Source organism: Streptomyces sp. NPDC101160 (assembly GCF_044768205.1).
Classification (GTDB): Bacteria; Actinomycetota; Actinomycetes; order Streptomycetales; family Streptomycetaceae; genus Streptomyces.
Genome location: NZ_JBIWPJ010000001.1, coordinates 151,247 through 381,308, shown reverse-complemented (window position 1 = coordinate 381,308; position 230,062 = coordinate 151,247). Strand labels below are relative to the sequence as shown.

General features: G+C 71.7%; 193 protein-coding genes and 1 pseudogene (1 of these 194 only partly in view). 104 read left to right on the top strand and 90 right to left on the bottom strand.

The annotated features are described in order from the left end of the window. The 3 genes from ACIRSU_RS01740 to ACIRSU_RS01730 all read left to right on the top strand — a co-directional run. Positions 1-2,244: the 3' portion of an AAA family ATPase gene (locus tag ACIRSU_RS01740; protein WP_403788097.1), read on the top strand. The gene continues 591 nt to the left of window position 1, outside the view; only the last 2,244 of its 2,835 coding nucleotides appear in the window; its start codon lies beyond the left edge, outside the window; its stop codon occupies positions 2,242-2,244. Positions 2,245-2,380: 136 nt separating this feature from the next. After that, positions 2,381-2,530, top strand: coding sequence for a hypothetical protein (locus ACIRSU_RS01735; RefSeq protein ID WP_403788095.1), 150 nt, complete (start codon positions 2,381-2,383; stop codon positions 2,528-2,530). Between the two features lie 121 nt (positions 2,531-2,651). Further along, complete coding sequence (locus tag ACIRSU_RS01730) at positions 2,652-4,907, top strand: NB-ARC domain-containing protein (RefSeq protein WP_403788093.1); 2,256 nt, start codon at positions 2,652-2,654, stop codon at positions 4,905-4,907. A gap of 33 nt (positions 4,908-4,940) precedes the next feature. On the opposite strand, the gene ACIRSU_RS01725 is transcribed toward ACIRSU_RS01730, so the two are convergent. Together ACIRSU_RS01725 and ACIRSU_RS01720 are read right to left on the bottom strand one after the other, a co-directional pair. Continuing rightward, positions 4,941-5,873 carry an alpha/beta hydrolase gene (locus ACIRSU_RS01725; protein WP_403788091.1) on the bottom strand — a complete coding sequence of 311 codons (933 nt, stop codon included), beginning with the start codon at positions 5,871-5,873 and terminating at the stop codon, positions 4,941-4,943. Between the two features lie 204 nt (positions 5,874-6,077). Further along, complete coding sequence (locus tag ACIRSU_RS01720; RefSeq protein ID WP_403788089.1) at positions 6,078-7,148, bottom strand: helix-turn-helix domain-containing protein; 1,071 nt, start codon at positions 7,146-7,148, stop codon at positions 6,078-6,080. 405 nt (positions 7,149-7,553) lie between these two features. Between ACIRSU_RS01720 and ACIRSU_RS01715 the strand changes: the two genes are divergently transcribed. The 10 genes from ACIRSU_RS01715 to araD all read left to right on the top strand — a co-directional run bounded on the left by ACIRSU_RS01715 (position 7,554) and on the right by araD (position 20,440). Continuing rightward, the gene (locus ACIRSU_RS01715; protein ID WP_403788087.1) at positions 7,554-8,522 is read left to right on the top strand and encodes an acetylxylan esterase; all 969 of its coding nucleotides are present in this window, start codon (positions 7,554-7,556) and stop codon (positions 8,520-8,522) included. 459 nt (positions 8,523-8,981) lie between these two features. Beyond that, complete coding sequence (locus ACIRSU_RS01710) at positions 8,982-9,983, top strand: ABC transporter substrate-binding protein (RefSeq protein ID WP_403788085.1); 1,002 nt, start codon at positions 8,982-8,984, stop codon at positions 9,981-9,983. A 68-nt stretch (positions 9,984-10,051) separates the two neighbouring features. Next, positions 10,052-11,611, top strand: a complete 1,560-nt coding sequence (locus tag ACIRSU_RS01705; RefSeq protein WP_403788083.1) for a sugar ABC transporter ATP-binding protein — start codon at positions 10,052-10,054, stop codon at positions 11,609-11,611. After that, a complete protein-coding gene (locus ACIRSU_RS01700) occupies positions 11,608-12,723 on the top strand; it encodes an ABC transporter permease (RefSeq protein ID WP_403788081.1) in 1,116 nt (371 codons plus the stop codon). Before ACIRSU_RS01705 ends, ACIRSU_RS01700 begins: the two co-directional genes overlap by 4 nt. Beyond that, the gene (yjfF, locus tag ACIRSU_RS01695; protein ID WP_403788079.1) at positions 12,720-13,727 is read left to right on the top strand and encodes a galactofuranose ABC transporter, permease protein YjfF; all 1,008 of its coding nucleotides are present in this window, start codon (positions 12,720-12,722) and stop codon (positions 13,725-13,727) included. The genes ACIRSU_RS01700 and yjfF overlap by 4 nt, the downstream gene beginning before the upstream one ends. Positions 13,728-13,866: 139 nt before the next feature. Beyond that, entirely contained in the window at positions 13,867-14,937 is a 1,071-nt protein-coding gene (locus tag ACIRSU_RS01690; protein ID WP_403788077.1) for an aldose epimerase family protein, read from the top strand. 167 nt (positions 14,938-15,104) lie between these two features. Further along, positions 15,105-16,115, top strand: a complete 1,011-nt coding sequence (locus tag ACIRSU_RS01685; protein WP_403789370.1) for a LacI family DNA-binding transcriptional regulator — start codon at positions 15,105-15,107, stop codon at positions 16,113-16,115. 269 nt (positions 16,116-16,384) lie between these two features. Beyond that, a complete protein-coding gene (gene araB, locus ACIRSU_RS01680; RefSeq protein WP_403788075.1) occupies positions 16,385-18,091 on the top strand; it encodes a ribulokinase in 1,707 nt (568 codons plus the stop codon). A gap of 79 nt (positions 18,092-18,170) precedes the next feature. Next, complete coding sequence (gene araA, locus ACIRSU_RS01675; protein ID WP_403788073.1) at positions 18,171-19,679, top strand: L-arabinose isomerase; 1,509 nt, start codon at positions 18,171-18,173, stop codon at positions 19,677-19,679. A 47-nt stretch (positions 19,680-19,726) separates the two neighbouring features. Then, positions 19,727-20,440, top strand: coding sequence for an L-ribulose-5-phosphate 4-epimerase AraD (gene araD, locus ACIRSU_RS01670; RefSeq protein ID WP_403788071.1), 714 nt, complete (start codon positions 19,727-19,729; stop codon positions 20,438-20,440). A 67-nt stretch (positions 20,441-20,507) separates the two neighbouring features. On the opposite strand, the gene ACIRSU_RS01665 is transcribed toward araD, so the two are convergent. The 4 genes from ACIRSU_RS01665 to ACIRSU_RS01650 form a co-directional block, all read right to left on the bottom strand. Next, positions 20,508-21,950: an endo-1,4-beta-xylanase gene (locus tag ACIRSU_RS01665; protein ID WP_403788069.1), complete on the bottom strand. Its 1,443-nt coding sequence runs from the start codon at positions 21,948-21,950 to the stop codon at positions 20,508-20,510. A gap of 310 nt (positions 21,951-22,260) precedes the next feature. Next, on the bottom strand, positions 22,261-23,748 hold the full coding sequence (locus ACIRSU_RS01660; RefSeq protein ID WP_403788067.1) for a glycoside hydrolase family 43 protein: 1,488 nt from the start codon (positions 23,746-23,748) through the stop codon (positions 22,261-22,263). Continuing rightward, the gene (locus ACIRSU_RS01655) at positions 23,745-25,964 is read right to left on the bottom strand and encodes a glycoside hydrolase family 3 N-terminal domain-containing protein (protein ID WP_403788065.1); all 2,220 of its coding nucleotides are present in this window, start codon (positions 25,962-25,964) and stop codon (positions 23,745-23,747) included. Before ACIRSU_RS01655 ends, ACIRSU_RS01660 begins: the two co-directional genes overlap by 4 nt. A gap of 9 nt (positions 25,965-25,973) precedes the next feature. Next, positions 25,974-26,987: a LacI family DNA-binding transcriptional regulator gene (locus ACIRSU_RS01650; protein WP_403788063.1), complete on the bottom strand. Its 1,014-nt coding sequence runs from the start codon at positions 26,985-26,987 to the stop codon at positions 25,974-25,976. 253 nt (positions 26,988-27,240) lie between these two features. Here ACIRSU_RS01650 and ACIRSU_RS01645 point away from each other — a divergent pair, with 253 nt between their 5' ends. From ACIRSU_RS01645 to ACIRSU_RS01605, 9 genes are all read left to right on the top strand, one after another. Then, on the top strand, positions 27,241-28,533 hold the full coding sequence (locus ACIRSU_RS01645; RefSeq protein ID WP_403788061.1) for an extracellular solute-binding protein: 1,293 nt from the start codon (positions 27,241-27,243) through the stop codon (positions 28,531-28,533). A gap of 4 nt (positions 28,534-28,537) precedes the next feature. After that, the gene (locus ACIRSU_RS01640) at positions 28,538-29,515 is read left to right on the top strand and encodes a carbohydrate ABC transporter permease (protein ID WP_403788059.1); all 978 of its coding nucleotides are present in this window, start codon (positions 28,538-28,540) and stop codon (positions 29,513-29,515) included. Next, the gene (locus tag ACIRSU_RS01635; RefSeq protein WP_403788057.1) at positions 29,512-30,342 is read left to right on the top strand and encodes a carbohydrate ABC transporter permease; all 831 of its coding nucleotides are present in this window, start codon (positions 29,512-29,514) and stop codon (positions 30,340-30,342) included. The genes ACIRSU_RS01640 and ACIRSU_RS01635 overlap by 4 nt, the downstream gene beginning before the upstream one ends. Before the next feature lie 68 nt (positions 30,343-30,410). Continuing rightward, positions 30,411-31,775, top strand: coding sequence for a glycoside hydrolase (locus ACIRSU_RS01630; RefSeq protein WP_403788055.1), 1,365 nt, complete (start codon positions 30,411-30,413; stop codon positions 31,773-31,775). Between the two features lie 26 nt (positions 31,776-31,801). After that, complete coding sequence (locus tag ACIRSU_RS01625) at positions 31,802-32,842, top strand: endo-1,4-beta-xylanase (RefSeq protein WP_403788053.1); 1,041 nt, start codon at positions 31,802-31,804, stop codon at positions 32,840-32,842. Further along, entirely contained in the window at positions 32,839-33,885 is a 1,047-nt protein-coding gene (locus ACIRSU_RS01620; protein ID WP_403788051.1) for a Gfo/Idh/MocA family protein, read from the top strand. Before ACIRSU_RS01625 ends, ACIRSU_RS01620 begins: the two co-directional genes overlap by 4 nt. After that, on the top strand, positions 33,882-34,742 hold the full coding sequence (locus ACIRSU_RS01615; protein ID WP_403788049.1) for a PmoA family protein: 861 nt from the start codon (positions 33,882-33,884) through the stop codon (positions 34,740-34,742). The genes ACIRSU_RS01620 and ACIRSU_RS01615 overlap by 4 nt, the downstream gene beginning before the upstream one ends. Next, positions 34,739-35,467, top strand: a complete 729-nt coding sequence (locus ACIRSU_RS01610) for a cupin domain-containing protein (protein WP_403789369.1) — start codon at positions 34,739-34,741, stop codon at positions 35,465-35,467. Before ACIRSU_RS01615 ends, ACIRSU_RS01610 begins: the two co-directional genes overlap by 4 nt. After that, on the top strand, positions 35,467-36,942 hold the full coding sequence (locus ACIRSU_RS01605) for a non-reducing end alpha-L-arabinofuranosidase family hydrolase (RefSeq protein WP_403788047.1): 1,476 nt from the start codon (positions 35,467-35,469) through the stop codon (positions 36,940-36,942). Before ACIRSU_RS01610 ends, ACIRSU_RS01605 begins: the two co-directional genes overlap by 1 nt. 195 nt (positions 36,943-37,137) lie before the next feature. Here the strand turns inward: ACIRSU_RS01605 and ACIRSU_RS01600 are convergent, their stop codons facing one another. Continuing rightward, entirely contained in the window at positions 37,138-38,583 is a 1,446-nt protein-coding gene (locus ACIRSU_RS01600; RefSeq protein ID WP_403788045.1) for a PepSY-associated TM helix domain-containing protein, read from the bottom strand. Between the two features lie 106 nt (positions 38,584-38,689). After that, entirely contained in the window at positions 38,690-39,349 is a 660-nt protein-coding gene (locus tag ACIRSU_RS01595) for a hypothetical protein (protein WP_403788043.1), read from the bottom strand. Positions 39,350-39,753: 404 nt separating this feature from the next. Here ACIRSU_RS01595 and ACIRSU_RS01590 point away from each other — a divergent pair, with 404 nt between their 5' ends. Further along, complete coding sequence (locus tag ACIRSU_RS01590) at positions 39,754-39,972, top strand: hypothetical protein (RefSeq protein WP_403788041.1); 219 nt, start codon at positions 39,754-39,756, stop codon at positions 39,970-39,972. Positions 39,973-40,056: 84 nt separating this feature from the next. Here the strand turns inward: ACIRSU_RS01590 and ACIRSU_RS01585 are convergent, their stop codons facing one another. From ACIRSU_RS01585 to ACIRSU_RS01575, 3 genes are all read right to left on the bottom strand, one after another. After that, positions 40,057-42,345 (bottom strand): heavy metal translocating P-type ATPase, encoded by a 2,289-nt coding sequence (locus tag ACIRSU_RS01585; RefSeq protein WP_403788039.1) that lies wholly within the window; start codon positions 42,343-42,345, stop codon positions 40,057-40,059. A 390-nt stretch (positions 42,346-42,735) separates the two neighbouring features. After that, a complete protein-coding gene (locus ACIRSU_RS01580; protein WP_403788037.1) occupies positions 42,736-43,434 on the bottom strand; it encodes a sigma-70 family RNA polymerase sigma factor in 699 nt (232 codons plus the stop codon). Positions 43,435-43,585: 151 nt separating this feature from the next. Next, on the bottom strand, positions 43,586-44,320 hold the full coding sequence (locus ACIRSU_RS01575) for a hypothetical protein (protein WP_403788035.1): 735 nt from the start codon (positions 44,318-44,320) through the stop codon (positions 43,586-43,588). Between the two features lie 231 nt (positions 44,321-44,551). On the opposite strand from ACIRSU_RS01575, the gene ACIRSU_RS01570 reads away from it, so the two are divergent. Next, on the top strand, positions 44,552-44,752 hold the full coding sequence (locus tag ACIRSU_RS01570; RefSeq protein ID WP_403788033.1) for a hypothetical protein: 201 nt from the start codon (positions 44,552-44,554) through the stop codon (positions 44,750-44,752). Between the two features lie 84 nt (positions 44,753-44,836). After that, entirely contained in the window at positions 44,837-45,562 is a 726-nt protein-coding gene (locus ACIRSU_RS01565; RefSeq protein ID WP_403788031.1) for a DJ-1/PfpI family protein, read from the top strand. Positions 45,563-45,619: 57 nt separating this feature from the next. Here ACIRSU_RS01565 and ACIRSU_RS01560 read toward each other — a convergent pair whose 3' ends face one another. Then, positions 45,620-46,483: an NAD(P)-dependent oxidoreductase gene (locus ACIRSU_RS01560; protein WP_403788029.1), complete on the bottom strand. Its 864-nt coding sequence runs from the start codon at positions 46,481-46,483 to the stop codon at positions 45,620-45,622. Between the two features lie 120 nt (positions 46,484-46,603). On the opposite strand from ACIRSU_RS01560, the gene ACIRSU_RS01555 reads away from it, so the two are divergent. Then, on the top strand, positions 46,604-47,158 hold the full coding sequence (locus tag ACIRSU_RS01555; RefSeq protein WP_403788027.1) for a CGNR zinc finger domain-containing protein: 555 nt from the start codon (positions 46,604-46,606) through the stop codon (positions 47,156-47,158). A 113-nt stretch (positions 47,159-47,271) separates the two neighbouring features. On the opposite strand, the gene ACIRSU_RS01550 is transcribed toward ACIRSU_RS01555, so the two are convergent. Further along, entirely contained in the window at positions 47,272-48,072 is an 801-nt protein-coding gene (locus tag ACIRSU_RS01550; protein WP_403788025.1) for a TIGR01458 family HAD-type hydrolase, read from the bottom strand. 211 nt (positions 48,073-48,283) lie between these two features. Here ACIRSU_RS01550 and ACIRSU_RS01545 point away from each other — a divergent pair, with 211 nt between their 5' ends. After that, a complete protein-coding gene (locus ACIRSU_RS01545; protein ID WP_403788023.1) occupies positions 48,284-49,372 on the top strand; it encodes an S-(hydroxymethyl)mycothiol dehydrogenase in 1,089 nt (362 codons plus the stop codon). Beyond that, complete coding sequence (locus ACIRSU_RS01540; RefSeq protein WP_403788021.1) at positions 49,372-50,001, top strand: MBL fold metallo-hydrolase; 630 nt, start codon at positions 49,372-49,374, stop codon at positions 49,999-50,001. The genes ACIRSU_RS01545 and ACIRSU_RS01540 overlap by 1 nt, the downstream gene beginning before the upstream one ends. Positions 50,002-50,061: 60 nt before the next feature. On the opposite strand, the gene ACIRSU_RS01535 is transcribed toward ACIRSU_RS01540, so the two are convergent. Continuing rightward, a complete protein-coding gene (locus ACIRSU_RS01535; protein WP_403788019.1) occupies positions 50,062-51,159 on the bottom strand; it encodes a haloacid dehalogenase-like hydrolase in 1,098 nt (365 codons plus the stop codon). A gap of 265 nt (positions 51,160-51,424) precedes the next feature. On the opposite strand from ACIRSU_RS01535, the gene ACIRSU_RS01530 reads away from it, so the two are divergent. The 3 genes from ACIRSU_RS01530 to ACIRSU_RS01520 are packed head-to-tail and all read left to right on the top strand — an operon-like array spanning position 51,425 to position 54,107. Next, positions 51,425-51,790 (top strand): bifunctional 3-phenylpropionate/cinnamic acid dioxygenase ferredoxin subunit, encoded by a 366-nt coding sequence (locus ACIRSU_RS01530; RefSeq protein WP_403788017.1) that lies wholly within the window; start codon positions 51,425-51,427, stop codon positions 51,788-51,790. Continuing rightward, positions 51,787-52,941 (top strand): NAD(P)/FAD-dependent oxidoreductase, encoded by a 1,155-nt coding sequence (locus ACIRSU_RS01525; RefSeq protein ID WP_403788015.1) that lies wholly within the window; start codon positions 51,787-51,789, stop codon positions 52,939-52,941. Before ACIRSU_RS01530 ends, ACIRSU_RS01525 begins: the two co-directional genes overlap by 4 nt. A gap of 35 nt (positions 52,942-52,976) precedes the next feature. Further along, complete coding sequence (locus tag ACIRSU_RS01520) at positions 52,977-54,107, top strand: aromatic ring-hydroxylating dioxygenase subunit alpha (RefSeq protein WP_403788013.1); 1,131 nt, start codon at positions 52,977-52,979, stop codon at positions 54,105-54,107. A gap of 1 nt (position 54,108) precedes the next feature. Here the strand turns inward: ACIRSU_RS01520 and ACIRSU_RS01515 are convergent, their stop codons facing one another. Next, positions 54,109-54,906: an IclR family transcriptional regulator gene (locus ACIRSU_RS01515; RefSeq protein WP_403788011.1), complete on the bottom strand. Its 798-nt coding sequence runs from the start codon at positions 54,904-54,906 to the stop codon at positions 54,109-54,111. Between the two features lie 150 nt (positions 54,907-55,056). On the opposite strand from ACIRSU_RS01515, the gene betA reads away from it, so the two are divergent. Together betA and ACIRSU_RS01505 are read left to right on the top strand one after the other, a co-directional pair. Then, positions 55,057-56,727, top strand: a complete 1,671-nt coding sequence (gene betA, locus ACIRSU_RS01510) for a choline dehydrogenase (protein ID WP_403788009.1) — start codon at positions 55,057-55,059, stop codon at positions 56,725-56,727. 3 nt (positions 56,728-56,730) lie between these two features. Continuing rightward, positions 56,731-57,567 carry a 5,10-methylenetetrahydrofolate reductase gene (locus ACIRSU_RS01505; protein ID WP_403788007.1) on the top strand — a complete coding sequence of 279 codons (837 nt, stop codon included), beginning with the start codon at positions 56,731-56,733 and terminating at the stop codon, positions 57,565-57,567. Positions 57,568-57,634: 67 nt separating this feature from the next. Here the strand turns inward: ACIRSU_RS01505 and purU are convergent, their stop codons facing one another. Next, entirely contained in the window at positions 57,635-58,528 is an 894-nt protein-coding gene (gene purU / locus ACIRSU_RS01500; protein WP_403788005.1) for a formyltetrahydrofolate deformylase, read from the bottom strand. A gap of 204 nt (positions 58,529-58,732) precedes the next feature. Here purU and ACIRSU_RS01495 point away from each other — a divergent pair, with 204 nt between their 5' ends. The 9 genes from ACIRSU_RS01495 (at position 58,733) to ACIRSU_RS01455 (ending at position 73,376) form a co-directional block, all read left to right on the top strand. Then, complete coding sequence (locus tag ACIRSU_RS01495; RefSeq protein WP_403788003.1) at positions 58,733-60,202, top strand: aldehyde dehydrogenase family protein; 1,470 nt, start codon at positions 58,733-58,735, stop codon at positions 60,200-60,202. A 20-nt stretch (positions 60,203-60,222) separates the two neighbouring features. Then, positions 60,223-61,311, top strand: coding sequence for a glycine betaine/L-proline ABC transporter ATP-binding protein (locus ACIRSU_RS01490; RefSeq protein WP_403788001.1), 1,089 nt, complete (start codon positions 60,223-60,225; stop codon positions 61,309-61,311). Beyond that, the gene (locus ACIRSU_RS01485; RefSeq protein WP_403787999.1) at positions 61,311-63,284 is read left to right on the top strand and encodes an ABC transporter permease; all 1,974 of its coding nucleotides are present in this window, start codon (positions 61,311-61,313) and stop codon (positions 63,282-63,284) included. The genes ACIRSU_RS01490 and ACIRSU_RS01485 overlap by 1 nt, the downstream gene beginning before the upstream one ends. An 11-nt stretch (positions 63,285-63,295) precedes the next feature. Beyond that, on the top strand, positions 63,296-64,273 hold the full coding sequence (locus ACIRSU_RS01480) for an ABC transporter substrate-binding protein (protein WP_403787997.1): 978 nt from the start codon (positions 63,296-63,298) through the stop codon (positions 64,271-64,273). Between the two features lie 205 nt (positions 64,274-64,478). Further along, the gene (locus ACIRSU_RS01475; RefSeq protein ID WP_403787995.1) at positions 64,479-66,917 is read left to right on the top strand and encodes an FAD-dependent oxidoreductase; all 2,439 of its coding nucleotides are present in this window, start codon (positions 64,479-64,481) and stop codon (positions 66,915-66,917) included. 22 nt (positions 66,918-66,939) lie between these two features. Then, entirely contained in the window at positions 66,940-68,244 is a 1,305-nt protein-coding gene (gene glyA / locus ACIRSU_RS01470; protein ID WP_403787993.1) for a serine hydroxymethyltransferase, read from the top strand. Beyond that, positions 68,241-69,473, top strand: coding sequence for a sarcosine oxidase subunit beta family protein (locus tag ACIRSU_RS01465; protein WP_403787991.1), 1,233 nt, complete (start codon positions 68,241-68,243; stop codon positions 69,471-69,473). The genes glyA and ACIRSU_RS01465 overlap by 4 nt, the downstream gene beginning before the upstream one ends. Positions 69,474-69,484: 11 nt before the next feature. Beyond that, complete coding sequence (locus tag ACIRSU_RS01460) at positions 69,485-72,781, top strand: sarcosine oxidase subunit delta family protein (protein ID WP_403787989.1); 3,297 nt, start codon at positions 69,485-69,487, stop codon at positions 72,779-72,781. After that, positions 72,774-73,376, top strand: a complete 603-nt coding sequence (locus tag ACIRSU_RS01455; protein ID WP_403787987.1) for a sarcosine oxidase subunit gamma — start codon at positions 72,774-72,776, stop codon at positions 73,374-73,376. The genes ACIRSU_RS01460 and ACIRSU_RS01455 overlap by 8 nt, the downstream gene beginning before the upstream one ends. Positions 73,377-73,507: 131 nt before the next feature. Here ACIRSU_RS01455 and ACIRSU_RS01450 read toward each other — a convergent pair whose 3' ends face one another. Continuing rightward, on the bottom strand, positions 73,508-74,305 hold the full coding sequence (locus ACIRSU_RS01450) for an IclR family transcriptional regulator (protein ID WP_403787985.1): 798 nt from the start codon (positions 74,303-74,305) through the stop codon (positions 73,508-73,510). Positions 74,306-74,339: 34 nt separating this feature from the next. After that, positions 74,340-75,278 (bottom strand): winged helix-turn-helix transcriptional regulator, encoded by a 939-nt coding sequence (locus ACIRSU_RS01445; RefSeq protein WP_403787983.1) that lies wholly within the window; start codon positions 75,276-75,278, stop codon positions 74,340-74,342. A gap of 135 nt (positions 75,279-75,413) precedes the next feature. On the opposite strand from ACIRSU_RS01445, the gene ACIRSU_RS01440 reads away from it, so the two are divergent. Further along, positions 75,414-76,670 (top strand): MFS transporter, encoded by a 1,257-nt coding sequence (locus tag ACIRSU_RS01440; protein ID WP_403787981.1) that lies wholly within the window; start codon positions 75,414-75,416, stop codon positions 76,668-76,670. Positions 76,671-76,961: 291 nt separating this feature from the next. Then, positions 76,962-78,113, top strand: coding sequence for a DNA gyrase subunit B (locus ACIRSU_RS01435; protein WP_403787979.1), 1,152 nt, complete (start codon positions 76,962-76,964; stop codon positions 78,111-78,113). A 141-nt stretch (positions 78,114-78,254) separates the two neighbouring features. Here ACIRSU_RS01435 and ACIRSU_RS01430 read toward each other — a convergent pair whose 3' ends face one another. The 7 genes from ACIRSU_RS01430 to ACIRSU_RS01400 all read right to left on the bottom strand — a co-directional run bounded on the left by ACIRSU_RS01430 (position 78,255) and on the right by ACIRSU_RS01400 (position 87,126). Further along, a complete protein-coding gene (locus ACIRSU_RS01430; protein WP_403787977.1) occupies positions 78,255-79,475 on the bottom strand; it encodes a metallophosphoesterase in 1,221 nt (406 codons plus the stop codon). 168 nt (positions 79,476-79,643) lie between these two features. After that, positions 79,644-80,429 carry an alpha/beta fold hydrolase gene (locus ACIRSU_RS01425; protein WP_403787975.1) on the bottom strand — a complete coding sequence of 262 codons (786 nt, stop codon included), beginning with the start codon at positions 80,427-80,429 and terminating at the stop codon, positions 79,644-79,646. 178 nt (positions 80,430-80,607) lie between these two features. Then, positions 80,608-81,798 (bottom strand): MFS transporter, encoded by a 1,191-nt coding sequence (locus ACIRSU_RS01420; RefSeq protein WP_403787973.1) that lies wholly within the window; start codon positions 81,796-81,798, stop codon positions 80,608-80,610. A gap of 54 nt (positions 81,799-81,852) precedes the next feature. Next, positions 81,853-82,398 (bottom strand): SgcJ/EcaC family oxidoreductase, encoded by a 546-nt coding sequence (locus ACIRSU_RS01415; protein ID WP_403787971.1) that lies wholly within the window; start codon positions 82,396-82,398, stop codon positions 81,853-81,855. Positions 82,399-82,507: 109 nt separating this feature from the next. Then, complete coding sequence (locus ACIRSU_RS01410; RefSeq protein WP_403787969.1) at positions 82,508-83,161, bottom strand: hydrolase; 654 nt, start codon at positions 83,159-83,161, stop codon at positions 82,508-82,510. Between the two features lie 248 nt (positions 83,162-83,409). After that, a complete protein-coding gene (locus tag ACIRSU_RS01405) occupies positions 83,410-86,295 on the bottom strand; it encodes an AAA family ATPase (RefSeq protein WP_403787967.1) in 2,886 nt (961 codons plus the stop codon). A gap of 114 nt (positions 86,296-86,409) precedes the next feature. After that, positions 86,410-87,126, bottom strand: coding sequence for a flavodoxin family protein (locus ACIRSU_RS01400; protein WP_403787965.1), 717 nt, complete (start codon positions 87,124-87,126; stop codon positions 86,410-86,412). Positions 87,127-87,361: 235 nt separating this feature from the next. Here ACIRSU_RS01400 and ACIRSU_RS01395 point away from each other — a divergent pair, with 235 nt between their 5' ends. Then, positions 87,362-88,126, top strand: coding sequence for a class I SAM-dependent methyltransferase (locus ACIRSU_RS01395; protein WP_403787963.1), 765 nt, complete (start codon positions 87,362-87,364; stop codon positions 88,124-88,126). A 243-nt stretch (positions 88,127-88,369) separates the two neighbouring features. On the opposite strand, the gene ACIRSU_RS01390 is transcribed toward ACIRSU_RS01395, so the two are convergent. After that, positions 88,370-89,875, bottom strand: coding sequence for a hydrolase (locus ACIRSU_RS01390; RefSeq protein ID WP_403787961.1), 1,506 nt, complete (start codon positions 89,873-89,875; stop codon positions 88,370-88,372). 448 nt (positions 89,876-90,323) lie between these two features. Between ACIRSU_RS01390 and ACIRSU_RS01385 the strand changes: the two genes are divergently transcribed. Both ACIRSU_RS01385 and ACIRSU_RS01380 read left to right on the top strand, forming a co-directional pair. Continuing rightward, entirely contained in the window at positions 90,324-97,514 is a 7,191-nt protein-coding gene (locus ACIRSU_RS01385; RefSeq protein ID WP_403787959.1) for a polymorphic toxin-type HINT domain-containing protein, read from the top strand. Between the two features lie 97 nt (positions 97,515-97,611). Continuing rightward, the gene (locus ACIRSU_RS01380) at positions 97,612-97,908 is read left to right on the top strand and encodes a hypothetical protein (RefSeq protein WP_403787957.1); all 297 of its coding nucleotides are present in this window, start codon (positions 97,612-97,614) and stop codon (positions 97,906-97,908) included. A gap of 81 nt (positions 97,909-97,989) precedes the next feature. On the opposite strand, the gene ACIRSU_RS01375 is transcribed toward ACIRSU_RS01380, so the two are convergent. Further along, positions 97,990-102,264, bottom strand: coding sequence for a ricin-type beta-trefoil lectin domain protein (locus ACIRSU_RS01375; RefSeq protein WP_403787955.1), 4,275 nt, complete (start codon positions 102,262-102,264; stop codon positions 97,990-97,992). A gap of 251 nt (positions 102,265-102,515) precedes the next feature. Continuing rightward, entirely contained in the window at positions 102,516-102,971 is a 456-nt protein-coding gene (locus ACIRSU_RS01370; RefSeq protein WP_403787953.1) for an Lrp/AsnC family transcriptional regulator, read from the bottom strand. 108 nt (positions 102,972-103,079) lie between these two features. Here ACIRSU_RS01370 and ACIRSU_RS01365 point away from each other — a divergent pair, with 108 nt between their 5' ends. Then, positions 103,080-104,120, top strand: a complete 1,041-nt coding sequence (locus tag ACIRSU_RS01365; RefSeq protein WP_403787951.1) for an asparaginase — start codon at positions 103,080-103,082, stop codon at positions 104,118-104,120. Between the two features lie 343 nt (positions 104,121-104,463). After that, positions 104,464-105,918, top strand: a complete 1,455-nt coding sequence (aspA, locus tag ACIRSU_RS01360; RefSeq protein WP_403787949.1) for an aspartate ammonia-lyase — start codon at positions 104,464-104,466, stop codon at positions 105,916-105,918. 24 nt (positions 105,919-105,942) lie between these two features. Here the strand turns inward: aspA and ACIRSU_RS01355 are convergent, their stop codons facing one another. Further along, complete coding sequence (locus tag ACIRSU_RS01355; protein WP_403787947.1) at positions 105,943-106,599, bottom strand: NADPH-dependent F420 reductase; 657 nt, start codon at positions 106,597-106,599, stop codon at positions 105,943-105,945. A gap of 101 nt (positions 106,600-106,700) precedes the next feature. Here ACIRSU_RS01355 and ACIRSU_RS01350 point away from each other — a divergent pair, with 101 nt between their 5' ends. After that, positions 106,701-107,348, top strand: a complete 648-nt coding sequence (locus ACIRSU_RS01350) for a hypothetical protein (RefSeq protein WP_403787945.1) — start codon at positions 106,701-106,703, stop codon at positions 107,346-107,348. 206 nt (positions 107,349-107,554) lie between these two features. Here the strand turns inward: ACIRSU_RS01350 and ACIRSU_RS01345 are convergent, their stop codons facing one another. Further along, a complete protein-coding gene (locus tag ACIRSU_RS01345) occupies positions 107,555-108,181 on the bottom strand; it encodes a glyoxalase (RefSeq protein ID WP_403787943.1) in 627 nt (208 codons plus the stop codon). A 114-nt stretch (positions 108,182-108,295) separates the two neighbouring features. Here ACIRSU_RS01345 and ACIRSU_RS01340 point away from each other — a divergent pair, with 114 nt between their 5' ends. Together ACIRSU_RS01340 and ACIRSU_RS01335 are read left to right on the top strand one after the other, a co-directional pair. Next, positions 108,296-109,423 (top strand): CapA family protein, encoded by a 1,128-nt coding sequence (locus ACIRSU_RS01340; protein ID WP_403787941.1) that lies wholly within the window; start codon positions 108,296-108,298, stop codon positions 109,421-109,423. Between the two features lie 50 nt (positions 109,424-109,473). Beyond that, entirely contained in the window at positions 109,474-110,742 is a 1,269-nt protein-coding gene (locus tag ACIRSU_RS01335; RefSeq protein WP_403787939.1) for a phosphoribosyltransferase family protein, read from the top strand. Here the strand turns inward: ACIRSU_RS01335 and ACIRSU_RS01330 are convergent, their stop codons facing one another. From ACIRSU_RS01330 to ACIRSU_RS01320, 3 genes are all read right to left on the bottom strand, one after another. Then, entirely contained in the window at positions 110,743-111,327 is a 585-nt protein-coding gene (locus ACIRSU_RS01330) for a TetR/AcrR family transcriptional regulator (protein ID WP_403787937.1), read from the bottom strand. Positions 111,328-111,403: 76 nt separating this feature from the next. Beyond that, positions 111,404-114,175 (bottom strand): SpoIIE family protein phosphatase, encoded by a 2,772-nt coding sequence (locus ACIRSU_RS01325; RefSeq protein WP_403787935.1) that lies wholly within the window; start codon positions 114,173-114,175, stop codon positions 111,404-111,406. Positions 114,176-114,380: 205 nt separating this feature from the next. Further along, entirely contained in the window at positions 114,381-114,866 is a 486-nt protein-coding gene (locus ACIRSU_RS01320) for an SRPBCC family protein (protein WP_403787933.1), read from the bottom strand. A gap of 179 nt (positions 114,867-115,045) precedes the next feature. Here ACIRSU_RS01320 and ACIRSU_RS01315 point away from each other — a divergent pair, with 179 nt between their 5' ends. Then, positions 115,046-116,143 carry an enoyl-CoA hydratase/isomerase family protein gene (locus ACIRSU_RS01315; protein WP_403787931.1) on the top strand — a complete coding sequence of 366 codons (1,098 nt, stop codon included), beginning with the start codon at positions 115,046-115,048 and terminating at the stop codon, positions 116,141-116,143. A 115-nt stretch (positions 116,144-116,258) separates the two neighbouring features. Here ACIRSU_RS01315 and ACIRSU_RS01310 read toward each other — a convergent pair whose 3' ends face one another. After that, entirely contained in the window at positions 116,259-117,062 is an 804-nt protein-coding gene (locus ACIRSU_RS01310) for a VOC family protein (protein WP_403787929.1), read from the bottom strand. Between the two features lie 134 nt (positions 117,063-117,196). On the opposite strand from ACIRSU_RS01310, the gene ACIRSU_RS01305 reads away from it, so the two are divergent. Further along, the gene (locus tag ACIRSU_RS01305) at positions 117,197-118,027 is read left to right on the top strand and encodes a DUF2182 domain-containing protein (RefSeq protein ID WP_403787927.1); all 831 of its coding nucleotides are present in this window, start codon (positions 117,197-117,199) and stop codon (positions 118,025-118,027) included. A 27-nt stretch (positions 118,028-118,054) separates the two neighbouring features. On the opposite strand, the gene ACIRSU_RS01300 is transcribed toward ACIRSU_RS01305, so the two are convergent. Further along, positions 118,055-118,666, bottom strand: coding sequence for a DUF1326 domain-containing protein (locus ACIRSU_RS01300; protein ID WP_403787925.1), 612 nt, complete (start codon positions 118,664-118,666; stop codon positions 118,055-118,057). Between the two features lie 162 nt (positions 118,667-118,828). On the opposite strand from ACIRSU_RS01300, the gene ACIRSU_RS01295 reads away from it, so the two are divergent. Beyond that, positions 118,829-119,746 carry a glutaminase gene (locus ACIRSU_RS01295; protein ID WP_403787923.1) on the top strand — a complete coding sequence of 306 codons (918 nt, stop codon included), beginning with the start codon at positions 118,829-118,831 and terminating at the stop codon, positions 119,744-119,746. Positions 119,747-119,819: 73 nt separating this feature from the next. On the opposite strand, the gene ACIRSU_RS01290 is transcribed toward ACIRSU_RS01295, so the two are convergent. From ACIRSU_RS01290 to ACIRSU_RS01270, 5 genes are all read right to left on the bottom strand, one after another. After that, complete coding sequence (locus ACIRSU_RS01290) at positions 119,820-120,467, bottom strand: 1,4-alpha-glucan branching protein (protein WP_403787921.1); 648 nt, start codon at positions 120,465-120,467, stop codon at positions 119,820-119,822. Between the two features lie 84 nt (positions 120,468-120,551). Continuing rightward, positions 120,552-121,997, bottom strand: coding sequence for a GH1 family beta-glucosidase (locus ACIRSU_RS01285; RefSeq protein ID WP_403787919.1), 1,446 nt, complete (start codon positions 121,995-121,997; stop codon positions 120,552-120,554). 145 nt (positions 121,998-122,142) lie between these two features. Next, positions 122,143-122,997 carry a carbohydrate ABC transporter permease gene (locus tag ACIRSU_RS01280; protein WP_403787917.1) on the bottom strand — a complete coding sequence of 285 codons (855 nt, stop codon included), beginning with the start codon at positions 122,995-122,997 and terminating at the stop codon, positions 122,143-122,145. Positions 122,998-123,002: 5 nt separating this feature from the next. Further along, complete coding sequence (locus ACIRSU_RS01275; RefSeq protein ID WP_403789368.1) at positions 123,003-124,076, bottom strand: carbohydrate ABC transporter permease; 1,074 nt, start codon at positions 124,074-124,076, stop codon at positions 123,003-123,005. Positions 124,077-124,154: 78 nt separating this feature from the next. Next, positions 124,155-125,507, bottom strand: coding sequence for an ABC transporter substrate-binding protein (locus ACIRSU_RS01270; protein ID WP_403787915.1), 1,353 nt, complete (start codon positions 125,505-125,507; stop codon positions 124,155-124,157). Between the two features lie 287 nt (positions 125,508-125,794). On the opposite strand from ACIRSU_RS01270, the gene ACIRSU_RS01265 reads away from it, so the two are divergent. Beyond that, entirely contained in the window at positions 125,795-126,850 is a 1,056-nt protein-coding gene (locus ACIRSU_RS01265; protein WP_403787913.1) for a LacI family DNA-binding transcriptional regulator, read from the top strand. A 54-nt stretch (positions 126,851-126,904) separates the two neighbouring features. Here the strand turns inward: ACIRSU_RS01265 and ACIRSU_RS01260 are convergent, their stop codons facing one another. The 3 genes from ACIRSU_RS01260 to ACIRSU_RS01250 form a co-directional block, all read right to left on the bottom strand. Continuing rightward, positions 126,905-127,651 (bottom strand): GNAT family N-acetyltransferase, encoded by a 747-nt coding sequence (locus ACIRSU_RS01260; protein WP_403787911.1) that lies wholly within the window; start codon positions 127,649-127,651, stop codon positions 126,905-126,907. 194 nt (positions 127,652-127,845) lie between these two features. After that, positions 127,846-129,594, bottom strand: a complete 1,749-nt coding sequence (locus ACIRSU_RS01255) for a glycoside hydrolase family 6 protein (protein WP_403787909.1) — start codon at positions 129,592-129,594, stop codon at positions 127,846-127,848. Between the two features lie 16 nt (positions 129,595-129,610). Continuing rightward, on the bottom strand, positions 129,611-131,131 hold the full coding sequence (locus ACIRSU_RS01250; protein WP_403787907.1) for a cellulase family glycosylhydrolase: 1,521 nt from the start codon (positions 131,129-131,131) through the stop codon (positions 129,611-129,613). A gap of 267 nt (positions 131,132-131,398) precedes the next feature. Here ACIRSU_RS01250 and ACIRSU_RS01245 point away from each other — a divergent pair, with 267 nt between their 5' ends. After that, entirely contained in the window at positions 131,399-134,326 is a 2,928-nt protein-coding gene (locus ACIRSU_RS01245; protein WP_403787905.1) for a glycoside hydrolase family 48 protein, read from the top strand. Positions 134,327-134,423: 97 nt separating this feature from the next. On the opposite strand, the gene ACIRSU_RS01240 is transcribed toward ACIRSU_RS01245, so the two are convergent. After that, positions 134,424-135,341, bottom strand: coding sequence for a poly-gamma-glutamate hydrolase family protein (locus tag ACIRSU_RS01240; protein ID WP_403787903.1), 918 nt, complete (start codon positions 135,339-135,341; stop codon positions 134,424-134,426). 213 nt (positions 135,342-135,554) lie between these two features. On the opposite strand from ACIRSU_RS01240, the gene ACIRSU_RS01235 reads away from it, so the two are divergent. Next, positions 135,555-135,923, top strand: coding sequence for a hypothetical protein (locus ACIRSU_RS01235; RefSeq protein WP_403787901.1), 369 nt, complete (start codon positions 135,555-135,557; stop codon positions 135,921-135,923). Positions 135,924-136,005: 82 nt separating this feature from the next. Here ACIRSU_RS01235 and ACIRSU_RS01230 read toward each other — a convergent pair whose 3' ends face one another. Then, positions 136,006-136,467: a MarR family winged helix-turn-helix transcriptional regulator gene (locus ACIRSU_RS01230; protein ID WP_403787899.1), complete on the bottom strand. Its 462-nt coding sequence runs from the start codon at positions 136,465-136,467 to the stop codon at positions 136,006-136,008. Positions 136,468-136,675: 208 nt separating this feature from the next. On the opposite strand from ACIRSU_RS01230, the gene ACIRSU_RS01225 reads away from it, so the two are divergent. From ACIRSU_RS01225 to pcaD, 6 genes are all read left to right on the top strand, one after another. Then, positions 136,676-137,455 carry a CoA transferase subunit A gene (locus ACIRSU_RS01225; protein WP_403787897.1) on the top strand — a complete coding sequence of 260 codons (780 nt, stop codon included), beginning with the start codon at positions 136,676-136,678 and terminating at the stop codon, positions 137,453-137,455. After that, complete coding sequence (locus ACIRSU_RS01220) at positions 137,452-138,111, top strand: CoA transferase subunit B (RefSeq protein WP_403787895.1); 660 nt, start codon at positions 137,452-137,454, stop codon at positions 138,109-138,111. The genes ACIRSU_RS01225 and ACIRSU_RS01220 overlap by 4 nt, the downstream gene beginning before the upstream one ends. An 80-nt stretch (positions 138,112-138,191) precedes the next feature. After that, a complete protein-coding gene (gene pcaH / locus ACIRSU_RS01215; protein ID WP_403787893.1) occupies positions 138,192-138,974 on the top strand; it encodes a protocatechuate 3,4-dioxygenase subunit beta in 783 nt (260 codons plus the stop codon). A gap of 5 nt (positions 138,975-138,979) precedes the next feature. Then, positions 138,980-139,543 (top strand): protocatechuate 3,4-dioxygenase subunit alpha, encoded by a 564-nt coding sequence (gene pcaG, locus ACIRSU_RS01210; protein ID WP_403789367.1) that lies wholly within the window; start codon positions 138,980-138,982, stop codon positions 139,541-139,543. Beyond that, on the top strand, positions 139,543-140,976 hold the full coding sequence (pcaB, locus tag ACIRSU_RS01205; RefSeq protein WP_403787891.1) for a 3-carboxy-cis,cis-muconate cycloisomerase: 1,434 nt from the start codon (positions 139,543-139,545) through the stop codon (positions 140,974-140,976). Before pcaG ends, pcaB begins: the two co-directional genes overlap by 1 nt. Beyond that, positions 140,973-142,118, top strand: a complete 1,146-nt coding sequence (gene pcaD / locus ACIRSU_RS01200) for a 3-oxoadipate enol-lactonase (RefSeq protein ID WP_403787889.1) — start codon at positions 140,973-140,975, stop codon at positions 142,116-142,118. Before pcaB ends, pcaD begins: the two co-directional genes overlap by 4 nt. Here pcaD and ACIRSU_RS01195 read toward each other — a convergent pair. Continuing rightward, positions 142,084-143,748, bottom strand: coding sequence for an IclR family transcriptional regulator C-terminal domain-containing protein (locus tag ACIRSU_RS01195; protein WP_403787887.1), 1,665 nt, complete (start codon positions 143,746-143,748; stop codon positions 142,084-142,086). The genes pcaD and ACIRSU_RS01195 overlap by 35 nt on opposite strands. Before the next feature lie 188 nt (positions 143,749-143,936). On the opposite strand from ACIRSU_RS01195, the gene ACIRSU_RS01190 reads away from it, so the two are divergent. After that, positions 143,937-145,121 carry a 4-hydroxybenzoate 3-monooxygenase gene (locus ACIRSU_RS01190; RefSeq protein ID WP_403787885.1) on the top strand — a complete coding sequence of 395 codons (1,185 nt, stop codon included), beginning with the start codon at positions 143,937-143,939 and terminating at the stop codon, positions 145,119-145,121. On the opposite strand, the gene ACIRSU_RS01185 is transcribed toward ACIRSU_RS01190, so the two are convergent. From ACIRSU_RS01185 to ACIRSU_RS01170, 4 genes are all read right to left on the bottom strand, one after another. Continuing rightward, complete coding sequence (locus ACIRSU_RS01185; protein ID WP_403787883.1) at positions 145,094-145,792, bottom strand: lactate utilization protein C; 699 nt, start codon at positions 145,790-145,792, stop codon at positions 145,094-145,096. The genes ACIRSU_RS01190 and ACIRSU_RS01185 overlap by 28 nt on opposite strands. Next, positions 145,789-147,186, bottom strand: coding sequence for a lactate utilization protein B (locus ACIRSU_RS01180; protein WP_403789366.1), 1,398 nt, complete (start codon positions 147,184-147,186; stop codon positions 145,789-145,791). Before ACIRSU_RS01180 ends, ACIRSU_RS01185 begins: the two co-directional genes overlap by 4 nt. Positions 147,187-147,257: 71 nt before the next feature. Continuing rightward, positions 147,258-147,980, bottom strand: a complete 723-nt coding sequence (locus ACIRSU_RS01175; RefSeq protein WP_403787881.1) for a (Fe-S)-binding protein — start codon at positions 147,978-147,980, stop codon at positions 147,258-147,260. Between the two features lie 17 nt (positions 147,981-147,997). Then, on the bottom strand, positions 147,998-148,450 hold the full coding sequence (locus ACIRSU_RS01170) for a MarR family winged helix-turn-helix transcriptional regulator (protein ID WP_403787879.1): 453 nt from the start codon (positions 148,448-148,450) through the stop codon (positions 147,998-148,000). 107 nt (positions 148,451-148,557) lie between these two features. Between ACIRSU_RS01170 and ACIRSU_RS01165 the strand changes: the two genes are divergently transcribed. Next, positions 148,558-150,027, top strand: coding sequence for an MFS transporter (locus ACIRSU_RS01165; RefSeq protein ID WP_403787876.1), 1,470 nt, complete (start codon positions 148,558-148,560; stop codon positions 150,025-150,027). Between the two features lie 203 nt (positions 150,028-150,230). Here ACIRSU_RS01165 and ACIRSU_RS01160 read toward each other — a convergent pair whose 3' ends face one another. Beyond that, on the bottom strand, positions 150,231-150,998 hold the full coding sequence (locus tag ACIRSU_RS01160) for a LysR family substrate-binding domain-containing protein (protein WP_403789365.1): 768 nt from the start codon (positions 150,996-150,998) through the stop codon (positions 150,231-150,233). Between the two features lie 162 nt (positions 150,999-151,160). On the opposite strand from ACIRSU_RS01160, the gene ACIRSU_RS01155 reads away from it, so the two are divergent. Together ACIRSU_RS01155 and ACIRSU_RS01150 are read left to right on the top strand one after the other, a co-directional pair. Beyond that, on the top strand, positions 151,161-151,562 hold the full coding sequence (locus ACIRSU_RS01155; protein WP_403787873.1) for a DUF5997 family protein: 402 nt from the start codon (positions 151,161-151,163) through the stop codon (positions 151,560-151,562). Positions 151,563-151,848: 286 nt separating this feature from the next. Then, positions 151,849-152,886 (top strand): phosphotransferase, encoded by a 1,038-nt coding sequence (locus ACIRSU_RS01150; RefSeq protein ID WP_403787870.1) that lies wholly within the window; start codon positions 151,849-151,851, stop codon positions 152,884-152,886. Here ACIRSU_RS01150 and ACIRSU_RS01145 read toward each other — a convergent pair. Genes ACIRSU_RS01145 through ACIRSU_RS01135 form a run of 3 tightly spaced genes read right to left on the bottom strand, consistent with a single transcriptional unit; the run spans position 152,844 to position 155,121 of the window. Continuing rightward, positions 152,844-153,704, bottom strand: coding sequence for a methyltransferase domain-containing protein (locus tag ACIRSU_RS01145; RefSeq protein ID WP_403787867.1), 861 nt, complete (start codon positions 153,702-153,704; stop codon positions 152,844-152,846). The genes ACIRSU_RS01150 and ACIRSU_RS01145 overlap by 43 nt on opposite strands. Before the next feature lie 2 nt (positions 153,705-153,706). Beyond that, entirely contained in the window at positions 153,707-154,063 is a 357-nt protein-coding gene (locus ACIRSU_RS01140; RefSeq protein ID WP_403787865.1) for a hypothetical protein, read from the bottom strand. A gap of 5 nt (positions 154,064-154,068) precedes the next feature. Further along, positions 154,069-155,121 carry a LysR substrate-binding domain-containing protein gene (locus ACIRSU_RS01135; RefSeq protein WP_403787862.1) on the bottom strand — a complete coding sequence of 351 codons (1,053 nt, stop codon included), beginning with the start codon at positions 155,119-155,121 and terminating at the stop codon, positions 154,069-154,071. 72 nt (positions 155,122-155,193) lie between these two features. Between ACIRSU_RS01135 and ACIRSU_RS01130 the strand changes: the two genes are divergently transcribed. The 3 genes from ACIRSU_RS01130 (at position 155,194) to ACIRSU_RS01120 (ending at position 158,326) form a co-directional block, all read left to right on the top strand. After that, positions 155,194-156,129, top strand: a complete 936-nt coding sequence (locus ACIRSU_RS01130; RefSeq protein WP_403787859.1) for a dihydrodipicolinate synthase family protein — start codon at positions 155,194-155,196, stop codon at positions 156,127-156,129. Between the two features lie 177 nt (positions 156,130-156,306). Continuing rightward, positions 156,307-156,897, top strand: a complete 591-nt coding sequence (locus ACIRSU_RS01125; protein ID WP_403789364.1) for a hypothetical protein — start codon at positions 156,307-156,309, stop codon at positions 156,895-156,897. Positions 156,898-157,177: 280 nt separating this feature from the next. Next, complete coding sequence (locus ACIRSU_RS01120; RefSeq protein ID WP_403787856.1) at positions 157,178-158,326, top strand: Cmx/CmrA family chloramphenicol efflux MFS transporter; 1,149 nt, start codon at positions 157,178-157,180, stop codon at positions 158,324-158,326. Positions 158,327-158,464: 138 nt separating this feature from the next. Here the strand turns inward: ACIRSU_RS01120 and ACIRSU_RS01115 are convergent, their stop codons facing one another. Further along, a complete protein-coding gene (locus ACIRSU_RS01115; protein ID WP_403787853.1) occupies positions 158,465-158,827 on the bottom strand; it encodes a YrdB family protein in 363 nt (120 codons plus the stop codon). A gap of 254 nt (positions 158,828-159,081) precedes the next feature. Here ACIRSU_RS01115 and ACIRSU_RS01110 point away from each other — a divergent pair, with 254 nt between their 5' ends. Next, positions 159,082-160,938: a S8 family serine peptidase gene (locus tag ACIRSU_RS01110; protein ID WP_403787850.1), complete on the top strand. Its 1,857-nt coding sequence runs from the start codon at positions 159,082-159,084 to the stop codon at positions 160,936-160,938. Between the two features lie 126 nt (positions 160,939-161,064). Here ACIRSU_RS01110 and ACIRSU_RS01105 read toward each other — a convergent pair whose 3' ends face one another. The 4 genes from ACIRSU_RS01105 to ACIRSU_RS01090 form a co-directional block, all read right to left on the bottom strand. Continuing rightward, positions 161,065-161,427 (bottom strand): hypothetical protein, encoded by a 363-nt coding sequence (locus ACIRSU_RS01105; protein ID WP_403787847.1) that lies wholly within the window; start codon positions 161,425-161,427, stop codon positions 161,065-161,067. Between the two features lie 80 nt (positions 161,428-161,507). After that, the gene (locus tag ACIRSU_RS01100; RefSeq protein WP_403787844.1) at positions 161,508-162,602 is read right to left on the bottom strand and encodes a nitric oxide synthase oxygenase; all 1,095 of its coding nucleotides are present in this window, start codon (positions 162,600-162,602) and stop codon (positions 161,508-161,510) included. A 296-nt stretch (positions 162,603-162,898) separates the two neighbouring features. Then, positions 162,899-163,090, bottom strand: coding sequence for a ferredoxin (locus tag ACIRSU_RS01095; protein WP_403787841.1), 192 nt, complete (start codon positions 163,088-163,090; stop codon positions 162,899-162,901). A 17-nt stretch (positions 163,091-163,107) separates the two neighbouring features. After that, positions 163,108-164,298 (bottom strand): cytochrome P450, encoded by a 1,191-nt coding sequence (locus tag ACIRSU_RS01090; RefSeq protein ID WP_403787838.1) that lies wholly within the window; start codon positions 164,296-164,298, stop codon positions 163,108-163,110. A gap of 208 nt (positions 164,299-164,506) precedes the next feature. On the opposite strand from ACIRSU_RS01090, the gene ACIRSU_RS01085 reads away from it, so the two are divergent. After that, on the top strand, positions 164,507-165,610 hold the full coding sequence (locus ACIRSU_RS01085; RefSeq protein ID WP_403787835.1) for a hypothetical protein: 1,104 nt from the start codon (positions 164,507-164,509) through the stop codon (positions 165,608-165,610). A 67-nt stretch (positions 165,611-165,677) separates the two neighbouring features. On the opposite strand, the pseudogene ACIRSU_RS01080 reads toward ACIRSU_RS01085, so the two are convergent. From ACIRSU_RS01080 to ACIRSU_RS01045, 8 genes and pseudogenes are all read right to left on the bottom strand, one after another. Next, positions 165,678-165,794, bottom strand: a pseudogene (locus ACIRSU_RS01080) (SRPBCC family protein); the annotation flags it as partial. A gap of 41 nt (positions 165,795-165,835) precedes the next feature. After that, a complete protein-coding gene (locus ACIRSU_RS01075; RefSeq protein ID WP_403787832.1) occupies positions 165,836-166,846 on the bottom strand; it encodes an aldo/keto reductase in 1,011 nt (336 codons plus the stop codon). Between the two features lie 39 nt (positions 166,847-166,885). Next, positions 166,886-167,737, bottom strand: a complete 852-nt coding sequence (locus tag ACIRSU_RS01070) for an aldo/keto reductase (protein ID WP_403787829.1) — start codon at positions 167,735-167,737, stop codon at positions 166,886-166,888. Between the two features lie 17 nt (positions 167,738-167,754). Further along, complete coding sequence (locus ACIRSU_RS01065) at positions 167,755-168,129, bottom strand: nuclear transport factor 2 family protein (protein ID WP_403787826.1); 375 nt, start codon at positions 168,127-168,129, stop codon at positions 167,755-167,757. Next, entirely contained in the window at positions 168,126-168,551 is a 426-nt protein-coding gene (locus ACIRSU_RS01060; protein WP_403787823.1) for a heme-binding protein, read from the bottom strand. Before ACIRSU_RS01060 ends, ACIRSU_RS01065 begins: the two co-directional genes overlap by 4 nt. A 32-nt stretch (positions 168,552-168,583) precedes the next feature. Beyond that, entirely contained in the window at positions 168,584-169,786 is a 1,203-nt protein-coding gene (locus ACIRSU_RS01055) for an MFS transporter (protein ID WP_403787820.1), read from the bottom strand. A gap of 585 nt (positions 169,787-170,371) precedes the next feature. Further along, the gene (locus tag ACIRSU_RS01050; RefSeq protein WP_403787817.1) at positions 170,372-170,542 is read right to left on the bottom strand and encodes a CsbD family protein; all 171 of its coding nucleotides are present in this window, start codon (positions 170,540-170,542) and stop codon (positions 170,372-170,374) included. A gap of 78 nt (positions 170,543-170,620) precedes the next feature. Further along, positions 170,621-170,887: a GlsB/YeaQ/YmgE family stress response membrane protein gene (locus ACIRSU_RS01045; RefSeq protein ID WP_403787814.1), complete on the bottom strand. Its 267-nt coding sequence runs from the start codon at positions 170,885-170,887 to the stop codon at positions 170,621-170,623. Positions 170,888-171,312: 425 nt separating this feature from the next. On the opposite strand from ACIRSU_RS01045, the gene ACIRSU_RS01040 reads away from it, so the two are divergent. From ACIRSU_RS01040 to ACIRSU_RS00995, 10 genes are all read left to right on the top strand, one after another. After that, on the top strand, positions 171,313-171,573 hold the full coding sequence (locus tag ACIRSU_RS01040; RefSeq protein WP_403787811.1) for a gas vesicle protein: 261 nt from the start codon (positions 171,313-171,315) through the stop codon (positions 171,571-171,573). Positions 171,574-171,609: 36 nt separating this feature from the next. Then, positions 171,610-172,068, top strand: coding sequence for a gas vesicle protein GvpJ (gene gvpJ / locus ACIRSU_RS01035; protein ID WP_403787808.1), 459 nt, complete (start codon positions 171,610-171,612; stop codon positions 172,066-172,068). A gap of 2 nt (positions 172,069-172,070) precedes the next feature. Continuing rightward, the gene (locus ACIRSU_RS01030) at positions 172,071-172,784 is read left to right on the top strand and encodes a GvpL/GvpF family gas vesicle protein (RefSeq protein ID WP_403787805.1); all 714 of its coding nucleotides are present in this window, start codon (positions 172,071-172,073) and stop codon (positions 172,782-172,784) included. Positions 172,785-172,809: 25 nt separating this feature from the next. After that, a complete protein-coding gene (locus tag ACIRSU_RS01025) occupies positions 172,810-173,061 on the top strand; it encodes a gas vesicle protein GvpG (protein WP_403787802.1) in 252 nt (83 codons plus the stop codon). An 89-nt stretch (positions 173,062-173,150) separates the two neighbouring features. Continuing rightward, a complete protein-coding gene (locus tag ACIRSU_RS01020) occupies positions 173,151-173,750 on the top strand; it encodes a hypothetical protein (RefSeq protein ID WP_403787799.1) in 600 nt (199 codons plus the stop codon). Continuing rightward, positions 173,743-174,933, top strand: a complete 1,191-nt coding sequence (locus ACIRSU_RS01015) for an SRPBCC family protein (RefSeq protein WP_403787796.1) — start codon at positions 173,743-173,745, stop codon at positions 174,931-174,933. The genes ACIRSU_RS01020 and ACIRSU_RS01015 overlap by 8 nt, the downstream gene beginning before the upstream one ends. 26 nt (positions 174,934-174,959) lie before the next feature. Then, positions 174,960-175,481, top strand: a complete 522-nt coding sequence (locus ACIRSU_RS01010) for a gas vesicle protein (protein ID WP_403787793.1) — start codon at positions 174,960-174,962, stop codon at positions 175,479-175,481. Positions 175,482-175,485: 4 nt separating this feature from the next. Continuing rightward, positions 175,486-176,292 carry a GvpL/GvpF family gas vesicle protein gene (locus ACIRSU_RS01005; RefSeq protein WP_403787789.1) on the top strand — a complete coding sequence of 269 codons (807 nt, stop codon included), beginning with the start codon at positions 175,486-175,488 and terminating at the stop codon, positions 176,290-176,292. Beyond that, positions 176,289-176,567 (top strand): gas vesicle protein, encoded by a 279-nt coding sequence (locus ACIRSU_RS01000; RefSeq protein ID WP_403787786.1) that lies wholly within the window; start codon positions 176,289-176,291, stop codon positions 176,565-176,567. The genes ACIRSU_RS01005 and ACIRSU_RS01000 overlap by 4 nt, the downstream gene beginning before the upstream one ends. Then, a complete protein-coding gene (locus ACIRSU_RS00995) occupies positions 176,551-176,961 on the top strand; it encodes a gas vesicle protein K (RefSeq protein ID WP_403787783.1) in 411 nt (136 codons plus the stop codon). Before ACIRSU_RS01000 ends, ACIRSU_RS00995 begins: the two co-directional genes overlap by 17 nt. 27 nt (positions 176,962-176,988) lie before the next feature. Here the strand turns inward: ACIRSU_RS00995 and ACIRSU_RS00990 are convergent, their stop codons facing one another. The 6 genes from ACIRSU_RS00990 to ACIRSU_RS00965 all read right to left on the bottom strand — a co-directional run bounded on the left by ACIRSU_RS00990 (position 176,989) and on the right by ACIRSU_RS00965 (position 188,165). Further along, the gene (locus ACIRSU_RS00990; RefSeq protein WP_403787780.1) at positions 176,989-179,373 is read right to left on the bottom strand and encodes a hypothetical protein; all 2,385 of its coding nucleotides are present in this window, start codon (positions 179,371-179,373) and stop codon (positions 176,989-176,991) included. Further along, a complete protein-coding gene (locus tag ACIRSU_RS00985; protein WP_403787777.1) occupies positions 179,297-180,409 on the bottom strand; it encodes a patatin-like phospholipase family protein in 1,113 nt (370 codons plus the stop codon). Before ACIRSU_RS00985 ends, ACIRSU_RS00990 begins: the two co-directional genes overlap by 77 nt. A 169-nt stretch (positions 180,410-180,578) precedes the next feature. After that, positions 180,579-181,919, bottom strand: coding sequence for a jacalin-like lectin (locus ACIRSU_RS00980; RefSeq protein ID WP_403787774.1), 1,341 nt, complete (start codon positions 181,917-181,919; stop codon positions 180,579-180,581). 87 nt (positions 181,920-182,006) lie between these two features. Beyond that, on the bottom strand, positions 182,007-184,151 hold the full coding sequence (locus ACIRSU_RS00975; protein ID WP_403787771.1) for a glycoside hydrolase family 9 protein: 2,145 nt from the start codon (positions 184,149-184,151) through the stop codon (positions 182,007-182,009). A gap of 256 nt (positions 184,152-184,407) precedes the next feature. Next, positions 184,408-186,966 (bottom strand): GH32 C-terminal domain-containing protein, encoded by a 2,559-nt coding sequence (locus tag ACIRSU_RS00970; RefSeq protein ID WP_403787768.1) that lies wholly within the window; start codon positions 186,964-186,966, stop codon positions 184,408-184,410. A gap of 227 nt (positions 186,967-187,193) precedes the next feature. After that, a complete protein-coding gene (locus tag ACIRSU_RS00965) occupies positions 187,194-188,165 on the bottom strand; it encodes a carbohydrate kinase (RefSeq protein ID WP_403787764.1) in 972 nt (323 codons plus the stop codon). Between the two features lie 183 nt (positions 188,166-188,348). Between ACIRSU_RS00965 and ACIRSU_RS00960 the strand changes: the two genes are divergently transcribed. The 4 genes from ACIRSU_RS00960 (at position 188,349) to ACIRSU_RS00945 (ending at position 192,532) form a co-directional block, all read left to right on the top strand. After that, positions 188,349-189,362, top strand: coding sequence for a sugar ABC transporter substrate-binding protein (locus tag ACIRSU_RS00960; RefSeq protein WP_403787761.1), 1,014 nt, complete (start codon positions 188,349-188,351; stop codon positions 189,360-189,362). Between the two features lie 190 nt (positions 189,363-189,552). Next, positions 189,553-190,548 (top strand): ABC transporter permease, encoded by a 996-nt coding sequence (locus ACIRSU_RS00955; RefSeq protein WP_403787758.1) that lies wholly within the window; start codon positions 189,553-189,555, stop codon positions 190,546-190,548. Beyond that, entirely contained in the window at positions 190,545-191,378 is an 834-nt protein-coding gene (locus ACIRSU_RS00950) for an ATP-binding cassette domain-containing protein (RefSeq protein WP_403787755.1), read from the top strand. Before ACIRSU_RS00955 ends, ACIRSU_RS00950 begins: the two co-directional genes overlap by 4 nt. 110 nt (positions 191,379-191,488) lie before the next feature. Further along, on the top strand, positions 191,489-192,532 hold the full coding sequence (locus tag ACIRSU_RS00945; RefSeq protein ID WP_403787752.1) for a LacI family DNA-binding transcriptional regulator: 1,044 nt from the start codon (positions 191,489-191,491) through the stop codon (positions 192,530-192,532). Positions 192,533-192,602: 70 nt separating this feature from the next. Here the strand turns inward: ACIRSU_RS00945 and ACIRSU_RS00940 are convergent, their stop codons facing one another. Beyond that, on the bottom strand, positions 192,603-193,757 hold the full coding sequence (locus ACIRSU_RS00940) for a permease (protein WP_403787749.1): 1,155 nt from the start codon (positions 193,755-193,757) through the stop codon (positions 192,603-192,605). A 159-nt stretch (positions 193,758-193,916) separates the two neighbouring features. Here ACIRSU_RS00940 and ACIRSU_RS00935 point away from each other — a divergent pair, with 159 nt between their 5' ends. Next, positions 193,917-194,399 carry a nuclear transport factor 2 family protein gene (locus ACIRSU_RS00935; RefSeq protein ID WP_403787746.1) on the top strand — a complete coding sequence of 161 codons (483 nt, stop codon included), beginning with the start codon at positions 193,917-193,919 and terminating at the stop codon, positions 194,397-194,399. Positions 194,400-194,963: 564 nt separating this feature from the next. On the opposite strand, the gene ACIRSU_RS00930 is transcribed toward ACIRSU_RS00935, so the two are convergent. Then, entirely contained in the window at positions 194,964-195,374 is a 411-nt protein-coding gene (locus ACIRSU_RS00930; protein ID WP_403787743.1) for a hypothetical protein, read from the bottom strand. 130 nt (positions 195,375-195,504) lie between these two features. Here ACIRSU_RS00930 and ACIRSU_RS00925 point away from each other — a divergent pair, with 130 nt between their 5' ends. Then, on the top strand, positions 195,505-196,044 hold the full coding sequence (locus ACIRSU_RS00925; protein ID WP_403787740.1) for an SPASM domain-containing protein: 540 nt from the start codon (positions 195,505-195,507) through the stop codon (positions 196,042-196,044). 23 nt (positions 196,045-196,067) lie between these two features. Next, positions 196,068-196,487 carry a hypothetical protein gene (locus ACIRSU_RS00920; protein ID WP_403787737.1) on the top strand — a complete coding sequence of 140 codons (420 nt, stop codon included), beginning with the start codon at positions 196,068-196,070 and terminating at the stop codon, positions 196,485-196,487. A 49-nt stretch (positions 196,488-196,536) separates the two neighbouring features. On the opposite strand, the gene ACIRSU_RS00915 is transcribed toward ACIRSU_RS00920, so the two are convergent. The 3 genes from ACIRSU_RS00915 to ACIRSU_RS00905 form a co-directional block, all read right to left on the bottom strand. Then, positions 196,537-197,451 (bottom strand): hypothetical protein, encoded by a 915-nt coding sequence (locus ACIRSU_RS00915; RefSeq protein ID WP_403787734.1) that lies wholly within the window; start codon positions 197,449-197,451, stop codon positions 196,537-196,539. A gap of 54 nt (positions 197,452-197,505) precedes the next feature. Next, positions 197,506-197,964, bottom strand: a complete 459-nt coding sequence (locus tag ACIRSU_RS00910; protein WP_403787731.1) for a MarR family winged helix-turn-helix transcriptional regulator — start codon at positions 197,962-197,964, stop codon at positions 197,506-197,508. Positions 197,965-198,082: 118 nt separating this feature from the next. Then, complete coding sequence (locus ACIRSU_RS00905; protein ID WP_403787728.1) at positions 198,083-199,639, bottom strand: ROK family protein; 1,557 nt, start codon at positions 199,637-199,639, stop codon at positions 198,083-198,085. A gap of 137 nt (positions 199,640-199,776) precedes the next feature. On the opposite strand from ACIRSU_RS00905, the gene ACIRSU_RS00900 reads away from it, so the two are divergent. The 6 genes from ACIRSU_RS00900 (at position 199,777) to ACIRSU_RS00875 (ending at position 207,284) form a co-directional block, all read left to right on the top strand. Continuing rightward, on the top strand, positions 199,777-201,096 hold the full coding sequence (locus tag ACIRSU_RS00900) for an ABC transporter substrate-binding protein (RefSeq protein WP_403787725.1): 1,320 nt from the start codon (positions 199,777-199,779) through the stop codon (positions 201,094-201,096). A gap of 14 nt (positions 201,097-201,110) precedes the next feature. Continuing rightward, positions 201,111-202,115: a carbohydrate ABC transporter permease gene (locus tag ACIRSU_RS00895; RefSeq protein ID WP_403787722.1), complete on the top strand. Its 1,005-nt coding sequence runs from the start codon at positions 201,111-201,113 to the stop codon at positions 202,113-202,115. Continuing rightward, a complete protein-coding gene (locus tag ACIRSU_RS00890) occupies positions 202,108-202,962 on the top strand; it encodes a carbohydrate ABC transporter permease (protein ID WP_403787719.1) in 855 nt (284 codons plus the stop codon). The genes ACIRSU_RS00895 and ACIRSU_RS00890 overlap by 8 nt, the downstream gene beginning before the upstream one ends. Positions 202,963-202,991: 29 nt before the next feature. Beyond that, positions 202,992-204,437 carry a GH1 family beta-glucosidase gene (locus ACIRSU_RS00885; RefSeq protein ID WP_403787716.1) on the top strand — a complete coding sequence of 482 codons (1,446 nt, stop codon included), beginning with the start codon at positions 202,992-202,994 and terminating at the stop codon, positions 204,435-204,437. 43 nt (positions 204,438-204,480) lie between these two features. Next, a complete protein-coding gene (locus ACIRSU_RS00880) occupies positions 204,481-206,682 on the top strand; it encodes a discoidin domain-containing protein (protein WP_403789363.1) in 2,202 nt (733 codons plus the stop codon). Between the two features lie 71 nt (positions 206,683-206,753). After that, positions 206,754-207,284, top strand: coding sequence for an SRPBCC family protein (locus tag ACIRSU_RS00875; protein WP_403787713.1), 531 nt, complete (start codon positions 206,754-206,756; stop codon positions 207,282-207,284). 86 nt (positions 207,285-207,370) lie between these two features. On the opposite strand, the gene ACIRSU_RS00870 is transcribed toward ACIRSU_RS00875, so the two are convergent. The 6 genes from ACIRSU_RS00870 to ACIRSU_RS00845 form a co-directional block, all read right to left on the bottom strand. Continuing rightward, on the bottom strand, positions 207,371-210,028 hold the full coding sequence (locus tag ACIRSU_RS00870; RefSeq protein ID WP_403787710.1) for a WD40/YVTN/BNR-like repeat-containing protein: 2,658 nt from the start codon (positions 210,026-210,028) through the stop codon (positions 207,371-207,373). Between the two features lie 151 nt (positions 210,029-210,179). After that, positions 210,180-210,959, bottom strand: a complete 780-nt coding sequence (locus ACIRSU_RS00865; RefSeq protein ID WP_403787707.1) for an NPP1 family protein — start codon at positions 210,957-210,959, stop codon at positions 210,180-210,182. A 145-nt stretch (positions 210,960-211,104) separates the two neighbouring features. Continuing rightward, positions 211,105-212,016 (bottom strand): EamA family transporter, encoded by a 912-nt coding sequence (locus ACIRSU_RS00860; RefSeq protein WP_403789362.1) that lies wholly within the window; start codon positions 212,014-212,016, stop codon positions 211,105-211,107. Beyond that, on the bottom strand, positions 211,997-212,539 hold the full coding sequence (locus ACIRSU_RS00855) for a hypothetical protein (protein ID WP_403787704.1): 543 nt from the start codon (positions 212,537-212,539) through the stop codon (positions 211,997-211,999). Before ACIRSU_RS00855 ends, ACIRSU_RS00860 begins: the two co-directional genes overlap by 20 nt. Before the next feature lie 9 nt (positions 212,540-212,548). Then, entirely contained in the window at positions 212,549-212,725 is a 177-nt protein-coding gene (locus ACIRSU_RS00850) for a hypothetical protein (RefSeq protein ID WP_403787701.1), read from the bottom strand. A gap of 65 nt (positions 212,726-212,790) precedes the next feature. Further along, on the bottom strand, positions 212,791-213,726 hold the full coding sequence (locus ACIRSU_RS00845) for a LysR family transcriptional regulator (protein ID WP_403787698.1): 936 nt from the start codon (positions 213,724-213,726) through the stop codon (positions 212,791-212,793). Positions 213,727-213,883: 157 nt separating this feature from the next. Here ACIRSU_RS00845 and ACIRSU_RS00840 point away from each other — a divergent pair, with 157 nt between their 5' ends. Together ACIRSU_RS00840 and ACIRSU_RS00835 are read left to right on the top strand one after the other, a co-directional pair. After that, positions 213,884-215,128: an MFS transporter gene (locus ACIRSU_RS00840; RefSeq protein ID WP_403787695.1), complete on the top strand. Its 1,245-nt coding sequence runs from the start codon at positions 213,884-213,886 to the stop codon at positions 215,126-215,128. Between the two features lie 29 nt (positions 215,129-215,157). Continuing rightward, the gene (locus ACIRSU_RS00835; protein WP_403787692.1) at positions 215,158-215,769 is read left to right on the top strand and encodes a cysteine hydrolase family protein; all 612 of its coding nucleotides are present in this window, start codon (positions 215,158-215,160) and stop codon (positions 215,767-215,769) included. Positions 215,770-215,842: 73 nt separating this feature from the next. On the opposite strand, the gene ACIRSU_RS00830 is transcribed toward ACIRSU_RS00835, so the two are convergent. Further along, complete coding sequence (locus ACIRSU_RS00830) at positions 215,843-216,640, bottom strand: alpha/beta fold hydrolase (protein ID WP_403787689.1); 798 nt, start codon at positions 216,638-216,640, stop codon at positions 215,843-215,845. A gap of 119 nt (positions 216,641-216,759) precedes the next feature. Here ACIRSU_RS00830 and ACIRSU_RS00825 point away from each other — a divergent pair, with 119 nt between their 5' ends. Continuing rightward, complete coding sequence (locus tag ACIRSU_RS00825) at positions 216,760-217,218, top strand: MarR family winged helix-turn-helix transcriptional regulator (RefSeq protein ID WP_403787686.1); 459 nt, start codon at positions 216,760-216,762, stop codon at positions 217,216-217,218. Next, positions 217,215-218,327 (top strand): ABC transporter substrate-binding protein, encoded by a 1,113-nt coding sequence (locus ACIRSU_RS00820; protein WP_403787683.1) that lies wholly within the window; start codon positions 217,215-217,217, stop codon positions 218,325-218,327. The genes ACIRSU_RS00825 and ACIRSU_RS00820 overlap by 4 nt, the downstream gene beginning before the upstream one ends. A 27-nt stretch (positions 218,328-218,354) precedes the next feature. On the opposite strand, the gene ACIRSU_RS00815 is transcribed toward ACIRSU_RS00820, so the two are convergent. Both ACIRSU_RS00815 and ACIRSU_RS00810 read right to left on the bottom strand, forming a co-directional pair. After that, the gene (locus tag ACIRSU_RS00815) at positions 218,355-218,783 is read right to left on the bottom strand and encodes a nucleoside deaminase (protein WP_403787681.1); all 429 of its coding nucleotides are present in this window, start codon (positions 218,781-218,783) and stop codon (positions 218,355-218,357) included. A gap of 68 nt (positions 218,784-218,851) precedes the next feature. After that, positions 218,852-221,176: an MMPL family transporter gene (locus tag ACIRSU_RS00810; RefSeq protein ID WP_403787678.1), complete on the bottom strand. Its 2,325-nt coding sequence runs from the start codon at positions 221,174-221,176 to the stop codon at positions 218,852-218,854. Positions 221,177-221,403: 227 nt separating this feature from the next. On the opposite strand from ACIRSU_RS00810, the gene ACIRSU_RS00805 reads away from it, so the two are divergent. Beyond that, on the top strand, positions 221,404-223,275 hold the full coding sequence (locus ACIRSU_RS00805; RefSeq protein ID WP_403787675.1) for a glycoside hydrolase family 15 protein: 1,872 nt from the start codon (positions 221,404-221,406) through the stop codon (positions 223,273-223,275). A 10-nt stretch (positions 223,276-223,285) separates the two neighbouring features. On the opposite strand, the gene ACIRSU_RS00800 is transcribed toward ACIRSU_RS00805, so the two are convergent. Continuing rightward, positions 223,286-223,465, bottom strand: a complete 180-nt coding sequence (locus ACIRSU_RS00800) for a DUF1272 domain-containing protein (protein WP_403787672.1) — start codon at positions 223,463-223,465, stop codon at positions 223,286-223,288. A gap of 406 nt (positions 223,466-223,871) precedes the next feature. Between ACIRSU_RS00800 and ACIRSU_RS00795 the strand changes: the two genes are divergently transcribed. Continuing rightward, a complete protein-coding gene (locus tag ACIRSU_RS00795; protein WP_403787669.1) occupies positions 223,872-225,581 on the top strand; it encodes a TROVE domain-containing protein in 1,710 nt (569 codons plus the stop codon). Between the two features lie 15 nt (positions 225,582-225,596). On the opposite strand, the gene ACIRSU_RS00790 is transcribed toward ACIRSU_RS00795, so the two are convergent. Continuing rightward, positions 225,597-226,133 carry an NUDIX hydrolase family protein gene (locus ACIRSU_RS00790; protein ID WP_403787666.1) on the bottom strand — a complete coding sequence of 179 codons (537 nt, stop codon included), beginning with the start codon at positions 226,131-226,133 and terminating at the stop codon, positions 225,597-225,599. Positions 226,134-226,306: 173 nt separating this feature from the next. Next, positions 226,307-226,900, bottom strand: a complete 594-nt coding sequence (locus ACIRSU_RS00785) for an MBL fold metallo-hydrolase (RefSeq protein WP_403787663.1) — start codon at positions 226,898-226,900, stop codon at positions 226,307-226,309. 103 nt (positions 226,901-227,003) lie between these two features. Here ACIRSU_RS00785 and ACIRSU_RS00780 point away from each other — a divergent pair, with 103 nt between their 5' ends. Further along, complete coding sequence (locus ACIRSU_RS00780; RefSeq protein ID WP_403787660.1) at positions 227,004-227,963, top strand: GlxA family transcriptional regulator; 960 nt, start codon at positions 227,004-227,006, stop codon at positions 227,961-227,963. 172 nt (positions 227,964-228,135) lie between these two features. Continuing rightward, complete coding sequence (gene ggt, locus ACIRSU_RS00775; RefSeq protein ID WP_403789361.1) at positions 228,136-229,965, top strand: gamma-glutamyltransferase; 1,830 nt, start codon at positions 228,136-228,138, stop codon at positions 229,963-229,965. Positions 229,966-230,062: the final 97 nt, after the last annotated feature.

The window sequence follows — 230,062 nt, the reverse complement described above, 5'->3', positions numbered from 1 at the left end:
GAACTGGTCCTCGAAGCGCTGGAGGACCGTGCGATCGCCCGGATCGCCGAGGACGTCCTCGGCGCCCCTCCCGGCCCGGACGTCCTCCGCCTCGCCCGCCGCGCCGAGGGGATGCCCCAGCTGCTGATCGAGCTGCTGGGATCGCTGCGCGAGGAGGCGGTGACGATCGAGAACGGCATGGCCGGGCTGCCGGCCGGACCCCCCGCCCCACGGCAACTCCCCTCCGTCGCGCGCCGCCTCGGCCAGCTGTCCGACGAGGCGCGGGAGCTGGTGCGGACGGCGGCCGCCGTGGGCGGCACGGTCACCGTCGCGCTGCTCGCCGAACTGCTCGGCAGGTCCTCGGCGGCGCTCATCACAGCCGTACGGGAATCCCTCGACGCCGGTCTGCTCGCCGAGAGCGGCGATCGCCTCGCCTTCCGCCACGACCTGATCCGCGAGGCGGTGGAAGCAGGCCTCCCCCTGCCCCTGCGTCAGGCCCTGCGCCGACAGGCCGCCGGGCTGCCGCCGGGGAGAGCACCGGCTGATGCCGAGGAGGCCGAAAGGCCGGCGGCGAGGGACGCCGCGCAGGCCGACCGGCTCCGCACCGAAGCGGCGGAGCTCGCCGCCACCGCTCCCGGGGCAGCCGCGGAGCTCAGCCTCAAGGCCCTGGAACTCACCACGGCGGACGCGCCGGAGAGGCCGCGGGTCATCGCCGAGACGATCCCGCTGCTCTGGCAGACGGGCCGGGCCGCCCAGGCGCGTGAGCTGGGAGCCGCCGTCCTGGCGGCCGGCGGTCTCGGATCCGAGGACGAAGCGCTCGTACGCCTCGCCATGGCACGCCTCGCCGTACCGTTCGACTTCTCCGAGGCGGTCCGGCAGGCGCGCGCCGGGGCGGAACTGCCCGGGATATCCGCGACCGCGAGGGGGCGACTGCTCGCCATGCTCGCCGTCGGCCTTTCGATGTCGGGCGAGCACACGGCGGCCGAGCAGGTCGCCGCGGAGGCGTGGGAGACCGCGGCGGCAGCCGGGGACCGTGCTGCCGAGGCCACGTTGACGACGGTCCGCTCGGCCGTCGGTTTCCACCGCATGGACCTGACCGAGGCGTTCCGGCAGGCCGAGCGCTCCGCCGCGCTGGCCGACGCCCTGGGCGTCAGCACCTCGCTGTGGGTGCCGGAGGCCCTGTGGCACGCCCTCCTGTCGAACACCACCGGACGCACCGCGGAGGCGCTCGCCGCCGCGGAGGAGGGCATCCGGATCACCGGGGAGCAGGGCCGGACGGCCGCCACCCGCATGTGGCTCATGACCCGCGCCCGCATCCTTCTGGAGACCGGACGGCTGTCGGATGCCCGGGCCGACGCCGAAGCCGCGTCCCCGGCGGCCGACGATCCCGGCCCGGGCAACCTCGCCGACGTCACGCTCCGGTACGTGATGCTGCGCGTCGCCCTCCACACCGATGACCGGCGGACCGCGGAAGCGTACGCGGCGGAGGCGAGGCGCATGCGGAGCGACGGCGCACCCGTCGTCCGGCACTTCGGCACCTGGATGCTGGCCCTGATGGCCGACTTCGAAGGCAGGCCCGACCGTGCCATGGCCGAACTCGACGAGGTGATGACGTCGCCCGCCGTGGACCGGCCCGCCTACGCCGGCCTGATCGACCCCGCCGACGCCCCGGTGCTCGTGCGTATGGCGCTGCGCGCGGGCAGGCACGAACGGGCCGCGCAGGCGGTCGCCCTGGCCGAGAGGCGAGCCGTGCTCAACCCCGGGCTCCCGTTCCTCGCCGCCACCGCCGCGCACGCCCGGGGCCTCCTCGACAACGACCTCGCCCCTCTCGTACGCGCCGTCCGGCTGTACGAGGACTGCCCCCGGGTGCTGGCCCGGGCGTCGGCCCTGGAGGACGCCGGACGCAAGCTGGCGGCCACCCGAAGGTCCGAAGCGGTGCCGTACTTCGAGACGGCCCTCGCGCTCTACGCGCGCGCGGGCGCCGAACGGGACGTCGCACGGGTGCGCCGGCGCCTGCGGGCCGCCGGTGTCCGCAAGCGGCCCCTGCCTGCCGGACTCGACCGTGCGTCGCCCGAGCTGACGGCCGCGGAGACACGGGTGGTACGGCTCGTGGCCCGGGGGCTGACCAACCAACAGGTGGCCGAGCGGCTCTCCCTCTCACCGCACACGGTGAGTTCGCACCTGCGCCGGGCGTTCACCAAGCTGGACGTCACCTCGCGCGCGGAGCTGACCCGACGGGTGAAGCAGCGCGACAGCGGAGAGTAGTCGCTTCGTATCCCACGTGGGCGTCATGGCAATGGAAGATTCATGCGATGTGCCGACGTCGTCGTTTCCTCAGACTGATCAAGAGCCGCGGAGTGGAGACGCCCGCGGGGACGGTTGGCCGGGAGAGGAACGACGCATGACGGCAAGGCTCCAGCGAGCCCGCCCCGGCAGCCCCGAGCTCCAGGCACTCGTCGACGAGCTCGCGGAGCGGCTCGGCCGGTCCGTAGCCGTGGACGACGCCGCGCCGACAACGCGGCCATCCGCCACGTCCTCGCCCGGGGCGTGACCCAGCTGTCGAGGCCCGGTCTCATCGACGGCCGTGATGATCACGGTGGCCGGCACCGCGGAGCACACGTCGTCGCCCATGCCCCCTTCCTCGGGACGGTTTCGGGGAGGAAAGAGGAGTTGTGTACGGGAAGAAGTCCTTCGGTGCCGTTCTGCGCGGCCTGCGGCAGCGCGGCTGTCTGACGATGGAGGAGCTGGCCGAGGCGTCGGGGGTGAGTGTCCGGGCCATCGGCGACATGGAACGGGGGCGCAGTCTGGTTCCGCAGCGGCGCACGGTGGTGGCGCTGGCGGAGGGGCTCGGACTCACGGACGACGAGCGGGAGGCGCTGCTGACCACGGCCCGGGCCGCGCGTCCGACGCGCGCGGTCGCGGTGGCGGGAACGGCCGTGCCGCCGCGATCGGTGGGGGACTTCACCGGGCGCGCACCTGAGCTGGCCCTCCTGCGAGAGGCCGCGGCACGGACCCTGGCCGGCGGAGAGGTGTCGGTGTGGGTCGTCTCGGGTCCTCCCGGGTGCGGGAAGACGACGCTGGCGCTGAAGGCGGCGGCGGATCTGGCGGAGAAGTTCCCCGACGGCTGCTTCGTGGTGGACCTGCACGGGGTGGACGGCCCCGTGGACACGGGCGAGGCGCTGCTGAAGCTGCTGAAGGCCCTCGGCGTGTCGGACCGCCGGCTGGCGCAGGAGGATCAACAGGGCCGCGCGGGGCTGCTGCGGGCGCTGTTGAGTGACCGGCTGTGCCTGGTGGTGTTGGACAACGCCCGCGACGAGGGGCAGGTCCGTGCGCTGCTGCCGGCAGGCGGGCGGAGTCTGGTGCTGGTCACCAGTCGGCGGCCCTTGACCGGCCTTGAGGACGTCGACCGCCTTGCGCTGTCGGAGATGGCACAGGAGGAGGCGGTCGATCTGCTGCGCCGGATTCTGGGCGAGGAGCGGGCGGACGCGGAAGCCGAGGCCGTGGCGCGGGTGGCAGAGCTGTGCGGGCGGCTGCCGCTGGCCCTGCGGGTGGCGGCGAACTGGCTGACCGTCCGTTCCGGATGGACCGTCGGTCACCTGGTCCGGCGGCTGGCCGACGAGGAACGCCGACTGAGCGCGCTCGCCGCCGGCGACATAAGGGTGGAGGCGGCCTTCGAGCTGTCCTACCGTCAGCTGACCGGCCAGGCCGCGCGGCTGCTGCGACTGCTGAGCCTGGTCCCGGGCCCTGACATGACCGCCGCCTACGGCGCCGCGCTGACCGCCACCGACGTCTTCGAGGCCGAGGACGTGATGGAGGAGCTGGTCGAGGCCGGGCTGCTCCAGGCCACCTTCACCCGCCGCTACCAACTGCACGACCTGCTGCGGCTGTTCGCCCGCGCCCGGCTCTCCCGCGAGGAGGAACCAGCCGAGCGGGAGGCAGCCGACGACCGGCTGCGCGCCTGGCTCCTGGAGACGGCCGCGGTCGCCGGCCGCTGGTACAAGCCCGAGTACGGGGCGCCGCCGCCGTCCTGGCAGGGCCTGGTCCCGCTGGAGAGCGCGGAGGAGGCCCGTGACTGGCTCCAGAGCGAGGCGCCCTCCTGGCTCGCCGCGCTGCGCGGCGCCGCCCAGCGGGGTGAGCACACCCAGGTCGTGGAGACCGCGCATGCCATGGAATGGTTCTGCAACCTGTGGGTCCACTGGGGACACTGGCCCGAGGTGTTCCGTCTGGCCGGCGTGGCCGCCACCGCGCTTGACGACCCGTACATGCAGGCATTTCACCTCAACGTGTACTCCTGGTCCCTCTCCTGCGAATCCCGGTACGGAGAGGCCGTCGAACGGGCCCGCGAAGGGCTGGAGTGCGCCCGCCGCGCCCGCGACACGTCCCAACAGGCATCGGCGCTGGCGCTGGCGGCGTGGGCCCAGTCGGAGCTCGGAGAGATCCAGGAAGCGGCCGACACGTCGCTCGCCGCCATAGGTCTCTACGAGGAGACCGATGACCGCGCGGGCTGGCTGGGCGCCATGTTCACCCACGGAACCTCGCTGCGCCTGCTCGGCCGTGCCGAGGAAGCCCTGGTCCAGCACCAGCGCATCATCTCGTTCCTGGACGCACCCGACTGTCCGGTGAGCGGGCACCTCGCCGACATGTACCGTGCCAACACGACCGGCGCGCTCGGCCGCGGCCACGCCGCCCTGCGGCGATGGCGCGAGGCCGCCGACCACCTGCGCGATGCCGTGGCACAGTCCCACCGCATCGGCATTCCCCACATCGAGGGCAGCGCACTTCTGCATCTGGGAGAGGCCCTGGTCGAACTGGGGGAAGCGGACGAGGCCCGCTCCTCTCTCCGGCAGGTCGTCGCCCTGGGCGACGCGATCGACGGCGAGGACCTGAAGGCCGCACAGCAGCTCCTGGACTCGCTCCGCACCGAGTGAGCAGCGCCTGCCGCGGTGTGCCGGGGCGGGGGCTCAGCTGCGGCGCCGGTGCAGGGCGACGTGCACGGTGTCGAGGGCCTGCACGAGGGCGGCGCGGGCGGAGTCCGTGTCGCGGAGCTGATCGAGCACCATGAAGCCGTGGATCGTCCCGTGGTAGCGCATGGACACCACCGGCACGCCGGCCGCCCGGAGCTTCGTCGCGTACGCCTCACCCTCGTCGCGCACCACGTCGGCCTCGCCGGTGACCACCAGGGCCGGCGGGAGTCCGGCGAGCTGTTCCAGGGATGCCCTCAGCGGTGACGCGGTGACCTGATTCCGCTGCCGTACGTCGGGCAGGTACTGGTCCCAGAACCAGCGCATGGTCTCACCGCCGAGGAAGTAGCCGGTGGCGAACTCCCGGTACGAGGGGGTGTCGAAGCCCGCGTCGGTGACCGGGCAGAGCAGCACCTGCTGGAGCAGCCGCACCCCTCCGCGCTCCTTGGCGAGCAGGGTCAGCGCCGCCACCAGGTTGCCGCCCGTGGAGTCGCCCACGGCGGCGACCCGGCTTCCGTCCAGGCCGATTTCGCCGCCTCGCTCGCAGACCCACTTCGCGACGGCGTAGCACTGCTCGACGGCGACCGGATACCGCGCCTCGGGGGCACGCTCGTACTCGACGAAGACCACAGCCGCGTCCGCGCCGAGGGCGAACGCGCGCACCAGACGTTCATGGGTGCCGGCGTCGCCCAGAACCCAGCCGAGACCGTGCAGGAACAGCACGACCGGAATCCGGCCAACGCTGTCGGCCGGCCTGACCACCTGCACCCGTACGTGGCCGGTCGGCCCGCCCGGCAGGGCGAACCACTCCGTGGAGACGGCTTCCTCGTCGCGAGGGTCGAGGCCTTCTGTGCCCTGGAGACGTGCGAGGTCAAGACGGGCCTGCTCCAGGTCCTGGTCGTGCGCCCACGGCGGGCAGGCGTGGTGGGACACGAATGCCCGAGTGGGACGGTCCAGGACCGGTCGGGGGGACGAAGGGACGAAGGCGGTCACACACGGTCTCCTGCCGAGAGGGCTGAAGTGAAAGGGCGGTTCGGGCGAGCGCCGCACAGGTCCCTGCTCGGGCGGCGGAACGGCGTGTGGCGACTGCCGGGGCCGGGCACCGCCGTCGCGGGCACGGGGAGCCGGAGCAGAACCTCACCTGCTGGACGGCGCGAGGCCGGCCCCGTGACGGTCGGCACCGTGGACACCGGCGGCGCCCCCGGCGGGGATCCCGGGTGCCGAAGCGATCACCGGGGCACCTCCGAGATCCTCCTGGGCGGTGCGCAGGTTGCGCCATTCACGGGGGGAGACGCCGTAGGCGGCGCGGAAGGACCGACTGAAGTGGGCCGGGCTGACGAATCCCCACCTCTGCGCCACGGCGGACACGGTGGGGGCCGTCCCGCCGCGGCGGCCCAGTTCGCGGCCGCACTCCTCCAGGCGCCGTTGCCGGATGAGCTGGCTGACCGTGGTCCCCTCGCCCTCGAACAGCCGGTGCAGGTACCGGACGGAGATCCGTTGCGCCCGGGCGATGCGCTCCGGTGACAGGTCCGGGTCGCCCAGGTGCCGGTTGATGTGGTCACGGACGCGCAGCACCAGATGGCTCGGTGCGTCCGTGACCCTGCCGCCCGGGTGGGCCCGCTCGGTGATCAGGGTGGCGAACAGCTCGACGACATTGCCGGCCAGCCGGTCCGCGACCGCCGGCGGATAGCCGTCGGCAGGGGAGGAGGCCAGGGTGGCGAGGAACGGGAGCAGCATCGCGCCGAAACCGTCCCCGGTGCCGATGGCGTTGCCCGTGACCTGCCGGATGTCGCTGTCCGACACGCCCAGCGTGCGGCGTGGAAGCTGGAAGACGTGCGTGGCGAACCGCTGCGGATAGTCGAAGGAGTACGGCCGGGTCGTGTCGTACACCACCAGGTCACCTTCACGCACCGAGGCCCGCCGGCCGTCCTGGACGAAGGTGGCCGTGCCGGATGTCTGGACACCGACCGCCACCAGCGCCTCGGACGACCTGGCGATGAGAGCCGGTGTGCGGCTGACCCGCCCCGCGTCGGCCTCCACGGTGGAGACCTGGAGATACGCGAGACGGCTGGTGGCGATCCGGCCGTCGAACGGCCCGTCACCCCGGGGGGCGACCTCCATCGGCACCAGCGTCCTGCTCACCGCATCGTTCCAGTACGCGACCTTGTCCTGGTCCGGCACGGAGGCGGTCGTCAACACCACGCTCAATTTCTCTCCGCTCAGGGGAAGTGACTCCGGGGCTGTCACGGACGCGAACAGGACGCTGCACCGACCCGGAAGACGGCCGCCGGGTGCCCGACAGGGCCGGACGGCTCGTCGTACGGACAACGACCTGGCCGGCGTGCAACCGGACCACCTTGGTGAAGTCCGGATTCCCGCCCGCACCGAACAGCCAACCAGCGGGCCGTATCCGTCTCCAGGCAGAACCACAGGCAGGAATCGGCGGAACGCGACGCCGCCCTCTGACCTGAGGAAACACCGGCGGATCACGTGGTGGTGGAACTTCGTGGGCCGCACGCGTGCGCGGCCAGGGCGATCCGGAGACTCTGGTGGGGTGGGCGCGCTCCCACGTACGGTGTGACCGGTCATCCCACCTACCGAAGGCGGTCCCGCATGGCCCATTTCGACCTCCCCCTCGACGAACTCCGCGAGTATCACAGCGACTCGGTCGCCCCCGAGGACTTCGATGCCTTCTGGGCCAAGACGCTTGCGGAGGCACGCGAGTTCGACCTGGACGCCCGCTTCGAGCCGGTCGACGCAGGACTGTCGACGGTCCGGGTGTACGACGTGACGTTCGCCGGGTTCGGCGGTCACCCGGTGAAGGGCTGGCTGCGGCTGCCGGCCGAGGCCCAGGAACAGGTGCCGCTGGTCGTGGAGTTCATGGGTTACGGCGGCGGGCGCGGTCTTCCCCACGAGGACCTGCTGTGGGCGTCCAGTGGCCGGGCGCACTTCGTGATGGACACCCGGGGGCAGGGCAGCAGCTGGGGCGGCGGTGGCGGCACCGCCGACCCGGCGGGCAGCGGTCCGGCGTACCCCGGGTTCATGACTCGGGGCATCGACGCCCCGGAGAACTACTACTACCGGCGGGTGTTCACCGATGCCGTACGCGCGGTGGAGGCGGCCCGCTCGCACCCGCTGACGGACGCCTCGCGGACCGTGGCGCTCGGCGGGAGTCAGGGCGGCGGCATCACCATCGCCGTGGGCGGTCTGGTGCCGGACCTGGTCGCCGTGGCGCCGGACGTGCCGTTCCTGTGCGACTTCCCCCGCGCCACGACGCTGACGGACCGACACCCGTACCGCGAGGTCGCCCTCTACCTCAGGACGCACCGCGGCCGCACCGAGGACGCCCTGCGCACGCTGTCGTACTTCGACGGCGTCCACTTCGCCGCCCGCGGTCGTGCACCCGCCCTGTTCTCGGCGGCGCTGGAGGACCAGATCTGCCCGCCGTCGACCGTCTTCGCGGCGTTCAACGCCTGGGGCGGCTCCGACAAGGCCATCGAGGTCTACGACTTCAACGACCACGAGGGCGGCGGCCCGTACCACGAGGCGGCCAGACTGCGCTGGTTGCGGTCGTACGCCTGACGCTTCGGGCGCGCCACGTGAACAGGCGGCATTCTTCCGACGGCCGACCCAGGTGATCAAATTGTTAGCGCTCACAAATTCTGGGTCTCGACGCTCCGTGTCACGTTGCCGTATCGGGCCCGCGGGTAGTGGCCCCCCTCTGGTCCGGCCCAGGTCGCAGGGGGTCCGGAGAGTCAAGCTCTCTCCGTAACCGCGTGTTCCTCTGGACTTCGGGGGGTCTCCCCGCGCCAATCGCCGTCTCGCTCCTGGGCATCAAGAACGGGTAACAGGCGTACGAGCCCTTGAGTAACCACTCTGTTAACGCTCACAATGTGTCGCGTTCGCCGGCTCACGGCCGTCGGGGCTGACGCTTCGTCCTGCCTCGCCCGGATCGACCACCCCTGCGCAGCCACCCTTCACGGTGCCCATCGCCTTCAGGGCTCCGCCTGGTACGACGCACGTCCCGAGAGGAACCACGACATGGCCCACAGAGCTCTCCGCGTCATCGCCGCCGCCGCCCTGGCCGGCAGTGTGCTGACCGCCTGCACCACCGAGCCCGCGACCACCGGCAGCCCCGGCGGCACCGGCAAGGGCTCCTCCGACGGCAAGCTGGTGATCGGGTTCGCTCAGGTAGGAGCCGAGAGCGGGTGGCGCACCGCCAACACCAAGTCCATCCGCGAGGCGGCCGAGAAGGCCGGCATCACCCTGAAGTTCTCCGACGCGCAGCAGAAGCAGGAGAACCAGATCAAGGCGATCCGCACCTTCATCCAGCAGAAGGTGGACGTCATCGCCTTCTCTCCGGTGGTGGAGTCCGGCTGGGACACCGTCCTGAAGGAGGCCAAGAACGCCGGCATCCCCGTGATCCTCACCGACCGCGCCGTCGACTCGCAGGACACCTCCCTCTACCGGACCTTCCTCGGCTCCGACTTCGTCAAGGAGGGGCAGGAGGCCGGCAAGTGGCTCGTGAAGGAGTACGCGGGAACCACGGCGCCGGTCAACGTCGTCGAGCTCCAGGGCACCACCGGCTCCGCCCCCGCCAACGACCGCAAGGCCGGCTTCGCCGACGTCATCAAGGGCGACCCCAAGTTCAAGGTCGTCGCCTCCCAGACCGGGGACTTCACCCGCGCCAAGGGCAAGGAGGTCATGCAGGCCTTCCTCAAGTCCCACGAGGACATCGACGTCCTGTACGCCCACAACGACGACATGGCCCTGGGTGCCATCCAGGCCATCGAGGAAGCGGGCAAGAAGCCGGGCACCGACATCAAGGTGATCTCCGTCGACGGCATCAAGGACGCCTTCGTCGCCATGCAGCAGAAGAAGATCAACGTGGTGGTCGAGTGCAACCCGCTCCTCGGCGACCAGCTGATGGAACTCGCCAAGAAGGTCGCGGCGGGGGAGAGCGTCCCGCGACGGGTCGAGGTCAAGGAAGGCGTCTACACCCAGGACCAGGCCGCGGCCGCGCTTCCCGGTCGCCAGTACTGACCTTCCGCCCGCACCCGCTCGGGGGGCGGCCTCGCGCCGCCCCCCGATCCCTCAGGAGAGGAGGGCGAATGGCAGCCCCACCCACCCCCCACACACCCACCCGCGTCGACCGGCCCGTCCTGGAAGCCCACGGCATCCGCAAGGCCTTCCCCGGCGTCCTCGCCCTCGACGGCGTGGACCTGCGCCTCTTCCCGGGCGAGGTCCACGCACTGATGGGCGAGAACGGCGCCGGCAAGTCGACCCTCATCAAGGTGCTCACCGGGGTCCACCCGCCCGACGCGGGAACGGTCTCCGTCGACGGCACCCCTCAGCGGTTCGCCGAACCACTGGAAGCACAGCACGCCGGAATCAGCACGGTCTACCAGGAGGTGAACCTGTGCCCCAACCTCTCCGTCGCCGAGAACATCCTCATCGGCCGTGAACCCCGACGCCTGGGACTCGTCCACTGGTCGGCTCTCCACCGGCGCGCGGCACAGCTCATCACCGAGCTGGAACTCGGCCTCGACGTCCGTCTGCCGCTGAGCGCGCACTCCCTCGCCGTCCAGCAACTGGTCGCGATCGTACGGGCCGTGGACATCCAGGCGAAGGTGCTCGTCCTCGACGAGCCCACCTCCAGCCTCGACCGGGACGAGGTCGCCCAACTGTTCGTCCTGGTACGCCGGTTGCGGGACCGGGGCGTCGCGATCCTCTTCGTCACCCACTTCCTCGACCAGGTCTTCGACCTGTGCGACCGGGTGACCGTCCTGCGCAACGGACGCCTCGAGGGCGAGTACCGGATCGACGAGCTGACACCCGTCACCCTGGTACACCGCATGGTCGGCAGCGAACTGCGCACCCTCGACGAACTCGCGGAGACGTCGCACACCGGCACCGCCGCCCCCGTCCCCGCGGACACCCCCTTCCTGAGCGCCCGCGGACTCGCGCGGGCCGGTGCCGTCCAGCCGTACGACCTGGACATCCACCGAGGCGAGGTCATCGGCCTGGCCGGACTCCTCGGCTCCGGACGTACCGAGGCGGCTCGGCTGCTCTTCGGCGCCGACCAGGCCGACGGCGGCGAGCTGCGGATCGACGGCGAACGGACCGCCCTGCGGTCCCCCCGCGCCGCGATCGCCCACAAGATCGCCTTCTGCTCGGAGAACCGCAAGGCGGAGGGCCTGATCGGCGAACTCACGGTCCGCGAGAACATCGTGCTCGCGCTCCAAGCCGCACGCGGCTGGACCAGACCCCTCTCCCGTACCCGGCAGGACGAGATCGCCGCCCGGTGGACCGAGGTCCTCGACATCCGCCCGGCCGACCCCGAGGCCCAGGTCCGCAACCTCAGCGGAGGCAACCAGCAGAAGGTGCTGCTCGCGCGGTGGCTGCTCACCGACCCCGAGCTGCTGATCCTGGACGAACCCACCCGGGGCATCGACATCGGAGCCAAGACGGAGATCCAGAAACTGGTCACCCGCCTGGCCGCGGAGGGCACCGCCGTCCTCTTCATCTCCGCCGAACTCGAGGAGGTCCTGCGGCTGAGCCACCGGGTCGGCGTGCTGCGCGACCACCGGCTTGTCGCCACCCTCCCCAACGACCTGACCCTGACGCCCGACCGGATCCTGGGCACCATCGCCACCGGAGCCACCTCATGACACCACCTGACGACACCGGCGCCGGGGGGCGTCCGGCCCGGGCACCCGGCGCCCGGCAGCTCACCGAGCACCGCCTCTTCTGGCCCGCCGCCGTCCTGGCCGCCCTGCTGCTCGGCAACGTCGCGCTCACCCACGACTTCTTCGCCGTCCGCGTCCAGAACGGACACCTGTACGGCAGCCTGATCGACATCCTTCAGTTCGGCGCCCCTCTGATCCTCGTGTCGCTCGGCATGACGCTGGTCATCGCGACCCGGGGCATCGACCTCTCGGTCGGCTCGACGGTGGCCATCGCCGGCGCGCTCGCGTGCGAGCACATCGCCACCGCGAAGGATCCCGGAAGCCTGCCCACCGTCATGTCGGCGATCGCGGTCGCGCTCGGCACCGCCGCCGTGATCGGCCTCCTCAACGGTTTCCTCGTCGCCCGGCTGGGTGTCCAGCCCATCGTCGCCACACTGGTCCTCATGGTCGCGGGGCGGGGCGTGGCCCAGCTGATCACCGACGGCCAGATCATCAGCGTGTCCAGCGACGCCTACAAGATGATCGGCGGCGGCTACTGGCTCACCCTGCCCTTCGCCGTCCTGCTGGCCGCGGCCCTCGTCGCCGTCACCTCCCTCGTCACGCGGCGGACCGCGCTCGGCATGCTCCTCGAATCGGTGGGCGGCAATCCGGTGGCGAGCCGGCTCGTCGGCATCCGGGCGACCGGGCTCCTGGTCACGGTCTACGTCGTCAGCGCCGTGTGCGCCGCGGTGGCCGGCCTGATGATCAGCTCCAACGTGTCCAGCGCCGACGGGAACAACGCGGGCCTGTGGATCGAGCTGGACGCGATCCTCGCCGTCGTCATCGGCGGCACCGCGCTGACGGGCGGCCGCTTCTCCCTCGGCGGTACGGTCCTGGGCGCACTGATCATCCAGACCCTCTCGACCACGATCTACACCCTCGGCGTACCGCCGGAGACCACTCTCGTCTTCAAGGCACTGGTCGTCATCGTCGTGTGTCTCGTCCAGTCGCCCGCGTTCCGCGCGCGACTCTCACGCCGTCGCCGAGCGGCCGCCCCGGACCCGGCCGCCGCGGCCGGTGACGTGGGATCCCGCCAGCAGGAGGTCCACCCGTGAGCACCGCCCCCAGCTCCCTCACCAGGCCGCTCCAGCGGTTCTCGGTACGGCATGCCGCCCATGTGCCGCTCCTGGTGACGGCCACTCTGCTGATCGCGATGTTCTCGATCGGCTCCCTGCGGTACGAAGGCTTCTTCTCCGCGCAGGTCCTGCTCAACGTCCTGATCGACAACGGCTTCCTGCTGGTCGTGGCGATCGGCATGACGTTCGTCATCCTCACCGGCGGAATCGACCTGTCCGTCGGCTCCATGGTGGCCCTGTCGACCATGCTGACGGCCTGGCTCGTCGAACGGAACGGCCTCCCGCTCGCCCTGGCGGTGCCGCTGGTCCTGCTGGTGGGAGCAGCAGGCGGCGCCCTCATGGGCTGGGTGATCCACACCTTCGAGATCCAGCCCTTCATCGTCACCCTCGCCGGCATGTTCCTCGCCCGCGGCCTCTGCTACATGATCAGCACGGAGTCCATCTCCCTCACCGACCCGACGACCACGCGGATCGCCCAGACGCGGGTGCTCCTGCCCGGGGGACTGTTCGTCTCACCCGCCGTGGTCATCGCCCTGGTCGTGCTGGCGCTGGCCTTCGTCGTCCTCCACCACACCCGCTTCGGCCGCACCGTCTACGCCCTGGGCGGCAACGAGTCCTCGGCCCGTCTCATGGGCCTGCCGGTGGGACGCACCAAGATCGCGGTGTACGCCGTGAGCGGCCTGTGCTCCGCCCTCGGCGGCCTGCTGCTGACCTTCTACATGCTGTCCGGCTACGCCCTGCACGCCGTCGGCATGGAACTCGACGCCATCGCGGCCGCCGTCATCGGAGGGACGCTGCTCACCGGCGGCTCCGGCTTCGTCCTGGGAACGGCGCTGGGCGTGATGGTCCTCGGCCTGATCCAGACCGTCATCAGCTTCCAGGGCACGCTCAGCTCATGGTGGACGCGCATCGTCATCGGCGGCCTGTTGTTCGTCTTCATCCTCCTCCAGCGGCTCTTCGGCGGCTCCCGCCCGGTGCGCTAGACCTCCCGGGCAGGCCCGGTCCCGAGCTGACCACCCACCACCACTCACCACCGACCACCGACCACCACGATCACGGCCGGGAAAGCGGGGCCTTCACCCTCCTTTCCCGGCTGTGCCGCACTCCGGACAAGGAACTTCCATGACCCCGTCCTCCCTTCCGCCCTTCACCGGTGGCCCACCGGTCTGCGCCACCGACACGGATGCCGGGCAACGATGGACCTTCGGCTTTCCCGGCGGACTCACGGCAGAGGTGCACACCCGCGGCGCCCGCCTCCACGGACTGTGGGTGCCGGACCGGCACGGCACCCCGGCCGACGTCGTCCTCGCTCCCCGCAACCCGGCCCGGACCGCTGCCGCCCGGTACTTCGGAGCCACCGTGGGCCGCTACGCCAACCGCATCGCACGGGGCCGGTTCTCCCTGGACGGGAAGACGTACCAGCTGAGCACGCAGGAGAACGGTCACTGCCTGCACGGCGGAACCGACGGCTTCGACACCCGGCTCTGGGAGGCCGAAAGCGTGCACACCCCGGAGCGGACCGGTGTGCTCCTGCACCTCCGCAGCCCCGACGGAGACCAGGGATTCCCGGGAAACCTGGACGTCACCGTCAGCTGTCTCATCAGCCGTGACAGCGAACTCTCCTTCTCCTACGCGGCGGTCACCGACGCGACCACCCTGGTCAACCTGACCAACCACGCCTACTTCAACCTCGAAGGCGAGGGCGCCGGCGACATCCTCGACCATCAACTGGCCGTCCACGCCGCCCACTACACACCGGTCGACGAGGAACTCATCCCCTGCGGGGACCACCGCCCCGTCACCGGCACCGCGTTCGACCTCCGCCGGCCGCTCAGGATCGCCGAGGCCCAGGCCCGGCCCGGGGCGGGCGGCGGGTACGACCACAACTTCGTACTGAGCCCGCACGGCGACGACGACACGCTCCGCCCGGCCGCCGTCCTCCACGCACCGTCCACGGGCCGCCGCATGGAGGTGCTGACCACGGAGCCCGGGCTCCAGGTCTACACCGCGGGGCAGTTCGACGGAACGGTCCTCGGCAAGAGCGGCACCCCCTACCGGACGGGCGCCGGCATCGCGCTGGAGACCCAGCACTTCCCCGACTCCCCGAACCGCCCCGGTGACCCGTCCACGGTGCTGCGCCCCGGCGAGGAGTACCGGTCGAGGACGGTCCTGCGGTTCAGTACGCGGGGCTGACGCTGCTCCGGACAGGGCCGGGCCCGTCTCGCGAGAGAGGGTTGTTAGCGCTCACAAAAGCGTGATACGAGAGGCGCTAGGGTTTTGCTCGCATCGATACACAGCCGCAAGCAGGGAGAAGGGAGGCGAACGTGGCGCATGCCGCAGGAGACGTCCGCCCGCCGACGATGGCCGATGTCGCACGAGAGGCGGGGGTCTCCCACCAGACCGTCTCCCGGGTGCTGAGCGGTCATCCCAACGTGCGCGCGGCCACCCGCGAGCAGGTCACCCTGGCCATCGAGCGGCTGGGCTACCGCCGCAACTCCGCCGCACGCGCCCTGGTGACGCGCCGTACGAGGACGCTGGGCGTCATCGCCGTCAACACCGCCCTGTACGGGCCCGCCAGCACCCTGACCGGCCTGGAGGAGGCGGCCAGGGAACAGGGCTACCTCGTCTCGACCGTCAGTCTGCGCACCGGAGAGGGGCAGGGGCTCAAGGACGCCATCGACCACCTCGCGTCCTGGGGCGTGGAGGGCGTCGTCGCCATCACCCCACAGCGCTCGCACGTACATGCGCTCGCCGAGCTGGACGCGCCCTTCCCCGTGGTCACCGTGGAGGGCGGGCATCAGCTCGACCTGCCCGGAGTCTCCCTCGACCAGGAGCTCGGCGCCCGCATGGTCACGGAGCACCTGCTCGCCGCCGGACACGGCACCGTCTGGCACGTGGCGGGTCCCGACGACTGGCTGGAGAGCGAGGCCCGCACCGCGGGATGGCGCGCCGTCCTGGAGGAGAGCGGCATCCGGCCTCCGCGCGTACTGACGGGGGACTGGAGCCCGCTGTCCGGGTACCGGGCGGGACAGGAACTCGCGGGACTCGCCCTGGCCCGCCGCGGGGCGACACCGGTCACGGCCGTCTTCGTCGCCAACGACCAGATGGCGCTCGGCGTCCTGCGGGCGCTGCGCGAGGGCGGGATCCGCACGCCCGGCCAGGTGGCCGTCGCCGGTTTCGACGACATCCCGGAGGCCGAGTACTTCCCTCCGCCACTGACGACGGTCCGCCAGGACTTCGCCGCCATCGGGCGCCGGAGCATCGGGCTGCTGGTGGACCACATCGAGGGTCGCGCCCGGCAGCCCGAGCACCTCCTGGTGCAACCGCAGCTCATCATGCGCGCGAGCACGCGCCCTCCGCACGAGGCCTGACGCGGCGGGCGGCTCTCGCCGCCACCTCCTTGCCGCCGGCGCCGGCTTCCTGTCCGCGGTCCGGGGGCGGGCGCGTCCCGGTTCGCGACGCCGGGGACCACCTCTGGTGTGCACGTGAGCGCTCACTTCCCGGACTTTCGTTTCTTGGCCGATGTGCGAAAGAACTGCACCCAGCTCTTGTCGCACGCAATTGTGAGCGTTAACAATCAGGGTGCTCCTGCAATCAGGGTGCTCCTCTGACCCCTGCTCCTGGACGAGAGAGATCACACGTGACCACACACGCCCCTTCGGACCTCGCAGCCCGTCACCATCCCGAGGCCTGCACCATCGGAGTCGACTTCGGCACCCTCTCCGGGCGCGCCGTCGTGGTCAGGGTCCGGGACGGCGCCGAACTCGGTTCGTCGGTCCACGAGTACCGTCACGCCGTCATCGAGGACCGCCTCCCCTCCACCGGAGCCTCCCTGCCCCCCGACTGGGCCCTGCAGCACCCCGAGGACTGGCGCGATGTCCTGCGCACCGCCGTTCCGGCGGCGCTCGCCGACGCCGGCGTCGACCCCGGCCAAGTCATCGGGATCGCCACCGACTTCACCGCCTGCACGGTCCTGCCGACCACCCCGGACGGCACCCCGCTCGCCCTGACGCCCGAGTGGGCCGACCGCCCGCACGCCTGGCCCAAACTGTGGAAGCACCACGCGGCCCAGGAGCAGGCCGACCGCATCAACGCCCTCGCGCACGCCCGCGGCGAGAAGTGGATCGCACGGTACGGCGGCAAGATCTCCTCCGAGTGGCAGTACGCGAAGGCCCTGCAGGTCCTGGAGGAGGACCCGGCCGTCTACGCCGCCTGCGCCCGCTGGATCGAGGCGGCCGACTGGATCGTCTGGCAGCTGACCGGCAGCGAGTCCCGCAACACCTGCACCGCCGGCTACAAGGGCATCCATCAGGACGGCGCCTACCCCGCGCCCGGCTTTCTGGCAGGGCTCCACCCGGACTTCGCCGACTTCCCCGCCACGCGCCTGGAGCACCCGCTCTCCCCTCTGGGCTCCAGGGCCGGTGCGCTGAGCTCCCTGGCCGCGCAGTGGACCGGCCTCCCCGAGGGCATCGCCGTCGCCGTCGGGAACGTCGACGCCCACGTGGCCGCACCGGCGTCTGGCGCCGTCGAGAACGGCCGGATGCTCGCCATCATGGGCACCTCCACCTGCCACGTCCTCAACGGCGCAACCCTCGCCGAGGTCCCCGGCATCTGCGGAGTCGTCGACGGCGGCATCGTCGAGGGCGCCTACGGCTACGAGGCCGGCCAGAGCGCGGTCGGCGACATCTTCGCCTGGTGGCTCCGGCAGGGCGTACCGGACGACTATCGCGCCGAGGCGCAGGCCTCGGGCGAGGATCTCCATCAGCTCCTGACCCGCAAGGCCGCCGACCAGCCGGTCGGCGCGCACGGCCTGGTCGCCCTGGACTGGATGAACGGCAACCGTTCCCCCCTGGTCGACCACCACCTCTCCGGAGTCGTCGCCGGCCTCACCCTCGACACCCGGCCCGAAGACGTCTACCGGGCCCTGCTCGAATCCACCGCCTACGGCACCCGGCTGATCGTCGAGGCCTTCGAGGGCGGCGGGATCCCCGTGGAGGAGTTCATCGTCACCGGAGGACTGAAGAAGAACGCCCTGCTCATGCAGATCTACGCCGACGTGCTCCGCCGCCCCGTGTCCGTCGGCACCTCCGAACAGGGGCCGGCGCTCGGCTCGGCCATCCACGCCGCCGTCGCCGCGGGCGCCTACCCCGACGTACGTTCCGCCGCCGCCGTCATGGGCAGCGTCCAGCGCCACGCGTACGTGCCCGATCCCACGCGGGCGGACGCCTACGACGCGCTGTTCGACGAGTACCGCGCCCTGTACGAGCACTTCGGCACCGGCGCGGACCTCCTCCTGCACCGCCTGCGACGGATCCGCAACACCGCGCGGGCCGCCACCACCGCCTGACCGGGCCACCTCCCCGCCCCCGCAGCCTCTCCTTCGGCCCCACCTCTCCGCCCCCGTACCTCCGAGGAGCACACCCGACATGACGCTCGCCCAGCCCGACCGCGAGATCTGGTTTCTGACAGGCAGTCAGGCCCTCTACGGCGAGGACACCCTGGCCCAGGTCGCCGACCAGTCCCGCGCCATCTGCCACACCCTCGCCGAGCAGCCCCAGATGACCGTGCGCCTGGTGTGGAAGCCGGTGCTCACCGACGCGGCCGCCATCCGCGCGGTCTGCCTGGAGGCCAACGCCGACGACCGCTGCATCGGCCTGATCGCCTGGATGCACACCTTCTCCCCGGCCAAGATGTGGATCGCGGGCCTCGACGCCCTCAGCAAGCCCTTGCTGCACCTGCACACCCAGGCCAACCGCCGGCTGCCCTGGTCCACCATCGACATGGACTTCATGAACCTGAACCAGGCCGCCCACGGCGACCGCGAGTTCGGCTTCGTCCAGACCCGTCTCGGTGTCCCGCGCAAGACCGTGGCCGGCCACGTCTCCACCCCCGACGTCGTCGATCGCATCGCCGGATGGGCCCGCGCCGCCGTCGGCCGGTCCGAACTCACCACCCTCAGACTCGCCCGGTTCGGCGACAACATGCGCGACGTCGCCGTCACCGAAGGCGACAAGGTCGAGGCACAGCTGCGGTTCGGGGTCTCGGTCAACACATACGGCGTCAACGACCTCGTCGCCGCGGTCGACGCCGCCGACGAGGACACCGTCACCGCCCTCGTCAAGGAGTACCAGGACCTCTACGCCCTCGCCCCCGAGCTGCGACCCGGCGGCGAGCGCCACGCATCCCTGCGCTACGCCGCCCGCATCGAAGCGGGCCTGCGGGCCTTTCTCACGGAAGGCGGCTTCCGGGCCTTCACCACCAACTTCGAGGACCTCGGGGGCCTGCGCCAGCTGCCCGGGCTCGCTGTGCAGCGCCTGATGGCGGACGGCTACGGCTTCGGCGGCGAAGGAGACTGGAAGACCTCCACCCTGCTGCGCACACTGAAGGCGATGGCCCACGGCCGGCCCGGCGGCACCTCCTTCATGGAGGACTACACCTACGACCTCACGCCCGGCCGGGAACTCATCCTCGGCGCCCACATGCTCGAGGTCTGCCCCTCCCTCACCACGGCCACACCCAGCTGCGAGATCCACCCGCTCGGCATCGGCGGACGCGAGGACCCGGTCCGTCTCGTCTTCGACGCGGATCCCGGCCCGGCCGTCGTCGTCGGTCTCGCCGACATGGGCGACCGGTTCCGCCTCGTCGCCAACCACATCGACGTGGTCACCCCGCCCGAGCCGCTGCCCCGGCTCCCCGTCGCCCGAGCCGTCTGGCGCCCACGCCCCGACCTGCGTACCTCCACCGAGGCCTGGCTGACGGCCGGAGCACCGCACCACACCGTCCTGACCACCGCCCTCGGCGGCGAGGAGCTCGAGGACCTCGCCGAGATGCTGCGGACCGAACTCGCCGTCATCGACGAGGACACCACCGTCCGGCGCTTCACGCGCGAGCTGCGCTGGAACCAGGCCTACCACCGTCTGGCCCAGAGCCTGTGAACACCCCCGCCGCCCCCGCCTCCACCCCCACCAGGACGGAGTCCTCCGTGAGCACGACCGTTTCCAAGGAGCTGCGCCGAGAGGTACTGGAGGCCAACCTCCGCATCCCCCGAGCCGGGCTCGCCACTCTCACCTGGGGCAATGTGAGCGGTGTGGACCGACAGGCCGGCGTCTTCGTCATCAAGCCCTCGGGCGTGGCCTACGACGTACTGAGCGAGGAGGACCTGGTCGTCGTCTCCCTGTCCGACGGCAGCGTCGTGGAAGGCCACCTGCGACCGTCCACCGACACGGAGACGCACCGGAGCCTCTACCTGGCCTTCCCCTCCATCGGAGGCGTGACCCACACGCACTCCACCCACGCCGTCGCCTTCGCCCAGGCCCGGCGTCCGATACCGGTGCTCGGCACGACCCACGCGGACACCTTCAACGGTCCCGTCCCCGTCACCGACGCCCTCACCCCCGAGCAGTGCGCCACGGACTACGAGTACAACACCGGCCAGGTCATCGTGGACCTGCTGGGCCGCGACGACACCCGGGCCAGGGAAGTCCCCGGCGCCCTGGTCGCCCACCACGGCCCCTTCACCTGGGGCGCCGACGCCACCGCGTCCCTGGAGCACGCCATCATCTGCGAGGCGGTGGCCGAGATGGCCCTCCACACCATCGCCCTGGGCACGGTCGAACCCCCGCAGCACGTCCTGGACCGCCACTTCACACGCAAGCACGGCCCCGACGCCTACTACGGCAACCCTCCCTCTGCCTGACCGCGCCGAGGAGGGGAGCCAGATCAGCCTGGCTCCCCTCGATGGTGCGGGGTGTCACCGAAGGGTGTCAGGTGCGGGTCCAGCGCTGGTTGCCACCGCTCCAGCAGGAGTAGAGCTGGATCAGCGTGCCGTTCGCGGTGCCGTTGGCGGCGGCGTCGAGGCAGAGGCCGGACTGGACGCCGACGATGGAACCGTCGGAGTCGAGGCGCCACTTCTGGTTGTCGCCGCCCCAGCAGCTGTAGATCTGCACCTTGGCGCCGTTGCCGGTGCCGGCGGCGTCCAGGCACTTGTCGCCGTAGACCCTGAGTTCACCCGCGGCGGTGTAGGTCCACTGCTGGTTGGTGCGGCCGTTGCAGTCCCACAGCTGGACCTGGGTGCCGTCGGTGGTGGACGCGTTCGGGACGTCCACGCAGCGGTCCGACGCGACGCCCTTGATCTGTCCGGAGCCGGGGGAGGGTGTCGGAGTGGGCGTGCCGGAGCCGGCGTTGAGCGCGCTGAGGACGGAGGTGTAGGCGGGCTTCTTGCTGCCGTCGCCGTTGAACAGCAGCGGCGTCTGGTCGGCTCGCCAGGAGTCGGTGTCGCGCACGCCCCAGACGGTGACGCCGAGGCAGCGCGGGACGGCCAGGCAGTCGTTGGTCACGTTGGCGTAGGTCGTGGCCGAGGCGCCCTGGATGTCGAGTTCGGTGACGGCCACGTCGACGCCGAGGGCGGCGAAACTCTGCAGGGTGGTGCGGAAGTTGCTGTTGTACGGGCTGTCGTTGTTGAAGTGCGACTGGAAGCCGACGCAGTCGATCGGCACGCCGCGCTGCTTGAAGTCCCGGACCATGGCGTACACGGCCTGGGTCTTGGCCCAGGTCCAGTTCTCGATGTTGTAGTCGTTGTAGCAGAGCTTGGCGGCCGGGTCGGCGGCGCGCGCGGTACGGAAGGCGACCTCGATCCAGTCGTTGCCGGTGCGCTGCAGGTTGGAGTCGCGCCGGGCTCCCGAGGTGCCGTCGGCGAAGGCCTCGTTCACGACGTCCCACTGGGCGAGCTTGCCCTTGTAGTGGGCCATCACGCCGTTGATGTGGTTGGTCATGGCCTGGCGCAGCGCGCTCCCGCTGAGGTTCTGCATCCAGCCGGGCTGCTGGGAGTGCCAGGCCAGGGTGTGGCCCCGTACCTGTTTGCCGTTCTGCACCGCCCAGTTGTAGACGCGGTCGCCGGCGGTGAAGTCGAACCGACCCTGCTGGGGTTCGGTGGCGTCGATCTTCATCTCGTTCTCGGGCGTCACCGAGTTGAACTCGCGGGCCGCGATCGTCGTGTACGCCGAGTCGTTGAGCCTCCCCGAGGCGATGGCGGTGCCGAAGTAGCGGCCGCTCCGCGCCGCCGCGCTGCCGAGCGTGCTCTCGGCGGCGTGTGCGGTCGGCGGCGCCACCAGCACGGTGGCCGAACCGAGGACGCCGACGATCAGCGCCGCGCAGAGGCCGCCGGTCTTCCGGCGGACGGTGGACGGTGGAATGGCGTGTGAACGCATGACTGGACCTCCGGGACGGAAATCTCGGATGGATGTGAGTGCGGCGGAAAGAATCCGCGAAGAGCGATGTCCGCGTCCGTGGAAAAGGGATGCGGAGCAGCGGGGTGAGAATGCTGCGAGGCAGGTTCCGCGGCACAGAGAAAAGCGGCGGTGACGCCTCGTCAATCAGTGTGAAAACAGGGCGTGACCATGTCAAGCGTTTCGAAGATGTTTCGGAGTCGGGGAATTCCCTGACGCGACGGAAAAGCGGTCCCTGTCGAAAGTGTTTCGACAGGGACCGCTCACCTCGTCAACGAATAAATGCCTCGGATCACCTTTCCGGATCGTCGATTTCGTTCGCCCCGGAGGGCTGGTGCGGATACGTGATGTCGAACCACGCGAAATGGGCCTGGTTGGTGGACGGGCGGCCGTCGGAGGTGGCGTAGAGGCCGAGCTGGACGCTGGTGAACAGCGGGGTGAGGAAGGTGGCTTCGACGGTGGTCAGGTCCTGCCAGGCGCCGTCGGGCGCAGCGTAGGCGAAGGTGTGGCGGAAGCCGCGGATGCGGACTCCCAGGCGAACAGGGCCCGGCGGGACGACGACGCGGGCCAGGACGTCGGGCCCGCGACGGAGGCTGACCCCTTCCGTGGTGCGAAGGAGGACGAGATGGGTGTCGTCGTCGATGACGACGGCGAGACCTGCCTGTTCTTCCGGTGTGGCGGGGAGGAAGTGCAGTTCGGTGGAGACGTCGCACTCGGGCTGTTCCTGGGGGCGGACCAGGAGGGACGGGGTGGTGCGTTCGCCGAGGCGTTCGGGGCGGAGCTGGAGACGGAGCCCGTCGCCGGTGGTCCAGAACGGCGCGTGTGGGGTGCGCAGGGTGCTCCAGTCGGCGGAGAGGGTGGCGAAGTCGTCGTGGACGGGGCGGGACGGACCGGCGTGGGCGACGGGGGAGAAGGCCGGCAGGCCGTCGTGCCAGGTGACCCGGCTCAGGAAGGTCTCCCGGCCCAGGGCGGAACCCGGCCGGATGCCCAGGAGGACGGCCCGCCAGTCTCCGTACGGCGTCTGCACGAGGTCGGCGTGTCCGGTGCAGGTGACCGGGCCCTTCGGAGCGGGAGGCAGCACCGGGTTGCCGGGGACGCCCTCGTAGGGGCCGGTCACACGGTCGGCACGGGCGGCCACCACGCTGTGGTCCTCAGCCGTGCCGCCCTCGGCGGTGAGCAGAAGATAGCCGCCGCCGGCCTTGTAGAGATGTGGAGCTTCCGACCATCGGGCGCCCGGCCGGCTTCCTGACCACAGGACGTACTCGGGTCCCGTGAGCCGCCGCTCGTGGGGAAGGTATTCGCGCATCCAGATCTCGGTGTGGCCGGCGGCCTCGTCCAGCACCCGGGCGGCGGTGAACCAGGCACGGCCGTCGCCGTCGCCGTCGTCCGGCCCGTCGTCGAAGAACAGCGACGGGTCGAAGCCCTCGCCCTCCAGCCAGTGCGGTTCCGACCACGGCCCCGCCGGGTCGGTCGCCGTGACGACGAAATGACCGGGGCCGTCCATCAGCGTGCAGACGAGATGGAACACCCCGTCATGGTGCCGGATCGTCGGTGCGAACAGGCCCCGGGAAGGCTCGCATCCGTCGAGATCGAGCTGGGACGGGCGGTCGAGCGCGGCGCCGAGACGCCGCCAGTTCACGAGATCGCGGCTGTGGAACACGGGAAGACCCGGGAACCATTCGAAGCTGGACGTCACCAGGTAGTAGTCCGCTCCCACCCGGCACACGGACGGGTCGGGCCGGAAGCCGGGCAGCACGGGATCGCCGAAGGACGCGCTCATGAGACGGGGACGATCTCGACCGGCACGGACAGCACGCGGTCGGCCCCCGGATGACGTACGGGGCCGCGCAGAGTGAAGGAGCCCCGCAGCGGAAGATCGCCGCTGGACCGCCCGACGGCCACGCCGATCTCCCCGGGCTCCACTCTTCTCCGCAGGTCGATCCCGGTGAAGGAGGTCCGGTCGGCATGCACGGAGAAGGTGACCCGGGCGGCCGCGCCCGGTTGCAGCTCGACCCTGCAGAATCCGGCGAGCCACCGCTGGGGCCGGACGACGGACGCCTCGGGGTCCGAGAGGTACAGCTGGACCACCTCGGTCCCGGTCACCGCTCCGGCGTTGCGTACGGTGACCGAGACGGAGACGGCTCCGTCCGTCGCGGCGACGGGATCCACCGAGAGCTCCGAGTAGCCGAAGCTGGTCCAGCTCAACCCGTGTCCGAAGGGGAACAGCGGAGTCGGGTCCACCGAACTCCAGTCGGTGCGTCCGCCGAGTCTGGAGTGCAGGTACGTGCCGGGCTGGCCGCCGGCCCGGCGGGGGATGGAGACGGGCAGCCGTCCGGACGGTTCCGCGGCCCCGCTGATGATCCGGGCCAGCGCCGTCCCGCCCTCCTCGCCGGGGAAGAAGGCCTGGATCACGGCCGATGCGCGTTCGGCCAGCGAGCCGAGCGCGTAGGGCCGTCCGGAGACCAGGACCAGGACGGTCGGCACTCCGGAGTCCAGCACGGCGGAGGCGAGTGCGGCCTGGTCCCCGGGCAGGTCGAGGGTCTCGGCGTCGCAGCCCTCTCCCGAAGTGCCCCGGCCGAACATGCCGGCCCGGTCTCCCAGCACCAGCACGTTCACCTCCGGATCGTCCGCGGTGACCGTGAACCCTGCGGCGGTGAGCGCCTCGCCGAGCGTCGGGATCTCAAGTCCGGGATCGCCGGGCAGCGCGACGTGGTTGGGGAAGGAGTAGCAGCCGAGGAAGGAGTGGGGATCGTCGGCGTACGGCCCGCTGACCGCGACCCGGCACGGCCGCAGCGGCAGGATGCCGTCGTTGGCGAGCAGCACGGTGGACCGTTCGGCCAGGAGCCTGGCCAGGGCCCGGTTCTCCGGCGGGTCGAGGTCGACCGGCTCGGGCTTGACGGGTTCCCAGTCGGGGTCGAGCAGGCCGAGTTCGGCCTTCTGCCGCAGGACGCGCTCCGCGGCCCGGTCGACGAGCTCCTCGGACAGGCTTCCCGACCGCACGAGTTCGGTCAGCGGCTCGCCGTAGCAGCGGGCCGTGGGCAGTTCGACGTCGATCCCCGCGGTCAACGCCAGCGCGCCGGCCGCGCCGCGCGACCCGGTGACGCCGTGTCGGGTCTCCAGGAAGGAGACGGCGTAGTAGTCGGCGACGACGACACCGCCGAAACCGAGCTCGCCCCGGAGCAGGTCGGTCAGCAGGCGTTCGTCGGCGGCCACCGGCACCCCGTCCACGTCGGTGTAGCTGTTCATCACCGACCGGGCGCCTCCCTCGCGCAGCGCCCGTACGAAGGGCTCGACCAGGACATCGGCGAACTCGCGGGGCCCCGAGGCGACGGGGGCCATGTTCCGGCCGCCGCGCGAGGCCGAGTACCCGGCGAAGTGCTTGAGCGTCGCCACGATGCCGGCGCCTTCCAAGCCCTGTACGTAGGCCGTGCCGATCGCACCGACGAGATAGGGGTCCTCGCCGATGCACTCCTCGGTCCTGCCCCACCGGTAGTCGCGGACCACGTCGAGCACCGGAGCCAGTCCCTGGTGGACGCCGACCCGCCGCATCCCGGCGCCGATGGCGGCGGCCATCCGGCGCACGAGCCCGGGGTCGAAGGACGCGCCCCAGGCCGGCGGCGCGGGGAAGACCGTCGCTCTGAGCGTCATGAATCCCGTCAGGCACTCCTCGTGAGCGACCGCCGGGATCCCGAAGCGGCCGGATCCGGTCACCTGCCGCTGGAGCGAGGCGAGCCGCTCCATTCCGGCCTCCGCGGTGATCGGTGCGGTTCCGTACACCCGGGTGAGCTGGCCGAGCCCGTGGGCGACGATGTCGTCGAGGCCGGGCGCGGACTCGCCGGAATCGTCCTCCATCGGCGCGACAGGTGCTCCGGGATCCGAGGGCAACGCCCAGAAGCCGGCGAGTTGTCCCGCCTTCTCCTCCAGCGTCATCCGTCTCAGGAGATCGGCGACCCGCACGGACACGGGCAGGAGGGGGTCACGCCAGGGCTCGGTCAAGGGATTCTCCTAGTGACGAGGCGGGGCGGTGGAGAGCCGGACCTTGAGTTCGGTCGAGAGCTCGATCCGCGGGCTGACCAGGGGCTGGCCGTCCAGAAGCTGGAACAGGGTGCGGGCGGCGACCCGGCCCATCTCCTCCAGCGGCTGGCGCACGGTCGTCAGCGGCGGTGACAGCCAGTCGCACATCGGCAGGTCGTCGAAGCCGACCACGCTGAGGTCCTGAGGGATGCTCAGTCCGCTCTGCCGGGCGGCTTCGTAGACGCCCATCGCCTGCTGGTCGCTGCCGGCGAAGACGGCCGTCGGCGGCTCGGGGAGGTCGAGCAGCTCCTGGGCGCACCGGAAGCCGCCCTCGTGCTGGAAGTCGCCGAACCGGATCAGGTCGCGGTCGACCTCGATCCCGGCCCGCTCCAGGGCGGCCCGGTACCCGTCGATGCGGGCCTGGCTGCAGAGCATCTCCTTGCGCCCGCCGATCGTGGCGATCCGGCGGTGCCCCAGCTCCAGCAGGTGCTCGGTGGCGGCGAGGCCGCCGGCCCAGTTGGTCGCTCCGACGCTCGGCACGCCGTTGCCCGGCAGGTCGATGGGGTCGATGACCACCAGCGCCACCCCGGCCCGTTCGACCTGGGCGCGCTGGGCGTGGGTGACCGAGGCGGTGACGAGGATGACGCCGTCGCTGTGGTGCAGGACCGGCAGTGCGGCCCAACTGGACGGTGTGGCCTCGCCCGGCGGGACGAGCGACACGACGGTACCGACGCTCCGCTGGGCGCACTCGGCCTCGACGCCGCGCAGTATCTCCACCGCCCACGCGCTGTCCAGCCCGCCGATGATCAGGTCGACGAGACCCGATCTGCGGGCTCTGCCCTGCCGGCCGGGTGGGAGGTAGTTGTGCGCCTGCAGCAGGCCCTCGATCCGTTCGCGTGTCGAGGGCGCGACATCGGAGCGGCCGTTGATCACCTTGGACACGGTGGCCTGGGAGACCCCTGCCTCCGCGGCGATGACGGCCAGGGTCGGGCGCTGCTCGCTCAACTTCTCTCCTCTGCGCGGATGCCTTCGGCCGGCGACAGATATCGCAAACTTTCGATGAGTTTCTGGGCGGCCCGACCGGCTTGTCAAGCCTGCGAACAGCAGCTGTGCCTGCGAACAGCCGCTGTTCGTAGATAAGTTGGCGCGAGGTCTTGACCCGGAGGGCTCACGTTCCTAGTTTGTGGCAGCGCAGAATTCGAGAGTATTTCGAAAAGTTTTCGGGCGCGAAACCGGTATTCCCCACCCCGGAGGTCCCATGGCCAGCACTCTCCCGAGCCGACGAAGCTTCCTGGCGCTCTCGGGCTTGACCGCCCTGTCCGTCTCCTTGACCGCGGCCTGCGGAGCCGACGGATCCGGCGGCAAGCCGGCGGCCGGCGGCAAGGTGTCGTTCGAGTGGTGGAACATCGCCACGACAGAACCGGGCAAGTCCCTCTTCCCGCAGATCTCCGCGGCGTTCACGGCTGCTCACCCGAACATCGCGATCAACACGACCTCGTTGGAGAACGAGGCGTTCAAGTCCAAGCTGACCGCCACCACCGCGTCGGGCAAGCTCCCCGACGTCTTCCAGACCTGGGGCGGCGGTGTGCTGCAGCAGCAGGTCGACGCGGGGCTGGTCGAGGACCTCACCGACGTCCTGGACTGGTCGTCCCGGCTCACCCCGGTCTCGCTGCAGGCCTATCAGTTCGAGGGCCGGACCTACGGGGTGCCCTACGACATCGGCATGGTCGGCTTCTGGTACAACAAGAAGCTCTTCGCCAAGGCCGGGATCACCGCCCCGCCGGCCACCTGGGCCGAACTCCTCGAAGACGTCCGGAAGCTCAAGGCGGCGGGCATCACCCCGATCGCCCTCGCGGGCAAGGAGAAATGGCCGGGCCACTACTACTGGGCCTACCTCGCGATGCGCGTCGCGGGTCTCCCCGCCCTGCAGCAGGCCGCCACCACCAAGGACTTCACCGGCGCCGGCTTCGTCCAGGCAGGCGCCCACCTCAAGGAGCTGGTCGACCTCGAGCCCTTCCAGACGGGCTTCCTCGGCGCCGGCTACGCCACCCCCGGCGGGCAGGCCGCGACCATGGGCAACGGCAAGGCCGCCATGGAGCTGATGGGGCAGTGGGGACCGTCGGTGCAGAAGGACGCGGGCGCCGGCCTCGGAGCGGACCTGGGCTTCTTCCCCTTCCCGACGGTCGACGGCGGTGCCGGCCGGGCCACCGAGGTCTTCGGTGGTGGCGGTGGCTTCGCGCTGCGCAAGGGCGCCCCGAAGGAGGCGCTGGACTTCCTGAAGTTCTTCGTTCTGGAGAACGAGTCCAAGCTGCTGGCCTCCAACGGCTACCTGCCGGTGGTCAAGGGCGCGGAAAGTCAGCTCACCGATGCCAACAAGAAGGTGGTGGCCGAGAGTCTGGTCAAGGCGACGGGCTTCCAGCTCTTCCTCGACCAGGCCTATCCGCCGGCGGTCGGCCAGGAGGTCAACGACAGTGTCGCCGACCTCATCGCGGGCAAGAAGACGCCCGAGCAGGTCACCACGTCGATCACCGAGGCTGCGAAGAGTGCCTAGCTCCGTGTCCGCCCTGACCGAGGAGCGGACGGAGGAGGCCGTGCCGGTGCGCCCGCCGGCCCCGGCCCGGTCGCTCCTGCGCGGGTGGGGAGACTGGGCGTCGATCGCCTGGTTCCTCGTCCCGGCTCTGGTGCTCTTCCTCGTCTTCGTCCTCGCCCCGATCGTCGTCGCCGTCTACACCGGTTTCTTCAAGTGGGGCGGGATCGGCCCCATGGACGACTTCGTCGGCTTCGCCAACTACACCAAGCTGTTCGACGATCACGTCTTCCTCGGCGATCTGGGGCGCGGGCTGTACCTGATCGTCCTGTCGATCACGGTGCAGTTGCCGTTCGCGCTGTTCACCGCGGTCCTGCTCAACCAGAGGCTCCGAGGCCGGGCCGTCTACCGCATGCTGTTCTTCGCGCCGTACATCCTGTCCGAGGTGGTCACGGCGGTCCTCTTCACGATGATCTTCCTGCCCGGCGCCGGCATGGCCGACCGTCTCGTCGGCCTCCTGGGCCTGGAGGGACTGCAGGGCAGATGGCTCGCCGACCCCTCGACGGTCATGCCGACCCTCTTCGTGGTCATGATCTGGAAGTACTTCGGCTTCCACATGATGCTCTTCCTCGCCGGGCTGCAGAGCATCCCGGCCGAGATCCTCGAGGCCGCCTCCATCGACGGCGCCGGCGCCTGGCAGCGCTTCCGGTACGTGACGCTGCCGCTGCTCGGCCCGACGATCCGGATCAGCGTCTTCCTTTCGGTCATCGGGTCCATCCAGCTCTTCGACCTCGTCTGGGTCATGACCGCGGGCGGACCCAACCACTCCTCCGAGACGATGGCGATCGCGATGTTCCAGTTCGGGTTCAAGCGGTACCAGGTCGGCTACGCCAGCGCGATCAGCGTGGTGCTGTTCATGATCAGTCTGGTCTTCTCCCTCTTCTACCAGCGGTACGTGCTCCGCCGTGACCTGAGCGGGGCCGTCACCTCGGGAGGCGACCGATGAACGCCCGTAGGACGCCACGCGGCCTTTCGCTGCACGCCGTGGTCTGGCTGATCGCCGCCTTCGTCGTCGTGCCGCTGATCTACGCGGTGGTCTCCGGGTTCAAGAGCACCGGCGAGCTCACGACGAATCCGTTCGGGCTGCCGGAGCACTGGAGGGCCGGCAACTACACCGGCATTCTCGGCGACGGAGCGTTCTGGCGGCAGATCGCCAACAGCGCGGGAATCGCGATCGGCACGACGTTCTGCACGGTGGCGGCCTCCGCGATGGCGGCGTTCGTGCTGGCCCGCTACGCCTTCCGGGGCAGGGAGCTGTTCTACACGCTCTTCACGATCGGGTTGATGTTCCCGTTCGCGGTGGCCGTCCTGCCGCTCTTCCTCATGCTGCGCACCTTCGGCCTGCTCGACAACCCGCTCGGGGTGATCCTCCCGCAGGCGGCCTTCGGGCTCCCCATGACGATCGTCATCCTGCGGGGCTTCTTCCGGACCGTCCCGGCGGAGATCGAGGAGGCCGCCACCATGGACGGCTGCGGCAAGTTCCGCTTCTTCTGGCAGATCCTGCTGCCCATGGCGCGTCCGGCGCTCGGCACGGTCTCGGTGCTGGCGGTCGTCGCGAGCTGGAACAACTTCTTCCTGCCGCTGCTGGTGTTCAACGACCCGAAATGGCAGACGATCCCGGTCGGCGTGCAGCAGTTCCAGGGCCAGTACTCGACCGACTACGCGCTCGTCCTCGCGTACATCGTGCTGGCCATGGTCCCCGCCCTCGCCTTCTACGCCGTCGCCGAGCGCCAGCTGATCGGCGGCCTCACCGCGGGCGCGACCAAGGGCTGACCGTCCCGCGTGACCTCCACCCCCGAGGAGACCCTGTGAAACGCCTGACCGCCCTGACGACCGTCATAATGTTAGCGCTAACATCGCAGGCCGCGGCCGGCCCCGCGCGACCGCCCACCGACCCCGTGCGCGCCGGTATCGACTTCCGCGCCGAACTCCAGCCCATCGACGGATTCGGCTTCTCCATGGCCTTCCAGCGGGCCGACCTGCTGCACGGCGCGCGTGGCCTCAGCCCTGCCAAGCGGCGCGAGGTGCTCGACCTCCTGCTCAGCAAGGAGAAGGGCGCCGGCCTGTCGATCCTGCGCCTGGGCATCGGGTCGTCCACCGACCGGGTCTACGACCACATGCCGACGATCCTGCCGACCGACCCGGGCGGACCGGACGCCACGCCGACGTACGTCTGGGACGGCTGGGACGGCGGCCAGGTCTGGCTCGCCAAGGAGGCCAAGGCGTACGGCGTCAAGCGGTTCTACGCCGACGCCTGGAGCGCGCCGGCCTTCATGAAGACCAACGGAAGCGAGAACAACGGCGGCGAACTGCGCCCCGAATGGCGCCAGGCCTACGCCAACTACCTCGTCCAGTACGCCAAGTTCTACCAGCGGGAAGGCATCAGGATCAGCGACCTGGGGTTCACCAACGAACCCGACTGGACGGCGACCTACGCCTCGATGCGCTTCACCCCGCAGCAGGCCGTCGACTTCCTCAAGGTGCTCGGGCCGACCGTCCGCGCGTCCGGACTGAAGACGGACCTGGTCTGCTGCGACGTCGCGGGCTGGGACCGGCAGGTCGCCTACACCGAGGCCATCGAGGCGGACCCCGCGGCCGCCAGAGCTGTGCGGACCGTCACCGGCCACCGGTACAGCGGTCCGGCCACGGTCCCGCAGCCGACCGACAAGCGCGTGTGGATGTCGGAGTGGTCACCGGACGGCACCACCTGGAACGAGAACTGGGACGACGGCAGCGGCTACGACGGTCTCACCGTCGCGGCCGACATCCAGAACACCCTGACCGTCGGCAACGCCAACGCCTACGTCTACTGGACCGGCGCGTCCCTCGGCGCGACCCGGGGACTCATCCAGCTCGCCAACCCCGGTGACGGCTACCGGGTGTCCAAGCGGTACTGGGCACTGGCCGCCTTCAGCCGGTTCATCCGCCCCGGCGCCGTCCGCGTTCCGGTCACGGACGCCGACCCGGCACTCCGGATCACGGCCTTCCGCAACACCGACGGCCGGCGCGTCATCGAGATCCTCAACACCGCGACCACCGAAACCTCCGCCGCCTTCACCCTCCGCGGCGGTCACGACCGACACCCCGACGCCTACGTGACCGACGAGACCCGCTCGATCACCCCGGCCGACGTCGTCTCCACGCACGGCACGACCCTCACGGCCACGCTCGCCCCGCGCGCGCTGACCACCATCGTCCTCGACTGAACCGCCCCGCACCCGAGGAGTCATTCATGCCCGTGTCCCGGCATCTCATCGCCCTGTCCGCCGCCGTCTGCCTCGCGGCCGGCCTCGCCGCCGCGCCCGCGACCGCCGAGCCCCGTCCCCGTACGCTCGCCGACCTGGCCAAGAAGCACCACAAGTACTTCGGCTCCGCCACCGACAACCCCGAGTTCACCGACGCCGCCTACCTGAAGCTCCTCGGCAGCGAATTCGGGCAGACCACCCCCGGCAACGCCATGAAGTGGGAGACCACGGAACCCCGGCGCGGCGTCTTCGACTTCACCGCCGCCGAGAAGGTCATGGCCTTCGCGAAGGACCACCACCAGAAGGTCCGCGGCCACACCCTCGTCTGGCACAACCAGCTCCCCGCCTGGCTCACCGGGCGCAGCTGGACCGCCGACGAACTGCGCGCCGTCCTCAAGAACCACATCCAGACGGAGGTCCGGCACTTCAAGGGCCGCGTGATCCACTGGGACGTCGTCAACGAGGCCTTCAACGAGGACGGCACCTACCGCGAGTCGCTCTTCTACAAGACGCTCGGCCCCGGCTACATCGCCGACGCCCTGCGCTGGGCCCACGAGATCGACCCGCACGCCAAGCTGTACCTCAACGACTACAACGTCGACGGCATCAACGCCAAGAGCGACGCCTACTACAAGCTCGTCAAGCAGCTGAAGGCCGATGGCGTCCCGGTGGAGGGCTTCGGCCTCCAGGGCCACCTGGCACTCCAGTACGGCTTCCCCGCCGGCGTCCAGGAGAACATCCAGCGCTTCGCCGACCTCGGGGTCGACGTCGCGGTCACCGAGCTCGACATCCGGATGCAGCTCCCGGCGACCCCCGACAAGCTCGCCACCCAGGCCACCTGGTACGCCGACTACGTCAAGGCCTGCCTGGCGGTCGAGAAGTGCGTCGGCGTCACCATCTGGGACTACACGGACAAGTACTCGTGGATCCCCGGAGTCTTCCCCGAGGAGGGCGCCGCACTGCCCTACGACGAGAACCTCCAGCCCAAGCCCGCCTACCAGGCGATCAGGAAGGTGCTGGGCGGATGATCAGAACGGCGATCGTCGGAACGGGCGGGATCGCCGGCATCTGCCACGTACCCGCCCTCCGGGCACAGGCGCACCGGGCCGAGATCGTGGCAGCCGTCGACGTGGACGCCGCGCGCGCCGAGGCGTTCGCGACCGAGCACGGCATTCCCGCCGTCCACACCGACCTGCACACGATGCTCCGGGAGCAGCGTCCGGACGTCGTGCACCTGTGCACGCCGCCGTACCTGCACGCCGAACAGGCCGTGGCGTGCCTGGAGGCGGGGGCGTGGGTCTGGTGCGAGAAGCCGGTGGCTCTGTCGCTGGCCGAGCTCGACCTGATCCAAGCCGCCGAAGGGGCCGCCGTCGCGGGCGCGGTGTTCCAGCACAGGTACGGCTCGGGGGCCCGGTACCTGCGTGACCGGATCGCCGCCGGGACCCTGGGCCGTCCGCTGGTCGCGCAGTGTGTCACGGCGTGGTACCGCGACGACGCCTACTACGACGTGCCCTGGCGCGGCACCTGGCGGAGCGAGGGCGGTGGCCCGACGCTGGGCCACGGCATCCACCAGATGGACCTGATGCTCGACGTGCTCGGCCCGTGGGCCGAGGTGCGCGCGATGGCCGGCCGCCTGGAGCGCGACGTCCAGACCGAGGACGTGTCCGCGGCCCTGGTCCGGTTCGAGAACGGAGCCATCGCGACCGTCGTCAACAGCGTCCTCTCGCCACGCGAGGAGAGCTACCTGCGGTTCGACCTCACCGACGCCACGGTCGAGCTGCGGCACCTGTACGGCTACTCCAACGCGGACTGGACGTTCACCGCCAGGTCGTCCGGCGCGAAGTGGGAGCCGCCGGACGACCTGCCCAGCTCGCACGCCGCCCAGCTCGCGGCCTTCCTGGACGGCTACGAGGCGGGGACCCGGCCCGACCTCGGCAGATCCACCATGGAATTCGTCACCGCCCTGTACAAGGCCGCCCTCACCGGCCTGCCGGTCCGGCGCGGAGAGATCGACGCGGCCGACCGCTTCTACGGCTCACTCCACGGGGGACGCCCGGAGGTGTTCCGATGACGTTCCAACTCCTGGAGAACGAGGACGCGCTGATCGTCCGGGTTCGCGACGTCGACCTCTTCCGTTATGTGCACCGCCCGGTCATGGACCCCTTCGAGGCGCCGAAGCCCTACCTGCATCCGGTGCGCACGCTCGCCGGAGACGTGGTGACCGGGTACCGGCCGCACGACCATCGCTGGCACAAGGGCATCCAGCTGACGGCGTCGTGGGTGTCGGGGCAGAACTTCTGGGGCGGCGGCACCTACCTGCGCGGACAGGACTACGTCGACCTGCCGAACCTCGGCACGATGCGCAGCCTCACCGTGTCCGCCGAAACGGATCACGGCCGCGCCGTCATCACCGAGCACCTCGGCTGGCACACGATGGCGGGAGAGCACTGGATCGACGAACGCCGCACGCTGACCGCACTCGACGTCGAGGCCGACTCCTGGACCCTGGAGGTCACCACCTCGCTCACCAACGTCCTCGACACCCCCCTGATGTTCGGCAGCCCCGGCACACAGGGCAGAGAACTCGCCGGATACTCGGGCCTCTTCTGGCGCGGCCCGCGCGACTTCACCGGCGGGCACGTGATCGGCCCCGCGATGGGCGAGCAGGGTGACTGGCTGGCCTTCGTCGGCACCCACGACGAGGTCGACCGTGCCTCCACGCTCCTGTTCCTCGACGATCCGGAAGCCCCCGGCCGCTGGTTCGTCCGCAGCGAGCCCATCCCCGCCGTCAACCCGTCCCTGGCGTTCGACAAGGAACTGCCGCTGCCCCCGGGCGACACCCTGTCGCGCCGTTACCGGATCGTCGTCGCCGCCGGCGCGTGGACCCCCGCACGCCTGTCCCGCCACGTCGAGGAACACCCGTGGTGACCCCGCTCCCCGGGCTCCCCGGCGGCGTGGGGATCTCCGGGCTGACCGTGTACGACTGGGAGGCCGCCGACGGGCTGTGCGGAGGCACCCCCCACATGCACCTCGTCTGCTCCGAGGCATACGTCGTCATCCACGGCGAGGGCAGCGTCCAGACCCTCACCACCACCGGCTTCGCCGACACCCCGCTGCACCCCGGCGACGTCGTCTGGTTCGCCCCCGGAACGATCCACCGCCTCGTCAACACCGACGGCCTGCGCCTCGTGGTGCTCATGCAGAACAGCGGGCTTCCCGAGGCGGGCGACGCCGTCTTCACCTTCCCCGCACCCGTGCTGGCCGATCCTGACGCCTACCAGGCGGCGGCCGTCCTGACCGGCGACCACGCGGCGGCGGCGCGCCGCCGCCGCGACCTGGCACTCGAAGGCTTCCTGGCCCTGCGCGAAGGCGGGCTGCGGCAGTTCCACAGCGCGGCCCACCGCCTGAAGAGCGATCTCCTTGACGCCTGGTGGATCCGATGGCGTGACGGCCCGCTGGCGGCGACCCTCCAGACCGGCTGCCAACTGGCGGCGCTGAAGGCCGGAGACCTCTCCCACCTCGATCACGGCGAGGTGTCGCGGCTGGAGCGCCCGGAGGACCCGGTCTTCGGCATGTGCGGCCTCCTCCATCCCTATCCCGTCCCCGGCCCCCCGACCTCACCTCACCCCCATCCCCCGAAGGAGCTCTTCTGATGAGATTGCGCCGCCCACCCCTGGTCCTGAGTCTCGTCCTCGCGGTCCTGTCGTCCCTGCTGCTCGGAGCCACTCTCCTCGCTGCCCCGCCCGCCGCCGCGGCGACCGTCGACACCAACGCCTGGTACGTGCTGGTCAACCGCAACAGCGGCAAGGCCCTGGACGTCTACAACCTGGCGACCGGCGACGGCGCCCGCATCACCCAGTGGACCAGGAACGACCAGAACCAGCAGCAGTGGCAGTTCGTCGCCAACGGCGACGGCTACTACCGCGTGAAGTCGCGCCACTCCGGCAAGGTCCTGGACGTCCAGAACAGCTCCACCGCCAACGGCGCCGCGATCACCCAGTGGACCGACCTGAACGGCACCAACCAGCAGTGGCGCCTCGCCGACAGCGCGGACGGGTACGTGCGACTCATCGCCCGCCACAGCGGCAAGGCCCTCGAAGTCCAGGGCGCCTCCACCGCCGACGGTGCGAACATCGTCCAGTACGACGACTGGGGCGGCGCCAACCAGCAGTGGCAGCTCGTCAAGGTCGCCGGCGGCACCCCCGGCACCTGCGCCCTTCCCTCGACGTACCGCTGGTCGTCGACGGGCGCGCTGGCGCAGCCCAAGGCGGGATGGGCCTCGCTCAAGGACTTCACCGTCGCCCCCTACAACGGCAAGCAGATCGTCTACGCGACGACGCATGGCGCCGCGGGAACGGGAGCGGGCTGGGGTTCGATGAACTTCGCTCCGTTCACCGACTGGCCGGAGATGGCCTCGGCCGGCCAGAACACGATGTCGAATTCCGCCGTCGCGCCCACGCTCTTCTACTTCGCGCCGAAGAACATCTGGGTGCTCGCCTACCAGTGGGGCAGGACCGCCTTCTCCTACCGGACATCGACCGACCCCACCAACCCGAACGGCTGGTCGGCGGAGCAGGAGCTCTTCTCCGGAAGCATCGCCGACTCCGGTACGGGCCCCATCGACCAGACGCTCATCGGCGACGGCACGAACATGTACCTGTTCTTCGCCGGCGACAACGGCAAGATCTACCGGGCGAGCATGCCGATCGGAAACTTCCCGGGCAGCTTCGGCTCGTCGTACACGACGGTCATGAGCGACACGGTGAAGAACCTCTTCGAGGCACCCCAGGTCTACAAGGTCAAGGACCAGAACCAGTACCTCATGATCGTCGAGGCCCGGGGCGCTCAGGAGCAGCGCTACTTCCGCTCCTTCACGGCCACCAGCCTGAACGGCTCGTGGACGCCCCAGGCCGCGACCGAGAGCAACCCCTTCGCCGGCAAGGCCAACAGCGGCGCCACCTGGACCGACGACATCAGCCACGGCGAACTGATCCGCGCCGGAGCCGACCAGACCTTCACGGTCGACCCCTGCAACCTGCGGTTCCTCTACCAGGGACACGATCCCAACGCCGGCGGCGACTACGGCCTGCTGCCCTACCGACCGGGTCTGCTGACGCTGCAGCGCTGACGACGCGGCACCGTTCCGGCTTTCCGACGGGGAGCCGACGTGGAGGGCTCAGCCGTGGACGGCCGAGCCCTCCACGGGCAGGGCGACGGCGCCGGCCCTGTCGGCTCCTTCGGTCCTTGGAGGATGTGGGTGGCATGGCAAACGTCGTGCCACCCACATCCTCATCTTCGTGCTCGATGGAGCCGCTCTACGGCGTCAGGCCGTCCGCGTCCGGTGCACGAGGCCGGTGATCACGTCCACCACCAGGAACGCGAGCAGCGTGCAGCCCAGGACGGGGAGTGCCCAGCCGAGGGCGGCGACCGCCGGGATGCCCACGATGAGCGCGGGCAGCGGGATGCGGCGCCAGGTGCCGCGGGCGGGGGCGCGGCCGACGAGGGCCGAGCGGTCCTCGCGGGTGGGGCGGCGCTGCCACCACATGCGGTAGCCCCAGAGGGTGATGAGGATCAGGCCGAGCGCGACGACGGCGAGCACGAGCTGGTTGGCGATCCCGAAGAGCACGCCCATGTGACCCTGCACGCCGAGCTTCGACAGCTTGGCGAGGAGCGGGTAGTCCGCCCACCGGGTGTGCGCGGTGACTTCGCCCTTCGCGGGGTCGACGGCGACCTGGTCGTAGTGCACCGGCCAGACGTTGTCCTTCTGCGCCACGACCCAGGCGCTGGAGGCGTCGGCGGCCGGAGTGAGCTGGACCGTGCCGCCCAGGCCCGCCTTGCGGGCGGTGGTGAGCGCCGCCTCGAAGGCGGCCGGATCCGGGTCGGCGGGCTCGGCGGCCCCGCCGTGCCCGGCGTGGCCCGCGTGCTCGTCACCGCCGGCCTCGGGGGCCGGCCGGGCGCCCGGCAGCAGCGTGCCCAGTTCCGGCGCGTGGCCCTTGGCGGCGTCGAGGAGCTGTCCGAAGCGTTCGCCGGCGTACGTGGACCAGGTCAGACCGGTCGCGCTCAGGAAGAGCAGACCGAGGGCGAGCCAGACACCCGTCACGGCGTGGAAGCTCCGGGTCCGGCGCACCCCGCGGGCGGCACGGTCGGGCAGCAGGGCACCCCGGACGGACTTCGCGCGCTGACCCCGGCTGCGGCCGAGCCACAGGACGAGGCCGCCCACGACGAGCACCCAGAGCCAGCTGGCCGCGACCTCCGCGTACAGCCGGCCGGTCTCGCCGAGGTGCAGGCTCCGGTGCAGTTCGTCGAGCCAGGTCGTCAGGGGTGTGGCGCCCCACGAGGTGGTGAGGTCGCCCTTCACCTTCGCGGTGTAGGGGTCGACGAAGACGGTGCGCTGCTTCTCGCCCAGCTCGGGCACGGAGAGCACCACGCGGGTGGTGTCCTCCGGCTCGGCCGGGGTGGTGACGGAGGACAGGCTGCCCTCCGGGTGTGCGGCCCGTGCCGCGGCGATCTGCTCGGACAGCGGGCGCGGCTGGTCGCCCACCCGCTCGACACGCAGCTGGTCACCGTAGACGAGCTGGTCGAGCTGTGGGGTGAAGGTGTAGGCGAGGCCGGTGAGTGCGGCGACGAGCAGGAACGGGGCGACGAACACCCCGGCGTAGAAGTGGAGCCGGACCAGCAGGGCCCGTACGCCCTGCCAGGAGCGTCCGGCAGGCGCGGCCCCGGCGGCGGGAGCCGTTCTCTGCGGGTCTTGATCGATGGTTGCGGACATGAGTGATCCCCAAAGGTGCGCACGCGTCATGAAGGGACGCGTGCGAAGAAGCCGAAAGGTGTGGTGGACCGCCGCGAGGGCGGGTGGCGTGATCGCGTCCGTGCGATCAGGCGGGGATCACCGGGGGAGGGCCTCGTCGGGGACGGCAGCGGGTCAGGAGGACGCCGAGGCGCACATGGCCGGCGGTGAACGGCGCAGGCGGCCGTCCCGCAGGCGGGGCCGGGCAGGAGACGGTGGGGGCGAGAAGGGGGAGACGGGGCAGGAGCAGGGCGGCGAGCCGCCGCAGGATCCGTTCCCCGTAGATCAGGCAGAGGGCGGTGCCGAGCGTGGCCAGGGCGTGCCCTGACGTCATCGCGGCGGTCATGTCGGGTCCGGAGTCGGCCGCGCCCGTGTCCGTGGGCATGGCCATGTCTGCCGGCATGGTCATGTGCGCCGGCATGGTCATGCCCGCGCCATGGTGGTGTCGACCGGCCATGGCTCCGTGACCGGAACCGTCGGCCGGCATCATCGTCATCCGATGGAACACCAGATGCAGGGCGAACTGCGTCACGCCCAGGGTGAGCACAGTGACGTCGAAGTGCCGTCGGCGGCCGCCGAAGAGCACGGCGCCCAGCACCGTCAGCCCGGTGAAGACGATCCCGAGCCCACGAGCGCCCGGCAGCGAACCACCGGCGGCGACGTGGCCGACCGCTCCCAGAAACAGGGATGCGGAAGCACAGAGCAGACCCTTCGAAGTCCGCCTCTGCCAGCTGTCCCGTCCCCGCACCGGCACAAGGTATCCAGCGGCCGTCGGGCCGCTGTCACCTTCGAGCGGCGTCCTCGAGCATCTGGAGCGGCACGGGATGACCTGTCGTGCCGTCATGATCCGTGCACAGGAGGGGTGTTCGGCCGGGAACGCTCGGGCGGTGTCGTGGCGAGAGCGGCGGCGCGGCCCTGGGGGGTGGGCGGAATCACAGAGGAAGGAAAGGGTCGTAACGGACGGAGTGGCATGTTTCTGGGCGGTCCGCTCCGTCGTCTGCGGACCCCGGTTGGTTCCCACGGAGGTCGGTGGCTTTTCTCACTTGTTGGGACGGTTTGTGGGGTATCGGTGGCTGGGCAGCATCGACGTGCCGGAACGACCGGGGATCCCGGACCTTGGATCCCGAACACCGAAGGGGCGAGGTGGCCCACATGCCCGACACGACTCCCGAACCGATCGCGACTTTCTGCGGAAACTGTGACTGCGGGTGCCCGCAGCTCTTCGTGGACGCGGACGCGCCCGACGACAGGCGCGTCCGTATCACCGACGACTTCGGCCAGCAGGTGCAGATGAGCGAGGAGCAGTTCGCCGACCTCGTCGCCCAGGCCAAGGCAGGCGCCCTCGACCGCTTCGTGGTGGCCTCCGCCTGAGGCGAGCGTCCGCCGACGGGTCGGCCTGCTCCGTCCATGGAGCACACGGAGCACCCGCAACCGTGTCGTCGGCGGACGCTGTCGTCACCTCCTCCGAGGCCGGGGCGCGGGGGAGGGTTGCCAGGTGCGCAGGCGCAGACTGTTGCCGACCACCAGCAGCGAGCTCGCCGACATGGCGGCGGCGGCCACCATCGGGTTGAGCAGTCCGCTCATGGCCAGGGGAACGGTCACCAGGTTGTAGCCGAAGGCCCAGGCGAGATTGACGCGGATCGTGGCCAGGGTGCGCCGGGCGAGGCGTACGGCGTCGGCCAGGGCTTCGACCCCGGTGCGTACGAGTGTCACGTCCGCCGCCCCGATGGCGGCGTCGGTCCCGTCGGCCAGGGCGATGCCGAGGTCGGCGGCGGCCAGAGCGGCTGCGTCGTTCACGCCGTCGCCGACGACCGCGACGCGATGACCGCGTTCCCGCAGCGCCCGTACGAGAGCCGCCTTGTCCTCCGGGGCGCAGCGGGCGTGCACCTCCTCGATGCCCAGTTCCGTCGCCACTGCCAGGGCGGGGCTCTTGGCGTCACCGGTGGCGAGCACCGGGCGCACGCCGAGCCGGCGGAGCGTGTGCACCGCCCGGTAGCTCCCGGGGCGTACGGCGTCCCCGATCTCGATCAGGGCCACGGCCTCCCCGTCGACGCGGACCAGGACAGGGGTACGGGCATGCGCCTCGGCCGACGTGAGCGCGTCCGCGAGGGCGGCCGGCAGCTCACCCTCCGGGGAAGGGGCGCCGACCTGCACAAGTCGACCCTCGACCCGGCCCTGGACCCCCCGTCCCGCCAGGGCACGGAACGCGGTGACGGCCGGCAGCGCCGACCCGTCCTCCTCCCCTTGGACATGGGCGACGACCGCGCGGCCCAACGGGTGCTCCGATCCCTGCTCGACCGCTCCGGCGAGCCGCAGGACCGCCTCCTCGCCGAGTCCGCCGGGCACGGCCGTGACCCGGATGACGGTCATCCGGCCGGAAGTCAGCGTGCCCGTCTTATCGAGGACGACCGTGTCGACGTGCCGCAGCCCCTCAAGGGCCTTGGGACCGCCGACCAGCACGCCGAGCCTGGCACCCCGGCCCGTCGCGGCCAGCAGCGCCGTCGGCGTCGCAAGGCCCAGGGCACACGGGCAGGCGACCACGAGAACGGCCACGCAAGCCGTGACCGCGGCCTGGGCGCCCCCGGCGCTTCCGCTGCCGAGCCAGAAACCGAGGGTGCCGACGGCCAGGGCCAGGATGACGGGGACGAAGACACCCGCGACCCGGTCGGCGAGCCGTTGGGCGCGCGCCTTGCCTGCCTGGGCGTCGGCCACAAGGCGTGCGATGCGGGCGAGGCGCGTTTCGGAGCCGACCGCCGTGGCCCGTACGAGCAGCAGGCCACCGACGTTGACCGACCCGCCGATCACCGCGGCACCCGGCCCGACGTCGACGGGCTCGCTCTCCCCGGTGACCAGGGACAGGTCCACCGACGAATCGCCCTCCACCACCTCGCCGTCGGTGGCGATCCGCTCGCCGGGGCGCACGACGAACTCGTGTCCGACACGCAACTGCTCCAGAGGGACGAGTCGTTCGGCACCGCCCTCCCGTACCGACACGTCTCTGACGCTCAGTTGGGCGAGTGATCGCAGGGCCGTCCCGGTCCCGTGCCGGGCGCGCCCCTCCAGGAACCGACCCGCCCACACGAACAGCGGTACGCCGACGGTCGCTTCGAGGTAGACGTGCGCCATCCCGTCGGATGTCTCCCGGAACAGGGTGAACGGCATGCGCATCCCCGGCTCGCCGGCGCCGCCGAGGAACAGCGCGTACGTGGACCAGGCGAACGAGGCCGCCACGCCCAGCGACACCAGCGTGTCCATGGTGGACGCCGAGTGCCGCAGTCCCCGGAGAGCCCGTACGTGGAACGGCCGCGCCCCCCACACGGCGACCGGGGCCGCGAGGGCGAAGCACAGCCACTGCCAATTGCGGAACTGGAGCGCGGGCACCATGGACAGGACCAGGACCGGAACCGCCAACAGGGCTGTGATCAGGAGCCGGTCGCCTTCGTCCGCAACCGGTGCCGTGAGGCCCGCCGCCGGTTCGGAAGGCCGCGGAGTGGGCGGTTCGGGCAGCGCGGCGGTGTAGCCGGCCTTCTCGACGGTGGCGACGAGCTCGTCGACGAGGACCGTCGGCGGGTGCCGGACGCGGGCCCGTCCGGTCGCCAGATTGACGGTCGCCGTGACCCCTTGCAGCCGGGACAGTTTCTTCTCGACCCGGTTGACGCACGCGGCGCACGTCATGCCTCCCACGGCCAGATCCGTGGTGATCAGGTCCGTCGTGAGGGGGGCCGTCAGAGCCTCGGCCGTCATCGGTGTGCTCCCGCGTGCTCGTGCTCGCTCCCATGCTCGGTGTGCCGGGGGCCGTCCGTGGGCGATGGCCGGGCGCCCGGACCGATGGGCCCGACCGCGGCCCCGAGCGCGTACGACCCCCCGAAGACCAGCGCCAGCAGGACCAGGTACACCCACAGGGTGGCGGGCGGCCGGTACGTGCCAGAGGCCGCTTCCTTACGGGGTCGCCGCGAACGCGACGAGGATTCTCGGGTGGTGTCCACCGGCCGCTCCTCCAGAGCACGACTGTGGCGCCGCTCGGAAAGGGCGCGCCTCTGAAGGAGTCGGACGACCGGGCTGTCGGGTTCCGGCGGGAGGGGCGGGATCACCCACATGCGGCGGCCCCGCCCCCTCGTCCGCTTGGTACGGACGTCAGGCGAGAGCGAGTGCCTTCGTGCCCCGCTTCCTCGTGGGCGCAGCAGCCCGCGGCACCGCCGCGTCAGCCGCGGGGGCGGGTTCCTCGTCGCCCCGCAGCAGGGAGACCAGGGACGTCCGCGCGCGGGCGACGCGCGAGCGGACCGTGCCGACCGGGCAGCCGATGGCGTCCGCTGCCTCGGCGTAGGGCAGGCCCAGGAGTTGCGTCAGGACGAACGCGTCGCGCCGTTCGGCGGGGATGGAGTCCATCAGCTCGGCGAGGGCGATCCCGTCCTCGAAACCGGGCAGGCCCAGCGGCTGGGTGTGCTCGGCCTCCGCCTGCCAGTCGTCGCGGTCGGACAGCCGGGGGCGGGCAGCGGCGTGCCGCAGGCTGTCGACCACGGTCCGCCGGGCGATCGAGAGGAGCCAGGTACGGGCCGAGGACCGCCCCTGGAAACGAGGCAGCGCGGCGATCGCCCGGAGGAAGACCTCCTGGGTGAGGTCGTCGGCCGCCTGTCGGTCGGCACTCAGGTACGCCACGTACCGCCACACGTCGCGGTGCAGGGCGCGAACGAACAGATCGGCCTTGGCGGGGTCGCCGTCCCGGGCGGCCAGGGCGAGCCGGGTGGTCGCCGCGTCGGTGTCGGCGTCCGGCGCGTGCGCCGAGCGGGACGGTCTGGTGGGTCCCTGAGGAAGGGTGTCATGGGCAGCGGTCATCGCCACACGTCCTTACGAGGCAAGGGAATCCGGCGGCGCGCGCAGGAGCACGGCGGCGCCGGTGAGGGGTCGCGGCCTGCCGTTGCGGCATGGCCGATGCCCGAGCGACGGGATCGCGGCGTGCGCGCCGTCGGGCTCGGGGATCCTGCTGTCAGGCGACAGCGACCGCCCTCGGTGGGCCTCGGGAGATGACGGAATGGGCGAGCAGGAGCTGGCCGGGAGCGCGCTCGTCACCGGCGCGGACGGGCCGGAGCCGAGGAGCCTGCGACGGTACGGGGACGACGGCGGCGAGCAGGAGCCGCAGGGGGCGGAAGAGCCCCAGGGGCAGCGCCCGTACGAGGCGGAAGACGGCCCGTTCGCCGTACGCCATCCACAGACCGCTCAGGAGCGCGGCGAGAAGGTGCGCGGACAGCATGCCGAAGGACGAGGACATGTCTGTCATGTCGTGGGCGACGGCAGCCTGGTCCATGGCCGGGTGCCCCAGGGACATGTGCCCCGCGGAGATCTGGCCCACGGCCTCATGTGCCATGGACATGTGGCCCATGGATGCCCGCCCCATGCCGGTGTGAACCATGTCCGCATGGCCCGTCTCGGCCTGACCCGCCTGCATGTGAGGCATCGGCATGACGCTGTCTTGCTGGTACCAGGAGAACACCGCGTGCAGCGCGCTCTGGACGGCCACGGTCGCCGTCGTCACCGCGAGGAGACCGCGCTCGCGGCCCGCCAGGACCCAGGCGACGGCGAGGGTTCCCATGAAGGCGAGACCGAGCGCCGGCGCGGGCAGGTCCTGCCCCGACATCAGGAGGTGGCCGGTGGCCGCGAGCAGCACGCAGACGGCCGCGAACATCGCGGCCCGCACTCCTCGCGAACATCGGCCTGTTGTCATGGCGCGCCCATCCTTGCACCCTTCTCCGTCGGCATGAGGGCGGGTATGTCGCTGAGCGAGGCCGCCCCCTCGGCCTGTCGTCTCATGAGTACGCGACCGTGACGCGCCCCACAAGTGCGCCTCGGGAACTCACGGCCCGCTCGCGACGACTTCTCCATGTCGGTGAGGGACGGACCTGCCGCCGCACGGAGGGGGAACCGGGTGAAGTCCGCGAGGGAGGCGGCTGCGGCCATGGCAACCACGCCGGCCTCGACGGCCGGACCCGAGCGTGTCACGCCGCGCGGGCTGACCGCGCTGCTGACGACGGCATGCCTGTCGGGAGAGGCGCCAGGGCGACCTCGTCCGGCCTGGCGCTGGGACGAGGCGCGCGGGGGCTGGGCGGCGGAGACCGAGCCCGCGCCCGGCTGGACCCGGCGCGCCGGGTTCCCATGATTCGGCAGGAACCGAGGAGCTCCACCGCCCGACCCCTGTCATGTCGTCACCCGTCACCCGTCACTCCAGGACCAGGAACACCACATGAACCGTAGGGCATTACTCCGTGCCACCACCGCCCTCGGCGCCACGGGCGCGCTGGCTGCCACGGCGGCCTCACCCGCGTCCGCGGCCGTCCCGGACCCGACCCGCCCGCTGCGCGTCCACATCGCGATGTTCGACGGCGTCGAGGAACTCGACTTCGCCGCCCCGTACGAGGTCTTCTCCGCCGCCGGCTTCTTCACCCCGCGCCCGGTGGAGGTCAGTTACGTCTCCGCCGCCGGCGCCCGCAGCGTCACCGCGGCCTACGGCACGGTCGTTCGCGGCGTCCGCCCCTGGGCCCCCGACGAGGCGGAGCTGCTCGTCGTCCCCGGCGGCGGCTACGCCCGCCGCGACAGCCCCGGCGTCTGGGCCGAGATCGACCGCGGCACCCTGCCCAGCGCCCTGGCGGCCGCGCCCCGCCCGGGCCTCACCGTCGCAGCGCTCTGCACCGGCGTGATGCTGCTCTCGGCCGCCGGGCTCACCAAGGGGCGCCCGTGCACCACGCACCACAAGGCGAAGCCGGACCTCCAGGCGCAGGGCGGCCTGGTCAAGAACGCCCGTGTCGTCGACGACGGCGAGCTCGTCACCGCCGGCGGTGTCACCTCCGGCCTTGATCTGGCCCTCTGGCTCGTCCGCCGCGAACTCGGCCCGGACGCCGCGACGAACCTGGAGCAGATGCTGGAGTACGAGGCACGCGGCACCGTCTGGAGCTCGCGCGGGGCCCGCTGAGGGGGCCGGCCGCACCCCCCTGCCTCTTGCACATGATCTTCTGTCGGCCGTCGGTGGTCACCGCGGCTGCTGTTCCGCGATGACCGCCCAGTCGTCCTCCCCGCGACCGTCTGCGATGGCCTCGTCGAAGACAGCACGCAGCAGTTGACCGATCGGAAGCGGAATGCCCTGGTCGGTCGCTGCGTCGAGCGCGAGGTGGAGGTCCTTGCGGCCCAGGACCGTGGTGAATCCGGCGGGCTGGTAGCGCCGTTCGGCAATCATCGACCCGTAGCCGGTGTAGACGGCTCCCGGGAAGAGTGTCGAGGTCAGCAGTTCGACGAACTGTCCGGAGTCGACACCGGCGCCTTCCGCGAGGCTGATGGCCTCGCCCAGCGACTGGATCGCGCAGGCGATCAGGTAGTTCCCGAGGATCTTCACGGTGTTGGCCTGCTCCGGACGGTCGCCGAGGCGCCAGGTCCGCGAGCCGATCACGTCGAAGAACGGCTGGACGCGGTCGAGCAGCGCGTGCTCACCGGCCGCGAGGACGTTGAGTGCCCCGGCTTCGGCGACCGGAGCACGGCCGAAGACCGGTGCCGCGACGTATCCGACACCATGCTCGGCGTGCGCCGCGCCGGCCCGGCGAGCCAGGCCGGGGCTCACGGTGGCGAGGTTGACGTGAACAGTCCCGCCCGGGGTCCGAGCGAGGACACCGGATTCGATGAACGTCTCGGCGACGGCCCGGTCGTCGGACAGGACCGAGAAGACCACCGGCGCCTGCATGGCTTCGGCGACCGAGTCGGCACGACGGGCGCCCGCTGCGACAAGTTCGGCCGCGGGCCCGTCGGAGCGGTTCCACACCACGACGTCGTGGCCGGCCTTCAAGAGGTTGCGTGCGATGGGGCGCCCCATGGCTCCCAGACCGATGACCGCGATGCTGCTCACGGGGAGCACCCCTTCCCTTGAACCGCCCAAGACGGTTCACAAGGATGCCATGGGGTTACGATCGAGTCGAACCGGCTGAGGCGGTTCAGTGGATGCTGTCGCTCACTGTGGAGATGTGGAATGACCGAGGACGTACGTCGTGTGTTCCGGATGGACAACGAAGTCCTGGCGTTCCGGTTCACCGCCACCGTCAGCGATCGGGCCGGCCGGACGCCGAGAGAACGGCTGACCGATGCCTCACGGCTGGAGATGTGGCTGGGGGCGACGGGGCTCGCCGTCACGGACGTGTCGCCGACGGATCTGGAGGGCGCCGTCGCACTGCGCGAGGCGATCTACCGCATCGGGTCGGCGATCGCCGCAGGTGAACAGCCGGACTCCAAGGACGTCCACACCCTCAACACGATCGCCGCCGCCGGGCACGCGAAAGCCGCGCTGGAACACGAACGCGCAGGATGGCACCTGACGGAGACGACCCCGGTCGATGACGCCCTCGGGGTCCTGGCCACGGATGCCATACGCGTCCTCGGAGGCCCCGACCGCGGCCGCATCAAGAACTGTGAAGGTCCCGGATGCGCGGGGCTGTTTCTCGACACCAGCCGCGGAGCCAACCGCCGCTGGTGTTCCATGAACACCTGCGGCAACAAGGTCAAGAAGTCACGAATCACCGCGAGCTGACCCGGCAGAGCCGCGATCGGACCCTGCCGACAACGGCATGTCCCGCAAACCCCGCCGGACAGGCCCTGGGTCTGTCCGGCGGACCGCGGGGGGAGACGATCTGCCGGGACCCGTCAGTCCTGAGGTGTTCCGTCGTCACCGGCGCCGAGCAGGGCGGGAAGGTCGGCGAAGGAGTCGAGGACGTGATCGGGCGTCCCGGAGGCGGCACGGTGCGTCTCGGGCAGGTACTTGCCCGTCTTCACCAGGACGCCAGTGATGCCCGACCGCTGGGCGGCGAGCACGTCGGACTCGATGTCGTCGCCGACCATCAGTGCCTCCGAAGCCTCGACGCCGAGGTGGGCGAGGGCGCTTTCGAAGAACGCGGGGGCCGGCTTGCCCGTCACCTCCGCCTCGGTGCGAGCGGCCTTCTCGAGCCCTTCGAGGAAGGCCCCGGTGTCCAGGTCGAGGCCGCCCTCGGTGCGCCAGTACAGATTGCGGTGCATCGACACCAGCCGGGCCCCGCCCTGCAGCTGCCGGAAGACCCGGTTGAGGGCCTCGTAGCCGAACTCCGTCCCCGCGCCCCCGAGCACGACGACGTCGGCGTCACCCTCCTCGACGAGCGTGATCCCCTCCAGATCGTCCTGTACGTCTCCGCTGTTGAGCAGGAGGCAGCGCGCGCCGGGGAAGTGCTCGCGCAGATACGCCGCCGTGGCCGCCGGGGCGGTCAGGATGTCTCCGGCGTCGACGGGGAAGCCGAGGCCGGCCAGACGCGAGGCGATGGCGGCCCGGGTGCGGGACGTGTTGTTGGTGACCAGCGCGATGCGGAACCCCGCGCCGCGTAGCCGCTCCATGGCCGCGACCGCTCCCGGCAGGGCCTTCCAGGAGACGGTGAGGACGCCGTCGATGTCGACCAGGACCGCTCGGATTCGCTCCATGGAGCCGACGGTAACCCCTGGCGCGCCCGGTATGCCGCGACCGCGGCACGCGGGTCGCGACAACCACCCCTGCCGCCTCTTCGGTTGCGGTTCGGTGCGCGTCGACTCCTTGACCTCCCGTGGGAGCTCCACGATGCTTTGTTGCGGCACGTGAGATGCGTGTCGTAATGAGCAACTTCTGTTCAGGTCTCGTACCAGCCGAGGAGTGGTCATGACGCACCAGGTCCGTGCTGTCGTCGCGCGGGGCAAGGGCGCCCCCGTCAGCCTGGAGACGATCATCGTGCCGGATCCCGGCCCGGGCGAGGCGCTGGTGAAGATCGAAGCCTGCGGGGTCTGCCACACCGACCTGCACTATCGCGAGGGCGGCATCAACGACGACTTCCCCTTCCTGCTGGGTCACGAGGCCGCGGGCGTCGTGGAGTCGGTGGGGGAGGGCGTCACCGATGTCGCGCCCGGCGACTTCGTCATCCTCAACTGGCGGGCGGTGTGCGGCCAGTGCCGCGCCTGTCTGCGGGGACGGCCCTGGTACTGCTTCGACACCCACAACGCCAAGCAGAAGATGACCCTCGCCTCGACCGGGCAGGAGCTGTCCCCGGCGCTGGGTATCGGCGCGTTCGCGGAGAAGACGCTGGTGGCGGCCGGGCAGTGCACGAAGGTCGACCGGGCCGCGTCGGCCGCCGCCGTGGGCCTGCTCGGGTGCGGGGTGATGGCCGGCATCGGCGCCGCGATCAACACCGGGAACGTCGGCCGCGGCGACTCGGTCGCCGTCATCGGCTGCGGTGGTGTCGGGGCCGCGGCGGTCGCCGGGGCGAAGCTGGCGGGCGCCGCGAAGGTCATCGCGGTCGACATCGACGACCGCAAGCTGGCGACCGCCGGCCGGCTGGGCGCCACCCACACCGTCAACTCCCGTACCGCCGACGCGGTCGAGGCGATCCGCGAGCTGACCGGCGGCTTCGGCGCCGACGTCGTCATCGAGGCCGTGGGCCGCCCGGAGACGTACCAGCAGGCGTTCTACGCCCGCGACCTCGCCGGCACGGTCGTCCTGGTCGGCGTGCCCACACCGGAGATGAAGCTGGAGCTGCCGCTGATCGACGTCTTCGGCCGCGGCGGCGCGCTGAAGTCCTCCTGGTACGGCGACTGTCTGCCCTCCCGCGACTTCCCGATGCTCGTCGACCTCTACCTCCAGGGCCGCCTCGACCTGGACGCCTTCGTCACGGAGACCATCGCGCTGGACGAGGTCGAGAAGGCCTTCGAACGGATGCACCACGGCGACGTGCTGCGCTCGGTGGTGGTCCTCTGATGGCGGCCCGTGTCGAACGCCTCGTCACCTCGGGGACGTTCGCGCTGGACGGCGGCACCTGGGACGTCGACAACAACGTGTGGATCGTGGGCGACGACACCGAGGCGCTCGTCATCGACGCGGCGCACGACGCCGAGGCGATCGTCCGGGCCCTCGGCGGACGCACCCTGCGCGCGATCGTGTGCACCCACGCGCACAACGACCACATCGACGCCGCCCCCGAACTCGCCGACCGGACCGGCGCGCCGATCCTGCTCCACGCGGACGATCTGCCGCTGTGGAAGCAGACCCACCCCGAGCGGTCGCCGGACGGCGAACTGGCCGACGGCCAGGTGCTGTCGGTGGCGGGCACCGGGCTCACCGTGCTGCACACACCGGGACACGCACCGGGAGCGGTCTGCCTGTACGCGCCGGGCCTTGACACGGTCTTCTCCGGAGACACGCTGTTCGCCGGGGGGCCCGGCGCGACCGGACGGTCGTTCTCCCACTTCCCGACGATCATCGACTCCATCCGGGACCGGCTGCTGAGCCTGCCGGCGGCGACGGTGGTGCGTACGGGGCACGGCGACCCGACGACGATCGGCGCCCAGGCGCCCCACCTGGACGAGTGGATCGCGCGCGGCCACTAGAGGCCCACGGGCGGAGGGGTGGAGAGCCGCGGCTCCCCACCCCACCGCCCGCCCCGCCCGTCAGCCGCCGATCTCCGCCGGCGTGACCGTCACCCACTTCCGGCCCGCGTCGGGGGTCTCGCCCGCCGTCCTCTGCTCGGCGGACCGCTTCTCCTTCTCCGCCTCCAGCCGGTCGGTGTACGCCTGCTTGCGGTTGACCCACAGGCGGGCGCCGCCCGCCCTGGCGTCGGAGTAGAAGAGCATCCACCAGTCGCTGGGGGAGTCGCCGGCGACGAGGACCGGCCGTTCGTACTCCGCGATGTAGTCGTGGATGCCGGCGAGCTTTCCGACGTACCAGGTTCCCGGGGTCCACAGATAGGGCGTGACGACCTGCCGCCGGTAGCGCTCGGTGCCGTACTCCGCGCCGAACGTGCCCTGCTCGATCTGCTTGCGCGCGGTGGTGAGCCGGCCGGTCTCGGGGTCCTTGAGCAGCGTCGTGACGCCGATGACGTTTTCCGGCGGGACGCCGAGGCCGTACTTCGGGTCCGACACGACCATGCGCACGAGTTCCTCGTGGGCGGCGGTCATCACGTAGACGCGGATGCCGTGTTCCTGAAGGCTGCGGATCAGCTCGCGCTGACCGGCGTAGATGTGCGGCGGGTTCACGGTGCTGTGCACCGTCCTGCCGGCGTCGTCGTAGCTGACCGGGATCGGCCTGCCGTAGGCGTACAGCTCGTCGACGTACCGCTTCAGCTCGCCGAGCGTCAGGCCCGAGAACACCTGGGCGATCCACGGGTAGCAGACCTTGTCGTCGATCTCGCAGAGCCGGTTGTAGTAGCCGTAGAGGCTCTCGCCCGCCCGGAACGGTACGAGGCGCAGCGAGGGGTCGATGGTGTCCGGCGTGAGCACGCCCTTCATTTCGAGGAAGGGCAGCAGCGACTCCTCGAGGTCGTACCGCCAGATGGTGTTGTCGGCGTCGAAGACGGCGTAGCGGCCCTGGCCTTCGAACCGGCCGATGAGCTTTTCGAGCTGGTCGCCCTGGGCCTCGGGCCAGTTGGCCAGCTCGGCGGCGGGCCGGCCGGAGGTCTCGGCCGCGGCCGGGGCGGGTGGGACCGCGGTGGTGCGGGCGGCCGTGGCCGTGGCGCCGGTGAGGACCACCGACAGGACGGCCGCGGTCACGGCGAGAAGGGGACGAGCGGGTACGCGCATGCGGCATCGGCTCCGGGAGTCGGGAGGAGGTGAGTTGTGCGATACGCAACGCAGTGCACTCTTTGGTCCCCAGAGTGAAGTGGTGGCGGGCCTGTCGCGTCAAGGCTCGCGACCGCCTTCCTCGCCTGCCCCGCCGCCGCGGTCGACTCCTTGACAAGGTATGGGGCCACCTCCAGACTGAGTTGCGTAAAACGCAATCCGTTCCGCTATACGCTACGCACGCGACCGAGGTGTCATGATGATTCCCGTGTGCCGACTCGCGGATCTGCCGCGCGGCGAGGCCTATCGGCTCGACATCGAGCCGCCTGTCGCGGTGTTCCACACCGAGGATGGCGAAGTCCTCGCCATCGACGACACCTGTACGCACCAGGACGCCTCGCTCGCGGACGGCTGGCTGGAGGGGTGCGAGGTCGAATGTCCGCTGCACGCCTCCAAGTTCGACCTGCGGACCGGGGCGGTCGACGCCCCGCCGGCCAAACTGCCCGTCCGGACGCATCAGGTGGTCGTCGACGACGGCATGATCTACGTGCGGCCCTCCGAGGCCGCGCCCCAACTACCCCCCTGTGTCGCGGCCCGGCTCGGCGCCGGAGGCCCGGCGTGAGGACCGTGGCCGTCGTGGGCGCCTCCCTGGCCGGACTGTCGGCCGCGCGAGCGCTGCGGAAGCAGGGCTATGACGGGCGCCTGGTCCTCGTCGGGGACGAACCGCACCGCCCGTACGACCGGCCGCCGTTGTCGAAGGAGTTCCTCGCCGGCCACATCGGCGAGGCCGACCTCGCCCTTGAGGCGGACGGAGAGGACCTCGGCGCCGAGTGGCTGCTGGGCGTCCGGGCCACCGGGCTCGACCGCGCCGACCGGTCGGTGCGGCTCGCGGACGGCCGGACCGTGCGGGCCGACGGCATCGTCGTCGCCACCGGAGCGGCGGCGCGCATCCTGCCCGGGAGCGAGGGCCTCGCCGGGGTCCACACCCTGCGCACCCTGGACGACGCCCGCGCCCTGCGGGACGAACTGGCCCTCGGCGGACGGCTGGTGGTGATCGGCGGCGGCTTCATCGGCGCCGAGGTCGCCTCCACCGCGTACGCCCTCGGCCTCGACGTCACCGTGATCGAGGCGGCCCCCACCCCGCTGGCAGGTCCGCTCGGCGCGACCATGGGCGGCGTGGTCTCCGCGCTCCACGCCGACCACGGCGTACGGCTGCTGTGCGGCGTGGGCGTCAAGGGGCTGAGCGGGAAGCGCCGGGTGGACGCCGTCCTGCTGGAGGACGGCCGCAGCGTGCCCGCGGACACCGTCGTCGTCGGCGTGGGCGCCCGCCCGTGCGTCGAATGGCTGGAAGGTTCCGGCGTCGCGCTCGACAACGGCGTGACATGCGGCGCCGACGGCCGCACCACCCTGGCCGGGGTGGTCGCCGTCGGCGACTGCGCCAACTGGTACGACCCGCACACCGGAAGCCACCGCAGGGTCGAGCACTGGACCGGCGCGCTGGAACGGCCCGCCGCCGCCGTGGCCACGCTGCTCGCGCACGGTGCGACGGAACCGGGCGTGCCCCGGCCACCGTACTTCTGGTCCGACCAGTACGGCGTGAAGATCCAGTTCGTCGGCCACGCCGCCGGGGCCGACAGTGTCACGGTCGAGGAAGGCGCCACCGACGAGCGCAGCTTCCTCGCCGTCTACCGGCGGGCCGGCACACCGGTCGCCGTGCTCGGGATGAACCAGCCGCGGCTGTTCACCCGCTGGCGCAAGCAGTTCACCGCGTGAATGACCCCTCCACGACGTTTCCCGAGGAGTGCACCGTGACTTCGACCAGCCTGCCGGAGAGCCTGATCGCCACCCTTCCCGGCTCCGCCTACACGGATCCGGCGATCTTCGCCCAGGAGCAGGAGCGCATATTCGAGACCATGTGGTTCTGCGTCGCGCGCGCCTCGGAACTGGCGAAGCCCGGCGCCTTCCGCACCGTCGACGTGGGCCGTGAGAGCATCCTCGTCACCCGCGCGAGGGACAACTCCATCCGTGCCTACTTCAATGTGTGCCGGCACCGCGGAGCCAAGCTCTGCACCGAGGAGACCGGCGAGGTCAAGCGGGCCTTCCAGTGCCCGTACCACGCCTGGACGTACGACCTGAACGGCAAGCTCGTCGCCGCGCCCAACCTCACCAAGATGCCCGACGTCGGCCGCACCGAGTACGGCCTGGTGAGCGTGGCCGTCCGTGAGTGGCTCGGATACGTCTGGGTCTGCCTGGCGGAGAACCCGCCCTCCTTCGAGGAGGACGTCATCGGCGCGGCCGTCACCCGCCTCGGCGACCTGGAGTCGATCGAGCACTACGGCGTCGAGAACCTCTCGGTCGGCAGGCGGATCGTCTACGACGTCAAGGCCAACTGGAAGCTCATCATCGAGAACTTCATGGAGTGCTACCACTGCGCCACGATCCACCCCGAACTCACCGAGGTGCTCCCCGAGTTCGCGGACGGCTACGCGGCCCAGTACTACGTCGGCCACGGCGCCGAGTTCGGCGAGGAGATCCAGGGCTTCACCGTCGACGGCTCCGAGGGTCTCGACCGCATCCCCGGGGTGACGGAGGAACAGGACCGCCGCTACTACGCGATCACCGTCAAGCCGCAGGTCTTCATCAACCTCATCCCCGACCACGTCATCTTCCACCGGATGTACCCGATGGCCGCCGACCGCACGATCGTCGAGTGCGACTGGCTCTATCTTCCGCACGTCGTCGAGAGCGGCAAGGACGTCAGCCGTTCCGTGGAGCTCTTCGACCGGGTCAACCGCCAGGACTTCGACGCATGCGAGCGCACGCAGCCCGGCATGAGCTCCCGCATGTACGCCAAGGGCGGTGTGCTGGTGCCCAGTGAGCACCACATCGGGGCCTTCCACGACTGGGTGAACGAGCGCCTGGGCAACCCCCAGGGGTGACTCAGCCCATGTAGCCCATCCGGTGGCTGATCTCCTCCGCGCCCTTGAGCAGCACCGGGGAGAGCTCGTGCAGGCGCTCCTCGGTGAAGCGGTACGAGGGCCCGGAGGCGCTGAGCGCGGCGATGACCGAGCCGTCCCGGCCTCGGATCGGGGCGGCCATCGCGTGCAGGCCGATCTCCAGTTCCTCCAGGGTCCACGCGTAGCCGCGCTCGCGAGCCTCGGCGAGGTTCTTCTCCAGCTTCGTCCTCGAGGTGAGGGTGTGCGGAGTGGACTTCTTCAGGCCCGCCTCGGCCAGCAGCGCGGCCCGCTCCTCGGCGGGCAGGTGGGCCAGCAGGATCTTGCCGCTGGAGGTGGCGTGCAGCGGGGTCAGCTGGCCGACCCAGTTGTGCGCGGTGACGGCCCCGGGGCCGCGTACCTGGCAGAGGTTGATCGCGTAGTGCTCCTGCATGACGGCGATGTTGACCGTCTCGCCGATCTCCTCGGCGAGCCGCTCGCAGACCGGGCGGCCCTGCTGGGTGATGTCGATGCGTCCGGTGACCGCACCGGCCAGACGGACGATCCCGAAGCCGAGCCGGTACTTGCCCCGATCGCCCGCCTGCTCCACCAGGCCGCGCGCCTCCAGGGCGCCGAGCAGGCGGAACGCGGTGGACTTGTGGACGTCGATCTCGGCGGCCACCTCGCTGACGCCCGCCTCGCCGCGCTGGGCCAGGATCTCGAGGACGCTGATGGCGCGGTCGACCGACTGCACTCCACCGGCCGGCGAGTTCGACGCTTCGCTGTCTTGGCTGTGGTTGCTCATGGCGAAACTATACGCGCGGTAAACAACGTCGTCGCAAGCTTCGAAGCCCGACCAAAAACCCTGCAAGTTGCGTTGTTCGCAACCTGGTGCGCATTGCGATACCGGATTAGCATGCCCCGCATATCTACGGCGCGAGCGAGACGAGGCACTATGGCTCCCCTGCAATACGACTTCGTCATTGTCGGCGGCGGATCGGCCGGCAGCGCACTGGCGAACAGGCTCTCCGCGGACCCGGCGAACCGGGTGCTGGTACTGGAAGCCGGCCGCTCCGACTACCCGTGGGATGTCTTCATCCACATGCCCGCGGCGCTGACCTACCCGATCGGCAGCCGCTTCTACGACTGGAAGTACGAGTCCGAGCCCGAGCCCCACATGGGCGGCCGGCGCATCTACCACGCGCGCGGCAAGGTGCTCGGTGGCTCCAGCAGCATCAACGGCATGATCTTCCAGCGCGGCAACCCCATGGACTACGAGCGCTGGGCCGCCGACCCCGGCATGGAGACCTGGGACTACGCCCACTGCCTCCCGTACTTCCGGCGGATGGAGAACTGTCTCGCCGCCGACCCGGACGACGAGTTCCGCGGCCACGACGGCCCCCTCGTCCTCGAACGCGGTCCCGCGACCAACCCGCTCTTCGACGCCTTCTTCAAGGCCACCCAGGAGGCGGGCTACGCCCCCACCGACGACGTCAACGGCTACCGGCAGGAGGGCTTCGCCAAGTTCGACCGCAACGTCCACCGCGGCCGCCGCCTGTCGGCCTCCAAGGCGTACCTCAAGCCGGTCAGGAAGCGGCCCAACCTCACCGTCAGGACCCGCTCGCTCGTGACCCGCGTGCTCTTCGAGGGCAAGAAGGCCGTCGGCGTCGAGTACCAGCGCGGCAGGGGCGCCCTCCAGCAGGTCCGCGCCAGGGAGGTCATCCTGTGCGGCGGCGCGATCAACTCCCCGCAGCTGCTCCAGCTCTCCGGTGTCGGCAACGCGGAGGAGCTGCGCGCCCTGGGCATCGACGTCGTCCACGACCTGCCGGGCGTCGGCGAGAACATGCAGGACCACCTCGAGGTCTACGTCCAGTACGCCTGCAAGCAGCCGGTCTCCATGCAGCCGTACATGGCGAAGTGGCGGGCCCCCTTCATCGGCCTGCAGTGGCTGTTCCGCAAGGGCCCGGCCGCCACCAACCACTTCGAGGGCGGCGGCTTCGTCCGCAGCAACGAGGACGTGGACTACCCCAACCTGATGTTCCACTTCCTGCCTGTCGCGGTCCGCTACGACGGCTCCTCGCCGGCCGGCGGCCACGGCTACCAGGTGCACGTGGGCCCCATGTACTCCGACGCCATCGGCTCCGTGAAGATCAAGAGCAAGGACCCGCGCGAGCACCCGGCGCTGCGCTTCAACTACCTCTCCACCGAGCAGGACCGCCGGGAGTGGGTCGAGGCCATCCGCGTCTCCCGCAGGATCCTCGGCCAGCCCGCGATGTCCCCGTACAACGACGGGGAGATCTCGCCCGGCCCGGCGGTCGAGACGGACGAGGAGATCCTCGCCTGGGTCGCCAAGGAGGGCGAGACCGCCCTGCACCCGTCCTGCACCTGCAAGATGGGCACCGACGAGATGTCCGTCGTCGACCCCACCAGCATGCGCGTGCACGGCCTGGAAGGCATCCGCGTGGTCGACGCGTCGGTGATGCCGTACGTCACCAACGGCAACATCTACGCACCGGTGATGATGATCGCCGAGAAGGCCGCCGACCTGATCCTCGGCAGGGAACCGCAGGCGCCGTCGAAGGCCGCGTACTACCGCCTCCGTGACGCCCGGAAGCAGGTCGGGTAGACCTTGGCCACCGCCGGACTGAGGGCGCTGCTCGACAGCGTCCGCTACGAGGTGCTGCCCGCGAGGACGACCGAGGACAAGGTCCTCGCCCATGTCCCGCGCGACGTCGTCGTCACCGTGACGGCGTCACCGGTCAAGGGCCTGGAACCGACCCTCGACCTCGCCGGCCGGCTCGCGGCGCACGGTTACCGCGTCGTCCCGCACGTGCCCGCGCGGCTGCTGCGGGACGAGGCGCACCTGAAGGACGTCGTCGATCGGCTGCGCGAGGCGGGCGTGGCCGACGTCTTCGTCCCCGCGGGCGACGCCGACTCGCCGGCCGGCGCCTACGACGGCGCGCTGCCGGTGCTGCGGAGGCTGAGCGAGCTGGGCAGGCCCTTCGCCCGCGTCGGCGTCACCGGTTATCCCGAGAGCCATCCGCTCATCCACGACGACGTCACCATCCAGGCCATGTGGGACAAGCGCGAGCACGCCACGTACATCGTGAGCAACCTCTGCTTCGACCCGCGGGTGCTGGGGGAGTGGATCGCCCGTATACGGTGCCGGGACATCACCCTGCCCGTCCATCTGGGCGTCGCGGGGCCCGTGCAGCGGGCGAAGCTGCTGGCGATGGCGACGAAGATCGGCGTGGGCGAGTCGACGCGCTTCCTGACCCGGCACGCCTCGTGGTTCCTGCGGTTCGTGACGCCCGGCGGGTACTCGCCCGACAGGCTGCTGGCGCGCGGCGAGAAGGCGCTCACCGCGCCGTCGGCGGGGGTGGCCGGGCTGCACCTGTTCACGTTCAACCAGATCGCGGAGACGGAACGGTGGCGCCGTGCCGTGATCGACCGGCTGGGAAGCTGAACGCGGGCGTCGTACGCACGAGGGGGCGGGGCCGGAGGACCGGCCCCGCCCCCTCACGCCGTACCGCTCAGCGGAAGACCACCGTGCGGTTGCCGTACACCATGACGCGGCTCTCGCTGTGCCACTTCACCGCGTGCGCGAGCACCTGTGCCTCCACGTCCCGTCCCACCGTGACCAGGTCCCGCGGGGCGAGCGAGTGGTCCACCCTGACCACGTCCTGCTCGATGATCTGTCCCTCGTCCAGGTCCGGTGTCACGTAGTGCGCCGTCGCGCCGACGAGCTTCACGCCGCGGGCGTAGGCCTGCTCGTACGGGCGTGCGCCCTTGAAACTGGGCAGGAAGGAGTGGTGGATGTTGATGGCGCGGCCTTCGAGCCGCTTGCACAGGTCGTCGGAGAGGACCTGCATGTAACGGGCCAGCACGACCAGGTCGATGTCCAGCTCGCGTACCAGCTCCATCAGGCGCGCCTCGGCCTCGGCCTTGGTGTCCCGGGTGACCGGGATGTGGTGGAAGGGGATGCCGTAGGTCTCCGCCAGTCCCTCGAAGTCCCGGTGGTTGGAGACGATCGCCGGGATCTCGATGTTGAGGGCGCCGGTGCGCCGGCGAAAGAGCAGATCGTTGAGGCAGTGGCCGAACCTGGACACCATGATGAGCGTCCGGGTCGGGGTCGACGCCTCGCTCAGGGTCCAGTCGATGCGGAAGGCCTCGGCGACGGGACCGAATCGGTAACGCAGGGTTTTCGCATTCGTGTCCTGGTCGGAGACGTCGAAGTGGACCCTCATGAAGAAACGGCCCTGGAGCCGGTCGTCGAACTGCTGGCTTTCCACGATGTTTCCCGAGTTCCTGACGAGGAATCCGCTCACCGCGTGGACCAGGCCGGCGCTGTCGGGACACGAGAGGGTGAGGACGTATTCACGGCCGGGCTCCGGTCGGGGGTACGTGGGGGACACAGCGACCTCCATTGGTGCGTCATGCACAACATGGTGAGCGATACGCAACATGGTCGGCTCGACTCCCCTTGTGGTCAAGGGTGGTTGTGCAGTGCTGACCCGGCGAAATCGTCATGCGCCGCCCTCTTGACGCAGGTCTGCAGGTTCGCCAAGGTGTTCCACCACAAGCAATTGAATGCATGATGCGCAACGCATTTCGGCTGAAGGGCTTGGCGCGTGGCAGACCTGTATGTGGCTGGGGAATGGCGGGATCCGGTGGCCGGTGGATCCCGGGAGATCCGCTGTCCCGCTGACGGCTCGCTCACCGCGACCGTCTCGGAAGGGACGCGCCCCGACACCGAGGCGGCGATCGCCGCGGCCCGCCGGGCCTTCGACGAGGGCCCCTGGCCGCGCACCTCCGAACGGGAGCGCGGCGCGCTGCTGCTGCGCACCGCCGACCTCATCGAGCGCGACGCCAAGGAGTTCGCCCGCGCCGAGTCGCTGGACACCGGCAAGCGGCTGGTGGAGAGCGAGTACGACATCGCCGACGTCGTCTCCTGCTTCCGCTACTACGGCGGCATCGGCGGCATCGACGCCGGGCGGGTGATCGACACCGGCCGCGACGATGCCGTAAGCCGCGTCGTCTACGAGCCGATCGGCGTGTGCGGGCTGATCACTCCATGGAACTACCCGCTGCTGCAGGCGAGCTGGAAGGTCGCCCCGGCGCTCCTCGCCGGCAACACGATCGTCCTCAAGCCCAGTGAACTCACCCCCTCCACCTCGATCCTGCTGATGAAGGCGCTGGAGGAGGCCGGGCTCCCGGCCGGCGCCGCCAACCTCGTCCTGGGCGCCGGGCCCGAGGCGGGTGCCCCGCTCTCCGAGGACCCCGCCGTCGACATGGTCTCCTTCACGGGCGGTCTGGAGACCGGCAGGCGGATCATGGCCGCCGCCGCGGCGACCGTGAAGAAGGTGGCGCTGGAACTCGGCGGCAAGAACCCCAACGTGGTCTTCGCCGACGCCGACTTCGAGACGGCCGTGGACTTCGCTCTCACGGCCGTCTTCCTGCATTCCGGGCAGGTCTGCTCGGCCGGCGCCCGGCTGATCGTCGAGGACTCGCTGCACGACCGGTTCGTCGACGAGGTCGTCCGCCGCGCCCGGCGGATCCGCCTCGGCGGTCCCTTCGACCCCGAGGCCGAGACCGGAGCGCTGATCTCCGCGCGGCACCGGGAGAGGGTCGAGGCGTACGTCGCGGCAGGCCTCGCCGAGGGCGCCGTACTGCGCTGCGGCGGTGAACGGCCCGACGATCCGGCCCTCGGAGGCGGCTTCTACTACCCGCCGACCGTCCTCGACGAGTGCCGGCAGGACATGCGTGTCGTGCACGAGGAGTCCTTCGGACCCGTGCTCACCGTCGAGCGCTTCACCGACGAGGACGACGCCGTACGCATCGCCAACGACACCGAGTACGGACTCGCCGGAGCCGTGTGGACGCAGGACGCCGGCAAGGCCCAGCGGGTCGCCCGGCGGCTGCGCCACGGCACGGTGTGGATCAACGACTACCACCCCTACGTGCCGCAAGCGGAATGGGGTGGCTTCGGGCAGTCGGGCGTGGGCCGGGAGCTGGGACCGACCGGCCTGGACGAGTACCGAGAGCCCAAACACATCTGGCAGAACATCCAACCCCGGCCGCAGCACTGGTTCCGCGGCTGAACGCCGAAGAGAGGTCGACCATGACCCCAACGCAGACCGCGGTGTCGCAGCGGCACGGCGCGCACCAGGATTCGGACGGCACTCCGGTCATCTCCGTGCGCCGGCTGTGGAAGGTGTTCGGGCCGAAGGCCGACCAGGTACCGGACTCCGAGGAACTGCGCGGCCTCACCCGCCGGGAGCTCATGGACCGCACCGGGTGCACCGCCGCCGTCCGCGACGTCGACTTCGACGTCCGCAAGGGCGAGGTGTTCGTCGTCATGGGCCTGTCCGGCTCCGGCAAGTCCACCCTGGTGCGATGTCTGACCCGGCTGATCGAACCCACCGCCGGTGAGCTCGTCTTCGAGGGCGAGGACATCCGTGAAGCGGACGGCAGGCGCCTGCGCGAGCTGCGGCGCCGCAAGTTCTCCATGGTCTTCCAGCACTTCGGGCTGCTGCCCCACCGCCGGGTGGTGGACAACGTGGCCTTCGGTCTGGAGATCCGCGGCATGAGCAGGGCCGAGCGCACCGCGCGGGCCCTGGAGGTCGTCGAACTGGTCGGCCTCGCAGGCTACGAGAACTCCTACCCCGACCAGCTCTCGGGCGGTATGCAGCAGCGCGTCGGCCTCGCCCGGGCGCTGGCAGGCGACCCCGACGTGCTCTTCTTCGACGAGCCCTTCTCGGCACTCGACCCGCTGATCCGCCGCGACATGCAGAACGAGGTCATCCGGCTGCACCGCGAGGTCGGCAAGACGATGGTCTTCATCACCCACGACCTCTCCGAGGCGCTCAAGCTGGGCGACCGCATCCTGATCATGCGCGACGGCAGGACGGTCCAGTGCGGCACCGGCGACGAGCTGGTGGGCGCCCCGGCCGACGACTACGTCCGCGAGTTCGTCAAGGACGTGCCGCGCGGCGATGTGCTCACCCTGCGGTGGATCATGCGCCCGGTGGAGCCCCAAGACGCCCTGGACGGTCCCGAGCTGGGCCCGGACGTCGTGGTGAAGGAGGCCACCCGGGCGGTCCTGGCGGCCGACAGGCCGGTCAAGGTCGTGGAGGACGGCACGTTGCTCGGCATCGTCGGCGACGAGGAGATCCTCGCGGTGGTCGCCGGGCAGGAAGGCGGCGCGTGATGGCCGTCGCCCTGGAGAAGTCCGCCACCGTGGCAGGCGTACGCAGGGTCGGCCGGCGCACGGTGGTGGCCGCGATCCTGGCCGCCTGGCTGCTGCTCTTCGTGGTCCTCCGCGGAAAGCAGACCCTGGCCCTGGCGGCGGCGGACCTCACCGACCTGCACCGGTGGTTCAACGACGTCAACGACTCGGTCGGCGCGGACCGCAACTCCAACCCGCTCTTCCTCTACTTCTTCAACGAGATCCGCCTGGTCATCGACAACCTGGTGACCTTCGTCCAGCACCTGATCTCGCAGCCCCCCGCCGGACGCCCCGTCCCGCAGATCGGATGGCTCGGCGTCGTCGGCATCGCGGGCTACGTCTCCTGGGCCGTGGGCAACTGGCGGGTCGCGCTCCTGGCCGTGGCGGGCTTCACCTTCCTGGGGCTGCAGGGGCTGTGGCAGGAGAGCATGGACACCCTGGCGCTCACCCTCTCCGCGGTCCTGGTGGCGCTGCTGTTCGCGCTTCCGCTGGGCGTGGGTGCGGGGCTGTCCGGCCGGTTCAACCGGATCGTGACGCCCTTCCTGGACTTCATGCAGACGATGCCGACCTTCGTCTACCTCGCCCCGCTGACCCTGTTCTTCCTCATCGGCGGCGCCTCCGCCACGATCGCCACCGTGATCTACGCGACACCGCCCGCGATCCGCATCACCGCGCACGCCATCCGCTCCGTCCCCGAGACCACTGTCGAGGCTGCCGAATCGCTGGGTGCCACACGAGGTCAGGCACTGCTGAAGGTCCTGCTGCCCATGTCGAAGCGGACCGTGGTGATGGGCGTCAACCAGTCGATCATGGCCGCCCTGGCCATGGTGACCATCGCCGCGCTGATCGACGCGCCCGGCCTCGGCAAGACCGTCATCCAGGCCCTTCAGTCGCTCGACGTGGGAACGGCCTTCAACGCGGGACTCGCCATCGTCGTCATGGCGATCGTCCTCGACCGGGTCACCACCGCGGCCGGCGCCCGCGAGGAGACGGCCCGGCGTTCGAAGAACCGCCTCCTCAGGTGGCGCAGGCCGCTGCTCGGCGCGGGAGCGGCGGTCACGGCGGTCCTCGTCCACCTCTCGCACACCTATGTATGGGCGGCGGTGTTCCCCGGCGACGGCGGCATGGGCGGTTCCGTCGCGAGCGCGGCGGACACCCTGACCGCCTGGGTGCAGGACAACCTCTCGGGCCTCACCAACGCCTTCCGCGACGGCATCACCAACGGCCTGCTCAATCCGCTCCAGACGCTGCTCACCGACTCCCCGTGGTGGCTCGTCGGCGCGGTGCTGATCGCACTCGGCGCCGTGCTCGGCGGTTGGCGGGCCGGGGTCACCACGGCCGTGTGCGTGGGTCTGCTGGTCGGCACCGGTCTGTGGTCGGACGCCATGACGACGCTGGCGTCGACCCTCGTGGCGACGGTGCTGGTCATGGTGCTCGGCACCGCGCTCGGGGTGTGGATGGGACGCAGCATGCTCGTGGACCGGGTGCTGCGGCCCTCCCTGGACGCGGCACAGGTCATGCCGCCGTTCGTCTACCTCGTGCCGTTCCTGGCGCTGTTCGGCGCGACCCGCTTCACGGCCATCGTCGCCGCGGTCGTCTACGCGGTGCCGGTCGCCATCAAGATCATCGCGGACGGGGTGCGGGCGGTGCCCGGGGCCACCGTCGAGGCGGCCGTGTCCGCCGGGTGCAACACCTGGCAGATCATCACCAAGGTTCAACTGCCGATGGCCCGCGGCGCCCTGACGCTCGCCACCAACCAGGGCCTGATCTACGTGCTGTCGATGGTCGTCGTGGGCGGCCTGGTGGGAGCGGGGGCCCTCGGTTACGACGTCGTGGCCGGATTCTCGCAGGGCCAGCTGTACGGGAAGGGGCTCGCGGCGGGACTCGCGATCGTCCTTCTCGGAGTCATGTTCGACCGGATCACCCAGGCGGCGGCGCGACGCGCGAGCGCGTAAGGAGCACCAGCATGGCAGCACAGGTACGACAGTGGAGAATCGGCACGGGCGGAGCAGCGGTCGTGACCGTCCTCGGGCTGACCCTCACCGCCTGCGGCGGCGCGAAGGTCGGTGTCGACTCCGCGGATTCGGGCAGCCCGGGCAAGTGCGGCACCTTCAATCTCGCGGTCAACCCGTGGGTGGGCTACGAGGCGGACGCGGCGGTCGTCGCGTACGTCGCGCAGAAGGACCTCGGCTGTACGGTCAAGAAGAAGGACCTGAAGGAGGAGATCGCCTGGCAGGGCTTCGGGACGGGCGAGGTCGACGCCGTCCTGGAGAACTGGGGCCACGACGATCTGAAGAAGAAGTACATCACCCAGCAGCAGACCGCCGTGAGCGCCGGCTCGACCGGCAACAAGGGCATCATCGGCTGGTACGTGCCGCCGTGGCTGGCCAAGGCGCACCCGGACATCACCGACTGGAAGAACCTGAACAGGTACGCGTCCGAGTTCAGGACCTCCGAGTCGGGCGGCAAGGGCCAGCTCCTCGACGGCGACCCCTCGTACGTCACCAACGACGCGGCGCTGGTCACGAACCTGAAGCTGGACTTCAAGGTGGTGTACGCGGGCAGCGAGACCGCGCTCATCCAGTCCTTCCGGGAGGCCGAGAAGAACAGGCAATGGGTGATCGGCTACTTCTACGAGCCGCAGTGGTTCCTGTCCGAGGTGCCGTTGGTCAAGGTGAATCTGCCCGCTTACACGACGGGCTGTGACGCCGACGCGGCGAAGATCGCCTGCGACTATCCCGTGTACGACCTCGACAAGATCGTCAGCGCGAAGTTCGCGAAGTCCGGCAGCCCGGCCTACCGCCTGGTGAAGAACTTCACGTGGACGAACGACGACCAGAACACCGTCGCCAAGTACATCGCGGTGGACAAGATGTCGCCCGAGGCGGCGGCGAAGAAGTGGGTGGAGGCCAACCGCGACAAGGTCGACGCCTGGCTCAAGTAGCCCACGCCGACAAGACGGTCCGAGATGCCCGGCGGGCGGTGTGCACCTGTGTGCGCCGCCCGCCGGGCATTGCCGTGTTCCGGGCTGTTCGCCGGCGTCGCCGACCCCTTGACACCCCCTCCCGTGACCGGCACATTGAGTTGCGCAACCTGAACCATGTTGCGCAGCAAGCAACTTGACTGGTTTTGAATCAGGAGGTGCGGCGATGGCGGGACCCCGAGTGGTGATCATCGGAGCGGGTGTCGTGGGAGCGGCGCTCGCGGACGAGATCTCCGCGCGTGGCTGGACCGAAGTGACCGTGGTCGACCAGGGCCCGCTCCCCGCGACCGGGGGCTCCACGTCCCACGCCCCCGGCCTGGTCTTCCAGACGAACTCCTCCAAGACCATGACCGAGCTGGCCCGCTACACCGTCGAGAAGTTCTGCTCCCTCGACGTCGACGGCAAGCCCTGCTTCCTGCAGGTCGGCGGCCTCGAAGTGGCGACCACCCCCGAACGCCTCGCGGAACTGCACCGGCGCCACGGCTGGATCACCGCCTGGGGCGTCGAGGCCCGCATGCTGAGCGCCGACGAGTGCGTCGAGCGGCATCCGCTGGTGAACCGGGACAGGATCCTCGGCGGACTTCTGATCCCGACGGACGGCATTGCCAAGGCCGTCCTCGCCGTCGAGGCGCAGATCCGCCGGGCCACCGAACGCGGCGTCACCTTCCTGGCCCGCCACGAAGTGCTCGACATCCGGCAGAGCGAGGGCCGGGTGACCGGTGTCCTCACCGACCGGAGCGAGATCGCCGCCGACATCGTGGTGTGCTGCGCCGGCATCTGGGGCCCGAAGATCGCCCGCATGGCCGGCATGAACCTCCCGCTGACCCCGCTCGCCCATCAGCTCGCCTGGACCGGCCCGGTCCCGGCGCTCGCGGGTCAGACGGAGGAGGCGGTACGACCGATCCTGCGCCACCAGGACGCCGACCTCTACTACCGCGACCGCTTCGACAGCATCGGCATCGGCTACTACGGCCACCGCCCGATGCCCGTCTCGGCCGACGACATCCTCTCCGTCGACGAGGCCGCCCCCATGCCCTCGGTCCTAAAGTTCACCGAGGAGGACTTCGAGGACGCCTGGACCGAGACCCGGTCGCTGCTCCCCGCGACGGCGGAGGCCAAGGTCGAGGAGGGCATCAACGGCCTGTTCTCCTTCACCACCGACAACTTCCCGCTCCTCGGCGAGTCCCCGGACGTCAAGGGTTTCTGGGTGGCGGAGGCGGTGTGGGTCACCCACTCCGCGGGCGTGGGCCGCGCCATGGCCGAATGGCTCGTCGACGGCCACTGCTCGTCCTTCGACCTGCACGAGTGCGACGTCAACCGCTTCGAGCCGCACCAGCTGTCCCCGGAGTACGTCCTGGCCCGCGACTGCCGGAACTTCGTCGAGGTCTACGACATCATCCACCCCCTCCAGCCGTCGGGGGACCCGCGCCCGATCCGCACGAGCCCCTTCCACACCCGCCAGCAGGAGCACGGCGCGTTTTTCCTGGAGGCGAGCGGCTGGGAACGCCCCCAGTGGTACGAGGCCAACGCGGGGCTGGTCGAAGGCCGCAACATCCCCACCCCGAACGACTGGGCCGCGCGGTTCTGGTCGCCCGTCGTCGGCGCCGAGGCACAGGCCACCCGTGAGACCGTCGCGATGTACGACATGACGGCCCTCAAGCGACTCGAGGTCAGCGGCCCGGGCGCCGCGGACTTCCTGGAAGGACTGACCACCGGCAAGGTCGCCAAGTCGGTCGGCTCGGTGACGTACACCCTGCTCCTGGACCACGACGGCGGCATCCGCAGCGACGTCACCGTCGCCCGGCTGGCCCGCGACCTCTTCCAGGTCGGCGCCAACGGCAACCTGGACCTCGACTGGCTCACCCGCCACCTTCCCGTCGACGGTAGGGTCCAGGTCCGCGACATCACCGCCGGCACCTGCTGCATCGGCCTGTGGGGCCCCCTCGCCCGCAAGGTCCTGCAGCCCCTGACGGACGAGGACTTCTCGAACGACGGCCTGAAGTACTTCCGCGCCAAGCGCGCGTACATCGGCTCGGTGCCCGTCACCGCGATGCGACTGTCGTACGTCGGCGAGCTCGGCTGGGAGCTCTACACCACCGCCGACCAGGGCCTGAAGCTGTGGGACACCCTGTGGCAGGCGGCCCAGCCGCTCGGCGGCGTCATCGCCGGCCGCGGTGCCTTCAACAGCCTCCGCCTGGAGAAGGGCTACCGCTCCTTCGGCACCGACATGACCTACGAGCACGATCCCTACGAGGCCGGCGTCGGCTTCGCCGTCAAGCTCGACAAGGGCGACTTCATCGGCAAGGCAGCCCTGGAGCGCCGCAAGGAAGACGTACGGCGCAAGCTGACCTGCCTCACCATCGACGACCCGCGGTCGGTGGTCATGGGCAAGGAGCCCGTCTACGACGGCGACCGCGCGGTCGGCTACGTCACCAGCGCCGCCTACGGCTACACGATCGGCAAGGGCATCGCGTACGCCTGGCTCCCGACGGAACTCACCACCCCCGGCACCGCCCTGCACATCGGCTACTTCGACCGGCGCGTCGAGGCGGTCGTCGCCGAGGAGCCGCTGTTCGACGCGACCATGTCCCGCCTCCGTGGCTGACCGCGAGGAAGAGGTACCGCCGGTGACCGCACGCGAACACCGTACGAACGCGCTGAACACCCCCCTGGCCGAGCTGGACCCCGAGGTCCACGCCGCTCTCCGCGCGGAACTGCACCGCCAGCAGTCCACCCTCGAGATGATCGCCTCCGAGAACTTCGCGCCGCCCGCCGTCATGGAGGCCCAGGGATCGGTCGCGACCAACAAGTACGCCGAGGGCTACCCCGGCCGCCGCTACTACGGCGGCTGCGAACACGTCGACGTCACCGAGCGCCTGGCCATCGAGCGCGTCAAGTCCCTCTTCGGGGCCGGATTCGCCAACGTCCAGCCGCACTCGGGCGCACAGGCGAACACCGCCGTCTTCTTCGCCCTCCTCCAGCCCGGCGACACCGTTCTCGGCCTCGACCTCGCGCACGGCGGCCACCTCACCCACGGCATGCGCATCAACTACAGCGGCAGGATGCTCAATGTCGTGCCGTATCACGTCTCCGAGACGGACCACCTCGTCGACATGGAGGAGGTCGAGCGACTCGCCAAGGAACACCGGCCCAAGATGATCATCGCGGGCTGGTCGGCGTACCCCAGGAAGCTGGACTTCGCGGCCTTCCGGCGGATCGCCGACGAGGTCGGTGCCCTCCTCATGGTCGACATGGCGCACTTCGCGGGCCTGGTCGCCGCCGGACTGCACCCCAGCCCCGTCCCGTACGCGCATGTGGTCACCACCACGACGCACAAGACACTCGGCGGTCCCCGCGGCGGAGTCGTCCTCACCGACGACCCCGACCTCGCCAAGAAGATCAACTCGGCCGTGTTCCCCGGGATGCAGGGCGGCCCGCTGGAGCACGTCATCGCCGCGAAGGCGGTCTCCTTCAAGGTGGCGGCGTCGCCCGAGTTCGCCGAACGCCAGGCCCGTACGCTGGCCGGTGCCCGCCTCCTCGCCGAGCGCCTCACCCGGCCCGACGCGGCCGCGGCCGGAGTGAAGGTCCTGACGGGCGGCACGGACGTCCACCTCGTCCTCGTCGACCTGCGGGACTCCGAACTCGACGGGAAGCGGGCCGAGGACCTGCTGCACGGGATCGGCATCACCGTCAACCGCAACGCCGTCCCCTTCGACCCACGCCCGCCCATGGTCACCTCCGGCCTGCGCATCGGAACGCCGGCCCTGGCCACCCGAGGCTTCACGGAGGAGGACTTCGCCGAAGTCGCCGACGTGATCGCACTGGCTCTCAAGCCCGACCCCGACGTGGCCGCCCTGCGCGCCCGCACCGAGGCACTCGCGGCCAAGTACCCGCTCTACCCGCACCTTTCGGAAGACGGAGACGCCCGATGAGCCCCAGCACCCCAGGCGCCGACCTCCCCGACCACCCCGACTGGCTCTGGCGCGATCCCGAGCCCAAGCACGCGTACGACGTGGTGATCGTGGGCGGCGGCGGACACGGCCTGGCCACCGCCCACTACCTGGCGAAGAACCACGGCATCACCGACGTCGCGGTCCTGGAGAAGGGCTGGCTGGGCGGCGGCAACATGGCTCGCAACACCACGATCATCCGCTCCAACTACCTGTGGGACGAGAGCGCCGGCATCTACGAGCACGCGCTCAAACTGTGGGAAGGCCTCGAGGAGGAGCTGGACTACCCGATCCTCTTCTCCCAGCGCGGCGTGCTGAACCTCGCCCACAGCCTGCAGGACGTCCGCGACAGCGTGCGCCGGGTGGAGGCGAACCGGCTCAACGGCGTGGACGCCGAGTGGCTGGACGCGGAGCAGGTCAAGGAAGTCTGCCCGATCGTCAACGTCTCCCCGGACGTGCGCTACCCCGTCCTCGGCGGCACCTACCAGCCGCGCGCCGGCATCGCCAAGCACGACCACGTGGCCTGGGGCCTCGCCCGCTCCGCGGACGCCGCCGGCATCGACATCATCCAGAACTGCGAGGTCACCGGCCTGGACGTGGTCGGCGGCCGGGTGGTCGGCGTCCAGACCACGCGCGGTCCCATCGGCGCGGGCAAGGTGGCCCTGTGCTCCGCCGGCCACACCTCGGTCCTCGCCGCCATGGCAGGCATCGAACTCCCGCTCCAGAGCCACCCGCTGCAGGCCCTGGTCTCCGAACTCCTGGAGCCGGTCCACCCCACCGTGGTCATGTCCAACGCCGTCCACGTGTACGTCAGCCAGGCGCACAAGGGCGAGCTGGTGATGGGCGCCGGCATCGACGCGTACAACTCCTACACCCAGCGCGGTGCCTTCCACATCATCGAAGAGCAGATGTCCGCCGCCCTGGAACTCTTCCCGGTCTTCGCCCGCGCCCACGTGCTGCGCACCTGGGGCGGCATCGTCGACGTCAGCCCGGACGCTTCGCCGATCGTCGGCCTCAGCCCGGTCGACAACCTCTACCTCAACTGCGGGTGGGGCACGGGCGGTTTCAAGGCCACCCCGGGCGTCGGCTGGGTCTACGCCCACACCATCGCCCACGACACCCCCCACCCCCTGAACGCCCCCTTCTCGCTCGACCGTTTCACCACCGGCGCGCTCGTCGACGAGCACGGCGCGGCCGCGGTGGCCCACTAGGGAGCCGAACCATGCTGCTCATCCCCTGCCCGTGGTGCGGGCCCCGCGACGAGGCCGAGTTCCACTACGGCGGCCAGGCACACGTGCCCTACCCCGAGGATCCGGCCGCCCTCACCGACGAGGAGTGGGCGCGGTACCTGTTCTTCCGCGACAACCCCAAGGGTCCGTTCGCCGAGCGATGGAGTCATGCGGCGGGCTGCCGCAGGTGGTTCAACGCGGTGCGGGATACGTCGACGAACGAGATCCTGGCGGTGTACCGGGTGGGAGAGGACCGCCCGGAAAGGCTGGAGGCCCGCCCGGAGAGGCTGGAGGCCCGTGCGGAGAGGCTGGAGGCCCGCGCGGTCAGTTCCCGGCCGGGTCCGGTCACTTCTCAGCCGGGTCCGGCGCGACCAGCCCGTCTGGGAGCACCCCCTCTGGGAGAGCCCGAGGACGAGGCCCGCTCAGGGCCGACGGGGGTCCAGGGGGCGGAGCCACCTGGCAGGGGCGGCGGGGGCGAACCGTTCCGCACCCCCACCGGCGGCCGAATCGACCGCGACACCCCCCTCACCTTCACCTTCGACGGCACCGAATACCAGGGCCGTCGAGGCGACACCCTCGCCTCCGCCCTCCTCGCCAACGGCGTCATCCAGGCCGCCACCAGCATCAAGCTGGGCCGCCCCCGCGGCATCTTCTCGGCCGGCGTGGAGGAACCCAACGCGGTCGTCCAGATCGAGGCCCCCTTCCCCGAGCCCATGCTCCCCGCCACGACGGTCGAGCTCTACGACGGCCTGGTCGCGAGCAGCCTCCCGGGCCAGGGACGCCTCGCCACCGAACCTGACCCCGCCCGCTACGACGCCGTACACGCCCACTGCGACCTGCTGGTCGTCGGCGCGGGCCCCGCCGGCCTCGCAGCCGCCGCGGCGGCCGCGCGGAGCGGCGCACGCGTCGTCCTCGCCGACGACCAGCCGGAACCCGGCGGCAGCCTGCTCGGCACCGGCGAACACCTCGACTGGGTGGAGGCGACCCGCGCACAGCTCGAAGCCGCCCCGGAGGTACGCGTCCTGCGGCGCACCACCGTCTTCGGTCACTACGACGACAACCACCTCCTCGCCGTCGAGCACCGCACCAACCACCTCGGCGCCGAGGCCCCGCAGCACGTCTCCCGCGAGCGCGTCTGGCGGATCCGCGCCCGGCACGTGGTCCTCGCGACCGGCTCCCACGAGCGCTCACTGGCGTTCGGAGACAACGACCGCCCCGGTGTGATGCTGGCCGCCTCGGCCCGCACGTACCTCCACCGGTACGCCGTTCTGCCCGGCCGGCACGCGGTCGTGTTCACCACCAACGACAGCGCCTACGCCGCCGCGCTCGATCTGGCGGCGGCGGGAGTGGACATCGCGGCGATCGTCGACACCCGGTCCGAGCCGGGGGAGTGGGCCGAGCGTGCCCGGTCCGCCGGGATCGAGGTGCTGGCCGGACACGCGGTCACGGACACGGAGGGCGGGGCCCGCCTCACCGCCGTGACGGTCGCCCCGTACGGGGAGTTCGTGGGACGCCGGGAGTTCGCCGTCGACCTGCTCCTGGTCTCCGGCGGCTGGAACCCGGTCGCGCATCTGTTCAGCCAGGCCGGCGGCAAGCTGCGCCACGACGACGTACTCGGCACGTTCGTGCCCGACAGCTGCCGTCAGGCGGTGGACGTCGCGGGCAGCGCGAACGGGGCCCACGATCTCGCCACGACCCTCGCACAGGGCGCGGCGGCCGGCGCCCGCGCGGTCGAGGCGGAGGGCTACACCGCCGAGGCACCGGTCCTCCCGGCCGTCGCCGCCCAGCCGCACACCCCGCCCATGCAGGTGTTCGCCGTCCCCACCGGCACCGGAGCCCCCCGGTTCGTCGACCTCCAACGCGATGTCACGGTCGACGACCTGGCGCGGGCGACCGGGGCGGGCCTGCGCTCGGTGGAGCACACCAAGCGCTACACCACGGCCGGCACCGCCAACGACCAGGGCAAGACGGGCGGGGTCCTGACGAGCGGGATCGTCGCCGGACTCCTCGGCGTGGACATCTCGGCGCTCGGCCTGCCCACGTTCCGGCCGCCCTACACCCCCGTCTCCTTCGCCACCCTCGCCGGCCGCGACCGCGGCGCGCTGTCCGACCCGATCCGCACGACCGCCCTCCACGCGTGGCATGCCGCGCACGGCGCCCTGTTCGAGAACGTCGGCCAGTGGAAGCGGCCCTGGTACTACCCGCAGGACGGCGAGGACATGGACGCGGCCGTGCTGCGCGAGTGCCGAGCCGCCCGCGAGGGCGTGGCCTTCATGGACGCCTCCACCCTCGGCAAGATCGACGTGCAGGGCCCGGACGCCGCGATCTTCCTCGACCGGCTCTACACCAACATGATGAGCACCCTGAAGGTCGGCATGATCCGCTACGGCGTCATGAGCCGCCTGGACGGCATGATCTTCGACGACGGCACGGTCATCCGCGTCGCCCAGGACCGCTTCCTGGTCACCACCACGACGGGCAACGCGGCCGCCGTACTGGACTGGATGGAGGAGTGGCTGCAGACCGAGTGGCCCGAACTCCGCGTCCACTGCACCTCCGTCACCGAGCAGTGGGCCACCGTCGCCCTGGTCGGCCCGCGTTCCCGCGAGGTGCTCGGCTCGCTCGCACCCCGCCTTGCGGTCGCCAACGCCGACTTCCCGTTCATGGCGTGGCGGGAGACGACGGTCGCGGGCATCGAGGCGAGGGTGTGCCGGATCAGCTTCTCCGGCGAACTCGCCTACGAGATCAACGTGTCACCGTGGGAGGCCCTCGCCCTGTGGGAGGCGCTGTACGAGGCAGGCGCCCCGCACGGCATCACTCCGTACGGGACGGAGACCATGCACGTCCTGCGCGCGGAGAAGGGATACCCCATCATCGGCCAGGACACCGACGGCACGGTCACCCCGCACGACCTCGGCATGAGCTGGGCGGTGTCCAAGAAGAAGCCCGACTTCATCGGCAAGCGCTCCTACGCCCGCGCCGACACGGCCCGCCCCGACCGCAAGCACCTCGTCGGCCTCCTCCCCGAAGACCCGGCCGCCCTCCTCCCCGAGGGCACCCACCTGGTCGCCGACAGCGAACTGCCCGCCCCGCCCGTCCCGATGCTCGGGCACGTCACCTCCAGCTACCGCAGCGCGGCGCTCGGCCGGACCTTCGCGCTCGCCCTGGTCAAGGGCGGCCGGGACCGCATCGGCGAACGCCTCTACGCACCCGTCGGCGACCGGCTGCTGCCGGTGACCGTCGCAAGCCCCGTCCTCTACGACCCCGAGGGAGCCCGCCGCGATGGCTGACACCGCTCCGACCGCACGGCAGCGCAGCCCGCTGGCGGATGCCGCCGACCGCCTGGCCGCCGCGACGCGATCCTCCGGGGGCGCGGTCCGCCTGGCCGAAGTCCCCTTCCTGGCCCAGCTGAACCTCCGCCTCGACGCCAAGAGTCCGGCGGCGGACGCCGTCGGACTCGCGCTGGGACTCCCGCTGCCGCTGGAGCCCGACACCGTCGTACGCGTGGGAGATCTGGGCGCGGTGTGGCTCGGCCCCGACGAATGGCTGGTGGTGGGCCGGCCCGGCACCCAACGGGACCTGGAGAGCCGGATCCGCTCGGCGGCCGGGGACGAGCACGTCTCCGTCACCGACGTCTCCGCCCAGCGCACCACCGTCCTGGTCAGCGGACCGCGCGCCCGCGACCTGCTGTCCCACGGCTGCCGGCTGGATCTGCACCCGCGCGCCTTCGGCCCCGGCCGTTCGGCCCAGACGACACTGGCCCGCACCCAGGTCGTCCTGGTGGCCCGGGACGAGCCCAGGGCAGGGTTCTGGGTGCTTGTACGCGCCTCCTTCGCCGGCTACCTGACGGACTGGCTCCTCGACGCGGCCGTGGAATACGGGTGAACCGTCCGGTGCGGAGGCGCTCTGCGCCGCCGCACCGGGGATGGCACGCTTCCGGGGACGGTGCACACCTCCGGGGATGGTGCGCGCCTCCCCGGGGCGAGCCGCGCCCCTCCCGTGGACCGGGGGAGGCCTCAGCCCCCGTGGCCCATCCGGTGGCTGATCTCCTCGGCGCCCTGGACCAGGAGGGGCGCGAGCTCGTGGATGCGCTCCTCGGTCAAGCGGTACGCGGGGCCGGAGGCGCTGAGGGCGGCGAGGGTCTCGCCGTGGTGGGCACGGATCGGGGCCGCGACGGCGTGCAGTCCGATCTCGAACTCCTCCAGCGTCACCGCGTACCCGCGCTCCCGCGCCTCGGCGAGGTTCTTCTCCAGCTTGGTCCTGGCGGTCAGGGTGTGCGGCGTCAGCTTCCGCAACCCGGATGCCGCGAGCACGCCGGCGCGCTCCCTCGTCGGCAGATGGGCGAGCAGGATCTTGCCGCTGGACGTCGCGTGCACCGGGGTGAGCTGCCCGACCCAGTTGTGCGTGCCGACCGCACCCGGGCCGCGTACCTGGTAGAGGTTGACCGCGTAATGCTCCTGCAGGACGGCGATGCTGACGGTCTCGCCGATCTCCTCGCTGAGCCGCTCGCACACCGGCCGGCCCTGCTGTGTGATGTCGAGACGGCCCGTGACCGCCCCCGCCAGACGCACGATCCCGAAGCCCAGCCGGTACTTGCCCCGCTCGGCAGCCTGCTCGACCAGACCGCGCGCCTCCAGCGCCCCGAGCAGGCGGAACGCGGTCGACTTGTGGACGTCGATCTCCGCGGCGACCTCGCTGACGCCCGCCTCACCGCGCTGGGCGAGGATCTCCAGGACGCTGACGGCACGGTCGACGGACTGCACCCCGTTCGCTGCGGGAGCCTGCGTTTCGCCATGTGGTGAGTGGTTGCTCATGGCGCAACTATAGGCAAGGTCGGATCGTGCAGCCTCACAAGGAGTCCCCCATGGCCACCTCGGTCTTCGACCCGTCGAGGGCCTGCTGGCCTCGGCCCTCCGCGGCCAGGCGCCGTACCTCGACCAGCGCCTCGCTCACCGCTGCCGGGACGTCCGTCACCGGGAAGCGCGCGTTCCGCACCGTGCCGTCACGGTCGATGACCAGCACGGTCCGTTTCAGTCGCAGCAGTTGTCCGGCGCGGAAAGTGGGCAGGCGCAGGGCGGCGGCGAGGCGGAGGTCGACGTCGGAGAGGAGGGTGAAGGGGATGTCCTCCTGGCGCGCGAACAAGCGCTGTTCGTCGGGGCGTTGGGTACTGACGCCGTACACCTCCGCGCCCGCGGCGTGGAAGTCCTCGTACGCGTCCCGGAAGAGCCGGTTCTCCAGCGTGCAGCCGACGGTGCCCGGGATGTCCGACCAGCCTTCCGGCAGGGGGCTGGGGCTCCCGGTCGCCGGATAACAGAACAGGACGGTGGCCACGCCGCCGGCCCCCGGGTCGACCGGCGCGCCGTCCCGGTGACCGGGCAGTCGCAGGCGCGGCAGTCGCCGGCCCGTCAGGTCGGCGACGCGCCGTGCCTCGGCGCTCGTCTCGTCGGCGGTGCCGCTGAGCGAGCCGTCGCCGAGGAGCCAGCGGTCGGCCCAGTCCTGCATCGACAGCAGGACCGGCAGCAGCCCCCGGCCGCTCTCGGTCAGCCGGTACTCGTGCCGCGTCGGCCGCTCCTGGTACGGGACCTTCTCCAGCACCCCCGTCTCCACCAGGTGCGCCAGGCGCTCGGTGAGCACCTTCCGGGAGATGCCCAGCTCCTCCTGGAGCGCGTCGAACCTGTGGTGCCCTCGGGCGGTCTCCCGGATCAGGAGCAGGCTCCACCAGTCGCCGACCACCGCCGCGGCCTGCGCGATCGCGCAGGCGGCGTCCCGCTCGGGAACCGACCTCATCACTGCCTCTCCACTTCTCCGCGCACGGCGGCCGTTCGTCGGGACCATCTTGCGCCATGAGGTCAGTTCCGGATAGAAACTCACCGGGATTAGTGAGTTCCTAAAAGAGACTAACAAGCCGGGGGTGGGCGCCGTATGGGCGGAACACAAGCGATCCAGGAGCACGACCGACGCGACGACGAACGGGAGACCTCATCGCCGGGCGTCTTCTGGCGCTTCTGGGCCGCCGCCACGGTCAGCGGCGCCGGCACCGCCGTGACCGCTCTCGCCCTGCCGCTGGTCGCCCTCACCGTTCTCGACGCCACCGCCCTTCAGGTCGCCCTGCTCGCCGCCGCCGGGCAGGTCGCCTGGCTGCTGCTCAGCCTCCCGGCGGGCGTCCTCGCTCAGCGCGTGCCGCTGCGCCGACTCCAGGTCACGCTCGACCTCGTACGGTTCGCGGCGCTCGGATCGCTGCCGCTCGCCTGGTGGATCGGCACGCTCACGTATCCGCACCTGCTGTTCGCGGCGCTCGTCACCGGCTCGGCGACCGTGCTGTTCGACATCGGCAACTCGACCTTCCTGCCCGCCGTCGTCCCGGCCCGACAGCTGGCCGCCCGCAACAGCGTCATGTCGGGCACGCACGCCGTCACCGACACCGGCGGCCCCTCCCTCGGCGGCGTCCTGATCGGCGCGACGGGCCCGGTCGGCGCGCTCGTCGTGGACGCCGCCAGCTACCTGGCCTCCGCCGTGCTCCTGCGTACCCTCCCCGAGAGCCGCCCCGCGCCCCGCACCAGCGAGAGCGCGCTGCGGCTGATGCGCGAGGGATGGCGGTACGTCACCAAGCACCCCGTCATGCGCCCCTGCATGATCTGGGCGACCGCCGCCAACTTCCTCAACGCGGCCCTCGTCGCCCTCACTCCCCTCTACCTGGTCCGCGGAGCCGGCCTCGACTCCGTACAGCTCGGTCTCGTCCTGGCCATGGACGGGGTCGGCGCGCTCGCCGGCGCCGCCGTAGCGGTCCGCGTGACCACGCGCCTCGGCACCGCGTGGGGCGTTGTCGCGGCGGATCTGGCCGGCGGCGCGCTGCTCCTGCTCGCCCCGCTGACCACGTCTGCGGGGGACGCGTACTGGTTCGCCCTGGGCAACGCGGGCTTCGCCTTCGGTTCCGTCATCGGCTCGATCACCACACGCACCTATCGGCAGACGCAGTCGCCCCCGGAACTGCTGTCCCGCGTGATGGCCACGGTCCGCTTCGTCTCCTGGGGCGCGCTGCCGCTCGGTGCCCTCACCGCCGGCCTCCTCGCCACCCACTTCGGCGCCCGCACCGCGCTCTGGACCGTCTGCGCCGCCGCCCTCCTGCCCCCGCTCTACCTCTTCTCCACCAAGGTGGGCCGCCACCGCGACCTCATCTGACGCACCGGCGCCACGACACCGTCAGATCAGCGGATCCGGTGAAGGTGCGCCAGGCCGCAGGTGGAGCTGGTTGAAACTCGTGGTCCCCTGGCAGCCCGAAACAGCGCCGCACACGGCCCTCGGAGGGCCGCGGCGGCCCTCCCGCGGCAGCATGGCACCCTTCCGTCCGACCACCTCTGATTGCCCTTCAGGGTCCCGTTCACCGCCCTGCCATATCGGCTCTGACCTGGTGTTTTCTTGGGGATCTCCTAGGGTGGGAGAGCTCTGTCGGACACCCTCGGAGGGGACACCATGAGCGAGGAATCCAAGGCGTACGACGCCAGCACAATCGTGGTCCTGGATGGCCTGGAGGCCGTTCGGAAGCGGCCCGGGATGTACGTCGGATCGGTCGGTGAACGCGGCCTTCACCACCTGGTGCATGAGGCCGCCGAGTGGGCACTGGACGAGATCCTCTGCGGCACCGCAAGCCGTGTCGGGATCACCCTCACCGCCGACGGCGGCGTCCGTGTCACCGACGACGGCACGGGTCTTGCGGTCGGGCGCGACGGCCACACCGACGGCCCTCCGTTGGAGACCCGGCTGACTGTGCTCTGCGGCGGGGCACCGCCCGCAGACCGACGCTCGCTGTTCGGCGGTCACTTCGGCGTGGGACTGGCCGTCGTCAACGCCTTGTCGAGCCGCCTGATCGCAGAGGTACGGCGCGACGGCGCCCACTGGGTGCTGGAGTACCGGCAAGGCGTACCAGTCGGGGTGCCCGCCCGCACCGGGCCGGCCGACCGCAGCGGGACCGTGATCACCTTCCGGCCCGACGCCGAGATCTTCGAGACGCTGGAGTTCTCATTCGACACCCTGACCGAGCGCTTCAGGGAACTGGCCTTCCTCAACCGTGAGTTGGACATCACCTTGACCGATGATCGCGACCCTGCGGCGCCCCGGGCCGTTCGCTTCCGCTTCCCTGGCGGCCCGAGGGACTACATCGCGGAACAGAGCGCCCCGCTCCACCCGGACGTGATCGGCTTCGAACGCGAGTACTCCGCGATGGAGGGAACCGTGGAGGTGGCCCTCCGCTGGTGCGACTCCCGCGAAGAACGGATCGCGAGCTATGCCAACAGCCTGCCGACCACCGGCGGTGGAACGCACGAACTCGGCTTCCGAGACGGCCTGGCGGCCGCACTCACCGGCTACGCCCGGGAGCAACAGCTGCTCAGCCCGTCCGGCCCCGACTTCACCCCCACTCAGCTCGCCGCGGGCCTGACGGCGGTCGTGTCGGTGAAGCTCGATCGGCCCGAGTTCGACGGGGCGACCCGCGACCGACTGGGCAACAGACCCGTCCGCGCCTGCGTCGCCGAGGCCGTCCGAGAGCACCTGACCGCCTGGCTCCGCGCCGACCCGACGCAGGCGACAGCCGTCCTCGCCCGGATCTCGGCGACCCCCCGCCACTGACGGCAGCGCACCGAAGCCCAGGTCGGAGTGGGTCCCCGGCCGGAGCACATGTCCGGACGAAGGCCGCTTCCGTGTGCGGCGGTTACCGAACCGAGTGACCAAGTACGACGCACCGTGCGACGAAGCACATGAAAGATCACGTCAGGGCGAGGTGGACTGCTGCGGGGAGCGGAGTACGAGCAGCGTGATCTCGCTGGGGGCGAAGACGCGGAAGGGCGGGCCCCAGAAGCCGGTGCCGCGGCTGGTGTAGAGCAGGGTGCGAGCGCCGTGGTGGCTGAGGCCGGCGACGGAGGGCTGGTCGAGGCGGACCAGGTGGTGGAAGGGCCAGATCTGGCCGCCGTGAGTGTGGCCGGAGAGCTGGAGGTCGATGCCGTGGGCCGCCGCCCGGTCGATGAACTTGGGCTGGTGCGCGAGGAGGAGGACGGGCAGGTCGGGATCGGCGCCCTGGAGGGCTCCGGCGAGGTGGGCGCGGAGCCCCGCCAGTCCGGAGGACTCGGCCGTGACGTCGTCCACGCCCGCGACCACGAGGGTGTCACCTCCACGCTCCAGCAGCAGATGGCGGTTGCGCAGCGGCTCCCAGCCGAGACTGTCCATCAGGTCGACCCAGCCCTGGGCCTCGCTGTAGTACTCGTGGTTTCCGGTGACGTACACACGGGCCCGCGTCGCCCGCACGGTGCCCAGAGGAGCGGCCTGGGCACGGCGGCGTTCGGCTGTGCCGTCCGCGATGTCACCGGTGTGGCACACCAGATCGGCCTCCAGGCTGTTCACCGTCTCGCAGACCCGGGCCGACCAGCGGGCGCGGTCGAGCGGACCGTAGTGGGTGTCGGTGATGAGGACGACTCGGGTGCCGTCCAGCCCCGACCCCAGACGCGGGAGCCGCACATCGAGCCGGCGCACGCGTGGTACGCGCCGGGCCTCGACGTACCCCCATCCGAGCAGTACGGCGGTCAGGCCGAGGACCGCCCAGGTGACGATGCGCGCACGGTCCTGCCCGTCACCGACACCGGCCACGGTCAGCGCGAGCCGCAACAGAACGCCGAACAGCACCGACCAGGTGAACAGCACCCAAGCACCGCCCAGCAACGTGTCGCCCACGATCGCAGCCCAGTCCTGTTGACGCCGCCCGTGGCCACGCACCATCGCGAGCGGCATCCCGGCCAGGCCGAGAGCGAACAGCGCGGTGCCGCTCACCGCGACGGGCAGAGGCCAGTGCTGTCCCGCGTACAGGAGGACGCAGCAGGGCACGGACCACAGAAGGAGGGGCGCGATCAAGGGGATGTACCGCATCAGGCGCTGCAACCCGCTCCGTGACGCCCCGGGCGCCTCCCCGGCGGCAGATCGGGTGTTACTGGTGTCAGCCATACGTCCTCCACTGGTTCTGTCCGGCGGACGGATCGTACGAGCAGCGGACCCGGGTGCCGTCAGCGGCCCGATCGTCGCAACCAGCCATCCCCATCCGGCCTCGCCACGTGGCGCCACGCGCAACCGCCCCCGCACAGTCCGCGCGGCGCCGCAGGCCGGGACGGCGCGTCAGCGGACCGGTGGGTGGTGCGATCGTCTCGTGACGTCCTCGATCGCGGCTGCGACGAGCCGGGCGTCGCGGGTCAGGACTCGCGTGTGGTCACCGCTCGTGGTGCCGAAGACGGTCACGTGGTCGTTGCGGGCGGCGGCCTTCGCGACGGCGGTGCGGATGGCACGGTCCTGCCGGCCGGTGGCACCGGGGAGTTCACCGTGTCCGACGACGAACGTCGTCGGACACGGCAGGGCCGCGAGGTCGGCTTCCAGTCGGCCGTTGACCTCGTCCGTTCCGATGACGACGTCGGCGGCCTGCAGCGGGGTCATTCGGGTCGAGCGTCCGAGGAGGGCCAGGACACCTGCGAGCGGTCCGGGACGGCGGAACCGTGCACGCACGCGCCGGCTTCCCGTCTCGTCCAGCAGGGTGAGGGGGTAGGCGCCGTCGACGAGTACGAGCCCTGCGATCAGATGGGGGAATTCGGCGGCGCAGCACACGGCGAGGGTCGCTCCGTGGGACCAGCCGACCAGGATCGGCCGGTCGAGCCCTCTCGCTTCGATCACACGGTCGACGTCGTCGATCTGCGCCCGGAGGGAACAGTCCGCGGACGGGCCTGAGCGTCCGCGTGCCCGGGCGTCGAAGGTGACGGTCCGGTGGGTCCCGCCGAGACGGGCAAGGACGCGCCGCCAGCTGTGCTGGGTGGCGAAGCCTCCGTTCAGGAACAACAGTGGCGGACCCGCGCCGGGGGTGTCGACGCCGCAAAGACGCGTATCGGGGGCGTCGACGGTGAACTTGTGTGACATGGAGGGTCTTTCGTGACTGGGGAAGAGGGAAGAGGAACGGGCGTGAGCCGGGAAGGAACGGCGTGACTCGGGACGGGGAACCGGAGCGCCCTGGCACGGGAATCGGCGTGACCCGGACGGCGAACCGGCCTGACCCGGGACGGGGGACGGGGGAGATCGCGACGGCGACCGACGGTGGTCAGGCCCGGCGCGCGCTCCTGACGGCCAGAGAGGTGAGCAGGGTGAGGGCGGCCCCGAGGACGAGGACACCGCTGAGGGCCAGGTGATCGGCCACGACTCCGCCGGCCAGCGCCCCGAGGGCGATGGCCAGGTTGAACATCGCGGTGTTCAGCGCCGTTGCGGCCTCGGCCGATGCCGGAGCCGATGTGAGGATCCAGGTCTGCACGCCGACGGGGACTCCGCCGAAGGCCAGTCCCCACAGGGTCAGCAGGATCGCTCCGCCGACCGGGGTGCGGCCCACGAGCGGGAACACTGCCAGGACCAGGGCGAGTACGGTCGCGACGGTGACGACGGTGGCCCGGACGTTTCGCTGCGCCGCCGCGCCGGCGAGGAAGTTTCCGACGATGCCGGCCACGCCGAAGCCGAGCAGGAGCGGGCCGGTCATGCCCGCGTCGAACCCGGAGATGTCCCTGAGGACCGGGCCGACGTAGGTGAAGGCGGCGTAGTGCCCGCTCACCAGGAGGAAGGTCGCGACGATACCGGCGCGCACGACCGGGCTGCGGAACTGTTCCGGCAGCGTGCGCAGCCGCACCGGCCGCTCCGCGGGCAGGGACGGCAGGAGCCAGAGCAGCGCGGCGAGGACGAGGACGCCCAGTGCGCCCACGGCGGCGAAGGCGACGCGCCAGTGCGCGAGCGCGCCGATCAGCGTTCCGGCCGGGACGCCCAGGACGTTGGCGGCGGTCGCCCCGCCGAAGACGATCGACACGGCACGGGGAACATGACGCTCCGGAACCAGCCGGACGGCGAGTCCCGCCGCCAGAGCCCAGAACCCGCCGATGCTGATGCCGATCAGGAACCGCGATGCCAGCAGGACCGCGAAGTCGGGTGCCAGGGCCGACAGCGCGTTCGCCGCCACCATCAGGACGATCAGGCCGAGGAGGACGGCCCGGCGGTCAGCGCGTCGTATCGCCACGGGAAGCAACGGTGCGGTGACGGAGGCGACCAGTCCGGGGACTGTCACCATCAGCCCTGCCGTGCCCTGCGAGACGTCGAGGTTCGTGCCGATCGGGGCGAGGAGTCCGACGGGCAGGGACTCGACGGTGACGAGGGCGAAAGTGCCGACAGCCATGGCCACGACGGCGAGCCAGCTCCTGAGAGGGACATGGTCCCTGCCCTTCGACAGGGGCGGGACGGAGGTGGTGACACTCATGGGGTACTCCAGGCGTAGAAGTCCGGCCCGAAGAGCCGGACGATAAGGGGCGGTTCAGGCGGCGGCGCGGTCGTCGGGTTCGATGCCGGTGGTGTCCTGGGCGACGGAGATGCGCCAGCGCCCGTCGGACTTCGTCAGGACGTACAGGGAGGTGTCGGGCGCCGCAGGGGGGAGCGTGGCCACCAGGGAGGCCCAGCGGCGCACGTTCGCGCTGGAGCCGCGGCATCCGCTCGTCGTGCCCGGGGTACCGGGCCGGCGGAGCAGGTCGTCGAGAAGCTCCCCGTCGCGGGTCACCGGCCGCTGCCTGATCTTGACGGCGGCCACGTCGGGGCTCAGAAAGTGGATGTACTCGGTCTCGTACGTGGAGGTCAGCGGCTGACCGGCCGTGGCGGGCAGCACCCGGCGGCAGAACGCGCCGATCTCCTCGATGCCGGTCACGGGCGTCCCGTACGGGAGCGACCACAGGGCGTCGGGCCGGAACAGCTCGACGAAGGCGTCCGGCAGCGCGTTCTGCTGGGCGTGCTCGACCTCGGCGACCAACGCCACGATGGCCTCCACGTCCTCCGGGGGCATGTCCACGCCGGCGAGTCGTGGCTTCATCAGTGGTCTCCTCATGGGTGTCTCGGTTCGGGTGGTCGAAACCGGCCGGTGCGCGGCGGTCGTACGGGTGCCGGGGCGGCGGAGAGGCTCGAAGGCCGCCGGGAACCGGTCACGACGCCGCCTGCTCCGCGCCGCGGACGGTGCCGTCGTGGCCGGTGCGGACGCTGCGACCCCACGCGCCCGCGTGGGCGTGCAGGATCGCCTCGACGGCGGAGCGCGTCTCCGTACCGGCCCAGTCGCGCTGGAACTCGCCGAGCAGCTGGAGCCAGGTGAGCGGGACGCCACCCGCCTGCGTGATGCGCCGGAGGCCCAGCTGATGGGCCTGTGCGCTCGTGCCGCCGGAGGCGTCGGCGACGACGTACACCTCACGCCCCTCCTCCAGCGCGGACAGCGCGGGCAGGACGACGCCGACCTCGGACCATAGGCCGGCGATGACGATCTGCCGGCGGCCGGTGGCCAGCACCGCGTCCCGCACCCGCTTGTCGGCCCAGGCGTTGATGAGGGTGCGGCAGATGATCCGTCGGCGCGGAAAGACGTCGGTGAGCTCCGGGAGGAGCGTCCCGCCGAACTCCTCCGGGGCGATGCCGGTGAGAACGGTCGGGACGCCGAACGCGTGTGCCGTCCTGGCCAGCCCCGCCACGTTGTTGCACAGCGCCTCGCGCTCACCGGGGGTACCGCCGGCCATCATCCGAGGCTGGTGGTCGATCAGGACCAGCACGCTCTCGTGCGGGCTGAGCAGGGTCTTGTACGCGTGCGAGGTCATCGGAGTCTCTTTCCGTGCCGGGAGGATCAGTTGGTGCGGCGACAGGAAAGAGCTTCCGACGAGGCGACTCGCGCGGGGACGACGTGATCACGTGATCGCGACGGCGGGGTCACGTGATCCCTAAGGCCGCCCGCGGGGGATTCTGGTGAGACCGCGTCCGGCGGATCACGTGGCGACCACTGGCCGGCCCGGCTCGTCGCTCCCGGTACGGGGCCGGGTGACCGGCGAATACCGCGTGGCCGGCCCGGTCAGGACCCGCCGACGAGACTCGCCTCGGTGACGTCCGCGTCCGGCGTGCCCGTCTCGGCCAGATGCACGGCCGTCAGGCGCGCGAGCTCGACCCGGCTGGAGACGCCCAGTTTGGCGAAGACGTTGCGCAGATGGGCGTCCACGGTGTGGCGGGACAAGAACAGCCGGTTGGCGACCTGGCGGTTGGTGAGTCCGTCGGCCACGAGCCGTACCACCCGCATCTCCGACGGCGTGATCGCGCCCCAGCCCTCCGCCTGCCGGTCCGCCGACCGCGGCATCCTGCGGTGTACGCCCAGGGCGCGCAGTTCCTGTCGTGCCCGCGCCGCGCCGCGCCGGGCGCCCGCGGTGCCGTAGAGGGTGAAGGCCTCTTCCCACAGCGCCAGGGCCTCGGCACGGCCCGCGGTGACCTTCGCCGCGTCTTCCAGGGCTGCGGCCAGGGCCAGGGGGCGCGGGGCCGAACGCCACAGCCCCACCGCCCGCCGCAGCCCGCCGGGACTGCCCGACAACAGCGCGTCGACGTGCACGGCGGCGGCCTGGGCCGACGCCAGCTGCGGGCTGCGGACGGCGAGCAGCCGGGACGCCTCCGCCGCGCGCTCGGCCTGTTCGGGCAGCCCCGCCCGCAAGGCGATCCGCACCAGCTCCGGCCCGATTCCGGGCTCGTAGCACAGGGGGCGGATCCAGTCGGGCAGGATCGCCCAAAGCCCGTCGCCGGGATCGGCGGCCTCCTGGTCGCTGACGGCCTGCGCATCGCGCAACAGTACGTCCGCCAGCAACAGTTCGTCGACGGCGACGCGAACCCCGCCCTCCGCGAACCTGCGCGCGGTGGTGAGCAGGGCCCGGGCGGAGGCGAGGTCGTCGCGCCAGATCGCCAGGCGCGCCAGGAGCGCGCGGGTCGCCTGGGCCGTGGGAGGAGTACCCAGGGCGAGGGCGCTGTTCAGCGTCGCCTCGGCCTCGGCGGTGGCCTGTGTGAGCCGTCCCGCGGCCAGCCACAGCCGCGACCGGTGACCACGAAGCCGGGGTACGGCCCAGGGCACGCCGAGCTGTTCGGCCTCCCGCTGGCCCAGGTCGAACGCGGCCTCGGCCTCGGCGAAACGCTCGGCGACGGCGAGAGCCTCGCCGAGCCATCTGCGGGGCGCGTGCCAACGCGCCTCACCGCCGCTGTGCTCGGCGACGGCGGTCGCTCGCTCGGCGAGGACCACGGCCTCCTCCACCCGCCCGGCCGCGAGAGCGGCCCGCGAGCGGGCGGTGTACCCCGACGTCACGGCGGACGGCTCCCCTGCGGCTTCGCCCAGCCGGACCGCTTCGTCTCCGGCCGCGTCGGCAGCCGTGCAGCCCGGGTCCTCGCCCGCCGCGAGTCCGCCGTCGACGAGGGTGTGGGCGCGCAACGACCACAACTGCGCCTGATTGACCAGGGGGACACCCTCGTCGGCCAGGGCGAGGTCCACCTGCGTGAGGACCTCGGGGGTCCGGCCGGTGAACTTCAGGGCCGCCGCGACACCGTGCCGTACCGTGGCCAGGGCGGTCGGATCCGACACCGCCGCGAGCTCGGCCTCGCCCAGTTCCATCGCCTCGTCCATGCGCCCGCTGAACGACAGGGCGGCCAGCGCCTTGCAGACGGTGGCGGGACGGTCCAGGTCGCCGGGGTCGCCGAGCTCGACCAGCCGGATCAGCAGATCGGCGGCGGTCCCCGGCGCGGCGCCCACGATGCTGTCGGCCGCGTCCCGCAGGACCCGCAGCGCCTGCGCGTCCCCTCGCCGGGCCCCGAAGGCGACGTGCGTCGCCGACTCGGCCGCCGGTCTGCCCTCGGCGGCCAGCACCGCACCCGCCTCGCGGTGCAGCGCGTGCTTCACGGGCGTCGTGAGGCTGTCGTACACGGCTTGCCGGACCAGGTCGTGCCGGAACCCGAGCAGCGGGCCCTCCACGGCGAGCTGCCCCTGCGCGACGGCCTCCTCGGTGGCCGCGGTCATCTCCCGAACCGGCACGCCCATCACCCCCGCGGCCTCGTGCACCGTGAACGGCCGGCCCAGGACGGCCCCCGCCTCGGTCAACCGCCTGGCGGCGGGGGACAGGTGCCGCCACCGGCGGGCCACCTGGGCCCGGAATCCGTCGGGCAGCGCGCCGGGCGTGACGCGGGCGACGCCGTCCTCGACCAGCACCCGCCCCTGCTCGCGCAGCGCCCACAGCAGCTCCTGCAGGAGGAACGGGTTCCCGGCCGCGCCCGCCACCCAGTCCCGCAGCCCCTCGCCGGGGCGGGCACCGAGCGTGTGCGTCGCCAGCTCCTCCACCGCCTCGTCGGACAGCGGACCGACAGTCAGTGACCGGGCGCCGTCGTCCACCAGCCCCTCGACCGCGGTGCGCATCACGGACGCTTCCGGCAGCGGCCGCCCCGCGAGCACCCACAGCACCCGGGCGTCGGAGAGCGCGGGGACCAGGGAGCGGACCATCAGGGCCGTGACCTCGTCAGCCCATTGCACGTCGTCCAGGACGATCAGCAGCGGCCGGGAACGGGCGTACGCGGCGATCCGCTCGCTCAGCAGGGCCGTCTGCCGGTACGGGACGGCCGACCGCGCCGCGAGCTCGGCCCGGTCGGGCTCCTCGAGCACCGGCACGGTGCCGCTGCTGAGGGCGGTCACCAGGGTGACCAGAGGGGAGAGCCGGTCGAGTTCGGTGGCCCTCCCCTCGGCGACGGCCACGCCCAGCGCGGCTGCCTCCCGCGCCGCTTCGGCGACCAGACGCGACGTACCTATGCCCGCCTCACCTGACACCACGAGACACTGGCCCGCTCCCGCCACGGCCGCGCCGACGGCCGCCGACACGATCTGAAGAGCGTGCCGGCGTCCCACCAGCGGAGCCGTTTCCCGGTCACGGCCCGGCGTGCCCACCATGTGCGTTCCCCCTCGCGCAGGGCCGGTGTGCCGGCCGATGCCTGTCGGCCCATGATCAACTGGGTGGAAGGCAATCGCCAAGCGGGAGCAGGCCGGCCGCGGAGGCGTGACGGCTCAGCGGTGCTCGGGGTTCTCGAAGTCGAATCGGCAGCCGGCGTCCCACTCGGAGCGCTGGTTTCCGTGGGCGGGGATGCCGCCGGCGTCCTTGAGCATGCGGGCCAGGTGGAGCTGGTTCCAGGTCATGAAGGTGGTGTTGCGGTTGGTGAAGTCGTTGTCCGGCCCGCCGGAGCCGGGGTCGAGGTACGACGGGCCCGGGCCGGCCGGGCCGACCCAGCCCGCGTCGGCCTGCGGCGGAATCACGTACCCGAGGTGCTGGAGGCTGTAGATGACGTTCATCGCACAGTGCTTGGCGCCGTCCTCGTTGCCGGTGATCAGACAGCCTCCGACCCTTCCGTAGTAGGCGTACTGGCCTTGCTCGTTCAGGATCGACGAGCATGCGTACAGGCGCTCGATCACCTGCTTCATGACTGAGGAGTTGTCTCCCAGCCACACAGGTCCGGCCAAGGTGAGGATGTCGGCGGCCATCACCTTCGAGTAGATGACGGGCCACTCGTCGGTCTCCCACCCGTGCTCGGTCATGTCCGGCCACACACCGGTCGCGATGTCGATGTCCACCGCCCGCAGCACCTCGACCTCGACACCCTGGCGCTCCATGATGCCGGTGCTGATGTCGATCAGCCCCTGGGTGTGGCTGCGCTCCGGTGACCGCTTGAGGGTGCAGTTGATCACCAGCGCGCGGAGATCACGGTAGGACGAGCCGGCGTCGGTCATCGATGCATCCCCTTGCGAACGAGTGGGCGGTCGGACGACCCACCACGCCCGGCTGCCGACATCGATAGGGCTCCGGGTTGGTCCGGCCGAAAATCCCGTCCACTGTCTCGCCTCGTCGAGCGGAATGACCGAACGCCGCGCCAACGGCAGCGAAGTCGACCCGCGATCACCCGCGTGGCTCGCACCGATGACACATTGTGTGGGGTCGGGCGGGTCGGGGCGTGATGATGTGGGTATGTCACGTAGTTTTGAAGAGCTTGTCGCCGAAGCCGAGTCGACATCCGTGGAAGGTTGGGATTTCTCCTGGCTGGATGGCCGGGCGACCGAGGAACGCCCGTCGTGGAGCTATCAGCAGGCGATGAGTCGGCGGCTCGCAAGCGTGTCGGCGGCGCTCGACATCCAGACCGGTGGCGGTGAGGTTCTGGCCGGGGCGGAGAAGCTGCCGCCCACGATGGCCGCGACGGAGTCCTGGCCGCCGAATGTGGCCAAGGCGACCAGGCTGCTGCACCCGCGCGGGGCGGTGGTCGTCGCCGATCCGGACGAGCCGCCGCTGCCGTTCGCCGATGAGGCGTTCGACCTGGTGACCAGTCGGCATCCCGCGACCGTGTGGTGGTCCGAGATCGCCCGAGTGCTGCGACCCGGTGGGACGTACTTCGCCCAGCACGTCGGGCCTGCCAGCGTGTGGGAGCTGGTGGAGTACTTCCTGGGGCCGCAGCCCGAGGCGCGCCGGAAGCGGCACCCTGACGACGAGACCGCGGCGGCGAAGGCCGCCGGCCTGGAGATCGTCGACGTGCGCACGGAACGGCTGCGGATGGAGTTTTTCGACGTCGGCGCCGTGATCTACTTCCTCCGCAAGGTGATCTGGACGGTGCCCGGTTTCACCGTCGAGCATTACCGCGGCCGCCTGCACGAGCTGCACGAGAAAATCCAGGCCGAGGGGCCGTTCGTCGCCCACTCCTCCAGGAGCCTCATCGAGGCACGCAAGCCTGAGCGCGCCTGAGAGCTCGCGGAGGCAGGCGTGTCCTCATGGACAGCGCTTCGCCGGGCGTCCCAGCGGCCGGTGGTCCATGCCCGGCGGATCAGGCTACGGACCCTGCAATGTCCCCCGCCTGACGCTGTGTGCTGGCGGGCATCGACCGGCTCCTCGCGGGCTGGGTGGCCCTCCGAGCCTGCGAGGGGCGCGCCGCACCTGTCTGCGCGGCGCGCCCGAGCGCGTGTGGCGGGCGGTTCGCCCGGCTCGCGGTCAGCCGACGGTGAGCGAGGTGTCGTCGATCACGAAGGAGGTCTGCAGCGTGGAGCCCTCCGTGCCGGTGAACCGCAGCGTCACGGTCTGGCCCGCGTACGCGGCGAGGTTGAAGCTGCGCTGGACGTAGCCGCTCGACGCGTTGAGGTTGGAGTACGTCGCGAGCGTGGAGAGCACCGTGCCGGAGCTGTTCAGGACCTCGACCTTGAGCTTGTCGTACGCCGTGGTCGTGGTGGTCTCGGCGGTGTCGATCCGGGTGTAGAAGCCGAGCGTGGCCGTGGTGCAGCCGGCCGGGATCGTCACCGTCTGGGAGAGCGTGTCGGTGTGGGCGGAGCCGTAGCCGCTCAGCCACGCCTTGTACGAGCCGGTACGGGCCGGGCGCGCCGGGTCGTTGGTGATGACGCCCGACGAGCCGGTCCAGACGGTGTCGCCGGACTCGAAGCCCGCGTTGTCGAGCAGCTGCCCCGCGGTGCAGGTCGTGCCGCCGCCGCCGCCGCCACCGCCGCCGGTGGTGGCCTTGGAGAGCCAGTCGGTGGCGTTCAGGGCGAGGGCCGCGTTGGTGCCGGCGGGGTCGTTCCAGCCGTCGTACAGCGTGTTCCCGGACTGGCCGGTGCCGTCGTCGATCGGCGAGCTGTCGCCCCAGATCGCGACCCGGCCGCTGCCGAAGGTGCTGGTCGCGAAGAAGGCGCCGGTGTTTCCGGAGTAGCCGGTGCGGTAGATGAGGCCCTTGACGGAGGGGTTGTCGGCCGGCTTGAGGGTGGCGGTGGTGCCGTTGCGGATGATGCTGCCGGTCACCTTGCCGAAGGCGCCGTTGAGCACCGGGTCGGTGCTGTCGGCGATCGCCCGCGGGTTGTCGGTCTGGATGTTCAGGACGTCGAGGCTGAAGCCGAACGGGTCGGTGTTGTCGACGCCGTTGTCGCTCATCAGGTCGTTGATGATGGCGAGCGCGTCCCAGCCGTCGTTGTTGCGGTCGGCGACCGTGTGGTCGGAGACCAGGAAGAGGCCGCCGCCGTTCTGGACAAACTTCATGACCGCGGTCTTCTCGCTCGCGCTGAGCCGGATGTTGGGCTCGGGCAGCACGAAGGTGTCGAAGTTCTGCAGGTCGGTCGCGGCGGTGGTGCCGTAGGTGATGGTGCCGCCCGAGGGCAGCGTCTTGAGCGAGTAGCGCCCGGTCTTCTGCAGCGCCACGCCCCAGGCGGAGATGGCGCCGGTCCAGTCGGTCTCGACCGAGGGCGACGCGTTCTGGGTGAGCGGGTCGGGCTGGCCGGTGCCGATGATCCAGTCGGCGTTTCCGGCGGTCTCCGCCTTGGAGTTGTCGAAGAGCACACGCAGCGGCGTGGTGGTGGCGGTCGTGGCCGTGGTCGTGGCCGTGTCCGTCAGGGCGGCGCCGGCCCGGGGCGCGGCCGCGGCGGACGAGCCGAGCAGCGGAGCCGCGGCGGCGGCGAGGAGAGTGCCGCAGGCGGTCAGGGTGGCGAAGCGGCGGGTGGACCTTCTGAGTCCGAGCATCCGTCAGACCTCCGTGAGGGGTGAGGGGGGAAGGCGGTGCGGGAGCCAATTCTGCGCGCGTAGAACGTCGGGGATCGAACGTCCGGCGCACGTGTTCTTGAACCGTACATGACGAGCCGGTGTGGCTGGAACGGTTGGATCCGGGACGGCGGGCGGAGCGCCGGTCGCGGCTACCCGAGGGGCAAGTCGGAGTATTCCCTTGATATCCCGTATCGGCGGTTTTCAGCAAAGTAAAGGCACCGTCAAATCCCCTGGTCGAACATGGTGTTGGACGCTTGTTCGTCCCTAGGGTGCGGATGTCCGCGTCGCTTTCCCGGCGCGCGGTGACGCCCTGCCGAATCCGGCCGGGCGTCGTTTTGTGCTGCCCTGAAAGTTCCTGGAGTTGAATATGAGGGCGTGGTATGCCCACCCACCGATGTGGTCAAGACGCAGAGGAAGACCGCAGTCGGTGGTCCTGACCGCGGTGCTCGCGGTCCTGATCTCGTTCGTCGCCGTCCCCGAGGCGCAGGCCGCCCACGGACCCCACCCCAAGGTGTGGACGCCGCCGAACACCAAGCTGGACAAGACGAAGTCCGTCGAAGGCGCGACGGACCCCGGCGAGCTCGGCGCCTCCGTCGACCCGCGCACCGGGGTCACCGGCCGCTGGCGGTCGGCCCGCAAGCCGGTGCCGACCGGTTCGGCCACCGTCTCCCTGCCGCACGCGCCCGGCGCCGGCCGGAAGGCCGCCGCGATACGCGCCGGCAAGCTGCCCGTCTCCGTCGCCGACCTCGGCGCCGTGAAACCGGCCAAGTCCGGGTCGAAGGCTGCCAAGGGGGCGAAGTCCGGCAAGTCCGCCGAGGGCGCGAAGAAGGCCGCAGGCAGCAGCGCCGTCGGAGACCCGGCCGCGGACTCCGACTCAGCCGCCGCCGTCAGCGTCACCGTCAGCGACCCGGCCGCAGGCAAGGCCGCCGGCGCCTTCGGCAACCTGATCACCGTGCGCGGCGCCTCGCCCGCGACCGACGCCGGCCGCTCCGTCCGCGTCGAACTCGACGTCAACACGCTGCAGGGCTCCGGCGCCTGGCGCGACCGCGCCCGCCTCGTACGGATGCCCGCCTGCGCGCTGACCACGCCGGCGAAGGCCGGCTGCCGCACCCGTACGCCCGTCCCGTCCACCCTGGACCCGCGCACCGGGAAGCTGACCGCCGACGTCACGCTGCCCGCCACGGCGCAGACCGACAGCACCGGCGCCCAGCGTTCGTTCGCCACGCAGCAGACCTCGACTGCGATGGTGCTGTCCGCCGAGCCGGCCACCTCGGGCTCCGGCGGCTCGTTCGCGGCCACGCCGCTCTCCCCGTCGGCGTCGTGGAGCGCCGGATCCAACGCCGGCAACTTCACGTACAGCTACACCTTCTCCATGCCGACCGCGATCGGCGGAGCCGCGCCCAGCGTCATGCTCGGCTACGACTCCTCCACCGTCGACGGCATGACCGCCGCCTCCAACTCGCAGGCGTCCTGGGCCGGTGAGGGCTGGGCTTACACCCCGGGCTTCATCTCGCGGCAGTACAAGCCGTGTCTGAAGAACGGCATCGACATGTCCGGCGACGAGTGCTGGGCGGGCCAGACCCTCAGCCTCAACCTGGCCGGCCACTCCGGCCAGGTCGTCAAGGACGACACCACCGGCGTACTGCGCCTCCAGGGCGACGACGGCACGAAGATCACCCCGCTCACCGGGCTGAACAACGGTGCCTGGAACGGCGAGGGCTTCAAGGTCACCACGACCGAGGGCACCGACTACTACTTCGGCGCCAACCACCTGCCCGGCGGTGACGGCAGCGACCCGGCCAGCGAGTCGGTCAACACCGTGCCGGTGTACCACCCCAAGTCCGGCGACCCCTGCTACAGCGCCTCCACCGGACTCGCCTCGTGGTGCCAGATGGGCTGGCAGTGGAACCTCGACTACATCGTCGACCTCCACGGCAACCTCATCAGCTACACGTACGACAAGGAGGACAACTGGTACGCCCGGGGCGGCGGCCAGAACAACGGCAACGGCGCCCGCACCAAGTACCAGCGCGCCTCCCAGCCCCACACGGTCTCCTACGGCCAGCGCCTGCCCGAGCAGGTCGCCGCGAAGGGCGGCGTCAAGCCCGCCGTCGTGATGACCTTCACGGCCAAGGAGCGCTGCTTCGAGACGACCGGCTGCGAGGCCGCCGACCGCACCCTCGCGAACCAGAGCCGCTGGAAGGACACGCCGCTCGACCAGCAGTGCGCCGACACCGGCACGTGCACCGTCTACGGCCCGACGTTCTGGACCTCCAAGCGGCTCGCCGAGGTGAAGACCGAGGTCCTCGTCGGCACCGGCTACCGCACCGTCGACAACTGGACGCTCACCCACGGCTGGTCGTACCCCGACGACGCCACCCAGAGCCCCACCATGTGGCTCCAGTCGATCAAGCGCACCGGCTCCAACGGCCTGGCCGCGCTCGACCTGCCCCCGGTCACCTTCACCGGCGTGCAGATGCCCAACCGGGTCGACGAGGTCACCGTCACCGCCTCGCGGTTCAACCGGCCCCGCATGACGGAGATCGTCACGGAGACCGGCGGCCGCATCAACGTCGGCTACAAGCCGGTGGAGTGCTCGCGGGTGGCCGGCACCATGCCCGCCTCGCCCGAGACCAACACCATGGCCTGCATGCCGGTCAAGTGGGTCAAGCCGGGCTCGCCGACGGGCACCGCGCCGTCGCTCGACTGGTTCCACAAGTACCTGGTCCGCTCGGTCACCCAGGAGTCCCGCGTCACCTCCGGTGTCGCCCGCGTCACCGAGTACGAGTACGGCGGCGGCGCCGCCTGGCACCGCAACGACTCCGAGTTCGCCGACGACGACGCCCGGACGTACGACAACTTCCGCGGCTACGCGACGGTCACCACGACCACCGGCAACGGCACCGACGGCCCCAAGAGCAAGTCCGTCGCCACCTTCCTGCGCGGCATGGGCGGCCAGGTGACCGACACCTGGGGCGGCACCATCACCGACGAGGAGGAGTACGCGGGCTTCGTCCGCGAGACCCAGACCTTCGAGTCGGTCGCGGCGGACGCCAAGGTCCTCAGCGGCGAGCTGAGCACGCCGTGGCGCTCGGCGATCACCTCCACCCACACGCCGTCCGTGTCCGGACTGCCGAAGGTCACCGCCCGCTTCATCAACACCGCCCAGGTCCGGGAGCGGGCACGGCTCGCCGACGGCAGCTGGCGGGAGACCAAGCGCGAGGTCACCTACGACCCCGACCTCTCGCACGCCGCACGCGTGCAGAAGGTCGACGTCTACGGTGACGTCACCAAGCCCGAGCAGCGCCAGTGCACCGAGACGTCCTACGCCTCCGGCGCCAACCCGATGCTGATCGAGCTCCCGTACCGCGTCCTGACGCTGGCCGGACCGTGCGGCGCCACGCCGAACGCCGCCAACACCATCGCGGACACCCACAACCTGTACGACAACCAGCCGCTGGGCACGGTCGGCGACCGCGCTCTGCAGACCTCCACCGAGGTGCTGAGCTCGTACAACGCGGACGGCTCGCCGAACTACCGCGTGACGGCCAAGGCCACCTTCGACAAGTACGGCCGCCAGGTCTCCACGACCGACCCGAACACCAAGGACGCCTCACACCCGGACGGCGCGACGACCACGACGGCGTACACGCCGGCCGAGGGCGCCCTGCCGACCTCCGTGGCGGTGACCAACCCGCTCGGCTGGACCTCGACCACCACCATGGACCCGGGCCGCGGCCTGCCGACCCGCGCGGTGGACGAGAACGGGCGCTTCACGGACGAGGACTACGACTCCCTCGGCCGCCTGGTCGCGGTGTGGAAGCCCGGCCGTGACAAGGCCACGCAGTCCCCGAACCAGAAGTTCGCCTACGACCTGAAGGCCAACCGCGACGGCCCGGCCGCCATCACCACGCAGAACCTGCGCGAGGACGGCAGCTACGGCACCAGCATCCAGATCCACGACGGCTTCGGCCGGGTCCGCCAGACCCAGGCGCAGCCGCCGTTCGGCTCCGTGGGCCGGCTGATCTCCGACGCGATCTTCGACACCCAGGGCCGCGAGGTCCAGACGACCCCGTCGTACTTCAACAACGACTCGGGCCCGACGTCCGTCGTCTTCGTCCCGCAGGACTCGCAGATCCCGGCGCAGACCTGGAACGAGTACGACGCCCTGGGCCGGGTCACGGCCAGCAAGTTCATGTCGTACGGCCAGGAGCAGTGGCGCACGACGACGACGTACGCGGGCGCGGACCGGATCGACGTGACGCCGCCGCCGGGCGGGTTCGCGAGCTCTTCGATCACGGACGCGCTGGGGCGGACGACGGAGGTCAGGCAGTACAAGGCGAACACGCCGACGGGGGCGTACGACGCGACCACGACGTCGTACGACATCGCTGGTCGCCCAGTACTCCGTAAGGACTCGTCCGGTCACGAGTGGCGCTACACCTACGACCTGCTCGGACTGCTGAGCAGCAGCTCCGACCCGGACTCGGGCGCGTCAAAGAACTCGTACGATGCGGGCGGCCGGGTCATCACGAGCACGGACGCGCGCGGCCGGTCGACCAGCTTCACGTATGACCTGCTGGGCCGGCAGACGGCCACGTACGACGGGACGGACACCACCGATCCGGCGAAGAAGACTCTGGAGCGGACGTACGACGCCAAGGCGAAGGGCAAGCCGGACACGGCCACGCGATTCGTGAACGGCCAGGCGTACAAGTCCACGGTCACCGGCTACGACATCGGCTACCGCCCCACCGGCGCGTCGATCACCATCCCGGCCAGTGAGGGCGCCCTCGCCGGCACGTACACCTCCTCGGTGACGTACACCCCGGTCCTCGGCCTGCCGAAGACCACGACCCTGCCCGTGGCCGGCGGCATGACCGCCGAGCGGGTGACCAACTCGTACGACGTCGACGGCAACTTCATCGGCTCTAGTGGCAAGTCCGCCCTGGTCACCGATGTGCAGTACGACGCCTTCGGCCGGCCCACGCGCACCACGGTGGGTCCGTACGGATCCCAGGTGGTCTCCACCCAGCTGTACGACGCCGGCACCGGCCGGGTCACGCAGTCCACTCTGGACAGCCAGCTCGCCGGCAACCACGTCGACTTCACGACGTACACCTACAACAAGGCGGGCTCGCTCACCTCGGCCCGCAACGTGCAGGACGGCACCAGCGTCGACACGCAGTGCTTCACGTACGACTACCTGGGCCGGCTCAGCGCCGCATGGACCGACAACGGTGGCACCACCACGGCGCCCGCCCCGTCGGTCTCCGGCATCGGCGGCTGCGCCAACCCGACCGAGCCGACGGCGGCCGACGCCGCCGGGCGGGTCGGCGGTCCGGCGCCGTACTGGCAGTCGTACGGGTACGACCTGACCGGCAACCGCACCAAACTGGTCCGGCACGACCCGACCGGCGCCACGGCCAAGGACCAGACGGTCGACCAGACCTTCGCCACCGGTCCGAACACCCCGACCACCGCGCCGGACACGGGCGGCGGCACGGGTGGCCCGCACGCGCTGACGACGTCGAAGACCACCGTCGGTACCGACGTGAAGACGGCGACGTACCAGTACGACGCGTCCGGCAACACCACGGCCATCACCAGCACGTCTGGGACGAAGCGGCTCACCTGGAACACAGAGGGCAGGATCGAGTCCGTCTCGGACACCGCCGCGGCGGGCCCGACGAGCTATGTCTACGACGCCTCCGGCAGCCAGCTGATCCGCCGCTCGCCCGGCAAGGCCACGCTGTACGTCGGCGCCGACGAGGTCACCCTCGATACGGCGACCGGCGCACTGTCCGACACCCGCACCTACCCGGCGCCGGGCGGTCTGTCCGTCACCCGCGTCACCAAGGCGGGTACGGGCAAGCTCTACTACCAGGCCGCCGATCCGCACGGCACCAACGGCGTCCAGTTCGAGGCCGGCACGCTCGCCACCGCACGTCGCCCCAGCGACCCCTTCGGCAACGCGCGCGGTACCCAGCCGGGCGTCGGCGCCTGGGCGGGCGGCCGCGGCTTTGTCGGCGGCACCATCGAGGAGACCGGATTCACCACGCTGGGGGCCAGACAGTACGACCCGGTCACGGGCCGCTTCCTGTCGGTCGACCCCATCTTCAGCGAGGGCGACCCGCAGTCCTGGAACGGATACGCGTACGCCGACAACGACCCGGTCGATCAGTCGGACCCGAGCGGCACGTGCATTCCCGCTGACGATGGAAGCGGCCGGTGCATGAGCGCCGCCGCCTGGCAGCGCTACTACGAGAAGCAGGAAGGCGGAGGCGGCGGAGGCGGCGGCGGTGACGGCGGGGGCAGCCCCACCGACGCCGGTACCACCCCGTCAACCCAGCAGGCCAAGAACGACAACGCCGCCAAGCAGGCCGCCGCTGCCGAGGCCCTGCGCCAGAAGCAGGCCGCCGACGAGGCCCTCGCCAAGGCGAAGCAGGAACGCGAAGAGCTGATGAGCAAGATCGTCGACGTCGTCGGCGACCTGATCGGCTTCAACGACGCGCGTGACTGCTTCACCAAGGGCGACGTCATGGGCTGCATCAACACCGCCCTGAACTTCGTCCCGTGGTCGAAGGTCTTCAAGGCAGTGAAGGTCGGCATCAAGGCGTTCAAGCTCTGGAAGGAGGGCGAGAAGGCGTACGACGCCTTCCGAGGCGCGCAGAAGATCGCACGCGAGGCGGAGGGCGCCATGGTCGCGGCGCGGAAGACAGCCGACGAGGCGGCGGCCGCGGAGGACGCGGCGGTCGCTGCCGAGAAGAAGGCCGCCGACGACGCGGCCAAATCGGCCGACGAAGGGGGCTCCTGCCCGCTCAGCGCCCGCCCGCACAGTTTCCCTGCCGGCACGCGGGTCCAGCTCGCGGACGGCACGACGAAGCCCATCGAAGAGGTCAAGGAGGGCGACCAGGTCCTGGCGAGCGACCCGCAGACGGGCGAGACCCGCGCGGAGACGGTCGAGCAGCTGATCACGACCCGGGACGACAAGGAGTTCACCGACCTCGTCCTCACGTCGGACGACGGCACGTCGAGCAAGCTGACGACGACCTGGCATCACCCCTTCTGGGACGCCACGGCACACCGCTGGACCGAGGCGAGCGAGCTGGCCACCGGCCACAGGCTGCGCACGGCCGACGGCACGCTGGTCACGGTCACCCGCGTCCGCAACTACCACCAGGCCGTGGTCACGTACGACCTGACGGTGCGCCGCCTGCACACGTATTTCGTGCTCGCGGGGACGTCACCAGTCCTCGTCCACAACTGTGGCGAAGAGGACGACTTCCAGATCGAGGACCACGTCGAGCCCCGGCACGTCGACGGCGGTGCTGAGAATGTCGAGGGTAAGTCGACGTTTGCGCCGGAGCTGAGTGACCGGGACTCCCTGCTGAACCTGGCGTCCCAGTCCAAGCGAATCCCGGGGCGCGTGCAACAGGCCACAGGCAGAATCCGCTGGGTCATCGACACGGGTCGACACATGGGGACCGATCAGAATGGCCTGCCCACGACCATCCTGACCATCGTTCGTGAGGACGCGGGTGGCTGGGACGCAGGCAATCTGGTGACGATGCACCCCGGCCTTCCTGCCGATCTCATACGCCCGTTCATCCATTGACGCCGGCAGTCCATTAGAAAGGGACCGCAGGTGAGGGTTGTAGAACGCCTCACCTGCGGTCCCGACACTCGTGACATGAAAGTGAGACTCGGCTCGTATGCGTTCTGTGCAGGTGCGAAATGCGAAAGGTGATGTGCTGCGTCGTCTCGCGGCCGACCCGAAATTCGATCCCGTCCTGTTCGGAGTCGACCTTCACGTGTATCCCCTGCTCGCGTCGATCGATCCCTACGGGGACACGGTCTTCAACTACTTGCAGGTGCGTCGGTTGCTGAACGAGCTCGCGACGTATCGACCGACCCAGCCGCCTTCCGAGGAGTTTCTCGGCGATCTCCGCGAGCTGTGCGATGTTGCACTGTCCGGGCCGCACCGCTTCCTGTGGTTCATCGGCGACTGATCTCGGGCTACAGGCAGCGGCAGGGGCCGGTGTCGCCTCCACGGCGGCACCGGCCCCTGCTGTTTCTCGACGATCAGCCGGTCACGTCACCGCGACCGTGTGCCACCTCTGCGCCCGCGTCTGGTTGCAGTCGTACAGCTGCGGCCGCGTCCCGTTCGCCGTCGCGCCCCCCGGGAGGTCGAGGCAGCGCCCCGAGCCCGGGTGGTAGATCGAGCCGTCCGGGCGGACGAGCCACTTCTGGTTGACGCCGCCGTTGCAGGACCAGAGTTGGACCTGGGTGCCGTTGCCCCAGGGACCGTTGCCGCCGACCTCGAGGCAGCGGCCCAGGATCTGGAGGCTGCCGTCGCCGGCGGCCTTCCAGGCCTGTGCGGCCGAGCCGTTGCAGGCCCACGCCTGGACCGCGCGGCCGTCGGCCGAGACGCCGCCGTCGACGTCGAGGCAGACGCCCGGCGCCATGTCCGAGACGACCGGGCCGGTGACGCTAGCCGGGTCGACCGCGTAGTCGTGGACGACCACGTCGGCGACCGAGCCGTTGTAGAAGTTGTTCGCGCGGCCCTGGTACTTGTAGCGGCCGAGGACCAGCGAACCCGCCGCCGCCAGCTTCGTGGTGTGCATGCCGGCCGAGGCGAGCGCGTCGTTGACGTACAGCGTCGTCTGGCCGGTCGTGGCGTTGTAGCTGATGGTCAGCTTCGTCCACGCGCCGACCTGCACTCGCGCCGCGCTGTTGCGCACGTCCGTGGTGTCGTAGGGCCAGCCGCCGTTGTCGGCGGTGGCCATGCCGAGGTGCCAGTTCACGACGCTGCCCTGCGTGGAGGGCCACAGCATGAAACCGCTGGCCTGGGTGTTGTCCTGGCTGATGACCACGCCGTCCGTCAACGCGTTGGCCTTCGTCCACAGCGAGATCGAGAAGGACTTGGTGGTGTCGACCTTGAGCCCGTCGGAATCGATCTCGCCGTCGGTGCCGTTGAACGTCGCCACCGTGGCCGGCGCGCCGTTGACGGTGTCGTTGGTGAAGGTGACGCCGCCCTTGACCGTGCCCGGGAACTTCCCGTACGCGTCCGGGGTCTTGCCGGCCACCGCGGCGGAGAGCCGCATGCGGTCGACGGGCGCGGTGGTGTCACCCAGGTTGGCCGGGGCCTCGAAGCCGGTGACGGCGGTCGCGCTGGTGCCGCCGGCGGTCTTGCCGCGCCAGAACATCAGCTGGTCACTGCCGGCGGCGACGGCCCAGAGGTCCGCGATGCCGTCCTTGGTGGCGTCGCCGACGGTGCCGACCTTCGGGAAGGCCGCGGGCGTCAGGCCGCTGCCGATGACGGACGAGGCCGGGCCCGTGGGGTTGGCGAGACCGGACAGGTCGAGTCGGCCGTCGGCCTTGGTCCCGATCGGGTACGAGCGGAGCGTGCCGTCGGTCAGGCTGCGGGTCCACAGCGTCGGCTGCGCCTTGCCGCTCGCCGGACCGGGGTTGAGCAGCTCGAAGTTGCCCCAGTTCCCGGTGTTGGACACCAGGACGGCGTCCGCGTCGAGGCTGTTGATGCTGTTCGAGCGGTACAGCCAGAGGTTGCCGCGCTCGACCGCGAGCACGGCCGTCTGGTCGGCGGCCAGGTCGCCGTCGAAGTCGTTCAGCGTCGCCTTGGGCGCGCCGAGCGCCAGGACCTGGGTGGCCTCGGACCAGTCCGGCACCCATCCGGCCGGGGGCGCGTCGAGCGGGGTGCCGTCGGGCGCCGCGAAGGTCGTCGGCTTGTCCACGGTCGTGTACGTGTTGAACGTGCCGTCGCCCTTGTTGGGGTAGAGGTAGAGGTTCCCCTTCAGCGCCGGGTTGGCCGTGGTGTGCGCGAAGACGTCGTCGACGCCCATGGAGCGCAGCGCGCCGCGGTGCGTGGTCTGCACGTCGTTCCACGTGGTGCCCTGCGGCGCGAGGCCGAGCAGGGCGGCCTGAGCGATGGTCGGATCGCTGTCCGCCGTCATGTGCATCAGGTTGCCCGCGGCGTCCGGCTTCAGGATGTCGCCGCGGCCGTCCTTGTCGAGGTCACCGGGGACGGCGGCACCCTTCGCCGGGTCCCACGGCACGTAGAAGGTGTACGGGAAGGGCTGGCTGTAGTTGCCCGCCACGTCCATCGCCTGCACGAAGAGGATGTTGGTGCCCCAGATCCTCGGCGTGTACGAGAAGGTGCCGCTCGCGCCGCGTACCACGCCCGGGTCGGAGCACTTCCAGCCGGTGACCGGCGTGGGGTCCGTGGTCCAGCGGAAGCAGGCCGCGCCGGAGGCGTTCAGGCCGCTGGCGGGCGCCGGGTCGGTGACGTTGACCCGGAACGTACCGGTTTCGTTGATCTTCAGCTTCGGTACGACGTTGACCGTGCCGCTCGCCGGGAAGTCGGTGGAGCTGACGGTGACCGCCGGCGGCGTCTTGTCGACGCGGAAGTAGCACCACGCCGTGTCACCGGACGAGAGCCAGCCGTCCCTGACGTTGGCGGTCCAGCCGTACTGGTGGCCGTCCGTGAAGGTGCCGCCCCAGTACTCGACCTCGCCGTAGCTGCCGGTCGGGCCGACGTCCTGCCGGACGCTCCAGTTGGAGTCGTTGTCGTCCCAGATGTGGAAGTTGGTGTACAGCTGGTTGTAGCCGATCGGCGACCAGGTGTTGACCCGCAGCTTGATGTACTGGTTGGCGCCGACCCAGCCCGGGTTGTACCAGGGGTTGCCGCCGGGCGTCTGGCAGTCGTTGTAGCTGCCGCTGTCGGCGAAGCCGGGCGTCGGGACGGTGCGCGGATACCAGATGGTGGGCGCGATGTCGTACTCGATCGCGATGACCGGGTCCGGGCCGAGGTGGTGACGGTAGTACATGTTGTTCTCGTCTTCACCCGAGAAACCGACCGTCCAGTTCGACCACTTCTGGTCGGCGGCCCGCTGCACCCACCACTTGACGTCGTAGTAGATGTTGCCGTTGCCGGTGATCCACTGCGTCCCGACCTTGTCGCAGCCGTTCATGTAGCCGGTGCCGCAGGGCTGGTTGTTCCAGGTGGCGCCGCCGGGGATCATCGGCGTGTTCCACAGGGCGATGCCCTTGTTGGTGCCGGGGGCGGAGGAGCTGACGACGGAGGCGGTCAGCGTGGCGCTCGCGATCTGGGCGGTGCCGTGCGAACCGTCGGCGTACAGCTGGGACGGGATGCCGAGCTGGAAGTACGAGCGGTAGCGGCCGTATCCGGTGCAGTCCGAGTAGCCGCAGTAGCCCACGCCCAGGCTGGAGAGCGTGTTGACGTTCGACGTCGTCGGGTGGTTCTCCTGCACCTGGGCGTTGACCTGGCGGTTGGCCTGGGCGCTCACCGTCGGGTCGAGGTACCAGGGGCCGGTGCCCTTGCCGAAGGTCTTCGGATCGGGCGTCAGGACGAGCGCGTCGGCGCTCGCCGCGACCTTCATGGTGGAGACGTTCGCGCCGTCACCCGGCTGCTCGGCCGAGGAGCGGACGCCCGCCACGGGAGCGGCCGCGAGGGCTCCGGAGGCCTGCTGCGCGGTCTTCGTCCAGCGCGGCGCGGGGGCCGCGTACGCCGAGTCCCACTGGAACGGGGTGGGCGCGTGCAGCCGGGCCTTGCCGCGGGTGTCCTTGAGGACGATGTTGCCGGCGTGGTCGGCGGACAGGTTCAGACCGGTGGTGCGCACCGGGAAGCGCAGCTCCTTGAGCCGCGGATCGGCCGCCGCCTTCGCCGTCTTGACGACGACGACCTCGCGCCAGCCGCCGTCGGCGAGCGCGGTCACCTTCAGGTCCACGTCGGGCAGCACGGAGGCGTACGTGGCGGTGGCGCCGCTCAGCGCCGGCTTCGGCAGGGCGAAGGGCGCGGTCACCGCGAACTGCTTGCCGTCGTCCGTGGTGATGGTGGCCAGCGGGCCGGTGCCGCCGCCGGAGAGCGCCAGACGGGCGCCGGTCTCCTTCGGCATGACGGTGTTTCCGGGGCCCGCGTGCAGCGTCGGGTCCAGGGTGCGCCAGTGGCCGGCGCGCTTGACCCGTACGGACTGGGCGTGGGTCTTCGTGATGAGCCGGTGGCCGTTCGGGCTGGCGACCGTCTCCGACGACTCCGTGGTCAGGGCGTCGATCGGGACGGGTCTGCCGGTCTCCTTGGCCTCGCGCAGGGCGTCCTGCACGGCCTTGTCGGTGCCGGTGGCGGCCTTCGGCTGCTGGGCGCCGCCCCGGGCGGCGGTGGCCGTCGCGGTGCCGCCGGTGGCGGCGGGCGCCGCCGCCACCGCGAGCGGCGCGGCGGTCATGCCGAGCGCCAGCGCGGTGGCGAGTGCCACCGCCCCCCGGCCGGCGACGCCCTTCGTACGGACGCGAGACGGCCGGAATGCCCGGCGTCTCGCGGCTATGTCTGACATGTGGTTCGAGTGTCCCCTCGCGCGGGCCCGCCGGTCTGACGGCGGGCATACGGTCGGGAACGATGCAGGCTCGGACAGGTGGGGTCAAGCCACCTCGGCGGTGTGGGCGGGCTTGTCCGTTTTGATCACCGCGACGAGGCGAACGAAGCCTCGCTGTATACGTGTTGAACTGCGCTTTTGCGCTTCCGTCCGTTCCGCCGCCGTTCACCTCGCGAGCGCTCTCGCAGGGCCGCTCGAAGGGCTGTTTCCGGTCAGCGTTCGACCGGCAGCCCGCGCGGCTCCTTCACCCGCTTCATGATGATCTGCGAGTTCACCTCGGTGACCCCCGCGAGCGTCGTGAGCCGCTCGATCCACAGCCGCTCGTACGCCGCGAGGTCGGCGACCGCGATCCGCAGCAGACAGCCGGGGCTGCCGAAGAGCCGATACGCCTCGATCACGTCCGGGATGTCCTGGAGCGCCTCCTCGAACGCCTCCACGGTCTCCCGGTCCCGCTTCACCTCCACCGACACGAGCACCTCGAAGCCGCGCCCGACCGCCTCCGGGGCGATCACCGCGCGATAGCCCTGGATCACGCCGTCCTGCTCCAGCTGGCGCACCCGGCGCAGGCAGGGGGAGGGGCTGAGGCCCACGCGCTGGGCGAGCTCCTGGTTGCTCAGTCGGCCGTCCTGCTGGAGCTCGCGCAAGATATGGAGATCGATCCTGTCCATGGCGCAATTATCCACCACGCCTGAAACAAATGTGGGGTGACTTCGCAATCGCGTAGCGCGACCCTTGACCTATCGTTGCCGCGCACCCCAGGGAAGGACAGCACTCTCATGAAGTGGACGCGCGACGACCGGCAGCGCCGCATCGTGGTCATCAGCACCGGCGGCACCATCGCCAGCCGCTGGACCGGCAACGGATACGCCGCCGACGCCTCCGGCGACGACGTCGTCGCGACGGCCGCCGTCCCCGAGAACATACGCGTCGAGGTCGTCGACCTGTTCAACGTGAACAGCTCCCGGATGACCACCGACCGCCAGCTGGCCCTGCTGCGCACCGTCCACGAGACGCTCGCCGACCCCGGCGTCGACGGCATCGTCGTCACTCACGGCACCGACACCCTGGAGGAGTCGGCCTTCTTCCTGGACCTGCACCACGCGGACCCGCGCCCGGTCGTCTTCACCGGCGCCCAGCGCCCCTTCGGTACGGGCGACGGCGACGGCCCCGCCAACCTCTACGACGCGCTCCAGGTCGCCGCCACCGTCCACGGCCTCGGCGTCCTCGTCGTCTTCGACGGCCTGGTCCACGCCGCCCGCGGCACCGTGAAGACCCGGACGCTCGCCGCCGACCCCTTCGCCGACCCGTCCGGCGAGCGTGTCGGCCGCCTCGGCTTCGGCCAGGTCGACATCGAGCGCGAGCCCGAGCGCCCGGCGCCGCTCCCGCTGCCCGTCGACGGTGCCCCGGCACCCCGCGTCGACATCATCACCCACCACTCCGACGCCGACCCCGTGCTCTTCGACGCGGCGGTCGCCGCCGGCGCCCGCGGCATCGTCCTCGTCGGCACCGGCGCCGGCAACGCCACCCCCGAGATAGCCGAGGCCGTCGCCCGCGCCGTCGACCAGGGCGTCCACGTCGTCCTCTCCACCCGCGTCGCCTCCGGCCCGGTCGCCGAGGTCTACACGGGCGGCGGCGCCGTCGACCTGGCCGCCGCCGGCGCGGTCCTGGCCGGCACCCTGCGCCCCGGCCAGGCCCGCATAGCCCTGCTCGCGGCCCTGCTCGCCGACACGACCTCGCCGGAGCGCCGCACCGCCCTGCTGCGCACCCTCCTCGAAGGCCCGGTCCGCCCCGAGCCCGCACTCGCCGCCGCCCACTGACCGGCGCCCGCCAGGCGTGCGTCGCCGTCACCGACCGGCGCCCGCCCCGGGCCCGCGCGCGTCGCCGTCACTGACCGGCCGTCCGCCAGACGATCGCCGCCGCCGGCCGGGCACCCGCCTCGGGAAGCCCGCGCCGGCCGCGCCCACCGATCGGCCGCCCGGGCACGCCCGTCAGGCAGGCGCCCGCTCCCGCTGCGCGCCTGTCCGCGCGGCGCGCCACACAGGCCGACCCGCCGCTCCCGTGGCGCGCCTGTCTCCGTGGCGCGTCGCCTCTCGATTCACCCGGCCCTCTCACCCCGCCCCCCACCACGCCGCCCCTCCCACGCGTAAGGCGCCCATCACCGTGATCCCCGCACAGCAGCAGAACACCGACACCGAGCAGCCCGTCCGCCGCGAGCACGACCTGCTCGGCGACCGGGACGTCCCCGCCGAGGCGTACTGGGGGGTGCACACGCTGCGCGCCACGGAGAACTTCGCCATCACCGGCACCCCGATCTCCGTCTACCCGCTGCTCATCGACGCGCTCGCCGCCGTGAAGGAGGCCGCCGCCCTCGCCAACGAGGAGCTCGGCCTGCTGCCCGCCGCCAAGGCGGACGCCATCGTCGCCGCCTGCCGCGAGATCCGGGACGGCGCGCTGCACGAGCAGTTCGTCGTCGACGTCGTCCAGGGCGGCGCGGGCACCTCGACCAACATGAACGCCAACGAGGTCGTCGCCAACCGGGCCCTCGAACTCCTCGGCCACGCCAAGGGCGACTACGCGCACCTGCACCCCAACGAGGACGTCAACCTCGGCCAGTCGACGAACGACGTCTACCCGACCGCCATCCGCATCGCCGCCATCGGCGCGGCCCGCGAACTGCTGCGCGCGATGGCCGTCCTCCAGGACGCCTTCGCCGAGAAGGCCGTCGAGTTCGGCGGCGTGGTCAAGATGGGCCGCACCCAGCTCCAGGACGCCGTGCCCATGACGCTGGGCCAGGAGTTCTCCACGTACGCCGTGATGCTGGAGGAGGACCGCGGCCGCCTCGCCGAGGCGGTTGAGCTGATCCACGAGATCAACCTCGGCGCCACCGCCATCGGCACCGGCCTCAACGCCGCCCCCGGCTACGCCGAGACGGCCCGCCGCCACCTCGCCGGCATCACCGGCCTGCCCCTGGTCACCTCCGCCAACCTGGTCGAGGCCACCCAGGACTGCGGCGCCTTCGTGCAGCTCTCCGGTGTCCTCAAGCGGATCGCCGTGAAGCTCTCGAAGACCTGCAACGACCTCCGGCTGCTCTCCTCCGGCCCGCGCGCCGGCCTCGGCGAGATCAACCTGCCGCCCGTGCAGGCCGGTTCGAGCATCATGCCCGGCAAGGTCAACCCGGTCATCCCCGAGGTCGTCAACCAGGTCGCCTTCGAGGTCATCGGCAACGACATGACCATCACCATGGCGGCCGAGGGCGGCCAGCTCCAGCTCAACGCCTTCGAACCGGTCATCTTCCACGCCCTGTCGAAGAGCCTGACGTCCCTGAAGGCGGCGTGCCTCACGCTCGCCGAGCGCTGCGTCACCGGCATCACCGCCAACGTCGACGCCCTGCGCGCGAGCGTCGAGAACTCCATCGGCCTCGCCACGGCCCTCAACCCCCACCTCGGCTACACGGCGGCCACCGCCATCGCCCAGGAGGCCCTCGCCACCGGCCGCTCGGTCGCCGAACTCACCCTGGAGAAGGGCCTGCTCCCGCCCGAGCGGCTCGCCGAGCTCCTCACCCCCGAGCACCTGACGGGCGCGTCGGGCGAGCTCGGTGGCGTACTCGGCTCCTGATCGCCTGATCGCCCGATCGTCCGCTCACGTCCCCGGCGCCCTCGGCACCGCGAAGTTGAACTCCGCGGTGCCGAACGTGCCGTACAGCCGCAGCCACAGCGGCAGCACCAGCTCGGTGCCGCGGGCCGCCGTCAGGTCGCCGAGGTCGAGGATCCGGCCATCCGGCCAGCCGAAGGACCGCAGCAGGTCCGTGACCACGGTCCGGGCCGCCGGGTCGTCGCCGCAGACGAAGACGACGTGCTCGCCCGGCACCCGGGCCGGGTCCGTCATCACCGTGTTGCTCATGGTGTTGAGCGTCTTCACCACCCGGGCGGCGGGGAAGGCCCGCTGGATCTGCTCGGCCACGCTGCCGCCGTCCGGGGTGACCACCCGCGGCGGCATCCCCTGCGAGAAGTCCAGCGGGTTCGACACGTCGACGAGCACCTTGCCCGCCAGGTTCTCCGCGCCCGCCGACTCGAGCGCCGCCAGCGACACCAGACCGCCGGTCGCGTTCACCACCAGCTCCGCGCCGCCCGCGGCCGCCGCGAACGTGCCGTGGGCGGCCCGGTGCCGCGCCGCCCACTCCGTGGCGCCCGGATGGTCCGGGGAGCGCGACCCGAGCGTCACCTGATGGCCGAGTTCGACCAGCTTGCCGCCGAGCCGCCGGCCGACCTCGCCGGTGCCGAGTACGGCGATCCTCATGGGCGTGCTCCTTCGCAGGGCTCAAGTCCGAGTGCGGTGAAGCCGACATTCTTACCGATATCAGGACAAAGTCGGTATGAATCACTCGTGGAGTCGCCCGCATGCCGAGCACCACCGTCGCACCCGTCGCACCCGTTGTGCCCGTCATCGCCACCGTCGAGGACCTCGATCGCGAGGCCGCGGCCTTCCTGGAGACGGCGGCCTGGCAGGAGATGACGGCCCGCTGGGCAGAGCTGCCGGAACCGGTACGGGACGAACCCGTCGCCCCCGACTGGCGGCGGCTGCTCTCGGTCCCCGTCGACCGTCTCGTCGCCGAGGCCCTCGCCACCCTCGACGCCCGCCCCGCGCCCCCGCCCGCCGAACGGCCGCTCCCGGGCCGGCTCGGCGCCATGCTGCCCGACCGGCTGCACATGTGGCGCCGCATCGGCAGCCCCGACGTGCGCCCCTCGGTCCATCTCGCACACGCCCGGCGCGTCCTCGCCGAATGGGGCTGGCAGAACACCCCGTACAAGCTCCGCGACATCCGCGGCGCCCGCTGCGTCTGCGGCGCGATGCTGACCGCCCACCGGCTCGGCCACGGCAGCGCCGCCACCCTCAACGAGGCCGGTGCCTGGATGCTCGAAGAGCTCCGCTCCCGCGGCTGGCACGACCTCATCGGCCCCTGGAACCGCGCCCCGGGCCGGACCGCCGAGGACGCGCTCGCTCTCGTGGACGCCACCATCCGCCGCGCGGCCCGGGCGGGCCGTTAGCCCGTCCGGCGGTTCGGGGTCGGACAGGCCCCGCGCGGCGCGGGCGCCGGCTCGTCGAGGCGCTGCGCGACACCCCGCTGATCAGCGAGGGATACCTGGAGTTCGGCGAGGTCTTCCTCGGCGTCCAGGACGGCTTCCAGGAGTACGAGGACACGCTCGCCGAGCAGGCGCGCTCAGGAGCCCGCGCATGACGGTCGTTCCGTGCGTCAGCGTCCGCTCGTGACCGTCGCGGGCTCCCACACGAAGCCGTCCGGGTCCGTGAACGAACCGCCGTCGCCGCCCAGCGCGATCCGGTGGGACCCGGAGCCGTCGGCCGGGACGGCGACGTCCTTGGCGAGCGCCCGGCGGCCGTACAGGGCGAGCGTGACGGCGCCCTCGGCGCCGGCGAACTCGACGTACTTGCGGCCGAAGCTCTTGGCGACGGTGAGGCCCTGCTCCACGTAGAACTGCTTGGTGGCGGCCACGTCCGTCGCGCCGAGCAGGAGCACGACCCGGTCGACCCGCCCGGTCGCGGGGCCGGTGTCCTTCTTCTCCGAGGAGGCGAACTTCCAGATCGTCCCGTCCGGCGTCCGGACGACACCGCCGTAGCCCCAGAAGGACTTGGCGGCGGGCTTCAGGGCGGTCGCCCCGGCGTCGAGGGCGGCGTCGACCAGGGCGCGGACGTCGGCCGGCCGGTCCACGGTGAGGGAGACCGCGAAGCCGCGGAAGCCGTCCGAAGGCTCGTCCGTGGCGGGGCGCAGGCGCACATGGGCGCCGAGGCCGGAGGCGGCGTAGAAGCGTTCGGCGGCCGTCAGGTCGGCCACTTCGAGGGTGAGGTGCGTGAGTGAGGTCATGACGATCACGCTAGGTCCGGCGGGCCGGCCGGCGCTTCTCGAATCCTGACCGATCGGCTCCGGCCGAGGACGACCGGACCGGAGCGGCGACGGCCCGCGGACTACCCTGGGTCTATGGGCGGCGGCGGTCTGACCGGACTGTTCCTCTGCGGAGACGTGATGCTCGGCCGGGGGATCGACCAGATCCTTCCCCGTCCCGTCGACCCCGCCCTCACCGAGCGGTACGTGCGGGACGCCCGCGACTACGTGACCCTCGCCGAAGCCGTCTCCGGGCCCGTGCCCCGGCAGGTGGCCCCCGGCTATCCCTGGGGCGAGGCGCTCGGTCTGATCGACGCGGCCCGCCCCGACGCGCGGGTGGTCAACCTGGAGACCTCGGTGACCCGCCACGGCGTGCCCTTCCCCGGGAAGGCCGTGCACTACCGGATGGCGCCGGAGAACCTGGCCGCGCTCGGCGTCGTACGGCCCGATGTCGTCGTCCTCGCCAACAACCACACGCTCGACTACGGCCGGCGCGGTCTCGACGACACCCTCGACGCGCTGGCCGCCGCAGGGCTGCGCACCGCGGGCGCCGGGCGGGACGCCGAGGAGGCCCGGCGGCCCGCCGTCGTGCCGCTGCCCGGCGGGCGCCGGCTGCTCGTCCACGCGCTCGGCCTCGCCTCCAGCGGCGTGCCGCGCGACTGGGCGGCGACCGCGCGGCGCGGCGGGGTGCACTACGGCGCCGGGCCGCACGGCGAGGCCGCGGCCCGGCTCACCGCCCGGCTGCGGGCGGAACGGCGGCCCGGCGACCTGGTCGTGGTCTCGGTCCACTGGGGCTCCAACTGGGGTTACGCCCCCGACCGCGCCGAGGTCTCCTTCGCCCACGCCCTGGTCGACGCGGGCGCCGACATCGTGCACGGCCACTCCTCGCACCACCCGCGGCCCCTGGAGGCGTACCGGGGCAGGCTCGTCCTCCACGGCTGCGGCGACCTCGTCAACGACTACGAGGGCATCAGCGGACAGGAGCGCTACCGCGACGACCTGCGGCTCCTCTACCTCGTCACCGTCCACGACGAGGACGGCGCGCTGGCGGAGGTGCGGCTCGTGCCGCTGCGCAGCCGCCGACTGCGCCTGGAACGGGCCCCGGAGGCGGACGCGCGGTGGCTCCACGACGTGCTCGGCCGGATCAGCCGCCCGTACGGCATGCGGATCGATCCCGCCGACGGCAGCGACGGCGGACCGGCCCTGACGGCCCGGCCCGTGTGACGGCCCGCCGGGCCGGGCGCGCGGGCGACGGGCAGGAAGGCGAGCAGGACATGTACTTCACCGACCGCACAGACGCCGGCAGGCAGCTCGCCGCCCGGCTCACCGGCCTCAAGGGCCAGGACCTGGTGGTCCTCGGGCTGCCCCGCGGCGGAGTGCCCGTCGCCGCCGAGGTCGCCGACGCGCTCGGAGCGCCCCTCGACATCTGTCTCGTACGGAAACTGGGCGTGCCCTACCAGCCCGAGCTGGCCATGGGCGCGATCGGCGAGGGCGGCGTCCGGGTCCTCAACGAGCACGTGATCACCCAGACCGGCGTCTCCGACCGCGACCTCGCCGCGGCCGAGGCGCGCGAACGGGCCGTCCTGGAGGAGCGGATGCGGCGCTACCGGGGCGACCGCGCCCCCGCCGACATCACCGGCCGCACGGCGGTCGTGGTCGACGACGGCTTCGCCACCGGCGCGACCGCGCTCGCCGCCTGCCAGGTGGTGCGGGCCCGGGGCGCCGCCCGGCTCGTCCTCGCGGTGCCGGTGGCGCCGGCCGGGTGGTCCGACCGGGTGGCGCGCGTGGCGGACGAGGCGTACTGCGTGCACGAGCCGGCGGACTTCTACGCCATCGGCCAGTTCTACCGGGACTTCGCGCAGACCGCGGACGAGGAGGTCGTGGCCGCGCTGCGGCTGCGGCGCGGGGCACGCGGGGAGGACAGCGAGGTACGGATCCGGCTCGGCGGCCTGGAGGTCGGCGGGCACCTGAGCGTGCCCGAGAGCGCCACGGGCGTGGTGCTCTTCGCCCACGGCAGCGGCAGCAGCCGGCACAGCCCGCGCAACCGGGCCGTCGCCGGGGCCCTGGGCCGCGCCGGGCTCGGCACGCTCCTCTTCGACCTGCTGACCGAGGACGAGGCCGCCGACCGGGCCAACGTCTTCGACACCCCGCTGCTCGCCGAGCGGCTCACGCAGGCCGCCGACTGGCTGGCCGCCCGCCCCGGCACCGGGGCGCTGCGCACCGGCTACTTCGGGGCCAGCACGGGCGCCGCCGCCGCGCTGTGGGCCGCCGCCGAGCCCGGCAGCACGGTCGCCGCCGTCGTCTCCCGCGGCGGCCGCCCCGACCTCGCGGCCGAGCGCCTGCCCGCGGTCACCGCGCCGACCCTGCTCATCGTCGGCGGCGCCGACTCCCTGGTCCTCGACCTCAACCGGCAGGCCGAACGCCTGCTGCGGTGCGAACACCGCCTGGTCACGGTCGCGGGCGCCGGCCATCTCTTCGAGGAGCCGGGCGCCCTGGAGGAGGTGGGCACGCTGGCGGCGGCGTGGTTCGCCGACCGGCTCTGATCAGGCCCCGGACGCTCCGACGATCCGGTCGACCGCAGCCGCGATCAGGGCGTCGCGCTCCTCCTCGGAGTAGACGCCCGGCAGCGTGAGCTGTTCCACGATCAGCCAGTTGAAGGCGAGCATCAGCAGCTTGACGGCGGTCGCGTCGCCCGGCAGGCCGGAGCTCTCGTGGTACGTCACGTTGGCGTCGACGTCGGCGCGGACGCGCTCGGTGAGGACGGCGCGGAGCTCCGGGCGGCGGGTGGCCTCCAGGCGGAGTTCGAGGAGGGCGAGATAGCCGGTGCGGAAGGCGCTGACGCGGCCGACGAGTTCGCGCATCAGCCGGGTGTACGTCTCCCGGTCGGGGCTCGCCGTCCGCTGCCGCGCGATCGTCTCCTCGTCGGGCTGCAGCCGCTCGTACACCCGGGCGCCGGCCTGGGTGAGCAGGTCGTCGCGGTTGGCGAAGTAGTTGGACGCGGTGCCGGGCGGGACGGCCGCCTCCGTGTCCACGGCCCGGAACGTGAGCCCCCGGGCGCCCTCTCGGGCGAGCACCTCGATCGCCGCGTCGACGAGCGCCGCCCGGCGCTCCGGGTTCCTGCGCGCCACCGTCATCACTCCCGTCGCCGGACAGCACAAGTACTCCAAGGAGAGTACTACGGACGGAGTGGGAGCCCTCGCGGTGTCACCAGGCCAGATCCTCCAGTGCGTCCGGATCGACGAACGGACCCCCGAGCTCCTCGCCCGGGCCGTCCGGGGAGACCGGCAGCTCGGCCCAGATCGTCTTGCCGCGGCGGGCGTAGCGAGTGCCCCACCGCTGCGCGAACTGGGCCACCAGGAACAGGCCGCGGCCGCCCTCGTCGGTGTCCGTGGCGTGCCGCAGGTGCGGCGAGGTGCTGCTGCCGTCGGACACCTCGCAGATGAGCACCCGGTCGTGGATCAGCCGGACCCGCACCGGCGGCCGGCCGTACCGGATCGCGTTCGTGATCAGCTCGCTGAGCACCAGTTCCGCGGTGAACCCCACGTCCTCCAGGCCCCAGGAGCGCAGCCGCGCCGCGGCCTGCGTGCGTACCGGGGAGACCGCCGACGGATCGCTCGGCACCTCCCACTCCGCGATCTGGTCCGGCTCGATCCGCCGGGCGCTGGCGACGAGCAGCGCGATGTCGTCGTCCGGCACCGGGAGGAGCAGGGTGGTGAGGACGTCGGCGCAGGTCTGCTCCGGGGAGCGGTTCGGTCGCGCCAGCGTCTTGCGCAGCAGCGCGAGCCCGGTGTCGTAGTCCCGGTGGCGGTCCTCCAGGAGGCCGTCGGTGAACAGCACCAGCTTGCTGCCCGGCTCCAGCTTCAGCCGCGTCGACGCGAACGGGCGGTCGCCGAGCCCGAGCCCCAGCGGCAGCCCGGCCGGCACCGCCGGGAACTCCACGCTCCCGTCCGGCCGCACCAGGGCCGGCCCCGGATGGCCGGCGCTCGCCATCGTGCAGGCGCCGGACGTCGGGTCGTAGATCACGTACAGACAGGTCGCGCCCGCCGTGCCCTCGACCCCGCCGTCCCCGTCGCCCTCGGCGCCGTTCTCCCCGCCCGGTTCGGTCTCCTCGCCGAGCCGGTCGATCAGCTCGTCCAGATGGCCGAGCAGCTCGTCCGGTGGCAGGTCGAGCGTCGAGAAGTTCGCCACCGCCGTGCGCAGCCGGCCCATCGTCGCCGCCGCGTGCAGCCCGTGCCCCACCACGTCCCCGACCACCAGCGCGACCCGCGCCCCCGGCAGCGGGATCACGTCGAACCAGTCGCCGCCCACGCCGGCCTTCGCCGGCAGATAGCGGAAGGCGACCCTCATCGCGTTCTGCTCCGGCAGCACCCGCGGCAGCAGACTGCGCTGCAGCGTCACCGCCATCGAGTGCTCGCGGGTGAACCGCCGCGCGTTGTCGATCGCCAGGGCGGCCCGCGCCGCCAGCTCCTCCGCGAACGACAGGTCCTCCTCGCCGAACGGCTCCGGGGTGTCCGTCCCGCGCCAGAAGTTGGCCATCCCGAGCACCACCCCGCGGGCGAGCAGCGGCACCGTGAGCAGCGAGTGCAGCCCGTACGCGAGCGCCTGCGCCGCGCCCTCCGGGTCCTGCTCCCGCCAGCCCTGCGCGGCGGCCAGGTCCGGCTGGATCACCGCCCGCCCCTCGTCGAGCGCGGAGGCCATCGGCGTGGTCGGCACCACGAACCGGATCAGGTCGCCCACCGGCTGCAGCGGCGTCTCCGGCCGCACCCCGCTCAGCGCCGTCCGCCGCATCTCGGTGAACGAGCCCGAGGGCTCCTCGCCCCGCACCACCGGGTCGAGCAGCTCCACCGTCACGTAGTCGGCGAACCGCGGTACCGCCACCTCGGACAGCTCCTCCGCCGTCCGTACGACGTCCAGCGTCGTCCCGATCCGCGTCCCCGCCTCGTACAGCAGCCGCAGCCGGCCCCGCGCCACCTCGGCCCGGCCGGTCAAAGCGGCCAGCTCGGTCGTGTCGCGCATCGTCATGACGACGCCGCCGTCGGCCGCGCCGTCCCCGGTCGGCCGGACGTTCACCGCGAGCAGCCGGTCCCCGGCCGGGTGCACCTCGTCCGTCACGGCCTGCCCGGACAGCAGCAGATGGGTGGTGCGCGGATCGAGACCCAGCTCCTGGACGTGCAGCCGCTCCGCGTCCGGTGGCAGTTTGAGCAGCCGGCGCGCCTCGTCGTTGGCGAGCAGCAGCCGCCCGTCGCCCGCGATGATGACGACGCCCTCCTTCACCGAGTGCAGCACCGCCTCGTGGTGCTCCTTCAGCCGGGTCATCTCCGCCGGGCCGAGGCCGTGCGTCTGCCGCCGCAGCCGGGCGCTCACCAGCGCCGTGCCGCCGACCGCGGCCGCCACGCCGATCGCGGCCGCGCCGAGCAGCAGCGGCAGCCGGCCCTGCACGGCCTGGCCGACGGTCTCGACCTCGATGCCGCTGCTCACCATGCCGACCACGGTCCCCTTGGCGTCCCGGACGGGCACGACGGCGCGCACGGCGTCCTTCGGGGCCCCGTGGTAGATCTCGGTGAACGACTCGCCGTTGCGCGCCCGCCCGATGTCACCGCTGGCCCGCTGCCCGATGAGCGACGGGTCGGAGTCGGTGTAGCGGGCGCCGTCCGGGGCGAGCACGGCGACGAAGTCGATGCCGGAGCCGGCCCTGGCCGCCTCCGCGCGCGGCTGGAGCACCGCCGTCGGATCAGGCGAGCGCAGCGCCTCCGCGATCCCGGGCGCGTGGGCGAACGCCTCGGCGACGGCGAGCGAGCGGTTGCGGGCGTCGCGCTCGCTGTCGTACTGGCCCTGGAGGACGAGCGCCAGCGCGGCGGCGGCGACGATCAGCAGGGCGATGAGCGCCTGCAGCGCGAAGACCTGCCCCGCCACGCTCCGCAGCCCGGAGGGCCGCCGCCGCCTGCCACCGGCCGACCGGTCCGCGCCTCGCGCCACACCGCGCTCCTTCCCGCCCGAGGGCCTCTCCGGCGGCTCATGGCCGGGGCCGCGCCGCAGGGGCTTCCTTCCATGCTGCCCCCGCCGCCCCGGGCAGGGGAAACGGGGACGGGCACGGAGGGCGACCGGGAGTGCGCGGGACACGCGGCGGAGGGAGGCGGACGGAGCCCGGGCGGGAAGGCGGGACGGTGGCGGGCGTGGGCTGTCAGGCCCGCCGGGTGGCCGCCTGCGCGATGCGGGCGAGCGTCGTGCGCATTCCGTGCCGGTTGACGGCGATCCGCCGTTCGGGGGAGGTGCCCGCGAAGACGGTGCCCAGGAGCGTCGTCAGCTTCGAGCCGCGGCCGGTGCGCAGGTCGTGCCAGCTCTCCGTGATCCGGGTTCCGGTTCCGTCCGCCTCGAAGCGGTAGCCCCAGCGGGCGATCGGCAGCCCGAAGACGCCGACGTCGAAGACGAACTCCTCGCCGGGGCGGGCCGTGGTGACCCGGCCGGTGGTGAACCAGAGGAAGAGGCCGCGCTTGTTCAGACCGACGAACCGGGTGCCGGTGCGCACCGGCGGCCGCGCCACCAGGACCTGCCGGCACTCGGGGCTCCAGCGGCCCATGTTCCGCAGGTCGGCCACCAGGCCGTACAGGGCGGCCGGATCCACGCCCTCCACCCGTACCGACTCCTCCAGACTCCACTGCCGTGCCACGTCCGCTCCCCTCGGTCTGTCCCGCTCCGTTGTGTTACCGGCGGGTACGTTAGTCGACCGAAGGCCCTGTGCGCGGGGCGTCCCGCCGGATACGGTGGAGAGAAGATCGTTTCGCCGGCCGCGCCGGGCCACACCCCGGGCCTCGCGCAGGCCGACTCCGTACGCCGGAAGGAAACAGCATGTCGGTCACCGCCGACCTCCCCGCGCCCGAGTCCGCGCCCGCGCTCGAGGTCCTCGTCCACACCGAGGGCCGCGCCGGATTCCTCACCCTCAACCGGCCCCGGGCCATCAACGCCCTCACCCACGCGATGGTGCGCCGCATCGACGGGGCGCTCACCGCCTGGGAGCACGACCCGGCCGTCGAGACGGTCGTCATCCGGGGCGCGGGGGAGCGGGGCCTGTGCGCCGGCGGCGACATCCGCGCCATCCACGACGACGCCCGCGCGGGCGGCACCGCCACTCCGGACTTCTGGCGCGACGAGTACCGGCTCAACGCCCGGATCGCCCGCTACCCCAAGCCGTACGTGGCGTTCATGGACGGCATCGTCATGGGCGGCGGCGTCGGCGTCTCCGCACACGGCTCGCTCCGGATCGTCACCGAACGCTCCCGGATCGCCATGCCGGAGACCGGCATCGGCTTCGTACCGGACGTCGGCGGCACGTATCTGCTCAGCCGCGCGCCCGGCGAACTCGGCACCCACCTCGCCCTGACCGGCGCGCAGGCCGGCGCCGCCGACGCGATCCTCGCGGGCCTCGCCGACCACTACGTGCCCTCCGCCGGCCTGCCCGCGCTCGCCGACGCCCTCACCCGCGAAGCCGCCACCGAAGCCGTCGCCCGCTTCGCCCGGCCGGCCCCGCCCGGCGAACTCGCCGAGCGGCGTGCCTGGATCGACGCCTGCTACGCGGAGACCGACGGCATCGACACCGTCGAAGCCGTCGTCGGACGCCTCACCGACTCCGGCGTCCCCGAGGCCAAGGAGACCGCGACCGTCCTCCTCACCCGCTCGCCCACCGCCCTCAAGGCCACCCTGAAGGCCCTCCGCCGCGCCCGCGCCGAGGCCGATCTGGAAGCGGTCCTGAACACGGAGTTCCGGCTCTCCTGCGCCGCGCTCGCCTCGCCCGACCTCGTCGAGGGCATCCGCGCCCAGGTCGTCGACAAGGACCGCGACCCGCACTGGAGCCCGGCCACGCTCGCCGAGGTGACCGAGCAGGACACCGAACGCTGGTTCGCGCCGCGCGCGCAGGGGGAGCTGGGGCTGAGGGCGCCCGGGCAATAAGAGCCATCGGCTGCGCCGGGGCGCCTCGGACGCCTGGCGCCAGACGCCGCGCTTCTCGGACGCCTGGCGCCGGATGCCGCGCTTCTCGGGCGCCCGGTGCCGGACGACGCGCTCCTCAGGCGCCCGGCACCTCGTCCAGCGTGAAGAGGCCGCCCTGCGGGTCGCGCACCGTCGCCCGCTGCCCCGTCGGGGCGCGCCAGCCCTGGTCGGCCTCCGGGACGAGGGAGCCGCCGTGTGCCAGGACGCCGGCGGTCGCCTGCGCCAGATCCGGGACGCGGAAGTGGACCAGCCAGCGCGGACGCAGCTGCGGCTGCGACGAGGCCGCCTCGACCGGGCCGCTGTTGAGCCGGGCCAGCGCCTCGCCGTGGCGGCGCAGCACCACCTGCTCGTCCTCGTAGGCGACCTCGAAGCGCTGCGGCCTGTCACCCCCGTCGTCGATCCACTCGAGGACGCCGCCGTAGAAGACCGCCGCGTCGAAGGCGTTGCGGGTGTGCAGCTCCAGCCAGACCGGGGCGTGGTACTCGCCGAGCCGCCAGCGGGAGGAGATCCGGCCCTCCCAGACGCCGAAGGCCGCGCCCTCCACATCGGTGGCGAGCGCGGCCCGGCCGCGGGGCGGATACGCCACCGGGCCCACGCCGACCGTGCCGCCGCGCTCCTGGATGCGCGCCACCGCCGCGTCCGCGTCGGCGACCGCCCAGAACGAGGTCCACGCCACCGGCACCGCCATCTGCTCGGCCACCTCGCCGATCCCGGCCACCGGGACGCCGTTCCGCTCGGCGACCGAGAAGCCCTGGCCCAGCGGGCCGTGCCGGAACGTCCAGCCGAGGACGGCCCCGTAGAACTCCTCCGCCGCGCCGAGGTCGCGCACCGCCAGACTCAGCCAGCACGGCGCGCCCGGCTCATCCGCGCTCAACGGCACCCGGCTCACCTCACTCACCACCAGTACGGGCCCCCACGGCCACCCTCGCCCGGACGAGCCGGGTTCGCCACTCGCGGGCGCCCGGGGGACGCGCCACCAGTTGACCCCGCCGCAGGGTGTGCTGTGCTGGAGGGGTGGGCGAGACACGCACCTCCGGTCGCGCCCCGGCGCTGCTGCCGGCCCGGGACCTGGCCGTCGCCTGGCTCCTGATGGTCGCCCTCGCGGCCCTCGCCTGGGCCCTGACCGTGGCCCAGGCCCGGGACATGGGAGTGGAACCCGGGACCATGGGCATGGCCGTGCCGCTCTTCCTCGCGCTGTGGCTCGTGATGATGATCGCGATGATGTTCCCGTCCGTCGCGCCCGTCGCCGTCACCTGGGCCAGGGGCATCGCCCGCCAGTCCACCGGACTCGTCCGCGCCGGCCGCACCACCGCCTTCGTCTCCGGCTACCTGGTCGTCTGGACCGCCTTCGGCCTCGTCGCGTACGGGCTGCTCGCCCTGACCGGCGACCTCGTCCAGGACCACCCCGGCGCCGGCCAGTGGATCGGCGCCACGGCGTTCGCGCTCGCCGGTCTGCAACAGCTCGGCCCGCTGAAGAACGTCTGCCTGCGGCACTGCCGCAACCCGATGTCCCAGCTGATCACCTACGCCGGCTACCGCCCCCGCGCCCGCGACTTCCGGGTCGGCATGCACCACGGCATGTACTGCCTGGGCTGCTGCTGGGGCCTGATGATCGTGCTCGTCCCGCTCGGCGTGATGAACGTGGCGGCGATGGCCGCCGTCGCGGGCGTGATCTTCCTGGAGAAACTGTGGCGGCACGGCCCGGCGCTGAGCCGGGTCGCCGGGATCGCCTTCCTCGTCCTCGCCGTCCTCTGCTTCGTCGGCCCGGCGCAGGACTGGCTGCTCCCCGGGCTCACGGCGCCGAGCGCGCCCATGGCCCCGATGGACCACATGAGCGCGCCCTGACGTCTCGTACCCGTCGGACCGTCCGGCTCACCCACGGCCGGTGGCGGCCCCTTCCGCCTGGTCGCTGGCGAAGGCGAAGTCGCCGATCTCGCCGTACGAGCCCTCGAAGGACAGCCCGAACGCCTCCGAGCTGCCCGAAGCGGTGCCGAGCGTGAACTCCGGCGCGAAGCCGAACATCGCGTTCTTCAGCGTCGTCGGGCCTCCGTCGGGCCCGGTCAGCGCGGTGACCTCGATCTCGGACCGGCCGCCCACGGACAGCCTGGGCCTGTCACCGTCGGAGATCCCGACCTCCGCGCGCTCCATGCCCAGGTAGTCGCCGAAGAACTGCGAGAGCTGCTCGAACGGACCTCCCTCGCGCCCGGACACGATGGTGTCGACCGCCTCCGCCTGCGAGTCGGTGGCGCCCGAGTCCACGACGATGCCGATCTTCCAGTCACCCGCCGTCAGATGGCTCGGGAACTGGTTGTAGAGCGCGAAGTCGACTCCCGACAGGTCCGTCTCGTCCAGATGCCCCTCGGCTATGTGGAAGACGCCCACACCCACGCACTGCTCGTTTCCCGCCTTGTCACGGGGCTGCGCGTCGACCGCGCAGCCGCAGAGCAGCGCACACGAACAACCGGCCAGATAATTGCCGGACATGCTCCACGACATGATGTGCTCCTCGGGAGAATTGCTTCCCCTTGGTTCCACGCTAGGCAGGCACCGGGAGCGATGCAACGGATGGTTGACGCTTCCACCGAAGGCTTCGTTGGAGGGGGGGTGGGGGCGGCACCCGGTGACCGGCCGTCGCATGATGTGATCATGCTGTTGACGTTCAAACCCGTCCTCGACCGGATCGCCGAGGAGATCGCCGGCCTCACCGAGCGCGGCCGGCCCGCCGACTACATCCCGGCCCTCGCCTCCGCCGACCCCGGCCGCTTCGGCATGGCCGTCGCCGAGCTCGACGGGACGGTGTACGGCGTGGGGGACTGGCAGCAGCCCTTCTCCACCCAGTCGGTCACCAAGGTGTTCACCCTTGCCCTCGCCCTCGCCCGCAAGGGCGAGCCGCTGTGGGACCACGTCGGCCGGGAGCCCTCCGGCAACCCCTTCAACTCGCTGGTCCAGCTGGAGTACGAGAACGGCATCCCGCGCAACCCGTTCATCAACGCGGGTGCCCTCGTCGTCACCGACCAGCTGCACCGCATCACCGGCGACGCCTCCGGCGTGCTGCGCGACTTCCTGCGCGCCGAGAGCGGCAACCAGGACCTCGACTTCGACCGCGACGTCGCCGCCTCCGAGACCGCGCACGGCGACCGCAACGCCGCCCTCGCGCACTTCATGGCCAGCTACGACAACATCGCCAACCCGGTACCGATCCTGCTGCGCGAGTACTTCCGCCAGTGCTCCATCGAGGCCTCCTGCGCCGACCTCGCCCTCGCCACCGGCTTCCTCGCCCGGCACGGCATCCGCGCCGACGGCTCCCGGCTGCTCACCCGCAGCCAGGCCAAGCAGATCAACGCCGTCATGCTCACCTGCGGCACCTACGACGCCGCCGGCGACTTCGCCTACCGGGTCGGACTGCCCGGCAAGAGCGGAGTCGGCGGCGGCATCATCGCGGTCGTCCCGGGCCGCTGCACGCTGTGCGTGTGGAGCCCCGGCCTCGACGAACGCGGGAACTCGGTCGCGGGCGTCACCGCCCTCGACCGGTTCACCACGATTACGGGGCTGTCCGTGTTCTGACCGGGTTCCGGCCGTCTTCGGCAAGTTTCGGTCGGTTTCTGCCGGGTTCCGGCCGGGGGTGGCCGGATACGGATCAGACCGCCGGGTCGAAGACCAGGACGTACGCCCCGCGGCGCTCCTCACCGTCCGGCAGCCGCCAGCCGGCGATCACGTGGCCGCGCGAGCCCGTGGCCTTCGGGTCGAGCACCCGGGCCAGGCGCAGCACCGGCGCGCCGGCACCGAGCCGTACGTCCGTGCCGTACGTGCCCTCCTCGACGACCGGCGCGGCCGACGTGTCCCACGCGCCCGTGCCGTCGAAGGACGCCTCGACGGTCGGGTCGGGGGTGTCCGACAGGCTCTGCGCCTGCGGCACCGCCCGGCCCTCCAGAAGTGCGGCCAACTCGCCGGCCAGGACCGGGTCGTGCGCCCCGTCGTAGAGCCAGCGCGTGCCGAGCACCCCGTGCTCCGACGTGCCGATCAGCCCGCGCTCGGCTCCCTCCAGCGGCGCGCCGCGGTAGGTCATCGGCACCAGGTAGGCGTGGACCTCGTCGCCGGAGGAGTCCGTGACCACCATGAACTCGATGCCCACCTCGCCCTCCGGGTCGTCGAGCCGGAAGCCGCCGGCCCGCTCGAGCTGGGGCACGGCGTCGGCGCCGCCCCGGTACCAGGGGCGGGTGGGCAGCCAGGCCGTGAGGAGCTCCAGCTTGGTCGGTGCCATGGTGGTCCTGTGAATGACAGACATCCTCGTGCACTTCCTCCGTGACGGTACGCTCCGGTCCCCGTGCGGGTGGACCGCCCTCGCACCGTACCGCCTGACGATCTTCGGTCAGAAGTCCGCGCCGGGCGCGCGCAGTTCACCGGATCCGGCTACCCGTGCGTACCAGCGCGCGCTCGACTTCGGCGTGCGCCGCAGCGTGTCGTAGTCCACGCGCACGGCACCGAACCGCTTCGCGTAGCCGTACGCCCACTCGAAGTTGTCGAGCAGTGACCACAGGAAATAGCCCCGCACATCGGCGCCCGCCTCGATCGCCCGGTGCACCGCCTCCAGATGCGCGTGGACGTAGGCCGCCCGCTCCGGGTCGTGCACCGAGCCGTCCGGCGCCGCCTCGTCCTCGTAGGCCGCCCCGTTCTCGCTGACCACCAGCGGGAGGCCGGGGTAGCGGGCCGAGATCCGGGTCAGCAGGTCCCGCAGGCCCGACGGGTCGACCGGCCAGCCCATCGCCGTACGCTCCCCGTCCGCCTGGTGGAAGGCGACGTCGTCCGCACCCGGCCACGGCGAGAAGGCGCTGTCGCCGTGCCCGTCGTCCTGTGGCTTCTGTTCGCCCTCGGCGACCCGCGAGACGACCGTCGGCGTGTAGTAGTTGACGCCCAGCCAGTCCAGTGGCTGCCCGGCCGTCGCCTCGTCGCCGTCCCGGACGAACCCCCAGTCGGTCAGCCGGGCGGTGTCCGCGAACAGCTCCCGCGGATAGCGGCCCTCCAGCATCGGGCCCAGCCACACCTGGTTGCCGACGGTGTCGATCCGGCGGGCCGCCTCCCGGTCCGCCGGCGACGCGGTCAGCGGTCGCACCTCGTGCAGGTTGAGCGACACGGCGAGCTTCGCCCCGGCCGGCAGCGCAGCCCGCAGCGCCTGCACGGCGAGCCCGTGCCCCAGGTTCAGATGGTGCGCGGCGCGCAGCGCGGCCACCGGTTCCGTACGCCCCGGGGCGTGCACCCCGGAGCCGTACCCGAGGAAGGCGCTGCACCAGGGCTCGTTGAGCGTCGTCCAGCGGCTCACCCGGTCGCCGAGCGCGCCGGCGACCAGCGCCGCGTACTCCGCGAACCGCTCCGCCGTCGCCCGCTCCGGCCAGCCTCCCGCGTCCTCCAGCTCCTGCGGCAGATCCCAGTGGTACAGCGTCAGCGCCGGCTCGATCCCGGCCGCGAGCAGCTCGTCCACCAGCTGCCGGTAGAAGTCGAGGCCCTTCTGGATCGCCGGGCCCCGGCCGGTCGGCTGCACCCGGGACCACGACACCGAGAAGCGGTAGGCGTTCAGCCCCAGCTCCGACATGAGCGCGACGTCCTCGCGGAAGCGGTGATAGTGGTCGACGGCGACATCACCCGTGTGGCCCTGGAAGACCTTCCCCGGTGTGTGCGAGAAGGTGTCCCAGATCGACGGCGTACGGCCGTCCTCCGCCACCGCCCCCTCGATCTGGTACGCGGCGGTGGCCGCGCCCCACAGGAACTCGGGCGGGAATCGGCGGACGGCGGTGAGCGGCCGGGTGTCGGACGCGGTCATGGAAGGGCACTCCCCACACAGATAAGGACGAGGAACGAAGGTCGAAGCACGAGGAACGAAGGACGAAGGACGAGAACGAAGGGCGGAGGCTTTGATCGCCGTACGGGAAACGAACCGGAGGCGGTCGAGGGGACGGGGCGGCCCGTCAGCTCTTGACCGCGCCCGCGGTGATCCCGCCGACGATGTGCTTGCCGAGCACCGCGAAGACGAGCAGCAGCGGCACCGTGGAGATCAGCGCGCCGGTCAGCACCACGGCCTGGTCGACGGTGTGGTCGCCGGCGCCGAGGCCGGCGAGTGCCACCTGGAGGGTGGGGTTGCCGTCAGGGGTGAGCGCGATGAAGGGCCAGAAGAAGTCGTTCCACGCCTGGACGAAGACCAGCATGCCGAGGACGGCCATGGCGGGCCGGGCGACCGGGAAGACCACGTGCCAGATGACGCGCAGCGAGTGGGCGCCGTCGATCCGGGCCGCCTCGACGAGCTCGACCGGCAGCGCCTCGACGAGGAACTGGCGCATGAAGAACACGCCGAACGCGGCCACCAGCGACGGCAGGACGACTGACTGGAGCTGGTCGACCCAGCCGAGGTCGGTGACGATCCGGTACAGCGGGATGACGCTGAGCTGCGGCGGGATCGTCATCGTCGCCACCACCAGGGTCAGCAGCACATTGCGGCCCTTGAACGGCAGCTTGGCGAAGGCGAAGCCGGCGAGCGTCGAGAACAGGACCGTGGACAGCGCCACGAGCGAGGCCACGACGGTCGTGTTGACGAGGGCCTCGCCCATGTCGACCTGGTTCCAGGCGAAGGAGAGGTTGTCGAGCAGGCGTCGCCCCGGCAGCAGCGGCGCGGGCGCGGTGACCACGCGGTCGCCGGTGTGCGAGGCGGCGACCAGGTTCCAGTAGAGCGGGAAGAGCGAGACGAGCGCGGCGAGGCCGAGCAGGACGTAGGTCAGCGGTCCCGCGTGGTGCTGGCGGCCGGCCTTCGGGCGGAAACGGGTGCGCATGTCGCTCAGCCCTCCACCTTCGTGCGGCCGGACTCCGCGCGGTCGGACTCCGCGAGGTCGGACTCCGTGCGGTCGGACTCCGTGCGGTCGGACTCCGTGCGGCCGGAATTCTTGCGGTGGGATCTCCTGCGGTCGGACTTCTGCCGGTCGGCGCGGGCGACGAGTGACTGGACGCCGCCGATGAGGAGTAGGAGCAGCAGCATCACCCAGGCGATCGCCGACGCCTGGCCGAGGGCGCCGGTGACCCAGCCCTTCTCGTACATCAGCAGGCTGAGCGTCTGGTACTGGTTGCCGCTGCCGCCGGATATGCCCACGCTGCCGCCGTACAGCATCGGCTCGCCGAACAGCTGGGTGGCGCCGATGGTGGAGACGATGACGGTGAACAGGATCGTCGGACGGATGGACGGGATGGTGACGCTGACGAACTGGCGCCAGCGCGAGGCCCCGTCGAGTGCGGCCGCCTCGTAGAGGTCCTGCGGCACGGCCTGCATCGCGGCGAGGTAGATGAGCGCGTTGTAGCCGGTCCACCGCCAGGTCACGATCACCGAAATGGCGATCTGCGCGGGCCACTTGGACGACTCCCAGTCGACCGGGTCGAAACCCGCCCAGCCGAGCGCCGAGTTGATCAGCCCGTAGTCGGTGTTGAACAGCTGGGCGAAGACCAGGGTGGCCGCGGCGATGGAGGTCGCGTACGGGGCGAGCACCGCGACCCGGAAGAAACCACGGCCGCGCAGACGGTAGTTGAGCAGGTGGGCGAGCCCGAGCGCCATGAGCAGCTGCGGGACGGTCGAGATCACGCCGATGGTGAAGGTGTTGCCGAGCGCGTTCCAGAAGAACTCGCTGCCGGCCAGGTCGGTGTAGTTCTCCAGGCCCTTCCACTGCGGATCGCCGCCGAGCTCCACCCGGTTGAGCGAGAGCCAGCCCGTGTAGAGCAGCGGGAAGAGACCGAAGGCGGCGAAGGTGAGGAAGAAGGGGGCGACGAAGACGTACGGCGTCGCCTTCAGGTCCCAGCGGTAGAGCCGGGAGCGCCGGGCGGTGGCCACGGGGCGTCCTTCCGGAGGTGTGCGGAGGAAGTGGATACGGGGCGATGGGGCGAGGGCGTCTCGAAGGCGCCGCGGTGGGGTCCGCCGGCAGGGAGCGGGCCCCACCGCCTCCCGCTACTGGTCGATCTTGTCGTCGACCAGGCTCTTGACGTTCTCCCAGGCCTTGGCCGGGTCGGTGCCCCGCTGCTCGATGTCGAGGATCCCGTTGTCGGTGAGGAAGGTCTTGACCTGGCCGTCCCAGCGGCTGATCGGGGCCGGCCGGATGTGCGCCGCGGCGGCCGCGTAGATCTCGCCGACCGGAGTGTCGCCGAAGTAGGGCAGCTTGGCGCCGGTCACCGCCGGGGAGGTCAGGGTCTGCTTGGTGGACGGGATGTTGCCGTTGACCGCGAACACCTTGGCGTGCTGGGCCGGCGCGGTGAGCCAGGCGGCCAGCTCCGCCGCCTCCTTCACGTGCTTGCCGGCCTTCGGTACGGCCAGGAAGGAACCGCCCCAGTTGCCGGCGACCGGCGGCGCGGCGATGTCCCACTTCCCCCGGTTGGCGGCGCCCGCCTGGTCCTTGATGATGCCGGTCATCCAGCTGGGGCAGGCGACCGTGGCGAACTTCGAGTTCTTGAAGGCGGCGTTCCAGGTGCCCTTCTCGTCGAACTGGCGCAGCTTGGCCGTGATGCCGCTCTGCGCGGCGGCGACGGCGGTGTCCCACGCCTTCTTCACGCCGGGGCTGGTCTCCCAGGCCAGCTCACCCTTCGCATTGGCGTACTGCTCCGGTTCGCTGTTGACGACGGCGTTGAACAGACCGCTCGCCGAGTCGTGGAAGAAGGTCCCCTTGGGTGCGTTCTTCTGGTACGTCCTGCCGGTCTCCAGGAACTTCGCCCAGTCGCCGGCCCACAGCCTGCCGACCTCGGTGCGGTCGGTGGGCAGTTTGGCCTTGGCGAAGAGCTCCTTGTTGTAGCAGATGGCCATGGGGCCGATGTCGGTGCCGAGGCCGATCACCTTGCCGTCGCCGGTGGTGGCCTGCTTGACCTTCCAGTCGAGGAAGGCCCCGAGGTCGGCGCCGCCCGTCGTGCCGAGGTCCACCCACTTGCCGGCCATCGACGGGCCGGTCGCCTCGGCGATGTAGCCGACCTCGATCGCCTGGATGTCGGCGAGGCCGCTGCCCCGCGAGAGGCGCAGCTTGAGGGTGTCCCAGTACTTCTGGCCGTCGGCGACGTTCGACTCGACGATCTTGATGCCGGGGTGGGACTTCTCGTACTCGGCGTAGAGCTTGGCGCCGGTCTTGTCGTCGTAGCCGAAGGAACCGAAGGTGCCGACCCGCAGCGTGATCGTGCCGCCGCCGGCGGCGTCCCCGCCGTCGTCGTCGCCGCTGCCGCAGCCGGTGAGCAGAAGCGCTCCGGCCGTCAGGGTCGCCAGGACCGCGAGTGCGGTGGGGCGGGCGCGGCCGGGGGCCCGTCTGCTGCTGGTAGTGCGCATTCCACTCTCCTCTGGGGGCAGGACCTCTGATAAGCCTGGATGGGAGCGCTCCCACCTCGTCGTTGCCGGAAGGTTCCTGCCTTGCGGGCGGCGGTGTCAAGACATGAACACGGATTCGCCGAAAGGGCGCCAGGCGGGCCGGTCCGGGTTCGGATCCGATACTGTGGGAGCGCTCCCATGTGTTTGCGTCGCACAACGGCGCGTCGGGCGGGAGCGGGATCGTGGCCTATCTTGACCAGGTCGCCGTACGGGCGAGGGCGAGGCCGCACGAGGGGAGAACGAGGGGCGTGAGCGGACGGCACAGGAGCAGACCCACGCTGGAAGAGGTCGCGGCCCGGGCCGGGGTCGGCCGGGGCACCGTGTCCCGCGTCATCAACGGCTCGCCCCGGGTGAGCGAACAGGCCCGCGCGGCGGTCCACCGGGCCGTCGAGGAACTCGGCTACGTGCCGAACCTGGCCGCCCGCGCACTGGCCGGCAACCGCACCGACGCCATCGCGCTCGTCATCCCCGAGGCTGAGTCCCGGCTCTTCGCCGAGCCGTACTTCCTCGACCTCATCCGCGGCGTCAGCGCCGAACTCGGCGAAGCCGACAAGCAGTTGCTGCTCACCCTGGTCCGCACCGAACGCGAGCGCCAGCGCTTCGAGCAGTACCTCGCCGCCCGCCGGGTCGACGGCGTCCTGCTCGCCTCCGTACACGCCGACGACCCGCTGCCCGACCGGGTCCGCGAGCTCGGCCTCCCCGTCGTCCTCGGCGGCCGCCGCGGCGCCGGCGAGTCCGCCGCCTTCGTCGACTCCGACAACCAGGGCGCCGGCCGCGCCGCCGTCGCCCACCTCGCCGCGCGCGGCCGCCGCCGGATCGCCACCATCACCGGCCCTCTCGACATGTACGTGGCGCGCGCCCGCCTCGACGGCTACCGCGAGGGCATCGCGGCGGCGGGCCTCGCTCCCGACGAACTGCTCGTCGCCACAGGCGACTTCACCGAGGAGGGCGGTCGTCGCGCCATGCGCGAGCTCATCGACCGCGCCCCCGGCCTCGACGCCGTCTTCGCCGCCTCCGACGTCATGGCGGCCGGTGCCCGGGGCGTGCTGCGCGAGGCCGGCCGCCGCATCCCCGACGACGTCGCCCTCGTGGGCGTCGACGACTCGGCCGTCGCCCGCCTGATGGACCCGCCGCTCACCAGCGTCCGCCAGCCGATCGAGGAGATGGGCCGCACGATGGCGCGCATGCTCCTCGACGAGATCGCCGAACCGGCGGGTGCGGCGACCGCGGCGGACGCGACGGAGGCGGTGGACCGGGAGCGGTATGTGCTGCCGACGGAGCTGGTGGTGCGGGAGTCGTCCTGAGGAGCTCTCGTCCTGAGAAGGTCTCGGCTTGGGAGGGCCGGGAGGGAACGCCGGTCAGGGGACGACGACGGTGAGCGAGGTCTCGGTGACCCGGAAGCCGAGCTTCTCGTACAGCTGACGGGCCGGATTGGCGTCGCTCACCGCCAGCCCGATCGCCGCGAGACCGCGGGCCGTGGCGTCCGCCAGCATCCGGCGCAGCAGCACCGAGCCGAGTCCGGCCCGCCCGGCCCCCGGCAGACGGAACACGGTCGTGATCCACGGCAGGCCGTCCCGGTCCGTGACGACGACCCCGGCGACCACCCGGTCCTCCGCATCGACCACGAGTGCGCTGCACGGCAGCACCGGACCCAGCATGTCGCCGGACAGCAGGGGCACGAGCTGGGTCTCCAGGGCCTCCGTGTCACCGCCCGGGAAGTGGTCCGGATGCCCGGCCGAGAAGGCGGCCCGCCAGGCCGGGAAGAGGTCCCGCGCCGGACGGTCGCACGGTACGAGGCGAAGCCCGGCCGGCGGTTCCGCAGCCGCCCATGCGGCCGGTGGCGGGTCCGTGACCAGCTCGCGCCTCATGCCGTGGGCGTGACGCATCACCCGTGCGCCGTGCCCGAGCAGCTCCTCGCCGAGCTCCACGGATCCCGACACGGCCCACCCGGACATCCCCGCGAGGATCGCGGGCACCGGATCGGGTCCGACCACCTCGGCGAGGTCGGCCCACGGATGGCCGTCGCGCGTGCCCCGGAGGTAGGTCAGCACCGGCTGACGGTCGGGGCCGGCGAGGGTCTGGCGTTGTTCGTCCTGCAGAGTCAACTGTGCGCCTATCGGTAGCGAGCCATGGCGGAGTCATGGCGGAGTCGCGGTGAGCGGGCCCATGTTCCGCCGCCCGCCCCGGATGGGCAACGGAATTACCCGGGCCCTATGACCCGGGCCCTCCCGCGATGCCGGAGGGCGGGCCAGCACCAGAAGGTGCGGCCCGCCCGGCGGGGTCGTGACTCAGGCGCGCCTCACAGCGCCGGGTACGCGTTCTTCAGGAGTTCCCGGAACTGGGCCGAGAACCACTGGCCGGCCAGTGGCGCGTCCGGCAGGGCCCCGGACATGCTGTTGCCGTTGCGGACGTTGCCCGTGTACGTCGGGTCGCACATCCGGTCGAAGCCCTTGCCCTCGTTGTTGGGGATCTCCTTGCTCGCGCCGTCGGACTCGCCCGGCGGCTTCATCCAGACGTACGCGTCGATACCCGGCTCCGGAGCCGCCTTCGGGCGTTCGCCGAGGCCCGCGCTCGCCTGGTTGCACCAGTTGCCGGGGTTGATGCGACGGTCGTAACGGCCGCCGTCGACATAGGTGTTGACGTCCGTCTTCGCGCCGGGTCCGGTGGGACGGGCGGTGCCGCCCCAGCCGTTGCGGGAGGTGTCGATCAGCATGCCGATCCTGGAGTCGAAGCCGACCGAGACCAGCTTGTCCCGCATCGCCTGGGCGTACGACAGCTCGTCGGTGTAGCGGTTCCAGTCCACCCACTTCGACTGGCGCACCGAGACCCCGTTGACCGTGTCGCCGATGCCGAAGTGGTCCTCCTTCAGGGCGCTGTAGTTCGCGGTGTTGACGATGAAGCCGGTCACGTTGGCGACGGTCGAGCCCTCGGCGGTCGCCGCCGTCTTCAACAGCTCGGCGGACGGCCCGAAGTTGTCGTCCCAGCCCAGCCAGCCGTGGTGGCCGGCGTCCAGGTAGTTGTAGACGTTCGGGATCGCGCCCAGCTTGTTCAGGGCGTAGCCGACGCCCTTGATGTAGTTGCCGTTGGCCTTCATCACGTCGCAGTTCGCGGTCGCCGTCGGCCGGCCGCTCACATTGGTGACCAGGTTCGGCAGCGAGTCCAGCTCGACCGTGGTGACGATCCGCAGGCCGGCGTACTTCGGGTCGGACAGGACCGCCGCGATCGGGTCGATGTACTGCGTCTTGTACTTGTCGATCTCCGTCGGGCCGAGTTCGCCGTTGGAGGCGAGGGCCGCGCAGTCCCGGCCCGGCAGGTTGTAGATGACGAACTGGACGACCATCTCGCCGTCGCCCTTCTGCCGCAGAGCCTCGTCGAGGTGCGCGCGCACGCCCATGGCGCCGTTCGCACCGTTGATGGCGGCGATCCGGTCCAGCCAGATGCCGGTGGGCTGGTTCGACACCCGGGTGCCGCCCGGCTCGGCCGCCGCGTGCGCCGACCACTCCGGGTTCACGTACACCCTGGCCCCGACGTACGGGTTGTCGACCCTGGCCCCGGCGGGCGGCGTCGTGGGCGGCGTCGTGGGCGGTGTGGTCGGCGGGGTGGTCGGGGGTGTGGTCGGCGGTACGGAGCCGGTGCAGGTGACGCCGTTCAGCGTGAACGTCGCCGGCACCGCGTTCGTACCGCTGTAGGTGGCGTTGAAGCCGAAGGAGGTGGAACCGCCCGTCGCGAGCGTCCCGTTGTACGAGAGGTTCCTGGCGGTCACGGCGGCGCCGGACTGGGTGATGTCGGCGTTCCAGCCCTGGGCGACCTTCTGGTCGCCTCCGTAGCTCCAGCCAAGCGTCCAGGCGTTGACCGGGTCGCCGAGGTTGGTGACGGTGACATTGGCCGTGAAACCGGAGTTCCACTGGTTGGCCACCTGGTAGTCGACCTTGCAGCCGGCGGCTGCGGCGCCAGCGGTGGCGGTGCTCAGGGCGGTGGCCGTCGCGCCGGTGGCGGCGATCAGGCCGAGCGCCGCGAACAGGGCGGTGCGGCTTTTCGTGCGGCTCATGGTGTGGGGTGCCCTTTCAGTTTCCGTTCAGGGCGCGCAGATGGTCGCGCAGCCCTGTGCCGAATGCGGTGGGGGTGCCGTCGTACGAGGTGATCAGGGCCGGCCCGGAGGCGCAGTTCCAGGTGTTCCAGGTCCAGCCCAGGTAGGACAGGCCACGCTCGTCGAACCACTTCATGACGCGGTCGACGAATCCGTGTCCGCAGGTGTTCTCGCCGATCTCGCCCGCCACCAGGGGGACCTGGGCGGCGACCGGGGCGAGGGTGCTGCCCCAGCACGTCTCGTCCACGCAGGAGTTGAAGTTGTAGACGTGCCAGGCGGCGGCCAGCCGGCCGGCCGGGTCCGTGGGGCGGTGCGCGAGCCACTGGCTCAGATCGTTGGAGTACGCGAGGCCGGGCACCAGGAGCAGGTTCTGCGCCCCGGTCCCGCGGACCGCGTCCACCAGGTCCTGCATGCCGGCGACCTCGTACCCGATCCCGGGGCAGGTCCCGCCGTCGCGCCAGCAGGTCCATGCCTGGGCGGCGGTGGGGGTGGCCCGGTCCGGGTAGGGCTCGTTGAACAGGTCGAAGGCGACCCGCCGGTCGTTCTTGAAGGTCTCGGCGACGGAGGCCCAGAACGCCGGGGTGTACTGGGCGTCGGGCATCGGCTTCTGGCAGGTGGCGTGGACGTCGGCGCAGCCCGCGGAGTTGCCGGTGTACTGGCCGTACGTCCAGTGGAGTTCGACGATCGGGGTCATGCCATGGGCGAGCACCCGGCCGACCAGGTCCTTCACGGCGTTCTGGTAGGTGGCGCCCCGGTACTCGGGCTTGACGTTGGCCAGGCCGAGCCAGCACTCCTCGTTGAGCGGGATGCGGACGGCGTTGGCCTTCCAGTCGGCGATGGCCTGGACGGCGGCGTCGTCGACGGGTCCGTCGAAGATGCCGTACCCCTGCACGCACATGAATTCGCCGCCCGAGCGGTTCACGCCGAGGAGGCGGCGGGTGGCGCCGTTCTGGTCGGTGAGCCGGTTGCCGGTGACGCCGAGCTCGGGAGCGCCGGTGACCGGGGGCGGGGCGGTCGGAGCGGGGGTCGGAGTAGGAGTAGGAGTAGGAGTAGGAGTAGGAGTGGGCGTCGGGGGCGCGTCCTGGTTGCAGACCGTGCCGTTGAGCGTGAACGTACCCGGAGCGGGGTTGCCGCCCGACCACGAGGCGAGGAAGCCGGTGGTCGCGCTCGCTCCGGTGGCGAGCGAACCGTTCCAGCTCTCGTTCGAGGCGGTGACGCTCGCGCCCGACTGGGACCATCTGGCGCCCCAGCCCTGGCTGATCACCTGACCGGCCGGGAAGTCGAAGCCCAGCTTCCAGGAGCTCACGGAGGGACCGTTGTTGGTGACGGTCAGCGCGCCCTGGAAGCCGCCGGCCCAGGAGCCGGTGACGGAGTACTGCACGGTGCAGACCGGTGCGGCCGCGGCTCCGGTGGCCGTACCGACCAGGGCGAGAGCAGTGCTCGCCGCGGTGAGCGCTGCTCCCGCGAGCAGCGCCGGTAATCGTGGGGGATGGCGCATGAGCGAGTCCTCACGTCGAGGGCACACCGGTGACGGCGCGCCGACGGGTTGGATCCGCTCCCACTGGTCGGGCCGACCGTAGCGACAACTTCCCTCAAGGAAAAGAGGAGTTGACCAAATTGGTCGGCGGAATGCCTTCGACTCTTCGGGTGTCTTGACGGCGTCTCGCCGGATCTGCACAGTGGGAGCGCTCCCACTGGTTCAGAGCTTGACCGCTCCCGCCCTCGCTCCACCCCCACCCGCCGAGACGCGAGGAGAACCACCCGCATGCCACTGCGAACGCCACGACCACCCCGAGTGCGCCGTGCCGTCCGGCCGCTCACCGCGCTGGCCGCCGTACTCGCCCTTCCCGCCGCCCTGCTCGCCGTCGGCCCGCCCGTCCAGGCCGCAACCGCGGCCGTCCAGTGCAGCGTCGACTACAAGACCAACGACTGGGGCTCCGGCTTCACCGCCGAGCTCACCCTCACCAACCGCGCCACCACGGCCCTGAACGGCTGGACCATCGGATACGCCTACACGGGCGACCAGAAGCTGGGCAACGGCTGGAACGGCACCTGGACCCAGTCCGGCAAGACCGTCACCGTCACCAACGCCGACTGGAACGGGACCGTCGCCGCCGGTGCCGCCGTCACCACCGGGGCCCAGTTCAGCTACACCGGCACCAACGTCGCCCCGACCTCCTTCACGGTCAACGGCACCGCCTGCAGCGGCGCACACCAGCCGCCGGTGGCCGTCCTCACCAGCCCCGCCCCCGGCGCCGTCTACACCGAGGGCGACGCCGTCCCGCTCGCCGCCACCGCGGCCGCCGCCGACGGCGCCACCGTCAGCAAGGTCGAGTTCTACAGCGACACGAGCCTCATCGGCACCGACACCACCGCGCCCTACACCCTCGGCGCCACCTCCTTGCCGGCCGGCGCCCACTCGCTCTACGCCAAGGCGTACGACTCGCTCGGCGCCACCGGCGAGTCCGCCCCGGTCGGCATCACCGTCGCCGCCGGCCCCGCGCTCGTCGCGAGCCCCGCCCAGCTCTCCGTACGCCAGGGCGCGACCGGCACCTTCGACCTGAAGCTCTCCACCCGGCCGAGCGCGGACGTCACCGTGACCGTCGCCCGCACCTCGGGCGTCACCGGCCTCACCGCGAGTCCGGCCACGCTCACCTTCACCCCCGCGAACTGGAACACCGCCCAGCGGGTGACCGTCACCGCCGCCTCCACCGGCACCGGCACCGCCGTCTTCACCGCGACCGCCCCCGGCCACGCCAAGGCCGAGGTCACCGTCGCCCAGCTCGCCGCGGACTCCACGTACGACGCGCGCTTCCTCGACCTCTACGGGAAGATCACCAACCCGGCCAACGGCTACTTCTCACCCGAGGGCATCCCCTACCACTCCGTCGAGACCCTGATCGTCGAGGCCCCCGACCAGGGCCACGAGACGACCTCCGAGGCGTACAGCTACCTCGTCTGGCTCCAGGCGATGTACGGCAGGGTCACCGGCGACTGGTCCAAGTTCAACGCCGCGTGGGGCACGCTCGAGAAGTACATGATCCCCACCCACGCCGACCAGCCGACCAACTCCTCCTACAACGCGGCCAAGCCCGCCACCTACGCCCCCGAGTGGGACCTGCCGTCCCAGTACCCGGCCAGGCTCGACAGCACGGTCGCGGCCGGCACCGACCCGCTCGCCGCCGAGCTGAAGAGCGCCTACGGCACCGACGACATCTACGGCATGCACTGGATCCAGGACGTCGACAACGTCTACGGGTACGGCAACGAGCCCGGCACCTGCTCCACCGGCCCCACGGCCACCGGCCCCTCGTATATCAACACCTTCCAGCGCGGCCCGCAGGAGTCCGTCTGGGAGACCGTCACCCACCCCACCTGCGACCGGTTCGCCTACGGCGGGAAGAACGGCTACCTGGACCTGTTCACCGGTGACAGCTCCTACGCGAAGCAGTGGAAGTTCACCGACGCCCCCGACGCCGACGCCCGCGCCGTCCAGGCCGCCTACTGGGCCGACGTGTGGGCCAAGCAGCAGGGCAAGGGCGCCCAGGTCGCCACGACCGTCGGCAAGGCCGCCAAGATGGGCGACTACCTGCGCTACGCCATGTTCGACAAGTACTTCAAGAAGACCGGCGACTGCGTCGGGCCCACCACCTGCCCCGCCGGCAGCGGCAAGGACAGCTCCCACTACCTGCTGTCCTGGTACTACGCCTGGGGCGGCGCCACCGACACCTCGGCCGCCTGGTCCTGGCGGATCGGCTCCAGCCACGCGCACGGCGGCTACCAGAACCCGCTCGCGGCCTACGCCCTGAGCAGCTACGCCCCGCTCAGGCCCAAGTCGGCCACCGGAGCCGCCGACTGGGCCACCAGCCTCAAGCGCCAGCTGGAGTTCTACCGCTGGCTCCAGTCCGACGAGGGTGCCATCGCGGGCGGCGCCACCAACAGCTGGCAGGGCCGCTACGCCACCCCGCCGGCCGGCACCCCCACCTTCCACGGCATGTACTACGACGAGAAGCCCGTCTACCACGACCCGCCGTCCAACCAGTGGTTCGGCTTCCAGGCGTGGTCCATGGAGCGCGTCGCCGAGTACTACCAGCAGACCGGCGACGCCGCGGCGAAGACCGTGCTCGACAAGTGGGTCTCCTGGGCGCTGTCCGCCACCACGATCAACCCGGACGGCACCTACCGCATCCCGGCCACCCTCCAGTGGTCCGGCGCGCCCGACACCTGGAACGCGGCGAGCCCCGGCGCCAACAAGGGCCTGCACGTCACCGTCGCCGACTACACCGACGACGTCGGCGTGGCGGCCGCCTACGCCAAGACCCTGACCTACTATGCGGCCAGGTCCGGCGACGTCGCGGCCAAGCGGGTCGCCAAGGCGCTCCTCGACGGCATGTGGACCCACTACCAGGACCCGCTGGGCATCGCGGTCCCGGAGACCCGCGCCGACTACAACCGCTTCGACGACCCCGTGTACGTACCGAGCGGCTGGACCGGCACCATGCCGAACGGCGACGCCGTGAACTCCTCGTCCACCTTCGTCTCGATCCGCTCCTTCTACAAGAACGACCCGGCCTGGCCGAAGGTCGAGGCGTACCTCGCGGGCGGCGCCGCCCCCGTCTTCACGTACCACCGGTTCTGGGCCCAGGCGGACATCGCCATGGCCATGGGCGCGTACGCGCAGCTGCTCGAGTAACGGCCGCCGCCCCGCGTGAGGGAGCGGCCCCGCGTACGACGCGGGCGGGCGGACCCCGGTCCGGGGTCCGCCCGTTCGGCGTGCCGGAACGCGGCCGCTAGGGGGCCGGGACGACGTCGAGACCCAGCTCGTGGTTCTTGATCGCCTCGCGCACGGCGTTGACGAAGCCGTTCCAGAATCGGTCGGCGTAGGGCGCGGCGGTGCTCGGCACGCCGGCCGTCGAACGGCGATTCGCGGCGCCGGAGAAGTTGCCGAACATCGCCGAGCGCAGCGCCGTGGAGATCTCCAGCTGCGCGCCGGCGCCGGTGCGGGTGCGGTTGACGATGTTCGTCGGGTCGTCACCGTTGATGGGGTCGGTGGAGCCCGCGAGGACCACCGTCACGTTCCAGTCCGGGTTGCTGTTCTTCGTGTTGAGACCGTACTTGTCGAAGGCCGCGAGCAGGTTGCGCTTGAGGCGCTCGTCCCGGCCGCCGACGTTGATCTTCTTCTCGGTCGGCTCGCTGAAGCCGTGCAGGGAGACCGCGTACAGGTTGTTGGCACAGGCGGCCAGCGCGGCCGGGTCGTCGCAGTGGGTGGACGTGACGTGCTGGTTGTCCGGGTTGGCGAGCGCCTCGAACATCCAGTAGTCGCGCTGCGGCTGCCCCGCCACCGCCGCGCTCGCCGGGTCGGTGGTGTAGTCGAAGGGCGTGTAGCCGGCGACGGCCATGCACAGCTCGCTCGTACCCGACTCGATGGCACCGCCGTGCGGTGCGATGACCGCGGTGCTGTTGACGGCGACGCTCGTGTTCTTCGCGTTGTCCGTGACCTGGACCGGCGCGCCGATGCGGAAGCGCCGCATCCACTCGACGCCCTCGTTGGCCGCGTTCTTCGTGTACATGTCCGTGTTCGAGTTGTAGAACTCGGTCGCGGCCGCGGCGGGCGTGGCGCCGTTGCCCACCACGGCGTTCAGCGTGGGCAGGGCCGCGGCGACGGCGGCGACGGAGGTGAGCACGGTGCGTCTGCTGGTGTTGGTCATGAGGGTGATCCTGCACCACGACCCGACGGCCGCTTCCAGGGGGTCCCTCTGGACATGACAAGGCGCGGAGGCCGGTGAGCGGAGCGGGCGATCCGATAACCGGTGACCTGGCTTGATCACTCAGACCGGAAACCGGCTGTCGCGATTCGTGCGCCACACCGTAGAAACGGGTGCTGTTTCCCGTTGGTCGCTTTCCGATCCAAGGAGCCCCTCATGACCCGTTTGCGCACCACCGCCATGGCCCTCGCCGGCGCCGCCGCGATGTTCGCCCTCACCGCCGCGCCCGCCCAGGCGGCCCCCGGTGACGTGACGACCACCTGCGCGAGCACCGCCACCCCGGCGGGCTACGTCGACGTCAGCTGGGGCTACAGCGCCAGCTGTGGCACCCAGAACTTCGACCCGAACATCAAGCAGATCAAGCAGCTGACCGGTCTGCCGATAGGCACCGTCGTCCAGGCGTGCGGCTCCACGTACTACCCGGCCGGCTGGACGGCGACCAGCTCCTACTACTCCAGCTCCTGCGTCGCCTTCCCGAACTCCGGCTTCAACAACAACGCCTGGACCCTCAAGCGCGTCTCCTGACCGCACCGGGCACGGATGAGCCGCGGCCGATGCCTTCGTCAGTGCGCTGACGAAGGCATCGGCCGTCATCGGTATGCCTGGTCTACGGAGCGGGCACCGGCTCCGCCGGGCTGCGCAGCTGCTCCGCCGCGTCCGAGACCCGGCGCATCAGCGACAGGAAGAGCGTCTGCTCCTCGGCGGAGAGCGGCGCCAGGAAGACCTGGTTCATCCGGGCCGTGCGCACCGTCAGGCGCTTGTGCGTGCGCGCGCCCTCGTCCGTGAGCCGCAGCAGGAAGCGCCGGCCGTCCTCCGGGTCGCGCACCTTGTCGAGCAGGCCGCGGCGGGTGAGGCGGCTGATCACCTCGGCGATCGTGGACCGGTCCAGGCCCACCCGCTCGCCCACGGTCCGCTGGTCGAGCCCGGGTTCGGCGGTCAGGGCGTTGAGCACGCCGAACTGCGGGGAGGTGATCTCCTCCGACACCATCGTCGTCCACAGCAGATGGTGTGCCTGCTGGAGCCGCCGGGCCAGGTGCCCGGGATGCGTGGTCAGGTCCACCGCGGCCATGGCGTGCCTCCTTCTGTCGTTTCGTCGGCGCACGGAACGATACCCCGCCCGCTCGGGGGTGCCCGCGACCCGTTGACGCCCCGCCCGGCGCCTGTCAGCATGGCGCAGTCGGCGCAGATGCTCAGTGCACTGACTAATGTGCAGGACTGATTTCCCAGTGATTTCCCACGGATTTCCCCTCCTCTCCGAGCGAACCGAAAGGCCCTCCATGGACAAGGTGGTCGCCACCGCCGCCGAGGCGGTGGCGGACGTCCCGGACGGAGCGACGCTCGCCGTCGGCGGCTTCGGCCTCAGCGGCGTACCGAACGCCCTCATCCAGGCCCTCCACGCCCACGGCGTCGGCGGCCTGGGCGTCGTCTCCAACAACTGCGGCGCCCTCGACTCCGGCCTCGCCCTGCTGCTCGCCGCCGGCCGGATCACCCGCGTCACCGGCTCGTACATCGGCGCGAACAAGGAGTTCGCCCGCCAGTACCTCGCCGGCGAACTCGAGGTCGAGCTCATCCCGCAGGGCACCCTCGCCGAGCGCCTGCGCGCCGGCGGCTGCGGCATCCCGGCCTTCTACACCCCGGCCGGCGTCGGCACCCAGGTCTCCGACGGCGGCCTGCCCTGGCGCCACGACAGTGCGGGCGGTGTCGCCCTCGCCTCGCCGCCCAAGGAGGTACGCGAGTTCGACGGCGTCCCGCACGTCCTGGAGCACGCCATCCGCACCGACTACGCCCTGGTCCGCGCCGCCGTCGGCGACCGGCACGGCAACCTCGTGTTCCACGCCTCCGCGCGCAACTTCAACCCGCTGGCCGCCATGGCCGGCCGGGTCACGATCGCCGAGGTCGAGGAACTCGTCGAACCCGGCGCCCTCGACCCCGACCACGTCCATCTGCCCGGCATCTTCGTCCAGCGCGTGCTCGCCCTCACCCCCGAGCAGGCGGTCGACAAGGGAATCGAACGACGCACGGTCTCCGCACCTCCGACACGAGGGACGACACGATGAGCTGGACCCGCGAACAGATGGCCGCGCGCGCCGCCCGGGAGCTGACGGACGGCCAGTACGTCAACCTCGGCATCGGCCTGCCGACGCTCATCCCCAACCACCTGCCCGCCGGCGTCGAGGTCGTCCTCCACTCCGAGAACGGCATCCTCGGCACCGGCCCGTACCCCACCGAGGACGAGGTCGACCCCGACCTCATCAACGCCGGCAAGGAGACCGTCACCCTCCTCCCCGGCGCCTCCTGCTTCGACTCCGCCCTCTCCTTCGGCATGATCCGCGGCGGCCACATCGACGTCGCCGTCCTCGGCGCCATGCAGGTCTCCGCCCGCGGAGACCTCGCCAACTGGGCCGTGCCCGGCCGGATGGTCACCGGCATCGGCGGCGCCATGGACCTCGTCCACGGCGCCCGCACGGTCATCGCGCTGATGACCCACACCGCCAAGGACGGCACCCCGAAGATCGTGGCGGAATGCGACCTGCCGCTCACCGGGCGCGGCTGCGTCGACCGCGTCATCACCGACCTCTGCGTCCTCGACGTCACCGCCGACGGGCTCGCCCTCGTCGAGACGGCTCCCGGGGTGACGCCGGAGGAGGTGGCGGCCCGGACGGCGGCCCCCGTGCTGCTGCCCGGCGATGCCCGGCAAGCCGTCGTCGGCTGACCGCTGACCGCTGACGGCGTCTCCCTGCCGTCCTCCCGCCGACCTTCGCACCCCGACTCCCTCTCCTTGCGGAAGGATTCATGACCGAGCTCACGCAGGACCGCATCGACGCCGAGATCGGCGCCCTCCAGGACGCCTACGACACGGCGCTCGCCGCCGGCGCCCCGGTCCGCCACCACCCGCCGCGCGACTACCCCCCGTACCGCAGCTCCCTGCTCCGCCACCCCCGCCGGCCGCTCGTCGCCATCGGCCCCGAGGCCGCCGGCGACCCGGAGGCCGTGGAGCTCAGCGGGCCCGTGTTCGGCCCCACCGACGTCACCGAGTACGACAACGACCTCACCCGGGCGCCCGGCGGCGAACCCCTCGGTGAGCGGATCACCGTCACCGGCCGCCTGCTCGACCGCGCCGGCCGCCCGGTGCGCGGACAGCTGATCGAGATCTGGCAGGCGAACGCCTCCGGCCGCTACGCGCATCTGCGCGACCAGCACCCGGCCCCGCTCGACCCCCATTTCAGCGGCGTGGGACGGACCCTGACGGACGATCAGGGCCGCTATACCTTCACCACCGTCAAGCCGGGCGCCTATCCCTGGCGCAACCACACCAACGCCTGGCGCCCCGCGCACATCCACTTCTCCGTCTTCGGCACGGCGTTCACGCAGCGCCTCGTCACCCAGATGTACTTCCCCGGTGACCCGCTCCTCGCCCACGACCCGATCCTGCGCTCCGTCACCGATGCCGCCGCCCGCGAGCGGCTCGTCGCGCGCTACGAACACGGCCTGTCACAGCCGGAGTTCTCACTCGGCTACGCCTGGGACATCGTCCTCGACGGGCCCGCCGCCACCTGGACCGAGGAAGGCCGGTGAACACGATGAAGCCGCTCCTGCCGCCGACCGCGTCCGCCACCGTCGGCCCCTTCTACGGCTACGCCCTGCCCTTCCCCGACGGCGAGCGCGTCGCCCCCGAGGGCCACCCCGAGCGCATCACCCTGCACGGCTACGTCCTCGACGGCGCCGGAGACCCCGTACCCGACGCACTCCTGGAGTTCTGGCAGGCCGCCCCCGACGGCTCCCTCGCCGGCGCCCCCGGATCCCTGCGCCGCGACCCGGTCACCGGCGGACACCTCGGCCGCAACGGCACCGCCTTCACCGGCTTCGGCCGCGTCGCCACCGACGCCGACGGCCACTACGCGCTGCACACCCTGCCGCCCGGCAACCCCGGTCAACCCCACATCAGCGTCTGCGTGTTCGCCCGCGGACTCCTCCACCACCTCTACACCCGCGCCTATCTCGCCGACGGCCCCGACCCGCTGCTCGACCGGCTCCCCGCCGACCGGCGCGCCACTCTGATCGCCGCCCCGGAGCCGTACCGCACCCACCGCTTCGACATCCGCCTCCAGGGCGAGGGCGAGACCGTCTTCCTGGAGTTCCCGTGATGCCCTCCACCGCCGGGGCGCTCCCGGACGCGGGACTGCTCGATCCCGTACGCGCGGGCTCGCCCGCCGAGGCCGCCACCGGCGACACCGCCTTCCTCCAGGCGCTGCTCGACGCCGAAGCCGCCCTCACCCGCGCCCAGGCCGCCACCGGAACCGCCCCCGACGCCGCCGCCCGCGCCGTGACCGCCGCGGCGTCCGCACCCGGCCGCTTCGACCTCCGCTCGATCGCCCTGCGCGCCCGCGCCGGCGGGAACCCGGTCATCCCGCTTGTCGCCGACCTGACCGAAGCGGCGGGGGAGTGGGGGCCGTACGTCCACCGGGGCGCGACCAGCCAGGACGTCCTGGACACCGCCGCCATGCTGGTGGCCACCCGCGCCCTCGGCCTCGTCCTGGCCGACCTCGTCCGTACGGAGCGGGCACTCGCCGCCCTCGCCGCCGCCCACCGCGACACCGCCATGCCGGGCCGCACCCTCACCCAGCACGCCGTGCCCACCACCTTCGGCCTCAAGGCCGCCGGCTGGCGTTCCCTGGTGCTCGACGCCCGCGACCGGATCACGGCGGTACGGGACGGGCTGCCCGTCCAACTCGGGGGAGCGGCCGGCACCCTGGCGGCCTTCGCCGACGCCGCCGGCGCGGACACTCCCGTGGCCGCGACCGGGCTGCCCGCCGCTGATGCTCCTGTGGCCGCGACCGGGCTGCCCGCCGCTGACGCTCCCGTGGCCGCGACCGCGCTGCCCGCCGCGTACGCCCGCGAACTCGGCCTCGCCGCGCCCCTGTTGCCCTGGCACGCGCTGCGCACCCCGGTCGCCGACCTCGCCGGCGTCCTCGCGCTCACCGCCGGGGCGCTCGGCAAGATCGCCGCGGATGTGCTGACCCTCTCGCGCACGGAGATCGCCGAGGTCGCCGAGGGCGAGGGCGGCGGCTCGTCCGCCATGCCGCACAAGGCGAACCCGGTCCGCGCCACCCTCGTCGCCTCCGCCGCCCGCCGGGCCCCGCACCTCGCCGCGAGCCTGTACTCCTGCCTCGCCGCCGAGGACGAGCGGCCCGCCGGAGCCTGGCACGCCGAATGGGAACCGCTCCGCGACCTGCTGCGCCTCGTCGGCGGCGCCGCACACCACAGCGCCGCCCTCGCCGAAGGGCTCCGCGTCGACCCGGCCGCCATGCGCGCCCACCTGGACCTCACCGGCGGGCTCCTCGTCGCCGAACGGCTCGCCACGGCCCTGACCCCGCGCCTCGGCAGGGCCCGGGCCCGCGCGCTCCTGACCGAACTCGCCGCCCGCACCCGCACCGAGGGCCGTCCGCTCTCCCAACTCCTCGCAGAGGAACGGGAACTGGCCGGCATCGACCCCGCCGTGCTTGCCGACCTCGCCGACCCCGCCCGCGCCACCGGCTGCGCCGGGGCCCTCACCGACCGAGCCCTGGAGCGACGTTGACCCCGGACCGCACCCTCCACCATGTCGCCGAGGGGCCCGCCACCGCGCCCGTCCTGGTCCTCGGCCCCTCGCTGGGCACCTCCACCGCGCTGTGGGACGCCGTCGCCCCCGAACTGTCCCTCACCCACCGGGTCGTCCGCTGGGACCTGCCCGGCCACGGCCGCTCGCCCGCCGGACTCATCGGCCCGGGCGCGACCGTCGCCGACCTGGCGCGGCTGGTCCTCGACCTCGCCGACACCCTGGGCGCCGACCGCTTCTCGTACGCCGGAGTCTCCCTCGGCGGCGCCGTCGGCCTCCACCTCGCCGCCCACCACCCCGAACGGGTCGAACGCCTCGCCGTCCTCTGCTCGTCCGCCCACTTCGGCGGCCCGGCACCCTGGGAGGAGCGCGCGGCATCGGTCCGGCGCGAGGGCCTCGCGAAGCTCGCCGAGACCGCCGACGCCCGCTGGTTCACGCCCGGGTTCACCGTGCCGCGCCTCGTCGACGACCACCGGCACGCCGACCCGGAGGCGTACGCGGCGTGCTGCGACGCGCTCGCCGCCTTCGACCTGCGCGACCGGCTGGCCGGCATCACCGCGCCCACCCTGCTGGTCGCGGGCCGCGAGGACCCGGCCACGCCGCCGGCCCATCTCCGGGAGATCGCCGACGCCGTCGCCGGCTCCGCGCTCACGGAGATCCCCGGTGCCTCGCACCTCGCCGTCGCCGAACGCCCCGAGGCCGTGCTCCCCGCCCTCCGCGCCCACTTCGCGGAGGCCACCGTCCGCAGCGGCATGAAGGTCCGCCGCGAGGTCCTCGGCGACCCGCATGTCGACCGGGCCCAGGCCAGGCAGACCGAACTCACGGCCCGCTTCCAGGACTTCATCTCCCGCTACGCGTGGGGCGAGATCTGGACCGACCCGACCCTCAGCCGCCGCGAACGCAGCCTGATCACCCTCACCGCGCTCGTGGCCCACGGCCACCACGACGAACTCGCCCTGCACCTGCGCGCCGCCGGGCGCAACGGCCTCAGCGACGAGGAGATCGCCGCCGCCCTCCTCCAGACGGCCGTCTACTGCGGAGTCCCGGCGGCCAACTCCGCCTTCGCCGTGGCCCAGCAGGTCCTCGGGGCTAGTACGCCGGAACCCGGGCGAAGCGCTCCGTGACGTGCAGATCCGCCTCGATGCCGGCGATCGCCGCCGTCAGCTCGGGCAGCACCTCGCGCACGCACTCCTCGCGCGAGCGGCGGGCCGCGTGCAGGGCCACGTTGACGGCGGCGACGACGCGGCCCGCGCGGTCGCGCACCGGCATCGCGATCGACCGCAGTCCCTCCTCCAGCTCCTCGTCGACCAGCGCGTACCCGTCGTGCGCCACCCGGTCCAGGAGCGCGTCGAGTTCGGCGCGCGCGGTCACGGTGTGCGGGGTGAGGGCCCGCAGTTCGGAGCCGGCGAGCCGGGCGGCGCGGTCGGCGGCCGGGAGGCCCGCGAGCAGGACCCGGCCCATGGAGGTCGCGTACGCGGGGAAGCGGGTGCCGACGGTGATGTGGACGTTCATGATCCGGCTGGTCTCGACCCGGCCGGTGTACTGGACCTCGTCGCCGACCAGCACGGCCAGCGACGTGGACTCGCGCACCCGCTCGGCCAGGCCGGCGAGGTGCGGCTGGGCGATCCGGGTGAGCGTGGTCCGTGACAGCGGGGCGAACCCGAGCGACAGCACGCGCGGCGTCAGCCGGAACTCCCGTCCGTCCACGGCCACACAGCCCACGTGCTCCAGGGTGATCAGCGCCCGCCGGGCCGTGGCCCGGGCCAGGCCGGTGGCCTCGGCGACCGCCGTGAGCGGCAGCGCGGCCCGGCCCGCGCCGAACGCGGTGATCACGGTCAGGCCACGCGCCAGCGACTCGACGAACTCCCGCCCCAGCTCCTGCTTGGACGCGCCCGTCCACGCGGCCAGGCCGCTCGGAGCCCCCGGCTCCGGCTCCGGCGCGTCCCGCAGCGCCCGCTCCATCGCGTCGGCCGCGGCCCGCAGTCGCGGCAGCAGGGTCGTGTGCAGCGAGCCGGCGTCGTGCCGGCTGGTGTGGCTCACGGTGCTCAGCACGCACGCGATCCGACCGTCGGCCGCGCGCACCGGCACCGCGAGCGCCACGAGCCCCGGCTCGACCAGCTGGTCGTCCACCGCGAAACCGGCCTCGTCCGCCTCGGCGACCCGCTCCGCGAAGTCGCCCCCGGCGGCAGCGCCCGAGCGGCCCTGGGGCAGCGCGGGAAAGCCGAGCCCCGCCGGATCGGCCGTCCGGCGCTCCCGCCACCGCTCCCACTCCGCCTCGTCCCACTCCGCGGCGAACAGGACACCCGGCGCGGTGCGCTCGGCCGGCAGCAGATCGCCGATGCGGAAGCTCACCGACATCGCCCGCCGCCGGGTGGCCTGGTGGACGAAGCGGATGCCGTCGCCGTCGGCGACCGCGAGCGACACCGACTCGTCCAGCTCGTCCGCGAGCGCGTCGGCGCGCCCGCCGAGCAGCTCGGGCAGCCGTACGGAGGCGAGATAGGCGTTGCCGAGTTCGAGCAGCTGGGGCGCGAGCACGATGTCACGGCCCTCGACCCGTACGTATCCCATGCGGGCGAGCGTGCCGGTGACCCGGTCGACGGTGGAGCGGGCGAGCCCCGTGGCGCGTTCGAGTTCGCCGACCGTCAGCCGCCCGCCCGCGTCGGTGAGCCGGCGCAGCACGCCGAGGCCGCGCAGCAGGGGCGTCACCGCCTCGGGCGGCGCGTCGGCGGTCGTGTCGTGGTTCGTCGGTGGCATCGGCTCTCCGTCGTGGATCTTCGCTCCACCGTAGTGAATACGCGGGCGGACAGGACACGGCACCCCGTTGACAGGCGGGCCCGGCCGCGACCAGACTTCCAGCATAGTGAAGAAGTCTTCACCATGCGAACAGCTTTGACGAACAACACTGGCGAACAGCTCGTGACTCGACGCGACGAGGAGACCTCATGCACACCACCGTCGGCATCATCGGCGGCGGCCCCTCCGGCCTGCTCCTGGCCCGCCTGCTGCACCGGGCCGGCATCGACAGCGTCGTCCTGGAGAGCCGCGACCGCGCCTACGTCGAACAGCGCCAGCGCGCCGGCATCCTCGAACAGGCCACCGTCGACGCCCTGCGCGCCGCCGGCGCGGGCGCCCGCCTCGACGCCGAGGGCCTCCCGCACGACGGCATCGAGCTCCGCCACGAAGGCCGCGCCACCCGCGTCGACTTCCCCGCCCTCACCGGCGGCCGGCGCGTCTGGGTCTACGCCCAGACCGAGGTCGTCAAGGACCTCGTCGCCCTCCAGCTCGCCGAAGGCGGCCCGCTCCTCTTCGAGGCCGAGGCCGTCGCCGTCGAGGACGCCGACACCGACCGCCCCCGCATCCGCTACACCCACGAGGGCCGCCAGCAGATACTCACCTGCGACTACGTCGTCGGCTGCGACGGCTACCACGGCGTGACCCGCCGCGCCGTCCCCGCAACCGAACAGCGCATCTTCGAGCGCACGTATCCCTACTCCTGGCTCGGCATCCTCGCCGACGCCCCGCCCGTCTACGACGAGCTGATCTACGCCCACTCCGAGCGCGGCTTCGCCCTCGCCAGCATGCGCTCTCCGTCCGTCAGCCGGCTCTACCTCCAGGTCCCCAACGGCACCGACCCGGCCGACTGGCCCGACGAGCGCGTCTGGGACGAACTCGACGCCCGCCTCGCCCTGAGCGCCGACCCCGGCTGGCGCCTCACCCGCGGCACCGTCACCCAGAAGGCCGTGCTGCCGATGCGCAGCTCCGTCACCGAGCCCATGCGCTTCGGCCGGATCCTCCTCGCCGGCGACGCGGCGCACATCGTGCCCCCGACCGGCGCCAAGGGTCTCAACCTCGCCGCCGCCGACGTCATCGTCCTCGCCCGCGCCTTCGCCCACCTGCACAAGACCGGCTCCACCGAGCTCCTCGACGCCTACTCCGACACCTGCCTGCGCCGGGTGTGGCGCGCCGAGCACTTCTCGTACGCCATGACCACCACCCTGCACGCCGACCCGGCCCAGTCGCCCTTCGACACCCGCCTCCAGCAGTCCCAGCTGGACCGCATCGCCACCTCCCCGCACGCGGCCGCCGAACTCGCGGAGAACTACACCGGCTTGCCGCTCGACGTCTGACGGGAGACCACCGGGCGCGGCTGCGCCTCGGGCGACTCCGAGACCAGGACCACCTCCAGCCGGCGCGGCCCGTGCACCCCCTCCACCCGGTCGAGCTCGATGTCGCTCGTCGCCGACGGCCCGGAGATCCAGGTCAGCGGCCGCTCCGGCGCCAGCCGGGGCAGCGCGAGCGGCACCGACGCCACCACCTGCTCCGGCACCCGCACGACACACACGTGCAGATCCGGTACGAGGGTCAGCGCGCGCCGCCCCTGCGCCGGGCCGCCGTCGAGGACGATCGTGCCCGTCTCGGCGACGGCGACGGCGCAACCGGTCACCACCGCGTCCGTCGCGTCCAGCCGGAGGGCCGTCAGCGACCCGTCGTCGGGCCGGAGTCCGACGTCCGCGCCCAGCCCCGACAGCCACTCCGGCGGCAGCCCGGGCGGTACGGCGACACCGCGCGCACCATGCGCCGCGAGCAGCCGGCCGATCAGCTCCGCGAGCCCGTCGGGGCCGGTGCGGTGGACGACGGCGCGGTAGTCGGCGAGGTTCTCGTGCAGCAGGTCGACGAGCGCGGCCGGATCGTCGGGCGCGTGCTGCCGCCGGTAGCGGCGCTCCGGCTCGGGCGCCTCGGGGGCGCCGGCGACGGCGGCCCGGATCCGGGCGAGGACCAGCTCCCTGGAAGACGTCATGAACGGTTCTTCCTCCACCACTCGCGGAACGGCTCCGCCGGCACCTCCGGCAGGTCACGGCTCCCGGTCCAGGCCCCGGCGCCCGGCGGGTTCTTCGGGTGCAGGCCGCGGGTCCGGGCGGCGAGGCGCTCCCCGGCGGCGAGCACGCCCGGCCGGTCGAGCACCCAGCCCGCCGCCCTGACCGCCGCGCGTTCGAGCCGGTGCCCCGGGCCGCCCTGCCCGGCGACCCGCTCGCGCAGGTGCACGAGCACCTCGGGGATGTCGATAGCGACCGGGCACACCTCGTAGCACGCCCCGCACAGCGAGGAGGCGTACGGCAGCGAGGCGTCGATCTCGCTTGCCGTACCGCGCAGCTGGGGCGTGAGGATCGCGCCGATCGGGCCCGGGTAGACGGAGCCGTAGGCATGGCCGCCGGCCCGCTCGTACACCGGGCAGACGTTGAGGCAGGCCGAGCAGCGGATGCAGCGCAGCGCCTGCCGCCCGGTGGCGTCGGCCAGGACGTCGGTGCGGCCGGCGTCGAGCAGCACCAGATGGAAGCTCTCGGGCCCGTCGCCGTCGGTGGTGCCGGTCCACATCGAGGTGTACGGGTTCATCCGCTCGGCCGTCGAGGAGCGGGGGAGGGTCTGCAGGAAGACCTCCAGGTCCCGCCAGGTGGGCACGACCTTCTCGATGCCCACGACCGAGATCAGCGTCTCGGGCAGGGTGAGGCACATCCGCCCGTTGCCCTCGGACTCGACCACGACCAGCGTGCCGGTCTCGGCGACCATGAAGTTGGCGCCGGAGATGCCGACCCTGGCGCGCAGGAACTTCTCGCGGAGGTGGAGCCGGGCGGCTTCGGCGAGTTCGGCGGGTGTGTCGGTGAGGTCGTCCGGGGCCGGGCGGCCCCAACGGGCCATCTCCGAGCGGAAGACATCCCGGATCTCGGCCCGGTTGCGGTGGATCGCCGGGACGAGGATGTGCGAGGGCCGGTCGTCGCCCAACTGGACGATGAGCTCGGCGAGATCGGTCTCGTAGGCGCGGATGCCCTCGGCCGCGAGGGCCTCGTTGAGGCCGATCTCCTGGGTGGCCATCGACTTGACCTTGACGACTTCCGTCTCGCCGGTCGCCTTCACCAGGTCGGCGACGATCCGGTTCGCCTCGTCGGCGTCCGCCGCCCAGTGCACCGTGCCGCCCGCGGCCGTCACCGCCTCCTCCAACTGGAGCAGGTAGCGGTCGAGGTGACGGAGCGTGTGGTCCTTGATCCGCCGCCCCGCCTCCCGCAGCTCCGCCCAGTCGTCGAGCTCGGCGACCGCCCGGGCCCGCTTGTCGCGGATGGTGTGGGTGGCGTGCCGCAGGTTGGCGCGGAGCGTCTCGTCGCGCACCGCGTCGTGCGCGGCCTTCGGAAACGTCGGCATACCGAGGAAGGCCCGCCCGTCGCCCGACCGCAGCCCCTCGTCGAGCGCCGGCGCGCGCCCCTTCTGGCCGCTCATCGCAAGGGCTCCTCTTCCGTGCTCGCCAGGATCTCCGCGAGGTGCACCGGCCGCAGCTCCGGCAGCACCTTCATCCGGCTCATCGTGCCACCCAGGTGCATCAGGCACGAGCTGTCCGCCCCGCACAGCACCTCGGCCCCGGTCGACACGGCGTTGCGGACCTTGTCCGCGCCCATCGCCGCCGACACGTCCGGGTTCTTCACCGCGAACGTGCCGCCGAAGCCGCAGCACTCCTCCGCCCCCGGCAGCTCGACCAGCTCCAGGCCCTTGACGGCTTCGAGCAGCCGGCGCGGCCGGTCGCCGAGCCCGAGGAGCCGCAGCCCGTGGCAGGAGGGGTGGTAGGTGACCCGGTGCGGGAAGTACGCGCCGACGTCGGTCACACCGAGGACGTCGACGAGGAACTCCGTCAGCTCGTGGGTCCTGGGCCCGAGTTCGGCCGCTTCGGGGCCGAACTGCGGGTAGTGGCGGCGGAGCATCGCCGCGCAGGACCCGGACGGGGTGACCACGTACTCGTACCCCGCGAAGGCGCGCACCGTGCGCCGGACCAGGGGAGCCGTCTCGGCGCGGTAGCCGGTGTTGAACTGCGGCTGCCCGCAGCAGGTCTGGGCGGCCGGGAAGTCGACGGTGACACCCAGGCGTTCGAGCAGCCGGACGGTCGCCACCCCCGTCGCCGGGTACAGGGCGTCGTTGACGCAGGTGACGAACAGGGCGACGCGCATGTGCGGGGCCTTCCGGGTCAGGGGCGCGGCCAGGGCCGCCCGTCGAGTCGTTCGATGTCCCGGTTGAAGCGTTCCAGGACGGCGGCGAAGTCCGCCACCTCCTGGGGCGTCCAGTCGGCGAGCACCCGCTCCAGGCCCTGGACGTTGTAGGAGCGGTCGGCGTCCAGGCGCCGCTCGCCCTCCTCGGTGATGCGGAACTTGCGGGCGATGCCGCCGTCCGGGTCGGGAATCCGCTCGACGACCCCGGCCCGCAGCATCGCCGCCGTCTGCCGGTTGAGCGTGGAGGCGTCCAGGCCGAAGGCGTCGCTGAGCTGGCTGATGGACATCGGCCCGTCCATCCGGATGCGGGTGAGCAGGAGGTACGCGCTCCGGTCGAGGTTGCCGGCCGCCCGCGGCCGCGGCGCGTGGAGCAGCGAGTGCCGCGCCAGGAGCATGGTCTCGAACTCGATCAGATGCGTGGGCTTCTCCATCGCCTCAGCATATGCAGCCTGCAGTGATTGTGCATGATGCACATCATGTGTACCTTGCACATCGCCGTCGGTGTGCCACCCGTCGGTACACCGTCCAAGGAGCCCCCATGCCCGCCGCCACACCCGCCACCCGCCCCCAGGACCCCGGCGGCGCCGGCCGAGTCGTGGGCGTCCTCGCCCTCGCGGGCATCGTCGCCGCCCTCATGCAGACCCTCGTCGTCCCCCTCATCGGCGACCTGCCCGCCCTCCTGCACGCCGACGCCTCCGACGCCTCCTGGGTGATCACCGCGACACTGCTCGCCGCCGCCGTCGCCACCCCCGTCGCCGGCCGCCTCGGCGACATGTACGGCAAGCGCCGCCTGCTCCTCGCCTCCACCGCCCCGCTCGTCGCCGGCTCCGCCGTCTGCGCCCTGTCGAGCTCCGTCGCCCCGATGATCGTCGGCCGCGGCCTCCAGGGCCTCGGCATGGGCATCGTGCCGCTCGGCATCAGCCTGCTGCGCGACGTCCTGCCGCCCGAGAAGCTCGGCTCCGCCATCGCCCTCATGAGCGCCTCCATGGGCGTCGGCGGCGCCCTCGGCCTGCCGTTCTCCGCCGCCGTCGCCGAACACGCCAGCTGGCGCGTGCTCTTCTGGGTCGCCGCCGCCCTCAGCCTCCTCGTCGGCGTCCTCGTCCTCGCCCTCGTCCCCGCCGGCCGCGTCACCGGAGCCGTCGGACGCTTCGACGTCCTCGGCGCACTCGGCCTCGGCGGCGGACTCGTCGCCCTGCTCCTCGCCGTCTCCAAGGGCTCCGTCTGGGGCTGGGCAAGCGCCACCACCCTCGGCCTGTTCGCCGCCGCGGTCGTCGTCCTGCTCGCCTGGGGCGCCTGGGAGCTGCGCACCCGCGACCCGCTGGTCGACCTGCGCACCACCGCCCGCCCGCAGGTCCTCATGACCAACGCCGCCTCGGTCCTGGTCGGCTTCGCGATGTACGCGCAGTCCCTCGTCGTCCCGCAGCTGCTCCAGCTGCCCGAGGCGACGGGCTACGGCCTCGGCCGGTCGATGATGGCCATGGGCCTCTGGATGGCCCCCGCCGGTCTGATGATGATGGCCCTCGCCCCGCTCGGCGCGAAGCTCTCCGCCGCCCGCGGCCCCAAGGTCACCCTCACCGTCGGCAGTCTCGTCATCGCCCTCGGCTACGGCTCCTCACCGCTGCTCATGGGCTCCACCTGGGGCCTGCTCGCCGTCACCCTCGTCTGCAACATCGGCGTCGGCCTCGCCTACGGGGCCATGCCGGCCCTCATCATGGGCGCCGTGCCGCAGCACGAGACCGCCTCCGCCAACAGCTTCAACACTCTCATGCGCTCCATCGGCAGCTCCGTCTCGGCCGCCGTCATCGGCGTCGTCCTCGCCCAGCTGACCACCGACCTCGGCGGCCACCGCCTGCCCTCCGAGAACGGCTTCCGGATCGCGCTCCTCATCGGCTGCGGCGTGGCTCTCGCGGCGGCCCTGGTGGCCTCGCTCATCCCCGTACGACCGCTCGCCGCCGTCCCCGCACCGGGCACCGGACAGCCGGCCCCGGCGGCCGAGACGACGGCCTGAGACCCGTCGTTCCTGCTGACCTGGGCGGTCCTGGCGCACATGACCACGGCCTGAGACCGCCGTTCCCGGTGACCCGGCCGGTCCTACGGCACATGCTCGCCGCCGGGCGCGGCGCCATCGTCGTCACCGCCGCCGAGGCCGCCCTGCGCGGCTCGGCGGGCCGGTCGGCGGGCGGTCGGCGGTGTGAGCCGGCCCGCCGCCGCTCACGGCTTGCGGCGCGGCTTCCCGGCGCGACCGCTCTTGGGAGCCGCGCCGCCGGTGCGGCGGCCGCCGCCCTGCTTCTGGCCCTGCTTGGGCTGCTGCCGCTGCTGGGCGGCCTTCGGCTTCGCCGAACGCCCGGACTTCGCGTCCTTGGCGCCCTTGTCCTTCGCCTTGGCCGCCTTCTCGTCGGGGCGCCGGCCGCGCGAGCTGTTCACGGTCCGCCCGCGCACGATCCCGATGAAGTCCTCCACCAGGTCGGTGGTGGCCTCCTCCGGCCAGGACAGCGCCACCTGCGACTGCGGCGTCCCCGTGATCGTCCGGTACGTGAGGTCCTTGCGGTGGTGGAGCCGCGCGAGCGACTGCGGCACGATCAGCAGCCCGATCCCCGCCGCGACCAGCTCGATCGCGTCGGCCGTTGTCGCCGGGCGCTCGAACGCGGGCAGTCCCGGCGGACCGTCCCAGTCCAGCGTGTCGTCCAGCGGATGCAGCACGATCTCGTCGGCGACGTCCTCGACGGTCACCTCGTCCGCCGCCGCCACCACGTGGTCCTTGGGGCACACGACGACGGTCAGCTCCGTGTAGAGCGGGATGGCGCTGAGCTCCGTACGGTCCACGGGCAGGCGCACGAAACCGGCGTCGGCGCCGCGCTCCCGCAGCAGCGCCGCGGCCTCGCCGGGCTGCACCTGCAGCAGCTCCAGCGGCACGTCGGGCAGCCGCTCGTGCCAGATCCGCACCCACTTGCCCGGCGTCACGCCCGGCACGTACGCCAGCCGGAACGACGGGGCGGCCGGGGCCGGAACCGGGGCCGCAGCCGGGGCCGGGGCGGCCGCGGAAGCGGAGGGAGCGGGGGTGGGGGAGGTGTCCGAGCCTGTCACCAGGCCAGATTACCGGCCGTGGTCGGCGGCGGCGCCCCTGACCGATATTCTTGTCGCATGACGCAGCACCAGACCGCCCAGACCATGAAGCCCGCCACCGCGGCGAAGAAGCTGGGTGTGTACCTCGATGCCACCCCCGCCGAGTTCCGCGAGGGTGTCGTCTCCCGTGCGGAGCTCAACGCCCTCCAGACCGATCCGCCGGAGTGGCTGCGCGAGCTGCGCCGCACCGGACCGCACCCCCGCCCGGTCGTGGCGGCCAAGCTCGGTGTCTCCATCTCCGGCCTCGCCCGCGGCGGCGTCACGGAGGCGCTCACCACCGAGCAGATCGAGGCCCTCAAGGCCGAGAACCCCGAGTGGCTCCAGAAGGAGCGCGCCACCCAGGCGGATGTCCGCAAGGAGACCGTCCGCATCAAGGAGATGCACGCCGAGAAGGCGGCGCGGGCGCAGCAGGAGGACTGAGCACGGGGCGGCCCGGCCCTCTCGGACCGGGCCGCCGCGGCCGGCACAGGCCGCCGTCACCGCTGTAAGGCCGCTGCCGCAGGCCCGCCCCGCCGCTATCGCCGTAAGGCCGCTGCCGCAGGCCCGCCGTTGTGTCGCGGTGAGGTCACTGCCAAGGGCCTGCCGTTGTCGCCGTAAGGCCGCTGCCGCAGACCCGCCGTTGTCGCCGTGAGGCCGCTGCCGCAGGCCCGCCGTCGCCCTCGTAATTCGGGTGCGTCGGCTCCGCCCGTAGTGCTGCAATCGCCGGATGTCACGCGAGACCGAGACGCCGGCCGTGCCGGTGACAGACGTGCCCATGACGGTCGACCGCGGGCGGTTCGCCGACGCGGTCACGCCCTGGGAGGAGACCACCTGGCGCGCGGCCGCCCTGGAGTGGGCGGAGCGGGGGCTGGCCCGTTACGGCCTGGCCGAGACCGGACCGCGCGAAGCGCGGATCAGGCCCTGGTCGATCCTGGTCCGCTTCCGCACCGGAGCGGACGCGCGTGACGCGGTCTGGTTCAAGGCGAGCGCGCCGGCCGCCGGCTTCGAGGCGGCGCTCGGGAGCGCGCTCGCCGAGTGGGTGCCCGAGCACGTGATGACGCCGCTCGCGGTCGACGCCGAGCACGGCTGGTCGCTGCTGCCCGACGGCGGCCCGCTGTTCCGGAACGTGCTCGACGCCGGGGATGCCGGGCCGAAGGACTGGCTGGCGGCGGTCGGGCAGTACGCGCGGATGCAGCGCGCCCTGACCCCGTACGCGGACCGGATGACGGCGCTGGGCGTGCCCAGCGCCCGGACCTCCCATCTGCCCGGCATCTTCGACCGGCTCGTCGAGGAGAACCCGACCCTCGCCCCGGAAGCCCGGCGCTCCCTGCGGGCCCGGCGCCCGCGGCTGCTCGACTGGTGCGCGGAGCTCGACGCCCTCGGCATCCCCGACTCGCTCGACCACTGCGACCTGCACGACGGCCAGGTCCTCGCCCCCGCCCCCGGGCGCTTCACCTTCTTCGACTGGGGCGACGCCGGTGTGGCGCACCCCTTCGCCAGCCTCCTCGTCCCGGCGCGTGACGTGCGCGAACGGTACGGACCCGAGGCCGTGGCGGGCGTCCGCGAAGCGTATCTGGAGCCCTGGTCCGACCTCGGCGCGCCGCTGCCCGAGCTCCGGCGCGCCGCGACCCTCGCCGTCCGCCTCGCCGCCATCGGCCGGGCGGTCTCGTGGGGCCGCCTGTTCCCCGGCACCCCGGCCGGGGACTGCCACGAGGCGAGCGCCTACTGGGTCGAGGAGCTCTTCGCCGAGCCCGACCTGCTCTGACTCCCGTCCGGCCGCCGATCGCGCCGGGCGACGAGTTCCCGCCGGGCGACGAGGTGCAGCAGCCGGGCGGTGTGCCGGTACGGCTCCCGTCCGGCGGTCGCGATCTCCAGGTGCTCCAAGCGGGCGTAGTACGCGGGGTCGAACTTCACCGCGTCGTCCGGGATGTAGTCGCAGAACACCCGGATCCCGTAGTGGTGCACCTCGTCGCAGCCGAGCGTGCGGAGCGTCACGGTCAGCTCCTCGGCCGTGTGCAGCCGCAACTCGGTGTCGAACATCCCGGTGTGCACAGTCGGCGCGTCGAGCGCCCGCAGGACCGTGTCGGGATCCATCGTCCGCACCGCCGAACGCAGCGCCTCCGAATGGCGGTTCATGGCGATGACCGACACGAGCCCGCCCGCGCGCAGCGCCCCGAGCGCCACCCCGATCGTCGCCTCCTCGTCCGGCGTGTACGGCAACAGGCCGTGGCAGAGCACCACATCGAACCCGCCGCCCGCCAACTCGACCGGCAGGGAGCCCACATCGGCCTGCACACAGGTGATCCGATCGGCCACGCCCGCCTCGGCGGCGCGCCGTGTCGCGGTCGCCAGCATGGCCGGCGCGTAGTCGACGACGGTCACGTGGTGGCCGCGAACGGCGAGCCGTACCGCATCGCCGCCGTCCCCGCCGCCGAGGTCGAGCACCCGCATTGGCCCGCTGCCCGACTCGGCGAGGTGCGGCGCCAGATCGGCCTCGGCCACGGCGTACCGCAGCCGCCCCCACGGCGCCTCCTGCCAGTCCTGCCACGCGGCGACGCCCTGGTCGAAACTCTGCGAAGCCACCGTTATCCGTCCCCCTTGTCGCCGTGCATGCGGAAATGCCGGTCCAGGTAGTCGATCAGCTCCGGCTCCTTCCCGCGCAGGGCCTCGCGGCGCTCGGCGGGGAGGTCCGCCAGGAGGTCCACGAGCACCCGCCTGCGCGGGATGTGGACCATGTTCCCGGAGTACAGCCGGCACTCCGGGCACCAGGCGAAGCCGACGCACCGCTCGTAGAGGTCGGACTCGGGCGGGTGGAAGCGGTACTGGTACGAACGGATGGGCGTGCGGCAGTCGGCGCAAACCCGCCGCTCCCCGTCGGTGACGCTCTCCAGGCCGTACTTGATCCACCGGTGCCGGTCCTGCGGCCGTCTCTGTATGCGCATGGGGATCATCCTGCCCGCAACCGCTCCGGTACGGAGTCCCGCAGCGCCCCGATCAGCGCCGCGACCGCCGGGTGCGCGCCGGCTCCGCTGCGGAAGGCGATCCGGGTCCTGCGGCGCACCGGCAGCGCCGTCAGGCGCACCCCGGGCGGCGGGTCCGTCGCCCCCAACTCGGGGACGACGGCCACGCCTTGGCCCGCCGCCACGAAGGCGAGGACCGTAGCGAACTCGTCCACCTGGTGCCGTACGCGCGGCACGAACCCGGCCATGCGGCACACCTGCTCGGTCACCGCCCGGCACAGTGTGTCGGGAGGCGCCATGATCCACGGCGCGTCCCGCCAGAGCGCGAGCACCGCCAGACCGCCGGAGCCCTCGGAGACCTCGGAGCTCCCTGAGTCCTCGTAGTCCCCCGACTTCTCGGAGCTCCCCGAGACCTCGGAGCCCCCTGAGTCCTCGTAGTCCCCCGACTCCTCGGAGCTGCTACCCGACTCCTCCGAGCTCCCCGAGTCCTTCGGGTCCTCGGGCGCCGGCGCGGGCGAGGCCAGGAACATCGCCTCCTCGCACAGCGGCTCGGCCGCGAGCCCCGGTTCCAGGGGTGACGGCACCAGGTCGTAGTCGTGGACCAGGGCCACGTCGAGGTCGCCCGCCCGCAGCGCGTGTGCCACCCCCGCCGGATCGGTCTCGGAGACCATCGGCTCCAGGGCCGGATGGCGGGCGGCGAGCAGGACGAGGGTCTCCGGCACGATCGCGCGGGTCGCGGTCGGGAAGGCGCCGATCCGCAGCGGACCGGCCGGCCCGTGCCGGGCCTCGGCGAGTTCGGCCGACGCCTGCTCCAGACGTTCCAGTACGGCCTCCGCGTGCCGTACGAGGTTCTCCCCGGCCGGAGTCAGCCGCACCCCGCGCCCGGAGCGTTCCAGGAGTGCCACCCCGGCCTCCCGTTCCAGGGTGCCGAGCTGCTGCGACACCGCCGAGGGGGTGAACGACAGGGCGTCGGCGACGGCGGCGATGGTGCCGCGCAGGGCCAGTTCGCGCAGCAGGCGCAGACGTCGGACATCGAGCATCAGCTCAGCTTACGCTTCACATCAAAAACACGAACTGGACCTGAGGGGTCGCCAGCCCGCACCCTCGACTGCATGGCACAGGACATCACTCAGGACTTCCTCCCGTACGGGATCCACGTACCGCTCGTCACGCCCTTCGCCCGCGACGGCCGTCCCGACCTCGACGCTCTGGCGGGGCTCGCGCACACGGTCCTCGACGACGGTGCCGCCGGGCTCGTCGCGCTCGGCACGACCGGCGAGGTCGGCGCCCTCGAACCCGAGGAGCGCCGGGCCGTCGTCGACACCTGCGCCCGGGTCTGCCGGGAACGCGACGCACAGCTCGTCGTCGGCGCCGGAAGCGGCGCCACCGCATCCGCCGCCCGCGACCTCGCGGGACTCGCCCGGTGGCCGGAGGTCCGGGCGGCCCTGGTCATCGTCCCGGCCTTCGTGCGCCCCTCGCAGGACGGGGTGATCGCCCACTTCACCCAGCTGGCCGCCGACAGCCCCGTACCGCTGGTCGTCTACCACATCCCGTACCGCACCGGCCGCTCGCTCGACGCCGCCACCCTGCGCGCCCTCGCGGCGGTCCCCGGCGTGATCGGCGTCAAGCACGCCGTCGGCGGCATCGACCAGGACACCGTCGACCTCCTGGGCGAACTGCCGCCCGGATTCGCCGTCCTGGCGGGCGACGACACCTTCGCCTCCCCGCTGCTCGCCCTCGGCGCCGACGGCGGCATCCTCGCCTCGGCGCACCTGGCCACCGACCGCTTCGTCCGGCTCGTCGCGGCCTGGCGCGACGGCGACGCGCCCCGCGCCCGCGCCCTCGGCCACCGCCTCGCCCGCCTCTCGGCCCGGCTGTTCGCCGAGCCCAACCCGGCGGTCGTCAAGGCCGTCCTGCACGCCCAGGGCCGCATCCCCACCCCCGACGTCCGCCTCCCGCTCCTCCCGGCGTCCGAGGCGTCGGTGGCGGCGGCCCTGGCGGAACTGGCCGCGCTCGACGCCGCCGAACTCGCCGTGCCGTCCGCGTAGCGGGAGCCTCTGCCGGGCCGGCCGCGTCAGGCACGCGGAACCGTGACATGTACACAGCGCGTCCTCCTGTGTGCGCCGGGTGAGCGGAACCCCGGCGCACCCACCCCCGAAGCAGGAGGAGCGCCCGGCACGACCCCGCCCCCCGCCCGGAAGAGCGGCGGCTGCCTCGCGGCGCTGCTGATCATCGCCGTCATCCTCGGCCTCGCCTACGGCGCCTCCAAGCTCTTCGACGACAAGAACAAGTCGTCCTCGTCCTCTTCGTCGTCCTCGTCGTCCCGAGACAAGGACGGCTCCTGGAACGTCGGCGACTGCGGCGGCCCCGACCCGGACGACGCCCCTGACGGCTACCGCGCGGTCGACTGCGGCGACTCCGGAGCGACCTTCAAGGCGCTCGCGGTGATGGACGCCGGCATTCTGCCCGACGCCATCCAGTGCCCGGCCGGCACCGACCTCATCATCCAGGTCAAGATCACCTTCGGCTCCGGAGGCGACAAGAGCGGCGGCATCCCCAGCAAGACCGTCTGCGGACGCAACCTCACCGGAACCCACCCGGGCGACGCCGGTGCCGGCGGCGGCCAGCTCGTCAAGGGCGACTGCGTGACCTCCACGGCCCAGGAGGTGCCCTGCGCCCAGGCCGCCGGCAGCGGCTACAAGGTGCTCGACCTGACCAAGGGCGAGAAGGCGTGCCCGTCCGGCACCACCGAGCCCATGCGACTCACGCTCGCCATCGGACGCCCGTACGACGTGATCTGCGCCGCCAAGGCCTGAGCGGCGCCGACGTGTGGGGTGCGGCGGGAGATATCGGGTTGCGGCTCCGCGCGGGCCACCGATAGCGTCCGCCGCGTGACGAGCCCCGAGTCGGACAGAACCGAGCCGCCGGTCACCCGGCGGCGGACCGCGAGCTGAGCCGGAACCACCAGGTCTCCCGGCCGAGTTCCGCTGCGAGTGACCGGACACGCGTTCCGGACCCGCGCGGCGACGGCGCACCCTGCCGCCGCCCGGCCCACGGGTCCTCCCGTCCGCGACCACTCGTCACCGGAGTCGACCCTTGCCCTTCTTCGTCCATGTCCTGGGCCTCGCCGTCTTAGCCCAGGGCACCTCGGAGTTCATGCTGTCCGGGCTCGTGCCCGGCCTCGCCCGCGACCTGTCCGTCTCCCCTTCGGCCGCCGCCGGCCTGACCTCCGCGTACGCGATCGGCATGATCGCCGGCGCCCCCGCGACGGCCGCGCTCGGCGCCCGATGGCGCCACCGTCCCGCCCTCGCGGGCTTCCTGGCCGCCTTCGTCCTCGTCCACGCCGTCGGCGCGCTCACCACGGACTTCACGGTCCTCTTCGCGACCCGCGTCGTGGCCGCGATCGTCAACGCCGGCTTCCTGGCGGTCGCCCTGCCCTTCGCCGCGTCCCTGGCCGGCCCCGCCCGCCAGGCCCGGGCCACCGCCGTCCTGCTCTCCGGCGTCACCCTGTCCTGCGTCGTCGGCGTCCCGGCGGGCGCGGTGCTCGGCGAACGGTACGGATGGCGCTGGGCGTTCTGGGCGGTCGCCGCCCTGTGCCTGCCCGCCCTGGCGTTGGTCTTCCGCTCGGCGCCCGCCGAAAGGGCAGCGGGGCGCGCGCGGAACACCGTCCGGGTACGGGACGACCTGCGGACCCTGCGCTCCCGCCGCCTCCGCACCACCCTCGCCGTCGCCGCCCTGGTCAACGGCGCCACCTTCGCGAGCTTCGCCTTCCTCGCCGTCATCGCCACCGACGTCGCCCAGCTGCCGCCCGCGGCCGTGCCCGGCCTGCTCGCGGCCTTCGGCGCGGGCGCGTTCCTCGGCGTCACCGCCGCGGGCCGTACGGCCGTACGCACGCCTCCCGCGCTCGGCGGGCTGCTCGCCGGCTGGTTTCTGCTCGCCGCGACGGCGGCGCACCCGGTGCCCCTTTTCCTCCTTGCCGCCGTCCAGGGCGCCCTCTCCTTCGGCCTCGGCACGACGCTCGTCAGCCGCGTCCTGAGCCTGGCCACCGACGCGCCGTCGCTCGGCGGCGCGTTCGCCACCGTCGCCCTGAACACCGGCGCCTTCCTCGGCCCGCTCCTCGCCGCCTCCGTGACCGCCCAGGTGTACGGCGACCCGCGCGGCGCCCTGTGGACCAGCGCCGCCCTCGCGGCCACGGCGGCGGCCGTGGACACGCTCACACGGTGTGCGCGCAGGAAGTTGCCGTAGTCGTTGTTGAGGAAGCCCAGCGTCACACGGTGGCCCCGGCCGTGCACCTGCTCCAGCTGTTCGAGCAGGCCGGCCATGGCGGTGCCCAGGTCCTGCTGCAGGGCGCCGCCGCGAATCACGCACTGATCCGCGCACCGGTCAGCCGTGCATCGCCGCCCGGCGGTCCATCGTCGCGACACCCGTGTTCACGAGGGCGACGATCCCGAAGGCGACGGCCCATGCGGGGTGCCCGACGCCGTACAGCGCGGCCACCGCGGCCCCGAAGACCAGCGCCTTCACGGCGAGGACCCCCGGCAGCGGCACCGGGAATCGCGCCTTGGGCGCGGCGAACAGGCCCCACAGGACGGCCGCCGCGGCGGGCGCCGCGACGGCGACGACCAGCCGCAGGGCGACGGGCTCCACGCGCTGCCAGCCCCACCAGGCGAGGCAGCCGAGGGCCGCGAGTTCCAGGAGGAACGCGAGGCCCTCGTTGACCACGTGCAGGGGAGTGGGGAGTCTCATGGGGGTCATTCTGGGCCAGGATCACGCCGAGAGCGCCCGCCGGTCTTCACATGTCGATCGACCTCGATCGATCCGTCAACCGACCCCGACCGGCGGTCGCATGACGTGTCATCAGATCAACAATGGGTAACGGAAAGGGATACGGCGGGCGGAATCCTTCCCTCCAGTAGTGGCGTCCTGGGATCTTGCGTCCACCCCACACCACACAGGGCCCGGCCGGTGCCACCCGCACCACCGGACCATCGGAGGACGCATTGTTTTCCCACATATCGAACCGGACGTCGCACCGGCTGAGAATCGCGGTCGCGGCCGCGGCCGTCGCCGGCGCCACCGTCGCCCTCGCGACCCCCGCCCAGGCCACCATCGAGCCCACGGGCGGGCCGCGCACCCAGGCCCCCGCCGCCAAGTCCGCCCCGCGGACGGCCGCCACGACGCGGCAGATCTCCGGCGCGCAGCAGACCGCCGGCGCCTGGGCCGCCGGCACCCGCGCCTACCTGGTGATCACGACGCCCGGTGACACCACCGCCGTACGCAACGCGGTCGCCGCCAACGGCGGCAGCGTCTTCGCCTCCTACGACGCCATCGGTGTCGTCGTCGCCCACTCGACCTCCGTCTCCTTCGCCGCCACGATGCGCGGCGTGACCGGCGTCCAGCAGGTCGGCGCGACCCGTACCTCCGACGTTCCCGCGGACGCGTACAACCCGGCCCTGCCCGCCAACCCGAGCCAGTCCGCGACCACGCTGACCGAGTCGAACCGCTGGGACATGACCCAGATCAAGGCCGACCAGGCATGGGCCGTCACCACCGGCTCCTCGTCCGTGAAGGTCGGCGTCCTCGACACCGGCGTCGACGACCAGCACCAGGACATCGCGCCCAACTTCGACGCCGCCGACTCCGTCTCCTGCGCCTACGGCAAGGCGGACACCCGCGTCGGCGCCTGGCGGGACGTCGACACGCACGGCACGCACGTCGCCGGCACCATCGCCGCCGCGAAGAACGGCAAGGGCGTCATCGGTGTCGCGCCCGGCGTGAAGATCGCCTCCGTCCGCATCGCGGAGCCCACCAGCACGCTGTTCTACGCCGAGAACACCGTCTGCGCCCTGATGTGGGCCGGTGACCACGGCTTCAAGGTCACCAACAACAGCTATTACACCGACCCCTGGCAGTTCAATTGCCCGGACAACGTCGACCAGGCCGCCATCATCGAGGGCGTCCGGCGCGCCCAGGCGTACGCCGAGTCGAAGGGCTCGCTGCAGGTCGCCGCGGCCGGCAACTCCAACTACGACCTGGCGAACAAGACGACCGACAGCGACAGCCCCAACGACTCCACGCCGGTCACCCGCACCATCACCAACGCCTGCCTCGACATCCCGACCGAGCTGCCCGGCGTCGTGACCGTCGCCGCGCAGGCCAGCGGCGGTGCCAAGGCGTCGTACTCCAACTTCGGCAACGGCGTCATCGACGTCGCCGCGCCCGGCGGCGACGGCGCGACCGGTGTCTACTCGACGCTCCCGGGCGGCAAGTACGGCACCAAGAGCGGCACGTCGATGGCCTCCCCGCACGTGACGGGCGTCGCCGCGCTCATCGCCAGCGTCAACCCGACGTACACCCCGGCGGACATCCGCGCCGCGCTCGCCGCGCAGGCCACGGACCGGGCGTGCCCCGCCGACACCCGCTGCACCGGCACCACCGCCTACAACGGCTTCTTCGGCGAAGGCGCGGTCGACGCCCTGAAGGCGGTCTCCGGCTCGACCCCGCCGCCCACCGGCCCGTACTTCGAGAACCTCACCGACGTCGCCATCCCCGACAACACCACGGTCGAGAGCCCGATCACGGTCTCCGGCGTCACGGGCAACGCCCCCGCCACGCTCAAGGTCGGCGTCGACATCAAGCACACCTACCGCGGCGACCTCGTCGTCTCCCTGGTCGCGCCCGACGGCACGGTGTACCTCCTGGAGGACTTCCCGAACAGCGACAGCACGGACGACGTCCTCAAGACCTACACGGTCGACGCCTCCGCCAAGACGGCGAACGGCGTCTGGAAGCTCCGCGTCCAGGACACCGCGACCCAGGACACGGGCCGCATCGACGCCTGGAACCTGACCTTCTAGGCCTCTCGGCCCTCTCCGGTCTCCTGAATCCGTCCGGAGCGCGAGCGCGCAATGAGCCCCCGGGAGCCGTCTCCCGGGGGCTCACCTCGCGTTCACGGTGCTTCGTCACGGTGCCGTGTCACCGTGTTACAGGTCGGTCAGCTCCTCCGCGTACACCTGCGACAGCGGCTGCGGCCCCACGTACTGCTGGCAGTTGCACTGCCCGGCCTCGTAGCGCAGCGGCTTCTTGTTCTCGTCCCAGGCGACCGGAATCTCCACGCGCTCGTGGCACCGGCCCTGCTTGTCGTGCTTCGCCAGGTGGTGCGTGCACCCGCAGACCGGTTCCGGTCCCCGGTTCGCCGACTCGATCGCCAGCCGCTCCTGCCGCGCCGCCTCGAGCAGCTCCATCTTGCGCTCGTGGCGGTGCTTGAGCGCCGTGCGGGCGTTGTCGGCGACCCATGCGAACCCGCCCGTCCAGAACAGGATGGCGACCACCCAGATCCAGTTCATACGATTCCCCGTCCCCGTCGTTTCCCCCGTAGGCGCTTCCCCGTAGGTCTTCGCGAGCAGGATAGGCGAACGTCCGTGCGCTACGACCCGCGCGCGAGGAACGCCGGCCGCAGCGCCGGGTCGACCGGGTCGTAGTAGCGGTGGAAGACAGGCGTGGTCGAGGCGGAGAGCGGCGGGACGATCCAGCTCCAGTCGGCGGGTGTCGGGCGGCCTTGGCGCCTCTCCTGGGCGATGTGGCGGATGAAGCGCTCCGACTCGGTGTGATGGTCGGCCATCGTCACCCCGGCCTCCTGGAAGGAGTGCAGCACGGCCACGTTGAGCTCGACCAGCGCCCGGTCGCGCCACAGCGTGCGCTCCGACGAGCGGTCCAGGCCGAGCCGGTCGGCCACCACCGGGAGCAGGTCGAGGCGTTCGGCGTCGGCGAGGTTGCGGGCGCCTATCTCGGTGCCCATGTACCAGCCGTTGAACGGCGCCGCCGGATACCGTACGCCGCCGATCTCCAGGACCATGTCGCTGATCGCCGGCACCGCGTACCACCGCAGGCCGAGTTCGGCGAACCACGGGTGCTCGGGATGGGACAGCGGCACCTCGAGCACGCTGTCGTCCGGCAGCTCGTACCACTCGGGCCGGGAGGCGGCCGTGCCGGGACGTTCCTGCACCATCAACGGCAGCACCTGGAACGGCTCTTCGTCCCTCTTCCAGCCCAGCTCCCGCGCCCGCGACGTCATCACCGCGCCGCGCGGGTCGCCGATCCAGCGCCCGTCGGGCGTGCGGTGACCGGCGTAGCGGACCAGCTGGTCGTTGACGATCCGCGGCGCGGGCCGCCCCGGCCGGTCCGGCGCGAAGATCGACACGACCGGCCGGATCCGGCCGGCGTTCCCGGCGAGCCGCAGATGCTCGAAGCACTCGGCCGCGATGTCGTCCGCGTCCGTGACGTGCCGCAGGTCCCGTACGACGAGGCTGCGCCAGTACAGCCTGCCGATGCAACGCGCCGCGTTGCGCCAGGCGACGCGGGCGCCGAACGCGAGCTCCGCCGGGGTGTGTTCGTAGGTGCCGGTCCGGTCGATCTCGGCCAGCACCTCACGAATCCGCCGCTCCGCGTCCGCCGCGTCCCCCGCCTGCGGCTGCTCCTGGTGGAACCGGCGGACGAAGTCCACCGCCTGGAGCCGGTCCACCCAGGGCAGCGGGTCACGGACCGGGGCGGCGGTGGCCCCGCTCGCAGCGCCCGCCGCATAAGGGCAGCCGCTGCTCGCGGGGACGGCGACAGCAGTAGGGGCAGGGGCAGGGATAGGGGCAGGGGTGTGGACGGGCGCGGGGACAGACTTCCGGCGGCGACTCAGACTGAAGACCAAGGTGTTTCCTCCCGGCCCCCATGACTACCGTACGAACATGCCCAAGTGTGGAGAGTAGTCGAATACCGCATGGGAGCCGGGCCGGACTGGTATCGTGCCCCGTTTCCGCCCCAGTCGTCCTAGTCGGCGACCGTGATCGCCTGTACGGGGCAGGCCCGCGCGGCCTCCCGTACGAGCGGCCCGCCCGCTCCGTCCTCACGACCGGGTACGACCGTGCCGAAGCCGTCGTCGTCCTGCGTGAAGACGTCGGGCGAGACCAGCGCGCACTGGCCGGCCCCGATACAGACGCCCGTGTCGATGGAGATGCGCATCTGACCGGCTTCCTCTCTCACCATGTGACGGGGAGCCGGAGCATCCCCTGGATCGTGTCCCCCGGCTTGAACGGGATCTCCTCGGCCGGCGCCGCGAGCCGCAGCCCGGGCAGCCTGCGCAGCAGCGTCCCGAGGGCGATCTCCAGCTCCATCCGCGCCAGGTTCTGCCCCAGACACTGATGGATCCCGAACCCGAACGCCACGTGGTGCCGCGCCGGCCGCGACCAGTCCAGGGTGTCCGGATCCGCGTACACGGAACCGTCCCGGTTGATCACGGACGTCGAGAACACCACGCCCTCGCCCGCCCGGATCACGACGCCCTCCACCTCCACGTCCTCACGCGCGACCCGCAGCAGCCCGTCCGCGATGGACAGGAAGCGCAGCAGCTCCTCCACCGCCGCCGGTACGAGCGCCGGGTCCGCGCGCAGTTCCGCGAGGCGCGACGGGTGGCGCAGCAGCGTGTACGTGCCGAGCGAGATCATGTTCGCGGTCGTCTCGTGCCCGGCCACCAGCAGGATCGTCGCCAGCTGCACCAGCTCCTGCCGGTCGGGCCCGCCGTCCTCGGCCTGGCGGGCGACCAGGTCGTCGAGGACCCCTTCGCCGGGCTCGGTGCGCTTGCGGTCGATCAAGTCGCCGAGGTAGTCCTCGAGTTGCTTCAGTGCCTCCTCGGTGTCCGCGGCCGTCGGGCCGCGCAGCAGCCGCCGGGACTGCTCCTCGAAGAACTCGTGGTCCTCGTACGGCACGCCGAGGAGTTCGCAGATCACGATCGACGGCACCGGCAGCGCGAACGCGCTCACCAGCTCGGCCGTCGGCCCCGCCGCCTCCATGGCGTCGAGCAGCCGGTCCACGATCGCCTGGATGCGCGGCCGCAGCCCCTCCGCGCGGCGGAGCGTGAAGCTCGGGATCAGCATGCGGCGCTGGGCGTTGTGCTCGGGGTCGTCCCACCCGAGCAGCGCGGCGCGCCGGCGCCGGCGCACGGCCGTGGCGCGTTCTGTCGGCAGCGGGAAGTCGGCGCGGGTGGAGTCGGTGGACAGGCGCTGGTCGGCGAGGAGTGCCCGCGCGGTCTGGTGTCCGGTGACGATCCACACCTCGCGCCCGTCCCACAGGGTCACCCGGGACAGCGGGCGTTCCTCGCGGAGCGGGTCGTAGGCGGTCGGGGGGTGGTAGGGGCAGGTGCGGTCCTGGGGAAAGGCCACGGCTTCGGTCATGGGGACCTCGCATACGGCGGTCGGCGGTTCTGGCGCTTCGGTCGGTGGTGCGATCTCCACTACATGCCTCAGGCATCTATTTGGTCTACATGCAGTTCAGCCAAACCGCCGGAACGAGCGCATCCATTCGGAGTCATGGCGAGCGGCGCTTGTGGGTACGTCTCGCGTGTCGCACACGGCGTCGGGTGACCGAGGGGGTTGGGGAAGCGTGCTGAGTGACGAGGACGTTCTCGCGGCGGTGCTGCGCAGCCTGAAGCAGCGCGGCGCGCCGTCACGGGCGCTTCGCCCGGAGGAGGCGAAGATCACCCGGCACCTCCTGGTGGAGGGGGAGATCGTGCGCAGCATCGAGAGCCGCAGCGAGAAGCCGCAACTCCACCGCGGACCGCTCGACCTGTCCGAGCGGCCGGTGTACGAGTCCGACATCGACGAGCACGTGATCCCGGCCCCGCGCGACCCGGCGACCCGCGTCACCCACACGCTCGTGCGGCGCGGCACCGTGCGGGACCGGTCCTGCGACGCCTGCAGCAACGGCATCGTCCAGTGCGGGCGCTGTCTGGGAGCGGGCGATCTGCGCTGCGAGCCCTGGGTGCCCTGCGAGACGTGCCGCGGCCTCGACAGCTGCCTGCGCTGCGACGGCACCGGCCGCCGCACCCGTAAGAACCCCAAGGGGACCGAAGGGCCTGACCAAGCCGAGAAGTCCGACGGATCCGGCCGGGACAAGGAGGAGCGCGTCACCTGCAAGCAGTGCGGCGCCCGGGATTCCGCGTGCGCCACCTGCGGCGGGCGTGGCAAGCAGCACTGCCCACGATGCGGCGGGAAGGGGACGCGCAGCTGCCCCAAGTGCTCCGGCGACGGTACGGGCGCGTGCGAGCGCTGCGCCGGCACGGGACGGCTCGTGACCTGGACCGAGGGCGTCATCGAATGGAAGCCGGACACGGAGGCGATCGAGCCCACCACCGAAATCCCGTCCCGCGCCGCCCGGCAGGCCCGCGAGCGCGGCGACTGGACGCCCGTCGAGGCGTCCGGCGAGCAGGCGTCCCCGCCGGCCGGCACCGACGCCCAGGTCGCCCGCCTGCTGACCCCGCACCTGCGCCCCCGTCCGCGCGAGATCACCCGCCGGATCTCCGTGCGCCACCTCTCCGTCGCCCGTGTCACCCTCGCCGATGACCCCCACCACGTCCACTTCGTCATCCCGACGACGAGCACTCCGTACGTGTACCGCATGCCCTCTCCTCGCAGGGTCTGGCAGTTGGCGGCGATCGCCCTGGCGGCGCTGGTGTTGGTCGCGGTCGTGACGAGCCTCGTCACCTGATCCGCGACGGGTTCGCCCTCCTGCCGGAAGCGGCAGGAGGGCGGACCCGTGAGCGGGGGACTCAGGAGACGCTCTCGGGGATGTAGGGGAGCCAGTCGGGCAGGGCGTCGAAGCCGCCGATGCGGTCCCAGACCTGCTGGGGGGAGGCGGGCAGGACGCGGCTGACGGACGTGGAGGCCGTGATCGCTTCTCCCGGTGATGGGGGAGGTGCGGGGAAGCGCTAGGTCAGGCGTTGTGGGGGAGCGGGGCGGCGGGGCTGACGAGACCGGCGGCGCGCAGATCGGTCCAGAACGCGGCCGGGATGCTCTCGTCGAGCGCGGCGGTGTCCTCGGCGATACGGCTCGGGCGCGTGGCGCCGGGGATGACGGCCGCGGCCGCCGGGTGGGCGAGGGAGAACTGCAGGGCCGCGGCCTTGATGCTGACGCCGTGCCGCTCGGCCAGGGCCTTCAACGTGGCGACGCGCTCGACGATCTCGGCCGGTGCCTGCTGGTACTCGAAGTGAGTGCCGCCGGCCAGGATGCCGGAGCTGTACGGACCGCCGACGACCATGTCGACGCCCTGCCCCTCGGCCATGGGGAGCAGGCGCTCCAGGGCGTGCTCGTGGTCGAGGAGGGTGTAGCGGCCGGCGAGGAGGAAGCCGTCGGGCCGCGGCTCGTCGAGGGCGAGGGTCAGCTCGATGGGCTCGGTGCGGTTGACGCCGAGGCCCCATGCCTTGATGACGCCCTCGTCGCGCAGCCGGGACAGGACGCGGAACGCGCCGGTGCGGGCCTCCTCGAACTTCTGCAGCCACAGGTCGCCGTGGAAGTCCTGGGCGATGTCGTGGACCCAGACGATGTCGAGGCGGTCGGTGCCGAGCCGCTTGAGGCTGTCCTCGATGGAACGCTCGGTGGCCTCGGCCGTCCACTCGTGGACGATCCGGTTCGGGTTGCCGTGCTCGAACAGTCCGCCCTTCTCGCCGAGGTCGCGGGCGGCGGTCTCGTGCTCGTCGAGGATGACGCGGCCGACCTTGGTGGACAGCACGTAGGAGTCGCGGGGCTTGGTCGCGAGGACCTCGCCGAGGCGCGTCTCGGCCAGGCCGGCGCCGTAGAAGGGGGCGGTGTCGTAGAAGCGGATGCCGTGGTCCCAGGCGGCCTCGACGGTGGCGCCGGCCTCCTCGTCGGGGATCGCGCGGAACATGTTGCCGAGCGGGGCGGTGCCGAAGCCGAGTCGGCCGGGAAGGACGCCGGTGAGCGACATGGAAGATCCTTTTTGGAAAGAACGGGTGGGACTTCGGGCTCAGTTGAGCTCGTCCGGGTGGGGGCCGGTGCGCAGCCCGCGGTCGAGCGCGGCCACGGCCTGCATCTCCTCGTCCGTCAGCGCGAAGTCGAAGACCTCGAAGTTCTCGCGGATCCGGGCCGGGGTGACCGACTTGGGGATGACGACGTTGCCGAGCTGCAGGTGCCAGCGGATGACGACCTGGGCGGCGGACTTGCCGTACCGGCCGGCGACGGCCGCGACGGCCGGGTCGTCGAGGACCGCGCCCTGGGCGAGCGGGCTCCACGCCTCGGTGGCGATCCTATGGTCGGCGTGGAACGCCCGCAGCTCGGCCTGCTGCAGGCCCGGGTGCAGTTCGATCTGGTTGACGACGGGGGTCAGCGTGGCGCCGTCGAGGAGTCGCAGCAGGTGGCCGGGCTGGAAGTTGGAGACGCCGGCCGCGCGGATACGGCCCTCCCCGGCGAGGCGCTCCAGGGCCCGCCAGGAGTCGCGGTACAGGTCGCGGGCCGGGGCCGGCCAGTGGATCAGGTAGAGGTCGACGTGATCGAGGCCCAGCTTGGCGAGGCTCGCGTCGAAGGCGCGGAGCGTGGCGTCGTAACCCTGGTCGGCGTTCCACAGCTTGGTGGTGACGAACAGCTCCTCGCGGGGCAGCCCGGAGGCGGCGAGGGCACGGCCGACGCCGGCCTCGTTGCCGTAGATCGCGGCGGTGTCGATGCTGCGGTAGCCGGTCTCCAGGGCGGCGGTGACGGCGGCGGTGGTCGCGTCGTCGGGGACCTGGAACACGCCGAAGCCGAGCTGGGGGATCTCGACGCCGTTGTCGAGCGTGACGGTCGGGACGGAGGGGATGGGGGAGGGGGTGGCGGAGGGTGCCATGGTGCGCGGGTGTTCCTTCACTTGGTGCGCGGGGAGCGCGGGGAGAGGGTGTAGCGGACGGTCTGGGCGCTGATGAGACCGTCACGGAAGACGAAGGTGTCGACGCCGTCGGTGACCTCGTGACCGGCACTGGCGGCGGTCCACCGCAGGAACAGCACGTTTCCGGCGAACTGCGGGGTGAGCTGCCAGTCGGCGCCGGGGAGGTCGGCGAGGAGCCGGCCGATGCCCTCCTTCACGCCCTCGCGTCCGGTCAGGACGCCCTCGGGAGTGACGAAGACGGCGTCCTCCGTGTAGTTCGCGCTGATCAGACCGAGGTCTCCGGTGCCGAGGCGACGGCCGTGGTCGGCGAAGACCTCCTGCGGGGTACGGGTGGGGGCGCCGGTGCCGGTCATCGGGAGAGCTCCTCGAGGGCGGTGGCGGCGAAGCCGTGGTCCTGCTCCGGTGCGCCGCCGCCCACGCCGATCGCGCCGATGAGGCGTCCGTCGCGGTGGACGGGGATGCCGCCCGCGATGAAGAGCAGCGGCCGGTCGAGCGCGGTGGGCAGGGAGTGGAACGGGCCGTCGGGCTTGACCAGGTCGACCAGGTCGGCGGTGGCGGCGTTCAGCTGGAGGGCGGTGTACGCCTTGCGGGTGCTGGTCTCGCCGGAGATCAGGACGGCCTGGTCGTCGCGCCGGAAGGCGAGCAGGTGGCCGCCGGCGTCGAGGACGGTGACGCTGACCGTGACCCCGGCCGCCTGGGCGGCGCGACGCGCGGCGGTGATCAGTATCTCGGCGTCGGCGGTGGTCAGCGGGGCGACGGCGGTGGTGGTGCTCATGACTTCTCCTTGGAGGCGGTGCGAGGCGGGGGTCAGTGGTGTACGGGGACGGGCGCCGCGGCGGGAGCGGCTGCCTCGACCGCGGGGGCGGGGCTCCGGCGCTCCAGCGCGGCGGACCAGAAGGCGAGGACCAGCGCGGAGGCGGCGAGGAGGGCGCCCACCCAGTTCGGGGAGGTGTAGCCGAGGCCGGCGGCGATCACGAGGCCGCCGAGCCAGGCGGACAGTGCGTTGCCGAGGTTGAAGGCGCCGATGTTGACGGCCGAGGCGAGTGTCGGAGCGCCTTGGGCCTGGTCGAGGACGCGCTTCTGCAGCGGCGGGACGGTGGCGAAGCCGAGTGCTCCGACGAGCAGGACGGTGATCGCGGCCAGGATCTTGTTGTGCGCGGTGAAACTGAACAGCGCGAGGACGACGGCCAGGCCGCCGAGCGTCGCGTACAGCATGGGCATCAGGGCGCGGTCGGCGTACCGGCCGCCGAGCAGGTTGCCCAGGAACATGCCGATGCCGAACAGCACGAGCAGCCAGGTCACGGAGCCGTCGGAGTAGCCGGCCACGTGGGTCATCATCGGCGCGATGTACGTGATCGCGGCGAACACGCCACCGAAGCCGAGCACGGTCATCGCCATCGCGAGCAGCACCTGCGGGTTGCGGAGGGCCTTGAGCTCGCCGCGCAGCCGCGCGCCCTCGGGCCGGGGCATGGCGGGCACGAGCTTCGCGATCCCGAGCAGCCCGGCCACGCCGAGCACGGCGACGATCCCGAAGGTGACGCGCCACCCCACCGCCTGCCCGATGAACGTGCCCAGCGGCACGCCCACGATGTTGGCCACGGTCAGCCCGGTGAACATGGTGGCGATGGCCCCGGCCTTCTTCGCCGGCGCGACCAGCCCGGCGGCCACGACGGACCCGATGCCGAAGAAGGACCCGTGCGCGAGCGAGGCGACCACACGGCCGGTCAGCATGATCCCGAAGTTCGGGGCGAGCGCGGAGACCACGTTGCCGACCACGAACAGGCCCATCAGCAGCATGAGCATCCGCTTCCGGCTCACCTTGTTCCCGAGCACGGTGAGCAGCGCCGCACCGAGGACGACGCCGAGCGCGTAGCCGGTGACCAGGAAACCCGCGGTGGGGATGGTGACGCCGTAGTCGGCGGCGATCTCGGGCAGCAGGCCCATGATCACGAACTCGGTCGTGCCGATGCCAAAAGCCCCTACGGCAAGGGCGAGTAGAGCGAGCGGCATGGCTCGCCCCCTCCCGGAATTGCTTGAACGATCCCTTTGCATGCCCTCACAATAATTGCAGACGCGGAATAAGTGCAAGCACAGGTAGCCGGTGTGATCTGGATGAGGGCGCCCGAGGTGTGGCGCGGCGTCGCCGACCAGCTGTGCGGGTCACCCGCCTGGTGCATCACCGACGCCACCCGCCCGCGCCCGAATGCGGGCGCGGGCGGGTGGCGTCGTGTGCGTCGTGGTGTGTGCCGCCGCTACCCCTTCGCGTTCGAGACGTGGGCGGACGGATCGGTGGCGCTCGCCGGAGATGACGACACCGGCACGGCCGGGTCGCCTTCAAATGCGCTTCAGGCGGCGATGCGACTCAGCGCGGCGGCCAGCTGTCGTACCGCGTTCTCGGCGTCGGCGAAGTGGGCCGGGGTCGGGTGTGTGGTCCCGAAGGGTGATGTCTCGTCGGCGGGCAGTGCGCGCCAGTGGAGAATCGGGGACAGCGCCTCGACGCCCGCCCCGATGAACCAGGCGAGAGGGCCGTGGGGGACGGCGTGACCGACCCGGACGCCTCAGTCCGTCCGGGTCGGTCTCCATCGATACACGTCGTCACGTGTGGCGACGAATCTTGCCCTTGGCCTCTTCCATCGTCCCCTTCACGTTCTTCTCGGTCTCGCCGACGACCTGCTTGGTCTTGCCTGCCACCTGGTCCCCGGTGCCCTTCGCCTTGCCCTTCAATTCCTGGGCCTTGCCACGAATTCTCTTGCCCCCCAGCCACACGGATCAGCTCCTCGGCCGATTTTCCTACGAGCCCCTGGAAGGGGCTGCACGGCAGCTACCCGCCTTTGACCGGCGTAATCACGCCCTTCTCGCACGGGCCCTGTCCACCAGGGCAATGCCGATCGCGGCCAGCCCGATCTGGATGAGCCATTCGATCCAGTCGACTCCGCTCGTGTCGTCGACTCCGGCCGCATGGGAAATGGCAGAACCGCCCAGCGCCGCCGCGATACCGATCAGGATCATGAGCCAGATCGGTATGTGCTGCCGACCGGGAAGGACCAGTCGGCCGAGGAGGCCGATGATCGTCCCGATCACGAGAGCGCTGATGATTCCGGAAACTTCCATGGATGCGCCTCCCTCGTCGTGCGCTCGTTCATGATGCAACTTCCCGGGCTCGCCATATCCATGCTCCGTAACCGGCGGTTGCCGTATTGGCCATTACCGTTCATGGCGAAGGTCAAATATCGCGGATATGGTGGAATTTGGATTGGCGGCAAGGATGTAAATGCCAACTTTGGCGGTGAACTGTCACGAATACCGTCGGCAAGCGCAAGAAGCATGGCCCTGACGAGCCCGAACCCGAGCCCGAACGCGAGGCCGAGGACGAGGTCGACACCGACACCGACACCGACACCGACACAGACTCGGAACCGGCAGATGAAGCAGACTCGGCCACGGAGGGCGAGGTCGAATCCGAGCCCGACGAGGCTGAGCCCGACGAGGCTGAGCCCGACGAGGCTGAGCCCGACGAGAACGAGCCCTCACATCGGGTGCCGGCCGCGGACGCCCTGCGGTACGCCGTGGAGCAGCTCACCGGACTTCTGGGACGGACTCCCGAGTCCGTGTCCGCTCTGAAGCCGACAGATCAGGGCTGGGCGGCGGAGATCGAAGTCGTGGAGGTCGAGCGAATTCCGGAGACGACCAGCGTCATCGCAATTTATGAGGTTGCGCTGGGTCCGGACGGGCAGTTGCTGGGATACGAGCGCGGCAAGCGATATACGCGTGCTCAGGTCGACAAGGAACAGAGCTGAGCGTGATGCCGCCACTTCGGCCTTAGGGAGGTCGGCGTGTCTATAGTGCAACAGGGCGGCGGGGTGCCCGGACAGGGCGGAGGCACGGGAAATCTCTATGACGTGGTCGAGTTGGTCCTCGACCGCGGCCTGGTGATCGACGCCTTCGTCCGCGTGTCTCTCGTCGGAATCGAGATCGCGAAGGTCGATGCTCGCGTGGTCGTGGCCAGCGTCGACACATATCTCCGCTTTGCCGAGGCATGCAACCGCCTCGATCTGGAGAGCGGCCGTAAGGCTCCGGCTCAGCTGACGGACGTCGTGGAGAAGACGACCGAGTCGGGCTCCAAGGGCAAGACCAAGGGAGCACTCACCGGAGCCGTCGAGGCCTTCACGGATTCCCTCACCGGTAATCGCGAGGAAGAGCGCGAGAAGGAGCCTCGTCACGACGGGAAACGCTCCGGCGACGGAGGCCGCGAGCGTCGTACGGCACGGCGTTCCTCCGAGGACGGCGAATAGCGATGGCTCTCTACGTCTACGCGATTACCAAGTCGTCGCACCCCCTCCGCCTCGATGACCTCAAGGGTGTGGGCGGCGAAGAGACAGCCGTGCGCTCGGTATGCAAAGGGGAACTGTGCGCTGTCGTGAGTGAGACTCAGGAGGAGATCAGCGCGAAGCGCCCCGACGTCGAGGCGCACCACGACGTACAGACCCGGTTGTGGAGCGATGGCGTCACACTGCCTCTGGGCTTCGGCTTCGTTGCAGAGGACGAGGACGCTGTTCGCGCGGTACTCGAGGAAGGTGCCGAACAGTTCACCCAGCGCCTCGAGGAACTGACCGACCGCGTGGAGTTCAACGTGAAGGGAGTCCAGGAGGAGGAAGCCGCCATACGGCAAATCCTCGAGGAATCCAAACCCGTTCGTGACTTGAACGACGCGACGCGCGAGGGTGGCGGAACGTACGAGGAGCGGCTCGAACTCGGCAAGCTCTTGAGTGACGAGATGCAGGCACGGCAGGGGGCTCTCGCGGAGTCGGTGCTTGAGGCACTGAGGCCGCACGCCACGGCCGAGCGCCTGTCCGAGCCGTCCCAGCAGTACTTCCTCAGCGCGTCGTTCCTCGTCGACCGGGAACGAGCCGACGAATTCACGAAAGCCGGCGAAGAACTGCTCGAGGGACAGCCCGAGGGAGTCGAGATCCGGATCCGCGGGCCGCTGCCCCCGTACAGCTTCGCCTGACTGACACCGCGCACAGGGAGGCGCCGTGGGACTGGTGACTGAGCTGCTCGCACTGCCCGCCGCCCCGTTCCGAGGGGTCGGGTGGGTCCTGGACAAGGTAGTGGAGGCCGCCGAGGAGGAGTGCTACGACCCCGCCCCCGTTCAGGAGCAGCTCGCTGAGCTCGAACGAGAGCGAGCGGCGGGTCGCGTGAGCGACGAGGAGTTCAAGGAACAGGAAGACTCGCTCCTGCAGCGACTGGAGGAGATCAGGGCGTACCAGCTGCGCAAGGCCGGATAAGCCGGTACGTAGCAAGCGCTGCTGGGGCCTGGCTCCATCCATGAGCATGCCAGGGGCCCGGGCCGGGGGCCGAGGAGAGAAGCACCGTCATGAACAACGCCAAGATCGGCACCGCCCTGGTCGGCGGTTATGTGCTGGGGCGGACCAAAAAGGCCAAACTCGCCTTCGGGCTGGCCATGGCGCTGGCGGGATCACGGATCAAGCCGGGACAGCTGGGAAGGACGATCGCCCAATCGCCCCTCCTGAGCAACGTGAACCGGCAGGTTCGAGGCGAGCTCATGACCGCGGGGAAGACGGCGGCCACCACCGTGCTCAACGCCAAGGCCGAGCACCTGGCCGACGCCCTGCACAGGCGGACGGAGGGGCTGCGAGGAGAACACGACGAGGACGAGGGGGACAGCCGGGAGGGCGACGAGGCTTACGAGGACGAGCGTGCCGACGACAGCGCCGATCACGACGAGCAGGCGGACGAGGACGCCCCCGAGCGGGCGGCGCGAGACGAGGAGAGCGAGCCGTCCGACGAGGACGAGGACGAGGAGCCCGAGCCCCGTCCGCGGCGTACGACCGCCTCTCGGCGTAAGGCCTCGACGGCCAAGACCGAAGAAACGTCGAAGCAATCGGCCCAGAAGGCGTCCAGTGCGTCGAAGGGCACCCGTGCGAGGAGTACCAGGAGGCGAGACGATGCCTGACGCAAGGACTTCGGAGCGGGGAACGAAGGGCTCCGCGGGGACCTCCGGCACGCAGAGGAAGCCGGACGGCAATCCTGGCGCGAACCGGCTCGCAGAAGAGTTCGAGACCTATGTCGAGGCACGCCTGGAGAAGGCGCTGGCCGGCGTGGGCCAGCGCATAGGCACCGCGGCAGGCAAGCTGGGCGAGGCGCACATCGGCCCGCGCGCCCTGGTCCGTGGGGCAGGCAGAAGCGGCAGGAAACTCGCCGAGCACACGCCGGGCAAGGCCGCACTCACGTCGGCGGCCGCGCGCGTCGCGGACACGACCTCCCATGCGAAGGACACCGCGGCGCACACGAAGGACGTACTCGCGGAGAAGGTGAAGAGCGTCAAGACGCACGAGCCCCACTCCTCGGCGTCCGAGGCGGGGCACAAGAGCATGACGGTCATCGAGGACATCGACATAGGCGTCCCCGTGCGCGAGGCGTACAACCAGTGGACCCAGTTCCAGGAGTTCGGAAGCTTCGCCAAGGGCGTCGTGTCCGTCGAGCAGGAGGACGAGACGACGAGCCAGTGGCAGGTGAAGGTCGCGAAGGCGACCCGGGCGTGGAAGGGAACCATCACGGAACAGATTCCCGACGAACGCATCGCGTGGACCTCGGAAGGGGCGAAGGGCACCACGCGAGGCGTGGTCACCTTCCACCCGCTCGGCGAGAACCTGACCAAGGTCCTGCTGGTCATGGAGTACTTCCCCAAGGGCATGGTCGAGAAGGCGGGCAGCCTCGTCCGCGCGCAGGGCCGGCGGGCCCGGCTCGATCTCAAGGCCTTCCGTACATTCGTCATGATCAAGGGCGAGGCCACGGGCGGCTGGCGCGGTGAGATCCGCGACGGCAAGGTCGTCTCCAGCTCTGACGAGGACGAAGACAGCGAAGCACGGGACGAGACTCCTGAAGAGGCCGGCGCGGGCGACGCCGAGGACGAGGGCCGCGACGAAGCGGACGAGTACGAGGACGAAGACGAGGCGCCGGAGGAGGACGAGTACGAGGAAGCACCGGAGGACGAGTACGAGTACGAGGAGGGACCGGAGGACGAATACGAGGACGAGGACGAGGAGGACGGCGAAGAAGAGGTCGAGGCCGCAGATGAGGCCGGGGCCGAAGACGCGGACGAACGCCCCCGCACTCGTCGAAGCCGGAAGAGCTGACGCCCAGGGAGCGAGGTCGAAGCGTTGTGGATGCATCGGACTCCGAAGGCCCCTCGGTCGCGCGCTCCCTGTCCCCCTACGGTCAGCAGCAGAGCGCGAATCTTGCCGACATTCTGGAACGCGTGCTGGACAAGGGCATCGTCATCGTCGGAGACATCCGGATCAACCTGCTCGACATCGAGCTGCTGACCATCAGGCTTCGGCTCCTGGTCGCCTCGGTCGACAAGGCCAGGGAGATCGGCATCGACTGGTGGGAGCACGATCCGGCGCTGTCCTCGCGAGCCGGCCACGGGAAGGAGTTGGAGGAGGAGAACGAGCGACTGCGCGCCGAGATCAAGGCACTTCGCGCCCGCCCCGAACCCCGGTCGGAGCTGCCGGAAGGGTCCCGGAGTCGCCGGCGCCGTACCTCCGAGGCTTCTGACGCGGACGAACCACGGGCCGCTCCCGAACGCGAACGCAGAACCAGGCGACGGGAGTCGGACGGCAAGAAGGCACGGGCTCGCGACGATTCGGAAACTGCGGCCGAGCACGAGGAGCGGCGGGACTGACGTCATGGACGGAGAGCTGAGCTACGCGTACGCCGTGGTGCGACCGACGGCATCCCTGGAGGCGGAGGTGCTGCGGGGCGTCGAAGGTGTCGCATCGGGAACGGTGAGGATCGTCCGGGCGGGTGACACGGCGGCCGCGGTCGGTTCCGTACCGGAGAGCGAGTTCTCCGAAGCGGCGCTCAAGGTCCACCTGGAGGACCTCGAGTGGCTCGAGCGCGTGGCGCGGGCTCATCACAACGTCGTGGAGATCCTCGCGTCGTCCACCGCCGTCCTTCCTCTGCGGTTGGCGACGGTCTACCTGGACGACGAGCGGGTGCGCGACGTTCTGCGCCGGGGGGAGACGATCTTCAACCGCATGCTGGACCGGTTCGCCGACCACGTGGAATGGGGGGTCAAGGTCTATGCGGAGGCCCCCCAGGTGTCCGCAGCGCCGGAGGACGGGCCCGAGGACGTCCCCGACCCCGGGCGAGCCTACCTGCGTCGCCGCAGGCAGCAGCGCGAGGAGAAGGGGGCCGCCTGGACCGCCGCGGCCGAGGCGGTGCGCAGGATCGAGGCCGAGGTGCGCGACGTGGCCGTGGAACGCGCGCGCCACCGGCTTCAGCAAGGCCAGCTCGCCACCGGAACAGGCGAGAACGTGGCCAACGATTCGTACTTGGTGCCGCGCACGCGCTCCCGCGAGTTCCGTGAACTCGTCCTGCGCTCAGCACGTGATCTGAGCGGCGTCCGGGTCGACATCACCGGGCCGTGGGCTCCCTACTCGTTCGCGGTGCTCACGGACCCGCAGGCGCCGGAGGAGGTGCGCCGGCCGTGAGGACACGTCAAGAGGAGGCCCTCGCGGAGCGACAGGTGGCACTCATCGACCTCCTCGACCGGCTGCTGAGCGGGGGCGTGGTGCTGACGGGTGACCTCGTCCTGTCGATCGCGGACATCGACCTGGTCAAGATCTCCCTGCGTGCGGTCATCGTCGCAGCCCAGGGAGACGATCAGTGGGCCCTCACGTCTCTCATGCCGGGTGTGCAGGACACTCCGTCGCGAGAAGCCGCCGCGCAGGAACCGGAGGGGCCGCGTCATGACCGGCCCCTCTGAACGTACCGGCCCGGGTCGGGGCGACCGTCGCCACGAGGTCGCCGCAGCCGCAGAGCGCGCATTCTCCCTGCTGCCGGCGCGCGCCGATGATCTCTCGGCGGTGGAAAGAGGGGCCCGCCACGCCGCCCGCCGTCTCCACAGCGACCCCGACACGGTGGAGCGTGACCTCATCAAGCTCGTGCTGACCATCGTCGAACTGCTCAGGCAGTTGATGGAACGTCAGGCGCTGCATCGGGTCGATCAGGGCGACCTGACCGACGAGCAGGAGGAAAGGCTCGGCCTCACCCTGATGCTCCTCCACGACCGGATGATCGAACTCTGTGACCGCTACGGTCTGACCCTCGAAGACCTGAACCTCGATCTAGGCCCCCTCGGCACGCTCCTGCCGCCCTGACCGTCTCAGTGGCGGAAGTGGCGGTGGTCACCGGCAGCGGCCGACGCGTTCTGCGGCCAGGCAGGTGCGGACGATCGTGACGCGGATGGTCGGGCCGCCGATGCCGCATTTGATGGCGTAGAAGAGGAAGATGTTGGTCGAGGTGACGGCCAGCGCGTACACGTAGACGTCGTGGAGAAGTCCCAGGTAGAGCATGGTGCCGATGGTCAGGACGGCCGTGGCGTAGAAGAACGAGGTCGGCACCCACTGGGTGAACGAGGACAGGCCCGTGATCTTGGTGTCGTCGCCGGGGACCGTGCTGAGGCCGAGCTGTCGTGAGCGGGCGACGACCGCGCGCACGTAGGCGAGGGTCAGCACGTTCGCGAGCAGGGTGAGGATCTGCCCGATCGCGGAGTTGATCGGCCACCAGCGCGGGTCGACCAGGGTGACCGCCAGGACGAGCAGGCACGGCGCGACGGCCATGATCCGCATGCTCGCCTCGGCCGCCAGGGCCAGTCGGGTCATCGAGCCGGCCCGCCATCCGATGACGAGCGGGGTCAGGCCGGAGAACAGCATCTGGTAGTACTTTGGTGCGGCGATCGCGTAGGAGAGTCCGACCATCCGGGCGGGGAGGTTGGCCCGCCAGTCCGGCAGCTCGTACCCCTCGCGCCGCCATCCGTCGATGACGGGGAGGCCGTCGGGGTTGTGACTGGCGTGCTGCACCAGTTCCACGAGCTTGTTCCCCCAGTCCAGGTCCAGGTCCCGCAGCAGCCAGGTGACGACGACGGTGTTCGTCACCGCCCATATCAGCGCCGAGAACAGCGACCAGGCAAGGAGCCAGTTCGTGAACTGCCCGCGGTCGGACTCCGGGCGTTCGTCGAGGCCTCTGCGCATCCGCCACAGCCGCCACTCGCGGCCCGGGTCGCCGGCCAGCGGTCGCATCAGCTCGCGCAGGGCCCGCCACCCGGTCTCGACCCGTAGATCCGACTCGCCCTGCTCGGCGGCCTGCACCATGTCGAGCTCCGCCAGAAAGCCGTCCTTCAGCCGCGCGTACGAGAGCGCGGGCCCGGCTCCGGCGGAGAAGATGAGCAGCCGCCGGCCCGGGTCGGCGTCGACCAGGTCCTCGACGAACCGCGCGAGCAGCGCGGCACGCATGTAGAAGATGTCGGGTACGACGCCGTCGGCGCTCGCCCGGCCGGTGCCGAAGAGGATCAGCAGCTGCCCGAGCGAGTAGAGGTCGGCCCGGGATATCTCGGGCTCGCCTGCCTTCACCTCCGGGGCGATGTAGGCGGCCTCGGCGCCTGCCGTGCCCGTGACGGTGTGGGTGTAGAGGTAGTTCCGGCCGAGGTCGATGAGCTTGAAGGCGCCGTCGGCCGCGGACACGATGATGTTGGAGGGTGCGAGGTCCGCGTGCACGCTCTTGAGCCGGCCGTGGACCGGGTCGTCGCGCGCGACACGCTGGAGGTCCTCCAGGGCCTCGAAGAGCAGCAGCCCCTTCTCCCGGAGCCGGTCCAGGCGAAGGGAGGCTGTCTGGCCCGCGCCGGCCGCCTCCGCCCCCCACTCCTCGCGGACGAGCTCGGCGAGCGTCCGGCCCTCGATGAAGTCCATGAGGATCCAGCTGTCCCAGCTGGCCCAGACCCGCACCAGGTGCCGTGAACCGGTGCTCGACGTGCCGTACGTCTCCGCGTAGCTGCGGGTGGCCTGCGCGAGGGTCCCGATCCGGGTGAACGGATAGAGGATCAGCTTGAGGGCGAACTCGGGACGGGCGCCGTGCACGGCGTCCGCCGTGGCGCCGCGCAGGATCATCGAGGTGCTGCCGTGCCGGTGGAACCGCAGCTTGCGCTGCATGGCCTCCCATTCGCGCCGGGCGGGCTCCACGGTCTCCGCCGCGCCGCGCCCGGCGGGGCGCCGCTGCGGGCTGTAGACGTCGGCGATGACCTCCGCGACCGCGACCTCGGCGACGAGCACCCCGCAGACGCCGTCGCAGTCATGGGTCAGCGCCTGGCCGCTCCGGCCGACGACGGCCCCCGGTTGCGGGAGCGAGCGCTGCGCCTCGGACTCGGCGAGACCGAGCAGGGTCAGCAGGAACAGGCTGACGAAACCGAACAGCTCGTCCCGGCCCAACGGCCGCCGACCGCTCTGGTCCCGGTAGCCGAGGCACCAGGAGACCAGGTGCGCGATCGTGGCCCGCCTGCCCGCGAGCCCGAAGCGGTCGTCGAACGACCGCTCGTCGAGAGGGATGTCCTGCAGCAGGCGCCGCCACATCTCGAGCCGGCGGGTCCGCTGCCGGGCGGTTTCCGGCCGGCCGTCGGCGGGCAGCTCCAGCAGGTCCTGTAACCGTGCCAGGTGCCTCCCGTCATATCCCGTCAGATCGGACAGTGCTGCGAGCAGCAGATCCAGCGTCGCGCCCCGGTGCTCCATTCGCGCTGTCAACCATCCTCAGTCTCGGCATGGCACGGATTCCGCCCCGGCGCATCAGCTCGACCGGTCTCCCCTCGGTGGCGCAGAAGGAGATTCCGTAGGCCATCCGCGCGTGGTGGAGGAGCCGGCCGTGGTTCTGCTCGTGCCGCTTGAGCTCGGGCATCCACGGCAGTGGCGCCAGATCGAGGACGTACGGCGCGCCGGCCGCGGGGGCCGTTCTCATCCGGCGGAGCCAGTCCTGGTCGCGGTGCTTCTGACGGATCGCCGCCAGGTATCCGGCGCCGAGCCCGCGGCGCATCCGTTCCAGGTGCAGAAAGGTGTAGCGGTGCATCAGGTTGAGCCCGGCGCCGGCCGGTCCCATCGGCCGGGTGCTGAGCGACAGGACGTGCGTGCAGCCGTCAGCGACCGCGAGCCGGAAGGGCAGGGCGGTGAGGACGCCGCCGTCGATGGCGCGTGTTCCGTCGGGCATGGCGAAGGTGCCGGGGACGGCGATCGGGAGCCAGGCGGAGGCGCGTAACGCGGCCTTGAGGTCGTGCCGGGTGGAGAACTCCCGCAGCACCACGGTCCGGAGCGCGTCGACGTCGGTGACCGGCACGGACAGGGCGATCGGCGAGCGGAGGACGGCCTCGTAGTCCAGGGGCTTGACCCGCTCCATGATGTGGTCGAAGGAGTAGGCCAGGTTCAGGATCGGCTGCCCGCGCAGGGCCCGGGAGAAGTCGACGAACTGCTTGTTCGTCAGGTCGTCGTAGTAGATCGACAGCGGGTACCAGGTCTCGCCCGCGAGGAAGTAGGCGCCGTTGATCCCTCCGGCGGAGCACCCGTAGACCACGTCGAAGGCGTCCTTGAAGCCGTAGTCCTCCAGCTGGGACAGCATCGCGGCGGAGATCACCCCGCGCATGCCGCCGCCCTCGATGGCGAGGGCGACGGTCGCACCGTCCGTGCGCTGCCCCGGTAAGCTCCCGGACTCCCGGCGGGCACGCAGGATCTCCAGGACGGGATGCGCGGGATCCCAGTACTCGTGTGTGCTCTCGACTGCGCCGGCCTGCATGGTCCCCCCGTGCGATCAGGTCCCTGATCTTCCGTCACAACACCGCACAACCCTGTTCCCCTCCCCGCCGGCACCAAACGCTCGGGGCGCAGCGTGGCCGGAACCAGCCGGTCTATGGAAGGCGACCGTTCAGGCCGGGGCGTCGAGTGCGGCCGGGATGTCGGGGACGTCAGCGTCGCGTGTGGATGAAGCCGATCTTGTCGATCTCGTCGCCCGAGCGGCCGTGGAAGCCGGTGATCTGCCAGCCGGGAGGGGCGGTGCGGGTGACGCAGTCGGAGGTCGGCGTGCCGCCGGCGAGGGTGTGGCCGAGGTTGGTGCTGAACCTCGCGTGGAAGATCCGGGTGCGGCCGTCCTTCTGGCCACGGCACACGTAGGCGGTGGTGACGTACTCCCCACTGCCGAGCGTGAGGGAGGCGGCGGTGCCCCCGGTGCCGCCGTGGGTGAGTGTCGTGCCGTTGTCCAGGGTGATGGCAAGGCCGTCGATCCGGGAGCCGGCGCGCAAGGTGAGGGTGGTGGCACGGGCGCCGGCGGGGACGCGGTCGATGTCGTTGAAGGGGTCGCCGTGCGGTCCACCGAACTGCTCGGTCAGCCGGAAGTCCGGGTTGAGCGACCAGGAGAAGCTCACCGCGACCGGGTCGTGGTCGGAGAGCATGCGTCCGTCGTCCGTGAGGAAGGCGGCGTGCTCGTTGTCGTAGGAGGTGGCGCTCAGGGAGACGAGCCTGCTGCCGCGGTAGAGGACCTTGTCCACGACCTCGCAGGTGTTGGGCACGGTCGGCAGGGACTGGTCGCAGACGAGGGCGTCGCTGCCCTTGGTGGGCGGGATGCCGTGGCGGATCAGCTCGACCCAGGCGTCGGTGAGCGCGTTGGCGGCGGCGAACTCGGCGATGGTGTCGTCGGCGCGGGTGTAGCGGGTGTTGGTGTCGCCCATGACGACGACCGCGTTGCCCGCCGAGTGGGTGCTGATGAAGGCGGTGAGCTGGTTCAGGTTGTCGGCGCGTGACTTCAGATCTCCCGCGTTCGTACCGGCGTTGGTGTGAAGGTTGTAGAAGTCGACGTACACGCCCTCGGCGAGGCGCTGCCGGGCGAAGGTGAAGCCCTTCGGGGTCAGGCAGTCGCCCGAGTCGTACTGGCAGGAGTTCCAGCGGACCCGTTCGAAGTCGTCCGTGTCGTAGGGGGACTTCGACAGCGTGTTGAGGCCGCTGCCGATGCCCGCCCCGCCGCTGGTGGGGGTGCGGTACGGGTGGGCGGTGTCGGCGGCGTAGAGGCGGGCGTGGTAGTTGAAGTCCTCCTGGACGTGCACGATGTCGTACGGCTCGATCCGTCGGCCGATCTCGGTCGTGGCGGGCTCGCGGGGCGTCGGCGCGCTGGAGATGCTGTCGGGCAGCCCGGCGACGTTGTAGGTGACCGCGCTGAACGTGCCCGCGTCGGCGGCCCTCGCCGGTGGCGCCGTCACGGTGAGTCCGGCGAGTGCGGCTGCCGCCGCCGTCAGGCAGACGAGGAGTCGGCGCATGAGGGGCTCCCGGTGGTGGGGTTCAGGGTGGGTGTGGCGCCGGCCGGGACCGCGCGGACGTTTCCGCGCGGTCCCGGCCGGCCGTGATCAGGCGCAGGCGCTTCCGTTGAGTGTGAAGGCCGTGGGGGAGGGATTCGAGCCCGTGTGGGTGCCCTGTACTCCGAAGGCCGCGGTCGCACCGGGGGCGATCGCCCGGTTCCAGCCGGCGTCGCGGGCGCTGACGGCAGTGCCGTTTTGGGTGACGGTGGCGTTCCAGGCGCTCGTGACGCGCTGGCCGCCCGGGTAGGCCCAGGCCAGCTGCCAGCCGTCCACGGCCGTCGGGCCGGTGTTCCTGACGGTGACGGTCGCGGTGAAGCCGGCGTTCCAGACGCTGTTCACCGTGTACGTCACCGCGCAGGCGGCGGTGGGCGGTTCGCCGGTGGAGCGTCGCTCGGCGGCATACGCGGCGAGCCAGGCCAGCGGGGCGTTCCAGTTGACCGCCACCTCGTTGGTCGAGTACGAGCCGATGTCGTCGACGTAGCAGGCGGCGGGCGCGCAGCCGGTCAGCTTCTCCTGCGCGACCGGGTCCTGGAGCGCGCTGTCGGGACCGCCGGCGAGCGACCCGGCCGGCGGGTGGGGCAGGGAGGCGTCCAACTGATGGGCCCAGAAGCGGTGGTGCTGGTTCTGCGAGAACCTCTCGCCGTGGCCGGTCACGTACGACACGCCGAGCGCGTTGCGGCCGAGCAGGTAGTCCATGGTCTCCAGCGCGCCGGCGCGGTAGCGCCCGTCGCCCGTCAGCTCGCCGGCGACGGCCATGACGATCGCGTCGTTCGCGACCTCGCCGTTCGAGCCCCAGAAGTATCCGTCCGCCGGGACGGGCACGGCGTACCCCTGGGCGGCCATCCTGGACAGATAGCCGTCGGCGGCTGCCGTCACCGAGGCCCTGATCCGGGCCAGGTCGGACGCGGGCAGGCCGTTGGGGACGGTGGCCAGGACGAGCCGGCCGAGCGCCGCCGTGTCCGCCCAGCCGAAGCCGTACGGGCTGAACGCGTCGGCCGAGGTGTGCCAGGGCGAGGAGGTGACCGCGTCCCGGTAGGCGCTCTCGCCCGTCGTCGCGTACAGCTCGGCGGCCGCCCAGTAGAACTCGTCGGTGACCCGCGTGTCGTCGTAGGCTCCGCCGCCCGTGCTGTCCGAGGCCGGCGCGTACAGGGCGGGGTTGGCCTGCGCCGCGGTCCAGGCCCGGCGGGCGGCCGCCAGGCACCGGTCGGCGTACCCGGAGTCGTACGGGCGGAAGACCCGGGCGCACTGCGCGGCGGCCGCGGCGAGGTTGAGCGTCGCCGCCGTGGACGGCCGGTGCAGCTCGCGGGGCTGCGTGTCCTGGTCGGGACGCAGCGGCATGCCGGTCCAGGCCGCGTCGTGGACCTTGTGGAAGGCCATGCCCGCGTACGGCCTTCCTTCGGGCACCTGCATGCGCATCAGGAAGTCGAGCTCCCACCGCGCCTCGTCGAGGACGTCGGGTATTCCGTTGCCTCGTTCGGGGACGCGCAGGGTCGAGTCGCCCAGTGCGGCATCGCCGCCGGCCCGCTTGGCCCGTTCGAAGGAGTTGACGATCAGCCAGGTGGAGATGCCGCCGTTGACCACGTACTTGCCGTGGTCGCCCGCGTCGTACCAGCCACCCCTGACGTCCTGGGTGTAGTCGCACACGGTGGCCTGGCACGGGACGGACGTGTCGCCCTGGTTGGGCGCGACGCCGAGGTGTCCGGCCGGGCGCGCGTAGGCGGAACCCACCAGGGAGGCGTCGATCGCGATGCCGCTGCGCTGGTGGTGGAAGAACGCCATCGAGTCGGAGCGCAAGGTGTCGTAGAGGTCCGCGCGGATGTCGAAGGGCGCGCTGCTCTCGCCGTCCACGGACAGGACGTACCCCGAGCCGGTGCTCCGGTACGAGGAGAAGTCGGCCACCTGGACGGACTGCCCGGAGGGGGTGTCCGCGCCGTGCGGGACGGTCGATCCGGAGGCGACCAGGAAACCGGACGCGTTCCGCAGCTGCCAGGAGAGTGCCTGGGTCGCCGTGGTGACGACAGTGGCGCGCTTGGGCCCGTCGGGCAGGTAGCCGACCTGGTTGACGCGCACGGCCGTGGTCGCCGCCGTGGCGGCGGGGACGTCCGCGGCGGCCGGCGCGGACGTGAGACACCCCAGGAGGAGGGCGCCCGTCAGCAGCGCGGTGGAGAGACGTAACGACCGGGCGGGTGGCATGTGCGGCTCCTGTACGTGGTCGGGGGTGACAGCAGGACCTCTCGCTGTCCGCCTGGTTCCTGGGATGGCGGTGGGAGCGCTCCCAAGCGAGGAGATGTCGAACACCGGTCAAAGGGTCGGAGATCTCAGCGCACATTAATGAGGCCCGCCCGCACCGTCAACGGCACCGGCGCGGTGGCGCGAGCCCGGCCACCGGCCAGAGGCTGTCCGGGCCGCGCGGCCGGGCTCCACGCCGTGAGTGGAACTCCCTGGGTGGTCAGTCGCGGTACGACCGCACCTGCCGGACCTCGGCCCTGTCCAGGCGGGCGGAACCGCCCTCGGCGAAGAGCCGGATCCCGTCGTTGTCCGGGCTCGGGAAGATCTGGTCCGTGATCACGGTCTCGCCGGCACCGCCGAACACCTCGACGGAGGACCAGTCGACCAGGACGCGGAGCTCGACCTTGCCGTTCCGGGCGGTCAGCGGCGCGCGCTGGACGCCGGGGAAGTCGTCGTGGAAGTCCACCGCACCCGACCGTGTCCGGTCGACGTACAGCTCTTCGGTCTCGGTGTCGTAGCCGATGACCGTCTTCTGCCCCTCGCCCGTGCGGACGGTGAGCCCGAACCGCCTGGCGTCACCGGGGGAGAACGTGGCCCGGATGTCGAGCGCCCTGCCGTCGGCACGGCCCCCTGCCAGGGGCGTCGAACCCTCCGCGATCTTCACGTCGCGCACGCCGACCGCGGTGCCGGTGTACAGCGACTCCACCGTGGACACCGGCTGCTGCGTGAGCCGGAGCCGGCCGTTCACGGTGCGCAGCGCCATCTCGCGCGGAATGCTTTGCGCGCTGCGCCAGGGGGAGGTGGGAATGTCGTTGCCGTACTGCCAGTTGTTCATCCAGCCGATCATGCGGCGCTTGCCGTCGGGGGCGTTCTCCCAGGAGACCGCCGCGTAGTAGTCCTTGCCGTGGTCGACCCAGGAGGCCCTTCGGACGCCGGGGATCGCCGGCCGGTCGGCGGCGACGAAACGGTCGGCCAGGATGTGGCCCCAGCCGGACTTGTTCATGTCGACGATCTGGATGGTGGCCTGCTTGCCCTGGTAGGCGCGCAGGTCGAAGGACGCCCAGTCCAGGCTGCCGCTGTCCGTGCCGGTCTCGCTCCGGACGACCTCGCCGTCGATGAGGAGGTTGACCGCCGTCTCGGTCGAACGCGGGCGCGCCGGAGTGTCGGACTGCATGACCTGGTCGAGCAGGATGTGGCCCCAGCCGCCGGTGTTCTGGTCGACGACCTCGATGTGCGCGGTCCTGCCCACGAGGTCGCCGACGTCCCAGGAGGCCCAGTTGAGCTCTTCCGAGTCGGATCCGGTGGCGCTGCGTACGGTCCTGCCGTCGACGACGAGCCGGACGGCGGTGGGCGTGTCGGTGCCCGAGGGATGACGGCCGCCGCCGATGAGGAAGTTGACGTACTTCGCGGTGAGGGCGAACTCGGGCGAGGTCAGGGTGCCCGTGGCCGCGTCGCCGCCGAGGAAGCTGTTCACCAGGCCGTCGCCGTCCTGACCGGTGACCGGGTTCTGCCCGGGAAGCGTGCCGGCTGCGGGGCCGTCGCCGAAGGCCGTACCCGTGGTGGTCCAGGAGCCGTAGCCGCCCTGCTCGAAGCCGGCGAGGACCTTGCCGGGAGGCGCGGGGGAGTCTCCCGTCACCGAGCCGGGGACGTGCGGGTGACGGCCGCCGGCCACCTTGAAGTTGAGGTAGGCGCTGTCGACGGTGAAGGGCGGTGAGGTGAGGGTGCCGGTCTCGGCGTCGCCGCCGTGGAAACTGTCGGCGAACCCCCGGCCCTCGACCCCGCTCGTACCCGAGGTCCCGGGCTCGGGTGCGGGGACCGGTCCGTCACCGAAGGCCGTGCCGGTCGTCCGCCACGTGCCGTAGTCGGCCCCTTCGAAGTCCTGCGCCACCGCTCCGGGCGGAGGAGTGTAGGAGCCGTCGTCGTCGGCCGTGAAACGCTTGCCGTCGAAGTCGCCCACGAAGTACTGGGCGGCGGAACCACCGGCGATCCCACCAGGATTGATGTTGACGACGAGCACCCACTTGACGCGCCTGGGGTCGCCGTCGACGGGCAGCGGGAACAGGTCCGGGCACTCCCAGACGCCGCCCACCGCGTTCCGCGGACCGAAGTCGCTCAGCTGCGTCCAGGTCTTGAGGTTCTTGGAGGAGTAGAACCGCACCTTGTGCTCGGCGGACAGCGACACCGTCATCAGCCAGCTCCTCGTGGGTGCGTACCACTGGACCTTCGGGTCGCGGAAATCCTTCGACCCGATGTCGAGCACGGGGTTCCCGGCGTACTTGGTCCACGTGCGGCCGCGGTCGGTGCTGTACGCCAGGGACTGGGCCTGCCTGCTGCCGTCCTTGAAGTGGCTGGTGTAGACGGCCACCATCGCGGGGTCGTCCTTGGTCCCGAATCCGGTGGTGTTGTCGCGGTCGACCACGGCACTGCCGGAGAAGACCATCTCCTTGTCGTCGTGCGGGATCGCGAGGGGGAGTTCCCGCCAGTGCACGAGATCCCTGCTGACGGCGTGGCCCCAGGACATGTTCCCCCAGGTGTTACCGCTCGGGTTGTACTGGTAGAACAGGTGGTACTCACCCTTGAACCAGACCAGTCCGTTGGGGTCGTTCATCCAGTTCTTCGCGGGGCTGAAGTGGAACTGGGGGCGGTACGTCTCCGTGTACGGCCGGCCGGCCTCCGCCGCCGCCTGCGGGGCGACGGAGGTGACGGTGAGCGCGCAGGTCGCGGCCGCGGCGACGACGAGGTGCAGCGGGCCACGACGGCGGGCAGGGGCTCGGCTCATGGTTTCTCCTGCATGGTGGGCGCGGCGGCGCCGTGTCCGCGTCCGCTGAGGGGCACGACGCCGTGGGATTCGCGGTGCCGGGTGATGGGGGCAACCCGGGAGAACGAGATGTCATCGATGACATGTGACAGCGATGACATCCGCTGCGGAGTGATGATGTGCGGGCTCCGGGTGGCGCGTCAATGGCCCGGACCGAGTTCGTTCGGGCCACCTGCCGGGCCGCCCGTTCAGCCGGCGGTGCGTCCGAACGCCGGTTCCGGCAGCCGCAACTGGCCGGCCCACGGCGGATTCGGGCCGACGACGCCGCAGGTCAGCGCCGCGACCCGGGAGGCGAAGGCGCAGGCGTCGAAGACGTCGTCGACCCGCAGATCCGTCAGGCGCCCGCCGAGGAGACCCTTGACGCCGAGATGGTGCAGGAACCCGGCGGTGAAGGAGTCGCCGGCGCCCACGGTGTCGACCACGTCGGCCGGGGGCGCCGGTACGACGACCCGGTCACCGTTCAGCGAGGCGACGGCGCCGCGCTCGCCGCGGGTGATCACGACCAGCGGGGCGCCCGCCGCGTGCCAGGCGTCGCAGGCTTGCTCGATCGTGCAGTCGGGCAGCAGCAGTTCCAGGTCCTCCTCGCTCAGCCGGAGGATGTCCGCGAGCGCGCACCAGCGCGGCAGGCGTTCGCGGTAGACGTCCGGTCCGACGAGCAGCGGCCGCACGTTGGGGTCGACGGAGATCGTGGCCGTGGCGGAGGCGCGGGCGAGGAACTCCTCCACGACCGCGCCGCCGGGCTCGCGCACCAGGGCCAGCGAGCCCGAGTGCAGGCAGGCCGTGGCGGCGAGGTCCGTCGCGGCGAGTTCCTCCGCCGTCCACTGCCAGTCCGCCGTGCCCTGGGCGTGGAAGGAGTACACCGCCCGGCCCTGGGCGTCGAGTTCGGCGACGGCCAGCGTGCTGGGCTCGGCTGCGCGGACGGCGGCCGTGAGATCCACGCCCGAGGCCTCCAGGTGGGCGCGGAACAGGCGGCCGAAGACGTCGTCGGACAACCGCCCCAGGAAGCGGGCGGGTGTGCCCAGCCGGGCGAGGGCCACTGCGGTGTTCGCCGGGCCGCCGCCCGGCAGGACCCGCAGGGCGAGCTCGCCCTGCGCGGGTGCGGGGGCGGTGAAGGCGTCCGCGACGCATTCTCCGAGGACGGTGACCAGAGGCAGGCGCATGACTCGTTCTCTCCAGACGGGCGTGTGAGGCGATGCGGACGGCGTTGCGGACTTGTAACGGCGCCAAGGCATTGACGTTTCCGGGTGACGGAGTTCATCATCCTCCGCAAGCGGTGTCAACGATGACATGTGTCAACGCTGACATCACCTCCCCCGCCCTCGTACAGCAGCAGGAGATCAGTCATGCCTCGCAGAAACCCCACCCTCCGCGCCTCCATCGGGCTCACCGCTCTCGCCGCCGCCTCGGCGCTGACCCTGATGGCCTGCGGCTCCGGTGCGCAGGGAGGAGGCGGGGGCGGCGGGACCAAGGTCGGGCTCATCACCAAGACCGACACGAACCCGTTCTTCGTGAAGATGAAGGAGGGCGCCGAGCAGGCCGCGAAGGCCAACGGCGTCGAACTCGTCAGCGCGGCCGGCAAGTTCGACGGCGACAACGCGGGCCAGGTCACCGCCATCGAGAACATGGTCAACTCCGGCGTGAAGGGCATCCTCATCACGCCCAACGACTCCAAGGCGATCGTCCCCGCCCTCGAGAAGGCACGTGCCAAGGGCGTCCTGGTCATCGCGCTCGACAGTCCGACCGAGCCGCAGGACGCCACCGACGCCCTCTTCGCCACGGACAACGTCAAGGCGGGCGAACTCATCGGCCGGTACGCCAAGGCCGCCATGGCGGGCAAGGAGGCGAAGATCGCCACTTTGGACCTCGCGCCCGGCGTCGCGGTGGGTGTGCAGCGCCACCAGGGCTTCCTCAAGGGCTTCGGCGTCGCGGAGGGCGACCCGTCGGTCGTGTGCCGGCAGGACACCGGCGGCGACCAGGCCAAGGGCCAGACCGCGATGGAGAACTGCCTCCAGAAGGCCCCGGACATCAACGTCGTCTACACCATCAACGAGCCGGCCGCGCTGGGCGCGTACACCGCGCTCAAGGCGAAGGGCCTGGAGAAGAAGGTGCTGGTCGTCTCCGTCGACGGCGGCTGCACCGGTACGAAGGCCGTCGCGGCGGGCAAGATCGCGGCGACCTCGCAGCAGTACCCGCTCCAGATGGCCTCCCAGGGCGTCAAGGCGGTCGCCGACTTCGCCAAGGGCGGCAAGAAGGCCTCCGGCTACACCGACACCGGCGTCACGCTCATCACCGACGCGGCCAAGCCGGGTGTCGACGCCAAGGACACCGCGTACGGCCTGGAGAAGTGCTGGGGCTGAGCCCCCGCGCCGGGGCGCGCGGCGGAACCCGGACGCCTACCGCGACACCAGCCCTTCGGCCCGTACCGCTGACGAAGACCGACCCGCCGACCACCGCCGCCACCGCTGACCAGCGCCGCCACCGCCGACCAGCGCCGCCACCGCCGACCACCGCCACCACCGCCGACCATCGACACCGGCAAGGACCGCCATGACTGCCACAACCCTGCCCTACGACCAGCGACAAGGACCGCCCACGGTCCGCAGGCTGCTCGCCGCACCGACCACGGGACCACTCGTCGCGCTGCTGCTGGCCTGCGTCTTCTTCTCCCTGACGACCGAGCAGTTCCTCACCGGCGGCAACTTCTCGCTGATCGTCCAGCAGGTCATGGTCGTGGGCACGCTGGCCATCGGTCAGACCCTGATCATCCTCACCGCCGGCATCGACCTCTCGTGCGGCGCCGTCATGGCGTTCGGCAGCATCGTCATCGCCAAGACGGCTGCCGAGGGCGGCCTGCCACCACTCGCCTCGATCGCTCTCGGCCTGGCCGTCAGCGCGGGTTTCGGCCTGGTCAACGGCCTGCTGGTGCAGCTGATCCCGCTCCCGCCGTTCATCGTCACCCTCGGCATGCTGAACGTGGCGTTCGCCCTGACCCACATCTACTCGGCCGAGCAGACGATCACCGACCTCCCCGCGCCGTTGACCGCCCTCGGCGAGACGTTCCCCCTGGGCAACACCGACATCACCTACGGCTCGCTCGTGACGATCGCCCTGTTCCTGCTCTTCGCCTACGCGCTGAGCGGAACGTCCTGGGGCCGGCACGTCTACGCGCTCGGCAACAGCCCCGAGGCCGCCCGCCTCAACGGCATCCGCACCTCCCGGCTGACCATCGGCCTCTACACCCTCGCCGGAGTCGTCTACGGAATCGCGGCGCTGCTCCTGATCTCCCGCACCGGCGTCGGCGACCCGCAGGCCGGCCAGACCGACAACCTGGACAGCATCACCGCCGTCGTCCTCGGCGGCACCAGCCTCTTCGGCGGGCGCGGCTCCGTCCTCGGCACCTTCATCGGCGTCCTCATCGTCGGTGTGTTCCGCAACGGCCTCCAGCTGATGGGCGTCGCCTCCATCTACCAGACCCTGATCACCGGCGTCCTGGTGATCCTGGCCGTGACCGTCGACCAGATCTCCCGGAGGAAGTCACGATGAGCACCGCCGATGTCACTCCCGTGCTCCAGGCCCGTGGTCTGGTCAAGCGATACGGCCATGTCACCGCCATCGACGGCGCCGACTTCGACCTGCTCCCCGGCGAGGTCCTCGCCGTCATCGGCGACAACGGCGCCGGCAAGACGAGCCTGATCAAGGCGCTCACCGGTGCGCTCACCCCCGACGAGGGCGAGATCCGGCTGAACGGCGAGCCCATCAGGTTCACCGGGCCGCACAGCGCCCGGCAGCACGGCATCGAAACCGTCTACCAGGACCTGGCCGTCGCCGCGTCCATGGACATCGCCTCCAACATGTTCCTCGGGCGCGAGCTGCGCCGGCCGGGCTTCCTCGGGAGCGCGCTGCGCATGCTCGACAAGAAGCGCATGCGCCGGGAGGCGGCGGCCCACATGGCCGACCTCAAGATCGGACTGCGGTCGCTGACGCAGCCGGTGGAGACCCTCTCCGGCGGTCAGCGCCAGGCCGTGGCGGTCGCGCGGTCCGTCGCCTGGGCCAAGAGCGTCGTCGTGATGGACGAGCCCACCGCAGCCCTGGGTGTCAAGGAGTCGGGGCAGGTCCTCGAACTGATCCGCCGGGTACGTGACAAGGGCATGCCCGTGGTCCTGATCAGCCACAACATGCCGCATGTCTTCGAGATCGCCGACCGCACCCACATCCACCGGCTCGGCCGTCGTGCGGCGCTGATCAAGCCGTCCGACCATTCCATGGCGGAGGTCGTCGCCATCATGACCGGGGCGCTCAGGGTGAGCGACGATGGAGGTACCGTCGTTGCCGACGCGGATGCCGCCCAGGCGGCGGGCGTGTCCGCCCACTGAGTCGCCGCAGGGGCAACGCCGCGCAGACCACAGGGTCGCCGCACAGTCAGGACAGCGGGCCCGGCCCCGGGGAGGGGCCGGGCCTGACGAACGCACAGGAACGGTGGTACATGGCCGCGAACCGTCGCCCCACACTGGCCGATGTCGCCAGGGAAGTGGGCGTCAGCGCCAAGACGGTGTCCCGGGTGCTCAACGAGGACGGGCCGAGCTCCCCGGAGACCCGCGAGCGTGTGCTCGCCGCGGTCGCGAAGCTCGGCTTCCAGCCGAACCTGATGGCCCGCAACATCCGTGTCGGGGGCCCGGACACCACCGTCGGCCTGGTCGTGCCCGACCTCGGCAACCCCTTCTTCGGCACCGTCGCCGGCGGCGTCGAGGATCTCGTACGCAGCCGAGGGCTCACCCTGCTCATGGGCTCGTCGGCGGAAGACCCGGACCGGGAGCGGGCGCTGATCCAGACCTTCCTCGCCCGGCGCGTCAGCATGCTGATGGTCGTCCCCGCGTTCGGAGCCGATCACAGCCACCTCAAGGCACCGCGCGCGGCCGGTCTGCCGGTGGTGTTCCTCGACCGGCCGGGAGTCGGACTGTCCGCCGACTGCGTCGTCAGCTCCAACCAGGCCGGCGTCCACGAGGGCGTCTCCCACCTCATCGCCCGCGGCCACCGTCGTATCGGCTTCATCGGCGACCTCCCCGCCAAGCTCTACACCCGGCGCGAGCGGCTCGCCGGCTACCGCTCGGCGCTCGCCGAAGCCGGCCTGCCCTACGACCGCACGCTGGTGACCGGCGCCCACAGCCAGGACGCGGCCGCCGCCGAGACCACCGCCCTCCTCGCCCTGCCGCAGCCCCCCACCGCCCTGTTCGCGGCGAACAACATCATGGCCCTCGGGGTCATCGCCCAGCTCACCCGCGCGGGGCGCAAGGACGTCGCCCTGGTCACCTTCGACGACCTCCCGCTCGCCGACGTCCTCGAACCGGCCCTGACCGTCGTGGCCCAGGACCCGGCGGCCATCGGCGAGGCGGCAGCCAGGACCGCCCTCGCCCGCCTGGACGGCGACCGCACCCGTGCCCGGACCATCATGGTCCCCACTCGCCTGGTGGTCCGCGGCTCCAGCGAACTGCTCCCGTACGGCGCCGAGCAGGCGCCGGCCGGGAGCTGAGCGGTCCGGCCGGCCCCCGGGAGCCCGGCGCCCGTCACTCGCGATGCCAAGGCGGCGCGGGCGGCGCGCCTCAGTGCGGGCCGTGGCCCGGGGCGTCCGGGGCCGAGCCCATCATGCGGAGCATCCTCCGCCCGCCCGTGCGGAAGAACCGGACGAGGAGAGCGGCCGCGATGGCCAGGAAGACGATGTTGAGCCAGGTGGTGTAGTTCCACCTGACGCCCTCCATCGGAACCTTCGCGTCCGCCTGGTCGGGTACGAGGCCGAGGGCGCCGAAGGCGAACTCCACGACGTATCCCGCGATGACGACGGCCACGTAGAAGGTGCCGAACAGGAACACGGCCATCCGCCGCCCGTAGTACTTCCGGTAGATGTTCAGGATCGGCAGGATCAGCAGGTCGGCGAAGATGAAGGAGACCACACCGCCGAAGCTGATGCCGCCCTGCCAGAGCACGACGGCCAGCGGTACGTTGCCGATCGAGCAGACGAACGACACGACCGCGACCAGGGGGCCGATGAGCGGGCCCCACAGCTTGGAGGCGAGCGGGTGGCCCTCGAAGAAGAACGTCTGCCAGAAGGTCTCCGGCACCCACGCGGCCACGGCACCGGCGATGAGCAGGCCGATCACGAGATCGCGCAGGATCGCGGCCCATTCCATGACGAACACGTGGCTGGTGGCCGTGAACCCGCGGGACGACAGGAGCCGGCGCACGAAGGGGTCGTTCCCCTCGACGGACATGTCCATCGAGGCGTGGCCCTCCATCGACCCGCTCAGGCCGCGGTCGGCCTGCTCCCTCGCCTCGCGCAGCAGCCGGCGCGGCAGGAACCTGCGGAAGAGCACTGCCAGCGCGACGATCATGACGGGGCCGCCGACGAACTCAGCCGCCGTGAACTGCCACCCCAACAGCAGAGCCAGCAGGATGCCCAGTTCGACGACCAGGTTGGTGGACGCGATCTCGAAGGCCATCGCCGCCGTGAAATGCGCCCCCTTGCGGAACAGGGAACGGGCCAGCGCGACGGCGGCGTAGGAACAGGAGGAGGAAGCGGCGCCGAGTCCGGCCGCCACGGCCAGCGTCCGGGGACGGTCGTCGCCCAGCAGCGAGGCGACGGTGGACTTGTGCACCACCGCCTGGACGACCGCGGACAGGGCGAAACCCAGAATCAGGGCCCAGGTGATCTCCCACGTCATCGCGCCGGTGAGCGACAGCGCGTGCAGTACGGCATCCATGCCGGCGAGTCTTCACGGCGCGGCGCCCGTGTGGGCGCTGACACGCGCGGCCGGCGAGGTCCCGGCGGGTCCGGTGTTCGCCGGCCGGCCTCACATTCGGCGGGGCTGCCTCGTCGGACTGGTGAAAGCAACACCGCCACTCACCAGAGGACAACGCATATGAACGACTTCCAGGAGATCGCGGACCGGGTCGAGATCGAGGCGCTGCGCGCGGAGTTCACCGACGCGGTGATGATGCGCGACCGTTCCCGCCTCGCCGCGCTGTTCACCGCGGACGCCGTGCTGCGCATGCCCAACGTCCCGGTCGAGTTCATCGGCCGGGAGGAGATCCGGGCCGGGGGCGAACGCCTGCAGAGCCAGTGGGACTTCTTCGTGCAGAACAGCCACCCGGGCACGCTCCGGATCGACGGCGACACCGCCACCGGCCGCACCTACATGCAGGAGGTCGCGCGCCTGCTCGACGGCCGGTCGGGCATGAACTTCGCCGTCTACCACGACACCTACCGGCGCACTCCTGAGGGATGGAGGTTCGCCGAGCGGGTGTACGAGGTGAGGTACGTCGACACCACACCGCTGACGGGTTCGGCGCCCGGCCCCGACGCTCAGGCACACGGCCCCGGGCCGACCGGATCCGCCGGTTGACGGCCACCCCCGACGTCCTCGTCGCCGGCGTCGCGGCCGTCACCGAGACCGGCTCGCTCGTCATCGCCTCGGGCAGCGGCAGTCAGCTGCCCGCCTCCGCCGGGGGCGCCGCGAAGGCGATCCGGCACGCGTTCGGGGCCGAGCCACGTCGTGAGGGCACCGGCGGGTGCCGGGCGACCCGTGTGAGCGGCAGTCGTGGCTCTGCCGCTTGCAATAATCCATGCATCACGCCGTACAAAGCCTGGTATCCCACGTCAACGAGGACCTGCTGCTGCGGGCGGTCTACGAGGTCCTGAGCGCCCCGTGGCCTCCCGCACGCCAGGTGGTCTCGGCCACGGCCCGGAGACGCTTCGGCCGATCGGCCACGATCGGCCTGCTGTCCCACCTCGCGGGCGACGGGCCTGGGTCTGGGGCGCCGCCTGAGCCGCCTGCACCGCCTCCGCAGCCGGTCGGCTCGGCCGCCGTCGCGTTGCCCACCGCATGGCAGGCACCGCTCGCGGAGATCGCCGCCCGAGCGGTCCCGGACGCGCTGACGTGGTTCTGGGACACCTGCGACCACGCCCGTCACGGCGTGCACGACGAAACGTTCGCGGCCGGAGTGCGCCGCGCGCTCTGCGTATCCCGGCAGAACATCGACGAAGGACGAGAGCCATGCCTCTGAGCATCTGGACCGGCATGGAGGACTGCCTCCGGACCATCGTCGACCGCCGCCCGGCGTCGGTGCTCGACGCCGGGATCGGCTTCGGGCTGTGGGGCGGTCTGCTCCGGCAGTACCTCGACGTGTGGAACGGCCGCATCCAGCCCCCGGAGCGGACCACCCGCATCGACGGCATCGAGATCGACGAGAAGCGGATCCAGCCGCACGCCCGGCACCTCTACACCGACGTCCTCGTCGGCGACATCCGCGACCTGGTGCCGAGGCGTGCCGCCGAACACCCCTACGACGTGATCCTCTTCGGCGACGTCATCGAGCACCTGCCCAAGGACGACGGACTGGCGCTGCTCGACGCGGCCGCCCGTCTGTGTCGTGCGTCGTGGTGCGCATCCCGTTCGGTGACGGCTGGCGCAGGGAGGGCCGGGAGGAGCCGGACCACGACCGCTCGCAGTGGTACGCGTCGGACTTCTCGCGCTTCCCCGGCGCCGCCGTCCGCACCTTCTTCGAACGCGTCTTCGCCGAGCAGCGGGCCGTCGCCACCCGCGTCATGTACACCAACTCCACCCAGACGAACGCCACTCACCTCGACGACGGGCAACGGCGGCGGTTGCGGCAGCGGTACGGCTCGTGCCGCGACAGCGCCCACGCGACGACCGTCGACGCCGCACGGCGCCTGCAGGAACGGGGCCGGAAAGCCGGGGCGAACCGGACTTCCGCTACGGCAACATCCACGACATGCAGCCGCACGACGACGCCCGGACACTGCTCTTCGCAGGCATCGACACCCGCGAGAGCCGAGTCCTGGACACCTGCTCGACGTGCGCCTTCTTCGACCTCTGCTACGGCGGCTGCATGTTCCACTCGCTCAAGGACTCCAGGATCCTGGAGACGAAGGACTACTACTGCGCGGGCTGCACGATGTACTTCGAGCACGTCCTGCGCCGCGTGCACAAGGACATCTCGCGGGCGGCGCGGGAGTGCCGGGCTTAGTCTCGTGGCCGAGGGGGTGGGTCGTGGAGCAGAGCGTTCTCGAGACCGTCGGTTACTCCGCGAGGTGTCAGGACTGCGGGGCGGAGGTGGAGTGCCGCGGGGTGCAAGTCCTTGCCGAGGGCCGCCTGCGGTGGGATGTCGAGTCGACCTGTTCGGCCTGCGGGTTCGCGCTCGCCGTCTGCGGCGGTGAGGTGCCGAGCGAGCTGCGGGAACGGATGCTCGCCGAACACGGTCCAGCCACGCTTCGCGTGCTCGATGCGGCGGCCGACACCGTCGTGATCATGCGCGTGCTCCGAGCCGAACTGGGGATCGACCTGGCCGGCGCCAGAGCCGCGGCTCGACGGGTGCTGAGCGGCGACTACGCGGGGACGCTTCCCGAGATGGAATCCCTGGCCCGGAAGTTGCGGGCGGCGGCGATCCCCGCCGCGGCGGACCGGCCGTAGCCAGGTCGACGACCCGGACCCATCGGGCCGGTGCCACCACCTGCCACTCCTAGATCTTGCGCCACACCCACGCCAGCGCCGCACCCGGCGTCACGCAGGACAGGAAGGCCGCCGGTCGCGCCAGGCCGTTCGCCTCCCAGCCGAGGGCCGTCGGCAGCAGGAGGAGCAGCCCGCCGAGGAGGATGCCGAGGGCGGGGAGGTGTACGGGCGGGGCGAAACGCCGTACGGCGTGAGGGAGTTCGTCGCTGAGTGTGCTCGTCAGGATCGCCCCGGCCGGGATGACGAGGACGACGGCGAGGAGGAGTCGGGTGCCGAGGAGGCCCGTGTCGCGGCGGCGGCCGTCCTCCAGGACGGGGGAGTCCGGGCGCGGGTCGCCGGGGGCGTAGTACACGTCGATCGACATGCCCGCCTTCGGGGGTTCGTAGCGGGTGTACATCGCGGGCACGGTCACCTCGCGCGCGCCGCTGTCGTAGGGGATCCGCAGGACGAGGTCGGTGCGGTAGTACACCGGTTCGTCGGAGGCGCTGCGGCCGCGGACCGGGTCGCCGGCGAGCCGGGCGACGGTCGCGGAGTGCACGCCGTAGCCCGCCGCGTAGAGGCGCGCCGTCTCCCGTCCGTACTCCGGCGAGACCATGAAGCCGAGGCTGACGCAGGCCAGCGTGGCCAGCGGCACCAGCCAGGCGACGAGCCACACGAGCGCGCGGTTGCCGTTCGGTCGGCCCGCCTGCCGGGTGGCCGCCGTGGCTGCCCCCTGCACTCGTCGTGAGGCCGTGATCCAGGCGGCGGCGAGGAGAACGGACAGCGCGGCCAGCCCCGTCTCGGTGTAGAGCGGCGGGTACGGTCCGACGCCCCACAGTACGCATCCGACCGCTCCGGCCCCGCTGAGCAGCATGCCCCAGCCGGTGAGCGTGGTCCACACGCTCCGTCCCGTACGCCGCTCTGCCGAGGTCTTGTCCAGCAGCACGAATCCCGCCCCCTTGTCTGCGTCCCGCGGGTTCTGGCCCGCAGGTCCTGGCTCCTAGCTCGGAGCGTCCACCGCTTCGACCGCCTCCACCAGTGACGCCAGCTCCGGGTTCCGCGCCGCCTCGTTCAGGGCCTCGCGCAGGGCGGCGTCGTTCGTCGGGCGGGCCTCGTCGAGGAGCCGGCGGCCGGCGGGGGTGACGTTGGTGTAGATGCCGCGGCGGTCGGTGGGGCACAGGTAGCGGGAGAGCAGACCGCGGTCCTCGAGGCGGGTGACCAGGCGGGTGGTGGCGCTCTGGCTGAGGACCACGGCGTCGGCGACCTGCTTCATCTGGAGATGGCCGCCGTCGCCGTCGTGCTGGCGGCTGAGCACGTCGAGCAGCGAGTACTCGCGCACGCTCAGGTCGTGCCGGGACTGCAGCGCGCGCTCGATGTGGCTCTCGATCCTGCCGTGCAGGAGGGACAGGGCGCCCCATCCGCTGGCCAGGGCGGTGAGCGCGGGGTCGGTGGCGGTCATGGGGTCCGGGTCTCCTTCCAGCTGTGGCTGAAGTCCAGGATACCCCATGGAGTAAAATATCGGCTAGAGCTTTTATCAGGCTTCTGCAATTATTGCGGCTGTCCGCCTTGCCCCGTCGTCACTGCGCCGCCCGCTCGCGAAGCGTCGTCGCCCACGCCGGCTGTGCCTCCGCCGCCCCCGGCTCGGCGCGCCGACCGCCCCGCGCGAAGAAGTCGGCGAGCGGGAGGATCGCGGCGCCGACGGTGACCGCCTCCGGGCCCAGGGTGCCGAGGCCGAGGGTGACGCGGGCGGCCGGGTAGGGCAGGGCGTACTCCCGCGCGTGCTCCCGCACCTGGTCCAGGAAGCGGTCGCCGAGCTGGAGGCCCGCCCAGCCGCCGACCAGGATGCGTTCGGGCTGGAAGAGGTTGATGAGGTCGGCGAAGCCGGCGCCCAGGTACTCGGCCGTCTCGTCCAGGACGGCGAGCGCCGTGGCGTCGGGCCCGCTCCCGGATCCGTCCGCCGGGTGGGCGGCGGCCAGCATCGCGGCCAGCGCGGTCTCCTCGTCCGCGCCGGCCGGGGGCCGCCCGCCCGCCTCGCGCCAGCGTTCGAGCATGGCCTCGGCGCCGGCGTACGCCTCCAGGCAGCCGCGCGCGCCGCAGCGGCAGCGCCGGCCCCGGACCCGTACGGTCAGATGGCCCCACTCCAGGGCGCGGCCCGGCCCCAGCGGGTCGGTGGCCACACAGGCGCCGACGCCGGAGCCGAAGAGCACGAAGACGGCACTGTGCGCGCCACGCCCGGCGCCGAACCACAGCTCGGCCTGGCCGAGGGTGCGGGCGCCGCTGTCGATCCAGTACGGGACGGAGTCGGGCAGGTCGACGGCCTCGCGCAGCATCCGTTCCAGCGGCACCGCGTCCCAGCCGATGGTCTGGCCGTGCACGACCGCACCGTCGCCGCCCGCGCCAGGGTTGCCGCGATCGGCCCAGACGCCGCCCGCACCGCCGGCCCTGTCCCCGGAACCGGCGCCGGCTCCGACCACGCCTCCTGTCCTGTCCCCGGAACCACCGCCGGCCCCGACCGCGCCGCCGGCCCCGATGACACCGCCGGCCCCGACCAGGCCTCCCGCCCTGCCGCCGGAACCGGCGCCAGACCTGACATCGACCGCAGCGCCGACCCCGCGCCCCGCTCCGCTCCCCGCTCCGCCGTGTGCCACGATCCCCGGCACGCCCACGCCGACCCCCAGCAGCCGGCCCGGGTCCATGTCCGCCGCCCGCAGTACCTCGGCGATGCCGTCGCGGATGTGGCCGACGACGAGGCCGACCTCGTAACGGTCGTGCGGGGCCCGGCTCTCGACAGCCAACGGGCGTTCGGTGCGGGCGAGTTCGGTGAGGGTCAGGTCGAACAGCTCGACCCTGACCCGGGTCTCGCCGACGTCGACGCCGATCATGCAGCCGCTGCCGGCGCTGATCCGCAACAGGGTGCGCGGCCGTCCGCCCGCCGAGTCGACGCTGCCGGCCTCCTCGACGAGTCCCTCGGCGACGAGTTCGGCCACCACGTTGCTCACCGAGCCGGAACTGAGCCCGGTCGCGGGCCCGAGGGAGAGCCGGCTCGCCGGGCCGTCGAAGTACAGCCGTTGCAGCACCGCCGTGCGGTTCTCCCGCCGCAGGTCGCGCACCGTGCGGCCATGTGTCGCTCGCACCTCAACCCCCCGTTCTCCGGAGCCCGTTCAGCGGACTGTCCGCAACATACACCTGACGCGAAGCCTTGACGCGCCCTTCCTGCGCAGCTTAACTCACGTCCTGAATTAAGCATCGCTCGAAAGGGTTCCGAGGAGTCATGCGCAGAATCAGAGCCGCGGTCACCGGCGTCGTCGCCCTCTCCCTCGCCCTCACCGCGACCGCCTGCGGCGGCGGCACCGCCGACGGCGCGGGCGACTCCGACTCCCGGCCAGGGACCCTCACTTACTGGGCGTCCAACCAGGGCCCGAGCGTCGAGGCCGACAAGAAGGTGCTCCAGCCCGAACTCGACAAGTTCGAGAAGGAGACCGGCATCAAGGTGAAGCTGGAGGTCGTGCCCTGGTCCGACCTGCTGGCCAGGATCCTCACCGCCACCACCTCCGGGCAGGGCCCCGACGTCCTCAACATCGGCAACACCTGGAGCGCCTCGCTCCAGGCGAGCGGCGCGCTGCTGCCCTGGGACGAGAAGAACTTCGCCGCGATCGGCGGCAAGGACCGCTTCGTCGACTCCGCGCTCGGCTCCACCGGCGCCGCCGGCCAGGACCCGGCCGCCGTGCCGCTGTACTCGATGGCCTACGCGCTCTACTACAACAAGAAGATGCTCGCCGACGCCGGCATCACCAGGCCGCCGGCCACCTGGGACGAACTGAACGAGGACGGGAAGAAGCTCGCCAGGGACGGCAGGTCGGCCATCGGCGTCGAGGGTGCCAACCTCGCCAACGACATCCACCAGGTCTTCGTGCTCGGCAAGCAGCACGGCGCCGACTTCTTCACCCCCGACGGCAAGGCCGACTTCACCTCCGACGGGGCCGTCGCCGCCGTCAAGCAGTACGTCGACCTGATGGCGGCCGACAAGCTCGTCGCCCCCGGAAACGCCGAGTACGCCCAGAACCAGTCGCTCAGCGACTTCGCCAAGGGCCGCACCGCGATGGTGCTCTGGCAGACCGCCGCGCAGACCTTCGCCGCCCAGGGCATGAGCCCCGACGAGTGGGGCGTCGCCCCCGCGCCCGTCCCCTCCGGCACCCCCGGTCAGGGCACCCGGGTCAACTCCATGGTCGCCGGCATCAACATGGCCGTCTTCGGCAACACCAGGAACCGCGACGGAGCCCTGAAGTTCGTGAAGTTCATGACCGGCGATGCCGAGCAGAAGATCCTCAACCAGGCGTACGGTTCCGTCCCGCCCGTCAAGGCCGCGCAGGCGGACCCGGCCTTCTCCGGCCCCGCGCTCGCCGTCATCCGCGACACCCTCGCCACCAGCGCCGCCGCACTGCCGCAGGTCCCCGAGGAGTCCCAGTTCGAGACCGTCGTGGGCACCGCCGTCAAGGAGCTCTTCGCCGAGGCCGCCGCCGGCCGCCCCGTCACCACCGAGACCGTACGCGCCAAGCTCGACAAGGCCCAGCAGCAGATGCCGAGGAAGTAGGCGCGAGCCCTGCCATGACCGCCACCGCCACCGCCACCGCCACCCCCGAGACGAGCCCCGCGGCCGGCCGCGGAGCCGACCAGGTGACCGCCGCCGGGGCCGCCCGGAAGAACCGGAGCCGCACCGCGCTCCCGTATCTGCTGCTCCTGCCCGCCCTCCTCCTCGAACTCCTCGTCCACCTCGTGCCGATGCTCATCGGCGCCGTGATGAGCTTCAAGGAGCTCACCCAGTTCTTCATCCGCGACTGGACGTCCGCCCCCTGGAACGGACTCGACAACTTCGCCGTCTCCATGGACGTCAACGCGCCCGTCGGCGAAGCCCTGTTGAAGTCCTTCATCACGACCTGCGCTTTCACCCTGGCCTCGGTCGCGCTGTGCTGGCTGCTCGGCACCGCCGCCGCGATCTGCCTCCAGGACCCCTTCCGCGGCCGCGGCCTGCTGCGCACCCTCTTCCTCGTCCCGTACGCGCTGCCCGTCTACGCCGCCGTCATCACCTGGGCGTTCATGTTCCAGCGCGACAACGGCCTGATCAACCACGTCCTGCACGACCAGCTCGGCATCGGAGACAGCCCCGCCTTCTGGCTCATCGGCGACAACAGCTTCTGGGCGCTGCTCACCGTCTCCGTCTGGAAGGGCTGGCCCTTCGCCTTTCTCACCGTGACGGCCGGGCTGCAGAACATCCCGCGGGACCTGTACGAGGCCGCCGCCCTCGACGGCGCCGGCGTGTGGCGGCAGATCCGCCACATCACGCTGCCGTCGCTGCGGCCGGTCAACCAGGTCCTGGTCCTCGTCCTCTTCCTGTGGACCTTCAACGACTTCAACACCCCCTTCGTCCTCTTCGGCAGGGCCGCACCGGAGGCCGCCGACCTGATCTCCCTGCACATCTACCAGTCGTCCTTCCAGACCTGGAACTTCGGCACCGGCTCCGCCATGTCCCTCCTCCTTCTCCTCTTCCTGCTCCTCGTCACGGGCCTCTATCTCGCCCTCACCTCGCGCGGACGGAGGACCGGTCGTGCGTAACTCCCCGTCCGCGCCACCCCGTTCGTTCCTGTGGACCCGGCGGGTCCTCCTCGCCCTGCTCACCGGCTTCGTCCTGCTGCCGGTGTACGTGATGGTCTCCAGCTCCCTCAAACCGCTCGCGGACGTCTCGGGGACGTTCCGGTGGTGGCCCTCCGGGCTCACCCTGCGCCCCTACGCCGACATCTGGCGCACCGTCCCGCTCGCCGACTACTTCGTGAACTCGGTGATCGTGGCCGGCGCCGCGACCGTCTGCTCGGTGACCGTCGCCGTCTTCGCCGCGTACGCCGTCAGCCGCTACGACTTCCGCGGCCGGCGCGTCTTCACGGTGACCGTCCTGTCGACGCAGATGTTCCCCGGCATCCTCTTCCTGCTGCCGCTGTTCCTCATCTACGTCAACATCGGCAACGCCACCGGCATCGCCCTGTTCGGCTCGCGCGGCGGACTGGTCCTCACCTATCTGACCTTCTCGCTGCCGTTCTCGATCTGGATGCTCGTCGGCTACCTGGACTCGATCCCGCGCGACCTCGACGAGGCCGCGAAGGTCGACGGCTGCGGCCCGGTCGGCGCCCTGCTCCGGGTCATCCTGCCCGCCGCCGTCCCCGGCATCGTCGCCGTCGCCGTCTACGCCTTCATGACCGCCTGGGGCGAGGTCCTCTTCGCCTCCGTCATGACCACCGACACCACCCGCACCCTCGCCGTCGGCCTGCAGGGCTACGCCACCCAGAACGACGTGTACTGGAACCAGGTGATGGCCGCCTCCCTCGTGGTCAGCGTCCCCGTCGTCGCCGGCTTCCTGCTGCTCCAGCGCTACCTCGTCGCCGGCCTCACCGCGGGTGCGGTCAAGTGATGCATCTGACGCTCAAACAAGGTATCTGCATGGAAAGGCATTTCGTGTCCGACGCGCATCCCGTCACGCGCTCCGCCGCCCCCTCGCTCGACCTCGGCGCCTTCCCGGCCGACTTCGCCTGGGGCACGGCCACCTCCGCGTACCAGATCGAGGGCGCCGTCGCCGAGGACGGCCGCGCACCCTCGATCTGGGACACCTTCGCCCACACGCCCGGCGCGGTCGACAACGCAGACCACGGCGACACCGCCTGCGACCACTACCACCGCTGGCCCGAGGACGTCGCCCTGATGAAGGAGCTCGGCACCGACGCGTACCGCATGTCGATCGCCTGGCCCCGCGTCCTGCCCGGCGGCGACGGCCCCGTCAACGCGGCAGGACTCGACTTCTACGACCGCCTCGTCGACGCCCTTCTCGACGCCGGCATCACCCCGAGCGTCACCCTCTACCACTGGGACCTGCCGCAGGCGCTGCAGGACCGGACGGGCCGGAACGGCGCGGGACAGAACCGGGCGGGGGAGTGGCGCGGCGGCTGGACCGAACGCGACACCGCCGAGCACTTCGCCCACTACACCTCCGTGGTCGCCGCCCGCCTCGGTGACCGCGTCGGCCAGTGGGCCACCCTCAACGAGCCGCTGTGCTCGGCCTGGATCGGGCACCTGGAAGGGCGGATGGCCCCCGGCTGGACCGATCTGACCGCCGCCGTCCGCGCCTCGTACCACCTCCTCCTCGGCCACGGCCTCGCCGTCCAGGCACTCCGCGCCGCCGTCCCCGGCGCCCGGATCGGCCTGGTCACCAACCACTCCACCGTCGAACCCGCCTCCACCCGCCCCGAGGACGTCGCAGCCGCCGTCCGCGCCGACGGCCACACCAACCGCTGGTGGCTGGATCCCGTCTACGGGCGCGGCTTCCCCGCCGACATGCGCGAGCTGTACGCGGTCGAGCTGCCGGAGCGGGAAGGCGACCCGGCCGTGATCGGCGCGCCCCTCGACTGGCACGGCCTGAACTACTACTTCCCGGTCACCGTCGCCGACGACCCGGCCGGCCCCGTCCCGTACGCCCGCGAGGTCCGCGTCCCCGGCCTGCCCCGAACGGGCATGGACTGGCCCGTCGACGCCGGCGGCCTCGAAGCCTTCCTGCTGCGCCTCACCGAGGAGTACGGCGTGCGCCGGCTGTACGTCACCGAGAACGGCTCGGCCTTCCCCGACGCCGTCGGGCCGGACGGACGGGTCGACGACCCGCACCGCACCGGCTATCTGGAGCAGCACCTCGCGGCCTGCGCCCGCGCCCTGCGCAAGGGCGCCCCGCTGGCCGGCTACTACGCCTGGTCCCTGCTCGACAACTTCGAGTGGGCCTACGGCTACGACAAGCGGTTCGGCCTGGTTCACGTCGACTACGCGACCCAGCGCCGGACGGTCAAGGCCAGCGGCCGGCGGTACGCGGACATCATCCGCGCCCACCGGACACGGAACCGCTGACCCCCCACCGAGAAACCCACAAGGAGCCGCCGTGTACCACGCCATGCACCGCTCCCGACCAGGCACCTCCCGACCGCGCACCGCACCGCTCGGCGGCCGGGCGCTCGCCCTCGTCACCGCTCTCGTGACCGCCCTCCTCGGCGGGCTGTTCGCGCTCGCCCCGGCAGGACCGGCGCGGGCCGCGGCGGCGGCCGTGCCGGTCCTGCTCTCCCAGGGCCGGCCGGTCACCGCCTCCAGCCAGGAGAACGCCGGCACCCCGGCGACCGCCGCCGTCGACGGCGACCTCGGCACCCGCTGGTCCAGCGCCTTCGCCGACCCCCAGTGGATCCAGGTCGACCTCGGCGCCCCCGCCGCCCTGAGCCGGGTCGACCTGAACTGGGAGACCGCCTACGGCTCCGCGTACCGCATCGAGACCTCCACCGACGCGAGCACGTGGACCACCGCCTACACCACCACGACCGGCCACGGCGGCACCGAGTCGCTGCCCGTCTCCGGCACCGCCCGCTACGTCCGCCTCACCGGCCAGACCCGCGCCACCGGCTGGGGCTACTCGCTGTGGGAGTTCCAGGTGTACGGCACGACCGACGGCGGCACGACCCTGCCGGGCGGCGGTGACCTCGGCCCCAACGTGCACATCGTCGACCCGTCCACACCGAACATCCAGGCACAGCTGGACGACGTCTTCCGGCAGCAGGAGTCGGCGCAGTTCGGCACCGGCCGGCACGCCTTCCTGTTCAAGCCCGGCACCTACAACGGCCTCAACGCGCAACTCGGCTTCTACACGCAGATATCCGGACTCGGGCTGCGCCCCGACGACACCCTGATCAACGGTGACGTGACCGTCGACGCCGGCTGGTTCAACGGCAACGCCACCCAGAACTTCTGGCGCTCCGCCGAGAACCTGGCCCTGAACCCGGTCAACGGCACCGACCGCTGGGCCGTCTCCCAGGCCTCCTCGTTCCGCCGCATGCACGTCAAGGGCGGCCTCAACCTCGCACCCACCGGCTACGGCTGGGCCAGCGGCGGCTACATCGCCGACAGCCGGATCGACGGCCAGATCGGCAACTACTCGCAGCAGCAGTGGTACACCCGCGACAGCGCCGTCGGCGGCTGGTCCAACTCCGTGTGGAACCAGGTCTTCTCCGGCGTCGAGGGCGCCCCGGCCACCACCTTCCCCGAGCCCAAGTACACGACGCTCGACACCACCCCCATCTCCCGCGAGAAGCCCTTCCTCTACTACGAGGGCGGCCAGCTGAAGGTCTTCGCCCCGGCCAAGCGGACCGGCGCCCGCGGCGTCAGCTGGGCCGCCGGCACCCTGCCAGGCCAGTCCGTCCCGCTCAGCCGCTTCTACGTCGTCAAGCCGGGCACCACGGCCGCCACCATGAACCAGGCCGTGGCCCAGGGGCTGCACCTGCTCTTCACCCCCGGCGTCTACCACGTCGACCGCACGGTGGAGATCAACCGCCCCGGCACCATCGTGCTCGGCCTCGGCCTCGCCACCATCGTCCCGGACAACGGTGTCACCGCCCTGCGCGTCGGTGACGTCGACGGCGTCCGCCTCGCCGGCCTCCTCATCGACGCCGGTACGGTGAACTCGCCGACCCTCCTGGAGATCGGCCCGCAGGGCGCCGGCGCCGACCACGCGGCCGACCCCACCACCGTCCAGGACGTCTACCTCCGCATCGGCGGCGCCGGCGCCGGCCGCGCCACCACCGCCATGGCCGTCAACAGCGACGACACGATCATCGACCACACCTGGGTCTGGCGCGCCGACCACGGCGACGGCGTCGGCTGGGACACCAACCGCGCCGACTACGGCGTCCGCGTCCACGGCGACGACGTGCTCGCCACCGGCCTGTTCGTCGAGCACTTCAACAAGTACGACGTGGAATGGTTCGGCGACCGCGGCCGCACCATCTTCTTCCAGAACGAGAAGGCCTACGACGCCCCGAACCAGGCCGCCGTCCAGGACGGCCCCTACCTGGGGTACGCGGCCTATCGCGTCGACGACTCCGTCACGACCCACGAGGGCTGGGGCCTCGGCAGCTACTGCTACTACAACACCGATCCCACCATCCGCCAGGACCACGGCTTCCGCGCCCCGGTGAAGCCCGGCGTCCGCTTCCACAGCCTGCTCGTCGTCTCCCTCGGCGGCAAGGGCCAGTTCAACCACGTCATCAACACCACGGGCGCCCCGACCTCGGGCACGGACACCATCCCGTCCACGGTCACCTCGTACCCGTAGACCCGATCCCCGTTGCGGCCCCGGCCGGCGATCGTGGATGATCAACCGGGGCCGAAACCAAGGGGGATGGCATGCGATATTCCGACGGGCCGCGCGTGGAGTGCGAGGTTCACATCGAGGCGCCCGCGGCGCGGGTCTGGGCGCTCGTGACCGACATCGAACTGCCCGCGCGGCTCAGCAACGAACTGCAGCGCGTCGCATGGCTCGACGGCGCCGAAGGCCCCGAGCCGGGCGCACGCTTCGAGGGGCACAACCACAACGCGATGCTCGGCGACTGGCGGACCGTGTCCCACGTGATCGAGCTGGACGAGCAGCGGGTGTTCGCCTGGGCCGTCACGGACGTGGACGGCCGGTACGGGGCACCGACGGTGGACCCCGCCAAGCCGCTCGCCACCTGGCGGTACGAGCTCGAGGCCGACGGCGAGGGCACCCGGCTGCGGCAGTCGGCCCTCATCGGGCCCGGCCCCAGCGGGGTCACCCTCGCCATCGAACGCTGGCCGGACAAGGAGGAGGAGCTCGTCGCCCTCCGGCTCGGTGAACTGCGCGCCGGGATGGAGACCGCCCTCCGCGGCATCAAGGCGCTCGCCGAGGAGCGCGACTGACCGTCCGGCGCGGGTGAGACGCACGAGGCCCCCGGATCCCTGAGGCGGGTTCCGGGGGCCTCGGCCTCACGGGACCTGCGCGGGCGTCACGGCGTCGGCGTCTTCCAGATGCCGCGGCCGTGCGTGGCCACGTACACCTGGCTGCCGTCCGGGCTCGGCGCGAGGTACACCGCCGGCGAGGTGGGCAGGTTGGCGCCCAGGCGCGCCCAGTGGCCGGGGCCGGCCGAGGTGCCGGTGAAGACACCCAGGTCGGTGGCGACGACGAGGGTGCCGTCCCTGGTGACCAGGGCCGAGTTGGCCGGGGCGTCCGGGAAGGAGTCCGCGGCGGCGCTGTCGCCGCTGATGTCCGTCCAGGTCGCGCCGCCGTCCGCGGTCTTCCAGACGTGGCCGTAGCCGGCGCCGGGGCCCTCGTTCCAGCGCCGCGAGAAGCCGTTGACGACGGCGTACACCGTCTTGCCCGAGGCGTCGGACGGGTCGATGGTCACACCGGAGATGTAGCGGTTCGGGAAGGCGGCGGGCAGGGTCACCTGGTGCCAGCTGCCGCCGTAGTCGGTGGCGATGCCCCGTCCGAAGGTGCCGTCGACCTTGGAGCAGGGGCCGCACCAGGCCGCCCAGGTGACGTGGTGGCGGCTGGCGACCGCGGAGGCGGAGTGGCCGGCGCCCAGGTCGAACAGCCGGGTCCAGTCGGCACCCGACGTGCTCTGCCACGTCCGGGTGTTGCCCCAGACGTACTGGCCGCCCGCGACCCACAGGCCGTTCGGGTCGGTCTCGTCCGCGGCGAACGGGGCGATGAAGCGGGCGCCCGGGTCGCCGGGCGCGATGTCCGTGATCACGTCCTCGGCGCCGTTGTCGCTTGCCGTGAAGCCGCAGTTGTTCGTGATCTGCAGCGCGAGGTCGACGTACTCGCCGACCGTCTGGCAGCCGTTGTCCGGGTTGACCAGCTGGTCGCCGCCGTCACCGCCGAACGGCGCGACCATCTCGCCGTTCGGGTTGAGCTGCCGGCCCTGGTACGTGGCGCCCTTGGGCGCGAGCAGCGAGACGCCGTTGTCCTGCAGTCCGCCCCAGACCGCCTCGCCGCTGCCGTCGGGCAGCCTGCCCGCGCGCACCGAGTAGTACTGCAGGTTGCGCAGCGTGCCGGACTCGTTGAGGTTGCGCCAGCCGGCGGTGGTCTGCGCGGTGGGGCGGGCGTAGGCGCCGCCGTCGTTGCCGACGAACACCTCCGGCGTGCCGCCCTGCCACTGCGAGAAGGCGAGCGCGTGCTGGTCGGAGTGCATCACGTCGCCGTCGCAGGAGTTCGCGGCGGCGTCGTACGAGAAGCACGGCATGCCGAAGTTCCAGTAGCGGCCGATCGCCTTCCAGGTGGCGCCGCCGTTCCTGGACTCGAACATCTCCTCGAGGCCCAGGTAGACGTGGTTCGGGTCGCTCGGGTCGACCGCGATGACCTGGTCGTACCAGGCCTGGGAGCCGGGCTGGTAGCCGGATCCGATCTCCTTGAGCTTCATCGCGGAGCCGGACGCCGACAGCGCCGAGGAGGTCGCGATCTGCTTGAACGGCCCGTTCGCGTCGCCGCTCTCGCTCACGTACACCCCGGCGAGGACGGAGTAGACCCCGGAGCCGGAGGACTTGTTGAGGAGCTTGGGCGACTCCATCGACACGTAGAGCCTGCTGCCGTCCGCCGCGTACGCGAAGGCGGCGTTGCCGATCTCGGCCGGGTTGACCGCCCCGGTCGGGTTGGCGCGCTTCCACGTGGTGCCGGCGTCGGAGGAGTAGTAGAAGCCGTTGTAGTCGGCACCGCCGCGCCAGGCCACGTTGGCCAGCAGCTTCTTGCCGTCGCTGCCCGGCTGTACGGCGATGTCGTCGGCGATGTCCGCGTAGTGCACGTCCACGCCGCAGCCGACGCCGCTGATGCCGACGCCCGCGCAGGGCGCGAGAACCTTCGTCCAGGCGGCGGTCTGCCCCGCGGCGAGCGGGCGCCGGAACACACCGTGCGAGGAGGCCGCGAAGACGTATCCGGCGGCCCGGTCGAAGCTGAGCGTGTGGACGGAGGACGAGTCCAGCTCCGTACCGCCCACCTTGTCGTTCTCGCCGAAGGCGCCGGTCACCGGGTTCGCGAGCCGGTACACGCCGCTGCCCAGGTAGTTGTCGGAAGCGGTCGTGGCCTCGCCGGTCGCCAGCCACAGCGCGCCGTCGGGCGCGACCGCGAGGGCGCCCACGGACAGCGCGGGCAGCCCGTCCGCGATCGGCGTCCACGTCCTGCCGTTGTCGACGGACCGGAACACACCGCCGCCCGCCGCGCCCGCGTAGACCACGCCGCGGTGCGTCGGGTCGGTGGCCAGGGCCGCGATCCGGCCGGACGAATGGCCCGCGCCGGAACCGGAGTTGGACGCCGACTGGTCGCGGTAGTGCAGCGCGTCCTCGTCGTACGGGGAGGTGGTCACCTCGGACCAGCTCCCCGTCCTGACCGGCATGTTCCTGATGTGCGCCCAGGCACCGGCGTACGCGCCCGGGGCCACCTGGTCGGCGGGGGAGAGCCTCGGCTCGTTGAACGAGTCGAGGGACTCCATCAGTTCATGGGACTCCTCGCCCGCCACCTCGTGACGGCTGGAGCCCGTGTCGCCCTCCCCGTAGGCGGTGACGGGTCCCGTCCCCGCTATCAGGAATGCGGCGGCGACGACGGCGAGCGCCGCTCTGCCGCCGCGCTCCGCTCCGCGGCGCGGTCTGCGCCGTGCGGAATTCACACGCATGGACTGTCTCCGGCTTCTTCGGCGTAAGGCGCGCCGCCCCTACGGCCGCACGCGATCTCCTACTGCCGAGCGCCGGAACCGTACTCCCGTGCGTCCCGCCGTCCCCACGGGTTTGCGGCGGCTTTACGGAACGCCTCCCGTGTCCAGGTCGTCAGGCCCACGGGTCGAAGGGGATGCCCGCCGGCCGGGAGGCGTTGAGAAGGTTGCGGAAGCGGTCGTCCTTGTCGGTGATCTTGATGGTGGCGGCGCCGAAGTCCGCGGTCATGAGCCGGTCACGCAGCCAGAGGGACGGGTAGCCGTTCCAGTCGACCAGCGGGGGATAGCGCCAGTCGTGGTGGTGGTTCTCGGGCGGCTCGTCGTTGCTGTTGGCGAGCCGGAAGAAGTGGGTGCTCAGGCCGTCCTTGTGGTAGACGACCTTCGGGTGGGAGCCGTCGAAGCGGACCTGCGAGGCGGCGTAGGTCCGCACCTCGCTGTGCTGCGTCGTGGACACGTACGCCACCCGGTTCGCCGCCTGGTCGACCCACGAGATCACGTGCTCCCAGTCGTGACGGTGGCCCCCGAGGCTGCTGCCGTTCAGCGCCTGGTCCTTCTCGAAATAGCTCGCGTACACGATGGCGCACCAGCCGTTGTTGCACTTCGAGCGGGCGTACGTCTGGGAGTTGTCCAGGTCCGACTGGTCGTGGCAGTTGCCGTTGACGGCGCCCGTCGGGTTGAGGCCGGGGGCGAGGGTGCCGTCGGGGCCGATGGCGGGAGTGGCGTAGCAGCCGTCGGTGTCGTAGTCGTACGCGGGCGAGAAGGACTGCTCGTAACCGCCCGCGTTCTGCGGCAGGTTGTGCGGTGGTTCGGCATAGGCCGTCGCGGTGGAGAGCAGCACGGCCAGGACGGCTGTGCCGAGGACGGTCGCCGTTCGGAGAGACGATGGGGCCTTCATGCATCCTCGCTTTCGACGCGGCTGGATGTGGCTGGATGTGGCGCGGCTCGGTACGGCTCGGTACGGCTCGACGTGGCGTGGACATGGCTGTCGTACTCGTCGCAGGACTCAGAGGGTGCCGCAGTCGGCGTGACGGCGGTAGGGGTCACACGTCGGTGCGTGTGCCGTGCGCGGCACCCGCCGACGCCGCGACCACGCACAGCACCGCCACCCACTGCGTCCAGCGCAGCGACTCCTGGAGCACGACGAGACCGATGAGGGCCGCCATCGCCGGTTCCAGGCTCATCAGGATGCCGAACACGCGCGGGGGGATCCTGCGCAGCGCCTCCAGGTCCAGCGAGTACGGGATCACCGACGACAACAGCGCCACGCCGAGCCCCGCGACCAGCACCCAGGGCCGGATCAGCGCCGCTCCGCTCTCCGCCACACCGAACGGCACGGCCACCAGGGCCGCGACGGCCATGCCCAGGGCCAGGCCGTTGCCCTCCGAGGTGTGCCGGCCCAGCGCCGCGCCGACCAGGATGTACACGCCCCAGCACGCCCCCGCGGCGAGGGCGAACAGCAGCCCGGCCAGGTCGAGATCGCCGCGTCCCTCCGTCAGCAGGACCACACCGCACGCCGCGAGCAGGGTCCAGAAGGCGTCCAGCCACCGCCTCGATCCGGCCAGGGCCACCGCCAGCGGCCCCAGGAACTCCACGGTCACCGCGATCCCCAGCGGGATCCGGGACAGTGCCAGGTAGAAGCAGAGGTTCATCAGGCCGAGCGTCACGCCGTAGCCGAGCACCACCGCCCCCGCACGCCGGTTCACCCGCAGCGACGGCCGCCACACCAGCAACAGCACCGCCGCCGCGAAGAGCAGCCGCAAGGCGACCGTCCCGAAGCTGCCCACGGCGGTGAAGAGGTGCTTGGCCAGCGCCGACCCGACCTGGACGCTGACGATGCCCAGCAGAACGAGGGCTGTCGGCGGGACCGCGCCGAAGGTGCGCCCGGCGAGCGCGGCCAAGGGGGAGCGGGAGGAGGGGGAGGGCGAACCCTGTTCAGCGCTGTCGACGCTCATCGTGGCCACGCGTGGATTGTCGAGGACCGGGCGCCGCACGGCACCCGATTTTCGCCGGGGCCGCCCCAGCGGGCCTGCTCTCGGACCTAGGGGCTGTCGTCCCCCGTCCTCGACGGCTCCAGGACGGCGGCCGCCAGCCGCTCGCGGAACCAACGGTGCCCGTGGTCGGCCGAGTTGCGGGGATGCCAGGCCATTCCGATGTCGAGGGGCGCCGGTCGAGGGGGACGGGGAAGGTCCGCAGGCCCAGGGCGGCGATGGTGCCGGGCAGCCAGTCGGCCAGGCTGAGCGCGACGAGGTCGGTGTCCCGGGCGAGCATCATGGCGCTCGTGTGGCTGGGCACGACGACTGCGATCCGGCGCCGCAGGCCCAGGTCCGCCAGCGCGCCGTCGATGGGCCCGAGGCGCTTGCCGAGACGGGAGATGCCGATGTGGCCGGCCTCGGCGAAGCGGCGGACGTCGACCCGCCCGTCCGTCCGCCCCCGGAAAAGGGGATGACCGCTGCGGGCGACGCCGACCAGCGGCATCCGGGTGAGCTACCGGGTGCGGATCTCCGGATCGAGGTGCCCGAGGACGCCCAGCTCGACGTCCACCCAGCCCTGCCGCAGCCCGGGACCGCCCTCCACCGCCTCCGGCAGGAAGACCACGTCCACCCGCGGGGCCTCCGCGTGGATCCGCTCGGTGAGGGTTCCGGCCAGGCCCAAGCCCGGCACGCACGGACTCGCGTACGTCCCCCGCCCGGCCTGAGGGGTCGTCCGTCGCCTCGATGTCCGTCGGCTCAGCGCGGAAGCACCCAGTCCGGCGCCCAGGTCCCGGTGGCGCCGTGGCCGGCTCCCGTGGCGGCGAGATGCGCGCGGAGGGTGGCCAGCGCCGGGTGGGGGTTGTCGCGGTGCCAGAGCAGCGAGTGCGGGTAGACGGGCGTCGGGTCGGTCACCGGGATGCGGCGCAGGCCGTGACCGGCGGGCCAGACGAGCCGGGTCTGCTCGCTCATGAACGTCGCCAGCGCCGGGGTGTCGGCGACGGTGTCGAGGAGCGCGTCGGAGCCGAAGTTGGGGCCGGTCGCCTCGATGGTGAGGCCGAACTCGGCGACGAGGTCCTCGTAGTAGGCGGCCCACTCGCTGCCGGGGAGGATGCCGGGCATCCAGATCCGGTGCCCGGCGAGCTGGGCGACGGTCACCGACCGGGCGCCCGCCAGCGCGTGGGCGGGGCCGGTGAGCAGCTGGAGCGGCTCGTCGAGCACCCGTACGGACTCGATGTCCTCGGGAAGGGGCCGGCCGGGCGCGGCGACGGCACGGAACGACGCGTCGATCGCACCGGACCGGAGGGAGGCGAGGGCCGTCTCGATGTCGAGCAGCATCACCACGTCGAGTTCGATCTCGGGGTACGCACGATGGAAGTCGCGCATCAGGCCCGACGCCGCGCCGCGCGAGTTGAGCACGTCGACGCGCAGCGGACGGCGACCGGCGCGCACGGACGCCACCGCCCGCTCGGCGGCGCGCAGCAGCTCGCGCGCGTGGGGCAGGAACGCCTGGCCGTCGATGGTGAGCTCGGCGCCGCGCGGCGTGCGCGCGAACAGCCGCACACCGAGGTCGCGCTCCAGCACGGCGATGCGCTTGGAGACGGCCTGCTGGGTGATCGACAGGTCGGTGGCCGCCTTCTGGAACTGGCCCGCTTCCGCGACGGCGACGAAGGTGCGTACGGCTTCGATGTCCACGCCCACCACCTTAGTGAACAACGATTGGTTGTGCAGAGACGGTGGGACGGTTGTTTGACCTGCGATTGTCCCGCTCGATTAGCTCTCACTCGTCGATATTGATCAACACCTGTTTGTTCGAACGGTTCGGGTGGGACGTCGAGGGAGGGCGCTGCGCATGGTGGGCAGAAGACGACTGGGCCGGCGGTTCGGCTGGCTGTGGGCGGCGTACGCGGTGAGCGCGTACGGGTCCGGCCTCGGGTTCGGGGCCCTGCCGCTGATCGCCGTACTCGTGCTGCACGCCGGCCCCGCCGAGGTGTCCGCGCTCTCCGCGGTGGGGCCTGCCGTGGGCGCGCTGATCGCGGTGCCGCTCGCGCCCTGGGTGGAGTTCCGGCGCAAACGCCCGGTCATGATCGCGACGGACCTCACCCGCTTCGCCGCCATGGCGACGATCCCGCTCGCCTACGCCTTCGGCCGGCTCGGTTTCGTCCAGCTGCTGGTGGTCTCGGCCGTCGTCGCCGCGGCCAGGATCGCGTTCGGCGCGGCGAGCGGCGCCTACCTCAAGGCCCTGGTCCGGCCGGACGACCTGCTCGTGGCCAACGCCCGGTTCGAGTCGACGAACTGGAGCTCCATCGCGGTCGGACCGCCGCTGGGCGGGGCGGCGATCGGCGTGTTCGGGCCGGTCACCACCGTGGTGGCCGACGCGTTCAGCTACCTGCTGTCCGCACTCGCCCTCACCGCCGTCGGCGGCCGGGAGGAAGCGCCGCGGCCCACCGGCAAGAGCCCGGTCCGGGCCGGCGCACTGCTCGACGGCTGGCGGCACATCATGGGCCATCGCGGCCTGCGCGCGCTCTACCTCAACAACATGCTCGTCTCCGGTCTGATCATGGCCACCGAGCCCCTGCTGGCCGTGCTCCTGCTGCGCCGGCTCGGCTTCCCGCCCTGGCAGTACGGTCTCGCCTTCGCCCTCCCCTGTCTCGGCGGACTCGTCGGCTCCCGACTGGCCTCCCGGGTCGTGGCCCGCTACGGCCGCCACCGGGTCTTCCGCACCGTCGGCACCCTGCGCGCGATCTGGCTGATCGGCCTGGCCTTCGTCCGTCCCGGCCTCGTCGGCCTCGCCACCGTGATCGCCGTCGAGCTGGCGATCATCATCAACATGAGCCTGTACACCCCGGTGCTCGCCACCTATCGGCTCGAACACACGCCCAGGCATCTGGTCGCCCGCACCCTGTCGGCCTGGTCGATCGGCCAGCAGACGTCCATCGCCGTCTTCACCGCGCTCGGCGGGCTGCTCGCCGACGTCACCGGCCCCCGCACCGCCCTCGCGGTCGCGGGACTGCTCATCCTCACCACGCCGCTCCTGCTTCCCCGACGCGACGAGGCGTCGCGGCACGAGCCGGAACCGTCCCGTATCCCCGCATGACGCATCGCCGCAGCAAGGAGAACACCCGCGTGAGCACCGCCCCTTCCCCCGCCCCCGCCCTCGACCCCGCGCACACCGCTCTCCTCGTCATGGACTTCCAGCCCGCGATCCTGGCCGCGCTGCCCGACGGTGCGGACCGCGAGGCCCTGCTCGGCCGGGTGGCTGGGGCCGTCGCCGACGTACGGGCCAAGGGCGGCACCATCGCCTACGTGCGCGTCGGCTTCACCGAGCACGACTGGGACGCCGTCCCGGACGCCAACAGCTCCTTCGCCCCGGTGGCCCGGCACCGGGTCATGCACCAGGAGAACCCCGCCACCGCCGTCCACGAGCGGCTGGCTCCCCGGCCCGGCGACATCGTCGTGCGCAAGGTCCGACACGGCGCCATGTCCACCACCGACCTCGACCGGCAGCTGCGCGAACGCGGCATCACCACGCTGGTCGTCTCCGGCATCAGCACGGGCGGCGCCGTCCTGTCCACCGTCACCGACGCGGCCGACCGCGACTACCGGCTTCACGTCCTGTCCGACGGTGTCGCCGACCCGGACCCCGAAGTCCACGACGTCCTGCTCCGCCGGGTCTTCCCGTCGCGGGCCCGGGTCATCGACACGGCCGGGCTGCGGGCACTGCTCGGGGCCGGCTGACCCCGGCGCCGATACGCGGCTGGTTCACACCCCGCCCTCCCGCGCCCGCGCCTGGGCCTGCCTGGGTTCGCGCCTACGCCAGCGCCCGCGCCTGGGCCTGACGCTTGTCCACGTACTCGGTGACGATCGAGAAGAACCGGGCCGGGTCCTCGAACGGCAGCCCGTGTCCGCCGGGGACCTGGACGTACTCGGCCCCGTCGACGGCGGCGGCCAGCTCGCGCTGGTGGTGGGGCGGGACGATCCGGTCGTCCTCGCTCGCCACCACGAGCGTGGGTGCGGTGACGCGCCCCACCGCCTCGCGCAGGTCGACCCGGCCGTCCAGTTCGATCTGGCCGAGGATGCGCTCGTCGAGGAGGGCCGTGAAACCCGCGGCCATCTCCGCGAACTGGGCGTCGTCGAGAGCGCCCAGAAGGCCGGGCCCCATCGCGCTGAGGATCAACTCCCGGGCCAGCAGCTCCGGGTCGGTGCGCAGCAGGCGCGCCCACAGGTCGAACATGAAGGCCTCGCGCGCGGTCGTCCTGACCCATCCGGCGTGCAGGAGGAGCGAGGTGACGGCCTCGGGGTGCCGGGCGGCCACCGCCGTGGCGACGACGGAGCCGAGCGAGTGACCGGCCAGGTGGAACCGCTCCAGTCCGGCGGCGCGGGCGGTGGCGACGATCCGGTCGGCGAGTGCGTCCGGATCGAGGGGTGCGGGGTCGACGGGGGTGGCGCCCGCGCCGGGCAGGTTGGGGGCGACGACCGTGTACCGGTCCGCCATCGCGTCGATGAGAGGCCCCCAGTTCGACGTGGCGTCGGCGCCGGTGCCGTGGACCAGGACGAGTCCGGGGCCGGACCCGGCGACGACGTGGTCGAGGAGTTCGGGGCTGGTCATGGATTGCCTCCAGAAGTGGCGCGAAGAGCGCGAACAGCGCTTGATGACAGAGACCTTACATGTAACAGAGCTCTGTCATAAGCCAGAGTTCGATGGAACGGATGACGTACGATCACTCCATGAACATGCCGGTCACCGAACGCCTCGGCCTGCACATCAAGCGGGTCGAGCAGGAGTTGATGGCGGCCAAGCACGCCGCCCTCCGGCCGCTCGGGCTGACGGTCCCGCAGTACGCGGCGCTCTACACGCTCGACGAACACCCGGGGCTGTCCGCCGCCGCGCTCGCCCGTGCGTGCCTGGTCACCCCGCAGACCATCGCCACCGTGCTCGCCAACCTCGAAGCGAAGGCACTGATCACGCGCCGGCCGCACCCCTGGCACCGCAAGGTCACGGAAGTGCACCTCACCGACGACGGGCGCCGGCTGCTCGCGCAGGCGGACGCGAAGGCCGTCGCCATCGAACGGCACATCGCCGACGAGTTCAGCGTCGAGGAGCGCGCGCTGCTCATCGACCTGCTGGCCCGCGCGTCGAGTCGACTGACCCCACCCCACCGCGACACGGAAGAGGCCGGCTCATGACCACGTCACCGTCGTCACCCGGAGCGGCGCCGACTGACGGGCCGTCCGTCCGGATCGGCGCCCTCGTGCCCCTGTCCCGGCCCGGCTGGGCCGACGCCGGGCGGCACCTGCTCGCCGGACTCGAGACGGCCGTGCACGAGGTCAACGGCGCCGGCGGAATCGCCGGAAGGCCGCTCGAACTGGTGGTCCGCGACACCGCGGCCGACCCGGAGAAGGCCGCCGCGGCCGTGGACGAACTGTTCCGGCTGGGCGTGGCCGCCCTGGCGGGGGAGTACCACAGCGTCGTCGCCCGCGCCGCCGCCGCCCGGGCCGACGCGCTCGGTCTGCCGTTCCTCTGCTCCTCGGCGGTGCTCGACGCGCTCACCGAACAGCCCACGGACTGGGTCGCGCGCCTCGCTCCCGCCCAGTCCCGGGGCTGGCGCCTCTACGCGGACTTCCTCCTCGACGCGGGCCACAGCCGCATCGCCGTGGCGACCCAGCCGAGCGTCTACTGGGCGTCCGGGACCCGCATCCTGCGCGACCACCTCGCACCGCGCGGCGGCACCGTCGTCGAAGTGGACATGAGCACGCTCGCCCCCATGGACGTGTGCGACGAGCTCGTCCGGCACCGCGCGACGGCCCTCCTGCTGCTGGTCGGCCATCCGGAGCCGGCAGTGCCCGTCGTCAGGGCCGTTCGTCACGACGAGCGCCTCGCCGAGCTCCTGATCGGTGCGCCCGCCGGGCAGCCGGAACTCCCCGAATGGGCTTCGCTGCTGGGCGACGACGGCACGGCGATCCCGTTCCTGCGCTACTTGCCCGAGCCGCTCGGCCCGCTCGGCGCACGCGTCGCGACGACCCTGCGCGAGCGGCTCGGCGAACCACCCTCCTTCGTCGCCTTCGAGGGCTACGACACGATCACCGTCCTCGCCGACGTACTGCGCTCCCACGGCACGGACCGGGCCCGCATCGCCGCCTCCTGGCCGCACGTCGCCGTCGAGGGCACCCGCGGGAAGATCCGCTTCTCCCGTGTGCCGGGCATCGACGTCTGGCAGTGGGCCTGGCCGCCCCTCCAGGTCGTCGACCGGGACCCGGCGGAACCCGGTCGCTTCCGGATCCTCCGTACCGGCTGAGGAGACACCACGGGCATCGAGCCGCGCTTACGCGCCGATGTCCTCGTTCCACAGCTCCGGACGCGTCTTGACGAAGTCCGTCATCATCGCGACGCACTCGGCGTCGTCCACGACGACGATCTCCACACCGTGCTCGGCCAGCCAGTCGTGGCCCCCGTGGAACGTCTGCGCCTCGCCGACGACGACCCGCGAAATGCCGAACTGCCGCACGAGGCCGCTGCAGTACCAGCACGGAGACAGCGTCGTCACCATCGTCGTACCGCGATACGTGCGCCGGCGCCCCGCATCGCGGAACGCGGCCGTCTCGGCGTGCAGGGACGGATCGCCGTCCTGCACGCGGCGGTTGTGCCCCCGGCCGAGCACGGTGCGCCCGTCCGGCGCGAACAGCGCGGCTCCGATGGGGATGCCCCCCTCGGTGAGACCTGCGCGCGCCTCTTCGACCGCGACCGCGAGCATCCGCCGATCCGATTCCCATGACATGACGGTCATTCTTCCCCGCCCGCCCCCGGAGGAGACGGTCGCGCCTACACCTTCATGCCGTCGCCCGGCGCCGCGCCCTCCGCGTCGCGTTCCAGCGCGGCCTCGCCCTCCGTGTCGAGGTGGGGGAGTATGCGGTCGAGCCAGTGCGGGGTCCACCAGGCGTGTTTGCCGAGCAGGGTCATCACGGCGGGCACCAGGAGGAGCCGGACGATCGTGGCGTCGATGAGGACGCTCGCCGCCAGGCCGAGGCCGAGCATCTTCACCACGATGTTGTCCGAGACGATGAAGGCCGCGAAGACGCTGACCATGATGAGCGCGGCACAGGTGATCACCCGGGCGGTGATCTCCAGGGCGTGGGCGACGCTCGCCTCCGGGTCGCCCGTGCGCAGCCACGCCTCGCGGACCCGCGACAGCAGGAAGATCTCGTAGTCCATGCTCAGTCCGAAGACGATGGCGAACATCATCATCGGCACGTAGCTCTCGATCGGCACCTTCCCGGACACGCCGAGCGCGGGACCGCCCCAGCCCCACTGGAAGACGGCCACGACCACGCCGTACGCGGCGGCGATGGACAGCACGTTGAGGACGGCGGCCTTCAGGGCCACCAGGAGGCCTCTGAAGACGGTCAGGATCACCAGGAACGCGAGCCCGACGACCACGGCGATGATCAGTGGCAGCCGGCTGGAGACGATGTCGAGGAAGTCCACCTGGGCGGCCGTCGTGCCGGTGACGTACGTCTTCGCGTCCGTCCCGGCCACCGCCTGCGGCAGCACGTCGTCGACCAGGTTGTCGGTGAGGTCCGTGGTGCGCTCGTCCTGCGGCGAGGCGACCGAGTAGGCGGTGCCGATGAGGACGTCGCCGTCGGGGGTGGCGCGCAGCGGAGTGATGGAGGCGGCGTCCGGCACGCCGGTGAGGGACTGCTGCAGCTTGGTGGCGAGCGCGGCCCGGTCCTGTGCGGGCACGGCGGACTGGTCGACCACCAGCGTCAGCGGACCGTTGGCGCCGGGCCCGAAGGCCGTGGAGATCAGGTCGTACGCCCGCCGGTCCGTGAACGACTTGGGGTCGGCGCCGTCGCCGATGTGACCGAGCTGGATGAACAGCAGCGGGAAGGCCAGGATGAGCAGCGTCACCACCCCGCAGACCAGGAACCACCAGGGGCGTCTCTCGACCCGCTGCGCGTAGCGGTGCCAGGTGCCGTGCGCGGGAGCGCCCGGCTCGGCGTCCGTCTCGGCCACGGGTCTGCGCACGTGGTAACGGTCGATGCGGCGGCCGACGAGCCCGAGCATGGCCGGGACGAGGGTGAGCGCGGCGACGACGGCCGTGACCACGGTGAAGGCCGCGGCGAGGCCGAGTTTGCCGATGAAGGTGACGCCGGAGACCCACAGCCCGGACAGGGCGATGATCACCGTGCAGCCGGAGACGAGCACGGCCCGGCCGCTGGTGGTGGTCGCCAGGCCGGCGGATTCGGCCGGATCGTGCCCGTTCATGATGTTCTGGCGGTGCCGTGTGATCAGGAACAGGGCGTAGTCGATGCCGACGCCCAGGCCGATCATGGTGGCCAGGGTCGGCGACACCGTGCCGAAGGTGAAGGCCGCGGCCATCAGGCCGAGCAGCGCGAGGCCGCAGATCGCGCCGATGAGCGCGGTGATCAGCGGCATGACGGCCGCGATCACGCTGCCGAAGCCGATGAGCAGGACCACGATCGCTACGGCGAAGCCGATGGCCTCGCTGGTGCGGTCGTCGGGCGCGGGCCGGGCGAGCTCGCCGAGCGGGCCGCCGTACTCGACGGTCACGCCGGCGGAGCGCAGCGGCTGGACGGCGGAGTCGACGCCGTTCAGGTAGTCGGTGCCGAGCGTGGACGGCGGCACGCTGAAGCGCACCGTGATGTACGCGGTCTTGCCGTCCGTGGACAGCGGCCCGGTGTTGGGCGTCGTGGAGGGCGGCGGCGGGGTCGAGCCCGGCGGCGGCAGCGGGTTCTGCGCACTGAGCACGTCGGGCAGCTTCTGCAGCGCGGCGACGGTCGAGTTCACGGCCGACGACTCCTGGGTGAGCGGCCCGGACGGCCGGTTCAGGACGATCTGGGCCGCGTATCCGCCGGCCGCCGGATCGTGCGCCTTCAGGACGTTCAGACCGTCCGCGGACTGCACCCCGGGGAGGGAGAAGTCGTCCGAGTACTGACCGCCCACCGCCCGGTTCGCGATCTGCAGCCCGGCGACGGCCGCCAGCCACAGTGCGATGACGATGACGAAATGCCGGCCGCACCAGTGCCCCAGCCGGTAGAGGCCGCTCTTGCGTGCCTGCTTGCGACCGTGCTCCTGGTCCTGCCGTGGCGCCGATCCGCCGCCCTCGTCCGGGCTTCGTGCGTTCATGGCACCGCCGCGTACGGATAGGAAGGTTCCCCGAGCGGAAAACAGCTGGAGCGGTCCCCACTATGACCTGCCGGTCCTCAGGTCAATTGTTGGCCATCGGCCGCGCGTCGGCATCCCGGCGCCGCCCCGTGCCCCTCCCGCTCCGCGCCTCCGGCGCCCGCCCCGCAGCCCCCGCCCCGGTCGGGTGCCGCCGGGCCGGGGCGCCCGCCCTCGCCGATAGTGGAGGGATGAAGCGTTATCCGCTCATCGCCGATCACGGCCTGGTGGGCGATCTGCAGACCGCCGCGCTCATCTCCGACGAAGGCGTGGTCGACTGGTTCGCGGCCCCCCGCTTCGACTCGCCCGGCATCTTCTCCGCACTGCTCGACCACGACCGGGGCGGCTACTTCCGGCTCTCCGTCGACACGCCCGACGTGACGGTGAAACAGCTCTACTACCCCGACACCGCGCTGCTCGTCACCCGGTTCATGTCCCCGGACGGCGTGGGCGAGCTGATGGACTGGATGCCCCCCGACCGCACCGGGCGGCGCACCGACCGGCACGCCATCCTGCGCGTGATGCGGTGCACCCGCGGCACCGTCACCTTCACCCTGGAATGCCGGCCGCGCTTCGGCTTCGGCCGCAACCCGCACGAGACCCGCCTCGACGGCCGCACGGCCACCTTCCGGGCACCCGGGATCGCCGCCTTCCTCCAGTCCGACATCCCCATGGAGCAGGACGGTCCGTACGACATCCAGGGCAGGCTCACGCTCACCGAAGGCGGCCTCGCCGGCGCCGCGTTCACCGTGGACGGCCCGGAGGCCGAGCCACCGCCGCTGCCGGACCCCCGAGCGGTCGAGACGGCGCTGTGGGACGCCGTCGAGTTCTGGCAGCGCTGGGTCCGCACCGCCCACTACCGCGGCCGCTGGCCGGACATGGTGCACCGCTCGGCCATCACCCTGAAGCTGCTCACCTACCTGCCCACCGGCGCCCCCGTCGCCGCCGCCACGCTCGGCCTTCCCGAACGCGTCGGCGGCGAGCGCAACTGGGACTACCGCTACACCTGGGTCCGCGACGGCTCGCTCGCCGTACGGGCCCTGCTCGACCTCGGCTTCGTCGACGAGGCCGCGGCGTTCACCGGCTGGCTCACCGACCGCGTGACGGAACGGGCCTCGGCACCCGCCGGCGGGGCCCGGCCGCTGCAGATCATGTACCGGGTGGACGGCGACCCGTGGCTGCCCGAGGAGATCCTGGAGGACTTCGAGGGATACCGCGGCTCCGCCCCCGTACGGGTGGGCAACGGCGCGGCGGACCAGTTGCAGCTCGACATCTACGGCGAGGCCCTGTACGCCCTCGCCCAAGGGCGGGGCCTGGACACCCAGCCCACCTACCGGGCCTGGCAGGCGGTGTCCGCCCTCCTCGACTGGCTGGCCACGTCGTGGGACGGCCCCGACGAGGGCATCTGGGAGACCCGTGGCGGACAGCGCGACTTCACCTTCAGCCGCGTGATGTCCTGGGTCGCCTTCGACCGCGGACTGCGCCTCGCCGGGGAGTTCGGCCGGCCCGCCGCCCTGGACACCTGGCGGGCCGCCCGCGACGAGATCTTCGCCCAGGTCGTGCACCGCGGCTGGAGCGAACGACGCCAGGCCCTGGTCCAGTACTTCGGCGGCGACGTGCTCGACGCCGCCCTGCTCCTGATCCCCCGCACCGGCCTGCTGGGCCCCACCGACCCGCTCTGGCTGACCACCCTCGACGCCATCGAACACGGCCTCGTCCACGACAGCCTGGTCCACCGCTACGACCCGGTCGCCTCCCCGGACGGCCTCCGCGGCGCCGAGGGCACCTTCAGCCTCTGCACCTTCCTCTACGTGGACGCGCTGGCCCGCGCGGGACGCGTGCGGCAGGCCCGGTTCACCTTCGAGAAGATGCTGACCTACGCGAACCACGTCGGCCTGTTCGCCGAGGAGATCGGCCCGAGCGGCGAACAACTGGGCAACTTCCCCCAGGCGTTCACCCACCTCTCCCTCATCATGGCCGCCACGACCCTGGACGAGGCACTGGACGCGCAGGACCCCGGTAACGGGGCAGGGCGGGGCGGACGACAGCCCTCGCGGTCGTGACCAGAAGGCCTCAGACGGCGCGGCGCGGCCTGGCCACCAGCTCCCCGCCGCAGTTGGGGCACGTGTCGCTCATGGAGTCGGCGCACGGCACACAGAAGGTGCACTCGTACGTACAGATCCGGGCGGGGGCGTCGACGGGCAGGTGGGTCGTCTCACAGCGTTCGCAGCGTTCGCGCATCTCAAGAGCCATGCGCTCATCATGCGCGAAGGCCCGCACAGCGGAAAACCGGCCACGGGCCAAAGATCAACGGGATCGGGACAGCGCGCGTGAAGCCTGACGGAAAACCGGTTGGGGCGTGCGGGACGCACGGATACGGTGGGGTCCACCAGCACCTCCCGGTGCGCAGGTCAGCGGATACTTCTTCCACAGAAACCACGCCGCAGGCCACTACTGATCTCGGGAGGCAGATGGCGGCGGGGTGCCCGGTGCGCAGGCCGGGGATACTTCCACTGTCAATGGGGTTGTCGCGGGTTCGAGTCCCGCCCGGCGCTTCGGGCGCCGGTAGCTCAGACGGTCAGAGCACCTTGTCTCCCCATCCGACTCGATCTCGGGCACCCCCACGCCGCGCCTCCCCTCCACACGTGAGGGGAACCCCATGGCACGCTTCAACCTCCGCGGCAAACGCGCGTCGGCCGGCTCGCCCGTCACCACGACCGGGGAGCCGACCCGCACCCACGAGGGCGCGACCGGGCTCCTGCGCGACGCCAGGAGCGAGCTGTTCCTCCTGGCCGTCGCCAACACGGTCGGCACCGACACCTTCTACGAGAAGGCCGACGCCCGGGACGACCGCTACACCGCCCTCGTACGGCAGCTCGCCGTCGAGGACCCCGCGTGGACCGCCGGACTGCTCGCCTGGCTCCGCACGGGCGCCAACATGCGCACGGCGTCGCTCGTCGGCGCCGCCGAGTTCGTCAAGGCGCGCCTCGACGCCGACCGCGCCACCCCGGCCGTGCCCGCTCCGACCGTGCCCGCCCCGGCCGTGGCCGCCCCGGTGGCCGACTCCGGATCGGCGGCCGGCTCCGGTGCCGCGTCCTGGTCGAACCGCTCGGTCGTCGACTCCGTGCTGCAGCGCGCCGACGAGCCCGGCGAGATGCTCGGCTACTGGACCGCGCGGTACGGGCGCCGCCTGCCGAAGCCGGTCAAGCGCGGCGTCGCCGACGCCGTCCGGCGTCTCTACAACGAGCGTTCCCTGCTCGCGTACGACACCGACGCCAGGGGCTACCGCTTCGGCGACGTCCTCGAACTCGTCCACGCCGCCCCGCACCCGGACAAGCCGTGGCAGGGCGAGCTGTTCAAGCACGCCATCGACCGCCGCCACGGCCGCGGCGAGGACATCCCGCCGCGGCTGGAGATGCTGGGCCGGCGCGCGTCGCTGATGAAACTGCCCGTCGCCGACCGGCGCCCGGTGCTTCACGACCCCGGGAAGCGGGACGCGTTGGCGAAGGCCGGCATGACGTGGGAGGCGCTCGCGGGCTGGCTCCAGGGCCCGATGGACGCCGCCGCCTGGGAGGCGGTCATCCCCTCCATGGGGCTCATGGCGCTCGCCCGGAACCTGCGGAACTTCGACGAGGCCGGCGTCGGCGACGAGACCGCCGCGCACGTCGCGGCGCGGCTGGCCGACGCCGACGAGGTACGCCGTTCGCGGATGTTCCCGTTCCGGTTCTGGGCCGCGTACCGGGCGGCGCCGTCGCTGCGCTGGGGCCACGCCCTGGAGCAGGCCCTCGGCCACTCGCTGGCCAACGTGCCGGCCCTGCCGGGACGGACGCTGATCCTGGTCGACCGCAGCCCGAGCATGTTCCCCGGGTACGCGTACTCCACGCCCAACCGGTCCGACATCCCGCTCGCCGAGCAGGCCGCCGTGTTCGGCGCGGCCCTCGCCGTGCGCGCCCAGGCACCGACGCTGGTGGAGTTCGGGCAGAGCGCCCGGGAGATCGCCGTTCCGCGGGGCGGCAGCGTGCTGCGCCTGGTGGAGCAGTTCGGGCAGATTCCCGGCACGGACATCCCCTCGGCGGTCAAGGAGTACTACGCGGGGCACGACCGGGTCGTCGTCGTCACCGACGAGCAGACCCGCCCGGGCTGGCTGCCGTCGAACTGCTACGCCTACAACGGCATGCCGGAGACCCGCATCGACGACCTCGTCCCCCGGCACGTCCCCGTGTACATGTGGAACATGGCCGGCTACCGCGAGGCCGCCATGCCTTCCGGCGGCGGCAACCGGCACGCGCTCGGCGGCCTCACGGACGCGGCGTTCGGCATGATCCCGCTGCTGGACGCCGGTCGTGACGCCCGCTGGCCGTGGGAGTGAGGCCGGGCCGCGCGATCAGTACACGTGCCCCACATGCGCCAGGGCCTGCTTCAGCAGCACGCCGTGACCGCCCGGCATCTCGCTCTGCAAGGCCGCCGACGCAGCCTCCTGAGGGCTGACCCACACCAGGTCGAGTGCGTCCTGGCGCGGGCGGCAGTCGCCGGTGACGGGAACGATGTACGCGAGGGACACGGCGTGCTGGCGTGGGTCGTGGAAGGGGGTGATGCCGGCAGTCGGGAAGTACTCGGCGACGGTGAAGGGCTGGAGGGAGGAGGGGACCCGGGGCAGGGCGACGGGACCGAGGTCCTTCTCCAGGTGACGCAGGAGAGCGTCACGGATCCGCTCATGGTGCATGACGCGGCCGGAGACCAGGGTGCGGCTGATGGTTCCGTCGGCGCCGATGCGCAGGAGCAGTCCGATGCTGGTGACTTCGCCGGCGTCGTCCACGCGTACGGGTACGGCCTCGACGTACAGGATCGGCATGTGGGCCCTGGCGGCGCTGAGCTCGTCGGAGCTCAGCCAGCCGGGTGTGGTCTCGGTGATGTCGGACATCGCTTGATCGTACTTTCCCGAACGGGTGCCGGCCCAGGGTTGTGTGTGGGCCGGCCGGGTGGACGTCCATGCGAAGGAGGTCCGCGTGGCGCGGACCGGCGCGTCGCCGCCCAGGAGTAACGAGCGCAGGATCCGTACCCCCGGTCTCCGGCAGTGGCGGGGGCCTGGGCCGGTCAGCGCGGTGCGGAGTCGTCCGCCGGGAAGGCGGGGCCGTGGCCGGGCACGATCACGGATGCCGCGTCGAGGACCCGCAGCCTGGACGTCCGCAGGAGGTCGTGGTCGGGGGCGACGGGGTCGTCGACCGGACCGTTGGGCCGCCACCACAGGTCGCCGACGAAGGCGACGACGCCCGCGTCCGTACCCGCGAGCAGGGTGATGTCCTCGGCGCTGTGCCCCGGCGTGCGGATCAGCCGGAGGGACGGGGAGAGTTCGTACCCCTCGGCGTCGCGGTCGGTCCACTGGTCGTGGTGGTAGATCGCCTTGTGGTCGTGGACGCGGGCCTGCCCGAAGAGGCCGACGTTCATCGTGTTGTCGGGGTGGTGATGGCTGAGGACGACATCGGTGATGTCGTCGGGGGTGAGCCCGAGTTCGGCGAGCGGGTCGAGGATCCGGTTGCGGCCGGCCACCATGCCGGGGTCGACGATCACGTGGCGGTCGCCGTCGCGGACGTAGGAGACGGTGGCGGCCACTCCCGGGCCGGTGGAGAGGGTGTAGCCGGTGGTCAGGATCGTGTAGGTGGCGCTGCGGCGCAGCGGTGCGTTCGTCATGGCCCTTAGTTTTCGCGTCGGCCGGCCGTGCGACGAGTGGCCGTGGTGCCACTGATCGCAGGAATCGTGCCATCGCGTCCGCCCCTCGTGGCACACTGCCGGAATGCCGCCGTTCAAGATCATCGCCGCCTATGCGCCGCCGGGTGTCGGCATGCTCGGGGCCGGAATCGTCGCTGAGGTGTTCGACGCGCGTGGCCAGGGGCTGCCGCGCTTCGACTTCGCGCTGTGCACCGACCGGCCGGGGCGGGTCCGCACCGATGTGGGCCTGCCGCTGACGGTCGAGCACGGTCTGGAGCGGCTCGCCACGGCCGACCTGGTGATCGCCCTGCCCTGGGCGGACTTCCGGACGCCGCCCCCGCCCGCGGTGCTCGACGCGCTGACGGCCGCGCACGAGCGGGGCGCGCTGGTCGCCGCGCACTGCGTCGGCGCCTTCGCGCTCGCCGCGGCAGGCCTGCTGGACGGACGGCGCGCTACCACCCACTGGCGGTTCGCCGATCTGCTGGCCGAGCGCTACCCGGACGTCGCCGTCGAGCCCGACGCCCTGTACGTCGACCAGGGCCGCATCGCCACGGGCGCGGGGGCCGCCGCGGGCTTCGACCTGTGCCTGCACCTGCTGCGACGGGAGTACGGCGCCGCCACGGCCAACGCCATCGCCCGGGACCTGGTGCTGCCTTCGCACCGCGACGGAGGGCAGGCCCAGTACCTGGCCGCCCCGGTTCCGGAGGACTGCCACGACGACCGGCTCGCGGAGGTGCTCGCCTGGGCCCAGGGGAACCTGCACGAGTCGCTCCCGGTGGCGGAACTGGCCCGCCGGGCCCTGATGAGCAGGCGCTCCTTCGCCCGCCGATTCGCCGCCTCGACCGGCACCACCCCGCACGCCTGGCTGCTCGGCCTCCGCCTCAGCCGCGCCGAGGAGCTGCTGGAGACCACGGACCTGCCCGTCGAGGAGATCGCCCGCCTGGTCGGCTTCGGGAGCGCGGCGGTGCTGCGGGCGCAGTTCGTACGACGCCGAGGCGTGCCGCCGCGCTCGTACCGCCGGTCCTTCAGCCGTACGACGCCGTAGCCGGCGAGTCCGGCACCCCGTCCTCGACCCGCCCCGACGGGGCTACCGGACGGAAACCTCAGAACTCGCGCAAATCTTGCGGTGAGTCGTTGCTGACCGCGAGGGCGGATGCCAGGGTTTCGATCATCCCCCTCGTCAACGCAGGTCATCGGAGGCTGTCTTGAGTCTCGCTGTGCGTCGTACCGCCACCGTCGCCGCCTCCGCGGCGGCGCTGCTCCTTCCTCTCCTGCCACCCGCCGCCGCCGGAACCTCCGCCGACGGCCCCGCCCTCTCCCCGCCCGCCAAGCAGGCCGTCGCGATCGGGCGCGGAGGCGCGGTCGCCAGCGTCAACCCGTACGCCTCCCAGGCCGGCCTCGACGTGCTGCGGCGCGGCGGCAACGCCGTGGACGCGGCGGTGGCCACCGCCGCCGCGCTCGGTGTGGTCGAGCCCTACTCGGCGGGCATCGGAGGCGGCGGATACTTCGTCTACTACGACGCCCGGACAGGGAAGGTGTCCACGATCGACGGGCGGGAGACCGCTCCGGCGTCGATGCGCTCCGACTCGTTCACCGACCCGGCGACCGGCAAGGCCATCCCCTTCCCCGAGGCGGTCAACTCGGGTCTCTCCGTGGGCGTCCCGGGCACCCCCGCCACCTGGGACAAGGCCCTGAAGGACTGGGGCACGATTCCGCTGGCGGCCGCGCTGAGGCCCGGCACCCGCCTGGCCGAGAACGGCTTCGTCGTCAACGACGAGTTCCGCGCCCAGACGGCCATGAACGAGCAGCGCTTCCGCGCCTTCACCTCCACCGCCGAGTTGTTCCTGCCCGGTGGCGAACTGCCGGTCGTCGGCTCCCGCTTCCGCAACCCGGACCTCGCCCGGACCTACCGTGAGCTCGCCCGCGAGGGCACCGGAGCCCTCTACCACGGCGACCTCGGCCGCGACGTGGTGCGCACCGTGCGGAACCCGCCGGTCGCTCCCGGCACCGACCGGGTGGTCCGCCCCGGCCTGATGGACGAGGCCGACCTCGCCCGCTACGCGCCGCTGCGCCGGAAGCCGACCCACACCACGTACCGCGGCCTGGACGTGTACTCCATGGCGCCGTCCTCCTCCGGCGGCACGACCGTGGGCGAGGCGCTGAACATCCTGGAGAACTTCCCTCTGTCGAAGGCCGACCGGGTCTCGGCGCTGCACCACTACCTGGAGGCCAGTCGGATCGCCTTCGCCGACCGCAACCGCTGGGTGGGCGACCCCGCCTTCTCCGACGTGCCCACGCGGGAACTGCTGTCGAAGGAGTTCGCCAAGGACCGCGCCTGCCTGATCAGCCCCGACGCCGCGCTGACCAGCCCGCTCGCACCGGCCGACCCCCGGGTGCCGGGCTCGGCCTGCAGCCGCGGCACGGGCAGCCAGGAGCCGTACGAGGGCCCCTCGACCACGCACCTGGTGACCGCGGACCGCTGGGGCAACGTCGTCTCGTACACCCTGACGATCGAGCAGACCGGCGGCTCGGCCATCACGGTGCCCGGTCGCGGGTTCCTGCTGAACAACGAGCTGACCGACTTCGACTTCACACCCTTGACCGCCGGCGTGCCCGACCCGAACCTGCCGGGGCCCGGCAAGCGCCCGCGCAGCAGCATGTCACCGACGATCGTCCTCGACGAGGGCAGGCCGATGCTCGCCGTCGGTTCCCCCGGCGGGGCCACGATCATCACCACGGTGCTGCAGACCCTCGTCAACCGCCTCGACCTGGACATGCCCCTGCCCGAGGCCGTCGCGGCGCCGCGCATGTCCCAGCGCAACCGGGTCGCGACCGAGGCCGAGCCGGCCTTCCTCGACTCCGCCGAACGCGGGGCGCTGGAAGCACTGGGCCACCGCTTCGTCCCGGCCCCGAGCACCTTCACTCCCTCCCCGGAGATCGGGGCGGTGGCGGCGCTGGAATTCCTGCCCGGCGGCCGGCTCGAGGCGGTCGCCGAGCCGAAGCGCCGCGGCGGCGGTTCGGCGATGGTGCTGCGCCCCAGCCGCTGACGCCCGAGCCGCTGACGCCCGAGCCGTGGGGGGGGGGGGGGGGGGGCCGCCGGCCCCCCCCCCGGCGCCCCCGCGGCTCCGGGGGGGGTCGGGGCGG

Excerpts from the sequence above, each read along its gene's own strand:
- ACIRSU_RS01380 (WP_403787957.1), top strand. The coding sequence starts at position 97,612 with ATGCGTTCTGTGCAGGTGCGAAATGCGAAAGGTGATGTGCTGCGTCGT.
- ACIRSU_RS01575 (WP_403788035.1), bottom strand. The coding sequence starts at position 44,320 with ATGACAACAGGCCGATGTTCGCGAGGAGTGCGGGCCGCGATGTTCGCG.
- ACIRSU_RS00855 (WP_403787704.1), bottom strand. The coding sequence starts at position 212,539 with ATGCCGCTGGTCGGCGTCGCCCGCAGCGGTCATCCCCTTTTCCGGGGG.
- ACIRSU_RS01540 (WP_403788021.1), top strand. The coding sequence starts at position 49,372 with ATGGCGGCCCGTGTCGAACGCCTCGTCACCTCGGGGACGTTCGCGCTG.
- ACIRSU_RS00820 (WP_403787683.1), top strand. The coding sequence starts at position 217,215 with ATGACCACGTCACCGTCGTCACCCGGAGCGGCGCCGACTGACGGGCCG.
- ACIRSU_RS00940 (WP_403787749.1), bottom strand. The coding sequence starts at position 193,757 with ATGGATGCCGTACTGCACGCGCTGTCGCTCACCGGCGCGATGACGTGG.
- ACIRSU_RS01455 (WP_403787987.1), top strand. The coding sequence starts at position 72,774 with ATGGCTGACACCGCTCCGACCGCACGGCAGCGCAGCCCGCTGGCGGAT.
- ACIRSU_RS01370 (WP_403787953.1), bottom strand. The coding sequence starts at position 102,971 with ATGGACAGGATCGATCTCCATATCTTGCGCGAGCTCCAGCAGGACGGC.
- ACIRSU_RS01365 (WP_403787951.1), top strand. The coding sequence starts at position 103,080 with ATGAAGTGGACGCGCGACGACCGGCAGCGCCGCATCGTGGTCATCAGC.
- ACIRSU_RS01255 (WP_403787909.1), bottom strand. The coding sequence starts at position 129,594 with ATGAGCCGCACGAAAAGCCGCACCGCCCTGTTCGCGGCGCTCGGCCTG.
- ACIRSU_RS01115 (WP_403787853.1), bottom strand. The coding sequence starts at position 158,827 with ATGAGACTCCCCACTCCCCTGCACGTGGTCAACGAGGGCCTCGCGTTC.
- ACIRSU_RS01530 (WP_403788017.1), top strand. The coding sequence starts at position 51,425 with ATGATGATTCCCGTGTGCCGACTCGCGGATCTGCCGCGCGGCGAGGCC.
- ACIRSU_RS00805 (WP_403787675.1), top strand. The coding sequence starts at position 221,404 with ATGAAGCGTTATCCGCTCATCGCCGATCACGGCCTGGTGGGCGATCTG.
- ACIRSU_RS01245 (WP_403787905.1), top strand. The coding sequence starts at position 131,399 with ATGCCACTGCGAACGCCACGACCACCCCGAGTGCGCCGTGCCGTCCGG.
- ACIRSU_RS01285 (WP_403787919.1), bottom strand. The coding sequence starts at position 121,997 with ATGACCGCGTCCGACACCCGGCCGCTCACCGCCGTCCGCCGATTCCCG.
- pcaG (WP_403789367.1), top strand. The coding sequence starts at position 138,980 with ATGAAGCCGCTCCTGCCGCCGACCGCGTCCGCCACCGTCGGCCCCTTC.
- ACIRSU_RS01555 (WP_403788027.1), top strand. The coding sequence starts at position 46,604 with ATGACCGAGGACGTACGTCGTGTGTTCCGGATGGACAACGAAGTCCTG.
- ACIRSU_RS00965 (WP_403787764.1), bottom strand. The coding sequence starts at position 188,165 with ATGCGCCTGCCTCTGGTCACCGTCCTCGGAGAATGCGTCGCGGACGCC.
- ACIRSU_RS01165 (WP_403787876.1), top strand. The coding sequence starts at position 148,558 with ATGCCCGCCGCCACACCCGCCACCCGCCCCCAGGACCCCGGCGGCGCC.
- ACIRSU_RS01735 (WP_403788095.1), top strand. The coding sequence starts at position 2,381 with ATGACGGCAAGGCTCCAGCGAGCCCGCCCCGGCAGCCCCGAGCTCCAG.
- ACIRSU_RS00975 (WP_403787771.1), bottom strand. The coding sequence starts at position 184,151 with ATGCCACCCGCCCGGTCGTTACGTCTCTCCACCGCGCTGCTGACGGGC.
- ACIRSU_RS01130 (WP_403787859.1), top strand. The coding sequence starts at position 155,194 with ATGGCACAGGACATCACTCAGGACTTCCTCCCGTACGGGATCCACGTA.
- ACIRSU_RS01300 (WP_403787925.1), bottom strand. The coding sequence starts at position 118,666 with ATGTCCGGCAATTATCTGGCCGGTTGTTCGTGTGCGCTGCTCTGCGGC.
- ACIRSU_RS00810 (WP_403787678.1), bottom strand. The coding sequence starts at position 221,176 with ATGAACGCACGAAGCCCGGACGAGGGCGGCGGATCGGCGCCACGGCAG.
- ACIRSU_RS01175 (WP_403787881.1), bottom strand. The coding sequence starts at position 147,980 with ATGCGCGTCGCCCTGTTCGTCACCTGCGTCAACGACGCCCTGTACCCG.
- ACIRSU_RS00785 (WP_403787663.1), bottom strand. The coding sequence starts at position 226,900 with ATGACGAACGCACCGCTGCGCCGCAGCGCCACCTACACGATCCTGACC.
- ACIRSU_RS00870 (WP_403787710.1), bottom strand. The coding sequence starts at position 210,028 with ATGCGTGTGAATTCCGCACGGCGCAGACCGCGCCGCGGAGCGGAGCGC.
- ACIRSU_RS01480 (WP_403787997.1), top strand. The coding sequence starts at position 63,296 with ATGGCAGCACAGGTACGACAGTGGAGAATCGGCACGGGCGGAGCAGCG.
- ACIRSU_RS00980 (WP_403787774.1), bottom strand. The coding sequence starts at position 181,919 with ATGCGCCGACTCCTCGTCTGCCTGACGGCGGCGGCAGCCGCACTCGCC.
- ACIRSU_RS01270 (WP_403787915.1), bottom strand. The coding sequence starts at position 125,507 with ATGCGCACTACCAGCAGCAGACGGGCCCCCGGCCGCGCCCGCCCCACC.
- purU (WP_403788005.1), bottom strand. The coding sequence starts at position 58,528 with ATGGAGGTCGCTGTGTCCCCCACGTACCCCCGACCGGAGCCCGGCCGT.
- ACIRSU_RS01585 (WP_403788039.1), bottom strand. The coding sequence starts at position 42,345 with ATGACGGCCGAGGCTCTGACGGCCCCCCTCACGACGGACCTGATCACC.
- ACIRSU_RS01400 (WP_403787965.1), bottom strand. The coding sequence starts at position 87,126 with ATGACCGACGCCGGCTCGTCCTACCGTGATCTCCGCGCGCTGGTGATC.
- ACIRSU_RS01490 (WP_403788001.1), top strand. The coding sequence starts at position 60,223 with ATGACCCCAACGCAGACCGCGGTGTCGCAGCGGCACGGCGCGCACCAG.
- ACIRSU_RS01220 (WP_403787895.1), top strand. The coding sequence starts at position 137,452 with ATGAGCTGGACCCGCGAACAGATGGCCGCGCGCGCCGCCCGGGAGCTG.
- ACIRSU_RS01420 (WP_403787973.1), bottom strand. The coding sequence starts at position 81,798 with ATGAGTGTCACCACCTCCGTCCCGCCCCTGTCGAAGGGCAGGGACCAT.
- ACIRSU_RS01235 (WP_403787901.1), top strand. The coding sequence starts at position 135,555 with ATGACCCGTTTGCGCACCACCGCCATGGCCCTCGCCGGCGCCGCCGCG.
- ACIRSU_RS01150 (WP_403787870.1), top strand. The coding sequence starts at position 151,849 with ATGTCACGCGAGACCGAGACGCCGGCCGTGCCGGTGACAGACGTGCCC.
- ACIRSU_RS01375 (WP_403787955.1), bottom strand. The coding sequence starts at position 102,264 with ATGTCAGACATAGCCGCGAGACGCCGGGCATTCCGGCCGTCTCGCGTC.
- ACIRSU_RS01355 (WP_403787947.1), bottom strand. The coding sequence starts at position 106,599 with ATGAGGATCGCCGTACTCGGCACCGGCGAGGTCGGCCGGCGGCTCGGC.
- ACIRSU_RS01280 (WP_403787917.1), bottom strand. The coding sequence starts at position 122,997 with ATGCGCACCCGTTTCCGCCCGAAGGCCGGCCGCCAGCACCACGCGGGA.
- ACIRSU_RS01350 (WP_403787945.1), top strand. The coding sequence starts at position 106,701 with ATGCCGAGCACCACCGTCGCACCCGTCGCACCCGTTGTGCCCGTCATC.
- ACIRSU_RS01030 (WP_403787805.1), top strand. The coding sequence starts at position 172,071 with ATGGCTCTCTACGTCTACGCGATTACCAAGTCGTCGCACCCCCTCCGC.
- ACIRSU_RS00910 (WP_403787731.1), bottom strand. The coding sequence starts at position 197,964 with ATGACCGCCACCGACCCCGCGCTCACCGCCCTGGCCAGCGGATGGGGC.
- ACIRSU_RS00970 (WP_403787768.1), bottom strand. The coding sequence starts at position 186,966 with ATGAGCCGAGCCCCTGCCCGCCGTCGTGGCCCGCTGCACCTCGTCGTC.
- ACIRSU_RS00935 (WP_403787746.1), top strand. The coding sequence starts at position 193,917 with ATGAACGACTTCCAGGAGATCGCGGACCGGGTCGAGATCGAGGCGCTG.
- ACIRSU_RS01045 (WP_403787814.1), bottom strand. The coding sequence starts at position 170,887 with ATGGAAGTTTCCGGAATCATCAGCGCTCTCGTGATCGGGACGATCATC.
- ACIRSU_RS01335 (WP_403787939.1), top strand. The coding sequence starts at position 109,474 with ATGTACTTCACCGACCGCACAGACGCCGGCAGGCAGCTCGCCGCCCGG.
- ACIRSU_RS01460 (WP_403787989.1), top strand. The coding sequence starts at position 69,485 with ATGCTGCTCATCCCCTGCCCGTGGTGCGGGCCCCGCGACGAGGCCGAG.
- ACIRSU_RS01155 (WP_403787873.1), top strand. The coding sequence starts at position 151,161 with ATGACGCAGCACCAGACCGCCCAGACCATGAAGCCCGCCACCGCGGCG.
- ACIRSU_RS01340 (WP_403787941.1), top strand. The coding sequence starts at position 108,296 with ATGGGCGGCGGCGGTCTGACCGGACTGTTCCTCTGCGGAGACGTGATG.
- ACIRSU_RS00955 (WP_403787758.1), top strand. The coding sequence starts at position 189,553 with ATGACTGCCACAACCCTGCCCTACGACCAGCGACAAGGACCGCCCACG.
- ACIRSU_RS01240 (WP_403787903.1), bottom strand. The coding sequence starts at position 135,341 with ATGACCAACACCAGCAGACGCACCGTGCTCACCTCCGTCGCCGCCGTC.
- ACIRSU_RS01105 (WP_403787847.1), bottom strand. The coding sequence starts at position 161,427 with ATGAACTGGATCTGGGTGGTCGCCATCCTGTTCTGGACGGGCGGGTTC.
- ACIRSU_RS00800 (WP_403787672.1), bottom strand. The coding sequence starts at position 223,465 with ATGGCTCTTGAGATGCGCGAACGCTGCGAACGCTGTGAGACGACCCAC.
- ACIRSU_RS01425 (WP_403787975.1), bottom strand. The coding sequence starts at position 80,429 with ATGTCACACAAGTTCACCGTCGACGCCCCCGATACGCGTCTTTGCGGC.
- ACIRSU_RS01190 (WP_403787885.1), top strand. The coding sequence starts at position 143,937 with ATGCACACCACCGTCGGCATCATCGGCGGCGGCCCCTCCGGCCTGCTC.
- ACIRSU_RS00885 (WP_403787716.1), top strand. The coding sequence starts at position 202,992 with ATGGAAAGGCATTTCGTGTCCGACGCGCATCCCGTCACGCGCTCCGCC.
- ACIRSU_RS01095 (WP_403787841.1), bottom strand. The coding sequence starts at position 163,090 with ATGCGCATCTCCATCGACACGGGCGTCTGTATCGGGGCCGGCCAGTGC.
- ACIRSU_RS01635 (WP_403788057.1), top strand. The coding sequence starts at position 29,512 with ATGAACGCCCGTAGGACGCCACGCGGCCTTTCGCTGCACGCCGTGGTC.
- ACIRSU_RS01395 (WP_403787963.1), top strand. The coding sequence starts at position 87,362 with ATGTCACGTAGTTTTGAAGAGCTTGTCGCCGAAGCCGAGTCGACATCC.
- ACIRSU_RS01430 (WP_403787977.1), bottom strand. The coding sequence starts at position 79,475 with ATGGCTGACACCAGTAACACCCGATCTGCCGCCGGGGAGGCGCCCGGG.
- ACIRSU_RS00825 (WP_403787686.1), top strand. The coding sequence starts at position 216,760 with ATGAACATGCCGGTCACCGAACGCCTCGGCCTGCACATCAAGCGGGTC.
- ACIRSU_RS00875 (WP_403787713.1), top strand. The coding sequence starts at position 206,754 with ATGCGATATTCCGACGGGCCGCGCGTGGAGTGCGAGGTTCACATCGAG.
- ACIRSU_RS01405 (WP_403787967.1), bottom strand. The coding sequence starts at position 86,295 with ATGGTGGGCACGCCGGGCCGTGACCGGGAAACGGCTCCGCTGGTGGGA.
- ACIRSU_RS00985 (WP_403787777.1), bottom strand. The coding sequence starts at position 180,409 with ATGCAGGCCGGCGCAGTCGAGAGCACACACGAGTACTGGGATCCCGCG.
- ACIRSU_RS00830 (WP_403787689.1), bottom strand. The coding sequence starts at position 216,640 with ATGACCAGCCCCGAACTCCTCGACCACGTCGTCGCCGGGTCCGGCCCC.
- ACIRSU_RS01415 (WP_403787971.1), bottom strand. The coding sequence starts at position 82,398 with ATGAAGCCACGACTCGCCGGCGTGGACATGCCCCCGGAGGACGTGGAG.
- ACIRSU_RS01590 (WP_403788041.1), top strand. The coding sequence starts at position 39,754 with ATGCCCGACACGACTCCCGAACCGATCGCGACTTTCTGCGGAAACTGT.
- ACIRSU_RS01065 (WP_403787826.1), bottom strand. The coding sequence starts at position 168,129 with ATGACCGGCACCGGCGCCCCCACCCGTACCCCGCAGGAGGTCTTCGCC.
- ACIRSU_RS00950 (WP_403787755.1), top strand. The coding sequence starts at position 190,545 with ATGAGCACCGCCGATGTCACTCCCGTGCTCCAGGCCCGTGGTCTGGTC.
- ACIRSU_RS01315 (WP_403787931.1), top strand. The coding sequence starts at position 115,046 with ATGTCGGTCACCGCCGACCTCCCCGCGCCCGAGTCCGCGCCCGCGCTC.
- ACIRSU_RS01645 (WP_403788061.1), top strand. The coding sequence starts at position 27,241 with ATGGCCAGCACTCTCCCGAGCCGACGAAGCTTCCTGGCGCTCTCGGGC.
- ACIRSU_RS01060 (WP_403787823.1), bottom strand. The coding sequence starts at position 168,551 with ATGAGCACCACCACCGCCGTCGCCCCGCTGACCACCGCCGACGCCGAG.
- betA (WP_403788009.1), top strand. The coding sequence starts at position 55,057 with ATGGCTCCCCTGCAATACGACTTCGTCATTGTCGGCGGCGGATCGGCC.
- ACIRSU_RS00900 (WP_403787725.1), top strand. The coding sequence starts at position 199,777 with ATGCGCAGAATCAGAGCCGCGGTCACCGGCGTCGTCGCCCTCTCCCTC.
- ACIRSU_RS01005 (WP_403787789.1), top strand. The coding sequence starts at position 175,486 with ATGGACGGAGAGCTGAGCTACGCGTACGCCGTGGTGCGACCGACGGCA.
- ACIRSU_RS01465 (WP_403787991.1), top strand. The coding sequence starts at position 68,241 with ATGAGCCCCAGCACCCCAGGCGCCGACCTCCCCGACCACCCCGACTGG.
- ACIRSU_RS01660 (WP_403788067.1), bottom strand. The coding sequence starts at position 23,748 with ATGAGCGCGTCCTTCGGCGATCCCGTGCTGCCCGGCTTCCGGCCCGAC.
- ACIRSU_RS01545 (WP_403788023.1), top strand. The coding sequence starts at position 48,284 with ATGACGCACCAGGTCCGTGCTGTCGTCGCGCGGGGCAAGGGCGCCCCC.
- ACIRSU_RS01515 (WP_403788011.1), bottom strand. The coding sequence starts at position 54,906 with ATGAGCAACCACAGCCAAGACAGCGAAGCGTCGAACTCGCCGGCCGGT.
- ACIRSU_RS01225 (WP_403787897.1), top strand. The coding sequence starts at position 136,676 with ATGGACAAGGTGGTCGCCACCGCCGCCGAGGCGGTGGCGGACGTCCCG.
- pcaH (WP_403787893.1), top strand. The coding sequence starts at position 138,192 with ATGACCGAGCTCACGCAGGACCGCATCGACGCCGAGATCGGCGCCCTC.
- ACIRSU_RS01450 (WP_403787985.1), bottom strand. The coding sequence starts at position 74,305 with ATGAGCAACCACTCACCACATGGCGAAACGCAGGCTCCCGCAGCGAAC.
- ACIRSU_RS00895 (WP_403787722.1), top strand. The coding sequence starts at position 201,111 with ATGACCGCCACCGCCACCGCCACCGCCACCCCCGAGACGAGCCCCGCG.
- ACIRSU_RS01705 (WP_403788083.1), top strand. The coding sequence starts at position 10,052 with ATGGCAGCCCCACCCACCCCCCACACACCCACCCGCGTCGACCGGCCC.
- ACIRSU_RS00795 (WP_403787669.1), top strand. The coding sequence starts at position 223,872 with ATGGCACGCTTCAACCTCCGCGGCAAACGCGCGTCGGCCGGCTCGCCC.
- ACIRSU_RS01295 (WP_403787923.1), top strand. The coding sequence starts at position 118,829 with ATGCTGTTGACGTTCAAACCCGTCCTCGACCGGATCGCCGAGGAGATC.
- ACIRSU_RS01390 (WP_403787961.1), bottom strand. The coding sequence starts at position 89,875 with ATGCTCGGACTCAGAAGGTCCACCCGCCGCTTCGCCACCCTGACCGCC.
- ACIRSU_RS01700 (WP_403788081.1), top strand. The coding sequence starts at position 11,608 with ATGACACCACCTGACGACACCGGCGCCGGGGGGCGTCCGGCCCGGGCA.
- ACIRSU_RS01715 (WP_403788087.1), top strand. The coding sequence starts at position 7,554 with ATGGCCCATTTCGACCTCCCCCTCGACGAACTCCGCGAGTATCACAGC.
- ACIRSU_RS01345 (WP_403787943.1), bottom strand. The coding sequence starts at position 108,181 with ATGACCTCACTCACGCACCTCACCCTCGAAGTGGCCGACCTGACGGCC.
- ACIRSU_RS00880 (WP_403789363.1), top strand. The coding sequence starts at position 204,481 with ATGCACCGCTCCCGACCAGGCACCTCCCGACCGCGCACCGCACCGCTC.
- ACIRSU_RS01615 (WP_403788049.1), top strand. The coding sequence starts at position 33,882 with ATGACGTTCCAACTCCTGGAGAACGAGGACGCGCTGATCGTCCGGGTT.
- ACIRSU_RS01290 (WP_403787921.1), bottom strand. The coding sequence starts at position 120,467 with ATGTCTGTCATTCACAGGACCACCATGGCACCGACCAAGCTGGAGCTC.
- araA (WP_403788073.1), top strand. The coding sequence starts at position 18,171 with ATGACGCTCGCCCAGCCCGACCGCGAGATCTGGTTTCTGACAGGCAGT.
- ACIRSU_RS01075 (WP_403787832.1), bottom strand. The coding sequence starts at position 166,846 with ATGTCGCTCACCGGCGTCCTTCCCGGCCGACTCGGCTTCGGCACCGCC.
- ACIRSU_RS01565 (WP_403788031.1), top strand. The coding sequence starts at position 44,837 with ATGAACCGTAGGGCATTACTCCGTGCCACCACCGCCCTCGGCGCCACG.
- ACIRSU_RS01620 (WP_403788051.1), top strand. The coding sequence starts at position 32,839 with ATGATCAGAACGGCGATCGTCGGAACGGGCGGGATCGCCGGCATCTGC.
- ACIRSU_RS00865 (WP_403787707.1), bottom strand. The coding sequence starts at position 210,959 with ATGAAGGCCCCATCGTCTCTCCGAACGGCGACCGTCCTCGGCACAGCC.
- ACIRSU_RS01685 (WP_403789370.1), top strand. The coding sequence starts at position 15,105 with ATGGCCGATGTCGCACGAGAGGCGGGGGTCTCCCACCAGACCGTCTCC.
- ACIRSU_RS01055 (WP_403787820.1), bottom strand. The coding sequence starts at position 169,786 with ATGCCGCTCGCTCTACTCGCCCTTGCCGTAGGGGCTTTTGGCATCGGC.
- ACIRSU_RS01090 (WP_403787838.1), bottom strand. The coding sequence starts at position 164,298 with ATGACCGAAGCCGTGGCCTTTCCCCAGGACCGCACCTGCCCCTACCAC.
- ACIRSU_RS00995 (WP_403787783.1), top strand. The coding sequence starts at position 176,551 with ATGACCGGCCCCTCTGAACGTACCGGCCCGGGTCGGGGCGACCGTCGC.
- ACIRSU_RS00860 (WP_403789362.1), bottom strand. The coding sequence starts at position 212,016 with ATGAGCGTCGACAGCGCTGAACAGGGTTCGCCCTCCCCCTCCTCCCGC.
- ACIRSU_RS01135 (WP_403787862.1), bottom strand. The coding sequence starts at position 155,121 with ATGCTCGATGTCCGACGTCTGCGCCTGCTGCGCGAACTGGCCCTGCGC.
- pcaB (WP_403787891.1), top strand. The coding sequence starts at position 139,543 with ATGCCCTCCACCGCCGGGGCGCTCCCGGACGCGGGACTGCTCGATCCC.
- ACIRSU_RS01570 (WP_403788033.1), top strand. The coding sequence starts at position 44,552 with ATGGCAACCACGCCGGCCTCGACGGCCGGACCCGAGCGTGTCACGCCG.
- ACIRSU_RS01605 (WP_403788047.1), top strand. The coding sequence starts at position 35,467 with ATGAGATTGCGCCGCCCACCCCTGGTCCTGAGTCTCGTCCTCGCGGTC.
- ACIRSU_RS00780 (WP_403787660.1), top strand. The coding sequence starts at position 227,004 with ATGCCGCCGTTCAAGATCATCGCCGCCTATGCGCCGCCGGGTGTCGGC.
- ACIRSU_RS01140 (WP_403787865.1), bottom strand. The coding sequence starts at position 154,063 with ATGCGCATACAGAGACGGCCGCAGGACCGGCACCGGTGGATCAAGTAC.
- ACIRSU_RS01665 (WP_403788069.1), bottom strand. The coding sequence starts at position 21,950 with ATGCGTTCACACGCCATTCCACCGTCCACCGTCCGCCGGAAGACCGGC.
- ACIRSU_RS01485 (WP_403787999.1), top strand. The coding sequence starts at position 61,311 with ATGGCCGTCGCCCTGGAGAAGTCCGCCACCGTGGCAGGCGTACGCAGG.
- ACIRSU_RS01440 (WP_403787981.1), top strand. The coding sequence starts at position 75,414 with ATGGGCGGAACACAAGCGATCCAGGAGCACGACCGACGCGACGACGAA.
- ACIRSU_RS01170 (WP_403787879.1), bottom strand. The coding sequence starts at position 148,450 with ATGGAGAAGCCCACGCATCTGATCGAGTTCGAGACCATGCTCCTGGCG.
- ACIRSU_RS00960 (WP_403787761.1), top strand. The coding sequence starts at position 188,349 with ATGCCTCGCAGAAACCCCACCCTCCGCGCCTCCATCGGGCTCACCGCT.
- ACIRSU_RS01625 (WP_403788053.1), top strand. The coding sequence starts at position 31,802 with ATGCCCGTGTCCCGGCATCTCATCGCCCTGTCCGCCGCCGTCTGCCTC.
- ACIRSU_RS01550 (WP_403788025.1), bottom strand. The coding sequence starts at position 48,072 with ATGGAGCGAATCCGAGCGGTCCTGGTCGACATCGACGGCGTCCTCACC.
- ACIRSU_RS00815 (WP_403787681.1), bottom strand. The coding sequence starts at position 218,783 with ATGCTCGCGGTCGCGGTCGAAGAGGCGCGCGCAGGTCTCACCGAGGGG.
- ACIRSU_RS01580 (WP_403788037.1), bottom strand. The coding sequence starts at position 43,434 with ATGACCGCTGCCCATGACACCCTTCCTCAGGGACCCACCAGACCGTCC.
- ACIRSU_RS01230 (WP_403787899.1), bottom strand. The coding sequence starts at position 136,467 with ATGGCCGCGGTGGACCTGACCACGCATCCCGGGCACCTGGCCCGGCGG.
- ACIRSU_RS00945 (WP_403787752.1), top strand. The coding sequence starts at position 191,489 with ATGGCCGCGAACCGTCGCCCCACACTGGCCGATGTCGCCAGGGAAGTG.
- ACIRSU_RS01195 (WP_403787887.1), bottom strand. The coding sequence starts at position 143,748 with ATGCCACCGACGAACCACGACACGACCGCCGACGCGCCGCCCGAGGCG.
- ACIRSU_RS01020 (WP_403787799.1), top strand. The coding sequence starts at position 173,151 with ATGAACAACGCCAAGATCGGCACCGCCCTGGTCGGCGGTTATGTGCTG.
- ACIRSU_RS01185 (WP_403787883.1), bottom strand. The coding sequence starts at position 145,792 with ATGACGTCTTCCAGGGAGCTGGTCCTCGCCCGGATCCGGGCCGCCGTC.
- ACIRSU_RS00790 (WP_403787666.1), bottom strand. The coding sequence starts at position 226,133 with ATGTCCGACATCACCGAGACCACACCCGGCTGGCTGAGCTCCGACGAG.
- ACIRSU_RS01690 (WP_403788077.1), top strand. The coding sequence starts at position 13,867 with ATGACCCCGTCCTCCCTTCCGCCCTTCACCGGTGGCCCACCGGTCTGC.
- ACIRSU_RS01250 (WP_403787907.1), bottom strand. The coding sequence starts at position 131,131 with ATGCGCCATCCCCCACGATTACCGGCGCTGCTCGCGGGAGCAGCGCTC.
- ACIRSU_RS00840 (WP_403787695.1), top strand. The coding sequence starts at position 213,884 with ATGGTGGGCAGAAGACGACTGGGCCGGCGGTTCGGCTGGCTGTGGGCG.
- ACIRSU_RS01015 (WP_403787796.1), top strand. The coding sequence starts at position 173,743 with ATGCCTGACGCAAGGACTTCGGAGCGGGGAACGAAGGGCTCCGCGGGG.
- ACIRSU_RS01475 (WP_403787995.1), top strand. The coding sequence starts at position 64,479 with ATGGCGGGACCCCGAGTGGTGATCATCGGAGCGGGTGTCGTGGGAGCG.
- ACIRSU_RS01445 (WP_403787983.1), bottom strand. The coding sequence starts at position 75,278 with ATGAGGTCGGTTCCCGAGCGGGACGCCGCCTGCGCGATCGCGCAGGCC.
- ACIRSU_RS01600 (WP_403788045.1), bottom strand. The coding sequence starts at position 38,583 with ATGTCCGCAACCATCGATCAAGACCCGCAGAGAACGGCTCCCGCCGCC.
- ACIRSU_RS01435 (WP_403787979.1), top strand. The coding sequence starts at position 76,962 with ATGAGCGAGGAATCCAAGGCGTACGACGCCAGCACAATCGTGGTCCTG.
- ACIRSU_RS01070 (WP_403787829.1), bottom strand. The coding sequence starts at position 167,737 with ATGGCACCCTCCGCCACCCCCTCCCCCATCCCCTCCGTCCCGACCGTC.
- ACIRSU_RS01410 (WP_403787969.1), bottom strand. The coding sequence starts at position 83,161 with ATGACCTCGCACGCGTACAAGACCCTGCTCAGCCCGCACGAGAGCGTG.
- ACIRSU_RS01180 (WP_403789366.1), bottom strand. The coding sequence starts at position 147,186 with ATGCCGACGTTTCCGAAGGCCGCGCACGACGCGGTGCGCGACGAGACG.
- ACIRSU_RS01710 (WP_403788085.1), top strand. The coding sequence starts at position 8,982 with ATGGCCCACAGAGCTCTCCGCGTCATCGCCGCCGCCGCCCTGGCCGGC.
- ACIRSU_RS01630 (WP_403788055.1), top strand. The coding sequence starts at position 30,411 with ATGTTAGCGCTAACATCGCAGGCCGCGGCCGGCCCCGCGCGACCGCCC.